The organism is Pseudomonas sp. Pmew2 (genome assembly GCF_058129885.1).
The window spans coordinates 287627-516845 of the sequence record NZ_CM176702.1 but is presented as its reverse complement, the minus strand read 5'-3'; the positions used below and the strand labels follow the sequence as shown (position 1 = coordinate 516845).

Genomic DNA, 229219 nt, shown 5'->3' with positions numbered 1-229219 from the left:
AAGCACAGCACCCTCAGCCTTGAGTACTTCGGCTTCGAAGTTAGCGTCGGTGACGTGTTTGATCTTTTCGTTGCTCATGGAAGTCTCCGAGGTCATAGGCGAAAAACGACGCTCATCATAGCGGGCCACAAGTCCTTCAGGAAGCGAAGGTTCATTGAGTCTGGCTATGGTGGTGCATGACTGGAGTTATGGCAGAGGCTCAGCTGGAAGGCGAAACGAACACAATGCCAGTACGAAGCGCTGCGCCACGGATGTGATCCTGCATGGCCTTTTGCGCGGGCCCCGACGCATGCCGGGCCAGCGCGCGAAGGATCTTGCGGTGCTCCTGCCAGGTTTCCATGACCCTTGCCGCACGTATGAACGGCATTTTCTGGCTCTCAAGGAAGATGTCGGCACCTGCGGTCACGATCCCCAGCATGGCCTGATTGCCACTGGCGACCAGAATATGCCGGTGAAACTCGAAGTCCAGCCGGGCTGCGGCCTCGAAGTCGCCGGCACGCAATTCCAGACGCATGGCCTCGACATTGTCTTCAAGCACGTCTCGTTCATCAGCGGTCAGGGTGACGGCTGCCAAGCCCGCGGCGAAGCCTTCCAGCGCGTAGCGCAGTTGAAACGTGTCGGCCGGAGAAACCTGTGCCTCGAAAGGCCAGGAAAAACCACTCGTGCGCTGTTCTGGTTCAGAAATGGACTGCACGAACACGCCTTTACCCGGCTGGACGCTGACCACTCCCAATGCGCTGAGCGATGACAAGGCCTCACGCAATGAAGCACGACTGACTCCCAGCAAAACCGCCAGATCGCGTTGCGACGGCAGGCTCTCGCCGGGCTTGTACCCTTGCTCGGCGATCAACTTGCGAATGGCCCGGAGGGCTGATTCGGGTACTGCGAGTGAAGTGTGCGGCATCACTGTTCAGGCCAGTCAGTCCAGTAAAAATCCCTTTTATCGCCATCCCGAAGATTCGGCAAGCGACGCCCAGTGCTGGGGCGGCAGCGCTTTTCAACGCGTCAAAGCAGGGCGAGCCACACCTTTACTGGTCAGACCAGTAAGACCATAAACACGCTGCAAAGCTTGAGTTATGGCACGTCATCGCCTGATGGCATGCGCTGTGCACTGGAGACGGACCAACATCCTACGTTTCGCCCGGAGATTTCTATGACCAAGCGTTACAGCGCCCTGCTTGCTGCACTGTTTGCCAGCCTGATGCTGAGCCAGACACCCGCCCACGCCAACGGCCTGGACGACGTTGTAGCGCGTGGCACCTTGAAGGTGGCCGTTCCGCAGGACTTCCCGCCATTCGGTTCGGTCGGTCCGGACATGAAGCCTCGCGGCCTGGACATCGACACCGCGCAACTGCTGGCCGACCAATTGAAGGTCAAGCTGGAACTGACGCCGGTCAACAGCACCAACCGCATCCCGTTCCTGACCACCGGCAAGGTTGATCTGGTGATCTCCAGCCTGGGCAAGAACCCGGATCGCGAGAAAGTCATCGATTTCTCCCGCGCGTACGCGCCGTTCTACCTGGCGGTATTCGGCCCACCTGATTCTCTGGTCAAGGACATCGCTGACCTGAAAGGCAAGACCATCAGTGTTACCCGTGGCGCGATCGAAGACATCGAGCTGTCGAAAGTTGCACCTGAAGGCGCAACCATCAAGCGCTTTGAAGATAACAACTCGACCATCGCCGCCTACCTGGCTGGCCAGACCGACCTGATCGCCAGCGGCAACGTGGTGATGGTCGCTATCAGCGAGCGCAACCCCAAGCGCATTCCAGCGCTGAAAGTGAAACTCAAGGATTCGCCTGTTTATGTCGGCGTAAACAAAGGCCAGCCGGAACTGCTGGGCAAGGTCGACGAGATCCTCAACGCCGCCAAGGCTGACGGCGCGCTGGAAAAAGCGTCGCAGAAATGGCTGAAGCAACCGCTGCCTGCCGATCTCTGATCACTGCTTTCCGGTAACAGGATTCACCAATGGCTTATCATTTCGACTTTACACCGGTCCTGCAGAACATTGATGTGCTGTTGCGCGGGGCTTTGTTCACGCTGGAACTGACGGCCATTGGCACCCTGCTGGGCGTCAGCCTCGGCATTGTCGGTGCCGTCGTGAGGGCCTGGAAGATCCAGCCCTTTGCGACGATCTTTGCGATCTATGTCGAGCTGATCCGCAACACACCGTTTCTGGTCCAGCTGTTCTTCATTTTCTTCGGTCTGCCATCGCTGGGCGTGCAGATCACGGAATGGCAGGCGGCGGTGCTGGCGATGGTCATCAACCTGGGCGCCTACTCGACGGAAATCGTGCGGGCAGGCATTCAGGCGATTCCCAAGGGACAGCTTGAAGCGTCGGCAGCGCTGGCGATGAATCGTTATGAAGCGTTTCGCTACGTGGTCCTGGTCCCGGCATTGAGCAAGGTCTGGCCGGCCTTGAGCAGCCAGATCATCATTGTGATGCTGGGCTCGGCGGTCTGCTCGCAGATTGCCACTGAAGAGTTGAGCTTCTTTGCCAACTTCATCCAGTCACGCAACTTCCGCTCGTTCGAAACCTACATTGTGACCACGCTGATCTACCTGGCCATGGCGCTGCTGATCCGGCAACTGCTGGCCTGGATCGGGCGTCGCTACATATCGAGGAACAGCTGATGGATTTCACCCTCTGGGACATCCTGCGCAATCTGCTGATCGGCCTGCAATGGACCGTTGCCCTGTCGCTGGTGGCCTTCATTGGCGGTGGCTTGATCGGCTTGCTGGTGATGGGCATGCGTACCTCGGAAAAAACCGGCCCGCGTGTGACCGCCAAGCTCTATATAGAATTGTTTCAAGGCACACCATTGCTGATGCAACTGTTTCTGGTGTTCTTCGGTGTTGCCCTGATGGGCATGAACATTTCGCCCTGGGCAGCGGCAGCGCTGGCCTTGACGCTGTTTACCAGCGCCTACCTCGCCGAGATCTGGCGCGGCTGCGTGGAGTCGATCTCCAAGGGCCAGTGGGAAGCGTCTGCCAGCCTGGCGATGACCCCATTCGAGCAGATGCGCTACGTGATATTGCCTCAGGCGCTGCGTATCGCAGTTGCGCCAACGGTCGGCTTTTCCGTGCAGGTGGTCAAAGGCACTGCGGTGACGTCGATCATCGGCTTCACCGAATTGACCAAGACCGGCAGTATGCTGGCCAACGCTACGTTCGAACCTTTCATGGTCTATGGCTTCGTTGCTCTGGGCTACTTCATCCTGTGCTACCCCTTGTCGCTGTGCGCGCGCCATCTGGAAAGGAGACTGCATGCCTCTGCTTAGAATTTCCGCCCTGCATAAATACTATGGCGATCATCACGTACTCAAAGGCATCGATCTGTCGGTCGAAGAGGGCCAGGTCGTGGCAATCATTGGTCGCAGCGGCTCGGGCAAAAGCACCCTGTTGCGCGCGCTCAACGGCCTGGAGTCGATCAACGATGGTGTGATCGAGGTCGATGGCGAATATCTGGACGCCGCACGCGCCGATCTGCGCACCCTGCGTCAGAAGGTCGGCATGGTGTTTCAGCAGTTCAACCTGTTCCCGCATCTGAGCGTGGGCGAGAACGTGATGCTCGCGCCGCAGGTCGTGCAGAAGGTGCCCAAGGCCGAAGCCGCGAAGTTGGCGAGAAAGATGCTGGAGCGCGTCGGGCTGGGCGAGAAGTTCGACGCCTTCCCGGATCGCCTGTCCGGTGGCCAGCAGCAACGCGTGGCGATTGCCCGCGCACTGGCGATGTCGCCCAAGGTGTTGCTGTGCGACGAAATCACCTCGGCGCTTGACCCGGAGCTGGTCAACGAAGTGCTCAGCGTGGTGCGCCAGCTGGCTGCCGACGGCATGACCCTGATCATGGTGACCCACGAAATGCGCTTCGCCCGCGAAGTTGGCGACAAACTGGTGTTCATGCACCAGGGCAAGGTGCATGAAGTGGGCGACCCGAAAGTACTCTTCGCCAACCCGAAAACCCCGGAACTGGCGAACTTCATCGGCACCGTAGAGCACGCGTGACAAGAGCGTCGCACGATAGGTGGGGTCATCGTTCCTCCAGTGCAGGAACGCAGTAGTGGAAGCCCCTGTGGGAGCGAACTTGTTCGCTAAAGGGCCGGTACATCCGCCGAAGATGCGTCGCCTGGCACACCGTCTTCGCGAACAAGTTCGCTCCCACGGCCTTCGGCCAGAAGCCTGTAAGCTCAATTGTCCGGACTGTGTATCACGCCGAGCACTCCAACGAGGGAACGCAAAGCATCGGCACGACAATGACATAACTATCACATTGATTAGCTAGCCATCCGCCACCTCACAAGAGTAATACCGGGTATTTCCGCTGCCTGGACAGCTTCGCGTTGGCGGCAGGCATGGATCGTGGCACGATGGTCCGGTTATCGAACTGGATTTCCTGACCATGCCGCACTCAACACCCAAGAATTTTTCACTGATCGCCGCCATCGACCTGGGCTCCAACAGCTTTCATATGGTTGTGGCAAAAGCCAATCAGGGCGAAATTCGCATTCTTGAGCGCCTGGGCGAGAAGGTGCAGTTGGCCGCTGGCATCGACGAAGAACGCCAGTTGACTGAAGAATCCATGCAGCGCGGTCTCGACTGCCTGAAACGTTTTGCCCAGCTGATCAATGGCCTGCCGCCCGGTGCCGTACGCATCGTGGGGACCAACGCGCTGCGCGAAGCCCGCAACCGCAACGACTTCATTCATCGCGCCGAAGAGATTCTCGGCCATCCGGTGGAAGTGATCTCCGGCCGCGAAGAAGCGCGCCTCATTTATCTGGGCGTTTCGCACACGCTGGCCGACACCCCCGGCAAGCGACTGGTCGCCGACATCGGCGGCGGCAGTACCGAATTCATCATCGGCCAGCGCTTTGAGCCGCTGCTGCGTGAAAGCCTGCAGATGGGCTGCGTGAGTTTTACTCAGCGCTACTTCCGCGACGGCAAGGTGACACCCGCGCGTTACGCACAGGCCTACACCGCTGCCCGCCTGGAAATCATGAGCATCGAACATGCGCTGCATCGCCTGAAGTGGGATGAAGCGATTGGTTCGTCAGGCACCATTCGCGCTATCGGCCTGGCGCTCAAGGCCAACGGTTACGGCGCTGGCGAGGTTAATGCCGAAGGGCTGGCCTGGCTCAAGCGCAAGCTGTTCAAGCTGGGTGACGCCGAAAAGATCGACTTCGACGGCATCAAGCCCGACCGCCGCGCGATTTTCCCCGCAGGCCTGGCGATTCTGGAAGCGATCTTCGATGCGCTTGAGCTCAAGCGCATGGATCACTGCGAAGGTGCCCTGCGTGAAGGCGTGCTGTACGACCTGATGGGCCGCCACCATCACGAAGACGTGCGTGAGCGCACGCTCAGCTCGCTGATGGAGCGCTACCATGTTGATCTGGAACAGGCCGCACGCGTCGAAGCCAAGGCGCTGCATGCGCTGGAGCAGGTTGCCGAAAGCTGGGAATTGCAACACGAGAGCTACGCCGAACTGCTGAGCTGGGCCGCCAAGGTGCATGAGATTGGCCTGGACATTGCTCACTATCACTACCACAAGCACGGCGCGTACCTGATCGAGCACTCTGACCTTGCCGGTTTCTCCCGCGAAGACCAGCAAATGCTCGCTCTGCTGGTGCGCGGTCATCGCCGTAATATTCCCAAGGACAAGTTCGCCGATTTCGGCGCAGAAGGCATCAAGCTGATTCGCCTGTGCGTGTTGTTGCGCTTTGCGATTCTGTTTCACCACATTCGTGGCACCCAGGAGATGCCGCGTGTGATCTTGCGTGCCGACGGCCCGAATCTGGACGCCGAGTTCCCCACAGGCTGGCTGGAAAACAACCAGCTGACTCAGGCCGACTTCGCGCTGGAAGCGGAGTGGCTGACCCGAGTCGGCATCGTCTTCAGCGTACGCTGAGAACCGGGTTGCTCAGGCGCTCCAGCAGGGTCGCCTGGGCGCTTCGGGCGTTCTGATTGCCGGTCGGCGTGCTGCGCACGTAACGCCCGTCTGGCTGCAACAGCCAGCTGTGGGTGTTGTCGGTCAGGTAGCTTTCCAGCTCCTTCTTCACACGCAGAATCAACTTCTTGCCTTCCACCGGGAAGCAGGTCTCGACACGCTTGTCGAGGTTGCGCTCCATCCAGTCGGCACTCGACAGGAACATTTGCTCGTCGCCGCCGTTAAGGAAGTAGAACACCCGCGTGTGCTCCAGGAATCGGCCGATGATCGAGCGCACATGGATGTTGTGCGAAACCCCGGCGATGCCCGGACGCAAACAGCACATGCCGCGCACCACCAGATCGATGCGCACACCGGACTGGCTGGCCTTGTACAACGCCCGGATGATCTTCGGATCGGTCAGCGAGTTGAACTTGGCGATGATGTGCGCAGGCTTGCCGTCGAGCGCAAATTGCGTCTCGCGGGCGATCATGTCGAGCATGCCTTTCTTGAGCGTGAACGGCGCATGCAGCAGTTTCTTCATGCGCAGCGTTTTGCCCATGCCGATCAGCTGACTGAACAGTTTGCCGACGTCTTCGCACAATGCGTCGTCAGAGGTCAGCAGGCTGTAATCGGTGTAAAGACGCGCATTACCGGCGTGATAGTTACCGGTACCGAGGTGTGCATAACGTACGATCTCGCCGGCTTCGCGACGCAGGATCAGCATCATCTTGGCGTGGGTCTTGAAGCCGACCACACCGTAGATCACCACCGCACCGGCAGCCTGAAGACGGCTGGCCAGTTGCAGGTTGGACTCTTCGTCAAAACGGGCGCGCAGTTCGATCACCGCGGTGACCTCTTTGCCGTTACGCGCCGCATCAACCAGCGCATCGACGATTTCCGAGTTCGCTCCGCTGCGGTACAGCGTCTGGCGCACAGCCAGAACGTGTGGATCCTTTGCCGCCTGACGCAGCAGGTCGACAACCGGCGTGAACGACTCGAAAGGATGCAGCAGCAGAATGTCCTGCTTGCTGATCACGCTGAAAATATTTTCGCTGTTCTGCAGCAGTTTGGGGATCGCTGGCGTGAACGGCGGGTATTGCAATTCAGGGTGGCTGTCCAGGCCAGTAATGCTGAACAGGCGCGTCAGGTTGACCGGCCCGTTGACCTGATACAGCTCGGACTCGTTCAGGTTGAACTGCTTGAGCAGGTAGTCCGACAAATGTTTGGGGCAGGTATCCGCCACTTCCAGACGTACCGCATCGCCGTAGCGACGCGAGAACAGCTCACCGCGCAGGGCACGTGCCAGGTCTTCCACGTCTTCCGAGTCCAGCGCCAGATCGGCGTTTCGGGTCAGACGGAACTGGTAGCAGCCCTTGACCTTCATGCCCTGAAACAGGTCGTCGGCGTGAGCGTGGATCATAGACGACAGGAACACGAAGTTGTCGCCTGGGCCACAAACCTCTTCCGGCACCTTGATGACACGCGGCAGCAAACGCGGTGCCGGGATGATCGCAAGACCCGAGTCGCGACCGAAGGCGTCGATACCTTCAAGCTCGACAATGAAGTTCAGGCTCTTGTTGACCAGCAACGGGAACGGGTGCGTCGGGTCCAGACCGATCGGGGTGATGATAGGCGCGATCTCGTCACGGAAGTAGCGACGTACCCAGGCCTTGAGCTTGGCCGTCCAGTGACGGCGACGAATGAAGCGGACCTGATGCTTTTCCAGCTCCGGGAGCAGAATGTCGTTGAGGATCGCGTACTGGCGATCAACATGACCATGCACCAGCTCGCTGATTCTGGCCAACGCCTGATGCGGCTGCAAACCGTCGGCACCGGCCTGTTCACGGGCAAAGGTGATCTGTTTCTTCAGACCTGCGACACGAATCTCGAAGAACTCATCGAGGTTGCTGGAGAAGATCAGCAGGAACTTCAGCCGCTCCAGCAACGGGTAGGACTCATCGAGCGCCTGTTCCAGTACCCGGATGTTGAACTGCAATTGCGACAGTTCACGGTGGATATACAGGCTGCTGTCGTCCAGGTTCGGAGCGACGATAGCGGGCACCGCAGCGGCAGGCGCCTCAATGGCCGGGATTACTTCGATGTCAGGTTCAACCGCGGGCGTCGCCTGCGGCACATCGACTTCAACAGCGGCTTCGATGAGTGCTTCGGTATTCATGAATGATCCTGTGAGGCTATTGCCCCTTCAACAGTTGAGCGGCGCGAACAGCGAAGTAGGTAAGGATGCCGTCGGCACCGGCGCGTTTGAAGGCTGTGAGGGACTCGAGAATAACCCCTTCACTCAGCCAACCATTCTGGATTGCTGCCATGTGCATCGCGTATTCACCACTGACCTGATAGACAAAGGTCGGCACTTTGAACTCATCCTTGACCCTGTGCAGGATGTCCAGATAAGGCATACCTGGCTTGACCATCACCATGTCGGCACCTTCAGCCAGGTCAGCTGCGACTTCGTGCAGTGCCTCGTTGCTGTTGGCCGGGTCCATCTGATAGGACGCCTTGTTGGCCTTGCCCAGATTCAGCGAAGAACCCACCGCATCACGGAACGGGCCGTAATAGGCACTGGCGTATTTGGCCGAGTAGGCCATGATCCGCACGTTGACGTGCCCGGCCAGTTCCAGCGACTCACGGATGGCCTGGATGCGACCGTCCATCATGTCCGACGGCGCGATCACCTGAGCACCCGCATCGGCGTGCGACAAGGCCTGCTTCACCAGTGCGTCGACAGTGATGTCGTTCTGCACATAGCCCTCTTCGTCGAGGATGCCGTCCTGACCATGGGTGGTAAACGGGTCCAGCGCCACATCAGTGATGACGCCCAACTCCGGGAAACGGTCACGCAACGCGCGGGTGGCGCGTTGCGCAATGCCATCCGGGTTCCAGGCTTCAGCGCCGTCCAGAGATTTTTTCTCGGCCGGCGTTACCGGGAACAAGGCCAGCGCTGGAATGCCCAGTGCGACCCAGTGCTCGGCTTCCTCAAGCAACAGATCGACACTGAGACGCTCGACGCCAGACATCGAGGCGATGGATTCACGACGGTTTTCACCATCGAGGACAAATACGGGGAGAATCAGATCGTCAACGGTGACAACGTTTTCACGCACCAGCCTACGGGAAAAGTCGTCGCGGCGATTACGGCGCAGACGAGTGAGAGGAAACAGGCGGTTTGCGGGGGTAAAGCTCACGGCGAGACTCCTGAGCCCGCTTACGCGGGCAAGCGCGACAGTTATAAGCCGCCATTATGACCAATGTGTGACAGTCATGGTTCGACCTGCGACTGCACGTCGCGGTCATGGCCCTTATGAGGATCCGACCATTGTGGTTGTAAGAATCTTTAACGTCGAGACACATATCGACACTTTCATCATTGTCTTGGGCGCGTTAGGCTGCGCGTTCATTTCGCCAGCATCCAGACAATGCTCCAGAATTTCTTGAACGAATTCGGCTACTTTGCCCTGTTCCTCGGCACCTTTTTTGAAGGCGAGACCATTCTGGTTCTCGCCGGCTTTCTGGCGTTTCGCGGATACATGGACCTCAATATCGTCATCCTCGTTGCCTTCTGCGGCAGTTATGCGGGTGACCAGTTGTGGTATTTCATGGGGCGCAAACACGGCCGCAAGCTCCTGGCGCGCAAGCCCCGCTGGCAACTCATGGGCGACAAGGCCCTGCGGCTGGTGCGCAAGCACCCGGACATATGGGTACTGAGCTTCCGCTTCGTGTATGGCCTGCGAACGGTCATGCCGGTGGCCATCGGCCTGTCAGGCTACCCACCGGGGCGTTACCTGCTGCTCAACGGTATCGGTGCGGCTGTCTGGGCGGCAGCGCTGGGTTCGGCGGCCTACCATTTCGGCGCGGTTCTCGAGGGCTTGCTGGGCAACGTCAAGAAATACGAACTCTGGGTGCTCGGTGCGCTGATACTGCTCGGCCTTGGTCTGTGGCTGCGCCGACGCATCAAGAACGCGCGCATTGCCCGTGAAGAGCGTGAAGAAAAGAGCCGGTTCTGTGCATCGGCAGCGGCGTCCGATCTGGATACACCTGTCACCGTGCCCGTCGACCTGACGAAAAAATCAGACGAGTAATTTCTCCGTTTCCTTCCCCGAGTGCAGGCTGACAGGCCTCACTCGGCGGCAGCGCGCAGCCGCTACCTGACATCGCAAGCCCCGCCCTTCCCCACGCATTTTTGCGTAGCCTGTAAAGCGTGAACTGAACACTCGGCCTGTAAAGCGATCAATTAATGGACGAATTAAAAGAAGCCTTAGATTGCTCAAGTACAAGGAGCCGAATCGATGCAGAAAAAAGTGGCTGTAATCCTGTCCGGCTGCGGCGTCTATGACGGTGCCGAAATCCATGAAAGCGTCCTCACCCTGCTTCGTCTGGATCAACGTGGTGCGCAGGTCCAGTGCTTTGCGCCGAACATCGCCCAGCATCACGTCATCAATCACCTGACTGGCGAGGAAATGCCCGAGTCGCGCAATGTGTTGATCGAGTCTGCGCGCATTGCACGAGGTGAGGTGAAGGACATCCGCGAAGCAAATGCAGAAGACTTTGATGCCCTGATCATCCCGGGCGGTTTCGGCTCGGCGAAGAACCTTTCCGACCTTGCCCTGCAAGGCCCTGCCTGCCAGGTGGAAGCCGGGCTGCTGGAACTCGCAGAGGCGTTCGCAGAAGCAGGCAAACCGGTCGGGCTGATCTGCATCACCCCGGCACTTGCATCGAAGATCTACGGTCCCGGCGTTACCTGCACCATCGGCAACGACCCTGATACCGCTGCGGCCATTACCAAAATGGGCGGCAGCCACGCGCCATGCGCTGTCGATGACATCGTCGAAGACGAAGCACGAAAACTGGTCTGCACGCCCGCCTACATGGTTGCCAAAAGCATCAGTGAGGCTGCATCGGGCATCAACAAGCTGGTTGACCGCGTGCTGGAGCTGACGCACGAGGGCGATGCCTGACCTGTCGCGGGACGAACCCAATGCACCGCCCGTCAGACGAGCGGTGTTTTACAAGCCAGCCATAGTGATCCATCACGGCCTTATGCTTTACTGTATGCATAAACAGTATTTGAGTAAAGCCAGATGTCCAGCCCCTATCCGGTTCGTGGCCGCGGTACTGCCAGCAATCCGCATAACCGCTTTGCCCCCAGTCAGTCCGTGGCCGAGGACGACGGCTGGTATCAGGAAGTGCCACTGACCCAAGGCACTCAGGTCACCAGCGAAACCGCCAAAAGCATCATTACCCGCAACAGCTCGCCGGATATCCCCTTTGATCGCTCGATCAACCCTTACCGGGGCTGCGAGCACGGCTGCATTTATTGTTTCGCCAGGCCCAGCCATGCCTACTGGGACATGTCGCCGGGCCTTGATTTCGAAACAAAGCTTATCGCCAAGACCAACGCGGCAGCACTGTTGGAGCAACAGCTCTCCAAGCCAGGCTACCGCTGCGCGCCCATCACGCTGGGGGCCAATACCGACCCGTATCAGCCTATCGAACGTGAATACCGCATCACTCGCGCCACGCTTGAGGTGTTGCTGCGCTATCGGCACCCGGTCAGCATCATTACCAAGGGCTCACTGATCCTCCGCGACCTGGACTTGCTCGCAGAGATGGCCAGACTTCGGCTGGTGTCGGTATTCATCAGCCTGACTACACTGGATGACGAGCTTAAATGCATCCTCGAACCCAGAGCAGCAGCGCCCAAGGCTCGCTTGCGGGCCATTCGGGTGTTGCGTCAGGCGGGCGTACCCGTCGGGGTGCTATGCGCGCCCATGATCCCGATGATTAATGACAGCGAACTGGAGGCGCTGCTGAGCGAGGCGAAAGCTGCAGGCGCGCTAAGCGCAAGTTACGTGATGCTGCGCCTGCCGCTGGAGGTCGCGCCGCTGTTCGACGAATGGCTGAAGACGCACTACCCGCAACGCGCCGAACATGTGATGAGCCTGATTCGTCAAAGCCGCGGCGGAGCGCTTTACGACAGTCAGTTTGGCTCAAGGATGCGCGGTGAAGGACCGTTTGCCGATCTACTGGCTCAACGCTATGCCCTGGCAATCAAACGGCTTGGATTGAACAAACGTGGCGGTTTCGCACTCGATTGCGATGCGTTTTGTCCGCCAGGAGGACAAATGTCACTGCTGTGACGAACTTGGTACTATCGTGCAAACCCGCGTCCCAGAGCCATCGCATTCAGTTTCGCTTAAGCTTGGGCGATTAGTCTGTAACTCGGAGTGTCACCAGCGATAGCGCTCAAGGGATTTGTTCGTGATGCCATTTACAGGGATCACATCCGGCTCTGGTCAAACAGGCATGAAGAATCCATATCAATCCGTCAGAGAGGATGAAGACATGACAGACATCGGTAAACAGCATTCGGCTACGTCGCCAAGCACATCAAGCCATTCGGACAGCGCCGACGTAGCGTTGAAACATATTGTCGATGGCTTTGTACATTTTCGTAACGAGGTCTTCCCCCAGCAGGAAGAACTGTTCAAGAAGCTGGCGACCGCCCAGTCGCCACGGGCCATGTTCATCACCTGCGCCGACTCGCGCATCGTGCCTGAACTGATTACGCAAAGCTCGCCAGGCGACCTGTTCGTCACGCGTAACGTCGGCAACGTCGTCCCGCCGTATGGCCAGATGAACGGCGGCGTGTCCACCGCTCTGGAATACGCAGTGGTTGCACTGGGCGTGCAGCACATCATCGTTTGCGGACACTCTGACTGCGGCGCCATGCGTGCAGTGCTCAACCCTGACAGCCTGGACAAGATGCCTACGGTAAAAGCCTGGTTGCGGCATGCCGAGGTCGCCCGCACAGTGGTCGAGCAGAACTGCAGTTGCAGCGGCGAGCTGGAAACCATGCAGGTCCTGACTCAGGAAAACGTGATTTCCCAGTTGCAACACCTGCGTACCCACCCTTCGGTCGCAGCGAAAATGGCCAGCGGCCAATTGTTCATTCATGGCTGGGTCTACAGCATCGAAACCAGCGAAATCCTGGCTTATGACGCCGAGCTCGATCGTTTCATACCGCTCGACGGTTCGGGACCGACGCCGATGGCTTCACCGAAAGCACGCTTTTCAGCCGACTGATCACCAGTCCGACTGACGGCAAGCCCTTCTTTATCAGCTGATGGCGGCTGCGCAGGATGCGCGTCGCCCGTCTTGCCTCGTCTGAAGAATCCCGGAGAAGCGTCATGGGTATTACAGCATTGAAAACCGCTTTACCACGGGAGCTGCTCGCTTCCGTGGTCGTGTTCCTGGTCGCACTGCCGCTGTGCATGGGGATCGCCATTGCATCCGGCATGCCTCCGGCCAAAGGTCTGATCACCGGCATCGTGGGCGGGCTGATAGTCGGCTGGATAGCCGGTTCGCCGTTGCAGGTCAGCGGTCCCGCAGCCGGTCTGGCAGTACTGGTTTTTGAAGTGGTACGCGAGCACGGCATGGCCATGCTGGGCCCTATTCTGGTGCTCGCCGGGTTGCTTCAGCTGCTGGCAGGTCGATTCAAGCTTGGCTGCTGGTTCCGGGTCACGGCACCTGCGGTGGTCTATGGCATGCTCGCCGGTATCGGCGTGTTGATCGTACTGTCACAGGCACACGTGATGTTCGACAGCGGTCCCAAACCTTCCGGGCTGGACAATCTGATCGCCTTCCCTTCCACACTGATCCAGGCCTTCGGACCAGGCACCGGCATGCAGGCCGGTATGCTCGGTCTGAGCACCATGCTGATCATGTGGGGCTGGGAAAAACTTCGTCCGCAGTCTTTGCGCTTCGTACCCGGCGCGCTGCTGGGCGTGGGTATCGCAACCGGCATCAGCCTGTTCATGGCCTTGCAGGTCAAGCGTGTCGAAGTACCGGACAACCTGGCCGATGCCATTGACTGGCTGCGTCCGGCGGACCTGATGAACCTGGCCGATCCAGCCATTCTGGTTGCCGCTATCGTCGTAGCATTCATTGCCAGTGCCGAAACCCTGCTTTCCGCCTCGGCGGTTGACCGCATGCACAGTGGACAGCGCTCGGACTTCGACAAGGAACTCAGCGCGCAAGGCGTGGGCAATATGCTCTGCGGAGTGCTCGGTGCATTGCCGATGACCGGCGTTATCGTGCGCAGCTCGGCTAATGTCCAGGCCGGTGCCACCACGCGCTTCTCGACGATCTTCCACGGTCTGTGGCTGCTGGCGTTCGTGTTGCTGCTGTCGAGCGTACTGCAGAGCATTCCGGTCGCGAGTCTGGCTGGTGTGCTGGTCTACACCGGCCTGAAGCTGGTCGATCTGAAGGCATTTCGTGGTCTGGGCCGCTATGGCCGGATGCCGATGTTCACGTATGTGGCGACTGCCGTGGCGATCATCTTCACCGACCTGCTGACCGGTGTACTGGTCGGTTTCGGTCTGACCCTTGTGAAGCTGGCGTTCAAGGCTTCGCGCCTGAAGATCAACGTGGTCGAACTGGCGGGCGAGAAGGAATTCGAGCTGCGTCTGGTCGGTGCCGCGACGTTCCTCAAGGTGCCTGCGCTGACTCAGGCTCTGGGCACTATCCCGCAGGGCAGTACCGTGCATGTGCCGCTGGGCAATCTGTCCTACATAGACCACTCGTGCCTGGAACTGCTGGAAGAGTGGGGACGTTCCAATGCCGCTCATGGCACCCGACTGCTCATTGAGCCGCATGGGTTGAAGCGTCGTCTTGAAGGGCGGATCTACACAACAACGGGTATAGGCTCGGGCGCCGCCTGATAGTCAAAGCGTTGGGGCTGAAGCCTGGAATGACGATAGGAGCCGGATGGGTCTTCGCGTAGCAGCGGAGCGATATCCGGCTCCTTCCATTGCGGGCGAAGACATTGATTCGGGCCTCTGAATCAGATGACGGAGCGTTCCAGCTCCAGGCCGATACCCAATTGTCGTGACAGGCTTGGCCAGCGCTTCCACGCTGCCCCTGTATCAGGACTGGTCAGTTTTTCGCGGTAGGCCTCGACAGAGTCCAGCGCGAAACTTTCATCATCAAGCAGCTTGTCGACGGCATGGTGAACCGCCTCGTCCAGCTGGTTGGCAAATTGCTCGCCGATCAACTGGTGGGCAATCACGCTGGCAACCGTGGTATTTGACGGTATCAGCGGCTGACCAAAATGCTTGATGTACAGATCGTTCACCTCCTCGACCAGTCTGTGTGCCAGATAGGCCTCGTCCAACAGGCTTTCCAGCCCTTCATGTCCGTCCATGATGGAAGGGGGTGCTGCGAAAAAATGCTCCGCGATTTTCAGTACCGGTTTAATCTGCCCTTCGATACCGGCTTCTACGGCGACCTCGTGAGCAGCGTCCAGCAGGTCGGGGACCAAGTCGATGTAAGCAGTGACGAAACGCGTCAACACGTCCTTCGCGTCGACATCCGGGAGGTGAATGGCGGGATGAAGATGTGGGAGCTTTTGTTCCAACTGTTGCAGCAAGTGGCCGGTCTCGGCTTCATGTTGATGGGCTAGTTGTATCTGCTCGCGCAATGCGGCGGTGTTCATGGCAGTGGGGACTCCTGAGGGCGTTAAACCCCGTGGTTCGGTTATGGAGAGTCATACGTTAGCTCGGTTAACTAAATGCCTAAGACATTTTTGCTATAACCGAAACCCATTTATATGCATTGGCTATATCAAAGCGTTTTTTGCTCAGTTTCTGACCATTTGCCTACATTGGCGCATAAATACGGCACCTTGCGCTGATGTAAGCAGGCTACTCTGAAGCCGCCCGCAGCCCTTTCGACACGCTGTCTGACATAAAAAGTGAGCCCGGCATGACTCAGCCTCTTTTATCCAAGCGGCTTGCTCTGCGTTTAATCTGTTTGCTGGTGATCATGTTCATCTGCGGATTTGCATTGCCGTCGCTCTATGCTTTGCTGACCGGGCATGACAGAAACCGCGACCAGGACGCTTCGCGGCAGATCGAGGTGCAGTTCACCGCTACCAACTCTGCCGGGATGGTCTGGGCGTTCTACCCGCGCGCCAGCCAGATGCAAATCAACCCTGGTGCGGTCAACGAGATGATTTTCGTGGCGCAGAACCCTACTGACAAACCGATGAAAGCCCAGGCTGTACCGGGCATTTCGCCGGGGAAGGCGGCAGAGTGGTTTCACAAGACCGAATGTTTCTGCTTCACCCAACAGACCTTACAGCCGGGTGAGCGTATCGAGATGCCCGTGCGCTTCATCGTTGATCGCGACCTGCCCGCAGAGGTGAAACGCCTGACGCTGGCCTATACGCTGTTCGATGTCACTGCGCCCTAGGCGCTCGAAGCCATATAGGCCATCATCCCTGGCCGCATGCCGATCACTACCCGCGTTGATGCCATGACCCGTATCCAGAAAACCGTTTTTATCGCTGCCGCCATTGTTGCCCTCGTTCTGGGCCTGATCCTCAGCCAGTTGCTGCCGGGCAGCGGGTCTGAGGGTCAGGCGGCACTTAACGATGCAGGTATTGTGCTGCTACCGAAAAGTCGCCAGTTGCCAGCCTTGAGCATGTCGGACCAGAACGGCGCAGCGGTGGCCCTTGATGACTTGAAAGGCAAATGGACGCTGATGTTCTTCGGCTACACCTTCTGCCCGGACATCTGCCCCACTACCCTGGCGCAGATAAAGCAGATCAGGACCGAGCTGCCTGAAAAGGTGGTCGAGCGCATGCGTGTGGTGCTGGTCAGCGTCGACCCTGAACGCGACACGCCGCAGCAGCTTAAGCAATACCTGGGCTACTTCGACCCGCAGTACATCGGCCTGACGGCGCCTGTCGCTGATATCCAGACACTGGCCAATGCCGTGAGCATTCCGTTCATTCCCGCAGACACCAGCAAAGCGAACTACTTCGTCGATCACAGCGGTAATCTGGCTTTGATCGGCCCGGATGGTACGCAGCGAGGCTTTATCCGCGCACCGCTGAACAATCAGAAGCTGGTGAAGCAATTGCCGAGGCTGCTGGAAAGGGATTAGGGCCTGTGAGATTCCTGCGGGAGTAACCGGGGCGGCGATCCGCATTGCTCACGACGACTTGGTCCAAACGCTCTATTTTCTGAAGGCTTTACCGGCCTCTTCGCGAGCAAGCTCGCTCCCACGACGCGCCTGTATAACTATGAGCACAGAGCGTGGGAGCGATAAGGTGTTCCCGACGCTCTGCGTCACAAGGGACGCAGAGCACTGGCGCGAGAACCGCAAGGTACAATCGGATCAGAACGCCGGAACCACAGCGCCTTTGTATTTCTCGGCCAGGAAGGTTTTCACTTCAGGACTCTGCAGGGCCGCTACCAGCTTTTTCATCGCGTCTGAATCCTTGTTGTCCGGGCGGGCAACCAGAATGTTCGCGTAGGGCGAATCGGCACCTTCGATGATCAGTGCGTCCTTGGTCGGCTCAAGCTTGGCGCTCAAGGCATAATTGGTATTGATCAGCGCCAGATCGACCTGAGTCAGTACGCGCGGCAACGTAGCTGCTTCCAGCTCACGGAACTTGAGGTCTTTCGGGTTATTCACGACATCCGAAGGCTTGGACAGGATATTGGTCGGATCCTTCAAGGTAATCAGACCTGCCTTGGCCAGCAGCAGCAAGGCACGGCCTTCATTGGTGGCGTCGTTTGGCAGGGCAACGTTGGCACCATTGGGCAGTTCTTCCAGCTTCTTGAACTTGTCCGAGTACGCACCGAACGGCTCTACGTGAACCTTGGCCACTGCGACCAGATCTGTGCCCTTGCCCTTGTTGAACTCATCCAGATACGGCTGGTGCTGGAAGAAGTTCGCGTCCATACGGTTCTGCGACACCTGTACGTTCGGCTGGATGTAGTCGTTGAACACCTTGATGTTCAAGTCCACGCCCTCTTTGGCCAGCGTCGGTTTGACGAACTCGAGAATCTCGGCGTGCGGCACGGCAGAGGCCGCGACGGTCAGGGTTTCGTTGGCCTGCGCGGACAAGGCAGTAACAGCGGCGAATATGGCCAATAGTTTTTTCATGCAACAACTCCTTTGGGCCCGCACAGGCGGGCCGATACCAACGGTTCGATCAACGATGTGTGAAATGCGCGACCAGTCTGTCGCCGATGGTTTGCAGAATCTGCACCAGCACCAGCAACAATACGACCGTCACGAACATCACATCGTTCTGGAAGCGTTGATAACCATATCGGATGGCCAGATCGCCCAGCCCGCCAGCACCCACGGCACCGGCCATGGCGGTGAACGACACCAGCGCAATGGCGGTAACAGTGATTGCAGCCAGAATGCCGGGGCGCGCTTCAGGCAGCAGCGCCTTGACGATGATCTGCCGAGTCGTCGCGCCCATGGCCTGCGTGGCTTCGATGATGCCGCGATCCACTTCGCGCAATGCTGTCTCTACCAGACGCGCAAAGAACGGCGTGGCGCCAGCGATCAGCGGCGGCAACGTGCCGAGAATGCCCAGTGACGTGCCGGTAATGATTTCGGTGAGCGGCATCATCACGATCAGCAGGATGATGAACGGCAACGCACGCAGCATGTTCACAATCAACCCGACCGTGGCGTACAGCTGCTTGTGTTCCAGCAACTGCCGCGGCGAAGTGAGGAACATCAGCACACCCAGCGGCAGGCCAAGCAGGATGGTGAAGCCCAGCGAAACACCGAGCATGATCAACGTGTCGCCGGTGGCGCCCCAGATCTCGTACCAGTCGACATTGGAAAACAGGTTCAGAAAAGCGTCCATCAGCGCAGCACCTCCATATGAACGTCGGCGGCGGTGAAGCGCGCAAAAGCAGCGTCCATATCGCCGCCGGTGATGGCCAGCGTCAACTGCCCATAAGGGGTGTCCTTGATGCGGTCGATGCGTCCGGCAAGGATGCTGTAGTCGACGCCGGTTTCGCGGGCCACGGTGCCCAGCAGAGGCGCATACGTCGCATCGCCCTGAAAGGTCAGGCGCACGATACGGCCTTGAACATGAGCGAAATCGTCACGCTGTTCATTTTCATCGATCTGGTCATCTTCCTGCACAAAACGCTTGGTCGTCGGGTGCTGCGGATGCAGAAACACATCGGCGACCTTGCCTTGCTCGACAATCACGCCAGCGTCCATGACCGCCACCTGGTCACAGACGCGACGAATCACGTCCATTTCATGGGTGATGAGCACGATGGTCAGCTTCAGTTCGCGATTGATCTCGGCCAACAATTGCAAAACCGACGCAGTGGTCTGCGGGTCCAGCGCGCTGGTGGCTTCATCGCACAGCAGGATTTTCGGCTTGGTGGCCAGGGCGCGGGCGATGCCGACGCGCTGCTTCTGGCCGCCGGACAATTGCGCCGGGTATTTTTTCGCATGATCGGACAATCCAACCCGCTCCAGCAGCTCAGCCACGCGCTGGTCGATCTGCTTGCGGGGCATATCGCCGGCCAGCGTCAGCGGCATCGCAACATTATCGGCCACGGTTTTGGAGGCCAGCAGATTGAAGTGCTGGAAGATCATCCCGACTTGTTGGCGGAAGCGGCGCAAGCCGTTGGCATCAAGCGCCGTGACGTCTTCACCATCAACCACGATCTGTCCACCGCTCGGGGTCTCCAGACGGTTGATCAGGCGCAGCAGGGTACTTTTGCCAGCGCCGGAATGGCCGATGATGCCGAACACCTGGCCGCCGTCGACGCGCAGGCTGGTAGGGTGCAGGGCCGGTATTTCCTTGCCTGCCACCCGATAGGTTTTGTGGACGTTATGAAACTCGATCACGGAGCGAACCTTGTGGGGCGCGTTAAAAAATCAGCGCAGTGGCAGGACGCCACCTGCTTCGTTACCTCGGCCGGATAAAGCCGGGCGCGCATTTTAGCCTGTCCGGCCCGCTGTGCTTAGCATTTATTTGCAGGCTGCCCTGCGCAACGGGCATAACGCGACCGTTGGTAAAGATGTGCGACAAATAAAGGGAACGGCTGTTTTAGGCCTCGGTCACTTCTTGGATACCGTGATTTCCCGCTTACGCCAGGGAAGTCGTATTCAGCGAACCCAACTCAACGATTGGGGCGAGATAAGGAGTCTCTGATGGCTAGCAAGAACGCACCACCTGTAACCGCAACGCCCAAGAGCGAATTGGCAGGTACCGACACCCTGGACCGTGGCAATACCAACGAGAAGCTGGAAAGCCTTGAGCAGTTCCGCTCGGACGCGACCCAGCAGGCCCTGCGCACCAATCACGGTGTCAAGATTTCCGATAACCAGAACACTCTGAAAGTCGGCAGCCGTGGCCCGTCGCTGCTTGAAGACTTCATCATGCGTGAAAAAATCACGCACTTTGACCATGAGCGCATTCCGGAGCGTATCGTTCACGCCCGCGGCACCGCGGCACATGGTTATTTCCAGACCTATGAAGACCATGGCGCGCTGAGTAAAGCGGGCTTCCTGCGTGATCCTGGCAAGAAGACCCCGGTGTTCGTGCGCTTCTCTACCGTTCAGGGCCCGCGCGGCTCGGGCGATACCGTGCGCGACGTGCGTGGCTTTGCGGTCAAGCTCTACACCGAAGAAGGCAACTTCGATCTGGTCGGCAACAACATGCCGATCTTTTTCATTCAGGACGCCATCAAGTTTCCTGACTTCGTGCACGCGGTAAAACCAGAGCCGCATAACGAAATCCCGACCGGGGGCTCGGCTCACGACACCTTCTGGGACTTCGTTTCGCTGGTGCCGGAATCTGCACACATGGTGCTGTGGACCATGTCCGACCGTGCCATTCCGAAAAGCCTGCGCACCATGCAGGGCTTTGGTATCCACACCTTCCGCTTTATCAACACCGAAGGTAAGTCCAGCTTCGTGAAGTTTCACTGGAAGCCCAAGTTCGGCGTGTGCTCGCTGGTCTGGGACGAAGCGCAGAAGCTCGCTGGCAAGGACACCGATTTCCACCGCCGCGACCTGTGGGAATCCATCGAGATGGGCGACTACCCGGAATGGGAACTGGGCGTGCAGATCGTTGCCGAGGAAGACGAGCACAAGTTCGACTTCGACCTGCTCGATCCGACCAAGATCATTCCCGAAGAACTGGTACCGGTCACTCCGCTGGGCAAGATGGTCTTGAACCGTAACCCGGACAACTATTTCGCCGAGACCGAGCAGGTTGCCTTCTGCCCGGGCCACATCGTGCCAGGTATCGACTTCTCCAATGACCCGCTGCTGCAAGGTCGCCTGTTCTCCTACACCGACACGCAGATCAGCCGTCTGGGTGGGCCGAACTTCCATGAAATCCCGATCAACCGTCCGATTGCGCCGAACCACAACGGTCAGCGTGACGCACAGCACCGCACAACTATCGACAAGGGCCGCGCTTCCTACGAGCCGAACTCGATCGATGGCGGCTGGCCGAAAGAAACCCCTGCCGGCCCTGTAGATGGCGGCTTCGAGACCTACCCTGAGCGCGTTGAAGCGCACAAGGTTCGTGAGCGCAGCGAATCGTTTGGCGACCACTTCTCGCAGGCTACATTGTTCTTCCAGAGCATGAGCCATCACGAGAAAGAGCACATCATCGCGGCCTACAGCTTCGAGTTGGGCAAGGTCGAGCGCGAGTACATTCGTGCCCGTCAGGTCAACGAGATTCTGGCCAATATCGACCTGGAACTGGCCAGCCGCGTAGCCGCCAATCTGGGCTTGCCAGCACCGACTGCCGGGACCGTGCCAGTGCGTCAGACTTCGGTAAAAGAGTCGCCGGCGCTGAGCCAGGTCAACCTGCTTTCTGGCGATATCGTTTCACGCAAGGTTGCCATTCTTGTGGCAGACGGCGTGGACGGCAAAGCGGTCGAAGCCATGAAAGCTGCACTGACTGCCGAAGGCGCACACGCCAAGGTATTGGGCCCGACCTCCGCACCGGTCAAGACCGCTGACGGCCAGAGCCTGCCAGTGGACGCATCGGCTGAAGGCCTGCCTTCGGTAGCGTTCGACGCAGTCTTCGTGCCGGGTGGCAAGGCTTCGATCGAAGCGCTGAAAGGCGACGGCGTGGCACTGCACTTCATCCTGGAAGCCTACAAGCACCTCAAGGCCATCTCCTTTGCCGGGGAGGCCAAAGAGCTGTTGAGCCTGCTACGCCTGGAAGAAGATGCGGGCCTGCTGGAGGTATCCGATAGCAAATCGTTCAAAGCGTTCTTCAACGCGATTGCTCAGCACCGTGTATGGGATCGTGAAGTGAAAGCCAAGGCTGTTCCGGCTTGATCTGACGTGCTAGATCGCTCCCACGCTCCGGCGTGGGAGCGCCTTTCTGAACCTTCTCGCCCCTCACGCTCCGCGTGGGAATGCAGTTCTGGACGCTCTGCGTCCGCTTTGAAGAATCGACTCAGGACTTCGCTGGCGTCAGAATGATCTGCGCTTTTTCATTGCGCTCGATCTGGCGACGCAATTGCAGCTCGAAATCCGGATTGGCCTTGACCACCCGTTTGGTCAGCAACGTGGCCAGCCACGGATAGTCTTCGGTGCGCGGCACTACCATCAGCACTTCACAGTTGAACGCTACGGTATCCGCTGCGATATCGTCCAGTTGACGACGCAATGCACGCATATCGCCGATCTTGAGTTCAATTTTCGTGCTTTCTGCCGACGGATCGATGAGCTTGGCAACCCTTCTGGCTTCGGCCGCCTTCAAATCAGCTTCGGCTTTCTCCAGCTCGGCCTTGCGCGCATGAGCGATAGCGCCGTTGACGCCACTGGTCAGTGCCGGTGCCTTGGGCATCAGCGCGCGCGCACGAGTGAGTGCGTTGGCCGCCGCATTCATATCACCCTTCTGCAGGCTGATCTGGCTGCGACTCAGATAGGCTTCGGCCAGACGACGCTGAAAAGGCTCGAGGCGAATATCGGCAGGATTGGCGGCCTGCAACGCGGCCAGTTGATCCTCGGCCGTCGCCAGCTCATTGCTGACGATGTTCTGCTCAAGCTGAGCGAACGCGTCAGGCTGAACGTCGGAGGCAGGCGTCTCGGCAGTGGGCGCACTCTGGCAGGCACCCAGCAGGATGGAAAATGCGACAAGCAGCAGATAGCGTGGGGCGAACGGCTTCATTCCTGCGATTCTCTAGTTTGCGCAAAAAACGAGCAAGTCTACACCGCTCGCCTGGGTAGAACAAAGCTGAGCAAAAACAACGCTGCAGCGGATACCACTATAGACGGTCCTGCCGGGGTGTCCTTGAACCATGACAATGATAGCCCGACACACACCGCTATCACGCCTAACAGGCTTGCACCCAGCGCCATCTGCTCCGGCGAGCGGGCGTGACGCTGCGCCGCAGCGGCGGGAATGATCAGCAGCGACGTGATCAGCAGAACGCCGACGATCTTCATCGCCACAGCGATCACCACGGCGATCAGCAGCATCAGCACCATGCGCAATGCCGCGACGGGCAGACCTTCGACCCGCGCCAGCTCTTCATGCACGGTGATTGCCAGCAGCGGGCGCCACAGCGCAACAATCAATACCAGCACCAGCGCGCTGCCGCCCAGGATCCAGGTCAGATCAGCCGGGCTGATGGCAAGCAGGTCACCAAACAGATAAGCCATCAGGTCGATACGCACTTCATGCATGAAGCTGAGCACCACCAGGCCGAGCGACAGCGTGCTCGGCGCGAGGATCCCCAGCAGTGTGTCCGAGGCCAGCGGCTGGCGCTGTTGCAGCGTGACCAGCAGCACCGCCAGCAGCAGGCAGCCGACCGTCACTGCAATGGTCGGGCTGATATCCAGCAGGAAGCCAAGCGCCACACCGAGCAATGCTGCGTGGGAAAGCGTATCGCCGAAGTACGCCATGCGCCGCCAGACCACGAACGACCCCAGCGGGCCAGCAACCACGGCCAGCGCAACGCCTGCGAGCAAGGCATACAGTAAAAAATCAGCCATGCTTGCAGTGGTCTCCGTGAACATGAGTGTGGGTAGGTGAGGAAGTCGCCGGGGCATCATTCACCACAGCGCCATGCAGATCGTGGGCGTGGTCGTGATGGTGGTGATAGATCGCCAGGCTTTGCGCATTTTTGCCGAACAGCTCGACAAACGCCGGATCATGGCTGACCTGCTCGGGATGCCCGGAGCAGCAAACATGGCGGTTCAGACAGACCACCTGATCGGTCGTGCTCATGACCAGATGCAAATCATGAGACACCATCAGCACGCCGCACTGGTGGCGGTCGCGCAACCGGGTAATAAGGCCGTACAGCTCGGCCTGACCTGCCACGTCGACACCCTGCACCGGCTCATCGAGCACCAGCAATTCAGGCTTGCGCAACAAGGCTCGGGCCAGCAGAACGCGCTGCATCTCGCCACCGGAAATACCTTGAATCGGGCTATCGATGACCTTCTCGGCCCCGACTTCTTCCAGGGCCGACTCTGCAGCCATGCGGTCCACACCGGGCACCAGACGCAAAAAGCGCAGCACCGACAGCGGCAGCGTCTGATCCACATGCAGTTTTTGCGGCATGTAACCGACACGCAGCTTCGGCTTGCGCCAGACGGTTCCGGAGTCGGGCTTGAGCAGCCCCAGCACTGCACGCACCAGCGTGGTCTTGCCAGCGCCGTTAGGGCCGATCAGCGTAACGACTTCGCCGGGCTTGACGCTCAACTGGATGTTGTCCAGAACGCTTTGCCCGGACAGCGTTACAGCGACCTGCTCCAGACGTATCAATGCATCCGTCATCAAGCCGCCTTGCAGCCGGCGCATACACCCACGATCTCGACCGTCTGGCCTTCGACCGCGAAGCCAACGCCTGCAGCGGCATCGATGACGGCATTGCTGATGGCTGGGTGCTGCAGCTCGATCGCCGCGTGACACAGGCGGCAAATCAGAAACTGCCCCTGATGCGCATGAGTGGGGTGATTGCAGCCGGTGAACGCGTTGAGTGAGGCGATGCGGTGCACCAGACCGTTTTCCAGCAGGAAATCCAGTGCACGATAAACGGTTGGCGGCGCAGCGCGGCGACCGTCTTCATCACTCAGCACTGCAAGGATGTCGTAGGCACCCAGCGGCTTGTGGCTTTGCCAGACCAGTTCCAGCACGCGACGGCGCAAGGTGGTCAGGCGCAGCCCCTGTTTGGCGCACAGGGCGTCCGCTTCGGCGAGTGCCGAATGCACGCAGTGAGAGTGGTCATGGGGGCGACTGGCCAGGGGAGTATTGGGCATGAGCAGCGACGATATTGGCTAGAGACGTTATTATGTTACCTGTTCCTGGCTTATATGAGTGATTCGAGTGCGCCGTCTTTTAAATCTTGTTGCTGTTTTGTGGGTCAGTCTGCTGGTCATTTCCCCTGTTCAGGCCGAGGTCCGGGTGCTGACCAGTATCAAGCCATTGCAGCTGATTGCAGCGGCTGTGCAGGATGGCGTTGGTACACCGCAAGTGCTGTTGCCACCGGGTGCCTCACCTCATAATTACGCGCTGCGCCCATCCGACGTACGGCGCGTGCAGGAAGTAGAGTTGCTCTACTGGATCGGCCCGGACATGGAAGCTTTCCTGCCGCGCGTCCTTCAGGGCCGCAAACTGCCTGCAGTTGCCGTACAGACGCTGCCGGGCATGCACTTGCGTCACTTTGGCCAGGACAATGCCTCGCATGATGACCACGAACATGATCACGACAACGATTCAGACGAACATGATCATGATCACCGGCCCGGCAGCCTGGATTCACACCTGTGGCTGTCGACCGTCAATGCTCGGGTGATTGCCGCGAAAATGGCCACAGACCTGAGCGCCGCCGACCCTGCCAATGCAGCTCGTTATGCGAGTAACGCTGCCGCATTCAGCAAACGCCTTGACGCGCTGGATGCTCGTATCAAGGGTCGGGTCAGTGCAGTGGCAGGCAAGCCTTACTTCGTCTTCCACGAGGCGTTCGATTATTTCGAAGAGGCTTACGGGCTCAAACACGCCGGGGTATTCGCCATCGCCGCCGAGATCCAGCCCGGCGCCCAGCACGTCGCCGCCATGCGCGAACGCCTGAAAGCTGCCGGCAAGACCTGCGTATTCAGTGAACCACCACTGCGCCCGCGTCTGGCTGAAACCTTGAGCGCAGGCCTGCCGGTCAAGCTGGCGGAGCTGGATGGACTGGGCGGCTACACCCCGGCCACCGCTCAGGGTTACGAGCAAGTCCTGCAAAAGCTGGCGGATGATTTGGCAGGTTGCCTGAGCAGTCTCTGACTGCCACCGCCCACATAGCAGCACTGCTGTGTGACGCAGAGCGTCACGCACTGCATTCCCACGCTGGAGCGTGAGGAACGATAGTCGTCAGGGATAACACTATCGTGCCCATGCTCCGCGTGGGCATGCCGGTCTGGACGCTTCGCGTCCTCTTGCGACGCGGAGCGTCACGCACTGCATTCCCACGCGGAGCATGGGAACGAGAGTCAACCGTCCGACTGGTTCAGACGCGCGGAGACAGGCCTGGTCTCAGAGCGCAAACGGCAACGCAATGTGCGCTTCCTGGCGCTCGGCCAGGCGGCGCTCGAACTCCGCAGGGTCATGAATCAGCACGTCCTGACCGGCGAAGGTTTCGGCGGCGATCAAACGTGACAGCCAGAAACGCACGCAGGCGATGCGCAACATAGTCGTCCAGAGCTTCGACTCCGCCGCAGTGAATGGTCGCAAACCTGCATAAGCCCCCAGCAGCGCACGAGCACGGACGGCATCGAGCTGGCCGTTTTCACGCGAGCACCAGTCATTGAGGGCAATCGCCAGGTCGTAGAGCATCGGCCCGGAACAGGCGTTATAGAAGTCGATCAGCCCGGTCAGGTGCGTGCCTTCAAACAACACGTTGTCACGAAACAGGTCCGCGTGCAGGTTGGCGCGCGGCAACGCCATGATCTGTGGCTTGAAGTCTTCGATCTCTTGAAGGCTCTTTTCCAGCAAGGCTCGCTGGGTTTCGCCCAGATGCGACAGAAAATTGCGCCCCTCACTCAGCATCCAGTCCAGACCTCGATCGGTCTTGCGCTCCAGCACCTGCTCACGGGTCGCCAGATGCAGGTTGGCCAATAGCTCGCCAATCTGCACGCAGTGCTGGGTATTGGGCTCGCTGATGTGCTTGCCTGGCAAACGTGGCTGCAGAAGCGCCGGTTTGTCCGCCAATTGCCGCAGGGCCTCACCGTCGGTGGTGCGCAATGCGTACGGCACCGGCAAATCGGCATCGTGCAGCACGTCGAGCAGCTCGATGAAGAATGGCATCTCCTGCACCGGGCCGCGTTCGACCAGCGTCAGAACGAATTCGCCCTGCTCCAGACTGATGAAGTAGTTGGTGTTTTCGCTACCGGCGGCAATGCCCTGATAGTCAAGCAAACGGCCGAGCCCATAAGGGGCGAGAAATGCTTCCAGCTCGGGCCGGGCCAACGGGGTAAAAACGGACATGTCAGAACTGCCAGCAATTAAAGTGAATGTAGGTGGCTACCATTCGAATATTTTCCACTCCGGGATCAGCATGTCCGGTTGGTCCGAACGGATAAAATTGGGACTTGTACCATCGGATCGCACCAGAAAATAGGGCTTGCCGTGTTTGGGGGTAATCTTCACAGCATACAGAAAGCCGTTCTGGCGGTATTCCTGAATGGTTTTGTCCCCGTCGGTGCGGATAGTAACGTCCGGTGCAGCCGAAGGTGGGTCCCCTGCTGAAACTGCGAGCAAAGGACAAAATGCCAACAGGCCGGTCAATATCAGTCGATTTACCTTGCACATGATAACCTTGTCCCTTTGTCGTCAATGGTCCGCGCATTCTAGCGCCGGCCCCGCCGAAAAGGTTGATTCTGCTCATGACCCAAGCGCCGCTCGTCCTGATAGACGGTTCCTCTTACCTCTATCGCGCCTTCCACGCACTGCCACCACTGACCACGTCCAAAGGATTGCCGACGGGCGCCGTCAAAGGCGTGCTCAACATGCTCAAAAGCCTGCGTCGCCAGTACCCGGACAGCCCGTTTGCGGTGGTCTTCGATGCCAAGGGCGGGACTTTCCGCGACGCGCTGTATACCGATTACAAAGCCAATCGGCCCAGCATGCCGGATGACCTGCGCGTGCAGGTCGATCTGCTGCATGCTTGCGTCAAGGGCATGGGCTATCCGCTGCTATGCGTGGAAGGCGTTGAAGCAGACGACGTGATCGGCACCCTGGCGCGCAGCAGCGCAGCGGCGGACCGTCCGGTGATCATCTCCACAGGTGACAAGGACATGGCGCAACTGGTCGACGGACACATCACCCTGGTCAACACCATGACCGGCAGCGTGCTGGACGTGGCTGGCGTGAAAGAGAAGTTCGGCGTCGGTCCGGAGCACATCATCGACTACCTCGCACTGATGGGCGACAAGGTCGACAACATACCTGGCGTCCCCGGCGTCGGCGAAAAGACTGCCGTCGGCTTGCTGGTTGGCGTGGGCGGCGGAATCAAGGAGCTTTACGAACGCCTCGAAACGGTCGCGACCCTGCCTATTCGTGGGGCCAAGACCCTGGCGGCCAAGCTTGAAGAGCATCGTGCGATGGCCTTCCTGTCCTATGAACTGGCAACTATCAAGATCGACGTGCCACTGGACATCGAACTGGACCAGCTGCATTGCGGCGAGCCGGACCGCGACAAATTGATGGAGCTGTACGCCGAGCTGGAATTCAAAAGCTGGATCGAAGACCTGCAACGTGATGCCAAACGCGCCGGGCAGGAACTGGCCGTCGAAGAGCCAACCGTCGAGGCAAAAGAAGCCGCCTATGAAGTCATTCTCGAGCAGAGCCAGTTCGACGCGTGGCTGAAGAAACTCAACGCCGCGCCGCTGTTCGCCTTCGTGACCCAGAGCAACGGCACCGACGCCCAGCGCGCGCAACTGGTAGGTTTGTCTTTTGCCATTCAAACCCATGAAGCCGCCTACATTCCGCTGACCCACTCCTACATGGGGGTGCCGCAGCAACTGGACCGCGACACAGTACTCAAGGCGCTCAAGCCGCTGCTTGAAGACCCGGATAAAACCAAGGTCGGTCAACACGCCAAGTTCGCTATCAACCTGCTTGCCAACTGCGCGCTCGACGGCGATCAGACCCAAGGCATCGACCTGCAGGGCGTCAGGTTCGACACCATTCTGGAGTCCTACGTTCTGGACTCCACCGCCACCCGCCACGACCGCGACAGCCTGGTGGCCAAGTACCTGACGCACACGCCGATCAACTTCCAGGAGATCGCCGGCAAAGGTGCCAAGCAGCTGACCTTCGACCAGATCGCCATCGAGCAGGCTGGTAATTATGCTGCCGAAGAAGCCGACCTGACCCTGCGCCTGCATGAAGTATTCGAAGCGCGTCTGGCCGCAATTCCAACCTTGCAGCCGGTCTTGAACGACATCGAGATGCCGCTGGTGCCCGTCCTTGCAGGCATCGAACGCCAGGGCGCACTGGTCGATGCCAACCTGCTGGGCATCCAGAGCGTCGAACTGGGCGACAAGATGACCGCGCTGGAGCGCGAAGCCTTTGCCATTGCCGGTGAAGAGTTCAACCTGGGCTCGCCCAAGCAGCTCGGCGTGATTCTCTACGAAAAGCTCGGTATGCCGATCCTCAGCAAGACCGCCACCGGCCAGGCATCGACTGCCGAGGCCGTGCTGGCCGAACTCGCCGAGCAGGACTTCCCGCTGCCCAAGGTACTGATGCAATACCGCTCGATGAGCAAGCTCAAGAGCACTTACACCGACCGCCTGCCGGAGCAGATCAACCCGCGCACCGGACGCATTCACACCTCCTATCACCAGGCAGTGGCGGTGACCGGGCGCTTGTCATCCAGCGATCCGAACCTGCAGAACATCCCGATCCGTACTGCTGAAGGCCGACGCATCCGTCAGGCGTTCGTGGCCCCCAAGGGCTACAAGCTGCTGGCGGCAGACTATTCGCAGATCGAACTGCGCATCATGGCGCATCTGGCACAGGACGAAGGCTTGCTGCATGCCTTCCGCAACGACCTGGACGTTCACCGCGCGACGGCAGCGGAAGTCTTCGGCGTCGAGCTGGAAAACGTCACCACGGACATGCGCCGCAGCGCCAAAGCGATCAACTTCGGCCTGATCTACGGCATGAGCGCGTTTGGCCTGGCCAAACAGATTGGCGTGGACCGCAAGCAGTCACAGGCTTATGTCGACCGTTACTTCGCCCGCTACCCCGGCGTGCTGGATTACATGGAGCGCACACGTGCTCAGGCCGCCGAGCAGGGTTTTGTCGAGACCATTTTCGGCCGTCGCCTGTACTTGCCGGACATCAACGCCAAGAACCAGTCCCTGCGCAAAGGTGCCGAACGCATGGCGATCAACGCGCCGATGCAAGGCACTGCGGCGGACATCATCAAGAAAGCCATGGTGGCCGTGAATGGCTGGCTGGAAGAATCCGGTCTGGATGCGCGGATCATTCTGCAGGTGCATGACGAACTGGTGCTGGAGGTGCGCGAAGACCTGGTCGATCAGATCAGTGAACAGATCCGCCCACACATGAGTGGCGCAGCAGAATTGGCAGTGCCGCTGCTGGTGGAAGTCGGGGTCGGCAACAACTGGGACGAGGCGCACTGACTCTGAAAGGGCGAACCTGTCAGCAGGTTCGTCAAAAATTGTAGGAAATGTGAACTTTTCTTCATTGCTGGAACTTAACCGTTTGGACAGGAGTCAGAGGTCTCGATTGGTTGAAAAATCGATCGTGCTCCTAGTTGTGTTAAGTGTTGGCAGTTATCCAGATCCCACCCTAAGGTCTGGACCTTAAGCCCCGGAACTTCCCCCTCCCCATGCGAAGTCCGGGGTCTTTTTTGCCTGCGATTTACTCCGCAGGTGCCTTGTCTTCCAGTTCCATCCAGTCGGCCAGCACGGTGTAAGCCTCTTCCAGCCCCATGCGCTTGGGAGCCGAGAACAACTGGATGCTCACTGCATCGCCCCAGCCTTTGCGAATTTCGGCCTGAACCTTGAGCAGCGTGTTCTTCGCAGCGCCATAGGTCAGCTTGTCGGCCTTGGTCAGCAGAATGTGCATCGGCATGTTGCTGGCGATGGCCCAGTCCAGCATCAACAGGTCGAAGTCGGTCATTGGATGACGGATATCCATCATCAGGATCAGACCCTTCAGGCTTTCGCGGCTGCCCAGATAGGCTTCCAGGTGGCGCTGCCAGTGCAGTTTGAGCGGGATAGGCACTTTGGCGTAGCCGTAGCCCGGCAAGTCGACCAGACGTCGATTTTCATCCAGCCCGAAGAAGTTCAGCAGTTGAGTGCGCCCCGGCGTCTTGGAGGTGCGCGCCAGGCTGGCATGGGTCAGCGTGTTCAGCGCGCTCGATTTGCCTGCATTGGAACGACCGGCAAAAGCGACTTCAAACCCTTCGTCGTCGGGGCATTGGTCGACCTTGGCGGCGCTGAGCATGAACGTGGCCTGTTGGCACAGACCGAGGATGGGGTTTTTGAGTTGCATGTGATTTCCGGTGAAGGCCCTGCCTGCAAAGCGAGCGGCAAGAGGTGTCGGTTTCGTTTGGATGCGTAGGCATATAATGACACACCTGCCCCCCGGCCCACACTGGCACTGTATCGGGCCGCTCTGGCTGGCGGCTGGAACATTCAGACATGACCTGCTTCACTCCTTATGCAAAAAGGCCGTCCGTGGTCGCCCATTTTTACAACCTCAGCGTTACACTAACGAACTCAGGCTTTCGCGTTCGGTCGAAACCACCGTCGCTTGAAGGCGATTCAATCTGCTCAGGAGTAAAGCATGCGTAATCTGATCATCAGCGCCGCTCTGGTTGCCGCCAGTCTGTTCGGTATGTCCGCCCAGGCTGCCACGCCCATCGAGGCGGGCAAGCAATACGTCGAGCTGGCGAGCGCTGTGCCTGTTGCCGAGCCAGGCAAGATCGAAGTCGTCGAGCTGTTCTGGTATGGCTGCCCGCACTGCTACGCGTTCGAGCCAACGATCAATCCGTGGATTGAAAAACTGCCGTCCGACGTCAAGTTCGTACGCATCCCTGCCATGTTCGGCGGCCCGTGGGATGCACACGGCCAGCTGTTCATCACCCTCGACACCATGGGCGTCGAGCACAAGGTTCACGCGGCCGTATTCGAAGCCATCCAGAAAGGCGGCAAGCGTCTGACCGACAAGAATGACATGGCTGACTTCGTCGCCACACAGGGCGTGAACAAGGAAGACTTCCTGAAAACGTTCGACTCTTTCGCAGTCAAGGGCAAGATCGCCCAGTACAAGGAACTGGCCAAGAAGTATGAGGTGACTGGCGTTCCGACCATGATCGTCAATGGCAAGTACCGCTTTGACCTGGGTTCTGCCGGAGGTCCGGAAAAGACTCTGGAAGTTGCCGATCAATTGATTGCCAAAGAGCGAGCGGCTGCTACAGCCGCCAAGTAAGCGCCCGCCATGCGCCGCTGGGGCAAGGGCAGCACCCGTATCGTTGGCCTGCATGATCCGCAGGTCAACGAACATCATCTGACGCAAAACGGCCTGCCGGAAGACGGCAGGCTGCGTTTGCTCAGTTTCAATATCCAGGTGGGTATCAGTACCCAACGCTACCACCACTACCTGACGCGCAGCTGGCAGCATCTGCTGCCACATGGCGGCAGGGCAGGCAACCTGCAGAAAATCGGCGATCTGATCAACGATTTCGATCTGGTGGCGTTGCAGGAAGTCGATGGCGGCAGCATGCGATCCGGCTTCGTCAATCAGGTCGAGCACCTTGCTCAACTGGGTGGCTTTCCGTACTGGTATCAACAGCTCAATCGCAATCTCGGTCGCCTCGCCCAGCACAGCAATGGTGTGCTGAGTCGCTTGCGCCCGACCAAGATCGAGGATCATCCGCTGCCGGGTCCGGCCGGGCGCGGGGCAATTCTTGTCCGCTTCGGCGAAGGCGAAGATGCGCTGGTGGTGGTCATGATGCACCTGGCTCTGGGCACTCGTACCAGAACCCGGCAACTGGCTTACATTCGCGACCTGATCGGCGGTTATCGCCATCAGGTTCTGATGGGCGACATGAATACCCACGCCAATGACCTGCTGGAGCACTCGCCGCTACGCGATCTGGGCCTTTTGGCACCGCAAATCGAAGCGACCTTTCCAAGCTGGCGACCACAACGCTGCCTTGACCACATTCTGCTCAGCCCGACCCTCACGCTTGAACGCGTACAGGTACTGGCGCAGCCCATTTCCGACCACCTGCCGGTTGCTGTCGAGATTCGCCTGCCAGACTCACTGCGTGGGGACTCACTGCCTGTGCCCTCCGGTGGAAGCCTTGCATGAGCGACGACGCGGAGCGTTGGAAAGAGAAGTACCTCAAGGGAATCGAGCAACAGGATAAGCTCGAAAAGCGCTGGGATGCGCGGCTCGACTTGCTGCGCCGCGGTCTGGTGCGCAGCAGCCTGGCAGCAGAAGGCTCTGACCGCGCCGTCGATGAATGCATGAAGGAAATGCGCGAAATTGTCCGCAAGGACGATATGGACGCCGGTCTGGCAGCCTTGATTCCGCGCCTCGAAAAAGCCGTACTGGACTCCGAGCATCGCCGTGAAGTACGGGTCGGGCAAATTGGCTCGGCACTGACCGCACTGGTTGCACAACTGCAAGCGCTACCGTTGCCACGAGAGGTACGCAAGCCACTCAAGCGCTTTGCCAAGGACCTTGAAGAACGTGCATCGCAGGCGCGCGAGCTGCCTTTGCTGCTCAGCGAGTTGAGTGGTTTGCAGGGCCAGGCCCTGACCCTGCTCGAAAAGCACGAAGAGGGCCCACGCCAAGGGCTTCTGCAGCGTTTGTTCGGTTCACGGGACGAACATGGCAATGAGCGCCCTCCCGAGGCTGCCCACCCCGAAAACGCCCCTTCTGCTCAGGAAACGCATGAGACGCACGTGCAACCTGAGGCCGCGAACGCTCAAGCGCCGATAGACGTTGCCGCAGCGGAAGTAGAAGCTGCCATTGCCCCCGACATCGTCAACCAGAAGACAAAGGACGCACACACACTGCCGCCAAAGGTTTCAGAAGCCGAAACCGCTATCGTTACGGCACCTGAAACACCTGTGCCATCGCCAGCCGCAGCAGCCCTTGCTCCAGCCCTGGCCGAAACAGTCACCGAACCTGCGGTTGTCCCTGTCGAGCCTATCGATTTCACTGACCTGCTGGGCCCCGTTCCGTCAGTGCCCTACCAGCAAAGGCCTGTGCCAATAATCCAGGCACTGGAACAGCCGCAAGAGGATGCCGAATCAGAAACCGAAATGGTAGAAGGCGAAGAGGGTTATTCGCTGCCCTCCTCGCCAGAACCCAGCTACAGCTCGGTGGCGGCACACATTGAGGAAACCCTGCTGGGCCTGCTCGATGACCTGACCTTGTCGGAGCACTTCCGCCCGCAGGTCGAGGACATGCAGTTACGCTTGAAACATGGGCTCAACTGGTACGAACTGCTACCGATCCTCGACGATCTGGCAGTTCTGATGCTGGCAATCAACAACGGCGGCCAACAGGAATTCAGCACCTACCTCAAACAACTCAATGAGCGGCTCGAATCGTTTCAGAGCCATTTGCAGGCTGCCAGTGAAGATCATGCCGAGGATCAGTCCACAGCCCGCGACCTGAACGAGCAGTTGCGCGAACAGGTAGGCGGCCTGCAAATCAGCGTTCAGGACGCTTCCGACCTGACCAGTCTCAAGCAGGTGCTCGACAACCGCTTTGAAGGCTTGCTCAGCACCATGGACCACTACCAGCTCAAGCGTGACGCACGCGAGCGGGAAGTTGCCTCGCGGCTGCAAGGCCTTTCGGCCCGCGTTGCAAGCATGGAGCAGGAAGCGCTGGGTTTCAGGACTCACCTGGAAGAACAGCGCCAAAAGGCCTTGATCGACCCGCTCACCGGCCTGCCCAATCGCGCAGCCTGGGGCGAGCGCCTCGAACAGGAGATGAGCAAGTGGCAACACGAGAAAAACAGCCTGCTGGTGTGCATTCTGGACCTGGACCACTTCAAGCGAATCAATGACGGATATGGCCACCTGGCAGGCGATAAAGTGCTGAAGATCGTCGCCAACGTTTTCAGGAAACGCCTGCGCAGCGACGATTTCCTCGCCCGGTTTGGCGGTGAGGAATTTGTCATGCTGTTGCCTGCTACACCTCCCGGCACCGGTCTGACACTGCTCGACGAACTGCGCACGGCGGTGGAGTCATGTCCGTTTCACTTCAAGGGCGAACGCGTGACGATTACAGTGTCCATTGGAGTGACGGCTTTTCGAACGGCTGAACGCAGTGACACTGCGATCAAGCGCGCCGATCAGGCGCTGTACAAGGCCAAGGAAAATGGCCGAAACAGGGTCGAACAAGGCTGACTGAAACATTTTGACCTGAACGAGCACGTCAATGCCGAAGCTATTTGCACGCATGTTGTTATGATATTGCATTTCCCGCTGACGCTGCCGATCCCATGAAACTGTATTTCTCTGCCTTTCTGCTGCTCATCCTCACTGCCTGCGCCAGCGGCCCCAGGCTGGACACCAGCCATCCATCGGTGAACTTCGATGGCCGGGTTCAGTACGTGGTCATGCATTACACCTCGATCTCGATGGAAAAATCCCTCCAGCTTCTGACCCATGGAGAGGTCAGCAGCCACTATCTGATTGGCGATGACAGCAAGGCCACTATCTACAAGCTGGTCGATGAAAGCGCCCGCGCCTGGCATGCTGGCGAAAGCGAATGGGAAGGCCGTACCTGGCTTAATTCCAGCTCGATCGGCATCGAGATCGTCAACCCCGGCTTCAAGGACACACCGGCAGGCCGGTTGTGGTACCCCTACACTGAAGCACAGATCCAGTCGATCACAGTACTGCTCAAAGACATTGTCAAACGCAACAAAATCGATCCAAAACACATCATCGGCCACAGCGACATAGCGCCGACGCGCAAACAGGACCCTGGCCCGCTGTTCCCCTGGAAGCGCCTTGCTGCCGAAGGGCTCGGCATCTGGCCTGACGAACGTCTCGTTGCCCAGCATCAGGCATTGCTGGCAACCAACCTGCCAAGTATTAGCTGGTTCCAGCAACAACTGGCACGTCTGGGTTACAGCACCCCGCAGACCGGAGAGCTCGACACCGCCACGCGTCAGGTGCTGGCGGCATTCCAGATGCACTACCGCCCCGCGCGCTTCGACGGCGAACCCGATGCACAGAGCGCAGCCATCCTGCAGGTGCTTAACCGCGTCAATTAATCAGGGCACAACCTGATATTTGATGCTCTTATGAAGGGCATACAGGCAGCGCCTTCAAGGCCGTGCCGTCAAAGCGGCAACGCCATATAGAACTGCGTGCCCTGCCCGGGCCTTGAATAGACCCCCATGCGCCCGCCGTGCAGCTGAACGATCTCCTTGCACAGCGCCAGCCCGAGTCCGGCACCGCCTTTTTTGCGACCGACCTGCACGAAGGGTTCGAAGATTCGTCCCTGCTGCCCGTAGGCAATGCCCTCACCGTTGTCTTCAACGCTGATGATTGCCCGCTCGCCATGACGCCTGGCCTGCAGGCGAATCAGACCGTTCTGTGGCGTGTGCCGCAGCGCATTGTCCAGCAGGTTGTCCAGCACCCGCTCCAGCTGGGACTGATCGGCATGCAGGCGCGGCATGGGTTCCTGCATATCCAGCATCAGTACGATGTCCTGCTCAAGGGCCTTGTCCTCGAATCGCGCTCTGGCTTCTTCGAGCAAGGTTTCGATGGAGCACGGTGCCAGTTTGAGTTTCTGCAGACCGTTCTGGTAACGCGAGAAATTCAGCAGGTCATTGATGAGCTGCATAAGGCGCTGCATTTCTTCGGTGACCGTATTGAGCAGATCGGCCTCACGGGTTTCGGGGGCGAAATGCAGGCGCTCCTGGAGAAGACCGAATGCCATGTGCATACCCGTGACAGGCGTACGCAGCTCATGCGACGCGCGCAGGACGAACTCACTGCGCACCCTCTCGAAAGCACGCTGTTCGGTGACGTCATGCAGCACCATCACCGCGCCGAGGATATGGCCTTTGGTATGACTGACCGGCGTCATGCTGTAGGTCAGCAGGCGCGATTCACCGTCGATTTCGATGGCCAGGTCTTCCGGAGCACGCTCCAGCGTCCCGCCACGCAGTACCAGATGCAATTGCTCATCCAGCTCAGGTCGGCCCAACGCATCTCCAAGGCTCTGCCCGAGGCGACTCTCGTCCCAGCCGAGCTGACGCTGAGCCACAGGGTTCAAGTGCTCCAGATGCCCTTGGCGGTCAATCATCAGCAGACCATCGTCGATACTGTCGAGAACCGCTTGCAGACGCTGCTGGCCAGCCAGTAATTCATCAATATTGGTCGCCTGATGCTGACGCAGGGCTTCGGCCATGATGCCGAATCGCCGGGTCAACAGATTCATCTCGGCGGCCGACGAAATGGGCAGCGTGACTTCGTAGTCCCCTTCTCCGATGCGATCGGCAGCCTTGGCCAGCGCCTCGATCGGCGCACCGAAACGCCGGGCGATACCGTGCGCAGTCACAAAGCCGATACATAGCACCGCCAGCCCGACCAGCCCCAGCAAGCCCGCGATCCATAGTGCACGATCACGGGAGTTGATTTCGGCGCTGCTGATGTTCTCCAACGCCTTGCGATGTACAGCCAGCAAGCCGTTACGCAGGTTGTCGAAGCTGTCACTCAGCTGCGGTACGCCGCGTATGCCTCGCACATCGTTACCGTATTGCTTCCAGGTATCGATGAATTGCCGGTAATCGCCCTTGGTCTTTTCGAAACCATTGCGTACGTTTTGCTGGGTATCCTGTACCGAGCCCTCCTCCAGCAGCTCTTCAAACTGACTCTGGATTCTTTCCAGCTCAGCCTGATCGCGGTTGGCACCCGTCATCAACACCAGTTGATCACCCAGGTTCTGGCGCAGCTTCAAACCCAGATCCAGAATGGCAAAGTTATGCTGGATCAGTGATTCCTGAGTCCGGGCCATTTGCATGACGCTGACGAGCCCCAGCAGCAGTCCGAGCAAAGCAACGGTGATCAGTGCCGAGATACTCAGAAAGAGGCGGGTGCGCAGTTTCATGGCCAGCTTCATTTGAGGCCTTTCACAGGTTGTACTGTTTACGTTTGCGGTAAAGCGTCGACGCATCGATACCCAGCGTCTTGGCGGCCTGGTCAAGTGTTTCGCTGGTCGCCAGCACGGCTCCGATGTGTGCTTTCTCAAGCTCGTCCAGGCTCAAGGCGGCGCCGACACGCGGCGCATTGTTCGTCGGCTGCTCGGCCATACCCAAGTGGCTGATCTCCACACGCTCCTGCGGACAAATGATGCTGGCACGCTCGATGACGTTGCGCAGTTCACGAATGTTGCCAGGCCAGCGGTAGTTGAGCAGCGCTGCACGGGCCTCTTCACTGAACCCTCGAGCCGGGCGAGCGTACTCCTTGACGAAGCGCGCCAAAAACCGGTCCGCCAGGGTCAGGATGTCTTCGCTGCGCTCACGCAGGGCTGGCAGATGCAGAGTGATCACGTTCAGGCGGTACAGCAAATCCTCACGGAAGCGCCCGCTGCGCACCATGTCTTCCAGATTCAGGTTGGTGGCGGCCAGGATACGTACATCGGCACGTCGGGTAACCGGGTCACCCACACGCTCGTATTCCTTGTCCTGAATGAAGCGCAGCAGCTTGGGTTGCAGCGTCAGCGGGAAATCGCCGATCTCGTCGAGGAACAGTGTGCCGCCGTCCGCCTGATTCACACGGCCCAGAGTGCTCTCACTCGCACCCGTGAAGGCCCCGCGACTGTGGCCGAACAGTTCGCTTTCCATCAGTTCTGCGGTGAGCGATGGACAGTTGATCGTGACGCAGGACTTCTTTGCCCGCTTGCTCCAGCCGTGAATCGCCCGTGCCAGCTCGCCCTTACCGGTCCCCGATTCACCCAGAATCAGGATGTTGGCATCGGTCACGGCAACCTGGCGGGCAGTTTCCAGAATGGCCATCATCGAAGGACTGTGGGAATCCAGTCCGTCTTTGGGCTTGCGAACCTCGCCTTCCAGTGCCTCAAGGCGAGCAGACAGTTGGCGCACTTCAAGCTGTTTGGCGGTAGCAAGACGCAGCTGATCGGGGCTGCACGGCTTTACCAGATAGTCGGCTGCGCCCGCCTGAATGGCATCAACAGCCGTATCGACCGCAGAGTGTGCAGTCACGATGACCACACGCATCCACGGTGCCTGAATACGCATCTGCGCCAGTACATCCAGGCCGTTATCTTCACCCAGACGCAAATCGAGAAAGCACAGGTCGAAAACCTGGCGCTGCATGAGCGTGTCAGCCTGGGCTGCGCTGTTGGCAGTGGCGACACTGTAGCCTTCGTCTTCCAGACAGTACCGGAAAGTGCGGAGGATGGCGGACTCATCGTCCACAAGCAGAATACGGCCCTGATTCTCAGTGGCTGCTTCCATTTTTCCTACGCTCCTTAATGAATTGTCTCAGTTAGTCTCGGAATCATCGGGCAAGTTGCATGGTCAATTCTGATTGATTCTTCGGCATGCATGGTAGCTTTCTGAACGCCCAATGGCGAACAGCCTGATTAATCCGCGTTTATGTCGTTAAAGCCGTCCACTCGGAGACGAAATCCCATCTCAAAAGGAACGCTCATATGTTTTCACTGAAAAAGATCGCTCTGATCACCGCCGCCGCTGCGCTGCTTGGCAGCGGCCCGGTACTCGCCCAACCTGATTTGCCCACCCAACTCGCCGAGGCGCATCAGGAAGGTTCGATCTGGACAGCTTTCGCGCTGAACAAACATCTGAGCCCGTTCAAGATCGATGTAAACGTCGACCAGGGCACTGCGACTCTGAAGGGCAAGGTTGAAAACGAGGTTGATCGTGAGCTGGCCGAACGCATTGCGCTGGATACCAAAGGAATCGAAAAGGTCGACAACCAGCTGGAGGTAGACCCTGCCGTTGCCAGCGAGCCTGGTACGCGAACCAACATGGCCCAGCGCTTCGAAGATGCCACGCTGGTCGCGACGGTGAAATCCAAATTGCTGTGGAGCAGCGTGACTGAAGCGCTGACCATCGATGTTGATAGCAAAAATGGCGTGGTCACCCTCAAAGGTCGCGCGCAAAGCCCCGAGGCCAAAGAGCTGGCGGGCAGCCTGGCAAGCAATACTGACGGGGTGATCAGCGTCAACAACCTGATCAGCCTGAGCGCAGCCGACTCGATCGCTGCCAAGACCCAGCCCCAGACATTGACCCCGACCGAGGAAATGAGCGACGCCTGGATCACCAGCAAGGTGAAGGCGAGCCTGATTTACAGCCGGACGCTGGACGGACTCAACATCAAAGTGGATACCAAAGCCGGTGTGGTGAGCCTGAACGGCGTGGTTGCCAACTTTGCAGAGAAGGAACTGGCTGTGGAAATCGCGCGCAACATTCGTGGCGTCAAGGGAGTGAATGGCGACGCTCTGAAGGTCATGGCGCGTAGCGCAGGCTGATCGCCCAGGCGCACAACGCTGAACGCTTCGTGCAGAACGCACGATTACAAAGGTGTAATCGTGCAGCTTGCTGGTAGGACGCCTCTGCAAAACTCCGCAGGCCATTGATTTTAAAGGATTTAAATTACACCAACAAACTGGCATGCAGTCTGCAATAACCCATTCAACAAGGTCGATATACAACGACCCATCAGATTGAATGCCCACTCAGGCCAGGGGAGTTTGCAGATGAACAGCCAGCGTATTGCACAATTGCGTATCTCTCCCCTGCACATTCAGCAAGGTCTTTTTCTACTCCTTGCACTGCTTGTCACTCTGATCGCCATTCAGCAGTTCCAGCGTTGGAATCAAGCCAACGAAGCAACTCAAGCCAGACAGCAATTCATCCAGACCAGCAGCATTTCTTACCGCGGCGTAAGCGCCCCAGCGGTCAAGGATGCGTCCTCGAGCCTTCGCCCTGTCGATGGCCTGGTGTCTGTAGATGAAGTCGCACCGCAGCAAAAATGGGTTTTCTGACCCGACCTGAAAAATCGCAGCATTCACATTAAAACGGCACCAAAAAGGAGTATCACCATGTTGAGTTGGGCAATCACGTTTCTGATCATCGCCATTGTCGCTGCAGTACTGGGCTTCGGTGGTATCGCGGGCACGGCTACCGGTATCGCCAAGATCCTGTTCGTCGTCTTCCTGGTGATGTTCGTTGTGTCGTTCTTCTTCGGTCGTCGCGGTCGAGGCTGATAATGCACACGTCATTTCGCACAATGGCCGCCGCCCTGTTGATGGGCGGCAGCGCCATGGTCATGGCAGCCAATGATGGACAGTCTCGGGTCAACGAGCTTTTAAGCTCCGCTCCCGAGTACCGCACAACCTGGGCGAAGGTCGTCAAGAAGGAAGAGCGGTTGCCGGATTGGGTGATTAACCTGTCCGGAGCTTCCGAGCAGCAGATGACAGCGGCCACCGAAGACGGTGACAAGTATCTTGTCGGGCCGCTTTGCGAAACTGCCGATACGTGCAAAAGCAAACGCCTGATCGTGGCTTTCAGCCTCGACAAGGAAGATGCTTACGCCATGTTGGTTGAAGTACCTGCGGGCTTGCCTGCGGATAAATCACCAACTCGTCACGCGACTTACCGCTACCTGGGTAAGCCTGACGAGGGCATGCAAAAGCTCTTGAATGAAGAGCTGCGCAAAGACCCGAACTGGTATTGATTCAGAAGAAGGTATCGGCTTCAGAAGCCGATACCTCTCTTGTTTGTGCGGCCTGAGGAAGGTGCGCGCATGACCAAGGGGCCGGGATGCGTTGATCGAATGGATCGGCGTGACCTAGGGGTACAGGGAGTACCTCCGCCAAGGGCCGGGTCAGGCAAGCTGCCGTGCAAGTCCTCAAGAATGCGTCGACCTGTCGAACATCCTCCATGACCCGCACGGCGCTTTATGACCTTTACGATTCTTTCTAGATAGCGTCCCTCGGCAGCATCAGCCCTAAAGGCAAGCGCACTCGCGCCTCCAGGCCACCCCCCGAACGATTCCTCAACTCGACGTTGCCGCCGTGCATGGCAGCGATGCGCTTGACGATAGCCAGCCCCAGGCCGGTCCCCTTGCCACTGCGTGCGCGATCACCGCGAATGAACGGGTTGAAGATGGTATCAAGCTCGGATGGATCGATACCTGCGCCTCTGTCCAGTACGCTCAACACTACGTACGGCGCATTTCTGTCACCGGATACATAAGCGGCTACTTCGATACCGTTACCGGCATGATGCCTGGCGTTGCCGATAAGGTTGGTCAGTAGACGCTTCATCGATACGCGCCTTAGCGGGAAGGGCGGGATCGGTTCCAGACACAGACGGATGCTGTCTTCATCGTTATTGAAGGGTGCAACCACGTCGCGCACCAGATGCCCCAGATCGACTTCTTCAATCTCTTCGTCACGCCCATCGCGAATGAACGCCAGGAACTGGTCAAGAATGGCATCCATGTCCTCGATATCCCGCACCATGCCTTCGGAGAACTCATTGTCGTTCATCAGTTCCAGAGACAGGCGCAGACGCGTCAGTGGTGTACGCAAGTCATGGGAAACGCCAGCCAGCATCAGTTCGCGCTCCTGCCCTGCCTGCTCGACGTCTTCGGCCATCTGATTGAAGGCCCGATAGACTTCGGTCATCTCACTGGGTGTGTCACTGACCGGCAAGCGTATGCTGCGCCCCTGCCCCAACTGTCGAGCCGCAAAGACCAGACGCTTGAGCGGCTGATTCAATTGACGCACAAAAATCCACGCCGACGCTGTGGAGAGCAACCCGATGGCCAGGAACCAGCCCAGCACACTCCAGATTTTCTGGCCGCGTAACGGGTGCGGATAAAGCGGTACTTTCAGCCAGCCATCCCCAAGGCTCGGCGCCCTGACCCAGAGCGCGGGCGGTGCGTGCACACGCAGACGCACTTCCGTGTCGGCACCCAGCTCGGCCTGCATCTGCCGCTGGTAGATCTCACTGTATGGCCAGTGCTGCTCACCTTCCGGCACGCCACCGCCCACGACCCGAATCAGACCGGCCGCCTCGGCAATCGCCTCACGATCGTTTTCATCGGCAGCCCAATACGCGCGCAGCGTCAGCGCAACGCCGTGGCTGTACTGCCTGTCGACCAGCACGTCTTCGTTCATCAGCAGATAAACCAGCGTCAGGGCCTTGGAAAACAGCACGACGATGAGCACCAGCCAGAGCGTGCGAGAGAAAAAGCTTTGCGGAAACCAGAGCGGAGTCTTCATAACTGCAGCCATACACTTTGCAAGGCGAGCGAGGCTCGCAGGTTTGCCGAACGCGGGCCGGACCCGATGGACGAACGCAAAAAACCAGTACGCCGATAACCTTGAAAGAGATTATCGACGTAACTGGCGGGAATGACGGACTTCTGTGCTGACAACCGGCTTATCAGCGATTACCGGCACCATCCGGAACGAATACATAGCCTACGCCCCAGACGGTCTGGATATAGCGGGGCTTGGAAGGATCCGGCTCGATCAGGCGACGCAGACGGGAGATCTGTACGTCGATGGATCGCTCCAGCGCATCCCACTCCCGGCCGCGGGCCAGGTTCATCAGCTTGTCACGGGTCAGCGGCTCGCGAGCGTGCATGACCAGAGCCTTGAGTACCGCGAATTCACCCGTGGTCAGCATGTGCACCACGTCACCACGCTTGAGTTCGCGGGTTGCCAGGGACAGCTCGTAGTCGCCGAAACTGACCGACTCGTCTTCACTGCCGGGCGCGCCGGGTACAGGCGCAGCCTGACGACGCAGAACAGCCTTGACCCGCGCCATCAACTCGTCCGGGTTGAACGGCTTGGCCAGGTAATCGTCAGCACCCAGTTCGAGCCCCTTGATGCGGCTCAGCTCATCGCCCTTGGCGGTCAGCATGATGATCGGCACCTGATTGTTCGCGGCTCGCAGACGACGGCAGGCTGAAAGGCCGTCTTCTCCGGGCAGCATCAAGTCCAGCACCACAAGGTTGAACACCTCGCGGGCCAATAGTCGGTCCATTTGCTCCACGTTTGCCACGGCCCGGGCCCGGTAGCCCTTGCTGGTGAAAAAACGCTCCAGGAGACTGCTCAGCCCCGGATCGTCATCGACAATAAGGATTTTTTCGCCTTCAGCATTTTGTGCGGTGCTGCTCATCGGATGCTCCTCTGATCTCGGGGCGCATTATGGCGTAGCTGCGGTGATGCGCACCTTGTGCATTGTTAGCAGATTTTACTGAAGGCGGCACTTGTGCAGGCTTTTTCGCCGAAAAAAGACCACATTTGTCGGCCGATCCCCTAATCCGCCTTCGCCGGGTATAATGCGCCGCCCTCAAAGTCAGGCAACGCTGGCCTTGTGGCGGTTCGCCAGCGCTGAAAATAAATGCTGGCGGACGATATTCAGGCAAGGCAATTCGTACATAGCCCAGTTTTTTGCTCACAACTCCAGGTGGTTTTATGGACAGCATCAACAGCCGCATCGCCGAAGAACTCGGCGTACGCCCACAACAGGTCGCAGCGGCCGTAGCGCTACTGGATGAAGGCTCGACCGTGCCCTTCATTTCCCGCTACCGCAAGGAAGTGACCGGCAGTCTTGATGACACGCAATTGCGCCATCTGGAAGAACGCCTGCGCTATCTGCGTGAGCTGGATGACCGGCGTGTCAGCATTCTTGCCAGCATTGAAGAGCAAGGCAAGCTGACCCCGGAGCTGGCTCGCGACATCAAGCTGGCCGACACCAAGACCCGCCTTGAAGATTTGTACCTGCCTTATAAGCAGAAACGTCGCACCAAGGGCCAGATCGCCCTTGAAGCCGGCCTGGGCGAGCTGGCCGACGGCCTGTTCAACGACCCGAGCCTGACCCCGGACGCCGAAGCAGCCCGTTTTGTCGACGCCGAGAAAGGCGTGGCCGATGTCAAGGCTGCGCTGGAAGGCGCCAAGTACATCCTGATGGAGCGCTTCGCCGAAGACGCATCGTTGCTCGACAAGCTGCGCAGCTTCCTCAAACAGGAAGCAGTAATCAGCGCACGCGTGGTGCCGGGCAAGGAAGAGGAAGGTGCCAAGTTCCGCGATTACTTCGAACATGACGAGCCGCTCAAGAGCATGCCTTCGCACCGTGCTCTGGCGATTTTCCGCGGCCGCAACGAAGGTTTTCTCAGCTCCGCACTGAAAGTCGGTGAAGAACTGCCGGGTGCCATGCACCCTTGCGAACTGATGATCGGTGAACGCTTCGGCATCCAGAACCAGAACCGCCCTGCAGACAAATGGCTGGCAGAGGTGGTGCGCTGGACCTGGAAGGTCAAGTTGTACAGCCACCTGGAAACCGACCTGCTGGGCGAGCTGCGCGACGGCGCGGAGACCGAAGCCATCAACGTTTTCGCCCATAACCTGCACGACCTGCTGCTCGCCGCCCCGGCTGGCCAGCGCGCCACACTGGGTCTGGACCCGGGCCTGCGCACCGGCTGCAAGGTCGCTGTGGTGGACGCAACCGGCAAGCTGCTCGACTACGCGACCGTTTACCCGCATGTGCCGAAGAACCAGTGGGATCAGACCATTGCCGTGCTGGCTGCCCTGTGCGCCAAGCACTCGGTCGATCTGATCGCTATCGGCAACGGCACCGCCAGCCGCGAAACCGACAAGCTCGCCGCTGACCTGATCAAAAAATACCCAGGTCTGAAAATGACCAAGGTCATGGTTTCCGAAGCAGGCGCATCGGTTTATTCCGCGTCGGAACTGGCCGCCAAGGAATTCCCGGACCTCGACGTATCGATCCGTGGCGCGGTCTCCATCGCCCGTCGCTTGCAGGACCCGCTCGCCGAGCTGGTAAAAATCGATCCGAAGTCCATCGGTGTCGGTCAGTATCAGCATGACGTCTCGCAGCTCAAACTGGCGCGCGGCCTGGACGCGGTGGTTGAAGACTGCGTGAACGCTGTTGGCGTGGACGTGAACACCGCTTCGGTGGCGTTGCTGGCGCGGATTTCCGGCCTTAACACCACACTGGCGCAGAACATCGTTGCGCATCGCGATGAAAACGGCGCGTTCAAGACGCGTGCAGCGCTGAAGAAAGTCAGCCGTCTGGGCGAAAAGACCTTTGAACAGGCCGCAGGCTTCCTGCGCGTGATGACCGGTGACAACCCCTTGGACTCTTCTGCCGTTCACCCGGAAGCCTATCCACTGGTGCAGCGTATTGCGGCAGAAACCGACCGCGATATTCGCTCGTTGATTGGCGATGCGAGCTTTCTCAAACGCCTGGACCCGAAGAAATTCACCGACGAGACCTTTGGTCTGCCGACCGTGACCGACATTCTGCAGGAACTCGAAAAACCGGGTCGCGACCCGCGTCCGGAGTTCAAGACGGCAGAGTTTCAGGACGGTGTCGAAGAACTCAAGGACCTGCAACCGGGCATGATTCTCGAAGGCGTGGTCACCAACGTCACCAATTTCGGTGCGTTCGTCGATATCGGCGTGCATCAGGACGGTCTGGTACACATCTCGGCATTGTCCGAGAAGTTCATCAAGGACCCGCGTGAGGCGGTCAAGGCCGGTGATGTGGTGAAAGTGAAGGTCATGGAAGTCGACATTCCGCGCAAACGCGTCGGCCTGTCGATGCGCATGAGCGACACGCCCGGCGAGAAGGTCGACGGTGCACGCGGTGCACGCCCAGGCTCCTCGCCTCGCCAGCAGAACAGCGCTCCACGCAAGGAAACCACGGCACCCGCGCCCATCAACAACGCAATGGCTTCGCTGTTTGCCAATGCCAAGCAGTTGAAGAAGCGCTGATGGATATTCCTGAAGATCTGACCCAAAGTGCCTACTTCAAGATGCTCGGCTGCGAACTGCGGCGTCTGGACGAGGGCGTGGCGGAGGTTGCGTTGCCGCTGGAGGCGCATCTGCGCAATCGCGGCAACGTGATGCACGGCGGGGCAATCTTCAGTCTGGTCGATATCGCCATGGGGCTGGCCTGCTCCAGCTCCCACGGTTTCGACCAGCGCAGTGTCACCATCGAGTGCAAGATCAACTACGTGCGTGGCGTCTCCGAGGGAGAAGTCCTGTGCATCGCCAAGGTGCTGCACGCGGGTCGCCGCACGCTGGTGGTCGAGGCTGAAGTCGTTCAGGGCGACAAACTCGTCGCCAAAGCCCAGGGCACATTCGCACTCATCTAGACTGCGATAAAGGCTGATGAAAGCAATCACTGTGAACAGAACCTAGCCGTATCGACATCATTTAGGTTAATTTCGGCACCATTAGCGTGGTGCCGAGTCCATTTGGGTGGTACGACATAGAGCAGTGATTGTGAACAGGCGCTACAGACCAACCAGGCGACTACGCCAGTTCCTTTCTTCACCCTTGTAGACCGTCAAGTCCACCCCCATATCGGGGCGACCGATGCGTGAAGGATTACACCTTGAGCGAACTTTTAAACCGTCGTCTTGCATTGCTCGGCGAGCGCAACAACCTCTCTCTGCTGGAGCAGTGCCTGCACGGTATCGAGCGCGAGTGCCTGCGCGTTACCGCAACCGCAGAACTGGCACAGACGCCTCACCCGCAAGCTCTGGGTGCTGCACTGACCAACGGTCAGGTCACGACCGACTATTCCGAATCGCTGCTGGAGTTCATCACGCCTGCGCTGAAGAACCCGGCCGAGACCATCGATAGCCTGGACAAGATCCATCGCTTCGCCTACAGCAAGCTGGGCGACGAGTTGCTCTGGAGCCCGTCGATGCCATGCCCGCTGCCCGATGAAGAGCACATACCGATTGCCTATTACGGCACGTCGAACATCGGCAAGCTCAAATACGTGTACCGCAAAGGCCTGGCGCTGCGCTATGGCAAGACCATGCAGTGCATCGCTGGCATTCATTACAATTTCTCGTTGCCGGAGGACGCCTGGGCGCTGCTCAAGCAGACCGAAGACTTCGCTGGCGACGCGCGCGACTACCAATCGCATTCCTACATCGCGCTGATCCGCAACTTCCGCCGCTACAGCTGGCTGCTGATGTACCTGTTCGGTGCTTCACCAGCGCTGGATGCGGGCTTCCTGCGCGGCCGCAAACATCAGTTGGAACAACATTTCGACGCCGACACACTGTATCTGCCGTACGCCACCAGCCTGCGTATGAGCGATCTGGGCTATCAAAGCGACGCCCAGGCCGACCTGACCCCTTGCTATAACGACTTGGTCAGCTACACCGACAGCCTGCGCAAGGCCGTGGCCACGCCTTATAAGCCTTACGTCGATGTCGGCACTCATGACCAGAACGGCGAGTGGGTTCAGTTGAACACCAACGTGTTGCAGATCGAGAACGAGTACTACTCCAACATTCGCCCCAAGCGTGTGACCTATAGCGGCGAGCGCCCTATTCAGGCGCTTGTGGCCCGTGGTGTGCAGTACGTTGAAGTGCGCTGCCTGGACATCAACCCGTTCCTGCCTACCGGTATCAGCCTGGAGCAATCACGCTTCATCGATGCGTTCGTGCTGTACTGCGCGCTTGAGGAAAGCCAGCAACTGGCAAGCCATGAGTGTTCCAATGCAAGCTCGAACTTCCTGGCAGTGGTCAAGGAAGGTCGCCGTCCGGGCCTGAGCCTGCAGCGCAACAACAGCCCTGTTGATCTCAAGACCTGGGCAACCGAGCTGCTGGAAAAAATCACACCGATTGCCCGACTGCTGGATCAGGCCCAGGGCATCGATGAGCATATCAAGTCGATTGCCGTGCAACAGGCAAAGATCGACGATACCGCGCTCACACCGTCTGCTCAGGTGCTGGCCAGCATGGAAGCGCATAACGAGGGCTTTACCGCGTTCTCCCTGCGCCAGAGTCAGGTCCACGCCGAATACTTCCGCACTCACCCGCTGAGCGCTCAGGAACAGGCAGACTTCGAAGCCCAGGCCAAAACCTCGATCGAAGAACAGGCCGAGCTGGAAGCGACCGAGGAAGTGGTGGATTTCGACACATTCGTGGGGTCTTATCAGGCGAGCATTCTGTCGATCAGCAATTGATACGCGCAATTACTGTGGGAGTGAGCAAGCTCACTCCCACAAAATACTTATCGTGCGACGCTCCGCGTCGCATGCCGTTCTGGATGCTCTACGTCCACCCTCAGGCTTAAATCGCCTTTTCGAAGATCTTCGAATTACGCTGGTAGTTGTACAGCGACGCGCGGGCGCTTGGCAGGCGGTCGACGCTGCTGGGCTCGAAGCCACGCTCACGGAACCAGTGCGCGGTACGGGTGGTAAGGACGAACAGGGTCTTGATACCCAGCGCTCTGGCGCGGTTTTCAATGCGCTCCAGCAACTCGTCCCCGCGCCCACCGTGGCGATATTCCGGATTGACGGCCAGACATGCCAATTCGCCTGACTCCGAGTCCGCAATCGGGTACAGCGCCGCGCAGGCAATGATCAGCCCTTCCCGCTCGACCACGCTGAACTGTGTGATCTCGCGCTCCAGCACTTCGCGGGAACGACGTACCAGAATGCCCTGCTCTTCCAGCGGCGTGATCAGGTCCATCAAGCCGCCGACATCCTCAATGGCCGCTTCGCGCACCAGCTCGAACTGCTCCTGCGCAACCAGCGTACCGCCACCGTCGCGGGTGAACAGCTCGGTCAGCAGTGCGCCATTCTCGGCATAGCTGACGATATGGCTTCGCGCCACACCACCGCGGCAGGCCTCGGCCGCTGCATCGAGCAATTCAGCCTGATAGTTGGCACCCAGACGCTGCAAGTGCGCAGGTACCTGTTGCGGACGCAGCTCGCGCACCAGTCGGCCCTGCTCGTCCAGCAACCCGGTTTCGGCACCGAACAGCAGCAGTTTGTCGGCAGCCAGATCAATGGCCGCACGCGTGGCAACGTCTTCACAGGCCAAATTGAAAATCTCGCCGGTCGGTGAATAACCCAGCGGCGACAGCAGCACGATATGACGCTCATCCAGCAGGCGATTGATGCCCTTGCGGTCAACCCGACGCACTTCGCCGGTGTGCTGATAATCGACACCTTCCAGCACGCCGATAGGCCGTGCAGTCACCACATTGCCACTGGTCACCCGCAGCCGCGAGCCCTGCATCGGTGAAGCAGCCATGTCCATCGACAGGCGCGCCTCGATCGAGATGCGCAGCTGACCCACAGCATCGATCACGCACTCCAGCGTCTCGGTATCGGTGATGCGCATGTCGCGATGGTAACGCGGCGTAATGCCGCGCTGGGCCAGGCGGCTTTCGATCTGTGGACGCGAGCCGTGCACCAGCACCAGACGCACGCCCAGGCTGTGCAGCAGCACCAGGTCATGGACGATATTGCCGAAGTTAGGGTGCGCAACGCCGTCGCCGGGCAGCATGACGACGAAGGTGCAATCACGGTGAGCATTGATGTACGGAGACGCGTGGCGAAGCCAGTTGACGTATTCGGGCATGACAACAAGAGCCTGTAGAGAAAATGGACGAAGAGAAAAAGCACGCACAACGGTGTGGTGGTTATCGTCGGAACAGGCTTGGCAACACGCGCAATCTCCTTTTATTCAACGTTGATAGTACCGGGCTCACTGGGGAGTCAGGCAGTAATGTTCGATCAATTGACGTAACAGACGCACTGTAGGGTCCAGACGTGACATTTCGAGGTATTCCCCCGGCTGATGCGCACAGGCGATATCGCCCGGGCCGAGCACCAGCGTTTCACAGCCAAGGCGCTGAAGATAAGGCGCTTCGGTGCCGAATGCTACTGCTGCAGCCGTATGACCGGTCAGTCGTTCAGCAACGCGCACAAGTTCAACGTCAGCAGCCTGTTCGAAGGGCGCACACTCGGGGAACAGCGGAGCATAGTCGATCTTTACCTGGTGCAGCTCGGCCAGCGGCTCAAGCTTGTGGCGAATGGCTGCCCGCAGCACCTCAGGGTCCATGCCCGGCAATGGGCGCAGGTCAAATTCCAGCGAGCACTGGCCACAAATCCGGTTCGGGTTATCGCCACCATGAATGCAGCCCAGGTTCAGGGTCGGTTGCGGCACAGTGAACTGCGGGTTGCGGTATTGCGCTTGCCATTGCGTACGCAGGCCTTTGAGTTCGCTGATCGCGTCGTGCATGGCCTCCAGCGCGCTGTGGCCAAGGCTGGGGTCTGAAGAATGGCCGCTGCGCCCAAGGATGTGGATGCGTTCCATCATTACGCCTTTGTGCAGGCGAATCGGCTTGAGCCCGGTCGGCTCTCCGATAACTGCTGCGCGGCCCAGCGGACGTCCGGCCTCTGCCAGTGCGCGAGCCCCGGCCATCGAGCTTTCTTCATCGCAGGTGGCGAGGATCAGCAGCGGCTGTTTGAACGGTTGATCAATAAGCCCACGCACCGCCTCGATGATCAGCGCAAAGAAGCCCTTCATGTCGCAGCTGCCCAGCCCGACCCAGCGGCCATCGACTTCGGTGAGCTTCAACGGGTCGGTTTTCCACAGCGCCTCGTCGAAAGGTACGGTGTCGCTGTGGCCCGCCAGCACCAGGCCGCCCGGACCTGTGCCATAAGTTGCCAACAGATTGAACTTGCCGGGGGAAACCTGCTGGATGTCGCAGGCAAAACCCAGATCCCCGAGCCATCCGGCGAGCAGATCGATGACAGGCCGGTTGGTCTGGTCCAGAGAAGGCTGCGTGCAGCTCACCGATGGCGCAGCGATCAAGGCGGCGAACTGGTCTTTCATGGACGGCAACGGCATGGGCGCTTCCTGTAATCAAGACGAAACACGGCCCATCATAGGGCCATAGCAACCCAGGAATAAACCGTTTCGGGCCATGTCCTGTACACTGACGGCCTTAGCAGCCGTTCAGTCATGGGCTGCGCTCCCGTTTATCAGTATCAGCGTTTGGATTCCCCCGGCCATGCAAAAAGAAACAGAAATCAAACTCCGCGTCAGCCGCGAGACCCTCGCTGCACTGCGCGAACACCCGTTGCTCAAGAAGCGCAACAAGAGTGGCTGGGAGCGCCTTGAACTGTCGAACCAGTATTTCGATACCCCAGAGGGCGAGCTGGCACAGGCCAAAGTCGCCCTGCGCATCCGTCGCGATGGCGATCAGATCATCCAGACCATGAAGACGCGCGGGCAAAGTGTTGCCGGCCTGTCCGAGCGCAATGAATACAACTGGGACCTGAGCAAAGCCAAGCTCGACCTGAAAAAGCTCGAAGGCGATTGCTGGCCCGAGCAACTGGCCGGGCTGGACAAGAAAACCATCAAGCCGTTGTTCACCACCGATTTCATCCGTGAAAAGGCCGAAATTGCCTGGGGTCGTGGCAAGGCCAAAGTGGTGATCGAAGCCGCGCTGGACCTGGGCCAGGTGGTTGCAGGCAAGCAAAAGGAAGAAATCTGCGAGCTGGAGCTTGAACTGCGCGAAGGCGAACCTGCCGCGCTGCTGGAACTGGCCGCCGAGCTGGCTGCAACGCTGCCGTTGATGCCGTGCGATATCAGCAAGGCAGAGCGCGGTTATCGTCTGCTTGATGCCGGCAGCTACTCGCTGAGCCTGCCAGCACCCGCACTGAATGCAGAAACTCCGCTCGACGAAGCCTACTCCGCGCTGGCCTGGCACCTGCTGGGCAGCAGCCAGCGTCTGGCCGAGCAATACCGTTTCAACGGCCACTGGCGTCTGCTGCAGGACTGGGTCGAGATGCTCGCCGAGTTGCGTGCCCTGACCAGCAGCCTTGGCCAGGCCGCCCCACGGGCCTCGACCGCGCAACTGCGTACCTCGCTGGACGCCTTGCTGGAAGACTGGCGCCCGCTGGTTCAGGCCGGGCAGGAAGATGCCGATGTACGCGGTGCCGCCCACGAGCAGTTTCTGGAAGAGTTGCAGGACACCCGCTGGGGCGAGTTCTCGCTGAACACTTCGCGTTGGTTGCTGGCGCGCAGCTGGACCACAGAGCGCAATACCCGTGGCAATCGTCAGGGCGCTGCGCTGTTGAGCAGCTGGCTGCCACGCCTGCTGGGTGAAGAAGCGACGTCGCTGCAACTGAGCCGCTATCAGCAGCAGCCAGAAGACCTGGCCGAACAACTACCGCGCATCGAGCGCATTCAGGCCTGGCTGCACTGGGCACGCGGCGCGCTTGAGCTGCCGGAGCTGGACCGCCTGTACGGCGAACTACGCAAGCTGGAAGAACTGGCCAATATGGACATCAGCGATGAAGTCCTTGATGCACGCGTGCAACAGGCAATCACCGTATTCCAGAGCCGCGCGTGGAAAACCCTGTTGCGTTTGTAACGGCTGGATTTCGTGGCGTTGATTATCGTCCCCACGCTCCGCGTCCGATCTTGAACATGTGGTGCGGCGCAAATTTGTGACGCAGAGCGTCACGAACTGCATGCCAACGCGGAGCATTGGCACGATAGTCATCTTGATGCGTAGGTTAACTATCGTTCCCACGCTCTGGTATGACCCCCGAAGGTTGGACGCAACCTTTGGAGGCGTCATGGGTAAATATACAGTGCAGGCAAAACTCGCAGCCGTGAAAGAATATTGTGCCGGCAAGGCAGGGTTGAGGGATGTTGCGCATCGCCACGATGTGGACTTTTCCTGTCTTCGTCAGTGGGTCGCGGCTTATCAGATCCACGGCCCAGCGGCTCTTAAAGAGAAAAAGCGGCAGCGTTACAGTGACGAGTTCAAGCTAGCTGTTTTGAAGCGCATGCATGATGAGCGATTATCACTGCGCCAGACAGCGGCCTTGTTCGATATCCGTCAGTTCGGCATCATCAATCTATGGCAGCGCCTTTTTGACGAAGGTGCGCTTAACGCCTCCTCAAAGCCCCCTGAGAAAGCTGGACGCCCAAGAAAGATGACGACGACCCTTCCCCCTGTGAATTCCGCTCCAGTCGACGATGAATCGCGTTCGCGTGACGAGTTGCTTGCCGAGGTGAAGCAACTGCGGATGGAGGTCGATTATCTAAAAAAGCTCGATGCCTTGGTTCAGAAGAAGCAACGAATAGCGCAGCAGAAAAAGCGCAAATCGTAATAGAACTGAGGCCTTTGCATTCTCTGGACGGCCTGCTGAAGTTTGCCGGTCTGGCACGCAGCACTTTTTACTATCAACAAAAGGTACTGCTGGCAGACGACAAATACGCAGGGCTGAAGGACCTGATTCAGGCAACGTTCTACGAGCATAAGGGCCGGTATGGCTATCGTCGCATCACGGCAGTCTTGCGCAGGGCGGGCCATCTTGTGAACCACAAGACGGTGCAGAAACTAATGGGGCAGCTAGGCCTGAAGAGCCTGATACGCGTGAAGAAATACCGTTTCTACAAAGGCGAAACAGGTAAGGCCGCGCCTAACCTGCTAAAGCGTGATTTCAAAGCGCAATACCTTAACCAGAAATGGGCCACCGACGTGACCGAATTCAAAGTAGGAGGCCAGAAACTCTATCTGTCGCCGATCATGGATTTGTACAACGGCGAAATCATTTCCTATGCGATTGCCAGGCGCCCGCTGTACTCCATGGTCGACGAAATGCTTGACGGAGCATTCACGCGGCTTGGACCGGATGAAAAGCCGATTTTGCATTCTGACCAGGGCTGGCAATATCGGATGCCTATTTACCAGCGACTGCTCCATGAGAATTCGATCACAGCCAGCATGTCGCGCAAGGGTAACTGCTATGACAACGCGGCTATAGAGAGCTTTTTTAGCACGCTGAAATCCGAATTTTTCTACCTGAACAAATTTAACGATCTGGATGAGCTTCAAGCGGGTATCGAAGAGTACATTGAGTATTACAATCACTCACGCATAAAACTGAAGCTTAACGGCCTGAGTCCTGTGGAATTCAGGATGCAGGCCGCCAAGGCAGCGTAAGTGGATAATTGTCCAACCTTCGGGGGGCATACCACTCCGCGTGGGGACGCCGTTCTGGACGCTCTGCGTCCGATCTTGAGCATGCGGGATGGTCAAAAGCGCACGTTCAGCCACCCTGGCGCAGCAGCGGCAGGCTGGTGGTGGATTTGATCTCGGACAGCGCCACTGTCGAGTTCACTTCCTGGATGCCGGGCACCAGCGACAGCTTTTCGAAGAAGAACCGCTCGTATGCCTCGATATCCGGCGTCACGATGCGCAGCAGAAAATCCACCGACCCCATCAGTACATAGCACTCCAACACCTCCGGGAAGCCACGAATCGAGTCGGTGAACTCGGTGAAGTTGGAGCGCCCGTGGGCGTTGAGTTTTACCTCGGCGAAAATCTGTGTGTTCAGGCCGATTTTCTTGCGATCCAGCAACGCAACCTGACGACGAATGACCCCTTCATCCTTGAGCCGCTGAATGCGCCGCCAACAAGGCGATTGCGAGAGGCCGACCTGCTCGGCAATCTGCGCGCTGGAGAGCGACGCGTCCTCTTGTAGCAGCGCCAGAATCTTGCGGTCGTAAACGTCCAGCTCGGTTTGCATAATTAATTTTCCGCATTGGCTTTTTACGCATTAACAAGTCCAATCAAGCCTAATCCAGACGATGATGGACCAGAAATTTCTTTTTTGGCATGTAAAGATTTTCCCACTGTTCTGGAGTATCCACATGCCTGACCTTGAAGCCGTTACCGCCCCCTTGCAGCGTCCCGACAACTGGTCATCCAGCAATGCGGCATGCTGTGCGCGCTACCAAATTGTTGCTGCAGCCGAGCCTGCATTGCTTTGTCAGGTGCTGAACCTGTTTGCAATGCAGTACCTGATTCCCGACCAGCTCAGTGTGGCGCGACAAGAGAAGACGCTGCTCATCGGCCTGCAAGTTGCCAGCCTGAGCTGGCACAGAGCGCAGGTGATCGGCGAAAAAATGCGTAACCTGATCGATGTATGCTCCGTGGAAGTCGAACAGATCGACGCGCAGAACAGCCCACAAACGCACGTGGCCCTGGCGACCGGCTGACTCAATTTAGCCGCTTCGGCAATTCCCGGTCGCATAGAACGAGTAACGCTGTCACGCTTGGCGTCTACTCTTGTTCATCGTCCAATGACGAAGTGCCTCAAGGAGCCCACATGGCAGCCCTGGCCCCCTCTTCACAGGATCGCTGGCTCGATCTGAATGATGTGTTGCGTGATCTGGTTGCCGAAGGCTATCTCGGCCAGGACGACGCGGAAACGGCACTCACCCAACGTCGCAGCGCGGTGAACATCCAGCTGCATCCCCTCGAGTTTCTCGCTTCGCTGCAGTTTGACGACCTCAAGCGGCCGGGCAAGAAGCTGGACGTGGAAACCCTGACCGCCTGGCTGGCCAAAACCTGTGGCCAGCCTTACATGCGTATCGATCCGCTGAAGATCAACGTCGCGGCGGTCACGCCACTGATGTCCTACGCCTTTGCCCAGCGCCACAAGATTCTGGCCGTGGCGGTTGACCGCGAGTCGGTGACCATCGCCAGCGCCCAACCCTACGTGCGCTCCTGGGAAGGCGATCTTACGCATGTGCTCAAGCTGCAGATCAAGCGTGTGGTCGCCAACCCTACAGACATTCAACGCATGGCGATGGAGTTTTTCAGGCTGGCCAAGTCGGTCAGCGGTGCCAGCGCCTCTGAGCAAAAAATGAGCAACATGGGCAATTTCGAACAGTTGCTCAAGCTAGGCGCCAGTGATCAGGAGCCGGACGCCAACGACGCGCACATCGTCAATATCGTCGACTGGCTGTTCCAGTACGCATTTCAGCAGCGCGCCAGCGATATTCATATCGAGCCGCGCCGCGAACAGGGCACCGTGCGGTTTCGCATCGACGGCGTGCTGCATAACGTTTACCAGTTTCCGGCGCAGGTGATCATGGCGATTGTCAGCCGCCTGAAAAGCCTTGGCCGGATGAACGTCGCCGAAAAACGCAAACCACAGGACGGGCGGGTCAAGACCACCACACCCGAGAATCGCGAAGTGGAGTTGCGCCTGTCGACCCTGCCGACCGCGTTCGGCGAAAAAATGGTCATGCGGATCTTCGACCCCGAGGTGTTGCTCAAGGACTTCGACCAACTGGGCTTCTCCAGTGACGACCTGCGGCGCTGGCAGGAAATGACCCGTCAGCCCAACGGCATCATTCTGGTCACCGGCCCGACCGGTTCGGGCAAGACCACCACGCTGTACACCACCCTCAAGAAACTGGCGACCTCCGAGGTCAACCTGTGCACCATCGAAGACCCCATCGAGATGGTCGAGCCGGCCTTCAACCAGATGCAGGTGCAGCACAACATCGAACTGAGCTTTGCCGTCGGCGTGCGCGCGCTGATGCGACAGGACCCGGATATCATCATGATCGGCGAGATTCGCGACCTGGAGACCGCTGAAATGGCCATTCAGGCGGCACTCACCGGGCATTTGGTGCTGTCGACGCTGCACACCAACGACGCACCCAGCGCCATCAGCCGTATGCTCGAGCTGGGTGTGCCGCATTACCTGCTCAAGGCGACCATCCTTGGCGTCATGGCCCAGCGTCTGGTGCGGACCCTGTGTCCGCACTGCAAGGCACCGATCAATCTGAACGAAACCGACTGGCAAACCCTGACCCGCCCATGGCAGGCCCCCGTACCGCCCGGCGCACATCAGGCGGTCGGTTGTGTGGAATGTCGCGATACCGGCTATCGGGGACGGGCCGGGGTTTACGAGATCATGGTCATGTCCGACAACATCAAGGCATTGATTTCTGCGGACCTGGACCTGACCGCCATGCGTCGCCAGGCCTTCAAGGAAGGGACGCGCAGTTTGCGTCTGTCCGGTGCCCAGAAAATCTCGGCAGGGCTGACTACACTTGAGGAAGTGCTGCGAGTGACACCGCAGAGCGAGCAACGCTGATCAGGGTTGAAAGCGTTGTTCCAGACGGCTGTGCATCGTGGTGAGCCAGCTAAAGTGAACTACGCGGTACACCTTGATTGAACTAGTTCGTAGCTTTGGCTATCCAACCCCTCAGAACCACCACAGCTGGAGTAATTCATCATGCGTCTCAAGTTCGCTGTCGCCACCGTAGCCTTGCTTTCCATCCCAATGGGTTCAGCGATGGCTGACACCTTCTGGCGTAATGTGCTGTCTTCCGGTGCAACCACCGGCTCGACTTACCTGACCTTCAAGGATCACAAGCTGATCGTTGCCGCCCAGGACGACGCAGGCAGCTTCGTCGCCAGCGACGGCGGCATCCGCGGTCCGTTCCTGGAAGCTGCCATCGAACAGGTACGCAAAGACAATCCAGGCCTGAAAGCCACAGATATGGAACTGGCCAACGCGATCCTGGATAAGAATCTGGTCGCTGAAAACCAGTAAGCCCTGCTGGCAAATACTGCGCATAAAAAATGCCGCTCGATGAGCGGCATTTTTTTGTCCGGCGATTGGTTATTCGCCGATCGCGCTTTTGTAACCTGCAGCATCCAGCAATTTGGCCAGATCGGCTTCAGCGGCAGTTGGCTTGAGCTTGAAGATCCAGGCGTCGTACGGATCACTGTTGAGCGACTCGGGCGAATCGCCCAGCGCTGCGTTGACTTCGATCACCTCGCCAGCAACCGGCGAGTAGATATCCGAAGCAGCCTTGACCGACTCCACAACACCAGCGGTGTCAGCGGCAGCAAACACTTTGCCGATTTCCGGCAGCTCGACGAAGACCACATCGCCCAGCGCTTCCTGTGCGTGGTCCGAGATGCCGACGGTCACGGTGCCATCTGCTTCAACACGTGCCCATTCATGACTTTCGGCGAAACGCAGCTCGGCGGGAATATTGCTCATTTAGTCATCCTCAACATCGGGTCAGCGGAAAACCCGCCATAGGTTAAATCAGGGCCTTGCCGTGGCGCACAAACGCTGGCTGCACCACCCTCACCGGATACCACTTGCCGCGGATTTCCACCTCGGCCCGGTCAGCGGTTGCCATCGGAACGCGCGCCAGAGCAATGGATTTGCTCAGCGTAGGAGAGAAACTACCACTGGTGATCTCTCCTTCGCCAATTTCTGCGACACGTACCACCTGATGCGCCCGTAAAACGCCGCGCTCTTCGAGCACCAATCCCACGAGTTTGAAGGCGGTTCCTTCAGCCCGTTCGCTCTCCAGCGCCTCGCGACCGATAAAATCACGGTCGGCAGGTTCCCAGGCAATGCTCCAGGCCATATTCGATGCCAGCGGCGAAACATGCTCGCCGATGTCCTGACCGTACAGGTTCATGCCTGCCTCCAGGCGCAACGTATCGCGAGCGCCCAGACCGATCGGGGAGATACCCGCGCCGACCAGTTCATTGAAAAAACGCTGGGCCTCTTCGGCAGGCAGCATGATTTCCAGGCCGTCTTCACCGGTATAACCGGTGCGCGCGATGAACCAGTCGCCATCATCAAGACCTTCAAACGGCTTGAGCTGGTGGATCAGTTCGGCGCGGGCGCTTGAAACCAGCTCGGCGATACGGGTTCTGGCCTTTGGCCCCTGAATCGCGAGCATCGCCATTTCGCTGCGCGCGATCAGTTGTACATCGAAGTCGCCCAGCTGCGACTGCATCCAGGCTAGATCCTTGACCCCGGTCGCGGCATTGACCACCAGCCGATAACCTTCGGGCGTGAGGTAGACGATCATGTCATCGATGACCCCGCCTCTTTCGTCCAGCATGGCGCTGTACAAGGCTCGACCCGGGGTCTTCAGTTTTTCCACATCGTTGGCCAGCAGGTAACGCAGCCAGGTTCTGGCTTGACGGCCAACCACATCGATCACGTTCATGTGTGAGACATCGAAGACCCCACAGTCGCGACGCACCTGATGGTGTTCCTCGACCTGCGATCCGTAATGCAACGGCATGTCCCAGCCACCAAAATCGACCATTTTCGCGCCAAGGGCGAGGTGCAGGTCGAACAGGGGGGTACGCTGTCCCATGGGTTTCTCCTTCCGGGCGTGGCGAAGGTGCGGGCAGAAAAGATCGGCAAGCCCCCAATAAACCGGAGTTTGCAGCACTTACAGCTGGCCGAATTTTCTGACAGACCGCACCAATTGCGGCGCATTGTAGCGGCAAGGTGAAGGGCCCGCACCTAGCCAATCTGACGGGCAGAGCGACGAATCAACCCGATGACGGGTAATAATCCTACAAGCACCAGCGACAAAGCTGGCAATGCCGCTCGTGCCCACTCACCCTCGCTGGTCATTTCAAACACGCGTACCGCCAGCGTATCCCAGCCAAACGGGCGCATCAGCAGGGTCGCAGGCATCTCTTTGAGTACATCGACGAACACCAGCAACCCAGCACTCAAGGCTCCCGGAACCAAAAGCGGCAGATACACGTTGAGAAACAACTTTGGTCCGCTGACCCCCAGACTGCGTGCGGCTTCAGGCAATGAGGGACGGATACGCGACAGGCTGTGCTCCAGCGGGCCGAAGGCGACCGCGATGAAACGTACAAGGTAAGCCAGCAGCAGCGCCGAAAGGCTGCCCAGCAACAACGGCTTGCCTGCACCGCCCAGCCAGCCGGAAAGCGGAACGACCAGCTCACGGTCCAGATAACTGAACGCCAGCATGATTGAAACGGCCAGTACCGAACCCGGCAGCGCGTAACCCAGGTTGGCGAGGCTGACGCCAGAGCGGATCGCAGGTGTGGGTGCCATGCGCCGCGCGAAGGCCAGAATCAGCGCCACGCTGACAGTGATCAACGCCGCCATACCGCCCAGATAGAGCGTGTGCAAAATCAGGCCGGTATAGCGCTCGTCGAGGTCGAATCGGCCGCGCTGCCAGACCCAGACAATCAATTGCAGCACCGGCACGACGAAGGCACAGAGAAAAACCAGCCCGCACCATAAACTGGCTCCCCAGGCCTTGATACCGCTAAGCGGATAAAGCGCAGCGCCACGCGGCCGTTCATTGGTCGGTCGGCTTGCACCGCGGGCACGACGTTCGCCATACAGCAGCACCAGGACTGCCAACAGCAGCAGGCTGGCCAGTTGCGCGGCGCTGGACAGGCTGAAGAAGCCGTACCAGGTCTTGTAGATGGCGGTGGTGAACGTGTCGAAATTGAACACTGATACCGCACCGAAATCGGCCAGGGTCTCCATCAGCGCCAAAGCTACGCCCGCACCGATGGCTGGACGCGCCATTGGCAGCGCCACACGCCAGAACGCCTGCAAGGGCGTGTTGCCCAACACTCGTGCAGCTTCCATCAGCCCCTTGCCCTGCGCCAGAAACGCCGTGCGCGCCAACAGGTAGACATAGGGATAGAAGACCAGCACCAGCACGATGATCACCCCACCGGTGGAGCGCACCCGAGGCAGGCGCAGGCCGGAGCCGAACCATTCACGCATCAGGGTTTGCACCGGGCCGGAAAAATCCAGCAGCCCGACAAATACAAACGCCAGTACGTAGGCAGGGATTGCGAACGGCAGCATCAACGCCCAGTCCAGCCAGCGCCGCCCGGGAAACTCACACAGGCTGGTCAGCCACGCCAGACTCACCCCCAGCAGCGTTACACCCACACCGACACCCAGCACCAGAATCAACGTGTTACCCAGCAGACGGGACATCTGGGTTTCCAGCAGGTGTGACCATATCTGTTGGTCAATGGTCTCCCACGACAGCAGCAGCACGCTCAGCGGCAATAACACCAGCGCAGCGATGGCGAAGACCAGTGGGTACCAGCGGCGTTGGACAGGATGGGCCACGGAGGTTCTCGAAATGAGGGGGTTCAAGAGGGTAAGCAGAGCGTGCGCACAGGTCTGCTTCTGATTCTGGCTGAAAGCCGTAGGAGCGGACTTGTCCGCGAAGCCGTCAGTTCAGATAGTGCATTTTCTGAGAATGTACCGGCCCTTTCGCGGACAAGTCCGCTCCTACGCCCTGCGGGCAGAAGCCTGAAAGCCACGCTTTTCGGGCTATTCAAGATTTGTGTAATTAGCGCGAAGCGTATCAACGAGAGCCAGGCACTGGGTATTAAATCAATTCCAGCCCGCGCGATCCATCATGCGGATCGCTTCTGCCTGACGCTTGCCTGCCACTTCGACCGGAATGGTGTCGGCCTTGAACCGGCCCCAGCTCGCCACTTCTTCTGACGGCGCCACGTTCGGGTTGGCCGGGAACTCCTGATTGACGCTTGAGAAGATCTTCTGTGCATCGGGACCGGTCATCCACTCGACCAGCGCCTTGGCAGCCTCAGGGTGCGGTGCGTACTTGGTCAGGCCGATACCCGACAGGTTTACGTGTACACCCCGGTCCGCCTGATTCGGCCAGAACAGCTTCACCGCCAGGTCAGGTTTTTCCTTGTGCAGGCGACCGTAATAGTAGGAATTGACGATGCCCACGTCGCACTGCCCGGCGTTGATCGCCTCAAGCACTGCGATGTCGTCGGAAAAAACATCGGTGGACAGGTTGTTCACCCAGCCCTTGAGGATTTTCTCGGACGCTTCGGCGCCATGGGTTTCGATCAATGTAGCGGTCAGCGACTGGTTGTAGACCTTCTTCGCGGTGCGCAGGCACAGGCGCCCTTCCCAGTTCTTGTCGGCCAGCGCTTCATACGTGGTCAGCTCGACAGGTTTCACCCGGTCAGTGGAGTAGGCGATGGTTCGTGCGCGAAGGCTCAGGCCGGTCCAGCCGTGAGTGGATGAGCGGTATTGCGGCGGAATGTTGGCTTCTATCACCGGTGAGGTGAATGGCTGCAGAATGCCCATCTGTTCGGCTTGCCAGAGGTTACCGGCATCGACCGTCAGCAACAGGTCGGCAGTGGCATTCTCGCCCTCGGCCTTGATGCGCTGCATCAATGGCGCTTCCTTGTCGGTGATGAACTTTATCTTCACCCCGGTCTTGGCCGTATATGCATCGAACACCGGCTTGATCAACTCGTCGATCCGGGACGAATAGACCACCACTTCATCAGCAGCCTGAGCGGTACTGCCCAGTAAAGTCAGTGTCAGAGCAGCCAGAAGACGCTTGCTTGCCTGCATCGGGGGTATCTCGCGTTCGCAAATGAGGCGAAATGGTAGTGAATCCCATTTGCTATCTCAATCGAAGAGGCAGTGGAGCCGTTACCGGATGTTTCTGGCTGACAGCCTGATCAACAAACGGTCCTGGCTTTGGAAAAGTTCGCAACCCTGCGCAGCTTGTCCACATCGAACACTTCCAGCTGCCCTTCTCCCAGGCGCACGATCTTGCGTTCATGCAGATCCTGAAGCACTTCCAGCAAGGCCGGCGGGGATAGCGCGAGGCACTCCACGGCCTGAATGTCCTCCAGCACAATCAGGCGGCGTGCATGGCTCAACGGACCATAACCCTCACTGAGCATCAACAGACGCCATGCGACCCTCGCTCTGGGAGGCAGTCGGCGCATTTTCTCGGGGTTCTGCAGCGGCAAACCGATTTTCTGGCTGAGTAACGCGGCAAACCAGCGCCAATATTCCGGGTGCCTGTCGAGCAACTCGAGCAGAAATTGCTGAGGGACATGCAGAAAGATACTTTGCTCCAGTGAGCAGACCTCGAAACGGCGCGGCAACCCGTCGAACAGCGAGACTTCGCCAAACCACATAGGCGCACGCATCGGCTCCACACCCGAAAGCCGCTGCTCATGGGCAGCGCCGATACGCACACAGCCCTCCAGCAACACATAAAGACCGCAAGGCAGATCGCCTTTCTCGAACAGCGTCCTGCCAGGCGTCCTGCGCTGCTGGCGAGCAGCGTCCAGCAGGCTATCCTGCAAACCGGCAGGTAAATGAGAAAACCAGTAATCGGATAGCAGTCGTGACCGCCACGACACTCCATTTGTCATTTTTGCTCCCTTTTATTTCAGGCATGCGTGTTGTACAACAACCCTGGCTCAAACCGATCATCGTCTCAGGCAGGAATAATAATGAAAACCCTTGTCGATCATCTCAGCCAATACGCTGCGTATCACCGTGATTCACGCAATATCGTGACGCACTTCGTGGGCATTCCATTGATTGTACTGGCCGTGGCGGTACTTCTGTCGCGTCCGGGCTGGACTGTAAGCGGCGTGTGGGTTTCGCCTGCGGCCCTGCTAGCCCTGGGTTCGACGATTTTCTATCTGCGCCTGGACCGTCCGCTGGGCGTGGTCATGGCAGTGCTGCTGGCACTGTGCATCTGGGCCGGGGCCAACCTTGCGCAACAGAAGACCATGGTTTGGCTGAGCGCGGGCGTCGGGCTCTTTGTGATCGGCTGGATCATCCAGTTCATCGGCCATTACTACGAAGGGCGCAAACCGGCGTTTATCGATGACGTGACTGGCCTGATCATCGGCCCGCTGTTCGTGATTGCGGAGCTGGCGTTCCTGATGGGCTTGCGCAAACCGCTGCAATACGCCATCGAAGAACGCTCCGGCCCAGTGGGGCGCAATACCCGTAAGGCTGCGATGTAGCGACTGTTAACGATCAGTCTCCGTGCTCTGGCCCGTCAGTCCGCTGGTCCCGCTGGTGTGGTGCAGCCCGGCCAGCAGCAGTCGCTGATACAACTCTTCGCGCAAGCCCTGAGGCTGGTCGAGTTGCATTCGTTGCAAGTGCTCCGGGAAGGCTTCGGGGTCGGGAGCGTCCAGAGTGGCCTTGCCCAACTCGAGGATTTCGGTGAGTTTGAGCTTGCTCTTCAGCCAGTTCAACGCACGCATCAGGTCGCGCTCTTCACCTGTAAAATCGCATCCCAGCGGGTATTCAGTAAACAGCGACGGATAGCGCGATGCCGTGTCCTTGAGGCGTTTCGGGGTGTTTTCTGTGAAGCGTGGATCAAGGCGGAATTCCTTGGGCAGCTTTCCGGCCTTTTGCGCCTGCTCGATCAAGCCGGGCTGAAAGCGCGAGTCAGTGATGTTGAGGATGCGCTCGATCACCGTGGCGTCGGTCTGACCGCGCAGATCGGCAATGCCGTATTCGGTCACGACAATATCGCGCAGGTGCCGGGGGATCGTGGTGTGGCCGTACTGCCAGACGATATTGGAGCTGACCTCGCCACCTGACTCACGCCAGCTGCGCAGCATCAGGATCGAACGAGCGCCCTCCAGGGCATGAGCCTGCGCCACAAAGTTGTATTGGCCACCCACACCGCTGAGCACTCGGCCATCTTCCAATTGATCGGCCACGGCTGCGCCCATCAGGGTGACGGTGAACGCACTGTTGATGAAGCGCGCATCGCGGCGTTGCAGGCGTTTGAGTTCTTCCTGACCGTAAAGCTCGTTGATATAGCTGATGGCAGTCATGTTGAACTGCGCCAGTCGCTCGGCGGGCAGCTCGCGCAATCGCTCATAGAAACTGCGCGGGCCGAGGAAAAAACCACCGTGCACCACCACGCCATCAGGATGGGCGTCTTCATCCAGCGTGCCCAGGTTGGCCAGCCGTTGCAGCTCTACGTTGGCGTACACCTTGCGTCGCACGATGCCGGCATCGGCCAGTACCAGCAGGCCGTTAACGAACATTTCGCTGCAACCGTAAAGGCCGCTGGCGAACGGCTGAACGCCGCCTTCGCGGTCGATCAGGGTCTGCCAGTTACTCATGTTCAACTCGGCCAGCAGACTGCGCCAGGTTTCATTGTCGGCTTGCCTGGCCAGCAGTGCGCCGGTCAGCGCATCGCCCATCGAGCCGATGCCGATCTGTAGCGTGCCGCCGTCGCGCACCAGTGTACTGGCATGCAGACCAATCAAATGGTCTTGATAACCCACCGGCATGTTCGGGGTGGAAAACAGCGTACTGCGCTCATCTTCGTTGATCAGCAGGTCAAACGCATCGACATCCAGCTCCGAGTCGCCCGGCATGTAAGGCAGGTCGGCGTGGACCTGACCCAGCATGAGGATGGTTTCTCCGGCAGCGCGGCGTTTGGCGATCATGGGCAGCAGGTCGAGGGTCACATCAGGGTTGCAACTCAGGCTCAGCTTGCCCGGGTACTGATCGTCACGGGACACCAGTTGCGCGACCAGATTCAGGCCGTTGGCATTGATATCGCGGGCGGCATGACTGTAATTGCTGCTGACGTAGTCTTGCTGGGCTGACTCGCTGTTCAGCAGGCTGCCCGGCTGCATGAAGAATTGCTGCACGCGAATGTTGTGTGGAAGTTTGTCGCGACGCAGCGCGGCTAGAAACTCCAGTTCCGGATAGTCACCGAAGACCCGCTCCAGAAACGGTTCCAGAAACCGCGCCTGCAAACCCTCTCCCGGCGTTGGCCGCCCGAGTGTCAGCGCGGTGTAGATCGTCAGCCGTCGCTCGGGCAACTGGCTGATGCGCTGGTACAGCGCATTGACGAACCGATTGGGCTTACCCAGCCCGAGCGGCATGCCGAGGTGAATATGCTCGGGCAATTGCGCCAGAACGTGATCGACAGCGTGCTCGATGGAACAGGAATACGGCATCCCAGCTCTCCTGAATTGTTATTGGTGCAGCTTGGACCGGTGGCAATCTGAAATTGCTGCATGCTCGCTGCGCAACTATCGTTCCCACGCTCCAGCGTGAGAACGGAGTGCACGTCACTTCAACCCGGACATGCTCTGGATAGCGCTCTTCAGTTCGTCGTCAGTGCAATCGCCGCAGGTGCCTTTCGGCGGCATGATGCCAATGCCTTTGATGGTGCTGGCCAGCAGGCCGTCAAGGCCGCCTTTTTGTCTGGCCCGTTCTTCCCAGGCGGCCGTGTCACCGGTTTTCGGCGCGTTGAGCAGGCCGACGCTGTGACACGCGACGCAATGGGCGGCGATGATGTCGTCAGGGGCTCGGGCGGTATCGGCGGCTTGCACATTGAACGCCCATAACGTCAGAACGCCTGCGGTGCTCAGAATCTTCCGGGTCAGCTTCACGCGTCACTCACTGAAAGGGGCGGGTCAGAAATTGGCTGGCGTTGCCGCACTGATCAATCGTGCCGGTACGTCGAACGGGTTGCGGAAGCGATGCGGCCGGGTGCTTTCAAAATAATAGCTGTCCCCGGCTTCCAGTACGTAGGTGTCGAGACCCACCACCAGCTCCAGTCGCCCCTCGACGAGGATTCCGGTTTCTTCACCGTCGTGGACGAGCATTTCTTCACCGGTATCGGCACCCGGCGGGTAGGTTTCGGTAAGAAAGGCGATGGCACGGCCCTGGTGCGACTTGCCGACCAGCTTCATGGTCACGGCACCGTCCGAGATATCAATCAACTCGCTGGCCTTGTACACCACCTGCGCTGCGTTTTCCGGAACGGTTTCTTCCGAGAAAAACTCGACCATGGACATGGGAATGCCGCCGAGCACTTTGCGCAGCGAGCTGATCGAAGGGCTTACGCTGTTTTTTTCGATCATGGAGATGGTGCTGTTGGTCACGCCTGCGCGCTTGGCGAGTTCACGCTGGGACAGGCCCTTGAGCTTGCGGATCGATTGCAGTCGTTCACCCACGTCCAATGCGATATTCCCCCAGGTTTTGTCAGGTCTAGTCGAGATGAACGCCATCATGGCAACAGCGTTCAATATTTACAACACTTCGACAGACACCAGACATACAGCGGCCTGACGGACAGGAGCTCGATCAGTCTTGGGAATAGATACGCGGAACGCGACGCAGATTGCAGAAGATTTCGTAGGGAATCGTTTCTGCCCGTGTGGCCACTTCACTGGCGAGCACGTGCTTGCCCCATAACTCGACCCGGCTGCCAAGCCCGGCCTGCGGAACGCCGGTCAAGTCTACGCAAAGCATGTCCATGGACACTCGCCCGAGCAGCCGGGAGGGCTGACCGTCGATCTGCACAGGCGTGCCGGTCGGCGCATGACGCGGGTAGCCGTCGGCGTACCCCATCGCCACCACGCCAATACGTAATGGCCGATCACAGACAAACGTCGCGCCATAGCCCACGGCTTCACCGGCAGGCAGCTCACGCACACTGATGATCTTCGATTCAAGGGTCATGACCGGTTGCAGGCGGTCAGCCAGCGGGTGCGCCTGACCAAACGGCGTGGCACCGTAGAGCATGATGCCGGGGCGCGACCAGTCGCTTGGAATATGCGGCCAGCCCAGAACGGCCGGGGAGTTTTTCAGGCTGGTTTCTGCAACCAGGCCTTTGCGAAAGCTCTCGAATACAGCGAACTGTTCATCACTGCATCCACTGTTCAGTTCATCGGCGCGGGCGAAGTGGCTCATCAGGACGATTCTGGCCACTTTGCCGGTTACCAGCAGGCGTTGATAGGCGGCCTGATATTCATGCGGGTACAGGCCGACGCGGTGCATGCCCGTGTCAATCTTGAGCCAGACCGTTAAAGGTTTGGCAAGCTGCGCCTGTTCGATGGCCTCCAGCTGCCAGGTCGAATGCACGACCGTCCAGAAGTCGTGCTCGACAATCAGCGCCAGTTCATCGGCTTCGAAAAAACCTTCAAGCAGCAGAACAGGTGCGTGGATGCCTGCCGCGCGTAGCTCGAGCGCTTCTTCGATGCAGGCCACTGCGAAACCGTCGGCCTGGGCTTCCAGTGCCTGGGCAACACGTACCGCACCGTGACCATAGGCATCGGCCTTGATCACCGCGAGCGCTTTGCCGCCGCTGTTTTCACGAGCCAGTTGGTAGTTGTGACGCAGTGCCTGAAGATCAATTAAGGCGCGGGCTGGACGCATGATGACGTTTCTTGCCTGAAGGGTGAAAAGGGTCAGAAAAACCCCGACGCAGAGATGCGTCGGGCACAACAGTATAAAGACAGCAGACTCAAGGCAGCGCGGCGACAACCGACAGTTCGACGAGGATTTCCGGCTCGCACAACTTGGCCTCGACGGTTGCACGCGCAGGCGCGACACCCTTGGGCAGCCATTTGTCCCAGACGCTGTTCATGCCGGCAAAATGAGCATCGATGTCTTTCAGATAGATCGTGACCGACAGAATGCGAGTCTTGTCAGTACCGGCCAGGTCGAGCAGGCGCTCGATACTGTTCAGAACCTCGCGGGTCTGTTGCTCGACACCTGCAGTCATGTCATCGCCGACCTGGCCCGACAGATAGACGGTGCCGTTGTGGACAACGACCTGACTCATGCGCTCATTGGTGAGCTGGCGCTGGATTGACATGCTGTGCATTCTCCTGAGTGTTGCCGTAACGAGAGATATCGAGGCCTTCGGCACTGATACAGGGTGTCTTGCGGGCAATGAGGTCTGCCAGCAAGCGACCGGAACCACACGCCATCGTCCAGCCCAATGTGCCATGGCCGGTATTGAGGAACAGGTTACGGAACGGTGTTGCACCCACAATCGGTGTGCCATCGGGAGTGGTCGGACGCAACCCGGTCCAGAAACTGGCCTGGCTCAGGTCGCCACCCTGAGGATAGAGGTCACCGACGATCATCTCCAGTGTTTCGCGTCGACGAGGGTTGAGCGACAGGTCGAAACCGGCGATTTCCGCCATGCCGCCGACCCGGATGCGGTTGTCGAAGCGGGTGATGGCGACCTTGTAGGTTTCATCGAGAATGGTCGAGGTCGGAGCCATGGCCGGGTCAGTGATCGGCACCGTCAGCGAATAGCCCTTCAGCGGGTAAACCGGAGCCTTGATACCCAGCGGTTTGAGCAGTTGCGGAGAATAGCTGCCCAGCGCCAGCACGTAGCGGTCGGCTGTTTCCAGCTTACCGTCGATCCACACACCATTGATGCGGTCGCCAGCGTGGTCGAGGCGCTCGATGTTCTGTCCGTAGCGGAACTCGACACCCAGCTCTACGGCCATTTCTGCAAGGCGCGTGGTGAACAACTGGCAATCGCCGGTCTGGTCATTGGGCAAACGCAGCGCACCGCTGAGAATGCCGGTCACACCGGCTAGCGCGGGCTCGACACGGGCGATGCCGTCGCGATCGAGCAGCTCGTACGGAACACCGGACTGCTCAAGCACGGCAATATCCTTGGCGGCGTTGTCCAGTTGCGCCTGAGTGCGGAACAGCTGAGTAGTACCCAGGCTGCGCCCTTCGTAGGCAATACCTGTTTCCAGGCGCAGTTCATCCAGGCAATCACGGCTGTATTCGGACAGGCGCACCATGCGCTCTTTATTCACGACATAGCGGCTGGCGGTGCAGTTGCGCAGCATTTGCGCCATCCACAGGTATTGATCTATATCTGCCGTGGCCTTGATCGCCAATGGCGCGTGGCGCTGCAGCAACCACTTGATCGCCTTCAGCGGAACACCCGGCGCGGCCCATGGCGAGGCATAGCCTGGCGAGACCTGGCCGGCATTGGCAAAGCTGGTCTCCATGGCGGCGGCTGGCTGGCGGTCTGCCACGGTCACCTGAAAACCGGCACGCGCCAGATAATAAGCACTGGTTGTACCGATGACACCACTTCCAAGGACCAGAACGCGCATGTAGATGACCTCATCGCGGATATCCGCTGACGTTTTGAAGTTTTAAGCAAGAATGTGCGCAGTATATTGAGCAATGGGCAGTGCTTCTCACTGTATAAACATCTATATTTGGCGTTTATTCCCGGCGATAAACGCTTTGGTAGAGGGGAAATAACCCATGCGCACTCAACACCAGTCAAATCGTGAACTGGACAAGATCGACCGCAATATCCTGCGCATCCTCCAGGCAGATGGGCGTATCTCGTTTACCGAACTGGGCGAGCGCGTCGGCCTCTCGACCACTCCGTGTACCGAGCGGGTTCGCAGGCTGGAACGCGAGGGCATCATCATGGGCTACAACGCCCGCCTGAATCCGCAAAGCCTGAAGGCCAGCCTGCTGGTGTTTGTGGAAATCAGTCTGGACTACAAGTCTGGCGACACCTTCGAGGAGTTCCGCCGTGCCGTGTTGAAGCTTCCGCATGTGCTGGAGTGCCACTTGGTATCAGGCGACTTTGACTATCTGGTCAAGGCGCGCATTTCCGAGATGGCGTCCTACCGCAAACTGCTGGGCGATATCCTGCTCAAGCTGCCGCACGTGCGTGAGTCCAAGAGCTATATCGTGATGGAAGAAGTGAAAGAGAGCCTGAACCTGCCGATTGCCGACTGATTGCGCTAGGGTCTGTTCCCGTTTCGACGTAACCCATTGATCTCTATGAGAACAGGCCCGTATTGTTGGAGTTCTCACACAACACCAATACGAGCCTGCAATGCCCCGATTAATGCTCAGTGATGAGCACTGGCCGAAGCTTCGAGAAATTTTGCTGCACGAATCGATCTACAACAAGCGAGATTTGCGCACCACGGTTGAAGGCATGCTGTACCGCATGCGTGTGGGTTGCCCTTGGCGAGACCTGCCGAAAGCGTTTGGAAACTGGAGCAAGGTCTACAAGCGGTTCAATGCCTGGTCTGCTTCAGGCAAGTGGGTCAAGGTGCTTGAGGTGCTGATGACCGATCCTGACATGGAGTGGGTTTTCATTGATGGCAGTTATGTAAAGGCTCATCAGCACAGTGCAGGTGCTGCCAGCACGCAGGACCAGGCCATCGGAAAAAGCCGAGCCGGTAACACCAGCAAGATTCACCTGGCTGTAGACGCTTGTGGGCTGCCCATTGCATTTGACGTGACCGGAGGCCAGACCAATGATTGTTCGCAGGCGGCCTCGTTGATTGCCAAGATGCCCAATGCAGAAGTGATCATTGCGGACAAGGGCTACGACACTGAAGCGATACGCGCTCAGGTCGAGCAGCAAGGCAGCAAAGTGGTGATTCCACGAAAGCGCAATTCTCTGAAAGGGAACGCAGATCTGGACAAAGGGTTATATCGCAATCGACATCTCGTAGAAAACGCCTTTGCCCGGTTGAAGCATTTCCGGGCGGCGGCTTCTCGGTTCGACAAACTCAAGAGAAACTATGAAAGCGTCATAGCAATGGCCTGCGCTTTTCTGTGGCTGCCAATGTGAAACGGGAACAGACCCTAGACCAGCACTTGTCGGGTGGAAGCCATATATTCGTGTATCTGCTTCTCTACCCGCGGGTGAATCAGTTCGACCGGGCGACGGCCATTCGGGCATGGCAGGCTTTCGGTGGTGCCAAACAGACGGCAGATCAACGGGCGTTCGTCATACACGGTGCAGCCCTGTGGGCCAAGGTGCACGCAATTGAGCTCATCGAGCGCGGCGTCCTGTTCGGCGGCAGTCTTGCGCGGCAGGCGCGACATTTCTTCGGGCGACGTGGTAACCGGGCCGCAGCAGTCGTGGCAGCCAGGCACACACTCGAACGAGGGAATCTGGCGGCGCAGATCACTTATTTTCTGACGGTTGCAGCTCATTGAATCAACCATTCCTACACAATGCGCTGATTTTGCCCCAGTTGGCAGGCTCATGACAGCGGCTTATCCTCCCCACACGCAAACCGCCACCGACAGGACCCGCTCATGAACGCCCGCGTTCAGCACCCGACTCTTCACGACGACCAGCATGTTGCCTCCTACTACGCCGCCAGCAGCCATCCGCAACCGGATCACCCTGCGCTGCAAGGCGAGGTGAAGGTTGATGTGTGCGTGGTGGGCGGCGGATTTTCCGGCCTCAACACTGCCATCGAGCTGGCCGAGCGCGGGCTGAGTGTCGCGTTGCTTGAGGCACGCAGGATTGGCTGGGGTGCCAGCGGACGCAATGGCGGCCAGCTGATTCGCGGGGTCGGCCACGGTGTCGAGCAGTTCGCCAATGTCATCGGCAGCGAGGGTGTGCGGCAGCTGAAGCTGCTGGGCATCGAGGCGGTCGATATCGTGCGTCAGCGCATCGAGCGGCACGCTATCGATTGCGACCTGAAATGGGGTTATTGCGACCTGGCCAACAAGCCGCGCGACCTGCACAGCCTTGCCGAAGATGCCGATGAACTGCGCAGCCTGGGTTACCGTCATGAGCTTAAGTTGCTGCAAGCCGATCAGATGCGCAGTGTCGTAGGCTCCGACCGTTACGTCGGCGGTTTGATCGACATGGGTTCCGGACATCTGCACCCGTTGAATCTGGCTTTGGGAGAAGCTGCCGTAGCGCAGTCATTGGGCGTTCGGTTGTTCGAACATTCTGCAGTGACGAGAATCGACTACGGCCCGCAGGTCAAAGTGCATACGGCTCAGGGGGCGGTGCTGGCGAAAACTCTGGTGCTGGGCTGCAATGCCTACCTCAACGATCTGAATCCGGAAATAAGCGGCAAGGTATTGCCCGCGGGCAGTTACATCATCGCGACCGAACCCTTGAGCGAGGCTCAGGCCCGGGAAGTGTTGCCGCAGGACATGGCGGTCTGTGATCAGCGCGTGACTGTAGATTACTACCGGCTGTCAGCGGATCGGCGTTTGCTGTTCGGGGGCGCCTGTCACTATTCGGGCCGCGACCCACGGGACATCGCCGCTTACATGCGGCCGAAGATGCTCGATGTGTTTGCGCAACTGGCTTCAGTGAAGATCGATTACCAGTGGGGTGGGATGATCGGCATAGGTGCCAATCGCCTGCCGCAAATTGGCCAGCTCAAGCAGCACCCCAACGTTTTTTATGCGCAGGCTTATTCGGGGCATGGTCTGAACGCGACACACCTTGCAGGTCGCTTGCTAGCCGAAGCCATCGCCGGGCAACACAGCGATGGCTTCGAGCTATTCGCCAAAGTGCCACACATGACCTTTCCGGGCGGTAAACACTTGCGCTCGCCGTTACTGGCATTGGGCATGCTCTGGCACCGACTCAAAGAGCTGCGCTGAACGGCTCAGGACCTCCAGAACGGTTTCATCGCTTCGACCCGCGCCTGCTGGAAATCCAGCCCGATGTCGCGCAGCTGATCGTCCGTCAGCTCCAGCAAAGTGCGGCGAGAGGTCCAGCGGTGACGATACAGCGCCCAACGACCCATGCCGGCCAATAGATCGGCCTTGTTTGAGCGGACCGTTCTGACCGCAGTTGGCCGATAGTCATTCAATTCCTGGCTGTGAAGCGCAAGGCGTACATCGCTGAACCCGTTCATTTCCGTTTCCCTCATCCTGGGTGGGTGTGGGTCTATGATGAAACGAACGGCCAAACCATTACAGATTCAAAAACAGGTTATATTTTCCATACAGATGAGACGAAAACAGCACTGAATGCTATATTTTTGACCAATCTGTATTGCTATACCACGCTCACCAGCCTGAGAGTACGTCATGACGCTTTACGTCAACCTCGCCGAACTGCTCGGCTCGCGGATCGAAAACGGCTCGCCCCGGCGACCGCCTGCCATCGGTGCGTGCGTTAAGTGTCGAACATGGCGTCAGCCTGAGCACCGTGCAGCAAGCGTATAGGGTGCTGGAGGACAACGGCCTGGCAGCGCCGAAACCCAAATCCGGCTATTTCGTATCGGTCAGTCGAGCGGCACCTGCACTGCCTGCTGTCGGGCGACCCGTCCAGCGGCCTGTGGATATCTCTCAATGGGATCAGGTGCTGGACCTGATTCGGGTGGCACCTCTCGAAGCGGTCACGCAACTGGGACGCGGCATGCCCGATGTCACCAGCCCTACCCTGAAACCGTTGATGCGTGCGTTGAGTCAGTTGAGTCGCCACCAAGACATGCCGGGGCTGTATTACGACAACATCTACGGCGTTCGCAGGCTGCGTGAGCAAATCGCCCGACTGATGCTCGACTCGGGCTGCAACCTGACCGCCAATGACCTGATCGTCACCAATGGCTGCCATGAAGCGCTGTCAGCGAGTGTCCGGGCCATTTGCTCGCCGGGTGACATCGTTGCGGTGGACTCGCCCAGTTTCTTCGGCGCCATGCAGACGCTCAAGGGTGTGGGCATGAAGGCCCTCGAAATTCCCACCGACCCATTGACCGGCATTAGCCTCGAGGCGCTGGAACTGGCCCTTGAGCAATGGCCGATCAAGGTCATTCAGCTGACGCCCAATTGCAACAACCCGCTGGGTTACGTCATGCCCGAAGCCCGCAAACGTGCGTTGCTGACGCTGGCGCAACGTTTCGATGTGGCGATCATCGAGGACGATGTGTATGGCGATCTTGCTTACAACTACCCTCGCCCGCGCACCATCAAATCCTTCGATGAAGACGGTCGTGTCCTGCTGTGCAGCTCGTTTTCCAAGACCCTGGCACCCGGCCTGCGAATTGGCTGGGTAGCGCCGGGGCGGTATCTGGAGCAGGTGCTGCACATGAAATACATCGGCACTGGCTCGACTGCACCGCAGCCACAGTTGGCCATCGCCGACTTCATCGAAGGCGGCCATTACGAGCCGCATGTGCGGCGCATGAGAACCCAATACCAGCGCAGTCGCGACCAGATGATCGACTGGGTGATGCGCTACTTTCCCGAAGGCACCCGCGCCAGCCGCCCGCAAGGCGGTTTCATGCTGTGGGTGGAACTGGCCGAAGGCTTCGACACGTTGCGTCTGAACCGCGCCCTGCTGAGCAAGGGTGTACAGATCGCGGTGGGCAGTATTTTTTCCGCCTCGGGCAAGTACCGTAACTGCATGCGCATGAACTTCGCGTCTAAACCGAGCCGCGAAATCGAGAACGCTGTGCGTACCGTGGGCGAGACAATTGCACTACTGAATGCGCAAACTGACTGACACAGGCAAATCTTTCCCGGTTTTTCGGGTCATAACGCCAAGTCGAGCCATGTACAGACGCGGAAGATCAATTTGAATAACTCATGGGCCTTGCCCTTTTGCCTGCTGGTTGCACTGTGCGTCAGCGGTTGCGCACATCAGCAACTTGCCAGCGAGCCGAGCCAGGCCATGCCGCCATCAAGTTCTGCTTTCGGCCGCTCTATTCAAGCCATGGCGATGCCCCACGACGGGCGTTCCGGCTTTCGCCTGCTGCCCGACAGCAGCGATGCATTCAAGGCGCGCGCCGAACTGATCCGTAACGCCAAAAGCAGCCTCGACCTGCAGTATTACATCGTCCATGACGGCCTGAGCACGCGCGCTCTGATCGACGAACTGCTCAAAGCGGCAGACCGTGGCGTGCGGGTGCGCATCCTGCTGGACGACACCACCAGCGACGGGCTGGATCAGGCCATCGCCACCCTCGCCGCGCACCCGAACATTCAGATTCGCCTGTTCAACCCGCAAAATCTGGGGCGCGAGACCGGCATCACGCGCAGCCTGGGGCGTTTGATGAACCTGTCGCGTCAGCACCGGCGCATGCACAACAAACTGTGGCTGGCCGACAGCAGTGTGGCCATCGTTGGCGGGCGCAATCTGGGCGATGAATACTTCGACGCCGAGCCGAACCTGAACTTCACCGATATCGACATGCTAAGCGTGGGACCGGTCGCCGAACAGCTCGGCCAGAGCTTCGATCAATACTGGAACAGCACGCTCAGCAAGCCCATCGATGCGTTCATGTACTTCCTGCCCGACGGTGAGGATCTGGCCCAGGCGCGGCAGCGACTGGACGATTCACTGGAGCAGGCGCATCAGCAACACAAGGCTCTGTATGAGCGATTGATGGCCTACAAGACTCAGCCATGCATGAAGACCTGGCTCAACGAGCTGGTCTGGGCGCACAACCAGGCATTGTGGGACGCGCCGACCAAGGTACTGGCGCAGGGAGATCCGGATCCGCACCTGCTACTGACTACGCAACTGGCCCCCGAGCTGCTGAACACTCGCAAGGAACTGATGCTGATTTCGGCGTACTTTGTACCGGGTCAGGAAGGTTTGCTGTACCTGACCGGCCGTGCCGATGCCGGTGTCAACGTCAGCCTGTTGACCAATTCACTGGAAGCCACCGACGTGCCTGCCGTGCATGGCGGCTACGCGCCTTACCGCAAGGCGCTGCTGGAGCATGGCGTGAAGCTGTTCGAACTGCGCCGCCAGCCTGGCGATACCGAAACCATGCGCGGCAGCGGTCCGCACTTGTTCAAGAAAAGCAGCTCGTTGGTCAGTTCGGAATCAAGCCTGCACAGCAAGGCGATGATCTTCGATCGGCAGAAAGTCTTTGTCGGCTCATTCAATTTCGACCCGCGTTCTGTGCTGTGGAACACCGAAGTCGGCGTGCTGGTCGACAGTCCGCAACTGGCCGAAGAGCTGCGCGAGCTGACGCTGCAAGGCATGGCTCCGTCGCTCACTTACCAGGCGAAGCTGGAGGATGGCAAAGTGGTGTGGGTGAGCGAAGACAATGGCCAGATCCACACGCTGCACACCGAACCCGGTGACTGGTGGCGACGTTTCAACGCATGGATGAGCCGTGCCATTGGCCTAGAAAGAATGCTTTAGGCGGGCGCAGCCTGGGCAACCCCGAACGCTCCACGTCGCCTGATCAGAATCAGCAGGCCAAAGGCACCTGCCGCCATCAGCAGCGGCAAGGCCTCACCGCTGACCCACTGACTTCCCGCGCCCGCTATCAGGGGCCCGATCAGACACCCGATGCCCCACAGTTGAGCGACATGCGCATTGGCGCGGACCAGTGAATCATCTCGGTAACGCTCGCCGATCAGGATCAGCGACAGGGTAAACAACCCCCCAGCACTGGCGCCGAACACTGTCCAGAGCGGCCAGATCAGAACGGTATCGATCAGTAACGGCACCAGCAGACTGGACGCCAGCAACAAAACGGCGCATCCGGTAAACATTGCGCGGCGCGAGATGCGATCAGCGAGCATGCCGATCGGCAGCTGCAGTAACGCGTCACCTATCACCACCACACTGACCATGATCAGGGCGATTTCCGGGGTGAACCCGTGGCGTATGCAGTAGAGCGGCAGCAGCGTGAGGATCAAGGCTTCGAATGCAGCGAACAGCGCCACCGCCCAGGCGATAGCGGGCATGCCGCGACAGAAGCCCGCCAGATCAGTGAAGGTCACGTTGCAGGATTCGGTCGATGGCGCCCCCGTGCGACCCAGCAGCAGGAATGGGGAGCCAACCAGTAGCAGCACACCAATCCAGAAGCCGTAGTCGGCCTGAGTGCCGATAACGCCCAGTAACAGCGGGCCAGCCAGTTGGCTCAAGGCGTAAGTGCTGCCATACAGCGCTACCAGCCGTCCGCGCAGACGCTCGATCACCAGTTGGTTGATCCAGCTTTCACCCAGCACGAAGACGATGGTCAGAATCACCCCGAGCGCCAGACGCAAGACCAGCCAGACTCCGTAATACGGCAGCAGCGCCAGTGCGCCGACCGAAACGGCGCCGCCCCACAGGCACAGGCGCATCAGCTTGGCGGTACCGAAGCGCGCGGCGAGACGACTGGCCAGCGCCGCACCCACCAGCACACCCACCGCAGGCATCGCCGCCATGATGCCAATGGCAAACGAGCCGTAGCCCCAGCCTGCCAGACGCAATGAAACCAGCGGCATGCTGACGCCCATTGCCAGCCCGACGCCCAACACGGACGCCAGCACGGCAAAATAAGTACCCCAACGCATTATCAAGCTCCTGCTGCCCTAACGGCGCAATCAAGACCGGACGCAGAGCGTCCAGAACGGCATGCGACGCGGAGCGTCGCACGATAGTTGAGGTTATCGCTCCTCACGCTCCAGCGTGGGAATGCCGTGCGTGACGCTCCGCGTCACAAATCTGCGCCGCGCCGCTAACGCAAGCCAGGACGCGGAGCGTCGCACGATAGTTAAGGTTATCGTTCCTCACGCTCCAGCGTGGGAATGCCGTGCGTGACGCTCTGCGTCACGAATCTGCGCCGCGCCGCTAACGCAAGCCAGGACGCGGAGCGTCGCACGATAGTTAAGGTTATCGTTCCTCACGCTCCAGCGTGGGAATGCCTTGCGTGACGCTCCGCGTCACAAATCTGCGCCGCGCCGCAGACGCAAGACCGGACGCGGAGCGTCCAGAACGGCGTACCGACGCTGGAGCGTCGGCACGATAGGTGTCGCGCTCCTGACTTACAGCTTGATCCAGGTGGATTTCAGCTCGGTGTATTTGTCGAAGGCATGCAGCGATTTATCACGACCGTTGCCTGACTGCTTGAAGCCACCGAACGGGGCAGTCATATCGCCGCCGTCGTACTGATTGACCCATACGCTGCCCGCGCGCAGTGCCTTGGCGGTCAGGTGTGCTCTGGAGATATTGGCGGTCCACACGGCAGCAGCCAGGCCATAAGGCGTGTCGTTGGCTATCTGTATCGCTTCTTCGTCGCTGTCGAACGTCAGCACTGAAAGTACCGGGCCGAAGATCTCCTCTTGGGCGATCTTCATGGCGTTGTTCACGCCGTCGAAAATGGTCGGTTCGACGTAAGTGCCGCCGGTTTCCTGCAGAATGCGCTTACCGCCCGCAACCAGTCTGGCACCCTCGGTGTGACCGGCTTCGATGTAAGACAGCACTGTGTTCATCTGCTGGGTGTCGACCAGCGCGCCCACATTGGTCGCAGGGTCCAGCGGATTGCCGGGCTTCCAGGTGGCCAATGCCTCAAGCACCATCGGCAGGAAGCGTTCCTTGATAGAGCGCTCGACCAGCAGCCGAGAACCGGCAGTGCAGACTTCGCCCTGATTGAAAGCAATTGCGCTGGCAGCTGCGTCGGCGGCGGCCTGCAAATCCGGCGCGTCGGCAAAGACGATATTCGGGCTTTTGCCACCGGCTTCCAGCCAGACGCGTTTCATGTTCGACTCGCCTGCGTAAATCATCAGTTGTCTGGCGATTTTGCTCGAACCGGTAAACACCACGGTATCCACGTCCATATGCAGCGCCAGCGCCTTGCCGACGGTATGACCGTAACCCGGCAATACGTTGAGCACGCCCGCAGGAATGCCTGCCTCGATGGCCAACTGCGCAATACGAATGGCGGTCAGCGGAGACTTCTCCGACGGCTTCAGGATCACGGAATTGCCGGTGGACAGTGCAGGACCAAGCTTCCAGCAAGCCATCATCAACGGGAAGTTCCACGGCACGATGGCGGCGACGACACCGACCGGCTCGCGAGTCACCAGGCCCAATTGGTCATGAGGCGTTGCGGCGACCTCGTCATACAGCTTGTCGATGGCCTCACCGCTCCAGCTCAGGGCTCTGGCAGCACCAGGAATGTCGACGCCGAACGAGTCGCCAATCGGCTTGCCCATGTCCAGGGTTTCAAGCAAAGCCAGCTCTTCGGCATTTTGCTTGAGCAGCCCGGCGAAACGGATCATGGTTTCCTTGCGTTTGGCCGGAGCCAGTCGCGACCAGGCACCTGAGTTGAAGGCGCTGCGCGCACTGTCGACAGCGCGTTGCGCGTCAGCGGTGTCGCAACTGGCGACCTTGGCAAGCATCCGGCCATCGACCGGGCTGATGCAATCAAACGTCTCGCCGGAGGAGGCTGCGGTGTATTCACCTTGAATGAAGGCACGGCCTTCGATCTTCAAATGCTGGGCGCGTTGCTCCCAGTCAGCACGAGTCAGGGTGGTCATTTGCATGTCCTCCTCTTGTTGAATGTGGGTGTGTCATGGTTGATTAAAGACACAATCTGAAATTTTTCAGGAAGGCCGTTACCCTAAACCAGCGGCCCGACAAAACCAATATATTTGACATAAATAGCCGCCAAGGCGCTTTTTTGTTGATTTTATTAAACAGCTCCGCGCGCGCGGGGCACTAACGCACAGCACGCACGTCAAACCCTCAACGCATTCAGGACAAGGGGCCCATCATGAGCATCGAAAGCATCGTCGACTTCAGTGAAGCCAGCACCGCCGCCGAGCACTATCGCCCTGCACCGGAAAAGGTCTTTAAGGGCGATCCGGCACAAACCCTCTACAACCACTACAACAGCCCCTGCGGACAGATGAGCGCGGGGGTCTGGAATGGCGAGCCCGGGCAGTGGCAGGTGAGTTACTCGGAGCATGAGTATTGCGAGATTGTGCAGGGTGTTTCAGTCCTGCGCGACGAGCAGGGCAACGCGAAAACCCTGCGCGCAGGCGACCGTTTCGTGATTCCGGCCGGCTTCAAGGGCACTTGGGAGGTGCTGGAAACATGCCGCAAGATTTATGTGGTGTTTGAAGCCGCTGCGGATAAATAAGTACTGCCCTTGCAGCTATGCCAGGAGCGCAGACACAAAAAAACCCGCCGAGGCGGGTTTTTTTGTAGCCGACAGAATCAATTACTTGATTTTGCCTTCTTTGTAGATCACGTGCTTGCGTACAACCGGATCGAATTTTTTGATTTCGATTTTATCCGGGGTAGTACGTTTGTTCTTGTCGGTGGTGTAGAAATGGCCTGTACCAGCGCTCGACACCAAACGGATCAATTCACGCATGATTCTCTCCCTTAAATTTTGCCGTCGCGACGCAGTTCAGCGAGCACAACTTCAATGCCACGCTTGTCGATGATACGCATGCCTTTAGCAGATACGCGCAGACGAACAAAACGCTTCTCGCCTTCAACCCAGAAGCGGTGATGCTGCAGGTTTGGCAGGAAACGACGACGGGTTTTGTTGTTTGCGTGGGAAATGTTATTCCCAGTCACCGGACCCTTACCGGTAACTTGACATACTCTCGACATGCCTCAGCCCTCTAAAACCACATGCCCAACCCGGCATGGGTTGGCCGCTTAATCTCTCAGTCATTTGGCGCCAGGCGCCGCGTTTCTTTAAGGGTCTTACCGGCTACACCTACAGTGAAGGAACCGGGCCCCTAGAAAAGAGCGCTGCTTTATACCAGAAACCCTTGGACGCAACAACAGGCAAAGCACTTTGACCCGAATGAATCCGCTCTGCGCGGCGGTATGCTCAAGCAATGCGGGGGCACAGGCAAATCGACCGCTCGTCGCACCGTAACGATTGTTCTACGCCAGTACATGGTCTAGGGTTAGTCCCTCACCAGACTGCGCCGGCAGATGGGGCCCTTTCTGAACAGGAAATAACGCCATGCGCCTAGCTGCACTCCCTTTTTTGCTTGTTCCGTTGCTGCTTCCGATTGCCGCCCAGGCATCGAACCTTGTGGTCTGCACCGAAGCCAGTCCCGAAGGCTTCGACGTTGTGCAGTACAACTCCCTGACCACCACCAACGCATCGGCCGACGTGCTGATGAACCGTCTGGTGGACTTCGATGCCCAGAGCGGCAAGCTGGTGCCGAGTCTGGCAGAAAGCTGGACCGTGTCCAAAGACGGCCTGACTTACGACTTCAAGCTGCGCGCCGGAGTGAAATTCCACACCACTGACTATTTCAAGCCGACTCGCGAGCTAAATGCGGATGACGTGCTGTTCAGCTTCCAGCGCATGCTCGACCCGCAGAACCCGTGGCACAAGATCGCCCAGAGCGGTTTTCCGCATGCGCAATCCATGCAGTTGCCCGCGCTGATCAAGAGTATCGAAGCGCCCAATGCACACACCGTGCGCTTTACGCTCAACCATGCGGACTCGACCTTCCTGGCCACGCTGAGCATGGGTTTCGCCTCGATCTATTCAGCCGAATATACCGCGCAGCTGTTGAAGGCGGGCACGCCGGAAAAACTCAACAGCCAGCCGATCGGCACCGGGCCGTTCGTGTTCAAGCGCTTCCAGAAAGACGCCGCGGTGCGCTATGAGGCGTTCGACGATTACTTCGCCGGCAAGTCTGATATCGACACGCTGGTGTATGCCATCACGCCGGACGCCAATGTGCGCCTGCAGAAAATCCGTCAGGACGAATGCCAGATAGCGCTCTCGCCCAAGCCTCTGGATATTCAGGCAGCCAGCAAGGACGACTCGCTCAAGGTCGAGAAGACTGAAGCGTTCATGACCGCGTTTGTCGCGATCAACAGCCAGCACCCGCCGTTCGACAAGCCGGAAGTTCGCCAGGCCATCAACCTGGCGTTCGACAAGGACAATTACCTGAAAGCCGTGTTCGAAGGCACCGCTGAAAAAGCCAATGGCCCTTATCCGCCCAACACCTGGAGCTACGCCAAAGACCTGCCCGGCTATCAGCACGATGTCGCCAAGGCCAAGACTTTACTGGCCAAAGCCGGTCTGAAGGATGGTTTCAAGACCACTATCTGGACCCGGCCTTCCGGCAGCCTGCTTAACCCCAACCCAAGCCTGGGCGCTCAATTGTTGCAGGCTGACTTGAAGCAGGTCGGCATTGATGCCGAGATCAAGATCATTGAGTGGGGCGAACTGATTCGCCGCGCCAAGGCTGGCGAGCATGACCTGCTGTTCATGGGCTGGGCGGGCGACAATGGCGACCCGGATAACTTCCTGACCCCGCAGTTCTCGTGTGCAGCCGTGCAGTCGGGCACCAATTTCGCCCGTTATTGCGACAAGACGCTGGACAAGCTCATCACCGATGGTAAGTCCGTCAGCGATCAGGGCGAACGCAGCAAGCTGTACCATCAGGCGCAGCAGCAGGTCCAACAGCAGGCACTGTGGATACCCCTCGCCCACCCGACCGCAGCAGCCTTGGTACGCAAGGACGTCACGGGTTATCAGGTCAGCCCGTTTGGCAGGCAGGATTTCTACAAGGTGCAGGTCAAGTAAGTCGTCAGACCTAGGCCTGTCTGCGTAACTGGCGTGCCAATGCCCTGCATTGGCACGCCCCACCTCAAGACCGGACGCAGAGCGTCCAGAACGGCATTACCACGCAGAGCGCGGGAACGATAAGCCGAATCCCGCCCTATCGCTCCGCGTGAGCGCTACATCAACCCGCGCTCAACCATCGACAGTGGCTCGCCGTCGCCCACGATCACGTGGTCCAGCACATGAACATCCACCAGCATCAGTGCTTCCTTGAGGCGCTTGGTCAGGTCAATGTCGGAACGGCTGGGCGTGGTGATGCCGGAAGGATGGTTGTGGCAGAGGATCAGGCTGGCGGCGTTGTGAGCCATCGCTCGTTTCACCACCTGGCGCGGATGCACATAGGAGGCGTTGATCGTCCCGCGAAACAGTATCTCGAAGGTCATGACCCGGTGCTTGTTGTCCAGAAACAGGCAGGCGAAAACTTCATGCTGTTCATGTCTGAGCTGAGCCTTCAGGTAGTTGCGCACCTGAGTGGGGTTTTCCAGCGCTGAGTCACGGCGCAAGGACTCGGCCATGTGCCGGCGCGCCATCTCCATGACAGCCTGCAACTGAGCAAATTTGGCAGGCCCCAGCCCGAGTTGGGAGGTAAACGTGGACAGGTCAGCATCCAGTAATGATCTGAGCCCGTCGAATTGATTCAGAAGATGACGGGCAAGGTCTACGGCGCTTTTTCCGGCCACCCCGGTGCGTAAAAAGATAGCCAGCAACTCGGCGTCGGAAAGGCTCCCCGCCCCCAACTCCAACAAGCGTTCCCGCGGGCGTTCGGCCGCGGGCCAACTGCGAATACTCATAGCACCTCCATGTGATTGGGCACCGCTGTTGCGGTGCAGTCGCTGTGCTATCTTAGCCCATCTTTTTTGCGCGACGGCCTGGCCTGGGGAGGCGTCATGGACGTCGCGTATTCACTCGACCAAAAAGGCAGGTCTATGCAGCGGCTGTATCGAAAACGCATCGTTCTTGGCGTCGGCGGCGGCATCGCGGCCTACAAGAGCGCCGAGCTGGTCCGCCACCTGCGCGATCAGGGCGCAGAAGTGCGTGTCGTCATGACCAAAGGCGGAGCAGAGTTCATTACGCCGCTGACCATGCAGGCCCTGTCCGGGCACCCTGTGCACCTGGACCTTCTCGACCCGGCCGCAGAGGCCGCGATGGGCCATATCGAACTGGCCAAATGGGCCGACCTGATCCTGATCGCTCCGGCCACCGCCGACCTGATCGCGCGCCTGGCGCAAGGCATCGCCAACGACTTGCTGACCACCATCGTGCTGGCAACCGATGCCACCGTCGCCATCGCACCGGCGATGAATCAGGCAATGTGGCGTGACGCCTCAGTGCAAGCCAATACCAGGCAGCTTGAAGAGCGTGACTTTCGTGTGTTTGGGCCAGCGTCCGGCAGTCAGGCCTGCGGCGATGTCGGCTTCGGTCGCATGCTGGAGGCCGACGATCTGGCCCAGTGCGCAGCGGACTGTTTCCAGCGCCTGAGCCTGACCGGCAAGCATGTGCTGATCACCGCTGGCCCGACCCAGGAAAACATCGATCCGGTGCGCTACATCACCAACCACAGCTCCGGAAAAATGGGCTTTGCCCTGGCCGAAGCGGCTGTGGAAGCCGGTGCGCGCGTCACGCTGATCACCGGGCCAGTCAATCTGCCGACGCCGGATCGCGTCTCGCGCATCGATGTGGTCAGTGCCCGCGACATGCTGGCGGCGTGCGAGGCTGCCATCCCCTGTGACCTGTTCATCGCCTCGGCAGCGGTGGCTGACTACCGTCCGGAAGTTGTCGCCCCGCACAAATTGAAGAAAGATCCTTCAAACGGTGACGGCTTGCTGCTGCAGATGGTCCGCAATCCGGATATTCTGGCGACCATCGCAACCCGCCCGGATCGCCCTTTCAGCGTCGGTTTCGCCGCCGAGACCGAACACCTGCTCGACTACGCTGCCCGCAAGCTCAAGGACAAGAACCTCGACCTGATTGTCGCCAACGATGTCGCCAACCCGAGCATCGGCTTCAACAGCGAGGAAAACGCCTGCAGCGTGATTGACCGAGGGTTGCACGCAACACTTTTCGCCCAGACCAGCAAGGCCAAGATCGCTCGCCAGCTGGTCACTTTTATCGCCGACCGCATGAATCAGGTTTAACTACGAATGCACGCTCTACAAGCCAAGATCCTCGACACTCGCATTGGCAACGAATTTCCACTCCCGGCCTACGCCACTGTTGGCTCGGCAGGCCTGGACCTGCGTGCCATGCTCAAGGAGGATACCGTCCTCGAGCCCGGCCAGACCCTGCTGATCCCTACCGGCCTGTCGATTTACATCGGCGATCCGGGCCTGGCCGCGTTGATCCTGCCGCGCTCCGGCCTGGGTCACAAACATGGCATCGTGCTGGGTAACCTGGTGGGTCTGATCGACTCCGATTATCAGGGAGAATTGATGGTGTCGTGCTGGAACCGTGGCCAGACTGCATTCAACATCGCGGTGGGCGAGCGTATTGCGCAACTGGTGTTGGTGCCTGTGGTGCAGGCGCATTTCGAGCTGGTTGAAGCGTTCGACGAAAGTCAGCGTGGCGCTGGCGGCTTCGGTCATTCCGGCAGTCATTGATCGCCATTCGGCACATAATCCGGGTTCGGGACAAGACTCAGGGAGAGGTCGGTGAAAGGTAGTCAGCACAGCGCTTCACAGCACGCCATACACGCCGATAACTCGCCTCCGGCTGCGAGCCTCAAAGGACTCGCGCCTGGCCTGGTGCCTGCCGCCATCGGCCTGCTGATTGCTGCGGCACTGGTCTGGACAGCTCTGGCCACCGGTCCGCAGCAACAGGACCAGCTTGTTCAGGCCTGGGGCGGCAGTCAGGCAGCAGCGGTGGGTCTGGCGCTGCATCAGATCAACGCGGACACCCAGTCGGCGGCCTCCGGCGCAGCACTTGTGCAGACGCTTCAGAGCAATGACGCCGCTGCCCTGCTGGCCGCTCAGGAGCGATTTACCCGTTGGGACGGCCTTGCAGGCGCTCGGCTGTACTCCAAGGGGCTGGCCGATGTGGACACGCAAGGCGCACTGCCCGTCAGTTTCGCCACCCTGGACATGCTAAACAAGGCCGCACAAGGTGAGACGGTCGCCCCGGAAGCGCGCAAGGTCGGCGAGCGCTGGTTGATCTACAGCGCAGCACCGGTGCGTGCCACTGCCACTCAGCCGGTGATGGGTACGCTGCTGCTGGCCTTTGACCTGCAGCGCTTGCTCAATGCCTTGCCGACGCTGCCTGCCGATGCCGGGCAAGTGGTGCTCAGCCAGCAATTCGGCAGCGGGCCCGCTCAGGTTTTCCTGCAGCGCGGTCAGGCCGTTGACGGCAAAGCACAGGCCTTCGATACCGGTTATACAGGCTGGAAACTCGAGTTCACGCCCGGTCCCGGGCTGAAAACCTCTCCATCCGTGATGCTTCTGCTGCTGGCATTGATTATCGCTGCAGCGGGCGTGCTGCTTGGCTTGCACCGTAATGAACGGGCCCTGCAGAAGCGTATTTGCGCCGACGCACGGCAACTGGATCAGTTGCTCCAAGAACTCTCACGCGGAAAAGCCGTCAAACCCTTCGGTTTGAGCCTCCCGGCCCTTAGTGGTCTGGCTCAGGCCCTTGCTCGTGTCTCGCTTCGTAGTCAGCCTCAGGCAGTGCCTGTCCTGGCGGCGGGCGAGCAGCGCGATGCAGATATTGCCAAAGGCAGTGCTTCGTCCACCGTGGCTGCATCACGCACCGACTGGACCGATCCGCTGTTTCAAGATACCGATATCCTTGATATCGACCTTCTCGACGAAAACCAGGACTTCCTGAGATCGGAGCATAACCTCGCTATGAACAGCCCAGCATCCGTGGCACCCAACCTTCCCGAGACTATTTTCCGTGCCTACGACATTCGTGGCGTGGTCGGGGACACCCTCAACGCTGAAACGGCTTACTGGATCGGCCGCGCCATTGGCTCTGAAAGCCTGGCGCAGAACGAACCCAACGTCAGCGTTGGCCGCGACGGTCGCCTTTCAGGCCCTGAACTGGTAGAGCAACTGATTCAAGGTCTGCACGACAGCGGCTGCCACGTCAGCGATGTGGGCCTGGTGCCAACGCCTGCGCTGTATTACGCAGCCAACGTGCTGGCCGGCAAGACCGGCGTCATGCTGACCGGCAGCCACAACCCCAAGGACTACAACGGCTTCAAGATCGTCATCGCCGGCGACACCCTCGCCAACGAGCAGATCCAGGCGCTGCACGAGCGTATCAAGACCAACAACCTGACTTCGCAGAAAGGCAGCATCACCAAAGTCGACATCCTCGATCGCTACTTCAAGCAGATCAAGGACGACATCGTCATGGCGCGCAAGCTGAAGGTCGTGGTCGACTGCGGCAACGGCGCGGCAGGCGTGATCGCGCCGCAGCTGATCGAAGCGCTGGGTTGTGAAGTGATCTCGCTGTTCGCGGAAGTGGACGGCAACTTCCCCAATCACCACCCGGACCCGGGCAAGCTGGAAAACCTGCAGGATCTAATCGCCAAGGTCAAGGAAACCGGTGCCGATCTGGGCCTGGCATTCGACGGTGACGGCGACCGTGTCGGTGTCGTGACCAACAAGGGTAATGTGGTTTACCCGGATCGCCTGTTGATGCTGTTCGCGCTGGACGTGCTCAAGCGCAACCCGGGTGCCGACATCATTTTCGACGTCAAATGCACACGTCGCCTGACTCCGCTGATCAGCGAACATGGCGGTCGTCCGGTGATGTGGAAAACCGGCCACTCGCTGATCAAGAAAGAAATGAAAAAGAGTGGCGCGCTGCTCGCAGGTGAAATGAGTGGCCACATCTTCTTCAAGGAACGCTGGTTCGGTTTCGACGACGGTATCTACAGCGCGGCACGTCTGCTGGAGATCCTCAGCCAGGAGTCGGCCAATGCCGAAGACCTGTTCGAAACCTTCCCGAACGATATTTCGACGCCTGAAATCAACATCAAGGTGACGGATGTCACCAAGTTCAGCATCATCAAGGCCCTTGAAACCGACGCGCAGTGGGGCGACGCCAAACTGACCACCATCGACGGTGTCCGCGTGGACTATCCGAAGGGTTGGGGTCTGGTTCGTGCGTCCAATACCACGCCGGTACTGGTGCTGCGTTTCGAGGCCGAAACCGAGGCTGAGTTGCAGCGCATCAAGGACGTGTTCCACGCTGAGCTGAAAAAAGTTGCACCGGATCTCGACCTGCCATTTTGATTGTTTTTCCTTTTGACTGGAGCCCTGAATGACCCTCGAACGTGATGCCGCCTCTAATGTAGCCAAGGTCCTTTCCGAAGCGCTGCCTTACATTCGCCGCTTTGTCGGCAAGACGCTGGTTATCAAGTACGGCGGCAACGCCATGGAGAGCGAAGAGCTGAAAACCGGCTTTGCGCGCGACATCGTGTTGATGAAGGCGGTGGGCATCAACCCGGTGGTGGTTCACGGCGGCGGGCCGCAGATCGGTGATCTGCTCAAGCGCCTGTCCATCGAGAGCCACTTCATCGATGGCATGCGTGTGACCGATGCGCAGACTATGGATGTGGTGGAGATGGTGCTGGGTGGCCAGGTCAACAAGGACATAGTCAACCTGATCAACCGGCATGGCGGCAGCGCGATCGGCCTGACCGGCAAGGACGCTGAGCTGATTCGTGCGAAGAAACTCACCGTCACGCGCCAGACGCCGGAAATGACCAAGCCCGAAATCATCGACATCGGTCAGGTCGGTGAAGTGGTCGGGGTCAACACCGGGCTGCTCAACATGCTGGTCAAAGGGGATTTCATTCCGGTCATCGCGCCTATCGGCGTGGGCCCGGACGGCGAGTCGTACAACATCAACGCCGACCTGGTCGCAGGCAAGGTTGCCGAGGCCCTCAAGGCCGAGAAGCTGATTCTGCTGACCAACATCGCCGGCCTGATGAACAAGCAGGGCGAAGTCCTGACTGGGCTGACCACCGAACAGGTCGACGGCCTGATCGCCGACGGCACGATCTACGGCGGCATGCTGCCGAAGATCCGTTGCGCGTTGGAAGCGGTTCAGGGTGGGGTCAATAGCTCGCACATCATCGATGGACGAGTGCCCAATGCGGTCCTGCTGGAAATCTTCACCGACAGCGGTGTAGGTACTCAGATCACCAACCGCAAGCGGCACTGATTCAGGCGTAACACCCAAAGGCCCCGTGAGCTGACGCTGACGGGGCCTTTTTGTTGGTTGATGATGATCGCTGATTATCGTTCCCACGCTCCAGCGTGGTAACGCCGCTCTGGACGCTCTGCGTCCTGTCCTGAATGTGTGGCGCGGCGCAGATTTGTGACGCAGAGCGTCACGACAGGCATTCCCACGCTGGAGCGTGAGGAACGATAGGTGTCTGGCTTCGACCCCTTTCGCGAACAAGTTCGCTCCTACGGCCTTCGGCCAGAATCAAAAACAGGCGTGGGCATGCGCTTCTGGACGCTCTGCGTCCTGTCATTGAGTCAGCCGCTGTACGCGCAGGCGATCTTCGGCGAAATCTGCTTCAGCCTTTACCCGTGCGGCCTGATACCCGGCGATATCGGTTTGCAGCTTCTGCTGCTGATCGCGCAAGTCATTCAACTGATCGACCAGCCCCTGCTGAACAGGACGCCCCGCACGCTCCAGGTTGGCTGCCTGGCCTTGCAGATTGCGCTGCTGAGCCGCCAGCCCCTGAATGTTGCCCTGAGCAACGCCAATCAGCGCATCCAGCTCGGCCAGTTTGCGGGCCTTGACGCGGTCCACCTCATCGACACTGCTGTAAAGGCTTAACAGCTGTGCATCCGCAGCGGCCTGGCGCTTGTCTGCTTCGGACTGACGAATCTGCTCGGCAGTCGGCGCAGGCGGTACGACCTGAACCACCCGACCACGACTGTTGAGCACTTCATAGCCTTTGGCAACGTAGTCGGGCGGCACGCCTTGCGTGTCGATCACCGTCACCCCGCGGCTGTCGACGTAGCGATAAAGCCGTGGCTCAGGTGCGTCGGCCGCTTGGGCGAGCATGGGCGCAAGCATGACCACAGCCAGCAAGGCCCGAAAACCGCTCAGCGCGCCTGAAACCGATCGCCAAGACCTGCCGCCGACTGCCATAGGCACGTCCTCAGATTCCGAATTGCGCGCGATAGGCTTCGACAGCAGGCAGATGCTGCTTGAGTTGCGGATCGTCGGCCAGGAACTCGAGCACCTGATTCAGCGACACGATACTCACCACCGGAATCCCGAAGTCACGCTCGACTTCCTGAATCGCCGACAGTTCGCCATTGCCACGCTCCTGACGATTGAGCGCGATCAGCACGCCCGCAGCTGTCGCGTCCTGGTCCTTGATGATCTGCATGACCTCACGGATCGCAGTGCCCGCAGTGATCACGTCGTCGATGATCAGCACGTTACCGGTCAGCGGGGACCCCACCAGACTGCCGCCTTCGCCGTGCGCCTTGGCTTCCTTGCGGTTGAAACACCACGGCAGATCACGGTCATGATGCTCGGCCAGCGCCACAGCAGTGGCCGATGCGAGCGGAATGCCCTTGTAGGCCGGACCGAAAAGAACGTCGAAGGCAATACCGCTTTCAACCACGGCTGCCGCGTAGAAACGCCCCAGCTGTGCCAGTGCGGAACCGGTGTTGAACAGCCCCGCATTGAAGAAGTACGGACTGGTGCGCCCGGACTTGAGAGTGAACTCACCGAAGCGCAGAACACCGCGATCGATGGCAAAACGAATAAAATCGCGTTGATACGCTTGCATGAAAAAAGCTCCGAATACCACGGATTTAGCTAATTAGGTAGAGCTCGGGTATCATACACGCACGTGATTTTTGGGGCCATTTATGCGGATCATCAGTGTGAACGTAAATGGCATTCAGGCTGCGGTCGAGCGTGGTTTGCTCAGCTGGCTGCAAGCTCAGAATGCCGACGTCATCTGCTTACAGGACACCCGCGCCTCCACCTTTGAACTGGATGATCCAGCCTTTCAGCTGGACGGTTACTTCCTCTATGCCTGCGAAGCCGAGGTTCCCGCTCAGGGTGGTGTGGCGCTGTATTCGCGGTTGCAGCCGAAGGCGGTAATCAGCGGCCTCGGCTTCGAGACAGCCGACCGCTACGGGCGCTACCTGCAAGCAGATTTCGACAAGGTCAGTATCGCTACCCTGCTCTTTCCGTCAGGGATGAATGGCGATGAAGACCTGAATCAGAAATTCAAGCTCATGGACGATTTCGGCAAGTACATGGACAAGCAACGCCGCAAGCGTCGCGAATACATCTATTGCGGATCGCTCTATGTCGCGCAGCAGAAGCTCGACATCAAAAACTGGCGTGACAGCCAGCAGTCTCCTGGCTTCCTGGCGCCTGAACGCGCCTGGATGGACGAGATTGTCGGCACCATGGGCTATGTCGATGCCCTGCGTGAAGTCAGCCGCGAAGGTGATCAGTACAGCTGGTGGCCGGATAACGAACAGGCCGAGATGCTGAATCTGGGCTGGCGCTTCGATTATCAGATACTGACCCCAGGCCTGCGCCGCTTCGTGCGCAGCGCCCGTCTGCCACGCCAGCCGCGCTTCTCGCAACACGCGCCGCTGATCGTGGATTACGACTGGACCCTGACTATCTGATAGCCAGGCGAACAGCGCACACGAAAAAGCCGACTTCAAGTCGGCTTTTTGCGTTGCTCGCGCTATGCATTATTTCAACAGGCGCCAGGTGAAGGGGTAACGATATTCCAGTCCGCTGTTTGCCTTCACCCCGGCGATAACCGTAAGTATGAAAGCACCGAGGCACACCAGCATGAACAGTGCGATGCCGATTACCACGAACATCAGCATTATGCATATCAGGCCTGCAATCGCGGCAGTGATCTGAAAGTTCAGCGCTTCTTTGCCCTGCGAATCAATGAACGGGTCTGTCTCCCTCTTCATTTGCCAGAGAATCAATGGCGCAAGGAGATTGCCGAAGGGGAAGACCAGTCCAATGAGAGCGGATAAATGACAGAACATCGCCCACTGACGGGCTTCCCGGCTGGGTTTGTACAAGGGCTGCGGACTGTCATTCATCATCAAACGCTCCTTATTTATCAATCGGCCAGTGCGGCACGCTGCAGTTCAAACAACTCGGTAATGCCCTTCTGTGCCAGCGCCAGCATCGCGTTCAGCTCTTCAGGCTGGAATGGCGCGCCTTCGGCAGTGCCCTGTACTTCAATGAAGCCGCCTGCACTGGTCATGACCACGTTCAGGTCGGTTTCCGCAGCGGAATCTTCCAGGTAATCGAGGTCAAGCACCGGCTCGCCCTGATACATGCCGACCGAAACGGCTGCGATCATCTGCTTGAGCGGGTCACCGCCCTTCAGGCCGCCACGCTTCTTGATCACTTTCAAGGCGTCTGCCAGAGCAACCATTGCGCCGGTGATGGACGCGGTGCGAGTGCCACCGTCCGCTTGAATGACATCGCAATCGACGTACAGGGTCACGTCGCCCAGCTTGGACATGTCCAGCGCAGCGCGCAGCGAACGACCGATCAGGCGCTGGATTTCGAGTGTACGACCACCCTGCTTGCCGCGACTGGCTTCACGCTGGTTACGCTCGCCGGTAGCGCGCGGCAGCATGCCGTACTCGGCAGTCAGCCAACCCTGGCCCTGTCCCTTGAGGAAGCGTGGTACGCCGTTTTCGACGCTGACGGTGCAAATCACCTTGGTATCACCAAACTCGACCAGTACAGAACCCTCGGCGTGTTTGGTGTAGTTGCGGGTGATGCGGATCGAGCGGAGCTGATCGGCGGCGCGACCACTTGGACGTTTCATCTGGGATACCTGTACTGAGACGGAAAACTGCTGGGCATTATAGAGGCCACAGCTGCTGCTGGGCATCTCTAAAAGCCGCCAATGCCGATTTGCTACGAACAGAAGGCTCTGGATCAATACTTTCGACGCTCTGGCGTGATCGCAAGGAATGCCTTGTGTCACTTGTAACGCTGCCGGATTGGGAGCCTGCGCCGCACTGCGCTACAATCCTGCGCCTCTGCAGCCAGTCGGCTTTCACGACACCCATGAGCGCCGATCCTGTGCACCCATGGGTTGAATCACGCTCCTGAATCGATAAGAGGTACTTCCCATGGTGCACAGCATGACTGCCTTTGCCCGCGTAGAGCGAGCCGGTGCCCAAGGCACACTGAGCTGGGAACTGCGCTCGGTCAATCACCGCTATCTGGAGCCGCACCTGCGCCTGCCGGAGTCGTTCCGTGATCTGGAAGGTGCGATTCGCGAAGCGCTACGTCAGGGGCTTTCGCGTGGCAAGGTCGAATGCACATTGCGTTTTGTCGAGGAAACCGCTGGCAAACCGCTGCAAGTGGATCTTGAGCGTGCAGGCCAGTTGATCGCCGCAGCCGAATCGGTTGCCGGCCTGATCAAACAGCCTGCCGCGCTGAACCCCCTTGAAGTTCTGGCATGGCCCGGCGTACTGGTGGCTGATGCCAGCGATCCGCAGGTGTTGAACACCGAAGCACTGAAGCTGTTCAATGATGCGCTGACTGAATTGAAGAGCGGGCGCGGGCGCGAAGGTGCAGACCTGGCCAGATTGCTTGATGACCGACTCTCTTCCATCGTCGAGGAGGTTGCTACCCTGCGCACCCTGGTGCCGCAGATGCTGGCAACTCAGCGCCAGAAAGTACTGGATCGCTTTGCCGACATGAAAGCCGAACTGGATCCGCAGCGTCTGGAGCAGGAAATGGTTCTGTTGGCACAGAAAAGCGATGTTGCCGAAGAACTGGACCGCCTCAGCACACACGTCACCGAGGTCCGTCGCGTGCTCAAGGCTGGCGGTCAGGCAGGCCGGCGCCTTGATTTCCTGATGCAAGAGCTTAACCGCGAAGCGAATACACTGGGCTCCAAGGCCTTTGACCCACGCAGCACGCAGGCTGCCGTCAACCTTAAAGTGTTGATCGAGCAGATGCGCGAGCAAGTGCAGAATATTGAGTAAGGCTGAACCTGACATGACCCATATCACTGGCACCCTGTATATCATTTCCGCCCCGTCCGGCGCGGGCAAGACCAGCCTGGTCAAGGCCCTGATGGACGCCCAGCAAGAGCCTCAGCACGGCGCGCAGGCGAAGATCCGCGTCTCGGTCTCGCACACCACCCGGGCCATGCGCCCCGGCGAAGTGAACGGCGTGAACTACAACTTCGTCGATCGTGCCGAGTTCGTGCGCATGATCGAGCACGGCGACTTTCTTGAGCAGGCCGAAGTCTTCGGCAATCTGTACGGCACCTCGCAGAGCCACCTGCAGCAGACCCTTGACGAAGGCCACGACCTGATTCTGGAAATCGACTGGCAGGGTGCCCGGCAGGTTCGCGCGCAAATGCCGCAGGCCCGGTCGATCTTCATTCTGCCGCCTACCCAGCAGGCATTGCGTCAGCGCCTGACCAATCGCGGCCAGGACAGTGACGAGATCATTGAAGCGCGGATGCGTGAAGCGGTCAGCGAAATGAGCCACTACAACGAGTATGAATACGTTGTGGTCAATGACGATTTTGCCGGTGCGCTGGAAGACCTCAAGGCGATATTCCGCGCCAATCGCCTGACCCAGCAGCATCAGCAAGAGCAATACAGCGAGCTTTTTCAGGAATTGCTGGCTTGATCGAGTCGTTTCCAGACATCAGGCAACAGGTTAAAAGCATGCCGTTGGTGGCTTGCCGCTTGATGCCTGGTGCTGTCCGCTTGTAAACTATCGAGTCCGCTCGCCCATCCGGGCATCGCGCATCCGCATTTGCTACGAGGAATACCCATGGCCCGCGTAACCGTTGAAGACTGCCTAGAACACGTGGATAACCGCTTTGAGCTGGTCATGCTCTCTACCAAGCGTGCCCGTCAACTGGCAACCGGCGGCAAAGAACCAAAGCTGGCCTGGGAAAACGACAAGCCTACCGTTATGGCACTGCGTGAAATCGCGGCTGGCCTGATGGATTACGCTGTAATCGCAGAAGCCGAAATCGTTGAAGATGAACCATTGTTCGCAGCGTTCGAGGACGAGTCCAACGAGGCCGTCTAAGCCTATGCCAGGTCGACGTAGTACGGCGCAGGGTAAAAGCCATTGGCAAGGGGTAGCGCCTTGCCGAGCATAGACGCCCTCGCCGAAAGACTGTCGGCCTACCTCGGCAAGGACCAGGTCAACCTGGTTCGCCGAGCGTATTACTATGCCGAACAAGCCCACGATGGCCAGCGCCGTCGCAGTGGTGAAGCCTACGTTACGCACCCTCTTGCGGTAGCGAACATTCTTGCCGACATGCACATGGACCATCAGAGCCTGATGGCTGCGATGCTGCATGACGTCATCGAAGACACCGGCATTGCCAAGGAAGCGCTCAGCGCCCAATTTGGCGAAACCGTCGCCGAACTGGTCGACGGGGTCAGCAAACTGACCCAGATGAATTTCGAGACCAAGGCCGAAGCCCAGGCAGAAAACTTCCAGAAAATGGCCATGGCCATGGCGCGCGACATTCGCGTGATCCTGGTCAAGCTCGCCGATCGCCTGCACAACATGCGCACGCTGGAAGTGCTGTCGGGCGAAAAGCGTCGGCGCATCGCCAAGGAAACCCTCGAAATCTATGCACCCATCGCCAATCGACTGGGTATGCACAGTGTGCGCATCGAATTCGAGGACCTGGGTTTCAAGGCGATGTACCCGATGCGCTCCTCGCGCATCAACCAGGCGGTCAAGCGCGCCAGGGGCAATCGCAAGGAACTGGTCAACAAGATCGAAGAGTCCCTCAGTCATTGCCTGGCCGTTGACGGCATCGAAGGCGACGTGAGCGGGCGGCAAAAGCATCTTTATGGCATCTACAAGAAGATGCGCGGCAAGCGTCGCGCCTTCAACGAGATCATGGATGTCTACGCATTCCGCATCATCGTCGACAAGGTCGATACCTGTTATCGCGTACTGGGCGCTGTACATAATTTGTACAAGCCGCTGCCCGGCCGCTTCAAGGACTACATCGCGATCCCCAAGGCCAACGGCTACCAGTCCCTGCATACGACCTTGTTCGGTATGCATGGCGTACCGATCGAAATCCAGATTCGCACCCGCGAAATGGAAGAGATGGCCAACAACGGCATCGCTGCACACTGGCTGTACAAATCCAGCGACGACGAGCAGCCAAAAGGCACTCATGCCCGTGCCCGGCAGTGGGTCAAGGGTGTGCTGGAAATGCAGCAGCGTGCGGGCAACTCTCTGGAGTTCATTGAAAGCGTCAAGATCGACCTGTTCCCGGACGAGGTTTACGTTTTCACGCCCAAAGGCCGGATCATGGAGCTGCCCAAAGGCTCCACGGCGGTGGATTTCGCCTATGCGGTACACACCGACGTCGGCAACAGCTGCATTGCTTGCCGGATCAACCGCCGGCTGGCGCCGCTGTCCGAACCGCTGCAAAGCGGCTCGACCGTCGAGATTGTCAGTGCGCCCGGCGCACGTCCGAACCCGGCATGGCTGAACTTCGTCGTGACCGGCAAGGCGCGTACGCATATTCGCCACGCGCTCAAGCTGCAACGCCGCTCCGAGTCGATCAACCTCGGCGAGCGCCTGCTGAACAAGGTGCTCAACGGCTTCGAATGCAGTCTCGACAAGATCACTCAGGAACGCATTCAGCTGGTGCTCAACGAGTACCGGGTCGAAGTGCTGGAAGACCTGCTCGAAGACATCGGGCTGGGCAATCGCATGGCCTATGTCGTCGCTCGCCGCCTGCTGGGCGAGGGCGAGCAGTTGCCAAGCCCTGAAGGTCCGCTGGCGATTCGTGGCACCGAAGGCCTGGTGCTCAGCTACGCCAAGTGCTGCACACCGATCCCGGGCGACCCGATTGTCGGCCACCTGTCTGCAGGCAAGGGCATGGTTGTGCACCTGGACAACTGCCGCAACATCAGCGAAATCCGTCACAACCCGGAAAAATGCATTCAGTTGTCCTGGGCCAAGGATGTCACCGGCGAATTCAACGTCGAATTGCGTGTCGAACTCGAGCATCAGCGCGGCCTGATCGCTCTGCTGGCCAGCAGCGTCAACGCGGCCGACGGCAATATCGAAAAAATCAGTATGGACGAACGCGATGGTCGCATCAGCGTGGTCCAACTGGTGGTCAGCGTGCACGACCGTGTGCATCTGGCTCGTGTAATCAAGAAACTGCGCGCCCTGACCGGTGTCACACGCATCACCCGGATGCGCGCGTAGGCCATCCATCATCAGGAGTTCTCATGACCAAGACTGTCATCACCAGCGATAAAGCCCCTGCGGCCATCGGCCCTTACTCACAGGCCATCAAAGCTGGCAATACCGTCTACATGTCTGGACAGATCCCGCTGGACCCGAACAGCATGGAACTGGTTGAAGGCATCGAAGCCCAGATCACTCAGGTTTTCGAAAACCTCAAGTCGGTTGCCGAAGCGGCGGGCGGATCGTTCAAGGACATCGTCAAATTAAACATCTTTCTGACCGACCTGGGCCACTTCGCCAAGGTCAACGAGCTCATGAGCACCTATTTCACTCAGCCTTATCCGGCCCGTGCGGCCATCGGCGTTGCGGCATTGCCGCGTGGCGCCCAGGTTGAAATGGACGCGATTCTCGTCATCGAATAATCCCCCGACGGAGCGTGCCTTGCGCTCCGTTCTCCCTGAAGGAAGGAATCCGTTATGCGCTCCGCGCTCGCCATCTCGCTGCTCGCCGTCATTCTGGGCGGCTGCGCCAGCCACGCCGACCGCAATCCGGACGGCACCTGGATCAACCAGACCGCCATCGACGCCGCCGTCAAACAAGGCAACCTGCGTCAGGCACTGCTCGCCAACGGCCCCAATCTGGAGTGGAAAATAAACTCCAAAGCCAATCAGGCCATTTACTCCAACGGTTTCGAGCTGGGTGAAGGCAAGATCGTCAGCGCTGCTGAAGGCAAGCTGCACATCGACTTCTACGGCAACTTCTTCGAAGACCTGAGCGTAAAGGGTGATGAACTGGTTCAAGCGGCCAGCGAGTCAGGCCCTGAACAGCACTTCCAGAAGCCGGAAAACCCGGCTCCGGAAGGCGCTCAGCCTGGCACAAGCTTCGAGAAAGCCTTGTATAGCGCCTACATGGGCGGCAAATGGACTGTAGTGGAAGGCGATGGCCAAGGCAGCACCGTGCAATTCATGCCTGACGGCAGTGTGCAGGGGCTTCCCGAAAACGATCGCTACGCACTATGCCTGGCGGGCGATTGCGCAGCCATGAGCGGCGAATACGACAGCATGTGGCTGGAGAAATCCGAAAAAGGCAACCCGTGGATCTTTGCTCGCAAAGGCAAGCAACTGGAGATATTCCAGGCTATGAACAATGCCGGTGCTGACCAGATGCCCGAGCTGCGTCCAGGCCCACGTCGCTGGTTGCTCGAACAGCAATAAGCGACTCACGCTTCAGGAGCGCCCTTCAAGGCGCTCCTGACGGCGACTTGTTTACCCCAGCAATGCCGCATAGCCAGCCCGATAATCCGGGTACACCGGCACCCATCCCAGTGCGCGCGCCCTGGCATTGCTGCAACGCTTGCTGCCCACGCGCTGCACGCTGACCTCTTCCGACCATTCGGTCACCCCCAGATACTCACGTATCCACGCCACCACATCGGCAAGCGCAGCCGGATCGTCGTCAACGCCTAGATAGCAATTCTCCAGTGCCACACCTCGTTGATCCGCCTGAAGCAGATGCTCCAGCAAACTGGCGGCATCGTCCGCATGAATGCGATTGGCGTAGACCGGAGGATCAATTCTGACACTGTGCCCCTGACGCACGCGGTTCGACAGATCACTGCGTCCGGGCCCGTAGATACCGGTCAGCCTCACCGCCGTGGCTGGCAGTCCGCTGTTCAGCGCTAGCTGCTCGGCTTCCAGCATCACAGTGCCGGTGTAGTTGGCCGGTTCGGTGACGGAGTCTTCATCAACCCACTCCCCGTTCTGCTGACCGTAGACACCGCTGCTTGAGACGAAGATCAACCGCTTTGGACGCTGCCCGGTCTGCTCAAGCCAGCTCAATACATTGCGCAGCCCCTCGACATAAGCCATCCGGTAACCCGCTTCGTCACGCTGCGAAGGCGTTGCGCAATACACCACATAGTCCAGTGCCGCAGTGGGCCACAGGGCAGGCTTGCAGGTATCGAACAAATCGCCCGCCACACCGTGAACACCGGCAGGCAGCTCGGAAACAGTACGCCGCAGCCCATGCACGGTCCAGCCGTGAGGCAGCAGGCGGGTCGCAAGTCGCGAACCAATGTCACCGCAGCCGGCGATTAGAAGCGAAGGGGCAGTCATTCGGTATCTCCATAACAGGTGGTGTCAGCGCCGTACAAAATGATCATCGGCAGGCGAAAATTCGGGCGAATATGTAAAAAAGATACTGTATTACTTTTGTTAACAAGAACGATTTGCAATAATGGCAGCCCATTTGTTCCCTGTGAGCGTCGAGAGCACTGAACGACGCACTGGAACCATCCCCTATTTTTCTCTCAGGTCCGGCCAGCATGACACGCATTCAATCAATCGCTTCGCCTACCGGGATGCCTCGCCTGCCTCGTGCATGGCGCGGTGTCGCAGCCCTCGTCTTGAGCCTGATGTTCGTACCCATGGCCCTTGCAGATCAATCGGCACCGACTGCGGCCCCTGCAACCTCTGCCGCACCGGCGGCGACAGCTCCTGTCGCGCCTGATGCAGCCCCCCCCGTGCAGGCTCTGGAGCCTGCAGCCGAAGACAACAGCCTGGGCATGGCACATGACCTGTCGCCATGGGGCATGTACCAGAACGCCGACGTCGTGGTCAAAGCGGTCATGATCGGTCTGGCCATCGCATCGATCATTACGTGGACCATCTGGATCTCCAAGGGTTTCGAACTGCTGGGTGCCAAGCGCCGGTTGCGTGGTGAAATCGTCAACCTGAAAAAAGCCCGCTCCCTGAACGAAGCGAGCTCGACCGCCAGCAAGGAAGGCACCCTCGCCCACCTGCTGGTGCATGACGCTCTTGAAGAGATGCGCCTGTCGGCCAACAGCCGTGAGCGCGAAGGGATCAAGGAGCGTGTCAGCTTCCGCCTCGAGCGCCTGGTCGCAGCCTGCGGCCGCAACATGAGCATGGGCACCGGCGTACTGGCGACCATCGGCTCTACCGCACCGTTCGTGGGTTTGTTCGGTACGGTATGGGGCATCATGAACAGCTTCATCGGCATCGCCAAGACCCAGACCACCAACCTCGCTGTCGTGGCACCGGGTATCGCCGAGGCCCTGCTGGCCACGGCACTGGGTCTGGTTGCCGCAATTCCTGCGGTAGTGATCTACAACGTGTTCGCCCGCTCCATCGCCGGTTACAAGGCTCAGGTTTCTGATGCTTCGGCCCAGGTTCTGCTGCTGGTCAGCCGCGACCTGGATCATCTGCCAGAACCGACCGAGCGCAATCAACAACAACCGCACATGGTCAAGGTGGGCTAACACGTGGGCCTGCATCTTAACGAAGGCGGCGATGATCTCGCCGAGAACCATGAAATCAACGTGACGCCGTTCATCGACGTCATGCTGGTGTTGCTGATCATCTTCATGGTGGCTGCACCGTTGGCGACCGTGGACATCAAGGTCGACCTGCCGGCATCCACTGCCACGCCACAGCCCAGGCCCGAGAAGCCGATCTTCCTCAGCGTCAAGACCGACAAGAGCCTGTATCTGGGTGAAGAGAAGGTTGCCCGCGAGCAGATCGGTCAGGTGCTGGACGCCCGGACCAAGGGCAAGAAGGACACCACGATCTTCTTCCAGGCCGACAAGGGCGTGGATTACGGCGATCTGATGGAAGTCATGAACACGCTTAGGGGTGCGGGTTACCTCAAGGTTGGTCTGGTGGGTCTTGAGACGGCTGGTAAGAAATGATCAGTACGCGCCAAAAACTGACGCGCTATAGCGGTAGTCTGTTGTTGGTGCTGGCCGTGCACGCTATCGCGATCATCATCGCCGTTCGCTGGCCCGCCTCTCAGGCGATCGAGCTACCGCCAGCGGCCATGATGGTCGAGCTTGCGCCTCTGCCTGAGCCCGCACCGCCGCCACCACCAAAAGTCGTTCAGCCACCTCTGCCGCCAGCCCCTGAAGAACCAGAGCCTATGCCGGAAGTCGCGCAAGCGCCGAAGCCGGAAATCGTGGTGACCAAAAAGGTTGAAAAGCCCAAGCCAAAACCGCAGCCGCCAAAGCCGCAGAAGAAGCCTGAGCCGCCTCAGGAAAAACCTGCTGACGAAAAACCGGTCGACACGCCGCCTACGACTGCCAAACCGGAAAAAGCAGCTGCTCCGAAGCCCGCTCCTGCGCCTGCGCCTGCGCCGCCCAGCAATGCGCTGCCAAGCTGGCAGGGTGACCTGTTAAGTCATCTGGGCAAGTACAAGAAGTATCCCGAGGATGCGCGTCGTCGTGGCATGCAGGGTGTTGCACGCCTGCGCTTCGTTGTCGATGCTGACGGCAACGTGCTGTCTTACTCGATTGCCAACAGTTCAGGCAGCCCGGCGCTGGATCGAGCGACCATGGAAATGATCCGTCGCGCTCAGCCGCTGCCCAAACCGCCCAAGGAAATCCTCAACAACGGCACCATTGAAATCCTCGCACCGTTCGTTTATTCACTGGATAAACGCTGAATTGTACTTTTGTTACTTGTGAGTGCTTCTGATAACGTGCGTCTATCGATCGCACCCGCTATGCTGGGGTCGCAACTTCATGGACGCACGTTATGACTCTTACAGAATTACGCTACATCGTCACGCTTGCCCAGGAGCAGCACTTTGGCCATGCGGCTGAGCGCTGCCACGTCAGCCAGCCAACGCTGTCGGTGGGCGTCAAGAAACTAGAAGACGAACTCGGTGTGCTCATTTTCGAGCGCAGCAAGAGCGCCGTGCGCCTGACACCGGTCGGTGAAGGCATCGTTGCGCAAGCGCAGAAAGTGCTGGAGCAGGCTCAAGGTATTCGTGAGCTGGCCCAGGCAGGCAAGAATCAGCTGACCGCGCCGCTGAAAGTCGGCGCTATTTATACCGTCGGCCCTTACCTGTTCCCTCACCTGATTCCACAACTGCACCGGGTTGCGCCGCAGATGCCGTTGTACATCGAAGAAAACTTTACGCATGTGCTGCGCGACAAGCTGCGCAACGGTGAGCTGGATGCCGTCATCATTGCCTTGCCGTTCAACGAAGCCGACGTGCTGACCCTACCACTTTACGACGAGCCGTTCTCCGTCCTGATGCCGGCCGATCACCCATGGACTCAGAAAGAGACCATCGACGCCTCGGCACTCAACGACAAGAGTCTGTTACTGCTGGGCGAAGGTCACTGCTTCCGTGATCAGGTTCTGGAAGCCTGCCCTACCCTGGGCAAAGGCAATGAAGGCGCCAAGCACACGACAGTAGAATCCAGCTCGCTGGAAACCATTCGGCACATGGTCGCTTCCGGGCTGGGTATTTCGATCCTGCCGCTTTCGGCCGTTGACAGCCACCACTACGCGCCTGGCGTGATCGAAGTCCGCCCGCTGACGCCGCCTGTGCCTTTCCGCACAGTCGCCATCGCCTGGCGCGCAAGCTTCCCGAGACCCAAAGCCATCGAAATTCTCGCTGACTCTGCTCGCCTGTGCTCGGTGGCACGTCCGAAAACAGTCGCAAGTTAGGCAGAAAAGAAATGAGCGAGCTTTCCAGGGTCTCGGTCACGGCGCTCAAGGGCGTCGGTGAAGCGATGGCAGAAAAGCTGGCCAGGGTCGGGCTGGAAACCCTGCAGGACGTGCTGTTCCATCTGCCGTTGCGTTACCAGGACCGGACCCGCGTCGTACCGATTGGCGCATTGCGCCCTGGCCAGGATGCCGTGATCGAAGGCGTGGTCAGCGGCGCCGATGTGGTAATGGGCAAGCGCCGCAGCTTGCTGGTACGGCTTGGCGACGGCACAGGTGTCGTCAGCCTGCGCTTCTACCACTTCAGCAACGCGCAGAAAGAAAGCATGAAGCGTGGCACGCACCTGCGCTGCTTCGGCGAAGCGCGTCCCGGTGCTTCCGGCCTGGAAATCTATCACCCGGAATATCGGGCGATCACCGGTGATGAGCCCGCGCCCGTCGAACAGACCCTCACGCCGATCTATCCCACGACTGAAGGCCTTACCCAGCAGCGCCTGCGTCAGCTGTGTCAGCAAAGCCTGGCGATGCTCGGCCCCAAAAGCCTGCCGGACTGGCTGCCGGATGAGCTGGCCCGCGACTATCAGCTGGCCCCTCTGGATGATGCGATCCGCTATCTGCATCACCCGCCCGCCGATGCCGATGTGGAGGAGCTGGCCCTCGGGCATCACTGGGCGCAGCACCGGCTGGCTTTCGAAGAATTGCTTACCCACCAGCTTTCCCAGCAGCGCCTGCGCGAAAGTCTGCGCTCACAGCGCGCACCGGCGTTGCCTGTTGCGAAAAAACTGCCGAAACAATTTCTCGCCAACCTCGGCTTCGCGCCCACGGGTGCCCAGCAGCGGGTCGGCAAGGAAGTTGCCTACGACCTGAGCCAGCCTGAGCCGATGCTGCGGTTGATCCAGGGTGACGTTGGTTCGGGCAAGACCGTGGTCGCCGCTCTGGCTGCCTTGCAAGCGCTGGAAGCAGGTTATCAAGTGGCGCTGATGGCCCCCACCGAGATTCTCGCCGAGCAGCACTACATCAACTTCCAGCGCTGGTTAGAGCCGCTGGGCGTTGGCGTGGCCTGGCTGGCGGGCAAGCTCAAGGGCAAGGCGCGCGCGACGTCCCTGGAGCAGATCGCCAGTGGCACCCCTATGGTAGTGGGCACCCATGCGCTGTTTCAGGACGAAGTGCAGTTCAAGAACCTCGCGCTGGTGATCATCGACGAGCAGCACCGGTTCGGTGTTCAGCAACGTTTGGCGCTGCGTAAAAAGGGCGTCGGCGGCCTGATGTGTCCGCATCAATTGATCATGACCGCCACACCGATTCCACGCACGCTGGCGATGAGCGCCTACGCCGATCTGGACACGTCGATTCTGGACGAACTGCCGCCCGGAAGGACACCGGTCAATACCGTGCTGGTTGCCGACAGCCGCCGCCTGGAAGTCGTGGAGCGTGTGCGCGCAGCTTGCGCCGAAGGTCGCCAGGCCTATTGGGTGTGCACGCTGATCGTAGAATCCGAAGAGCTGACCTGCAAAGCGGCTGAAACCACCTACGAAGAACTGAGCAGTGCCCTGGGTGAGGTTCGCGTCGGGTTGATACACGGGCGCATGAAGCCCGCAGAAAAGGCCGCGATCATGGCCGAATTCAAGCAGGGTGCGCTGCAATTGCTGGTGGCAACTACAGTGATCGAAGTTGGGGTCGACGTGCCGAACTCCAGCCTGATGATCATCGAAAACCCCGAGCGCCTCGGTCTGGCTCAATTGCACCAGTTGCGCGGGCGCGTCGGTCGCGGCAGTGCGGTCAGCCATTGTGTGCTGCTCTACCACCCGCCGCTTTCACAGATCGGACGGCAGCGGCTGGGCATCATGCGCGAAACCAACGACGGCTTTGTCATCGCCGAAAAGGACCTTGAACTGCGTGGTCCCGGTGAAATGCTGGGAACCCGACAAACGGGCCTTCTGCAATTCAAGGTCGCCGACCTTATGCGTGACGCAGACCTGCTACCGGCCGTACGCGACGCGGCTCAGGCCATGTTGGAGCGCTGGCCCCAACATGTCAGCCCACTGCTCGACAGATGGCTGCGTCATGGCCAGCAGTATGGCCAGGTGTGATGCAGGCTACGCTTTGAACACCACGTGCGACCGAAAACGAATAACGTGGTTATACTTCAAAAAATGTAGGAATTTGGACATAGCTCATGACAGAAGTCGCCCACGTCAATGATCCGCAGCATGCGCCGTCGGTAATCCGGCAGTTGCTTGAAAAATTGGCTATCAGCTACAACGAAGTCATGGACAACAAAAGCTTGCCCCCGGCGCGCAAGGTTCAGGCTGTGCTGGTCGAGGACGCTGTCGGTGCGCTGCTTATCCTGTTCCCGCAGAGCCAGTTGCTCGACCTCAGCCGAATCACCGAGCTGACCGGGCGCCAGTTGACCGCTGTGCCGCATGATCGTTTGCAGCGCATGCTCACCAAGCACAACCTGCAAGTGCTGCCGGGGCTCCCGGCACTGACCAGCTCACCGTGCCTTTACGATGATCGCCTGCTGCAAGAGCCGACACTGCTGGTGGGCTCGGGCGAAAAGGGCCTGTTGCTGGAAATCAGCAGTGACGACTTCAAAGGCATGCTGAGCAAGGCCAGTGCCGCGCACTTCGGCCAGTCGGTCGCAGCCATCCGTCCGAACCTGGATCGTCCTGACGACGATCCGGCAGAAATCACCCAGGCCATGCATGTTTTCACGGCGCGTCGCATCCAGCAGCGTCTGGAAGCGACCCTGGAAATACCACCACTGGCCGGAACTGCACAGAAAATCATCAAGCTGCGGGTCGACCCCGATGCCACCATCGATGACATCACCGGCGTAGTCGAAACCGACCCTGCGCTGGCGGCACAGGTCGTGAGCTGGGCGGCATCGCCCTATTACGCGTCGACCGGCAAGATCCGCTCGGTAGAAGATGCAATCGTCCGCGTGCTGGGCTTTGATCTGGTGATCAACCTGGCACTGGGCCTCGCTCTGGGCAAAACCCTGAGTCTGCCCAAGGACCAGCCGCAACAGACCACGCCGTATTGGCAGCAATCCATCTATACAGCTGCCGTCATCGAAGGTCTGACCCGCGCCATTCCACGCGCCAGTCGCCCGGAAGCTGGCCTGAGCTACCTCGCCGGTTTGCTGCACAACTTCGGCTACCTGCTGCTGGCCCATGTGTTTCCGCCACACTTCACCCTGATTTGCCGCCAGCTGGAAGTTAACCCGCACCTGCACCACAGCTTTATTGAGCAGCATTTGCTGGGTATCAGCCGCGAGCAGATCGGGGCCTGGCTGATGCGCTATTGGGACATGCCGGATGAACTCGCCATCGCGCTGCGCTTCCAGCACGACCCCCACTACAAGGGCGAACATCACGTCTACGCCAACCTGGTTTATCTGGCCGTACGTCTGTTGCGGGTGAACGGCATCGGTGCCGGGCCAGAGCAGGAGATTCCTGACGAGTTGTTCGAACGCTTGGGCCTGTCCCGCGAAAAAGCCAACGAGTCAGTGAAAAAAGTGCTGGAGGCCGAGGTACTTCTGCGCGAACTGGCTTCGCAGTTCAGCAAGTAATGCGCTGATGTAATGTGCGAACAGTGCCTAAGGCTCTGGCTCAGGCACTATTTATCTCCTCAAACCTCAGAAAGGCTCGCCTTCTACCCCTGGTAGGTGCTCATCCAGGCGTAGCCAGGGAAGCCGGTTCTCTATCCAGATGTGTCGTGAGGGCGTTGCCAACTCCGGTTGGTCAAGTGTCGCAATGGTGACGTCGATCTCGTCCGGGCTGTTGCGCGTGAACAACGCCAAGTGAGCGCCGCACTTGCCGCAGAAATAGCGTACGCAGCTGGGTGAGGAGTCATACGCACAGGGGCTGCCTGTCAGCCACGTGAACGAAGCCAGCGGCACACTTGTCCAGGTTACAACCGTTGCACCCGAGGTGCGTCGACAGATGGAGCAATGACAGTGAGCGATGTCCCGCAACGGCGCATCGAACTGGTAACGCAGCCCGCCGCAATGGCAGCCACCCGAGTGTATCTCGCTCATCCATGCTTCTCCTTCATGCCCATAATCCGTGTGACAATAAAATTTCCACAATAGCTGATTGAAAGGTCGGTGAAAGCTTGGCCAATTAGCATCGCCTCACTTCCGGCAAAAAGACCGGCTAGCCAGGAACGGATTCCAACGTGTTTCAGGCCCAATTAACAACAATAATGGTGATTCCGATGCTTGCTGACTTCTCGTTCCACACCCTCCTTGCGCCTCCACTCCACGTACCGATCTGCTGAGCTGACTCGTTCATTTCACGTTCTGTAGCCGTATTACGTCTGGAGTATTCCCATGCTGACTTTCCTTGGCTTTGCCATGGTTATTGCGTTCATGTACCTGATCATGAGCAAGCGCCTGACTGCGCTGATCGCCCTGATTCTGGTTCCAATCATCTTCGCCCTGTTCGGTGGCTTCGCGGCCCAGATCGGCCCGATGATGCTGGCAGGTATCACCAAGCTGGCGCCGACCGGCGTGATGCTGATGTTCGCCATCCTTTATTTTGCGCTGATGATCGACTCCGGCCTGTTCGACCCGGCCGTGCGCAAGATCCTGAAAATGGTCAAGGGCGACCCGATGCGCATTTCGGTCGGCACCGCCGTGCTGGCGCTGGTGGTGTCCCTCGACGGTGACGGCGCGACCACCTACATGATCTGCGTCGCCGCCATGCTGCCGCTGTACAGCCGCGTCGGCATGAGCCCGCGCATCATGGCCGGCCTGATCATTCTGGCCGGTGGCGTGATGAACATGACCCCGTGGGGTGGCCCGACCGCTCGTGCGGCCAGTGCCCTGCATGTCGATGCATCCGACATTTTCGTACCGATGATCCCGGCAATGCTGGCTGGCGTGGTTGCGATCCTCGCAATTGCCTACTTCTACGGCAAACGCGAACGCGCTCGTCTGGGTGAACTGCACCTTAAGGGTGATGAAGTCGATCACAGCGAAATCAGCGTCTCGCAATTCCCGGATGCACGTCGTCCAAAGCTGATCTGGTTCAACGGCGCTCTGACCTTCGCACTGATGGTTGCCCTGATCATGGGCCTGCTGCCGCTGCCGGTACTGTTCATGATCGCGTTCAGTATCGCGATGATCATCAACTACCCGAACCTGCAGGACCAGAAGGACCGCGTATCAGCCCACGCCGGTAGCGTTCTGGCAGTGGTCGGCCTGATCTTCGCCGCAGGTATCTTCACCGGTATTCTGTCCGGCACCGGCATGGTCGACGCCATGTCGAAAAGCCTGCTGGCAGTGATCCCGGATGCGCTCGGCCCGTACCTCGCCGTCATCACCGCGCTGGTGAGCATGCCGTTCACTTTCTTCATGTCCAACGACGCGTTCTACTACGGCGTACTGCCAGTGCTGTCCGAAGCCGCTGCCCACTACGGCATAAGCCCGGTTGAAATGGCCCGCGCCTCGATCGTCGGTCAGCCGGTCCACTTGCTCAGCCCTCTGGTGCCATCGACCTACCTGCTGGTTGCCTTGGCCGGTATCGAGTTTGGCGACCATCAGCGCTTCACCCTGAAATGGGCGATTCTGGTGTGCCTGTGCATTCTGGTTGCCGCGCTGCTGATGGGGATCTTCCCGTTCTATAGCAGCATGTAAAACGCAGTACCTGTCACAAAGGCTCGCCGTTGACTTGATCGTTGACGGCGAGTTTTTGCGTTTGGGCGGTCAATTGGTTGAAGGCCGGTACTGCAACGCCTCGGCCAGATGGCTACGAGTGATCGCGTCCACCTGCTCCAGATCAGCCAGCGTTCGCGCCACTTTCAGCAGGCGATGCGCCGAACGTAATGAGAGAGTCAGGCGCTCGCAGGCCGTCTCCAGCCAGCGTTCATCGACGCTGGACAGCGCGCAGTGCTCGCGCAGCCCTGGTAGGTCGAGAAAGGCATTGGCACAGCCCTGACGACGTTGCTGCCGTTCTCTGGCCTGCGCAACCACCGCTGCCGCGCTTGCAGTGTTCTCACTGGTGGTCGGGTCGGGGTTGAGGGCTGTGGCTTCGCGGGCGACGGTCAGGTGCAGATCAATCCGGTCCAGCAGCGGGCCGGACAACTTGTTGCGATAACGCTGCACCTGCTCGGAGGAACAACGGCAGCGCCCGGTCGGCTCACCCAGATATCCACAGGGGCATGGGTTCATCGCTGCCACCAGTTGGAACCGCGCCGGAAAGCGCACGCGATCCCGCGCCCGGGAAATCACGATATGCCCGGACTCCAGCGGCTCACGCAAAACCTCCAGCACTCGGCGATCGAACTCCGGCAGCTCATCGAGAAACAGCACGCCGTGATGTGCCAACGTGATTTCGCCAGGTTGCGGACGACTGCCACCGCCCACCAATGCCGGCCCGGACGCCGAGTGATGCGGCTGTCGAAACGGCCGCTGCGGCCAACTGGTCAGCGGCACTTGGCTGGCAACCGACTGAATCGCCGCCACTTCAAGCGCTTCGTGCTCATCCAGCGGCGGCAACAAACCCGGCAGGCGGCTGGCGAGCAATGTCTTGCCGGTGCCGGGTGGCCCACTGAACAGCAGGTTGTGCGCACCCGCAGCGGCAATCACCAACGCACGCTTCGCGGCGGTCTGGCCCTGCACTTCGCTAAGGTCCGGATACGGCTTGGGCTGATGCAGCAGGCCGCTGGACTGATACGGCGCAATCACCGTGCGCCCGTTGAAATGCGCAACCAGCTCCAGCAAATGATTCACCGCAATCACCCGCAGCCCCGACGCCAGACAGGCTTCTTCGGCGTTCACCGCCGGAATGATCAGCGTCCGCTCCGCTGCACGTGCCGCCAGCGCAGCAGGCAGCACGCCCTGAATCGGCCGAATCGCTCCCGACAGCGCCAGCTCGCCCAGGCATTCAACATCCTGCAACGCAACCAGCGGCACCTGCCCGCTGGCGGCCAGCAAACCCAGCGCAATCGCCAGATCGAACCGACTTATCACCGGCTAGTTAGCAGGGTATGGACATTTAGCGAAACCACCGAAATTAGTGCTTTGTAGCGCTGTTTAACTATGTCCATGGCAACGAGATATTTTTTAAAAAATTAGGGCCTCAGCGTCCAGTCAGGTAGTGGCGATCATGCTTCGGGCCTATCCCGCCATCAGCTCAGTAAAAGCAGGTCTATGACATCTTGCGCTGATCAGCGTCTCATGAAACCGTCACTTGCCGAGTCAAGCGCCTACCCGCCTTCGTCCAAGCGCGTTGAGGCACCACATACATCGCACGTCACATCGATGACGCTCTCGAGTCCAATGACTTTCATCGCTTGTACCTGTAAGGACGCTTGCTGCGCTTGCCGAGAAACAACCAACTGGCGAATTGTAACGCACCTTGCCAGCGCGACTGATGGTCATGCCGTTCAGCATCACCCATTGAGCCTGGAGCTAAAAAGCACAGGGTATCCATTGATTGGCCATTCCCGCTGTAGGATTTCGCAATAACTGCGACGTTTCTGAAATTATTGCGACGAATTTATGAAGGTATCTGCTTTTTCTAGCCGGTGTATTCGAGTTCGGAGAAGGTCTTCTTCATTGCTGTAAACAGTAAATCATTCGTATGCGTCCGGCCAAGTCATCTATTCACCCCCGAAAAGTCAGGACATGGTGTGCACTTAAATTAGGTGGGCACCAGTTCTAGCTTTTTAAGCGGGTATTTCATGCAGCCAACACGCCGTTCGTATTCCAAATCCTTCAAAGCCCAGGTCATTCAAGAGTGTGTCCAGCCTGGCGCTTCAATCGCCAGCGTGGCCCTCAGCCACAGCCTCAACGCAAACCTCGTCCACAAATGGATTCGAGTCCAAGCGCAGAAAAGCATGACGATTCAACCCGCATTTATCCCGTTGCCTATAAAAACAACGGCGCCAGTACCCTCGTCAAATATCAGCGTTGAGATTCTGCATCCGCGCGGCACCGTCAAAGTGAACTGGCCGACTGATTGTGCTTCTGCCTGCGCTGCATTCCTCAAAGACCTGTTGCGATGATCCGCATTGATGCCATCTGGCTCGCTACCGAGCCCATGGATATGCGTGCTGGCACTGAAACGGCGCTGGCCAGGGTGGTGGCGGTGTTCGGTGCGGCGAAGCCGCACTGCGCTTATCTGTTTGCCAATCGCCGCGCGACTCGGATGAAAGTGCTGGTACATGATGGGATTGGTGTCTGGTTGGCGACACGTCGATTGAACCAGGGAAAATTCCACTGGGCAGGCGTTCGACAAGGCAGCGAAGTGCAGTTGGATACCGAGCAGCTTCAGGCCCTGGTACTCGGTCTGCCTTGGCAAAGTGTTGGCGCCGGCGCCGCAATTACGTTGCTTTGAAAACTGTAATTAATACCTTGGCTTGCTATAGAGGATGGCGTGCTTTGGTAAATGGAGAATTGCATTCCACTTGACCACCCGTTTGCATTACCACTGACCAGTCATTTGCATTCGACTTGACCAGTTGTTTGCATGGGATATGACCAGCCCACAGAGTGGGCCTTGACCGGCAGAAGTCGGCCAAAAGCGACCGTTTGTCCAAGGCCCGTTTTCTGAAAACTGCGACCCTTCACGCTAACGACATCAATGATGATTCTTCGGCAGCACTAATATTTTTACGCTTCACGGTCTTTTCGTAATTCAATCCAGAGCAACATCCCGGCACCTACCATGATGGCAACATCGGCAATATTGAAAACCCCAGTATGCATAGCCCCCAGGTTGAGCACCAAGTAGTCGACCACGTGCCCCTCACGAAAAACTCGGTCAACCAAGTTGGAGGCACCACCCAATGCGAGAAGGTAGACCGCTGCCGATCTCCGTGGAGAGCTTGTCCAGCGTGCCAGAGCCCACCAAGTGGCCCAGCACACCACAGCTGCCACGCCGACGATGAAAATCACTTGTTTTAAACCTGGCGCCAATCCAGCCCCCAAGCTAAGGAAAGCGCCTGGGTTCAGGCTCAACGCGATATCCAGCCACAGGAAACTACCTCCGAATCTGAAGCTCTCTGACTTCAACGCCCCTAACGCCTGTAGCTTGACCCACTGATCCAGAGCAATAAATCCAAGACCAATCAACAACGCAAAAAACCGACTTCTCATCATGAGTTCCATGATCAATCCTTTCATTCATTTATACCGTGTTGGCAGGCATGGCTGGCCATTGGCAGCGGCGGCACGATAGCGCGGCCTCAAAATTGAGTCCAGTTATTGTGAGGTAGACGCGGACGCACGATTACAGCCCGAAGCCGTTGGCATCTACGGTTCGATTTCTGCCGGTCAATACCCACCCCGTGGGCTGATCAGATCCCTTGCAAACAACTGGTCAAGTCGAATGCAAATGGCTGGTCAAGTCCATGCAATTACGCAGTAAAATCCACGCCATGACTTCCTCGTCCGATCTCGCTCAAATGACCCCCGACCAACTGCGTGCATTCGCGGCGCAATTGCTGAACCGCCCCGGGTTTCTCGGAGACTCCAACCTTTGAGAGGATGGAGCGATGAAAAAACTACCGAAGTATTCCCCAGAGGTCCGTGAGCGGGCCATCAGGATGGTTTTCGAACACCTTCCTGAGTACGAGTCGCAGTGGGCCACCATCAGTGCCATTGCCCCCAAGATCGGCTGCACGCCCGAGACATTACGGCTGTGGGTTCGCCAATCTGAGCGCAACAGCGGCCAGCGTGATGGGCTGAGCACAGTCGAACGTGAGCGAGTCAAGCTCTTGGAGCGTGAGAACCGTCAGTTGCGTCAAGCTAACGAGATCTTGCGTAAGGCCTCAGCCTATTTTGCCCAGGCGGAGCTCGACCGCCCATTCAAACGATGAAGACGTTTATTGATGAAAACCGCCAGTCTTACGGGGTCGAGCCGATTTGCAAGGTGTTGCCAATCGCCCCGTCGACGTACTACCGGTACGCTGCTCAGCAGGCTGACCCCAGCCAGCAGTCAGCGCGTGCGCAGCGTGACCAGGAACTGGGTGAGCACATCCAGCGAGTCTGGGATGAGCACTTCCAGGTATATGGCGTGCGCAAGGTCTGGCGACAATTGCTGCGTGACGGACTGCAAGTCGCCCGCTGTACGGTGCAACGTCTGATGGGAGAGCTGGGCCTGCAAGGCGTGGTACGCGGCAAGCCCGTCAAGACGACGGTCAGCGACCAAGCCAGGCCGTGCCCGCAGGATCATGTCAACCGTCAGTTTGTGGCTGAGTGCCCGAACGCCCTATGGGTATCGGACTTTACCTACGTCAGTACCTGGCAGGGTTTTGTTTACGTGGCCTTCATCATTGATGTCTTTGCCCGATTCATCGTCGGTTGGAAGGTGTCCAGTTCAGCGCGTACCGATTTTGTACTCGATGCACTGGAGCAAGCCCTTTACGCCCGTCGCCCAGTCAAGCAGGGTGGACTCATTCACCACAGTGACCGTGGCGTGCAGTACGTGTCCATTCGCTATACCGAGCGTCTTGTCGAAGCCGGTATTGAGCCATCGGTCGGGAGTGTCGGTGACTCTTACGACAATGCTTTGGCTGAGACCATCAATGGTCTTTACAAGGCTGAAGTGATTCATCGACGCTCTTGGCCCACACGGGGGGCGGTGGAGCTGGAAACCCTGAAATGGGTGGACTGGTTCAATCACCGCCGCCTGCTGGAGCCAATCGGTCATATTCCACCGGTCGAAGCAGAAGCAATCTATTATCAGCAACTCACCGAGTCTGCCCAGGTGGCATGACTCAAACAAAAGGGTCTCCGAGAAACCCGGGGCGGTTCATGCTGTCGCAAGTCGAGACCATGGGTCATACGGTTGAGACCATGAGCAAGACGGTCGAAACGATGGGCAGGAAGATCAACCGCGATCAAACACTGATCGAGAAGTTGACCCACGAGATCGCACAGCTCAAGCGTTTGAAGTTTGCCAAGCGCAGCGAGCAAATGAATCCCGAGCAGGCCAGCCTGTTGGATGACTTGATCGATACCGATATTGCAGCGATTGAGGCCGAGCTTCAGGCATTACAAATAACGCCCGTTGCGACCGAGAAAAAGCAAAAGCCCAAGCGTATGGCCTTGCCGCCAGAGTTTCCGCGCACGTTGATCCATCACGAACCGGACAACACCGACTGCCGATGTGGCTGCGCCCTCAAGCGCATCGGCGAAGATGTCAGCGAGAAGTTGGACTACATCCCGGGCGTGTTTACCGTCGAGCGCCATATTCGTGGCAAGTGGGTGTGCGATGACTGCGAAACGCTGATCCAGGCGCCAGTACCTGCGCACATTATCGACAAGGGCATCCCAACTGCCGGCTTGCTTGCCCACGTCATGATCGCGAAGTTTGCTGATCATCTCCCGCTTTACCGGCAGGAATCGATTTTCGGTCGGGCAGGCTTGGCGATTCCGCGTTCGACATTGGCACAATGGGTTGGCATGACAGGCGTGCAGTTGCAGCCCCTGGTCGATGCCCTGCGTGACGTGGTGATCGGGCAACAGGTCGTACACGCGGATGAGACGCCCGTGCAAATGCTCGCTCCGGGCTCGAAGAAAACGCACCGTTCTTATGTTTGGGCTTATGCCACCAGCCAGTTCTGCGAAACAGCCGCTGTCGTCTACGACTTCAGCCCCACGCGCCTGCCAACGCAGCGGGCGAGTGAGATCGATCAATTGCTACCGCATAACTGGTCGCTGCCTACACTGGGCCAAGTCATGAAATCGAAGGACATAGAATGCTAATCGTCTTCAGCGGCCTTCCAGGCACCGGAAAAACGACTATCGCCAAGGATCTCGCCGCTACGACAGGTGCCGTGTATCTACGGATCGATGCGATTGAGCAGGCGATTCGAAGCTCTGGTGCTCTCGCACAGGACGTGGGGCGCAGTGGCTACATAGTCGCTAATGAGCTTGCGCTGAGTAATCTCCGTATAGGCAGCACAGTCATCGTTGATTGCGTCAACCCCGTCAGAGAAAGCCGAATCAAGTGGAGCGATATCGCCTCAAGCTCTGGTGTTCAATTAGCCAATATCCAAGTGATTTGCTCCGATACAAATGAACACCGGCGCCGGGTAGAAACAAGGACGGTTGATATTCCCGGGCTGACGCCACCAACCTGGGAATCTGTGCTGGGCCATGAATATGAGTCGTGGGACGACGCTCCGTTTTGCATAGACACAGCCCTGATCTCTTCAGCGCAAGCGGTCGCGATGATTGTTAACCGATTTCTGCCCAGCGAATAGCGTCACCCACGATGGCAAGGTGTGTTGGCCGGACGCTTACAATCATTCGCCTTAAGGAAACTCTGAAGAAGACTTCCAAATTTGACAGGATGTCTGATCTCAACCGCCGAGACGCCTGATGACGCATTTCAGCGTTTTACCCCCAGGCAGAAATTTCTTGAGAAGCTCGGATCAAGGGACGAGCGAACGACGTACCGCCTCCGATCAGACGCGCTGCTGAAAGTCTAAAACGCTGGGAAGTAACTCAGACCCCGCTCTCTTTCCCTTTAAAAAATGCCCTCAACATGGAGCTTGTAATCTGAGGCCCGCACCAAAGCAGAAACGGCACGCAGGCTGCGTTTAGGTACCACCACAGTGGATCGATATTGGCGCAAACCCAATGAGGGGGGATGAGCGTCGAGTTTTGTGCTGCACAGGAAGGCGCCCCCATAACTTTAGATTCTGCGCCAGAATTTTTTTGCCCTGGAGCCTTTTGCAGGAGCTTAAGCTGGAAAGACAGCCGTGCGATGGCCTCGCCTGAAAACGTCTATGTTCCTTGTATTTGTTGCGATCGCTTGGCCGTCACGGTAGACAAGTTCACGCACCAGTTGCCCACACCTCTAGACTTACGTGCTACGTTTGATCACCATGCTCTACTACCTCAGGTCAGGTAGCCCTTTGGCCTCAGTCAGGCATCACTGAGACGCCTCTAAATTCATTCAAGATTTGCGAGTTCCTATGTCCAGACGTCAAGCTGCCGCACCATTACGTTACGAATTCGAAAAGAATGGCGCATTTGGCGTCTTCAAGACTAATGGTTCCGTTCCTATTGAATACTTCATGACGTCCTTTAAAGTCGACGAGCTGCCGTATCTCTCGTATGCAAAAGACATCAATACTGACCTGAATTTTGATTACTTGATCCAACGTGATATTGATGAAGACAGAGCGATCGCTGAGATAAGTCAATACCTCGCCGCTAAAGAAGATGCGGTGCAGAAAGATATTGTTTTTTTACCTCCTTTATTGGTCGCAGTAGTTTCTGTTGATCATGAAAACTGTCTCGATGACTACTACCCAGACTCTACGTTTTCCGAAGGTTCGGATTCCGTTGGCGAACTTTACGTCCGAGAATGGCCGGGTATCTTGAAGGTAACTAATTATGCAATGGATCAAGAGCAGCTGCGTACATTCAGTTGCGCGGATGGGGATCATGAGGTCTCCGTAACAGTAGACAGTGCTAAAATCCAAGTGAACTTGACCCGTGATAATGTCAAGGGGGCGCGATTAGTGGTGATCGACGGACAGCATCGCTTGTTTGCTCTTAACACGCTGATGACCCACGACCGCTCGCTCATTGAGGGGTTGACGTTGCCTATTTGCATAGTTTATCCGCCTAACTCAATTGCGCATAACTCAAGCAGCCAACCTAAAGTACCCGAGGTCTTACGTAATCTATTTGTTGATGTTAACTCAACTGTGGAACGTGTTAGCGGCCATTTCCTGACCCTTCTGTCGGACCAGACCCTCGGTTCAATTATTTGTCGCGAATTCTGTAAAGCGGTACTCGAGCAGAAGGGGAGCGAGGGCCTCGGGCTGATTGAATGGAATACCAAAAATCACAAGCAGTCGCTGGAAGTTTCGCGCGAGCACACCCTGACTAGTATCGGGGTTATCAATAACGCATTTGAAGAGATTTTCAAAACTAAAAGTGGCGTTAGACTGCTAGCCGCGATCTTGGGGATTGACAAGCGAGGTTCCGAGTTCGACTTTGGTACAGACGAGTACGATGAAGAGAAGAGCGCACCGGAGTATTTCCCTTGGCGTGACTTTCTCTCACGGCATCGCGAGCGTTTGGTGGGACTGGTTAACGAAACAATCACCCCTTCCCTTATTGAAATGTTCTTCAACACTACCTTCTTCTCGAAATACTGCCAGGAGTTTCACGACTTTTTCGTGACTACAGAGGATGAAATACGCCGCGAGCGACGTAGCGACCAGAATATTTTTTCAAATGTTAAAGACCACGTGCTGTTCAACGGAATGCTCATTAAGCCGGCACAGGCTATGCATGCCCATGTACGCGCGGACCTGGGGCAGTTGATTTCTGACGTTGTCCCCGATTTCTCGCGTAAGGCTATATTCCAGAAAGCTATGATTGAGGCTTGGTCTCTGCTTTGCTCGAAGTTTGTGGCTCACGAAATACCTGTGAACCGTGCTGCATACTACATAAGACAATTTGTTGAGCACTCGTTTGTGACCCGGGCAGGCCTGTTTGACGATAGACATCTGTATCTACAAGATACAATTTTTAGCGGCTCGCGCATTAAGGTGACCAAGTCGGCCAAGCGCCAAATTGTCCGCTTGCTACTGTCCAGTGGCGAGAAGGCTATCTGTGAGGACGCCAGGGAAAAAAGCGTAATATCGGCACTGGCCAAGGAAGAGGTCGGCAGCTTCATCAAACAGATGCGTGACGACAAACGAAAGGTTTTCGAAAAGTCCTACCGTACTAACTTTAGCTTAGCGGCAGTTGACAGGGAACGCCTAAACGCAGCTGAACTGGACAAGTCAAGAGAGATGAAAGATCTTGCTGGAGACTCATCTAAAACGACGTTTGATCGTCTGGTGGACGATCTCATTGCTGACAATCTCAAGGACTCATTTGAATGATCTAGCTCACACTTTAAAATTTAAAGACTTCCTTTACTCGAAGAGTGAAGAGTTTGATGAAGAGCTATAAAGACACCTACTTCGCAGTCGTTGAAGGTAACGAACTCACCGCCGGCCTCTGCGAAATGCTATGCGCGGCGGTCCTCGAATATCAGGAGTTCGTCATCGTCGGGGATTGTGAGCGCTTGCTGACCGACTTGTCACGGCATGTGTATTCGGTGATTGCAACTCGTCCGACATGCGTTCTGGCTTCCAGAAATGCTCTATTGCTGACAGTAGAGCATTTCCTCCACTACGCTTACCCGTATGAAGATGTTAATCGCCGGTTCTTTAGACTTTGCCTGAACACAGGAACAGTGACATTTGTACCACAAGTTCGCGATGCAGATTTCGTGGCAGAAATAAATCAGTGTGTCCACTATGAACCGGGCTCGCAAGGACTGCATCCGGTGGTGAAAAATGTGATAGAAACGGCTTGTGCACAACACAACGAGCTAACCCGTTTAGTGTGCCGACTGCTTATCGGCTATAGCTTTCTGCCCGATCAACAACTTAAAATCAAAAGTGCAGGAAGCGATCTCGACGCGTTGCAGCTGCACGAGCTAAGAGCATTTCTCGGCCACCTTTCAGGCCTGATGCCTAACTTCAGCCTGCTCCAAGAGGAGCTGACAGATCTTATCAATCATTGCACTACTCTTTTGGGAGTTTGTCCCCGTAGCGCTTCAGATTTAGCTAACACCCAAGCTACGGCCGCTCTGCAAAACGGATTCCCATGCATATACAAAGTCATGTCAGTACTGCACTACTTAGCTTATCAACTTGCCATGGAACATGGCCTGCTAAGTAAAGCTTTTATGCATATTTTCAGAGCGTATGAGTGCTACACATCGGGCGCTCTGTTTCTTAACAATGCAACAATACGCCTAGGTACGAAAGCCGGTATAAGCCTTGATTTATACATGATTAATGGTAAGCGCATTTCAGGCTTCACACAGGTATTTCAAGGTGTCGGAACTCACTTCAATTTAGGGCGAGATACGGACTACTTAACCTGTAAATTTTATATCGATCTCCGCAACAAGTTTCACTACACCCACGGAGATGTCAAACCAAGTGCCACTTTGATCAATGAATTCGCACGCGCAGTGACTAGACAAATACTTAAAATTGAGATATCTGCGAACCAACAAAATTTTCTCTGGCGCGACGTGTACATTCAAACGCGTAAGCACCTCAAGAAAAAACCACAGCGGGAAGTCCCGAGAGCTATTCGGCGCGCGCTACAAACTCATCAACTGACCTCCTTCATGGTGCCTTGACGTCCGTAATCGATGCCTTCGGTGAGTTAAGCTCAGCACGAAGCTGCGGTTGACCAATCTTACGCAGGGCGATTTGTCATGCTTGGATCTGCACACCCACCCTACGACGCCTGCCCCAAGTGATTGGGACTCACCGCCCGGCAGCCAGCCCCACGACATTCCCATTCTGCCTTGCGTGTATGTTAAAAATGTGCAAAATAACGTACTTACCGTAAAAAAACATGCGAACTGATGACGACTTATACTCACTCCTTTCCCTGCGTCAGAGGCATCCAAGCCGGTAGGCCTTGTTACATAGCGATGTGTCCGATGCGCCTTGTGCCGAAGATCTTCATTTTCAACGAGGACAATGTGCCCGCGGATTTGCGGGCGCAACGCACGTTGAACCTGGCTAGGGTTCCTGAGATTTCCGCATATTTGCTTGATAATCGCGACGACTACACCCTATCTGCAATTACCGCGTCCGTTGATGGAGTCGTCCAATTCAATCCTGCTTCCGACACAGGTCTAGAGCAAAGCGTCGGTACCCTGACCATTCCGATGGAGGCCCAGATACTAATCAATGACGGTCAGCATCGACGTGCAGCCATTGAGCAAGCAATTCGTGAAAATCCAGAGTTAGGCTATGACAATATTCCCGTGCTGTTTTTCATTGATGAAGGCCTGAATCGTAGTCAGCAAATGTTTGCCGATCTCAACAAGCACGCTGTGCGGCCGAGCAACTCCATCAGCACGCTTTACGATCATAGAGATCAAATTTCTGATCTAGCTAGGTATCTCGCCAAAAACGTAGAGGTTTTTTCCAGGATGACGGAGCTGGAGAAATCTAGCCTATCCCCTCGCAGCTCTAAGCTATTCACTCTCAGTGCCATAAAAAACGCCTCCCGCGTTTTAATGAAAAAAGGGAAAGGCGACTTCATTGCGCAGAATGAGCGGGAGCTCGCCAAAGCCTTCTGGGAAGAGGTTTCCATGCAAATGCCAGATTGGATCAGAGCAAAAAACAAAGAGCTGTCAACGTCCGAATTACGGGACAATTACATTCATGCCCACGGAGTGATGCTTCAAGCAATGGGGCTTGTCGGAGCGGAGCTGATTATTCGCAAGGACTCCGAGTGGAAGTCAACCCTCTGAACCGCCCCGGGTTTCTCGGAGACCCTTTTGTTTGAGTCATGCCACCTGGGCAGACTCGGTGAGTTGCTGATAATAGATTGCTTCTGCTTCGACCGGTGGAATATGACCGATTGGCTCCAGCAGGCGGCGGTGATTGAACCAGTCCACCCATTTCAGGGTTTCCAGCTCCACCGCCCCCCGTGTGGGCCAAGAGCGTCGATGAATCACTTCAGCCTTGTAAAGACCATTGATGGTCTCAGCCAAAGCATTGTCGTAAGAGTCACCGACACTCCCGACCGATGGCTCAATACCGGCTTCGACAAGACGCTCGGTATAGCGAATGGACACGTACTGCACGCCACGGTCACTGTGGTGAATGAGTCCACCCTGCTTGACTGGGCGACGGGCGTAAAGGGCTTGCTCCAGTGCATCGAGTACAAAATCGGTACGCGCTGAACTGGACACCTTCCAACCGACGATGAATCGGGCAAAGACATCAATGATGAAGGCCACGTAAACAAAACCCTGCCAGGTACTGACGTAGGTAAAGTCCGATACCCATAGGGCGTTCGGGCACTCAGCCACAAACTGACGGTTGACATGATCCTGCGGGCACGGCCTGGCTTGGTCGCTGACCGTCGTCTTGACGGGCTTGCCGCGTACCACGCCTTGCAGGCCCAGCTCTCCCATCAGACGTTGCACCGTACAGCGGGCGACTTGCAGTCCGTCACGCAGCAATTGTCGCCAGACCTTGCGCACGCCATATACCTGGAAGTGCTCATCCCAGACTCGCTGGATGTGCTCACCCAGTTCCTGGTCACGCTGCGCACGCGCTGACTGCTGGCTGGGGTCAGCCTGCTGAGCAGCGTACCGGTAGTACGTCGACGGGGCGATTGGCAACACCTTGCAAATCGGCTCGACCCCGTAAGACTGGCGGTTTTCATCAATAAACGTCTTCATCGTTTGAATGGGCGGTCGAGCTCCGCCTGGGCAAAATAGGCTGAGGCCTTACGCAAGATCTCGTTAGCTTGACGCAACTGACGGTTCTCACGCTCCAAGAGCTTGACTCGCTCACGTTCGACTGTGCTCAGCCCATCACGCTGGCCGCTGTTGCGCTCAGATTGGCGAACCCACAGCCGTAATGTCTCGGGCGTGCAGCCGATCTTGGGGGCAATGGCACTGATGGTGGCCCACTGCGACTCGTACTCAGGAAGGTGTTCGAAAACCATCCTGATGGCCCGCTCACGGACCTCTGGGGAATACTTCGGTAGTTTTTTCATCGCTCCATCCTCTCAAAGGTTGGAGTCTCCGAGAAACCCGGGGCGGTTCACTCAGCCAGCTCCGTCATGTCGACTGGTCAAGGGCCAACCCTGAGTGGGAAGGTCGCGCCATGGTTCACGGTCGGATCTCGAAAGCCACAACGAACGTGGCGCTCACAGCAAGTCTTATCAAGAAAAAACTTGGCGTGCCGCTATCCACGGCTGAACGAGAGTTAGAACACAGGTTTCCTCAAAAATGAGTAATGATCAATTTCTCTATCCATCCCATGATGACTTCGTCCAGGAAGCGATCATTTCTGGTAGGCCATTGGCGGATGCCGTTCGTGAGCTTCAAAGCATTTATAAGGCAGATAATCGCCCTTGGGTGGTGGGTTTCAGCGGCGGCAAGGACTCTACTGTCATCCTTTCGCTCACATACTATGCCTTGAAGATGTTGCCGCCAGAGGAGCGCCATAAGCACGTATATGTTGTTTCCTCCGACACTCGAGTAGAAACCCCAGTAGTCGTAGATATGATCCGCCAAGTACTTGATTCGGTAAATACTCAAGCAGCTGAAGATCAGATTCCGATGACAGCCCATTCCGTCACCCCTAAAGTTGGTGAAACGTTCTGGGCCAACCTCCTAGGTAAGGGCTACCCAGCGCCGACTAAGGCATTTCGCTGGTGCACAGAGCGGATGAAAATCGACCCGGTCAGCGAGTTTATAAAGGACAAGGTCGCCCGTTTCGGTGAGGTTGTGGTGGTACTCGGCTCGAGACGCGAAGAAAGCAACACGCGTGCGCAGGTGATCACACGTCACAAAATCGACGGATCGGCGTTGGGCCGACACACAACCCTGCCAAATGCCTATACCTACATGCCCATTGAGCTATGGCATGCTGACGACGTCTGGGAATTTCTAATGAGTGCCGAAAGGCCTTGGGGTGGCTCGAACCGAGTGCTCTTTGAGCTATACAAAGACTCAAACGCTGGAGAGTGCCCACTGGTCATTGATACCAATACACCATCATGCGGAAATTCTCGTTTCGGTTGCTGGACTTGCACTGTCGTGACACATGACAAGGCGATCGAAGGCCTAGTGAGCAGTGGTGAGGACTGGATGTTGCCGTTACTTCAGTTCCGCAATCAACTGCATGCCAGTTCGCTACCCGAAAATAAAACCGAATACCGTAACTACAAACGTCGTACCGGGAAAGTGACCTTCGCTAGAGGGGCTATCGACGACGATTCAAATGCGGCAACTAAGCACGTGCCTGGCCCGTATTGGATGAAATATCGCAAAGAGTGGTTGAAGCTGCTTTTGGAGATAGAGAAAGGCATTCGAGAGACCGACCGTGAAATTGAGCTCATCGGTCGCGATGAGCTGCAAGTGATCCGTCAGCAATGGCTAAAAGATCCGAATGAACCGGACTGGATTGATTCACTGCCCAAAATTTACGCTGAGGTTTATCCGGAGGACACAGTCGAGTGGATCAAGAACGACGCAGGCGCGTTCACTGAGCCCGATGCGGCAATCCTCAAGACATTAGAGCAGGAGCACGGAGTTCCAGCTGTCCTGATCATGAAGCTGATTGATACCGAGTTGTCTTTCTCAGGCCTTTCACGTCGGAAAGGAATTTTAGAAGAACTGGAAAAGATCTTGGAGCAGGATTGGGGAGGGCTTGATGAGGCGCTGGAACGTCGTGCCATACCAAAAACAGTTAACGAAACTTATAAAACCGCTTTCGAACTTTTGAAAGCCGACCTAGATGGCTTGCTGCAATGATTATAGATTCTCTTTCGTTACTTGATTTCCGGGTTTTTAGCGGAGCCCACGACTTTGATCTGGTTCCCAAGATCAAAAGAGGCAAGAGCGCGCCTATCGTGTTGTTCGGCGGTCTCAACGGGGGCGGTAAGACAACAATCCTAAGCGCACTTAAACTTGCCTTGTACGGTAAAGGAGTACTGGGCCCCGGCGCCACGGTCACAGACTATCACCAGTATCTACGCGATTGCATCCACAGAGCGCACAACAGTATCGCCAAACCTACCCGAGCAGCTGTCGAGCTCACCTTCCGCTACGCACAGTACGGAGTTATCTCAAGCTATCAACTAACCCGAGATTGGTTTGTTGATCATGGCGGGAAGGTAAAAGAAGGCCTGATCATTTCTAAAGACGGCCAGAATCTGACTGAGCTGTCATATGATCAGGCACAAGCGTTTCTAAATGAGCTAATCCCAATTGGCGTGTCCGAATTGTTTTTCTTCGACGGCGAAAAAATAGCAAGCCTTGCCGAAGAAACATCAGGAGACGCCCTCCGAGATTCTATCAACAAGCTTTTGGGTTTGGACCTCATAGAGAGGTTACATTCTGACTTGTCCGTGATCATCAGAGGTCGTTCAGTAAAAAAAGCATCCGAAGACCGTCAAAAAAGAATAAGCGAAGCTGAACGTACCTATGAAGATCTTAAGAAGCAACTAGCAGACACACGTGAAAAGCTTCTGATCTTGCGTGTAAATACCGTTGAGGCTAACAAAAACTTGGCCAATATTGAGGCGAGTATTAATGCGCGCGGTGGCGCCTGGAGCGCTACCAGACGGCAAGAAATAGATAACCTTGACTCGTTGATCAGCGAGAAGAAGGCTATAGAGCATACATTACAAGAGATTCTGAGTGGCCTAATGCCGTTTGCGATTACTCGAAATCTAAATGAAAAGCTCCTAGGGTCTGTTCCCGTTTCGACGTAACCCATTGATCTCTATGAGAACAGGCCCGTATTGTTGGAGTTCTCACACAACACCAATACGAGCCTGCAATGCCCCGATTAATGCTCAGTGATGAGCACTGGCCGAAGCTTCGAGAAATTTTGCTGCACGAATCGATCTACAACAAGCGAGATTTGCGCACCACGGTTGAAGGCATGCTGTACCGCATGCGTGTGGGTTGCCCTTGGCGAGACCTGCCGAAAGCGTTTGGAAACTGGAGCAAGGTCTACAAGCGGTTCAATGCCTGGTCTGCTTCAGGCAAGTGGGTCAAGGTGCTTGAGGTGCTGATGACCGATCCTGACATGGAGTGGGTTTTCATTGATGGCAGTTATGTAAAGGCTCATCAGCACAGTGCAGGTGCTGCCAGCACGCAGGACCAGGCCATCGGAAAAAGCCGAGCCGGTAACACCAGCAAGATTCACCTGGCTGTAGACGCTTGTGGGCTGCCCATTGCATTTGACGTGACCGGAGGCCAGACCAATGATTGTTCGCAGGCGGCCTCGTTGATTGCCAAGATGCCCAATGCAGAAGTGATCATTGCGGACAAGGGCTACGACACTGAAGCGATACGCGCTCAGGTCGAGCAGCAAGGCAGCAAAGTGGTGATTCCACGAAAGCGCAATTCTCTGAAAGGGAACGCAGATCTGGACAAAGGGTTATATCGCAATCGACATCTCGTAGAAAACGCCTTTGCCCGGTTGAAGCATTTCCGGGCGGCGGCTTCTCGGTTCGACAAACTCAAGAGAAACTATGAAAGCGTCATAGCAATGGCCTGCGCTTTTCTGTGGCTGCCAATGTGAAACGGGAACAGACCCTAGCGCAACTGGACTCTGAGCAGCGAGTAGAAAAAGCACAGATCCTTGCTGAATACCTAGACCGCCAGCAGAAGAATTTCCTGGCAGAACTCGAATCAACTCTCAAAATTAGTGAGAAGCAGCGTCCTGCTGTTCAAGATATTTTTCTCAGGACATTTGGTTCAGAGCTAGATCGGGGCGATAAAGTTCAATCGCCAGTGCATGAACTTTCGGACACCCAGCGTTCCAGTATCACATATCGCTTGGCGAACGATGTGAAGTCACTCGAGCAAAGAACTGCCGCTCTCGTTGCGACACTTCAAAACAAGGATACAGGTATAGAGTCTGCAAAAGAAAATATCGGAAGAGCCCCAGAAGAGGTAGTTCTAATGCCTCTATTTAACGAGCAAGGGCAGCTACAAGGGCGCTTGTCCGCGCTTGACGAGCAGAGGTCTGTGTTGGCTGACGAAGCTAGGGTGATTCTCAATCATTTATCGAACGCAGCACGACAATTAGACGACCTGTATACAGAAATTGCAGAGAGCCAGGAGGTAGAGCGACTGACCGGGCTTGCGCAAAACGCGAGAGATGTTCTAAAAGAATTTTCTACTCGCGCCAGGATAGAAAAGCTGAAAGAGCTTGAGTCGCAGTTTTATACCTCCTTTAATGGTCTCGCTCGTAAAGATGATCGGCATCTCAGCATCCAGATCAACCCAATTTCTTTCGAGGTTGCTCTTATAGACGAAGAAGGGGTAACGCTTCGTAAGGATGAATTGTCCGCAGGTGAAAAACAGATTTTCGCAATCTCTATTCTGGAGGCGTTGGCTCGCACGTCGGGTAGGAGTTTACCAGTAGTGATTGATACGCCCCTTGGGCGTCTGGACTCTATTCATCGTAAAAAGCTCGTCGAAAATTACTTCCCAAAAACCAGCCATCAAGTGATTATTCTCTCAACGGATACGGAAATTGATTATGCCTTTTATGAAGGCCTACAAGGGAGTATTTCACACTCTTATCACCTGGTATACAACCCAAAAACTCGGTCTACTCAAGCAGAGGAAGGCTATTTCTGGCGGTGGACACAACACACATGAACGTATTCCCGCACAAGTTTAAAATTTCAGCTTCATCTACTGCAAAGCTGAAATATCTAAAATCAAAAACTGGTCTAACACCTAATATTTTGAGCAGATTTGCGATCGCACTTGCGTTAGCTGATGAGAGTGGTCTTGGCAACGCGAGCGTATCGGACCTAGAAGGGCAAGAATTCAACGCACCCACTTTATTTGGTGAACATTTAGACATTTACGAAGCGCTTCTTAGGCAATTCACGTATGAAAATGGTTTAGATTGGGAGCCAGTTAGGCATGTCGCTTCTCTAATCGAGGTTGGCCTACATAAAATGGGGCATGTGCGCTCTTTAAAAGATATCGCACAGCTAATTAGGAAGTAACAAGCTCCTAAACTAGTAAAATGCGCTCGCCTATCATGACGGTGCGCACTCAGGCTATAGATGGTAATAAGGCAAGTTAAAGCTTGCCTTATTAACTCCTACAGACTCCACTCAAGCGAAGACGGCTTAGTCATTTTAATTTCATACACATGAAAGCGGCGCGAACATCAGCTACAGCCGGAACCAACGGTTTCTAATTAAATGCAAATACATGCCTAGCCATCTCTAATATTTTTCTTTCATACTCCAAAGATGCTTTAAGATTCCATTTGAGTTTTTTACCTACTTCCTGATTTAGAGCTATTGACGATGCCTTGAAGACACTTCTTTTTGCTGTAAAGTTTTGGTTGTCTGCCAATGAATTTATTTCCGGATCTAGAATAGTTAGATTGCAAATTGAGTTTTTTCTAGATTCCATCTCATCATCAACATCTGCTGCTTTTGCATTTTTCGGGTATATATGCTCTATGGACGTCTCACCAAAGTCCAGCAATCTATTCCTTCAAGACACTTTGGTGTTCCATTTGCGCCATTCTGATACCATGCAAAATATGAATCTAGCATAATCAAGAAGTGTTTTATATTTTTATTTCCTCCTGTTTTGCTCTGATAATGTAGTGATGTTAATCCGTTTATGAAGTTATTTAAAGGCGCACGGTCATCTAGCAGCTCCCTTAGCTTACACCTCAACGAGCCGACAGTATATTTGGCGCCTTCAGTGCGTATTGCTTCACACTCTGAATAATACAGGCTTTTTAAAGGTGTAACATGTTCGTTACAAATAGTCTTGTATCTAAAAAAAGCTCGCTCAAGCATCAAAATAATATCCCTGAACTTCACATGCCCCAACTCAGTTGCAGCAAGCAATAGAGGAATACTAAGTGTATGCCCTAGGTGGACGATCAAACTAGCTAACCGAGTTCTATCCCACGGAGTCACTGGCCTTTGATCGGCAAAGACCCACTCTCCCTTCATAAAAGCCCTACAGCGATCTACATCTGCACTAATGATTTTCAGCTGCTCAACTATATATTTAGCATTTTTCTGCTTTATCCCTCCTGGAGTTAGTCCGTTAAAAAAAACCTCCATGTACACATCAGCTAATGCACCAGATCTAGCCCTCTTATATGTGTCAACGCCAACTAAAAAGTGACCCCCTTCCGTGCTAAATCGCCAACTTAGTTTTGACCCCCCTCGGGTTCATATTTTCGAGCCGGTTCGGCCCGAGACGATTTGATTCCTGCTTTGCGCTTGTCCTTGAGTCGATAGCTTTCACCTGTCATCTGCACGATATGGGCATGATGTAACAGCCTGTCCAGCATGGCCGCTGTCAGTGTTTGATCATCCGCAAAGGTTCCGGCCCACTGGGTAAACGGCAAGTTACTCGTGAGGATCAGGCTGCCTTGCTCGTAGCGCTTGGCGACAACATTGAAGAACAGGTTGGCTTCATCACGACCAAACGGCAGGTAACCGATTTCATCGATGACCAACAACCCGGGGGCCATCACCACACGACTGAAGTATTCCTTGAGCCGTTCCTGGCGGTGCGCAGCGGTCAGTTGCAGCATCAAGTCAGCCGCAGTGACGAAGCGGGTTTTGATACCGGCCATCACTGCCCGGTAGGCCAGGGCGATGGCCAGGTGGCTCTTGCCTACACCACTAGGCCCCAGGAACACGATGTTCTCGGTACGCCCAACAAAACTCAATGCTGCCAGCTCCTGGAGCTGTGCCCGGGGGACGCCGGTGGCAAACGCGAAGTCGTATTGCTCCAGCGTTTTCACGGCGGGCAGCGCGGCAGTTTTCAGCAGGGCCTGTCGAGAGCGTTCACTTCGGGCATCGGTCTCGGCAGCCAGCAGCTTTTCGAGGAAGTCGGCAAAGCTGTCTTCGCCGCTTGCTGCTTGTTGGGCAAGGTGCGGCCAGTCCACCCCGACGCGCTCAAGCTTTAGCCCCTTGCATAGTTCTGTCAGGCGAGCATGTTGAAGGTTCATGCTCTCACCTCCAGCAGTTGCTCATAAACCGACAGCGGATGCTGCAAGCTCTCGTACGGCAGGACCCGCCCCAGGCGTAGGCCTTGGGCGGGTTGTGGGCGCAGGCTCTGTGTTGGCAGTGGTAATAGTACCTGCTGCTCTTCGGCCAGACGTACCGCTGGTTGAACACCCGTCGTGCCGTGAATCCGCTGATGAGCGACTTCGTCGAGCCATTGGCCGATATGTGCGTTGGCCGTCACCACATCCAGCGTCAGACCCGCACTCTTGAGCGTAGCGGCCAACGGGGTAATGAAACTGCCCTTCAGATACCCGTTGAAGCGCTCAACCTTGCCCTTGGTCTGGGCACGGTAAGGGCGGCAGACCTTGGGAATAAAACCAAACTCATCGGCCAGCGCAGCCAATCGGGGATGCCAACGGTGCAGGCCCTCCCCAAAAGCGTCTCGCTCGGTGATGATGGTTCCGGCGTTATCAAACAATGCCTGCTCGGGCACGCCGCCAAAGTAAGCGAACGCCTCCCGAAGCCCTGTCAGCCAGGCTTCGCTGTCCTCTCGCTCGGAGAAACGGACAAAGCTTGCTCGACTAAAACCAAGTGTCGCCACGAACGCCTTAAGCGGCTGACGGCCTCGTCGAATGGTGGTGAAGTCCACCTGCATCTGCTTGCCGGGCAGAGTTTCGAAACGTACCACCGGCTCTTCTGCCTTACGTTTGAAGGGGCGAATATAAGCCTTCAGACGACTGACGCCGCCGCTGTACCCCAATGCCGTGATCTCACGCAGCAGGACGGTCGCCGGAATCCAGTGCGGGCGCGCTGCCTCAATACGCTCATGCAGGTAGTCCTTGAAGGGGTCGATTTTGCACGGACGTGCGGGTCTCACCTTGTCACTGGGTAGCGACCGGGCCTTTCGCAGGTACTTGCGCACGGTGTTACGCGAAATACCCAGCTCACGGGCGATGAATTTGATGCCATGGCCCTGACGGGCCAATACTTTAATTTCCACAGACTGCTCCTGGGTCAACATATTGGCAGCTCAAAGCCGCCAGTTTTACCCAGGGGGTCAATTCTAGGTTGGCGTTAGGGGGTCATTTTTACAGTGGCGGTGACATATATGCGTAAGATTCATATATCCACTGCAAAAAATCATAAGTTCTATTGGGTTTGTCTGAAAGTATATCGTCCCAAATTTGCTCAGCGGTCGACTGCTCATTATCGTATCCCTCCAGAAGCTCTAGGGTCCTTACTCTGAGCAAATCTCCATCTGTAAGGGAAACCCCCCTGTCGTTAATAACTTGGAACAAACGATATGCGTCTGGCTTGTTCTCCGCGATCATGTGAAGTAGTGAGAAATCGATCAAAAGCACATCATGCATGTGCTCAAGATTATCTATTTGCTCTGCAAAGTTAGCAAATTGCTTTTGAACCTTTATTAAATAAGAAAAAATCTCAGATAGTGCAAAAGACAGCATTTCATGCGAATCAATTTCGCACTTTGGATCGTGCCCACCCAGCAGCCCTCGGAAATAACGCTCGTCCTTCTTGGACAAGGTTAGAACATTGGCACTTGTAACTACTCGATTAACTACCTGTTCATGAACAACAAATGATAAGTTGAGCTTTTTTACATAGTGCTCTACTCGCTTTATTAACTCCGCATCATGTAGATGGTCCAAGAGATCACTTAGCACATTCATTAGAGCATAGCCAAATAAAACAATCGTGGTTATTCGCTGCTGACCATCAACCAACTGATAATGAACAGCGTTTGCAACCCCGTCAACATCGGTCTTTATACTAAGAATTCCACCAAGAAAATGCTCTCGCTCCTTCCCGCTCACCCGCGAGCGATAGCATATGTCCACATCAGAGATAAAGTCTTGAATTGAATCAGAATCCCAAGCGTAACCTCTCTGATACTTAGGAACGGAAAAAACCGTCTTGTCCCCGAAGAGATCCCCTACAGCGGCGTGAACGGGATTAATATTCATCCTTGACTTCCTTTGATTTCATTTGAAATATTAGTGGTTGAATTTAAAAATAAATTACCGCGCAAGATTAGTACTTGCGGAGTTTTTGCAAAGGGCAGGGGCGCTATAAAACTTATCCACGCCTCCATTTTCCGCATCACGAACTACTCTACACCAAACTAGTCGCGCTGTAGGATCCGCGCTATTTATATACGTGAGAAGCATATACTTTTTTAAAAGCGCATGATTTCAACAATACCTCGCTGAAAACATGCTCAATGTTTGCCGATCGGCCGAATTGAAATAATTAAGCGGACCTCATCGAGACGCGCCTGACATACTTGTAGATAAGGCCTCGCACCATTTTTGTAGGCTTCACTAAATAACGCTGTATACTTTAGATAACGCTTAATGAAAATAGTAATCTCTTCGAGTAGATCCTTTATTATTCTCAAAGTGCGTGACGTATTCCATTCTACCTTCAACTCGTTCAATGTAATCAGGTACTTTCGTACAACACTTATTAGCTCTTCAATCTGGTGGAAGGCGGCCTCGACTGTAGATAATAATGCTATCGTTTGCTTATGATCATGGGCATAGTTTGCGCATTCATTGAGCGTCTTCATACTGCGAAGAGCCGGATAAAAGGGATTGCCCTGATTAAACATGAACTGACGGGTAGCCAGGCTAGGGCTGCTTTGAACTCCTTGGCTGCTCGTAATTACTGAGGACCCTATGCCGTCGCGTCTGCGGTCGCTGATCAGCTCTCTGCCTTCGCGCCTACGATCACTGATCAGCTCCTTCCCCTCAACCAAACTCGTCAAACACGCATTGTATTGGAACGTAAAACGTTCTTTGACTAGATGCTCTATCAGCTTCTCTTGCTTGAGAGATACTACCTGTGAAATTGCATAACCAGCAAAAACTAGCCCTGTGACTGCTTCCAAGCCCGCAAGCAAACGAGCGAAGCCCAAAGGCTGCAGATCGCCGTATCCAAGAGTAGTTATCGTAACTAGGCTAAAATAGCCTGCGTCCCAGAAGCCTGAGTATGGGATATCTTTAAAAATAGGCTTGCCTGAAATTGCCAAGCACCAATAGCACCCGGCGAAAAGCAGGGTCACACAAAAAAAACAGACGGTCAGTTTGGCAATCAGGTAGATATATTGTCGGTTTGTGGGGTACATTAACGGCGATCCTTGCTCAAATTCCATATGGGAGCGAGTTTTACCAGCATACGAACAGGTCTGCAAGACCTAGATCCGCATGGATTGAAAAAGCTCATAAAGCTAATGCATCTTTGTTAATCGCGTCTTACGTAAGGACACAATATGAGTGACATGGAGAAAGCCAACATTCTGCACCAGTTAAAAACCGCTTTCGATCTTCCCCCAGATATGCTCGAAACTCTTCTCCAGCAAATATCAAGCAAGTCTATCAAAGATAACTTTAAACGAATCACCACTGGCTTGACCATCGAGGACAATTACAAGCATATATATTCTTCTTTACCTTGGATAAAAAATATAAGCGGGCTTCATCAGGCTCAAGCTGAAAAATACAAAAAAGATTTTCAAATCCCTGACTATTTGCTTTTAGTCGAAGATTCCCAAAAAGGTAAATTCCCGTTGCTTATTGACGTCAAGTACGTGAAAGGTGATAAAACGCAGTGCAGCATTATCCCCAAACAAAAACATACCTTGCGCCAATATGCAGCTGCGCATCAGCAGCCTCTGCTTATAGCAATATACTGGGAACGCCTTGGCTATTGGACGCACAACTGCCTGTCAAACTTCGGAGGTAAGAAACATAACAAGATAGACTGGCAGACAGCGATCGGTAATGATCTCTCTCATTTACTTAGTGATTACACTTTCAATATAGACAAGCCTTTTTATAGGAGAACTATATTTCCTAAGCCAGCGGACCATTCGGACCGTACACGGCCACGACATTTAAAATATGGAAATGTCGATTCAGTTTTTCTTGGAAAAGATATTGCTCATCTATATAGCGAGGATGAAATATTTTACTCAATCGTCGTTGATGCTAACTTTAATTCAAAAATCGTTTCTGTTGACGATCACGAAGATCATGTATGTATGATCGAAGAGTTTTCTACCCAACCAAGCATGATCAAAATCAGTCAGTGGCTGATGAATGTTGCGCAACTAATGGAAATAGAGCCTTCATTAGCGGTCCATGAAATGCCTGCTTTGGAAATGGCTCGGATCGTCACAGTTGATTTGATGCACAAACTCGAATATTCACCAATTTACATTCTTCCGAATGAAAAGAATGCCTGTACAGATAGGCTTTTCGAATTGGCTTACAAGGATACGACAGTCATGTTCGAATACCTTCGAGGCGTGGTCTAGGGTCCGTGCGAATCAAGCCCCCAAACCTAGGTTTTGTACGAAAAGTATTGCCGTATACAGCGTAGGCTGCAGCCAGCGTGTTCGCGCTGATGCCGAATTGACCCTGTGGCCGATGCCACACTGACCCAATACTGATCGGCAACAATCCAGTCCCACTGACGATTTCGAGATAGGAGCTTGGGTCAGCGAAATTTCGGTAATTGGGTCAATCCTGGGCTGGCGATAACATACCCCACGCAGGTTCGGCAATCTCGCACGCGAGATAAACTGTTTTCAGTAAGTTTCTACATGATTTTTTCCGGAACGAAGAAATCACCGTGCCCGTACTGAAAATATCGGTCTTTCACGCGAGCGGTCTGAAAGCAGTGTCAGCAATCTGAAAACAGCACATCGCTGATTGTCGGATGATCTGCCGCCTCTGAAAAAACCATTGGTTCCATAGACTGCAGATCAGGTCAGGCAGACACGACACGAAAAATCGGGATCAGCATCAGGCTTGCGGATAACTAGAACATGCCCGATCGAACACTTGCAGAATCTGCAATTGCTGTTCGGCAGTGTGGGCCAGACTCAAAGCAACCGTACCCCGGAACAACACGCCACTGTCGTGGAAAGTTTTATAAAAATGCTCCCTGAGCCGGGTGTCCTGCTGGCGATCGGAAGTGTGCATATAAAAATACGCGGGCTGACCCTGTAGCCGAAACACGTCTTGCAACCCTGAGGCTTGCACACAGCCGCTCATGCTTCCCAAAAGTCGCTCTCCAGCCGCATTGATAGTTTGACAAACAGCATTGTCCTCATAGACCTGCAAAGTCTTTATTGCTGCACTCAGCCCTACTGTTTCGCCAGAATGAGTATTAGAAAACCCGTAAAGCTTTTCACTCTGCGAGGCATGTAACACCTCCTGCATCAAGTGCTCTGGTGCCACGGCTGCGGCGATGGCATAACCATTGGCCATCGCCTTGCCTAAAATAGTGAAATCTGCCCATACGCCTATTTGGGACTGGCACAGCGGGTAGTTGAAACGTAAGCCTGAAATGGTCTCGTCTAAAACAAGATAGACTTGATGCCTGTTACAAAGTTCGCGCAAGGTGCGATAAAACTCATCACTCAAACGGGACACCCGATAGGGCTCCATGATAAGGCATGCCAGTTGTGCCCCATGAGCATCAAAGAGGTGAACCAATGCTTCAACTGACGCAGTGGAAAACACGATGGTGTGCTCGCGAATCGTTTCTGGAATGCCTCCTGCCTGGTTCGTTCCTGCGAGATACCAGTCATTGTTTCCCAGATACGCTCCTATATTAGGGTAGGCTACAAGTGACTTGCCGCTTAGATAGCGACAGACTCGCACGAGTGAAGACAGTAACATGCTGCCTGACTTTGAATACTGGGCAAGTATCGGAAAAGGAAACAGCGCCGACAGATTTTCTGTCAGCTCTCGCTCTAGCCATGACGGTCGAGAAAAATTAACCCCCTGTCGTATGGCTTCAATTACGGCTTCATCTACGTCATCGTACGCATAGCCAAGTGTTACACTACCCAGGGCCATCCCACAGTCGAGATAGCATTTTCCGTTGTCGTCCCATACACGCGCGCCCTTCCCTGCCCGGATACTCAGTGGAGCATGCCCCATGTAGCTATTCAGAGACTTTGACACGGTGGAGTTGTGCCGTTCGTTGACTCCTTTCATTCTCTTCAACCTTAGAATATTTGAAATATCATTACCCCCCATCCTGTCTGGAGGTAATGAAAGACTTATCGATCTGCCTCAGTCTTGACGAAGCGGTCAACCGGTACCTTCCCGGCCTGATATCGAGGAGGCTCATTGAGAAACGCATAGGGGTCGTTGCGCAACAGTAAAAGCCCCAGATCAAAGACATCGCGCATCGTAGCGACCTGAATGCTGCCGTAGAATCCCTTTTCCTCGCGCCAACAGGTGTCTGAACCTCCTGCGGACTTCAAGCAGTTGAAATCCGAGACCTGTATCGAGTGATCCTGATAGGGAACGCTAAAGCAAAAATCGCCGTTCTCAGTGCCATTTTTACCATGCACTCTGCAAGAAAATACTTTGTTGTAAACGTAAGGCACCCCGCAGCACTGTTCAATATGGTGAATCAGGGAAAGCTGTTGAATATTCGGCAAACCAAAGAATACGACCTTAAAGCCAGCTTCCACCATTGCCGCCCAAGGCGAATTTAGTCCATAGGCGTAACGATGCCGATCCAAACCGTACTCGGAGAACTCAGCACATGGCGAGTTCATAACAATAGAACAAACAGGATGATTACTGCGCGTACTGTCGCAATGCTGGCGAAGGTATTCGGGAAATAGGCCGATGTCTTTCGAACAAGGAGTCACGTGCAACCAAAAATCTTGTTGTTGTGAAGAGGTTGCCCACGTAGCACTGCTTACAGCAATGATCCCGTCACCGAGGGTCTCCCTTAAAGCCCGTAGCACTGCTTCGCATAACAAGCGGGAATCAGTGATTTCGCTCTGAAATGCAGCCATTACAAGCGAGCTGTGCAGAAAAATATTGTCACCAGAAACTAATCCGCATCGGCCAAATATTTCTTTGCAGGAACGGACAATGTCGTTGACCTTGTCCTTCATCGTTTTTTCACCTCTGCCTCGACAATCGACGCGCGACCCGATAAGTGTAAGCCGCTGGCGAAAAAATCCCCTCTGTCAAGACTTATCAAAGTCGCTCGCTTGTGAGGAAAATCAAAATCGTAAACGCGCTCAAAACCAAGCCCATCACTGCAGCGAAGCAAACTCTGATTGTCTGCACGAGGCTCAGCGACCAAGCGCCGGGTTCGGCAGTCATCGAGGAACATGAAGTGAACCAGACTAGGGAACCATGCGCAGATTGATGACCGCCCCCGAAACGCCTCGTTGCCGATTAGCAAATGGAACCCACGGTCGAAGTCGGATGCATTGCAGTGGGGGGCGATACGGTCTTCCTTTGCCCAGTAGACCTCAAAGTAGGCAAATGGTATTTCATCGTAAAAAGCGATCACGGGAATGACTCGGGGATCCGCAAGACGCTCCGAAAGGAATCGACGGTGGTATTCAAGATCGCCCGACTCTTCCCAAAAGGCTGCGACGCGGGGGTTATTCATCCAACCATTGAACGTCAGGAGGTCGCGCTCGATGTCCGCTACACGTAGCTGGATTTCACGACCCATCCAAGGAATGTACCGGGCGTAGAGAAGCCCTTTCGCCAGCGGTGGGCGCATTGGAGTTCCCTGGTCTCCTGCAGACTGAAAATACAATGGATATCGGTCGGAAGGTATGGATTTGTTCCAGCGTCCTGGCAATTGCCAGAAGATCTCTGCCAGTACAACCAGCCCACAATCATTGGACAACGCCGCGCCCCGATGAAGCAATGCAGCAGTCAGCGATTCGGACACATTACTCAAATGCACTGAGGTGCTGTGGGGACATAACAGGAACGCCGCCTCGACCGCCGCTAACGTCACCTCGAATCCAGTGGCGGCATCGATTTGGGGACAGCACAATATGGGGTTTAATTCGAATTGTAGAAGCTCGAAACATAGCCTCAGACTTGAACCACTTCTGACCGTCAAAGTGCTATCTGTGAATTCGACTGATAGTTCGCCGTTGCGCAGCAGTACACTGCCTTGTTCGAAACGCTCTTGCATAAATTGCAGGCTCATGCAAATTCTCGAAGAAGCCCTGTCCGCCTGCGGAACATTTAACCGAACGTCAAGCGGCACAAGGCAAGGTTAAAATTAAGATTAGGCAGCTAGGTTACGTTGCAAGAGAACACACAATCTATTTGTGTAAGTGCGAGCCAGCGTCTCCCAGTCTTCGCCATTTCCGCAAACATTGATCCAAAGTTTTTGCATGAACATAGACCCTTCGCTCACTAATTCTGGAGTCTGGGAAGTAAACCGATTTACCTTACGCACTTCGCTCCAATAGTCGATCTGACTAAGCGCGCAATAATCCTGAATCCTGCGAGCGTAGTTTCCATAAATATCTTCAAGAACTTCCATGGCAATCATTACAGCCACTGAATGCCGAATCTCCAACGCATGGCTCAATCCATACGCTAGCGCGTGACAAGCTCCTACGGTGCCACCCAGCAAGCTGACACCGCCCATGTAAGAGCAGTAGGCATACGCTTCAGCCAAATCCCGTTTCTCGGGCGCGTAAGGCTGGGCGAAAATCTCCTCAAATTGCTGGATAACTGCTTTGGATGCTGCCCGGGAGTACGAGCTGCTGTGTTGGCCTTGAACCACTTCGACACAATGGATGAGGCAATCCATCAAGGTCGGTATGCCATCCATCGGGCTGACTGTCGCAAATAGGCTAGGGTCGGTGAAACAAAACGTAGGCATTGAAAAGTCGCTGTTGATCCCCAACTTTCGTTCAGGCCCTTTCAGTACGGCGGTCCGACTAACCTCCGCCCCAGTTCCAGGCAACGTGGGAACAACCATGCAAGGCAAGCCTCGTCGCTGGGGTATATCCCAGCCCTGCAGTAGTTCAGCCCGGCTACCGTTTTGCGAAGTGACCGCAACTGCTTTCGCAAGATCAATGATAGAGCCGCCACCAATTCCGATCACCGAAGTAAAGCCTTTACTTACTTCAGCACATAACTCGTTAACTGTTAACGTTGTCGGTTCACCATTGGGCGCAAAAACCACCCGCGCACCACTTCGATGCAGCGGAAGCAAAACATTTTCGCAGTCAGCGAAGGCAGCGTCGACCAACACCAGGCTGTTGGAGTACTCCGACTCCAATTGTGCCCGGATAACATGTGCATACCCCTGCCACTCAATAGCTATTTTAGTATTGATTTTCAAAAGACCTCCTGGATCAAGTGTGTCACGATCGGCTCGTTAATTATTTCGGGCGCAGTTCTACTTTCATTCCCGTAGCCAGCGAGAGCTTTTGCACATCTTCATGTGTATTGAGAGAAAAAACATTTCTTTCAGTAATCGAACAATACATGCGCCATCCATTCATCAGAAATCGAAATGACTCATTCTCCTCATTGCGCTCAAGGGCCACAGGACGCGACTGTAAAAAGGACGTCAAAGCGTTACGACTATAGAAATAGAGACCCAGTTGTTGCGCAACAGACGGTCCATAGTATTCCAAAGAAAAGGGCAAATTACGCGCAAAGAAAATTGCATCATGCTGCAGATCATGCAACACCTTTACATTCGCAGCATCGGAAAACGCCAACGGATCAGTAAACGGTTTAGCCAACGTGGCACATTCACATCGCCGCCGCAGACAATCGGCGAGAAACTCAACCATTACGCTCAGTGAGTCCAACCAAATATCGCAGGGGATAAGCAAATAGTTATCTGCAACAACGTCGCGACTCAGTTGTGCAACCCTTTCACTGCCGCTGCGCACCTCTTTTCCCGTGAGTATCGGTGTAATGCGCTCATGAGCAAAATGTTGTAGCACATACTCGGATTCACTGGTTATATAGAGGGGGAAATCATGGGCAAACGCATCGGCGACTTGCCCCATCAACCGCATCAAGAGATAAGAATCGTTCCCGTGCAGGAAAACTTTGCCCGGTATACGAGTAGAAGCCAACCGAGCAGTGATCACAATCGCAATATTATTCATATCGAGTTCCAGGAACATAAGCAGAAGGCTGTTCTTCACGGAACCTCGCCAACTGATGAGTAAGAAAAGCTGTCGCCTCCTTACTGGCCCTGAGGCCAATAAACACGAAGGGATTGTTGCAATGTTCCGCCAGGTTTGCTGGCCGGCGCTGCACAGGTTGTTGGGTCAAAAGTACCATCAGAAACTGAATTGCGATCGCCAGCCCAGCACCTTTGTGCCCTCCCATCGGCAGGATTGCCCCATCGCTGTTTGCTTGAACCGCATTATCTGCAAACTCCCCTTGCGCAACCAGCACCTTGCCCTCAAATGCTTGCGCTGTGGCGTAAGCGAGTGCTTGACGAACGCTGCACACGCCCAATGAGGTTTCAAAAGAAAGACTTACGCCATCATCACCAGGTAAAGCCAGTGCAAGCAAATTGTTACCCACCTGCCGCTCTGCAAGATCGCCAACCGACATGACCGGGTGTGTGGACTGAAAGCCAATCGCGATATGGCCTTTACGGGCAATTTCTCGCAGATGGAAGCCTATCGCACCAATATGTGCAGATTTGTCACATACGACGTAATCCAACTCCAGATCTGCCAGCGATGCGCACAAATGCTCTGCACAGCGCTTGGCGGAAAGAACCCCTACAAGGCAGGAGTTATTAAAATGCCGACCCGCAGGAGCAATTCCACCGGAGAAAAGTAATCCTTCGCGCATCTGATGCAGAATAATGTCCACGCCATGGGCGTCATCGGATCTGGAACGGGAATACTCAAGAAAGCGCTCGACGTATTCCCTGTGCTCGATGGGCAAGCGATCCAATAGCGCTTGTTCAGACAACGCCATTTCTCTGGAAGGCTTCATTTATATTCATGCCCTTCTCCATCTCGGCGATGGCAAGGCGTTCACGGACATGAATCTTGTAAGCAGTCTCGATTAATTCGTCTTTGATAGTCGAAGGTATCAAGATAATACCGTCGGCATCGGCCACAATGTAATCACCTGGCGAGCACTTTACTACTGTACCGCGCAGGCCCGGCATCTCGATATCCGTTTGCCAATGACCAATGCAATACTCGGATCCGGACTCGAATGGCGAGGCGAATTCGCAGAACACAGGGAAATCCATCTTCCTGACGGCAGTAACATCTCGGCAGCCACCGTTTACTATCACTCCGGCAGCGCCCTTGACCCTTGCCCCGGTCGACATAAGTTCGCCCCAGTTGCCGATCCCCTTGCCTCCACCCGTAGAGACAACAACAACTTGCCCTTGCTGGATCTGCTCGAAAAATTCCCGGGAATTGATCTTCTGCTCGTGCGTGACATTGGCGATTCCTTGCAGAGTAAATACTTCGCCGAAGACCACGGAACGCTTATCCAAAGGGCGAATCGCAAGATCTAAAACTTGGGGCACACATCCAAGCCGCTCCAAGCTATCGAAAACAACGCTAGAGCCAATCCAGCTGACAATTTCTTCCTTAACCATCAGTTATTCCTCAACAGGCTAAAATAATGTTCCATTTCTTTTTTTCTTGCTGCAATTGCTTTTGGATATCGGTCTACGACCTCATTCCTGGTGGCAGGGGCATCCAAGTAGAAGTACAGGCGTTCAAGCAAGCTGTCACCGATGTACCCTTGCCCCTCCATTCCGTACGTCTTCATGAAAATCGCTATATCAAGCTGCGCTTCTATATACGGGCCATGCAGACTCACCGCACCGCATTGGAGCGGCTCCAACAGATTGTGCCCTTTCAGTGACGGATCAAAACTGCCACAAACGACCCCCACCAATGACTGGTTATATGCCTTTAACAAAGTACCAAACTGGGCCAGCACCACTACGTCATCGGTGACAGCCATGGCTTCTTCGAATTCTTTCGTGAATAGTGGCTGCAAGCCTTGGGCTTTCAAGGCTTGTACTAACAGTTGTGCATCATCTGGATGGCGAGGAACGAAAAGAATTCTACAGGCAGGGCGCGAGCGACGAATCTCGGCTGCCAGCGTGGCCAGATAAGTAAACTCCACGTCATGACAGCTACCAAAACATAGCTGAAACCTGTCCGCGGCATGCGATTGAACAGTGTCGCTGGAAGTCAGCAACTTCAAGCTACCCGTAACGCTCATTTTTTCGGGCCTGACGCCAATGTTCGATAATTCGTTTAGCTCGTGCTTATGCTGTAAGTGAATTTCAGTAAACATGTTGAGCATGACAGCAGATAGGTAGGATGTTTTTTTATACGCGCTCATTGAGGACTTGGAAAAATGCCCATTTATCAGCAGAGCTGGAATTTTCAATATTCGCGCGCACAACAAAAGCCCTGGCCAAATATCATGCTCGATGACATAGATCTTACGAACCTTTAGCGCACGCAGCAAACCTAACATGAAGGGAAGCCAATCAAGAGGCATATATCTGACGTCTTTCGTATTGCCAAACATGCTCGCCAGATACTGGTATCCTGACAGGGTGGTTACAGTGATAAAAACGCGGTAGCGACTGCGGTCCAGTCGCTTCGCCAACTCCCACGCTACTTTGGCTTCACCCAAGGACACCGCGTGAATCAAAACCGCGCCCTGCTGATCAACACGACGGTTTTGCCATTTGAATAGCCCCTTCCCCAGCAGTCGTTGCTTCAGACGCTCACGCTCAGGCTCACACTCACCAGCCCGAGTCCTACGCGCTTGCCACAACAAGACAGGAAGTAAGACTGTCAAAACTAACTGATAGAACGCTATGCACAATCCAAAGCAGAGGCCTGGCGTGAACTTATTAATATTTCTCAAAGACATACATGAAATCCGCGGGCGTTCTAATTTCGATTTGACCCAATCGTGCAACATTCAACTCGAGCTCTGGCTGCCTGCGCGCGACAGCCAGCAACTCAACCAACACGACTGAATCGATAGCGCCCGATTTGAATAGGTCGGACGTCAGCATCACTTGATGATGTTCGCCACACACATCGAACAGCAAGGCTTTAAATTTTTCAAAGTCCATCATCTTATCCATATTACATTAGTTCAGCTGTGAAAGCATCCGCTTGCCATCGACTTTGCCGTGGATCGTCTTCGGTACGACCTTCACAACCTCCACTCGAGCCTCGGTCGGCTTGAAACTGGAGCCTTCTAGGATCTCTGCCAGCGATCGCTCCACCACATCAGCCTCTTCACGGGAAGATACGATGAAGACTGGTTGACCCTTCAAAAAACATACGGTGATCGCAACGACAGACAAGTAGCGATCCGCGATAAAATTCGCTCGACACTTAAATACATGAATCCAAATAGAAATTTCAAGCCCTAAAGAACTATCGACTCGGCCACAATAAAAATACTCTCCATCACGGAATTGAAAGATATCAAGATTATGATAAATAGAGGGGCACTCGAAGAAAGCACCTTCCTGGCTATATCCACTCATCAAAGTCTTGCTCTGCACCGCCAAATGAAAATAGTCATTACCCAGTGAGAAGCGCCCCAACTTCGTAACTACATCCCAACGTTCGCCTACAGAGATGAACATGTCACGATGTAGCTGCTCAGTAATATCGGCCGATAATACATTATGTAGCTCACAGGCTCCATAGACTGTGAAGAACCGGGCCTGCGGAAACAGCTTTGTTACACGATGGCGACCAAATAATGTTTCGCCGGTGAGCACGAACGTGCTGACACCTCTGAACCCCTCCCCGTCAGTGCTATATATCAACAAATCAAAGAATGAAGGAGTTAACTGCAGAAAATTAATGCGCTCTCTTTCGACCAGCGGCGCTAGGGATGCTCCGATCAACTTGCCGCGCAGCGGTGGCAAGCCGTAATTTGCCAGGCACATAGCGCTATTTTTCTGAAAACGGTCTGATGCAGTGTGAGTCGAGCGCGTTTTTCGCTCGGTTTTCCGTGTTAAGCGCGCAACTCACCCAAACCCATTAGTCGCTTTCGAGCCATCCACAGGTTCGACAGGGCGAACAGCGTGGTCAGTTGGGCCGTGTTTTTCATCAGCCCACGAAAGCGTACTTTCACGTAACCAAACTGGCGCTTGATGACCCGAAACGGATGCTCGACCTTGGCGCGTGTCTGCGCTTTGCAGTACTCGATCTTGCGCTTGGCTTTGTACAACAGGCTGCGTTTGTTCAGCTTGGAATACGTGCTGCGCCGCGCCGCGATTTGCCAGATCACGTTACGATTTTCGTGCTCTTCACGCTTCTCGACACCGGTGTAGCCAGCGTCCGCATAGACCGCGTTTTCTTCCCCGTGGAGCAGTTCGGCGACTTGAGTGACATCGGCCACATTGGCCGCAGTGCCATGGACGTGATGAACCAGTCCAGACTCAACGTCAGCGCCGATGTGGGCCTTCATACCGAAGAAATACTGGTTACCCTTCTTTGTCTGATGCATCTCGGGATCACGCTCGCCGTCTTTGTTCTTGGTCGAGCTTGGGGCATGAATAATGGTGGCATCGACGATGGTGCCCTGGCGCAGCGACAGGCCTTTTTCCTGCAAATAACCGTTGATGACCGCGAGGATTGCAGGAGCCAGTTGATGTTTCTCCAGCAGGTGCCGGAAGTTCATGATCGTGGTGTCTTCCGGTATCGGCGCACTCAACGTCAGGCGTGCAAACTGGCGCATGGGGGTGATTTCGTAGAGCGCTTCTTCCATGGCCGGATCACTCAGGGAGAACCAGTTCTGCAGCAGGTGAATGCGCAGCATGGTTTCCAGCGGATAAGGTTTTCTGCCACCGCCGGCCTTGGGGTAGAACGGTTCGATCAGGCCCAGCAGACCTGTCCAGGGGACGACCTGATCCATCTCGGCGAGGAAGCGTTCGCGGCGTGTCTGCTTGCGCTTGCTGGCATATTCGAAATCGGAAAAGCTCATCTGGCTCATGGGAGGCTCGGATCAGGTGGTCAGGCGATTTTCGCATAACCGGGACTTGTTCGGAGATTCCCTAAGGCACCCATGAAGTCGGTGTTCACGGCAAAACAGACTGGCGAGGCCGCGTTTGCCGCTTGCAGCCATTTGGGGCACAGCACACCCCAGTCATGCGAGAACAGGCCTGCAAGGACTGCAGTGACACACATGGCCGCTACAAAGCAGTAAATACCGTATCGCCCCACCTGCAAGTAAAGCATCTGGCCTTCATAGCGATGCAGCCTGCAGTAAACGGTGGGATCCTTCAGGCACACCAAAAAGCCGCTGACAAGTAGTGGCAGCAGAAGTAAAAAAGCCATTTATCAGGATTGGGCTTGAGGAGTGACCAGTTTTTTAGCCTTATCGCGTGAAGAGCGAACCAAGGCTTCGATTTCTTTGGCGTCCATGGACATGCGCCCCCCCCTTACCACAAGAGTGTCGATGCTCTTGATTGCCTGCATGAGTGCTGCGTCTTCAGCCTTCTTCGTATCACTACGATGTCCAATCCGATTGAAAAACATAGTCGATTCCATTGAACAAGGTCAGGGGTGTGCGCTGAAACTATAGCACAGCGCTAGATTCGTTCTCTTACGGGCTCAAACCGCCATCGGCGCCGTCATTGCCGGATGGTGCTGGTAGCCCTCCAGTGTGAAGTCGGAAGGCTCGATCAGCTCCAGCCACTCAGGCTGATACACACCGGTCTTGGCAAACTCGGGCACGCGGTCGGAGATCACCAGTTTCGGCATCGGGTACGGCTCGCGGGTCATCTGTTCGTTAAGCATGTCCAGGTGGTTTTCGTACACATGGGCGTCCCCTATGAAATAGGTAAACCAGCGCGGCGTGTAGCCAGTCAGGCGACCGATCAAGCTCAGCAGTGCAGCGCCTTCGGTCAGGTTGAACGGCGTGCCGAGGCCCAGGTCGTTGGAACGGATGTACAGCGTCAACGAGATTTCGCGGGTCTGCGGGTTCGGGTGCAGCTGGTACAGCAGGTGGCACGGCGGCAGGGCCATTTCATCGAGCTGTGCGCAGTTCCAGCCGTGGAACAGGATCCGGCGGCTGCCTGGGTCATTGATGATGGTGTCGACGCATTGGCGAATCTGGTCGATGGCCTTGTACAGCACTACGAACGACTGGCCGTCCTCTTCCGATTCGGCAATCTGGCGATAACCCTGACCAAGCGCCAGTTCGATGGCTGCGACATTGCCGGCATCGATACGCTTGTAGGCAGGCCACTTGCGCCACTGCACGCCATAGATTTCGCCCAAGTCATCCTCGCCCTTGCGGAACGGGTTGTTCAGCCACTGGGCGTTTTCGTTGGCGTTCTGGTCCCAGACCTTGCAGCCCAGCTCGCGGAATTCGGCAGCATTGTTCACGCCACGCAGGAAGCCGACCATCTCGCCGATGGCCGATTTGAAGGCCATGCGCCGCGTGGTGATCGCCGGAAAACCTTCCTGCAAGTCATAACGCAGCATCGCACCCGGAAAGCTGATGGTGTTCACGCCGGTACGGTTGGCTTGCAAGGTCCCGTGCTTGATCACATGTGCGACCAGTTCCAGATATTGCTTCATAAATCACCTGCCTTGTTGAACGCGCCGGGTGCTGACACCCGGCGTTTCGGTATTAAGCCGCTGCCTTGCTGGCAGCCGGGTCGCGCTTGTAGGCCAGCCAGATCAGGAACAGGCCGGCAATGACCATCGGCAGACTGAGGATCTGACCCATGGTCACCCATCCCCACGCCAGATAGCCCAACTGGGCGTCAGGGACGCGGACGAACTCGACCACAAAGCGGAAGATGCCGTAGAACAGCGCGAACATGCCGGAAACGGCCATGGTCGGGCGCGGCTTGCGAGCGTAAAGATTGAGGATGATGAACAGTGCAACGCCTTCCAATGCGAACTGATAGAGCTGCGAAGGATGACGCGCCAGTTGCGCAGGGTCGCTGAACGGCGGGAAAACCATCGCCCACGGCACGTCGGTCGGCTTGCCCCACAGCTCGGCATTGATGAAGTTACCGATACGCCCGGCCCCCAGGCCGATCGGCACCAGCGGGGCGACGAAGTCCATCAGCTGGAAGAAGCTCTTGCCGTTGCGTTTGCCAAACCACCAGGCCGCAATCATCACACCGACAAAGCCGCCATGGAACGCCATGCCGCCCTTCCAGACCTCGAATATCAGTAGAGGATTGGCGATGTAGGCAGACAGGTCGTAGAACAGCACATAGCCCAGCCGCCCGCCGACGATCACGCCCATGGCCAGCCAGAAAATCAGGTCGGAGAGTTTTTCCTTGGTCCAGGTCGGGTCGAATTTGTTGAGACGACGCGACGCGAGCAGCCAGGCGCCACCGATGCCGACCAGGTACATCAACCCGTACCAGTGAATTTGCAGCGGGCCGATAGCGACGGCTACCGGGTCAATCTGCGGGTAAGGCAGCATTGCGACTCCTCAATTGGAACGCCCTTGCGAGCGATTGAATCAGGCGCGCATGTTACCGGAGCCCGGCAGGATGCTCTAGCGGCGACCGATGGAAGCCGCCTGAACGAAGTGAAAAAAGATGCGCCTGATGTGTCTGGTGGTGACGAAGCGGGGGTTATCGCTCCCACGCTCCGCGTGGTAGCGCCTTTCTGGACGCTCTGCGTCCGATCTTGAGTCTGCGGTGCGGTGCAGATTTGTGACGCGGAGCGTCACGCAAGGCATTCCTACGCTGGAGCGTGAGGAACGATCACCTCACTATCGTGCGGCGCTCTGCGTCGCATGCAGTTCTGGACGCTCTGCGTCCGATCTTAACAGGCGGCGCGGCACAGATTTATGACGCGGAGCGTCACCCACGGCATTCCCACGCTGGAGCGTGAGGAACGATCACCTCACTATCGTGCGGCGCTCTGCGTCGCATGCAGTTCTGGACGCTCTGCGTCCGATCTTGAGCGGGCGGCGCGGCGCAGATTTGTGACGCGGAGCGTCACCCACGGCATTCCCACGCTGGAGCGTGAGGAACGATCACCTCACTATCGTGCGGCGCTCTGCGTCGCATGCAGTTCTGGACGCTCTGCGTCCGATCTTGAGCGGGCGGCGCGGCGCAGATTTGTGACGCGGAGCGTCACCCACGGCATTCCTACGCTGGAGCATGAGGAACGATAATCTCGACTATCGTGCGGCGCTCTGCGTCGCATGCAGTTCTGGACGCTCTGCGTCCGATCTTGAGCGGGCGGCGCGGCGCAGATTTGTGACGCGGAGCGTCACCCACGGCATTCCTACGCTGGAGCGTGAGGAACGATCACCTCACTATCGTGCGGCGCTCTGCGTCGCATGCAGTTCTGGACGCTCTGCGTCCGATCTTGAACAGGCGGAGCGGCACAGATTTGTGACGCGGAGCGTCACGCAAGGCATTCCTAAGCTGGAGCGTGAGGAACGATAGTTCTGTAACTATCGTGGCGCTTAGTGCCCTTTGACCGAGCTCGGGTTGATCATCCGCGACAGGCCGAGGTTTTTCAGCGCCAGTTGCAGGGAGCTGCTGATGACTTGCGGGTTGTCGTTGGTCATCAACTGCGCAAGCAGCTCCTTGGCTTTGCTGAGGTTGATCTGACGCAGCATCCACTTCACTTTCGGCAGGTTGGTGGCGTTCATCGACAAGCTGTCAAAACCCATCGCCATCAGCAGCACAGCCGCAGCCGGGTCGCCGGCCATCTCGCCGCAGATGCTGACCGGCTTGCCCTCGGCATGTGCATCACGCACCACGCTTTGCAGGGCCTGGAGCACGGCCGGGTGCAGGTAATCATAAAGATCGGCCACACGCGGGTTGTTGCGGTCGACCGCCAGCAGGTATTGGGTCAGGTCGTTGGAGCCTACCGAGAGGAAGTCGACCTGACGCGCCAGATCGCGGGTCTGGTAGACCGCCGCAGGCACTTCGATCATCACGCCCACAGGCGGCATCGGCACGTCGGTGCCTTCGTCGCGCACCTCACCCCACGCCCGGTGGATCAGGTGCAGCGCTTCTTCCACTTCGTGGGTGCTGGAGATCATCGGCAATAGAATGCGCAGGTTATTCAGGCCCTCGCTGGCCTTGAGCATGGCGCGGGTCTGGACTAGGAAGATTTCCGGGTGATCGAGAGTGACGCGAATACCGCGCCAGCCCAGAAACGGGTTGTCTTCCTTGATCGGGAAGTAGGACAGCGACTTGTCGCCGCCGATATCCAGGCTGCGCATGGTCACCGGCAGCGGATGGAAGGCGGCCAGTTGCTCACGATAAATCGCCAGCTGTTCCTTTTCACTCGGGAAACGCTGGTTGATCATGAATGGCACTTCGGTACGGTACAGCCCCACCCCTTCGGCACCGCGCTGCTGAGCGCGAGCGACATCAGCCAGCAGGCCGGTATTGACCCACAGCGGCATGCGATGGCCGTCAAGGGTCACACAGGGCAGTTCACGCAGGGCATCCAGGCCTTGGGAAAGCTGGCGCTCCTCCTCGACCACCTTGCCGAACTGCTTGCGCATGATTTCGCTGGGGTTGGTGAAGACTTCGCCGTGATAACCGTCGACCACCAGATCGATGCCGTCGACCTTGGAGTAAGGGAAGTCCACCAGCCCCATGACCGTGGGAATGCCCATGGCCCGCGCCAAAATCGCAACGTGGGAGTTGCCGGACCCCTGAACCGATACAAGACCCACCAGCTTGCCTTCCGGCACCTCGCCCAGCATGGCCGGGGTCAATTCTTCACTGACCAGAATCGTGTTGTCGGGGTAGACCAGCGCCTGCTGCCGCGCTTCCTGCAGGTAGGCCAGCAGGCGACGGCCCAGGTCCTTGACGTCCGAGGCTCGCTCCCGCAAGTAGGCATCGTCCATCAGTTCGAAACGTTTGACGTGCTCGCTGACCACCGAGCGCAAGGCACCCTGCGCCCACTGGCCGGTCTTGATGACATCGGTCACTTCGCTGCCCAGCGAGGCGTCATCGAGCATCATCAGGTAAACATCGAACAGCGCGCGCTCTTCGGGGCGCAGCTGGGTGGCGAGCTTGGCTGACAGGGTGCGCATGTCATTGCGCACGCCTTCCAGCGCGTTCTGGAACAACGCCAGCTCGGCGGCGATGTCAGTGACGGTCTTGTCCGGCACCACCTCCAGATCGGCAGGCGGCAGCATGACCACTGCCACACCTACAGCAGCGCCCGGCGAACCGGCCACACCGACGAACTTGGCTTCCTGAATGCCCTTGCCCTGGCGACCCAGACCGCGGATCGAGCCGGTGGCTTCGGCATGGGCAATAACGCCCGCCAGTTGCGCGCTCATGGTCACAAGGAAGGCTTCTTCGCCCTCGTCGAACTGACGACGCTCCTTTTGCTGGATCACCAACACCCCCACCACGCGACGGTGGTGGATGATCGGCGCGCCCAGGAACGAGGCGTAACGCTCTTCACCGGTCTCGGCAAAATAGCGATAACGAGGGTGATCTGCGGCGTTTTCGAGGTTCAGCGGTTCTTCACGCATGCCAACCAGACCGACAAGGCCTTCATTCGGCGCCATGCTGACTTTGCCGATGGAGCGCTTGTTGAGGCCTTCGGAGGCCATCAGCACAAAGCGGTTGACCTCGGCATCGAGCAGATAGACCGAGCAGACCTGGCTGCCCATGGCCTCCTTGACGCGTAACACAATAATGCCCAACGCCGCCTTGAGATCCTTGGCGGAGTTAACTTCCTGGACGATCTTGCGCAGCGTATTGAGCATGGCTCGGGGTCGAACTCCGTGTCAGTCGCGCGATAACAGGCGCGGGGCAAGCTCTTTGAGTGCGCGTCGATACACCTCGCGCTTGAATGTCACCACCTGGCCTAACGGGTACCAATAACTGACCCAGCGCCAGCCATCGAACTCCGGTTTACCGGTCAAATCCATCCGCACCCGCTGCTCGTTGGAGATCAGGCGCAGGAGAAACCATTTTTGCTTCTGGCCGATACACAGCGGCTGGCTGTGCGTACGGACCAGGCGTTGCGGCAGACGATAGCGCAACCAGCCCCGAGTGCAGGCAAGTATTTGCACATCATGTCGTTCCAGCCCGACTTCTTCATTCAATTCACGATAAAGCGCGTCTTCCGGCGTCTCCTGCGGGTTGATTCCACCCTGAGGAAACTGCCAGGCATCCTGGTTAATACGCCGAGCCCATAGGACCTGACCAGCATCGTTTGTCAGAATAATCCCGACATTAGGACGGAAACCATCGGGGTCGATCACGGCAACAACCTCGCAAACGCATGTCGCCGCATTGTTCCACAAAGGCGATCAAACCAGCAACGAGGCTTATCACCTTATGTGAAGACTTGTGAAAACCTCGTATTCTGGGACTCTTTTTTCAACTATTTCAGCGAGTAACCCTATGCGTCTGGCTTTATTCGACCTCGACAACACGCTTCTGGGCGGCGACAGCGACCATGCCTGGGGCGATTATCTGTGCCGACGCGGAATCCTCGATGCCGCAACCTACAAGACCCGCAACGATGAGTTCTATCAGGATTACCTGGCCGGTACGCTGAACATGACCGACTACCTGAATTTTACCCTGGAGATTCTGGGCAACACTGATATGGCGCAACTGGAGGAATGGCACCGCGACTTCATGCGCGACTGCATCGAGCCGATCATGCTGCCCAAGGCGCTGGAATTGATCGCCAAACACCGCGACGCAGGCGACAAGCTGGTGGTCATTACCGCTACCAATCGCTTTGTGACCGCACCGATTGTGGCGCGGCTGGGCATCAATACACTGCTGGCAACCGAATGCGAGATGGTTGATGGTCGTTACACAGGCCGTACTACGGGCGTTCCGTGCTTCCGTGAGGGCAAGGTGACACGCCTCAATCAGTGGCTTGAAGACAACGCGTTCAGCCTTGAGGACAGCTATTTCTACAGCGACTCGATGAACGACCTGCCGCTGCTGGAGCAAGTGGCCAACCCGGTTGCGGTCGATCCGGACGATAAATTGCGTGCCGAAGCCGAGCGACGCGGCTGGCCGGTTATCACCCTGCGTAACTGAACGTCGGCACTGCTCAGGCCGGTTTGAAGCCCATCAGACCGGCCATCGCCACAAAGCACACGACGCTGATCACCGTCAGCGCGAAGGTGAAGCCGCGCTTGCCACCTTTGGCACCAAGACGCAACCGGTTGAGCCTGGCCACCAGCCAGACCCAACTGCACAGCCCCAGGGTGTAAAGCACACTGCTGCCCAGCACCCAGGTCTGGCCCAGTGACAGGCCTTTCAAATGCACCAGCCACCAGCCACTGAACGGCAGCGTCGCCAGACACAAGGCCATCAACACCCAGAAAAACAGCAACGGCCGCTTGAGCAGACGATTCTGCACGGTCGTGTCGCCTTCAAGACGCACCTTGACCACCCCGCTGGCCAACACCAGCGCGCTGATCAGCAACAGCGCAATGGCGACGATGTGCAGGGTATTAAGGGTGGTGATGGGTTCCATGACGCGGTGTTCCTCTGGAATCGGGCTTGGGTGAGTTTAGCAGTGTGGACACAAGAGCCGTGCCTTAAGCGCTATCGCGCCCGTGCTCCACGTGGGCAAGCCGGTCTGGACGCTCCGCGTCCTCTTGCGACGCAGAGCGTCGTGAACTGCATTCCCACGCTGGAGCGTGAGGAACGAGGGGGATAACGTTACCGCTATCGTGCGACGCTCTGCGTCGCATGCCGTTCGGGACGCTCTGCGTCCTCTTGTGACGCGGAGCGTGAGGAACGGGAGTATCTAAGGCCTCAGCCCAAAAACAGCCTGTACGCCGGGTTCTCGCTCTCGTCCCAATACGGGTAACCAATCTCGTCCAGCGCTGCGCCCACCAGATGCCGCTCTTCCTCCGGCACCACCAGCCCGGCAACCACCCGGCCGTCAGCAGCGCCGTGGTTGCGGTAGTGGAACATGGAGATGGTCCAGCGGCCGCCCAGGCGGTTGAGGAAGTTGAACAGCGCGCCCGGTCGCTCCGGGAACTCGAAGCGCAGCACCACTTCATCATTGACCCGCTCGGCATGCCCGCCGACCATGTGGCGGATGTGCAGTTTGGCCAGTTCGTTGTCGGTCAGGTCCAGCACCGGGAAGCCCTGGCCGGTCAGGCTGGCGATCAGGGCGCTGCGTGGGTCGTTCTCGGGATGGGTCTGCACGCCGACGAAGATGTGCGCCTCGCGATCAGTGTGATAGCGGTAGTTGAATTCGGTGATCTGCCGCTTGCCGATGGCCTCGCAGAACGCCTTGAAGCTGCCCGGTTGTTCAGGAATCGTCACGGCAATGATCGCCTCGCGGCCTTCGCCCAGCTCTGCACGTTCGGCCACGTGACGCAAACGGTCGAAGTTGACGTTGGCTCCGGAGTCGATGGCCACCAGTGTCTGACCGCTGATGCCGCGCTGCTCGACATATTTCTTGATCCCGGCAACACCCAGCGCGCCCGCAGGCTCGGTGATCGAGCGGGTGTCGTCGTAGATGTCCTTGATCGCCGCGCAGATCTCGTCGGTGCTGACGGTGATCACTTCATCGACATAATGGCGGCACACTTCGAAGGTGTGATGGCCGACCTGCGCGACCGCCACGCCATCGGCAAACAGCCCGACCTGGCTCAGCACCACGCGCTCCCCGGCGGCCATCGCCGCTTGCAGGCAGTTGGAGTCGTCCGGCTCGACGCCGATCACCTTGATCTCCGGGCGCAGGTATTTCACATACGCTGCGATACCGGCGATCAGACCGCCGCCCCCGACCGGAACAAAGATCGCATCCAGCTGCCCCGGCTGCTGACGAAGAATCTCCATCGCCACGGTGCCTTGCCCGGCAATCGTATCGGGGTCGTCATACGGGTGGATGTAGACGAAACCCTGTTCGTCGACCAGTTTCAGCGAATAGGCCAGCGCCTCGGGGAAGGAGTCGCCGTGCAGCACCACCGTGGCGCCCCGTGAGCGCACGCCTTCGACCTTGATTTCCGGGGTGGTGCGCGGCATGACGATAGTCGCCAGAATGCCCAGTTCACGCCCTGCCAGTGCCAGACCTTGCGCGTGGTTACCCGCCGAGGCCGTGACCACGCCGCGTGCGGCCTCTTCTGCGGTCAATTGCGCCAGCTTGTTGTACGCGCCGCGAATCTTGAAGGAGAACACCGGCTGCAGGTCTTCTCGTTTTAGCAGCACCTGATTGCCCAGCCGCTCGGACAGCTGGCGAGCGCCGTGCAGCGGGGTTTCGACCGCCACGTCGTACACGCGGGAGGTGAGGATTTTCTTGACGTACTGTTCAAGCATCGGGGTGGCATCACTGACGAAGCGGGCAAGGTCGGGAAGTCTACTCTGCGCACCGAAAGACGACCATACGAATGACAGGGCTTTGCGGCGCAGTCGCCGCTATAATGCGGGCCTTTTTTACATACCCCCTCTTTTTACCTACATCAGGCACCGTGGAGCCCGCATGACCCAGGATCAACTCAAACAGGCAGTCGCCCAGGCAGCTGTCGACTTCATCCTTCCGAAGCTCGATGACAAAAGCATTGTGGGCGTCGGCACCGGCTCCACGGCCAATTGCTTTATTGATGCGCTGGCTAAACACAAGGCGGCATTCGATGGCGCAGTCGCCAGCTCGGAAGCTACCGCCGCGCGCCTCAAGGGCCATGGCATTCCGGTGTATGAGCTGAACACGGTCAGCGATCTGGAGTTCTATGTCGACGGAGCCGACGAAAGCGACGAGCACCTGAACCTGATCAAGGGCGGCGGCGCGGCACTGACTCGCGAGAAAATCGTAGCGGCCGTGGCCAAGACCTTCATCTGCATCGCCGACGGCAGCAAGCTGGTGCCGGTGCTGGGCGCGTTCCCGCTGCCGGTCGAAGTCATTCCGATGGCCCGCAGCCATGTTGCGCGACAACTGGTGAAACTGGGCGGCGACCCGGTTTATCGCGAAGGTGTTCTAACCGACAACGGCAATATCATCATTGATGTGCACAACATGAGCATCACCAATCCGGTGGAGCTGGAAGCACAGATCAACGCCATCGTCGGCGTGGTCACCAATGGCCTGTTCGCCGCCCGTCCGGCCGACCTGTTGCTGCTGGGCACCACCGAAGGCGTGAAAACCCTGACGCGCTGATAAAACCGGTCGTGCCCACGCAAGGTGGGCATGACCCTCACAGGCTCAAGGCTTGCGGAACACGTAAAACAGGTTCGGCTCGCTCACCAGATACAGCGTCCCTTCTGCGTCCATAGCCATCCCTTCAGCCTGCGGCACGTCCTTGCTCAGCCCCATCGCCCCTTTTGCCAGCGAGCCGCTGCCAATCGGATGACCGCTGGTGTCGAGTTCAAGAATGCGCTTCGACTCATCGGACAAGGCCAGCAAATGGCCGCTGGTTTCATCGAATTGCAGGCTGGAAAGGTCACGAACCGACAGTCGGCCATCGCGCTTGCTGTTGGAGATGACCTGCAGATTGCCGGGAGCCTCGGAGTTGGTTCTGGGAAAGCCGCGCACTTCGATGATCTGCACCGGATCACGCTCGCGGGCGACAAACAGGCGCTTGCCGACCGAATCATAGGCCAGCCCTTCATAGCCCTTGTTGCCACTGGCGGTGATGCCCAGCGTCAATTGTTCTGCCTGGGCGGCGTCCAGACTTTTGGTGTTGTCATCGACGTGAATCTGAATCAGCCGGAGCCGGCGCTCATCGCTGATCACATAAGTGCCCGGGCTGATGTATTCGACAGCCTCGGCATCACCGAGCCCGACCAGCGGAATGCGCCGCAGCACACGACCGTCCAGGCTCAGCTCGACCAGTTCGGGGGTCTGGTTGGTCACCGTAAACAGGCTCTTGCGGTCCGGGTCGTAGCTCAGGCCCGAGACATCATCCTGCAGCCCGTCGATCACCTGTGCTTCGGTGACGACGCGGTACTGATCCAGGCCAATGGACTGAAGCGAGTCGGACTGCCAGAACACCTGCCAGTCGAACAGGGCACTTTCAACATAGCGGTATCGCTGATTGGCGATCACGAACACAACGATCAGGGGTACAAGGGCCAGAAGCAGGACTAAAGAGCGAGTAGAGCGACGCATGAAGGGTGACTCGAACAGATTGAGCGGACGGGATTGATACCATGCCATCCTGAAAGCAAGCTTAATGGCATGGTGCTATATTTTTGCCGATTGTGTATCGGCGACCTGTGTAGTTGCCGTCCTGGCTCAGTGCTTGTGAAGCACCCGGTGAAACGAATAGAACAGGTTCGGTTCGCTGACCATGTACAGCGTACCGGCCTCATCAAGGGCCACGCCTTCTGCGCGCGGAATTGTGTCCTTCAAACCGTTCATGCCGCCCAGCAGGGTCATGAAGCTTACCTGCTCGCCTTGCTCGTCGACTTCCAGCAACAAGTGCGAATCGGCAGACAGCGCGAGCATGTGGCCGGTGCGCGGGTCGATGCTCAATGACGACAGATTGCGCATGTCCAGCGAGCGACTCGACAGCGGTTGCTTGTCGCCTTTCAGCACGTCACTGCCATCACTTTTCCAGGTGTACAGCGCGGGAGGTCGCTCCTCGCCCAGTATCAGCTGCTGACGCTGCGGGTCCCAGGCGATACCTTCGAAGCCCTTGTTCTGGTTGGCAGACTTGCCCAGTTCGTACTGGGGGAAATCCGCGATGTTCAGGGTGGTGGTGTCGGCGTTCACTTTAACGATGGTCAACTTGTGTTGGCGCTCATCAGTGATCGCAATCAGGCCATCGTTCATGACGGCAACACCTTCCGGATTGCTCCAGCCCACCAGCGGGATCTTGCGCATTACATCGCCCGTGAGCGTCAGCTCCACCAGAAACGCATTTTTGCCCATGACCGCAAACAGCGTTTTGGTCACCGGGTTATAGGACAGGTCCGACGCCTCGTCCTTTTCCATGCCCGGCAGCACCTTTGCGTCGATATCCACATGGTAGTCCGGCAGCCAGATACTGGCGTGACGACCTGCCTTGCTCTCGAACCGCTCCTGAAACCAGAGCAGCGCGCGATCATCCCAATGCATGATGAAGGCCAGCCCATAGCCCAGCAAGACAACCACTAACAACCACGAGTACCAGCGCATGTTGCGTAAGTAAGCGAAGCGTTTTTTGTTGCGAGGCGGCGTTGCGGCAGTACTGGCCATTCATGTGTTCCTGAGCAAATGAGACTTCATGACGACGTGGTGCCCTTGCAGGGACGGCCGGATTATCCAGAACAGGTGTGAAAAAAACGCAAAATCGGCTGAACTATCAGTCACTCCACAAACAAAAGCCACCCGGGAGTGATCCCGCGTGGCTTTGGGTGCAGCCTGAAGATGCTGTCGGGTTACCTGACGACGCTCTCGAACGGCGTCTGCCCGACCAGTTCCAGCGCGATCTGGTCGCCGGCTTCGAACGGCCCGACACCGGCAGGCGTGCCGGTCATGATCAGGTCACCGGCCTGCAGCGAGAAGTTGGCTGCCATGTGCTGGATCATCGGCACGATCGGGTTGAGCATCATGTTGCTGTTGCCGTCTTGAACCACCTTGCCATTGAGGGTCAGGCGGATACCGATGTCCTCCAGATCTGGGAAGGTCTCGGCGGGCACGAACGGCGGAATCACCGCAGCGCCGTCGAAACACTTGGCCAGCTCCCATGGAAGGCCTTTCTCACGCAGACGCGACTGCACGTCACGCAGGGTCAGGTCCAGGCCGGGCGCAAAGCCGCTGATCGCGTCCAGCACTTCTTCGCGCGAAGGGTTCTTGCTCAGGGGCTTGCCGATCAACACCACGATCTCTGCTTCGTAATGCACCGAGCCGCGGTCTGCCGGGATAGTGAAGCCACCCTCCAGCGCAACCACCGCGCTGCCGGGTTTCATGAACAGCAGTGGCTCGGTAGGCACCGCGTTGCCCAGTTCCTTGGCGTGTTCGGCGTAGTTACGCCCGATGCAGACCACTTTACCCAGCGGGAAGTGAATGTTGGTGCCATCGACATATTTGTGCTGGTAGCTCATGACGTCTCCTGAGGCTGTAAGAGGTAGCCTGCTTATTGTTGCGACGGATCAAAAGGTTGCGACGGATCAAACGGCGAAGATTTTGCCGGGATTCATGATCCCGTTGGGATCGAACACCGCTTTCAACGCCTTCATGTATTCGATTTCGATCGGCGAGCGACTGTACGTTAAATAGTCACGTTTGGTCATCCCGACACCATGCTCGGCCGAAATCGAGCCGTTGTACTTTTCGACAGTCTCGAATACCCACTTGTTGACCCGGGCACATTTGACGAAGAACTCGTTCTTGTCGAGGCCTTCGGGCTTGAGGATGTTCAGGTGCAGGTTGCCGTCGCCAATGTGGCCGTACCAGAGCACTTCGAAGTCTGGGTAGTGTTCGGCAACGATCGCGTCGATTTCAGCCAGAAACTCCGGCACTTTCGAGACAGTGACCGAGATATCGTTTTTGTACGGTGTGAAGTGCGAGATGGTTTCGGAGATGTACTCGCGTAGCTTCCACAGGTTGCGTAATTGCTGTTCGCTCTGGCTCATCACGCCGTCCAGCACCCAACCCTGCTCGACGCAGTGCTCGAAGGTCGCCAGGGCCTGATCGGCCAGGTCGTCGGTGGTCGCTTCGAACTCCAGCAACACATAGAACGGGCATGGCGTGTCGAAAGGCGACGGCACATCACCGCGCGCCATGACCCGGGCGAAGGATTTGTCCGAGAAGAATTCGAAGGCGGTCAGGTCGAGCTTGCCGTGAAAGGCATGCAGCACCGGCATGATCGAGTTGAAGTCCGAGGTGCCCAGCACCATCGCTGTGAGGTTCTTCGGCGCACGGTCCAGGCGCATGGTCGCTTCGACGACAAAGCCCAGCGTACCTTCGGCACCGATGAACAACTGGCGCAAATCGTAGCCGGTGGCGTTCTTGATCAGGTCCTTGTTCAGCTCCAGCAGGTCGCCCTTGCCGGTGACCACCTTGAGGCCCGCGACCCAATTGCGCGTCATGCCGTAGCGAATGACCTTGATACCGCCCGCATTGGTGCCGATATTGCCGCCGATCTGGCTGGAGCCCGAAGAAGCGAAGTCGACCGGATAATAAAGGCCGCTCTCTTCAGCCAGCGCCTGTAATTGCCGGGTGATCACGCCAGGCTGACAGACCGCCGTCCGGTCGGTGAGATTCAGATCCAGCACCTGATTCATGTAATCGAACGAGACGACCACTTCACCGTTGGCAGCCACCGCGGCCGCCGAAAGCCCGGTTCGTCCACCCGAAGGCACCAGCGCCACGAGCCGCTCATTGGCCCAGCGTACGATGGCCTGCACCTGTTCGGTGGTCTTGGGGAATACGATGGCCAGTGGCGCAGGAGTGAACTGCTTGGTCCAGTCCTTGCCGTAAGTTTCCAGAGAACCGGCATCGGTGAGTACCTTGCCGGGGTCAACCAGGGTCTGCAGCTCATCAATCAAAACGCGATCGGTCATTGAATCAACTCTCGAACGATTCATGGGCATCCTGAGAACGGTTCACGTTCGGGATGAGGTTTCGCGGGGCTCATATGCTAGCATACGCCCCCCGTGAGTCGTGCCCAGAGCCGAACCGGGCACCCCCTGCCAATTTTCTTCGGGACACAGGTTTACGCAGATGAGCAAGACTTCCCTCGACAAGAGCAAGATCAAGTTCCTTCTTCTCGAAGGCGTCCATCAGTCCGCTGTCGACGTCCTCAAGGCAGCCGGCTACACCAGCATCGAGTACCACACCAAGTCTCTGCCGGAAGCCGAACTGAAAGAAAAGATCGCCGACGCACACTTCATCGGTATCCGCTCCCGCACTCAGTTGACCGAAGAGCTGTTCGATTGCGCCAAGAAACTGGTTGCCGTCGGCTGCTTCTGCATCGGCACCAACCAGGTTGACCTCAATGCAGCGCGTGAGCGCGGTATTGCAGTGTTCAATGCGCCCTACTCCAACACCCGCTCGGTAGCAGAACTGGTGCTGGCCGAGGCGATCCTGCTGCTGCGCGGTATCCCTGAGAAGAACGCTTCCTGCCACCGTGGCGGCTGGATCAAAAGCGCGGCCAACTCTTTCGAAATCCGTGGCAAGAAGCTCGGCATCATTGGCTATGGCTCGATTGGTACGCAGTTGTCGGTGCTGGCCGAAGGCCTGGGCATGCAGGTGTACTTCTACGACACGCTGACCAAGCTGCCACTGGGCAACGCGACTCAGGTGTCCAGCCTGAACGAGCTGCTGGGCATGTCCGATATCGTTACCCTGCACGTGCCGGAAACCTCGGAAACCCAGTGGATGATCGGCGAAAAAGAAATTCGCGCGATGAAAAAGGGCAGCATCCTGATCAACGCGGCTCGCGGCACAGTCGTTGAACTGGACGCCCTGGCCGACGCGATCAAGGACAAGCACCTGATCGGCGCTGCAATCGACGTGTTCCCGGTCGAGCCACGCTCGAACGACGACATCTTCGAAAGCCCGCTGCGTGGCCTGGACAACGTGATCCTGACCCCGCACATCGGCGGTTCCACTGCCGAAGCACAGGCCAACATCGGTCTGGAAGTCGCAGAAAAGCTGGTCAAGTACAGCGACAACGGTACGTCGGTATCGTCGGTCAACTTCCCGGAAGTGGCCTTGCCTGCTCACCCCGGCAAGCATCGCCTGCTGCACATCCACGAGAACATCCCGGGCGTGCTCAGCGAGATCAACAAGGTCTTCGCCGAGAACGGCATCAACATCTCCGGTCAGTTCCTGCAGACCAACGAGAAAGTCGGTTACGTGGTCATCGACGTCGACGCCGAGTACTCCGACCTTGCCCAGGCCAAGCTGCAACAGATCAAAGGCACCATCCGCAGCCGCGTTTTGTTCTGACCCGAGCGCCGTGCCCACCCCGTGTGGGCACGATCAGTGTTCTTCCGGGCACCTATCGTTCCTCACGCTCCAGCGTGGGAATGCCGTCCGTGACGCTCTGCGTCATACAAGCACTGACAGCCCTACTTCACATTGATCGTGATCTTCTTCGACTCGACCGACGGGTTCAGCGGCATGTGGCCTTTGTCGCCCATCAGTAATTGCAATGTGTGCTGACCAGGCGGCAGGTTGATTTCGGTTTCGGTCTGGCCCTTGCCGAAGTGACGGATGTTGTCACTGACCGGCAGCGGCGCATCCATCGCTGGCTGGTCGTTCACATCGATCAGCAGGTGATGGTGACCGGTATCGGGAACATCCACACCCGCAGGTGCGACGCCCATGCCTTTGAGACCGAATTGCACCTTGAACGGTGAGGTCACGGTTTCACCGTCCTTGGGCGAGATGATGTACACCTCGGCGCCTTCAGGGGATGCAGTGCGTGGCATATCGGCGGCGCTGACCAGCATGGATGCGCTGAGCAACAGGCCCGCGACCATCGTTCCAGAAAATAAGGATTTCATGATTGCTCCGGTTGCAGTTGACGTAAGTCGACCCTCACACAACAAATCCGTCGGTTCAGGAGTGCTCAAGATAGACCGCAGCCGGGCTCAATGGCTCACTGCATTGATGAAACAGTTTTCATGAACAGGCAACAGGTCACTGAAACAGCTCGTTACCGCGGCGCCTGAACCAGCCCGTCAGTGACAGTCGATCACGGCTGGCAGGCATGACTTCATGGGGAATTTCACCGGACAGAAAAACCACCAGGCAACCGCCTGTAGGCTGGACGTCGTAAGCCACATCGTCCTTGAGGTACATGCGCAACTGGCCGCCATGCTCGGGCAGCCAGGCATTGTTGAGGTAAAGCACCGCCGACACCATGCGCTTGTCATCATCGCGAAAGCGATCCACATGCCTGAGGTAGCGGGCACCCGGTGGATACAGCGCAAAATGGCTTTCGTAGTCCTCCAGCCCCAGGAAAAGGCCGCGATTGAGCGCCTGACGCAGGCTTTCCATCAATTCCAGATAGCTGTCGCAACACTGCACCTGCCCCGCTTCAAGCCACTGAATGCGGTCACCACGAATGCCTTCGCGTATTTCCTGCGCTGCGCCCTTGCCAATAGCGGCAGGCTCGAGCTCGCCTTCGGCAGCACGTTTTCGGCACTCTTGCTCAAGTTCAAGAGTCAGAGCTTCGGGCAGGAAAATATTCTGCTGCGACCAGCCGTTGGCGGCCAGGTCGTCGACGATTCGCAACAGCAGTGGGTGGTCAGAGGGTATGCGCATGGCGTGCATAGTATCGATAAGCCATGAAATCCGACAGAGGCGTATACATGTGGTATCACACGCGTGAGATTTCACTCGCCGACGGCACTCATAACTCGACAAATCCACGCTAACACCCGGAGAATAGCGGCCTGCCGACAGGAGTCCCCAATGCGTCGTTTGTTTGTTTTGCTGTTGATGTTCTGCACCTCCCCTGCCTGGGCAGACAGCTACGATCAGTTGTACAAGGCCGCAGGCTGGCCGGAACAGCGCGCGCATTTCAACGATGCTCTCAAGGCTGCCCAACAGCGCTACAGCAACAACCTGCCGCCTGCGGTTTATCAAGCGCTGGTCAATAACAGCAATCAGCGTTTTTCCCCCCAGGCCATGGACCAGCGCGCGTCCAGGCGCCTGCGTGAAAGCCTCAAGGACCCTACACCGTCGCTGCAATTTTTTCAGTCGCCGCTGGGTCGCAAGATCGTCAACGCCGAACTGACCGCAACCCGCGCCGACCAACTGGCCAAGCACGCGCAAGGGCTGCCGCATATCGAAGCGGACGCCACGCGTCAGTTGCTGATTGGCCATCTGGCCCAGGCGCTGCCAGCCAGGCAGGCTGGTGCGGAAGTCAGCCTTGCCATCGCAGGCGTTGCCGCCGACAGCCTGAGCCAGATGATTCCCGGCCTGTTGGGCGGCGGTCAGGCGCAAGGCATGCTCGAAGGCCAGCGCGAAAGGCTGATGGCGCAGATCAGCGCCGACCTGAACAACACGCTGCTGTATGTGTACCGCGACCTGTCCGACCCTGAACTTGAAGAGTTCTCGACCTTCGCCGAGTCGCCGGAAGGCAAAGCCTATTATCAGGCAGCACTGGCTGCGATTCGCGCCGGTCTGGCCGTCGGGCAGAGTGCGTCGAGCCTGAACCCCTGATCGGTACCGACGGCTTAGCGCAAACGCCCTTCCAGAAAATCAAAGTACCTTGCCCGTAACTCCGGCGATTCATTGGCCAGATGATGCCGGGCGTGCCCCAGCATCAGGATCTGCGGCTGGCTGAACTTGCCTTTCAGAACCGTGAGGTTGTGAGACCAGTCGACCGTCAGGTCCGCCTCGCCCTGAATGATCAACGGGCTGCGCAGGCTCCGCGGCGCGCGCTCAATACGCACAATCCATTGCGACAACGCGCCGACCCAGGCAGTGGGCAGGCGACGCGGCTGCAAAGGGTCCGCCAGGAGAAAAGGCAGGAACGCAGGCGCATTGGAGTTTTCGGTGAAACGCCGGGCAATGCCGTTTACGAACGGCTTGAGCAGGTGATAACTCAACCGCGACCATCCCCAGGCCCTTGGCCTGACCAGCGGTGCCAGCAGGATTACCTCACCTTGCGCAGGCGTGTCGTGCCCCTGATGGAGCAGGTGATCGGTAACGATGGCACCGCCCATGCTTTGTCCGCACAGGTGCCAGGGATGTGGCAGCCCAAGGCCTTCGGCTTCAGACAGCAGACGTTGCAACACCAGTTGGTATTCGGCGAAGTCATTGATATAGGCGCGACTGCCGCTCGACAGACCATGCCCCGGCAGGTCGCAGGCGATCACGGCAAAGCCTTGCTCCAGAGCCCACTCGATCACATGCCGGTACAGGCCCATGTGGTCATAGAAGCCGTGAAACAGAAACAGCGTGGCGACCGGATTGTCAGGCAGCCAGACCTGCCCGACCACCTCATAGCCCGCCACATCGAGGCGCCCCAGCCAGCTGCGTATGACGTTTTCGCCACACAGTCCGGCAAGACCGTAGAAGCGCTGATAGGCCAGTCCCTCCATGGAAAGCGGATCAATAACGCTCAGCGGCAGCAGGCTGGCACGCAGGTTATCGGGGTCGAACGTGACGGACATGTGGTTTCCAGATTTCAACAAATGACTCGTAAAGTTGTGTAACGATATTCTTCTGTCTGCCCCGGCATGGCAAGCTAAGCGGCTGTAATCGCAGACATCTGTCATTGAACGTGCACATTGCTGTCTGCACACTGGGCGATGCTCGCGAGCTCACCTGCCCGAATTCGCCCTGAAGCCGTTTCGAACGGGCTCTTGTGTCGGGTTTCATCGAATCAACCGCGTCACAACGATAGTCTTAATTCCCGCCTACGCCATTTACAGAGAAACCGGATGAAACGCAGCCTCTTCATTCTAGCCATCATCTTCGCCCTGCTTGCGGGTGGCGCGGGCTGGTACGTAAATAGCAAACTGCCGGTACGTGACGGCGAGATCGCCATGAGCCGTCTTCAGGCCCCCGTCACCCTGCGCTACGACGAGCGTGGCGTGCCGCACATCCGCGCCGAGAGCGAAGCCGACCTTTACCGCGCGCTCGGCTATGCCCATGCTCAGGACCGGCTGTTCCAGATGGAAATGCTGCGGCGTCTGGCGCGTGGCGAACTGGCGGAGATACTCGGGCCGAACCTGGTCGAGACCGACAAACTGTTTCGCACACTGCGTATTCGCGAGCATGCCGACGCGTATGTTGCACGCCAGGACAAGAACACCCCGACCTGGAAAGCGCTGGAAGCCTACATCGACGGCGTCAATCAGTATCAGGACACCCACGCACGACCGATGGAGTTCGACGCGCTGGGTATTCCCAAGCGGCGCTTCACTACCGAAGACACCGTGAGCATCGGTGGCTATCTGGCGTACAGCTTTGCGGCAGCATTCAGAACCGAACCATTGCTGACGTATGTGCGCGATCAACTGGGCCCGCAGTATTTGAAAGTGTTTGATCTGGACTGGCATCCGGACGGCATGCTCGGTTCTAAACCGGCATTGGCCAGCGCCGACTGGAAAGGCCTGGCGCAGTTGGCCCAGCTGAGCCACAAAGCGCTGGAAGGCGCAGGTCTGCCGCAGTTCGAGGGCAGCAATGCCTGGGTGATTTCCGGCAGCCGTACGCAAAGCGGCAAACCGATACTGGCGGGCGACCCGCACATCCGTTTCTCGGTGCCTTCGGTATGGTACGAAGCACAGCTTTCTGCGCCGGGTTTTGAGCTGTACGGACACTTTCCGGGGCTCAATCCGTTCGCGTTTCTGGGCCACAACATGGATTTCGGCTGGAGCCTGACCATGTTCCAGAACGATGACGTGGACCTGATCGCCGAGAAGACCAATCCTGATAACCCCAATCAGGTCTGGTATCACGGGCAATGGGTGGACATGAAGCGTACCGAGCAGCAGATCACCGTCAAGGGCCAGGCCCCGGTCACACTGACGCTGCTCGAATCGCCGCACGGACCGATCGTCAACAATGTGATGGGCAAGAACGCCGGCCAGACGCCAATCGCGATGTGGTGGTCATTTCTGGTGTCCGCCAACCCGGTGCTGGATGGTTTCTACGAGGCCAACCGCGCCGACACGTTGGATAAAATGCGCAGCGCCGCCGAGAAGATTCAGTCGCCGGGCCTCAATATCGTCTGGGCCAACGCCAAAGGCGATATCGGCTGGTGGGCGGCGGCGCAACTGCCGATTCGTCCGCAAGGCGTCAACCCGAGCTTCATTCTGGACGGCAGCACGGCACAGGCCGATAAGCTCGGCTTTTACCCGTTCAGCGCCAACCCGCACGAAGAAAACCCGGCGCGTGGCTACATCGTGTCCGCCAACTTCCAGCCGCTGTCGCCGACCGGCATGCAGATTCCGGGTTACTACAACCCGGCCGAGCGCGGTCAGGAGCTGAACCGGCAACTGAGCGACTCCACCATCAAGTGGGACCTGGCCGCCAGCAAGGCGCTGCAACTGGGCACGCAGACCGATTACGCACCGAGCATTCTCAAACCGCTGATTCCGGTACTGCGCAGCGTTGTCAGCGACCCGGACGAAATCGCCCTCGTGGAGCGGCTGGCCAGCTGGAAAGGCGATTACCCCGTTGACTCGGTGGGTGCCACACTGTTCAACCAGTTCCTGTTCGACCTGACGGAAGAAACATTCCACGACGAACTGGGCGATACGATGTTCGAAACGCTGCTGTCGACCCGCGTACTGGACGCCGCCCTGCCGCGTCTGGCCGCCGATGCCGATTCGCCGTGGTGGAACAATCGCAATTCACCCCATGAAGAAAGCCGCGCCAATACCGTCAAGGTAGCCTGGCGAGCCAGCGTGTCGCACTTGCGGTCGCTGTATGGCACCAACCCGGATGAATGGGTGTGGGGCAAGGCACACACCCTTACTCAGGGTCACCCGATGGGGTCGCAAAAGCCGCTGGACATGATCTTCAACGTTGGCCCGTATGCAGCGCCGGGCACCCATGAAGTGCCGAACAACCTGTCATCCAGCATCCGCCCTGCCCCGTGGCCCGTCGGCTACGGCCCTTCGACCCGCCGCCTCATCGACTTCGCCGACCCGGCGCACAGCCTGGGGATAAATCCGGTGGGACAAAGCGGCGTGCCGTTCGACAAGCATTATTCGGATCAGGCCAAGGCGTTTGTGAGTGGCGAGTACGTGCCACAGCGCTTCAGCGAGAAAGACGTGGCAGAGCATACAGAAGGGGTTTTACGGTTAGTGCCGGGGGAATAGCCGAGCCCGGAAATGAGGCTTCTCGTGGGAGCGAGCTTGCTCGCGAACTGTCGGGAACCGACAGTGAAACCTTCACGCACGGTACATCAGGCACAACCGGGTTTGACTACCGTGCCAATGCTCCGCGTTGGCATGCCTTTCGTGACGCTCCGCGTCACAAGTCTGCGTAGCACCGCGCTATCAAGATCGGACGCAGAGCGTCCAGAGCTGCGCTCCCACGCTGGAGCGTGGGAGCGATAAACCGAGATAGCTAGTTGCTGCCGGTACCCGGCAGTTCGCGAGCAAGCTCGCTCCCACGCCCTCCGGGCACGATCAGGTCTTCACGCAGCCGGAGCACGCCTCGGATCAGGCTGCTTCCAGGCGTCTGCCGCGCTTTCCTCGATAGCCTGCTGGATCGCACGCTTGCGGTTGTTTTCGGCGCGGCGGGTGAAGAACCAGACCAGAAAGGTTGCCAGTGACACGGCCAGCAGGATCAGGCTCGCCACGGCGTTGATTTCAGGCTTCACGCCCAGACGCACGGCAGAGAACACTTCCATCGGCAAGGTCGTCGAGCCGGGCCCGGAGACGAAGCTGGCGAGCACCAGGTCGTCCAGCGACAGTGCAAACGACATCATGCCGCCGGCTGCCAGCGACGGCGCGATCATCGGGATGGTGATCAGCAAGAACACCTTCCACGGACGCGCGCCCAGATCCATCGCCGCTTCTTCAATCGACAGGTCCAGCTCACGCAGCCGCGCCGATACCACAACTGCCACGTAGGCCGCGCAGAACGTCGTGTGCGCGATCCAGATGGTCATGATGCCACGTTCCTGCGGCCAGCCGATCAATTGCGCCATGGCCACGAATAGCAGCAACAGCGACAGACCGGTGATCACTTCCGGCATGACCAGGGGAGCTGTAACCAGCCCGCCAAAGAACGTGCGGCCCTTGAAGCGGCTGATGCGGGTCAGCACAAACGCAGCCATCGTTCCCAGTGCCACCGCAGCAACGGCGGTGTAGCAGGCGATTTCCAGCGAGCGCATCACCGAGCCCATCAGCTGCGAGTTGTCCAGCAGGCCGACGTACCACTTCACCGACCAGCCGCCCCAGACCGTCACCAGTTGCGAGGCGTTGAACGAGTAGATGACCAGAATCACCATCGGCGTATAGATAAACAGCAAACCCAGAACCAGCATCAGGTTCGAGAATCGAAAGCGGTTCATGCCTTGCCCTCCAGTTCTTTGGCCTGACTGCGGTTGAACAGGATGATAGGCACGATCAGCACCAGCAGCATGATGACTGCCAGCGCCGAAGCCACCGGCCAGTCACGGTTGCTGAAGAATTCCTGCCACAGCACGCGGCCGATCATCAGTGTTTCCGGGCCACCCAGCAGTTCGGGAATCACGAACTCGCCGACCACCGGGATGAATACCAGCATGCAGCCGGCGATCACACCGTTCTTGGACAGCGGTACGGTGATTTTCCAGAAACTGTTGAAGGTGCTCGAACCCAGGTCGGACGCGGCTTCCAGCAGGCTGGTGTCGTGCTTCACAAGGTTGGCGTACAGCGGCAGGATCATGAACGGCAGGTAGGAGTAGACCACGCCGATGTACACCGCCAGGTTGGTGTTGAGGATCTGCAACGGTGAGTCGATAAGGCCCAGCCACATCAGGAAGGCATTGAGCAGCCCGTTGTTGCTGAGAATGCCCATCCAGGCATAGACGCGGATCAGGATCGCGGTCCAGGTCGGCATCATGATCAGCAGCAACAGCACGGTTTGCAGGTCTTTACGGGCGCTGGCAATGGCATAAGCCATCGGATAGCCGATCAGCAGGCACAGCAACGTGCTGATGAAGGCCATTTTCAGCGAGCCCAGATAGGCCGAAACGTACAGGTCATCGCCACTGAGCAAGGTGTAGTTGGCGAAGTTGAGGACCATCTGCAGCTTTTCGTCGGCGTAGCTGAAGATCTCGGTGTATGGCGGGATCGCGACGTCGGCTTCGGCGAAGCTGATCTTGAGCACGATCAAAAACGGCAAGGCAAAGAACAGAAACAGCCAGAGGAACGGCACGCCGATGACCATCTGCCGCCCGTTGGGCTTTATGCGCTCGAACGCGCGCTTGATCTTGCGGATTTTCATGAGCGCAGTACCACGCCGCTGTCGTCTTCCCACCACACGTAGACTTCATCGCCCCAGGTAGGCCGTGCGCCCTGACGCTCGGCGTTGGCGACGAACGATTGCACCAGCTTGCCGCCCGGCAGCTCGACGTAGAACACCGAATGACCGCCCAGATAGGCGATGTCGTGGACCTTGCCGCGCGACCAGTTGTATTCGAAGCCTGGCTGCTCGGTAGTGATCAGCAGCTTCTCAGGGCGCAGGGCGTAGGTGATGTGCTTGTCTTCCACCGACGTACTGACGCCGTGGCCGACATAGATATTGCGCTCCAGCTCAGGACTGCGGATCAGCGCGTGTGCCTCCATGTCTTCGATCACGTCACCTTCGAACAGGTTGACGCTGCCGATGAATTCGCAGACCAGACGGCTGGTCGGGGTTTCGTAGATATCGATCGGGCTGCCGATCTGCGCGATCCAGCCCAAGTGCATGATTGCGATGCGCTCGGCCATGGTCATGGCCTCTTCCTGATCGTGAGTCACCATTACACAAGTCACGCCGACGCGCTCGATGATCTCTACCAGTTCCAGTTGCATCTGCGAACGCAGTTTCTTGTCCAGCGCGCCCATCGGCTCGTCGAGCAGCAACAGCTTGGGCTTTTTGGCCAGCGAACGGGCCAGGGCCACACGCTGACGCTGACCGCCGGACAGCTGATGCGGCTTGCGCTTGGCGTACTGGGTCATCTGCACCAGCTTGAGCATCTCCGCCACGCGGGCTTCGATTTCCGGCTTGGCCAGCTTGTCCTGCTTCAGGCCGAAGGCGATGTTGTCCGCCACGGTCATGTGCGGGAACAGCGCGTAGGACTGGAACATCATGTTGATCGGACGTTCATACGGCGGCATGTCGGTAATGTCGACACCATCTAGGTAGATGCGGCCCTCGGTCGGGCGCTCGAAACCGGCCAGCATGCGCAGCAGTGTGGACTTTCCGGAACCGGAGCCGCCAAGCAGGGCGAAGATCTCACCCTTGTTGATTTGCAGCGACACGTCGTCCACCGCAATCGTCTCGTCGAACTTCTTCGTGACCCGATCAATCTTGACCAGCACCTCTTTGGGTTGCTGACCGCCTTCGAGGGCTTTCTTGTAGGCGCCGGAGGCAACTGCCATGGGTGAAACTCCCAACAGGTAGGCAACCCGGCCAATACGGCCGGGTGCTGGATTTTTATTTGCCCGACTTGACCTTGGTCCAGCTGCGGGTCATCAGACGTTGCACATTGAGGGGCAACTCGCTGTTCACGAACAGGCGGTCCAGCACTTCCTGAGGCGGGTAAACCGCTGCATCGGTGCGGATTTTCTGGTCCATGAACTCGCCGGAGGCGGGATTGGGGTTGGCGTAGCCGACTTCATCGCTGACCTGGGCGATCACCTTGGGGTCAAGCATGTAATTGATGAAGGCGCTGGCGGCCTTGATGTTTTTCGAGTCTGCCGGAATGGCCAGCATATCGAACCACAGGTTGCCGCCCTCCTTCGGGATGCTGTAAGCGAGCTTCACGCCTTTGCCTGCCTCTTCTGCGCGCGCCTTGGCCTGGAACACATCGCCCGAAAAACCGGCTGCAACACAGATGTCGCCATTGGCCAGATCAGTGATGTATTTGGAGGAGTGGAAATAGGTTACGTAGGGACGAATCGCCATGAGTTTGGCTTCGGCCTTCTTGTAGTCCGCTTCCTTGGTGCTGTTGGGGTCCAGCCCCATGTAGTTGAGCACCGCTGGCAACATTTCATCGGCGGAATCAAGAAACGCTACGCCACAGCTGGACAGCTTCTTGATGTTCTCAGGCTCGAACAGCACCGCCCAGGAGTCGATCTTGTCGACACCCAGCACTGCCTTGACCTTTTCGACGTTGTAACCGATGCCGTTGGTACCCCACAGGTATGGCACTGCGTACTGGTTACCCGGATCGTTCTTCTCCAGGCGCTTGAGCAGCGCCGGGTCGAGGTTCTTGTAATTGGGCAGCAGCGACTTGTCGAGTTTCTGGAACGCGCCAGCCTTGATCTGCTTACCGAGGAAGTGATTGGACGGCACCACCACGTCATAGCCGGTGCGTCCGGCCAACAGCTTGGCCTCAAGGGTTTCGTTGGAGTCGAACACGTCGTACATCGGCTTGATGCCAGTCGCGGCTTCGAAGTCCGCCCGTGTGGTCTTGCCGATGTAATCGGACCAGTTATAAATATGCACGGTGGATTCAGCCTGAGCACTGATCGACAGTGTCAGCCCGGCAGCCGCCAGCAAGGCTTTGGAAAAAATAGAAATAGACAAAGAATGAGTCCTTTTAACAGAGGGGCCTGAGCGCCGGAGGGCGTCCGGAAAACAAAACCGGCGCGCAACTTACCGTCTATGCGTCCAACCAGCAAAGGTTTAGGCAATATTCCTGTCTGTTGGAGGCTGCGCAGCCAAGGCTACGCAGCATCCACAGGTTTGATGACAGGCTTATTTACCTGACTTTATCTTGGTCCAGCTGCGGGTCATGATCCGCTGCGTGGCAACAGGCAAGTCCGCGATTGCATACAGCTTGGCCTGTACGTCGGCAGGCGGATAAACGCCAGGGTCACTGGTGATTTCCTTGTCGACCAGTGCCGTCGCTGCCGCGTTACCATTCGGGAAGCGCACTGCGTTGGTGATTTCAGCCATGATTTCGGGCTTCATCAGGAAGGTCATGAACTTGTAGGCACCTTCAACGTTTTCGGCATTCTTGGGAATGGCGACCATGTCGTAGAAGCTGCCGGCACCTTCTTTGGGAATGTTGTAAGCAACTTTTACCTTGCCACCGGCTTCGGCAGCGCGGGATTTGGCCTGGTAGATATCACCCGAATAGCCGACTGCGACGCAGATGTTGCCATTGGCCAGGTCCGAGATGTACTTGGACGAGTGGAAATAGCCAATCGATGGACGAATCTTCATGAACAGCGCTTCAGCTTCGGCGAGCTGCTTCTTGTCCTGAGAATCGGTCGGGTAGCCCAGGTAATGCAAGGCTATCGGCAGCATTTCGGTCGGCGAATCGAGGAAGCTGATGCCGCACGACTTCAGCTTGGCTGCGTTCTCCGGCTTGAACAGCAGGTCCCAGGAATTGACCGGCGCATCGGCGCCCAGCGCAGCCTTGACCTTGTCCGGGTTGATGCCGATACCGATCGAACCCCACATGTACGGGAATGCGTGCTTGTTGTCCGGGTCGCTGACCGACACGGCCTTGAGCAGCGATTCGTTGAGGTTCTTCCAGTTCGGCAGCTTGGACTTGTCCAGCTCCTGATAAACGCCGGCCTTGATTTGCTTGGCCAGGAAGTTGTTGGACGGCACGACGATGTCATAGCCGGATTTGCCAGCAAGCAATTTGGCTTCAAGCGTCTCGTTGCTGTCGAAAACGTCGTAGACCACCTTGATGCCCGATTCTTTCTCGAATTTGGCAACGGTGTCCGGCGCGATGTAATCGGACCAGTTATAGACGTGCAGCACTTTGTCATCGGCCTGCGCAGCAGTGGCCACAACGCCCATCAGGGACAGCGCGAGAAGGGTCTTGCCAAATTTTTTCATGCGTAGCTCCAATGTATTTTTATCACTGACCGTCAGTTAGCGGCGTGTAGCCATTAGTCTGGCAACTTCCTGGGCAGGCTTTCAAGCCGAAGCCCCTCAAACAATGCACATTGCGCTTGAATCGACGCTTTTTTTGCGTTTTCAGCCCTGCAACACCGCCAGCGTCAGATCCAGGCATTTGCGAGCCTTTTCCACCAGTTCGTCGATTTCCGCAAAACTGATCACCAGTGGCGGCGCAATGATCATCGTGTCGCCCACGGCCCGCATGATCAGGCCATTATCGAAGCAGAAGGTTCGACAGATCATCCCGGCGCCCTTGTCGGTGTAGCGCTCGCGAGTGACCTTGTCCTTCACCAGTTCGATGGCCCCCAGCAGCCCGACGCCACGGACCTCGCCCACCAGCGGATGATCGCTCAACTCACGCAAACGCTTTTGCAAATACGGTGCCGTTTCCGACTTGACTCGTTCGACGATCTTTTCTTCGCGCAGGATACGTATGTTCTCCAGCGCAACGGCTGCCGCCACCGGATGCCCGGAGTAGGTAAAGCCATGATTGAAATCACCGCCCTCGTTGAGCACCGCAACGATTTCATCGCGCACGATCAGGCCGCCCATCGGTACATAACCGGAGGTCAGGCCTTTGGCGATGGTCATCATGTCCGGCTTGAGGCCGTAGAAATCGCTACCGAACCACTCACTGGTACGCCCGAAACCACAAATCACCTCATCGGCGGCGAACAGGATGTCGTAGCGGGAAAGGATTTCCTTGATCTTCGGCCAGTAGGAATCGGGCGGGACGATCACACCGCCAGCGCCCTGGATCGGCTCGGCAATGAACGCACCGACGTTCTCGACGCCCAGTTCGAGAATTTTCTTTTCCAGTTGCTCGGCAGCCCAGATACCGAACTCGTCCTGCGTCATGTCGCCGCCTTCGCCGAACCAGTATGGCTGCGGAATGTGCACCACCCCCGGAATCGGCAAGTCGCCCTGCTCGTGCATGTACGTCATGCCTCCCAGGCTGGCACCGGCGACGGTGGAGCCGTGGTAGCCATTGACGCGGCTGATGATGGTTTTCTTGTTCGGCTGGCCTTTGAGAGCCCAGTAATGACGAACCATGCGTAGCATCGTGTCATTGCCTTCAGAGCCAGAACCGGTGAAGAACACATGGTTCATGCCCTGCGGTGCAATCTCGGAAATGGCCTTGGCCAACTCCAGCACGGGCGGGTGGGCGGTCTGGAAAAACAGGTTGTAGTACGGCAGCTCGCGCATTTGTTTGCTGGCTGCGTCGGCCAGTTCTTCGCGGCCATAACCGATGGCCACACACCACAGGCCGGACATGCCATCGAGGATCTTGTGGCCCTCGCTGTCCCACAGATAAACGCCTTCGGCACGGGTGATGATGCGCGGGCCTTTCTCTTTCAATTGTTTGTAGTCGCTGAACGGTGCCAGGTGATGCTCGCTGCTCAGGGCCTGCCATTCGAGGGTTTGCGGGTTATTGGCACTCATGCAGCACTTCCTTTGATCAGGTCAGTTAGCAGAGCGCCGCGCATCAATCGCAGCGGCGCTCTGCGTGATCAGACGGCGAAAAGCAGGAATTCCCGCTCCCACGAGCTGATCACGCGCTTGAAGTTTTCATGCTCGGCGCGCTTGACCGCGACGTAACCGATGATGAATTTCTTGCCCAGGTATTTTTCGATGGTCTTGCTGTTTTCCATGCGCTCCAGCGCGTCTTCGATGGTCAACGGCAGACGCAGATTACGCCGCTCGTAACCCCGCCCGACCACCGGTGCGCTCGGGTTGATGCCTTCGACCATGCCGATGAAGCCGCACAGCAGACTGGCGGCGATGGCCAGATAGGGGTTGGCATCGGCACCTGGCAGACGGTTTTCCACGCGACGGTTCTGCGGCACAGCGTCCGGCACGCGCAGGCCGACGGTACGGTTCTCTTCGCCCCACTCGACGTTCACCGGTGCCGAGGTGTCGGGCAGAAAGCGGCGGAACGAGTTGACGTTGGGGGCGAACAGCGGCAATAGCTCGGGGATGAACTTCTGCAGACCACCAACGTGGTTCAGAAACAGCTCGCTCATGGTCCCGTCTTCGTTGGAGAAGATATTCTTGCCGGTCTCGATGTCGATGATGCTCTGGTGCAAGTGCATGGCACTGCCTGGCTCGCCGGTCATCGGCTTGGCCATGAAGGTCGCCGCGACGTCGTGCTTGAGGGCGGCTTCGCGCATGGTGCGCTTGAACACCAGAATCTGGTCGGCCAGCGACAGGGCATCACCGTGACGGAAGTTGATTTCCATCTGCGCCGTGCCGTCTTCGTGGATCAGCGTGTCCAGATCCAGGTTCTGCAGTTCGCACCAGTCATAGACGTCTTCGAACAGCGGATCGAATTCGTTGGCCGCTTCGATCGAGAACGACTGACGGCCGGTTTCCGGTCGCCCGGAGCGCCCGATCGGTGGCTGTAGCGGATAGTCCGGGTCGTCGCTACGCTTGGTCAGGTAGAACTCCATCTCCGGCGCCACGATTGGCTGCCAGCCCTGATCGGCGTAAAGCTTGAGGACCTTCTTCAACACGTTGCGCGGCGACAGCTCGATGGGGTTGCCCTGCTTGTCGTAGGTGTCGTGAATCACCTGCGCAGTGGGCTCGACTGCCCAGGGCACCAGATACACCGCGTTCTGGTCGGGACGGCAGATCATGTCGATGTCTGCCGGGTCCAGCAGCTCGTAGTAAATATCGTCTTCTACGTAGTCGCCAGTCACCGTCTGCAACAGCACGCTTTCAGGCAGACGCATGCCTTTTTCAGCGATGAACTTGTTGGTCGGCGAGATCTTGCCGCGGGTGATGCCGGTAAGGTCGGACATCATGCATTCGACTTCGGTAATCTTGTGTTCTTTCAACCAATCGGTGAGCTGGTCGAGGTTGGTACTCATAAATACCTCAGGGTTTTATTGTCCTGATCGTGATCAGGCGTTCCAGACGCATAGGCGTCATGTTGTACAACTCGTTTCGGCAGACGCCGATTAGGGGTAAGGTGACAGCTGCGGGGCCGGATTTCCAGACGGCCGCGGTCACACTGACGAAGCCGTTATAGTGGTAATGTCCAGCATTGAGAGTAGAGCAGACTGGCTTCGATAGCCGTTCAGGGGTGTCGCAAAGTGTGGCAACCCACCACGAGCACCGATATCACAGGCATGATGAGCGCTGTACGGACTTGATAGTCGCGTGTCGACCAGGGAAAGGTGAAGCATAGGACCCCCGCTATTGTTGCTCTACTGGGTTGCGATCGAGCTTAGCCTCGTTCATTTTTTATACAACAACCCGTTAAAAATAGAAGACAGGCCGCTTTAGCTCGTATTTAACAACGGTCAGAAACGGAATAAAACGCCCTAAATAGCGGCAAAAAAGGCCATATGGCGCAGTTTTAGGGCAAAAAAGGCTCTATTGACTTCATCATGGCTTTCGGATTGACTGAGATCCGCAATCATTGATGATTGATATTTTTAACAACAAAGGTGTTGCATCATGTCGGTACCCCCGCGTGCCGTTCAGCTTAACGAAGCGAACGCGTTCCTTAAGGAACATCCTGAGGTTCTGTACGTTGACCTTCTGATTGCAGATATGAATGGTGTGGTGCGTGGCAAACGCATCGAACGCACCAGCCTCCATAAGGTTTATGAGAAAGGCATCAACCTGCCGGCCTCTTTATTTGCTCTGGATATCAATGGCTCCACGGTGGAAAGCACCGGCCTGGGCCTGGATATCGGTGATGCTGACCGAATCTGTTATCCCATCCCTGACACCCTGTGCAACGAACCATGGCAAAAGCGCCCTACCGCGCAGTTGCTGATGACCATGCACGAACTCGAAGGCGACCCGTTTTTCGCCGACCCGCGTGAAGTATTGCGCCAGGTCGTCGCCAAGTTCGACGAAATGGGCCTGACCATCTGCGCCGCATTCGAGCTGGAGTTCTACTTGATCGATCAGGAGAACGTGAACGGTCGCCCGCAACCGCCCCGCTCGCCGATCTCCGGCAAACGCCCGCATTCGACACAGGTCTACCTGATCGATGACCTCGACGAGTACGTCGACTGCCTTCAGGACATCCTTGAAGGTGCGAAGGAGCAAGGCATTCCTGCCGACGCAATCGTCAAGGAAAGCGCCCCGGCACAGTTCGAAGTCAACCTGCACCACGTTGCCGATGCCATCAAGGCGTGCGATTACGCCGTGCTGCTCAAACGCCTGATCAAGAACATCGCCTACGATCACGAGATGGACACGACCTTCATGGCCAAGCCCTATCCGGGTCAGGCGGGTAATGGTCTGCACGTCCACATCTCGATTCTGGATCGCGATGGCAAGAATATCTTCACCAGCGAGGATCCCGAGCAGAACGCCGCATTGCGTCACGCTATCGGCGGTGTGCTCGAGACCCTGCCGGCACAGATGGCGTTCCTGTGCCCGAACGTCAACTCGTACCGTCGGTTCGGTGCTCAGTTCTACGTGCCCAACTCGCCGACCTGGGGTCTGGACAACCGTACGGTCGCCGTTCGCGTACCGACCGGCACCGCCGACGCGGTACGTATCGAACACCGCGTTGCCGGTGCCGATGCCAACCCGTATCTGGTGATGGCTTCGGTCCTGGCGGGCGTGCACCACGGCCTGGTCAATAAGGTCGAACCTGGCGCGCCGGTAGAAGGCAACTCCTACGAGCAGCATGAACAAAGCCTGCCGAACAACCTGCGCGACGCACTGCGCGAGCTGGACGACAACACGGTCATGGCCAAGTACATCGACCCGAAATACATCGACATTTTTGTCGCCTGTAAAGAGAGCGAGCTGGAAGAGTTCGAACACTCCATCTCCGACCTCGAGTACAACTGGTACCTGCACACAGTCTGATTGAGGCTGAGCAACATAAACGCCGCAAAGCCTTGAGCTTTGCGGCGTTTTTGTTTGCGCCCGGAGCACCTCTCGCGCCGCATAATCAGGAGAGGACGCGGAGCGTCCAGAACTGCGCTACCACGCGGAGCGTGGGAGCGATAATCGTTTGGCGACGACAGAGATTCATCCAGTCAGAATCCCTTACAATGCCGTCAGCCCAACCACGAGCCACGCCCATGACACGCGCCGCCACGCCCCGCAAACCTCAAGCACGCAGCCAGGCCAGGATCGATTCGATTCTCGACGCCGCGCGCACGCTGCTCGCCGAGCAAGGGGTGGCCAGCCTGTCGATCTACAGCGTGGCTGAACGCGCAGGTATTCCGCCCTCATCGGTGTATCACTTCTTCGCCAGCGTTCCGGCGCTGCTTGAAGCGCTGACCGCCGATATTCACGCGGCTTTCCGCGCCTCACTGCAAGCGCCTATCGATCACGACCAGCTCACCACTTGGCGCGACCTGTCGCGTATCGTCGAACTGCGCATGCTGGCCATCTACAACGCCGACGCCGCCGCCCGCCAATTGATCCTTGCCCAGCACGGCCTGACCGAAATCAACCAGGCAGACCGCCAGCACGACATAGAGCTGGGGCATTTGATGCTTGGGGTCTTTGACCGCCACTTCCAGCTGCCTGCGCTGCCGGATGACGTGGACGTATTTGCGCTGGCGATGGAACTGGGGGATCGGGTGTATGCGCGATCAGTGCAATTGCATGACGAGATCACACCGCGCATGGCTGAGGAAGGGATGCGGGTGTTTGATGCTTATTTGGGGTTGTATTTGCCGGTATTTTTGGGGAAGCGAGTTATTTAAAGCTCACTATTCACGGATATTCTTCACCGTTCCAGGATAAGGCGTAAAACGTTCGCTATATTCTTTAGCTCGTTTGCTCGCCCAGGCGCTCAGAGCGTTGTACTTCTCAATTTTAAAAGCACTGGCTCCTTTAAACGACCCATCGTTGCGAGCGCTTTCGCTGAAACTGCTAACTCTATTATCAACTCGGGCCTAATCGGAAGATGCCCCGAAGGATCCCGAACCCGACCGGATCTCCACCAACCTATGCATACGCATTCAGCCTACTCTCACCAACCGGGCTCAAACTGCCTTCCTCGCAAAACTGCCAGGTAAAAAAGTAAAAACCCCGGAGGGTCAGAACCGTCCGGGGTGTTTTTTACCCACTGTTTACAGCTTGGCGATGGAAACTTCTGTCGACTTCACGAAGGCAATTACTTCGCTGCCGACGACCAGTTCCAGCTCTTTTACCGAGCGGGTGGTGATGACCGAGGTCACAACGCCGGAAGCGGTCTGTACGTCGATTTCCGACAGTACGTCGCCGTGGACGATTTCCTTGATGGTGCCTTTGAACTGGTTGCGAACGTTGATGGCTTTGATAGTCATGGCATGTCTTCCTTTGGGGATCAGGGTTAATTTGCCCAGCGCAATTGCGTGGGCAGTGGCGAAAACGGTTCCGGGTCAGGTGGCGAGCCGGGGATGGCCAATACTCGGTTGAGCACTTCGGCTTCCAGCGCAGCAAGGCGGTGCGAGCCGCGAGCACGTGGCCGTGGCAGGTCGACTAGAAGGTCGAGGCCGATCTGGCCTTCTTCGATCAGGATCACGCGGTCGGCGATGGCGACTGCCTCGCTGACATCGTGAGTAACCAGCAGTACCGTGAAGCCGTATTGGCCCCACAGTTTTTCAATCAGTTGCTGCATTTCGATGCGGGTCAAAGCGTCCAGCGCGCCCAACGGCTCGTCGAGTAACAGCAGGCGCGGCTTGTGAATCAGCGCACGCGCCAGAGCAACACGCTGCTTCTGGCCACCGGACAATGCCGCTGGCCACTCGTTGGCGCGTTCGGCAAGGCCGACGGCTTCGAGCGCTTCGAGTGCTTGCGCACGCCAGTCGCCGCTCAGGCCAAGGCCGACGTTGTCGATGATCTTCTTCCAGGGCAGCAACCGCGCCTCCTGGAACATCAAACGCGTATCTTCGCGAGCGTCGTCCAGTGGTGCAGAACCTGCAAGCAATTGACCCTCGGTTGGCTTGTCGAGACCGGCAAGCAGGCGCAGCAAGGTACTTTTACCGCAGCCACTACGGCCGACGATGGCGACGAACTGACCGGCCGGAATATGCAGGTCGATGTCCTTGAGCACTTCGCGAGTGCCGAACGCTTTTTTCAGGTTACGTACTGCCAGCGGAATACCGCGCAGCAAATGTGGAGGCTGCTGTTTCAGACTGGTCATGCGGCACCGCCTTTGCTCACTTGATAGGCCGGGTGCCAGCGCAGGCACACACGTTCAAGGCCTCGCGCCGCCAGATCGGCCAGTTTGCCGAGGACGGCGTACAACACAATGGCCTGTACCACGATGTCGGTTTGCAGGAATTCCCGTGCATTCATCGCCAGATAACCGATGCCGGAGCTGGCAGAAATGGTTTCTGCCACAATCAGCGTCAGCCACATGAAGCCCAGCGCAAAGCGCACACCGACCAGAATCGAAGGCATGGCACCTGGCAGGATCACATGCCGGAACAGGCTGAAACCTGACAGGCCATAGCTGCGGGACATTTCTACCAGCGCCGGATCGATGTTGCGGATGCCGTGGTAGGTGTTCAGATAAATCGGGAACAGGGTGCCCAGCGCGACAAGAAATATCTTCGCTGTCTCATCAATGCCGAACCACAGAATGACCAGCGGAATCAGCGCCAGGTGCGGCACATTACGGATCATCTGCACTGAGCTGTCCAGCAGGCGCTCGCCCCATTTGCTCAGGCCGGTGATAAAGCCCAGAGCCAGACCGATGCCGCCGCCAATGGCGAATCCGATCCCGGCGCGCCAGCCGCTGATCGCCAGATGCGTCCAGATTTCGCCACTCGCAACCAGATTGATACCCGCCTCAATGACTGCGCTGGGTGCAGGAAGAATGCGTGTGGATAGCCATCCGGCGCTGACCGACAGCTGCCAGACGGCCAACAACAGGACTGGAAGTGCCCAGGGCGCCAGTCGGTGAATGATGCGTTGCGAAGCACTGAGGCTCATGGAGTTGTCTCCTCGAAGGGCCTGACGATCACTGTGCTTGAGCAACAGCAGCAGGGGGTGTCCAGACCACATCAGCAATGCTGAGCGGCTTCGGAATCAGTTTGAGCTGGTAGAAGGTGTCAGCAATTTTCTGCTGCGCCGCTACAACCGGCGGAGTAATGAACAGCGCACCGTAGCCCTGGCGTTTTACCGAGGTCAGGGTGATGTCGGCGGGCAGCCCCAGCAACGGCGCAACCTGTTTGGTCACTTCGTCAGGGTGAGCCTTGGACCATTCGCCCACTGCACGAACTTCTTCGATCAAGGCTTGAATCACCTTCGGATTCTTTTGCGCGTAAGGCTTGGTCGCCAGATAGAACTGGTGGTTGTCGACGATGCCGGTGCCGTCTTTCAAGGTCCGCGCCTGCAATTGCTTTTCAGCTGCGGCCTGGTAAGGGTCCCAGATGACCCAGGCATCCACGCTGCCGCGCTCGAAAGCGGCACGCGCATCGGCCGGAGGCAGGAAGACGGTCTGGATATCGGTGTATTTCAGGCCGGCATCTTCCAGTGCCTTGACCAGCAGATAATGGACGTTCGAGCCTTTATTGAGGACGACTTTCTTGCCCTTCAGGTCTTTGACCGAGGTGATCGGGGAGTCTTTGGGTACCAGGATGGCTTCACTGGTCGGCGCTGGCGGCTCGTAAGCCACGTACAGCAGATCCGCGCCTGCTGCCTGAGCGAAAACAGGCGGCGTTTCACCGGTCACGCCGAAATCAATCGAGCCCACGTTCAGACCTTCAAGCAACTGCGGACCGCCCGGAAATTCGGTCCACTGAACCTTTACGCCCTGCTCGGCCAGGCGCTTCTCCAGCGAACCCTTGGCCTTGAGCAGCACCAGCGTGCCGTATTTCTGATAACCGATGCGCAGATCTTCCGCCTGGGCCTGGGTGACCGCGCCAAGCGCGACCGCAGCAGCAAACAGAGCGACAAGGCCTCGACGCAAAATGACAGTGCGCATATGCGCTCCTTTAGCGGTTGTTGGGTAGTGCCTGCTCAGTCAGTCACAGACGAACAAGGCGGGAATAGGGACGACATTAACAGCACTTTTTTATATCTATAAATCTTATTTATTCATTTAGTTATTCCATAAATGAATATAAAGGGCAGTACTATTTTTCAACTATCGTGCGGCGTACTACGGCGGCATGCCGTTCTGGACCCTCTGCGTCCGATCTTGAGTATGCGGCGTGGCGCATATCCATGACGCGGAGCGTCACGACAGGCATTCCCACGCTGGAGCGTGAGGAACGATGATCTCAACTATCGTGCGACGCTCTGCGTCCGATCTTGAACAGGCGGCGGGGCGAAGATCGGTGACGCGGAGCGTTAGTCGCGGCATTCGTACGCTGGAGCGTGAGGAACGATGATCTCGACTATCGTGCGACGCTCTGCGTCCGATCTTGAACAGGCGGCGGGGCGAAGATCGGTGACGCGGAGCGTTACTCGCGGCATTCGTACGCTGGAGCGTGAGGAACGATGATCTCGACTATCGTGCGACGCTCCGCGTCGCATGCCGTTCTGGACGCTCTGCGTCCGCGCTTGATCGAGCAACGCAGTCGGCGGCTATGAGGGAGGAATAAAAAAGGGCCGATGAATCGGCCCGAATAACCCCACGCTTGGTAGATCGAAAATTAGCGGTTTGGCTGAGGTGTCAGGCGCAGATAAGGCGTGACGGCCTTGTAGCCCTTGGGAAAGCGTTCTTTGATCTCGGCTTCGTCCTTGATCGACGGCACAATCACTACATCATCGCCGTCCACCCAGTTGGCGGGCGTGGCAACCTTGTAGTTGTCGGTCAATTGCAGAGAGTCGATAACGCGCAGAACCTCGTGGAAATTACGCCCGGTGCTCGCCGGATAAGTAATCTTCAGGCGCACTTTCTTGTTCGGGTCGATCACGAACAGCGAACGCACAGTCAGTGTGTCGCTGGCATTGGGATGAATAAGGTCATACAGATCGGAGACCTTGCGGTCGGCATCGGCCAGAATCGGGAAGTTAACCTGGGTGTTTTGCGTAGTGTTGATATCGTCGATCCACTTGATGTGCGAGTCAACCGGGTCTACCGACAGCGCAATGGCTTTTACACCGCGCTTGGCAAACTCGTCTTTCAATTTGGCGGTGAAGCCCAACTCTGTGGTGCAGACAGGCGTGAAGTCTGCCGGATGAGAAAACAACACCCCCCAGCTGTTGCCGAGCCATTCATGGAAACGGATACGACCTTCGCTGGATTCCTGCTCGAAGTCAGGGGCGATGTCGCCAAGTCGCAGTGTCATGGTGTTGCTCCTTGTCTGTATCGGGTAGGCCTTGGTATGACGTTACTGTGCGCCCTGCTGAGAAAAGTTAAAAAGAATAAATAATGTGATTGATAGACCTGCCAGGAATATCAAAAAACAGGCAAAAGAAACCCCGCACCAGGCGGGGTTTCCTTGAACCTCAATACACTTACATGAAGTTTTCTACTTACTTGAGAGTCAATCTATAAGATGCAAGCAACTGATTTATATAGATAAAACCAAAAAATTTATATATTCTGTAAAGTTTTTAGTAAAGCTTTAATGCTTTTTGCACACAATTCTTGACATTGGTGATTGGCCAGCATGAGTTGAAAACCTCGCTTGACTTCTATCACGTCATGCAAAGCTCTTCACCTGCCGCAGCTGGCGCTAAACCTATTTTTGAGGACTTTTGATCTCTGCAGAGTACAGCAAATAAGAATCGTATTTGTCGCTTGGGAACTTAGCCGTTACGTACTCAGCTCTCTCCGTAACATAGCGCTGGCCAGCTTCAGTACAGCCCTCGTCTTGTTGGCGCTGATTGAAAACTGACCCACCCTGCCGATTGAAAATTGACCCAGGACGGATTGCTGATTTTTGCCCCAGCAATTGTGGATAAGCTTAGCAGCAGTGTTCCGATTGAAGACGCATCAAGCCCCACCGCATGCAGCAGGGCATTTATGGTGCGGATCAAAATGGCTCATCGTCCTCGATATCATTTCCGTCCTTTCGCTTTCGTTCGCGTGTTTTGATCTTTGTCTGGGCAGCCAATGTGCTGTGTTGTAGGCGGTAGGACTCGTTGCCCGTTTCGACGATGTGGCAGTGGTGTGTCAGCCGATCCAGCAACGCGGTGGTCATCTTGGCGTCGCCAAACACACTCGACCATTCCGAGAAGCTCAGGTTGGTGGTGATGACCACGCTGGTGTGTTCGTACAGTTTGGACAGCAGGTGAAATAACAGGGCGCCACCGCTTTGGCTGAAGGGCAAATATCCGAGTTCATCCAGTATCACCAGGTCTGTGCGCAGCAGTGCCTGGGCGATTCGCCCTGCCTTGCCATCGTACTTCTCACGCTCCAGCAGATTCACCAGATCCACCGTGGAAAAGAAGCGCACGCGTTTGTTGTAGGCCGTGATTCCGGATACAGCCAAGGCACTGGCCAGGTGTGTTTTCCCGGTGCCAGGGCCGCCGATGAACACGACATTCTGCGCGGTTTCAGTGAACGCCAAGCTGGATAGATCGCTGACCAGCCGGGCATCAGCGCTGGAAGCGCTGAAGTCAAAGCCAGCTAAGTCACGGTGCATGGGGAGTTTTGCCATGTTCATCTGATGATTCACCGAGCGCACCGCGCGATCCGCATGTTCCTGCTGAAGCAGATGTTCCAGCAGCCATTTCGATGAAGCCGTCGACGCTGTTCCTTGAGAGACCAGTTCTTCCCAAGCACTGGCCATGCCGTGCAGGCGCAGTTCTTTGAGTTCAGTCATTAGGTCACGCATTGCGATTCTCCTCATCGGTCGTACGGAGCCGGTCGTAGCGTGCTGTATTGGCAACCGGCGCCACTTTGAGTTGCAGGCTGGTTTCTACACAGGGAGGTGGTGCGGTGGAGGTCAGGCGGGCAACGACATTGAGGATGTGATCGGCGCTCAGACTTCCCGATTCAAGTACCAGCTCCACCGCCACCAGCACTGGTTCGAGACCGGCGATGGGCACAGCAGCCAGTGCCTGCATCATGATTCGATCACCGTTGGTGTGACGCCTCAGTCCGCGTTTAAGAAGCTGTAACGGTTTTAGCAGATCAGCAAATGGAGCGCCATTGCGCAGTGCACCAGGCTTGCGTTCGATGAGTGGGATGTAGTGCTGCCAGTCAAAACCGATCTGATCTCGATCAAAGAGGCGCTCGTGACTGGCGATCACCGTTTCGTCGGCAATGACCACGATTCGCGAAGGGTACAAACGGCTGCTGACCCATTGACCCACACGCTCGCAAGGCACCGAATAACGATTGCGCGCCACGCTGATCAGGCAGGTGCTAGAGACACGGACGGTGCGTTCCACGTAGCCATCAAAGGCCGTCGGCATTGGCATCATTTCAGCCTGCTCCAGCTCCAGGACTTCTGCCACCGTCAAACCGTTGTACTGCGGATGTACAAGTTCAGCCCAGAGCGTACGACAGCGTTGGCCGAGCCAGACGTTCAGCTCCTCGAAGGTATGGAACATGCAATTTTGAGCATCGAGCCAGATTCGCCTCCGGCTGTCTTGCACGTTCTTTTCGACGATGCCTTTCTCCCAGCCAGAGGCCACGTTGCAGAAGTCCGGATCGAACAGATAGTGCGCGCACATCACGGAAAACCGGGCATTGACCGTGCGGCCTTTGCCTTTGTTAACCTTGTCGACAGCCGTTTTCATGTTGTCGTAGATGCCGCGACGTGGCACGCCACCCAACGCTCCAAACGAACGTGTATGGGCATCAAACAGCATCTCGTGGCCTTGACTGGGGTACGCAACCAACCAGAACGCGCGACTTGCGCACAGCTTCATATGGGAGACCTGGATACGTCGAAACAGGCCACCGATCAGCAGGCCTTCTTCGCTCCAGTCAAACTGAAAGGCCTCACCGAGGGCAAAAGTCAGCGGTACAAAAGCGCGTACAGACTTGCCTTGCTCGCACCGCCAAGAGCGGACAAACGCCGTGAGCTGGCTGTAACCGCCGTCATAACCCTCGGCCTTGATCTGCTCAAAAAGTGCCTTGGCGCTCCTACGGTTGTGTTTTGGCCGGAACGAATCAGCCTTGAGCGCCTGCTCTAAGGTCTCGTGAAAAGGGTTGAGCTTATTGAAGGATGCGCACCGTTGGTACGCTGGTTGATTGGCTTCGGGCGCTCTGACCCATTTTCGGATGGTGTTTCTCGACAGCCCGGTACGCTTGGCTATCTGATGCAGCGAGAGCTTGTCGCGGAAGTACATCCGCCGGATTTTTCCCAACATTTCCATGCTGATCACCCTGTGTTCTCCTGCTCAAAAAGTGAGCAGAAGCAGTTGAGCACCTGGGTCAGTTTTCAGTCGGCAGAACAGCCTCTACTGGGTCAGTTTTCGGTCAGCGGCAACACATGGCCGACTTTTTCAACAGAATCGACCCATTGCAGCCCTTCAGCATGGGCTAAAATCGGCCAGAAGCAGGCAGTTGCAAGAGCAGCCACGTTCTCACACTCTCCTGCGAGACGATGGGAGGCCACTAATCATTCAGGAAGACCATGGATATTCGACTGACGAAAACAGAAGACTGGATGCTTTTGAAGCAAGTTCGACTCGCTGCCCTTTTGGACACGCCAACGGCGTTTGGTGTGAGTTACCAGACCGCCGTAAAATACACTGATCAACAGTGGAAAGATCGAGCATCCTCAGCGGGGACGGCATTTTGGCTGGCCTTCGACAGCGACAAACCTATCGGGATGATCGGTGCAGGAGTGAGCGGTGCGAATCGCTATAACTTGATAGGAATGTGGATCGAGGCCTCTGCACGAGGCTCCGGAGTGGCAGCTCAGCTCGTTGACGCTGTCAAGGCTCGCGCGTTGGCCCAGGGCTTTGATGGCGTTTTTCTCGACGTATCTCCGGAAAACGCGAGGGCTGCCTACTTCTATCTAAAGCAGGGTTTTGCTTTTCTGGATGAGTGGGAACCACTTGAAAGTCATCCGCATATCAAAGTTCAGACAATGCATTGGCCTGGAAACTGATTTACCAGCTTTACTACTCGCAGGAATCTCAGCGAACTAGGGATGCTCCGATCAACTTGCCGCGCAGCGGTGGCAAGCCGTAATTTGCCAGGCACATAGCGCTATTTTTCTGAAAACGGTCTGATGCAGTGTGAGTCGAGCGCGTTTTTCGCTCGGTTTTCCGTGTTAAGCGCGCAACTCACCCAAACCCATTAGTCGCTTTCGAGCCATCCACAGGTTCGACAGGGCGAACAGCGTGGTCAGTTGGGCCGTGTTTTTCATCAGCCCACGAAAGCGTACTTTCACGTAACCAAACTGGCGCTTGATGACCCGAAACGGATGCTCGACCTTGGCGCGTGTCTGCGCTTTGCAGTACTCGATCTTGCGCTTGGCTTTGTACAACAGGCTGCGTTTGTTCAGCTTGGAATACGTGCTGCGCCGCGCCGCGATTTGCCAGATCACGTTACGATTTTCGTGCTCTTCACGCTTCTCGACACCGGTGTAGCCAGCGTCCGCATAGACCGCGTTTTCTTCCCCGTGGAGCAGTTCGGCGACTTGAGTGACATCGGCCACATTGGCCGCAGTGCCATGGACGTGATGAACCAGTCCAGACTCAACGTCAGCGCCGATGTGGGCCTTCATACCGAAGAAATACTGGTTACCCTTCTTTGTCTGATGCATCTCGGGATCACGCTCGCCGTCTTTGTTCTTGGTCGAGCTTGGGGCATGAATAATGGTGGCATCGACGATGGTGCCCTGGCGTAGCGACAGGCCTTTTTCCTGCAAATAACCGTTGATGACCGCGAGGATTGCAGGAGCCAGTTGATGTTTCTCCAGCAGGTGCCGGAAGTTCATGATCGTGGTGTCTTCCGGTATCGGCGCACTCAACGTCAGGCGTGCAAACTGGCGCATGGGGGTGATTTCGTAGAGCGCTTCTTCCATGGCCGGATCACTCAGGGAGAACCAGTTCTGCAGCAGGTGAATGCGCAGCATGGTTTCCAGCGGATAAGGTTTTCTGCCACCGCCGGCCTTGGGGTAGAACGGTTCGATCAGGCCCAGCAGACCTGTCCAGGGGACGACCTGATCCATCTCGGCGAGGAAGCGTTCGCGGCGTGTCTGCTTGCGCTTGCTGGCATATTCGAAATCGGAAAAGCTCATCTGGCTCATGGGAGGCTCGGATCAGGTGGTCAGGCGATTTTCGCATAACCGGGACTTGTTCGGAGATTCCCTAGGTATCGAAGTATTGAGCAGCGGCCTGAAGCCTACTCTTAAGCTGAGGATTGTAAATTTGACCATTTAGCAGAATTGGTCGGGTAAGGTATAGGAATTCGCTTGGGTTTCTTTCGTCCAGCTTTTTTAGCAGGTTGAAAAAACCCATCCTCCGGCCTGATAGCATCCTCTAGCGGCACATTGGCTTGCGACTGATGCAAGAGCTTATGGCGTCACAGAGGCATGCTCACTTTAGCTTAAAGAGTATTGCACATGGCAACAAAAGAGACTCACGGCTCAATTTTCATTTCATACGCGTGGGGCAATGGTTTCAGTAACAAGGAATGGATCCGGCAGAGCATCCTGAGCAACCTCACATGGAAGTACGATGTTTTCTGGGATCGCGACAGCATCGCGATCGGTGAGTCGATAACTCGTAACATCAGCATTGCTCTCGAACCGCGGCCACTGATAGTCCTGTGTTTGTGCGATCAGGCCTACCTGGATGCAGCTCAGCGCAAGGGGTCAGGCTTGTATGATGAATTGAGCATGCTGTCCAAGATCGCTGATGAGCCTGGTGTGAGGATAGTTCCGTTGATTTTGGAGCCGGGGTGCTCGAAGCGTCTACCTGCACCGTTGACTGGACGTGTTTATTTGGATCTCCAACCTTTACATGAAAAAAATATTGATATCGGAGCAACCATTCTCGGGGTAGCTGAAGGACGGACCCAGTCGCAACTGCAAAGTGGGATAGACAGGCGCGTAGCAGTTTTCAACCTGCGCAATCGCGCTTTGGATTACCTGATGCAGCGTCCTCTTGAGCTTTGGGGTAATGGTAGAACGAATGAGGTGACCGTTCGGCCGGAGTATGGAGCTTCTTTTTTACTAAAACCACCGCAATGGATGTGGCAGAGCAGCTACTGGAACTACTTTCTTAAGGACGAGTTCCCTAATTTTTGCCCCGCCAAAGGACGATGGTATTGGGATTACACCGAAAGCTCGTCAGAAATGCGTCCGTTGGCCACCGCCACGGCAGCGATGTTTTTCCCTCAGCTAACCGGTAGGGATGAACAGGAGCTGCTAAACATGGTTGGCACACTCCTAGCGACGAAGTTTTTCAGGATGAACTATTCCCACGAGCCATTCGTTTTTAACGCGTCGGATCTGGTGAACGCGCTGATTCCCCATGCCGAAGGCTTCGGCATTTTAGAGCAGCTGTTGGATGCCGTAGAAGCTGTTGGCAAGGTCGCTACGCCCTGCTGTGAGTAGATGGACAAAAGGCAAGGTCTTTCATGGGGCTCTTTTCAATATAGCTATTGATACTCTTCCTGATCTTATAACTTCAGCCTCACCAGACCAGTAGCGATGGCCCAAAGCTCATTGAGTTTAGTCGCGTGGTTTTGGCTCGATTTAGTTCTTCCGCTGTGATTCTATTTACGTGCCCTGTGGCATGACTACGACAAGGAACAGAAAATGTATAAAAGAGAGGCATTCGCGCTGGGTGCGGTGGGGCTCATGATGCTGTTCGGATCTATCTCATGCGCGAGTTTCACAGTCACTTTGGTCTTGCACACTTGGAGTATGGCCGTTGATCTCGGCGTGAGAGAGGTGCTCAGCTACATAATAACCACTAGCATTGTGGGCATCCTGTCCCTACTAGCATTGCCGGTGCTTTTTTTGACCGCTGCTGCTATGGCTATGGGACCGTGGATGGAGGATCGGGGTGACTAGCAGTATGCTGGCAAGATGAAGAGCAGGACGAGCGATTTACTAGGCTCTGTACGAAAAGTCGGCGAGCGAAGGTCAGGCGAGCCTGTTTTTAACGAAGCATCACTGAGCGCAGCCACTTTTCGTACAGAGCCTAGAAACCGCATGAGTACTTAGAGGTCAGCGCCAAAATAGAAATTAATGGGAACTTTCTGAGATATGTGTGGTCTGTCTCACAATCGTCACATCTGATGTCACTTTGCCGCTATCTGGCATGGCGCTGAATGTCGTGTTGACTAACCCCGAACAGGCGTAGCTCTCGCCACTAGCGCTTCTAATGGAATATTTATGCTTGCCTCTAAAAGGACATGGCTGGGTTTTTGTGCGCTGCTCTTGGCCACGGGAGCGTTGACGCCTGTTCATGCTGCAACCCCCGGAGAACAGGATTTCATACGTGATCGCCAGGACCGCTTGCTCGAAGAGCAGCGCCGTCGCCTGGAAGAGCTAAAGGACCTGCCAGGCAAGCAGACCACGCCGACAACCCCCGCCACGCCCGCCGATACCCGCTGCTTCACTATCAATCGCATCGAACTCAAGGGGGCGGATTCCATATCACCCGCTGAGCGCGATGCACTGATCAAGCCGTTTCAGGGCAAATGCCTTGGCGTTGCTCAGCTCAATGAACTGCTGAAGGCCATCACCGACCATTACATCGACAAAGGTCTGGTGACCACTCGGGCCTATCTGCCGCAGCAGGATCTGTCCAAGGGTGACCTGCAGGTGCTGGTCATCGAGGGCAAGCTAGAGAATCTGCGCAGTGACGCTGCCAGCGGCCTCTCGAATCGCGAACTGGCCATGGCCTTTCCGGGTAAAGAGGGCCAGTTACTCAATCTGCGGGAAATCGAGCAGATGGTTGATCAGCTCAACCGCCTTCCGTCCAATCAGGCGCAAATGGAGCTGACGCCGGGCCAGGCTGTTGGCGGTAGCGATGTTGTGGTCAAAAATACCCCGCAGAAGCCTTGGCGTGCCAACCTATCGCGCAATAACGAAGGCCAGCGCAGTACTGGCGAGCAGCAGTGGAACGTGGGTCTGGACTGGGACAGCCCGCTGGGTCTTGCCGATCAGTTGAGTCTGCGCGGCGGTCATGATGCGGTCAGCGACCACCAGCAAGCCTCGCACAACGGCCTTCTGTCATACAGCCTGCCGTGGGGCTGGTGGACTTTCAGCTATCTGTATAGCGAAACCGAATATCGCTCGCAGGCCGAAGCCGATGGCTTTAAGTTCAACCAGGATGGCGACAGCCAGAACCATCAGTTTCGTGCCGAGCGCGTGATCCACCGCGATTCGGTCAGCAAGACCTCGCTTAACGCCGGTCTGGCGTACCTGCGCACCAACAACTACGTCGAGGACAGCAAGCTGGCCTTGAGCAGCAACCGCATCACCGAAGCACAATTCGGCATCAACCACGGCCGACGAGTCGGGTCTGCATTCGTCAACATTGACCTGGGTATGCAGCAGGGCATCGGCTTACTGGATGCTCAAGGCAATCACGATCCGGGGCCGGGTGAGGCCGATGCGCGCTATCGCAAGTACACCGGCACCATCAGCTACCTGCATCCGTTTCAGCTATGGGGCGAAAATCTGGCCTTCACCAGCCTGGCCACAGGGCAACGCAGCGAGGACGTGCTGTTCAGTCCACAACGTCTGAGCCTCGGCGGTTCGTCATCGGTGCGCGGTTACAAGGACGAGTTTCTGTCCGGCGACAGTGGCGGTTACTGGCGTAATGAAATACGTCTGACGCGTCCGGTAGCGCTGGACTGGCTGCGCCCGGTGTTCACTGAATACGGCGCCGCTGCTGGCTACGATCAGGGGGTTATCCGCAATGATCGTTATAACGGCCAAAACCATGGTCGGTTGTCCAGCAACTCATTGGAATTGTTTACCCGCGGCCAGCACGTCGCTGCGTCCGTCACCTTTGCCCATTCCCTGGAACGTCCCGACGTGATCGAGCGTGAAGCGCCGATCTACTTCCGCATGGACTTTTTCCTTTAATAAAGCTGCTCCGAGGTCGCCCACATGGACGCTCATCAACTGGCTCTGCTGGCACGTCAGCCCTCTGCTGCAGTAGCCGAGCGCACGCGATTTCTGGGCATTCCCAAGCGCCTGCTGGCGTTGCTGCTGGCCAACGTCATGTTCTGGCAACCGATCTGGGCGCAGGCCGACGGGATAGCAGTCAGCGGTACCACCAATACGTCCGTAGGCCAGGCAGGCAACGGTGTGCCGGTCATCAACATTGCCGCTCCCAACGCGGCAGGGCTGTCGCATAACCAGTACCAGCAGTACAACGTCGACAGCAAGGGTGTGATTCTCAACAACGCGACCAATGCCATACAAGCCACCCAACTGGGCGGCAATATTCTCGGCAATAGCCAGCTGGGCGGACGTGCCGCCAGCACCATCCTCAATGAAGTAACTGGCGCCAATGCCAGCCAGCTCAATGGCTACACCGAGGTGGCCGGGCAGGCAGCCCGCGTGATCATTGCCAACCCTTATGGCGTCACCTGCAGCGGCTGCGGCTTTATCAACACGCCTCGTGTCACCCTCAGCACTGGCAAGCCGGTACTCGATGCGAATGGCAAACTCGACCATTTTGCCGTGGACGGCGGCAGCGTCACGATCGATGGCAAAGGCCTGGATGCAAGCGCAGTCGACCAATTCGATTTGATCACCCGTTCTGCGAAGATCAACGCCGATATCTACGCAAAACAACTCAACATCGTCACCGGTGCCAACGACGTCAACGCCGACACGCTGGCGACCACACAGCGTGCTGCCAATGCCGCCGACAAGCCGCAACTGGCCATTGATTCCTCTGCGCTTGGCGGTATGTACGCCAACGCGATCAAGCTGGTCGGCACCGAACAGGGTGTCGGCGTAAAGACGGCAGGCAATATGGCTGCCAGTGGCGGCGATATTCAGATAGACGCCAACGGTCACCTGAACATGGCGCAGGCCTCGGCGCAGGGCGCTTTGAACATCAACGCGGCTAGCGTCGAGATGACCGGCAAGGCCTACGCGGCAAGCGCCAACGTGCGCACCCCGGGTGAACTCGTCAACCAGCAAAGCCTGGCGGCTCGTGGCCGTGTGGAGATCAACGCAGCCAAAGTCACAAACGCGGGCACGATCGCGTCAGGGATCGAAGCGGACAACAGCCGCAACGCGAGCGGTGACGTCACGATCAACGCGCCGGTGGTCGTCAACACAGGCAGCATAGAAGCCAGTCGCGCACTGACGATCAATGCGGCTCAGACCCTCAACAACCAGAGCGTGGTGCAAGGCGGCGCGGTCAACCTGACCAGCGGCCAGATCATTAATCAGGGATTGGCGGCACGTCTCGTCGGTGAACAGTCGCTGTTCATCTCGACCCCGGCCATCGTCAACCTGTCCGGCGTGATTCGTTTTGCTACCGGGCAGGCGGCCAGCCTGCAACTCGACAGCCTCGATAACCGCGAAGGCCTGATTCAGGCAACGGGCGGCAGCCTGGCGATCAGCGCGGGCGCACTGGACAACAGTGCCGGTCAGATCGACGCCGGTAGCCTTACGGTTGCGTCCACCACGCTCAACAACCGCTCCGGCTTGTTGTCAGCTCGTGCGGGCGATGCACGTGTGACGGCGCGCAACACGCTGGATAACACCGGCGGCACCGTTCAGGCGCAGAACCTGTTGAGCGTCACCGGTGGCAATGTTCTTAACCAGAGCGGCAGCCTGTTGGGGACGAGCATCAACGTGACTGCGCCGGGCGCGCAAATCGACAACCGTAGCGGCCTGATTCAGGCATCTGGCGGCAGCCTGACGATCAGTGCGGATGCACTGGATAACAGTGCGGGTCAGATCGATGGCAATAGCCTTACCGTTGCGTCCACTTCGCTCAATAACCGCTCCGGCCTGCTGTCGGCCCGTGCGGGCGATGCACGGGTTACGGCGACCGGCATACTGGATAACACCGGCGGCACAGTGCAGGCGCAAAACCTGCTGAGCATCACCGGTGGCAATGTCCTGAACCAGACTGGCCGCCTGCTGGCAGTCACCGGTAATCTCGACCTTAACGCGACAGGCTTGGATAACCGCAGTGGCAGCGTGCTGGGGGCCGGCGTCAACGTAAGCGCGCCCGGTGCGCAGATCGATAACCGTGGCGGCAAAATCGTCGGTGACCGCATCGACCTGAACGCCGCCGGTCTCGACAACCGCGAGCAAGGCCTGCTGGCAGCCGGCACGCAGGGCATGGCCCTGAGCTTTGCCCCGACGGCGAGCCAGGCTCAGTTGCTTAACAGCGGCGGCCAGATTCAGAGCGACGGCGGCCTGCTGCTCAGCGGCGCATGGCTGGACAACAGCGCCGGTACGTTGCTTGGCCAGAACGTGCTGATCGACGCACCACGGCTGATCAACGACAACAACGGCGCAGTGGTCAGCAATGGCGGCGACGTGACTCTGAAAGTCAGCAACCTGCTGAGCAACATGACCGGCATCATTGATGCGGGTAGCAGCCTGGTCACGATCAGCGGTTCGTCTGACCTCAACAATCAGGGCGGCAGCATTCGTGGCAAACAGCTGAGCCTGCAAGCAACCACCCTGCGCAACGGCCAGCAAGGCCAACTGGTCGCGGGCAGCGGCGGGCTGACCTACACCGGCGGCACGCTGGATAACAACGGCGGGACGCTGCTCACCAGTGGCGGCACCACGCGGCTGGCGCTGGGCAGCGGCACCGTCAGCAACGTCGGCGGTACGATTCAGGGCGACACGGTAAACATCACCGCCGCTTCGCTGGACACCAGCAGCGATGGCAGCAAGGCGGGCATGGTCTCCAGTCTGGTCGACAGCCTGACCTTGAACGTGGGCTCGGTGACCAGCAATGCGGGCAAACTCTTCGCCAAAACCTCGCTGGTATCGACTGGCACCACACTGTCGAACACCAATGGCGCCCAGCTCAGCGGCGACAGCGTCAACCTCACCGCCACCAACCTGATCAACCGTAGCGGCCTGATCGAATCCAATACCACGCTGAATCTGCAAGGCGGCTCGCTGGACAACACCTCGGGGCAACTGCGCGCCTTGGGTAACGTGGTCAATAACAATGCTGGCATCAACAACACAGGCACCGGCGCACTGCGCGCCCTGACCTCTGACACCAGCACTTTCGATTTCGCCGGCAGCATCACCAATCAGAGCGGCCGTATCGAAGTCGGCAACACCGACTTTGCCCTGAAGGCAAATGCTCTGGACAACCGCGCAGGCAGCATCGAGCACGCCAACACCGGGCTGCTGACACTGGACTTCAAGCGGGTCAGCGGGGCGGGCGGCAGCATTACCGCGCTGGGCAGTGGGGACTGGAATTTCGGCGCTGTCGATGGGCTGGGCAATGTGCAGCTCAACAACGCCTTGACCTACACCAGTGATTCGCTGGCATTGCTGGCCGGTGACCGGCTGGCCAGCGGCACCGGTCTGACCCTCAACCTGAACAGCCTCAACAACGGTGGCGAACTGCTCAGCGATGGCGACCTGACCCTCAACCTGAACGGCGATCTGACCAACAGCGGTCGTTTGTCTGCACAAAATCTGTTGACCATCAAAGCCAGCAACGTCAGCCAGAACGGCGGTCGTATCGGCGCGGGTAAAGACACGCGCCTTGACCTGGGCGGCACTCTCGACAATCTCGGCTACCTGACCGCTCGCCAGAACCTGCGCATCGACGCAGCGCAGATCGACAACCGCGGCACATTGGGCGCACAGGGCGCCGTTAACCTCAATGCCAGCAACGCCATCACCAACAGCGCCGACTCGCTACTGTTCAGCGGCGGCGCAATGGCCTTGCGCACCGGCACGTTTAGCAACCTGTACGGCGACGTGTACAGCGGTGGTGATTTGAGCGTGGCCAATCTTGACGGCAGCGCCGCACAACGCTTCAGCAATTTGTCCGGCACGGTGGAAAGCGAAGGCGCAATCAGCATCAATGCCACCGCCGTGGAAAACGCCAAGGCCGAGTTCGAGTTGGGGCAGAAGATCGTCAATGGCAGTCTTGACTGGCAGTGTGGTCAGCATTGTGACGGCCACGACTCGTTCAAGCGCGGCGCGATTACCATCCAGCAGACGCTGCTGGAAACCGCCACCAAGGATTCCCCGTCGGCCCGACTGGTCGCAGGCAAGGACCTGACCATTCAGGCGGGTAATGTCCAGAACCGTTACAGCCTGCTGGCCGCCAACGGCAACCTGAGCATCACTGCCAACGACTTGCTCAACCAGGGCGCCTCAGAGCGCACCGGGCAGAACAGCATCTCGATCGGTACACCAGGGCGGATCGACACCGGCTACTGGGACCAGATGGAGTTTGTCGACATCCCGGCCTTCAAAGCCGCTGTGGCTGCTGGCAACTTTGACTTGGCACGTTTTGAAGTGCTGAAGGCTCGTTCCTCCGACAGTCGCTTTGAAGAACAAAGCAATGTCACTGTGTGGACAGACAGCCCGCAGCCCAAATACGCCGCCACGCTTCAAGCGGGTGGTACGGTCAACCTGAACGTCGCCCGCACTGTGCAAAACGGCTCGCTGCGCGCCAACAATACCCCGGAAATACTCACCGGAAAGCTGGGGGAGGATCAGACAGGTATCAAGGTCGGTGGCATCGACATTACCATCAACAAACAGGCCACCGACGCGAGCACTGCGACCGTGGCGTCGGTCAAGCCCGTCCAGCGCGTCGCCGCCGATGGCAGCGTGCAGACCGTTTTCACTCCGGTGGACTACAGCGGCATTCCGTTCGCCTCCGTGGACCCGACCGCTGGCGCGACCTTCCAGCTGCCCAAAGGCGATTACGGACTGTTCATTCGCAACCCTGACCCGACCAGCAGCTACCTGATCGAAACCAACCCGAACCTGACCAACCTGTCGAAGTTCCTCGGGTCCGATTACATCCTGAGTCGCCTCAACATCAGCCCCGACAACAACTGGCGTCGTCTGGGTGACGGCCTGTACGAACAGCGCCTGATACGCGACGCAGTACTGGCACAAACAGGACAGCGCTTCCTCGCCGACGGCCTCACCAGCGATTACGACCAGTACCGCTATCTCATGGACAACGCGCTGGCCAGCAAAAGCGCCCTGAACCTCAGCCTCGGCGTCGCGCTGAACGCCGAACAGGTCAGCGCCCTGACCCACGACATCGTGTGGATGGAAAACCGTATCGTCGACGGCCAGAAAGTCCTTGTACCGGTGCTGTACCTGGCACAGGCAGACTCACGCAACCTGCGCGGGAACAGCCTCATCCAGGGCCGCGACCTGAACCTGATCTCGGGCGGCGACCTGATCAACGTCGGAACCCTGCGCGCCAGTAACAACCTCAACGTCAGCAGCGGTGGCAGCATTTATCAGGGTGGCCTGGTAGACGCGGGCAATAACCTGCAGATGATCGCGCAGGACAGCATTCGCAACGCGATGGCCGGCGAGATTCGTGGCGGGCAGGTCAGCCTCACAGCCGTCAAAGGCGACATCCTCAACGACCGCACCGCCATCCAGGTGCGTGACGGCGCGGGTATGCGCACCGTAACCGACGCGGGCAGCACCATCACCGCTCGTGAAAACCTCGCCCTCAACGCCGGTCGCGATATCACCAATTACGGGGGTATGAGTGCCAAGGGCGACCTGTCGCTCAAGGCCGGTAACGACATCAACCTGCTGGCCAAAACCGACAGCAGCGAAAAGCACGAACTGTTTGATGGCGGGCACAAGTCGGTCATCACCACGGATGTGAAGAATCTGAGTTCAACCGTGACGGCGGGCGGCGATCTTGGGATTGATGCGGGGCGGGATATTAATGTTCTGGCCAGTAAGGCCAAGGCGGGCAACGACTTGAGGCTGGCTGCAGGTCAGGACATTAACGTCAGTTCGGCGGGCGATGTTTACAACATCGCGACCAAAACCAAGGACGGCAAAAAACGTATCACTGAAGCCAACGACCGCACCACCCAGCTTGCCAGCGAACTGACCGCAGGCAACAACGTGAGCGTCCAGGCTGGCCGCAACACCACGCTTGTCGCCAGCAAGATCACCGCCGGCAACGAAGCGTACCTGTACAGCGGCAACACCCTCAGCCTGCTAGCCGCGCAGGACAGCACACACACCCTTTACGACATGAAGGCAAAGGGCAGCTTCGGGGCGAAAAAAGCCCAGCGCGATGAAGTCACCCAGACCACCAACGTCGGTACTGAAATCCGCACTGCTGGCAACCTCACACTGGCCAGCAACGGCGATCAGCTGTACCAGGTCGCCAAGCTGAAAAGCGGCCAGGACCTGACCCTGCAAAGCGGCGGGGCAGTGACCTTCGAAGGCGTGAAAGACCTGCACGACGAGAGCCATACCAAGAGCAAGAGCGACATGGCCTGGTTCTCGATGAAGGGCAAAGGCAACACCGATGAAACCCTGCGCCAGAGCGAACTGGTCGCCCAGGGCCAAACCGTGATCCAGGCCGTGAACGGGCTGAAGATCGACGTCAAACAGGTCAATCAACAAACCGTCAGCCAGACCATCGACACCATGGTCAAGGCCGACCCGCAACTGGCCTGGATCAAGGACGCCGAGAAGCGCGGGGATGTGGATTGGCGGCAGGTGAAAGAGCTTCACGACTCGTTCAAATACAGCCACTCGGGCATGGGCCAGGGAGCGATGCTGGCGGTGATCATCATCGTCACAGTTTTAACGGCAGGCGGGGCGAGTGCGCTGGCAGGAGGCGCAGCAGGTGCGACCGCAGGTTCGGGAAGCGCCATGGCGGCAGCAACCACCACTCAAGCTCTCGCAGCTGGCGCTTCTTATACAGCTGCCGGCTGGGGTAACGTAATGGCCACGGCAGCACTGACGTCCATGGCCAGCACCGGCGCGGTGAGCGTCATCAACAACAAGGGCAATCTGGGCACTGCTCTCAATGATACCTTTGGCAGCGACAGCCTGAAGAACGCCACCATTGGCGCATTGACTGCCGGTGCGTTGAACTATGCCGACAGCACCTGGTTTCAGGGTGCAAGCCCGGCCAACGGAAATGGGCGAAGGTCATCACAGGTGGGCCGGTACAAAATCCGGGCTACTCCAGCGAATGGCTCAGTTGGCAGAAAGCGCAGGATGCAGTCGTGCGCAGCGGCACGCATGCGGTTATCGAGAGCGGCATCTCCACGGCCATTAACGGCGGTAGCCTGAAAGACAATCTGGGCTCTGCGTTGGTGTCGCAAGGTTTTGACCTGGCAGCTGCCGTTGGCAACAAAAACCTAGGTGACTTTGCAGACTACATGGATCTGAGCCCCGGCTCGGCAGAGAAAATCTTTCTGCACGCCATGCTGGGCGGCGCACTGTCAGCCGCCCGTGGGGGAGACTTCAAAACCGGCGCAATTGCTGCCGGAGCGGCTGAGGGGCTGACGGGCGTCGCGACGGATAACCTCGGCAAGTACCTGGATACCCGTTTTGTGACGGACGATCAGTTCCGCGTCGCGACGGCCCAGATCGTCGGCATTGCGGCGGGCTCACTGGTGAACGGCGATCCGAATGATGCTGCGTGGGTGGCGGGGAATGTTGAGCGTTATAACGCTCAGTTGCATAAGCCTCAAACGACTGCACTGGAAAAACTGAGAACGCTCAATCCAGAGCTTTCAGATCGTCTGAATGATGCTGCGTGCGCATTGTCCCAGTGCGCGGCCTCTATTCCGGTCGATGATCCACGGTACGGTAACTTCAAAGAGCGTCAGGATCGCGGTGAAGGCTACAAAACCGAAATTGCAATGCTGCAGGCAACAGGAGAGTTTGGAGGTCGTAGCTGGACAGATCGCAGCGATGACTTCCTGAATGCCCACGGCAACGTTGTTCAAGCTGCGGATGCGAGCGTGGACACTGCCTCAGGCATTGTCGGTGGCGTAGGCAGTTATGCTGGCATGATGGCTACTTCGCCGGTCTGTGTAGGCGTCTTGACCTGTGCTCTACCGGCTGGGTTAGGTGTGTTGGGCACCCAGCAACTGGTGGGCGCGTGGGACTCCGCAAGTCAGATCAATGCGGGCTTCATATCCGACCAGCCTGGGCGAGTAGAGGCTGCTTTTAACCTTGACACGTTCCCTGGCGAGTCGAGCATAACCAAAGACCTGGCGGCCAGCGCCGGTCAGTCCGTGCTCGAAATGAGCGTGTTTGGATTGGCAGGAAAGTATTTCAACAGCCTTTCTGCTGCGGATACGGTGGTGTTTCCGCGAGGCGGTGAGAGTGTTAGGGGGGCAACTGGAGAAATAGTTGACGCTCTAGACCCTGTACAAGCAGCACGCCAACGTCAGGCTGCTATGCTTGAAGAAAATAAAGGTTTCAATATGAGCCCGATTGGTTGGGATAAATATCCGACCATTGGCCGTAATGGAACCTATATTACCGATGGAGAGGCAATCTCCAGTATTACCGGACCTCTAAATATCGGTGGGGAAACGGTGATCACTAGATTACAGGCAGCCCAGCTTGAACAGGCAATGGGGTTGGAGCAGGGTTCTATGGCTAGTGGATTCAAGGTGCGTCAAGTAGACGGAATTACTGAAATGTCCCCGAATAGTCCCCTTCAAGGAAACGAGTACTTTCAAGGTGCAGGTCAGCATCTTCCAGGCGGTGCGCCGGAGATGGTTATCGATTCAATTCCTACGATTGATTCTGCGAAAGTGAAAACCATTACGACGGTGATAGTGAAATGAGTGTTGATGCAAGAGCCTTTGTTTCGGAAGGAGCATTATCTGAAATAGTAGTAAAAGTCATAGATGATAGCGTGATTGAATTTCTTTTAGGTATAGGTTTTGTCGCTGCACCATGTAAGGAGCAAAAAAAACTATCATTGACGGCGCCCGATCAAGACTTTAAGGCAAAGATATTCTCAATATTGAGAGATGAGGGGGTTTGCTTTTCCGCTGGTCCAGATTGGTGTCCTGCTGAAGTATTTGAGTTTTTGAGGGATCAAAAAATACTGACCGGGAATTATCGAAAAATAATATGGCATGGGCCGGGAAAGTTGAAAATACTCGAAGATTGTTAGTTGCAAGACTTTTGAGTTTTATTAGTTGCTGCAAAAGCAACAGGCGAAGTCGTGTGCTTCCGCACCTGTTGTTATTTCTGGTACTGCTGGGCAGGTGTTGTTCGTACAAATGCCGAAGACTGGTGAGCACCGAGTGATAACTGGGATGACCTTGGTATGGCCAAATCTTAAGTGCTGAAAATCGGGCCACGATTGCTGAAGGAAAGACTCCGAAAGTTGCCGATGTTGCAGAATTGATCCAGCTGCCGAAATTTCGCTGACCCAAGCTTCTATTTCGCAAAGCGTTTGCAGGTCTGACTTCGGATTGAATAGTTATGGGGCAACACCAAGTCGGCAGCAAGGTCAATTCTGCTTCAGCGCTAACAGCTAACCCAAATCTAGGTGCTGGGAATTTTGATCAGATATTTGTTCCGAATTTTGAGAACATACTCGCCGCCCTGTACTACATTCGTTTTAAAAATAAGTGAGTGTACGGTATGGTAGATACTAAAAATGGTTATTTTTTAATTGATAATGAATTTATTCTTAAACCTCGGCTGACGAAGGTTGAGCTTGAAAAGGGATTGGGTGTTCATATCGAATCAAGCACGAATGGAGATTGGTCATCTTGCGTAAGCAGTCCACACATAGTTTTTGGACAAAGATCAAATATGCATTTTGACTTTTATCGTGATGCCTTGATTGGTTTTAAATTTACAGTTAGCAGCTCCGTAAATTCTGAGCTCGCTGCTCTTAGGGAGTTGCATGACAAAATACTCGAAGACTTGCTAGGGTCTGTTCCCGTTTCGACGTAACCCATTGATCTCTATGAGAACAGGCCCGTATTGTTGGAGTTCTCACACAACACCAATACGAGCCTGCAATGCCCCGATTAATGCTCAGTGATGAGCACTGGCCGAAGCTTCGAGAAATTTTGCTGCACGAATCGATCTACAACAAGCGAGATTTGCGCACCACGGTTGAAGGCATGCTGTACCGCATGCGTGTGGGTTGCCCTTGGCGAGACCTGCCGAAAGCGTTTGGAAACTGGAGCAAGGTCTACAAGCGGTTCAATGCCTGGTCTGCTTCAGGCAAGTGGGTCAAGGTGCTTGAGGTGCTGATGACCGATCCTGACATGGAGTGGGTTTTCATTGATGGCAGCTATGTAAAGGCTCATCAGCACAGTGCAGGTGCTGCCAGCACGCAGGACCAGGCCATCGGAAAAAGCCGAGCCGGTAACACCAGCAAGATTCACCTGGCTGTAGACGCTTGTGGGCTGCCCATTGCATTTGACGTGACCGGAGGCCAGACCAATGATTGTTCGCAGGCGGCCTCGTTGATTGCCAAGATGCCCAATGCAGAAGTGATCATTGCGGACAAGGGCTACGACACTGAAGCGATACGCGCTCAGGTCGAGCAGCAAGGCAGCAAAGTGGTGATTCCACGAAAGCGCAATTCTCTGAAAGGGAACGCAGATCTGGACAAAGGGTTATATCGCAATCGACATCTCGTAGAAAACGCCTTTGCCCGGTTGAAGCATTTCCGGGCGGCGGCTTCTCGGTTCGACAAACTCAAGAGAAACTATGAAAGCGTCATAGCAATGGCCTGCGCTTTTCTGTGGCTGCCAATGTGAAACGGGAACAGACCCTAGGCAAGGCTGATAAAAAAAACGAGAATATGATTTCTTATGAATTTTTTTGGGGCGTTGTAACTTCTTACCTGGATCCGAAAGGAGGCTCTTGTTGTGTTGGTGTGCGATGGAGTTGAGATTTTAAAGTCTTTTAGACAGTTTATTCGTGTTTTAAAAGAGCTGGAGTCCTGGAAGATTTTATTGAAGAGCTCGTGAGGGTTGATTCACAAGAAATGGTCGATTTCTTAGGCCGCCGTATCGAGGCGCAGCCAGATTCGCCTAAATGCGAGCATGATCCATAGTGATAAACTCAGCCTCGGTACGGTGCCTGTCAACGCCAACTAAAAAGTGACCCCCTTCCGTGCTAAATCGCCAACTTAGTTTTGACCCCCCTCGGGTTCATATTTTCGAGCCGGTTCGGCCCGAGAAGATTTGGTTCCTGCTTTGCGCTTGTCCTTGAGTCGATAGCTTTCACCTGTCATCTGCACGATATGGGCATGATGTAACAGCCTGTCCAGCATGGCCGCTGTCAGTGTTTGATCATCCGCAAAGGTTCCGGCCCACTGGGTAAACGGCAAGTTACTCGTGAGGATCAGGCTGCCTTGCTCGTAGCGCTTGGCGACAACATTGAAGAACAGGTTGGCTTCATCACGACCAAACGGCAGGTAGCCGATTTCATCGATGACCAACAACCCAGGGGCCATCACCACACGACTGAAGTATTCCTTGAGCCGTTCCTGGCGGTGCGCAGCGGTCAGTTGCAGCATCAAGTCAGCCGCCGTGACGAAGCGGGTTTTGATACCGGCCATCACTGCCCGGTAGGCCAGGGCGATAGCCAGGTGGCTCTTGCCTACACCACTAGGCCCCAGGAACACGATGTTCTCGGCACGTCCAACAAAACTCAGTGCTGCCAGCTCCTGGAGCTGTGCCCGGGGGACGCCGGTGGCAAACGCGAAGTCGTATTGCTCCAGCGTTTTCACAGCGGGCAGCGCGGCAGTTTTCAGCAGGGCCTGTCGAGAGCGTTCACTTCGGGCATCGGTCTCGGCAGCCAGCAGCTTTTCGAGGAAGTCGGCAAAGCTGTCTTCGCCGCTTGCTGCTTGTTGGGCCAGGTGCGGCCAGTCCACCCCGACGCGCTCAAGCTTTAGCCCCTTGCATAGTTCTGTCAGGCGAGCATGTTGAAGGTTCATGCTCTCACCTCCAGCAGTTGCTCATAAACCGACAGCGGATGCTGCAAGCTCTCGTACGGCAGGACCCGTCCCAGGCGTAGGCCTTGGGCGGGTTGTGGGCGCAGGCTCTGTGTTGGCAGTGGTAATAGTACCTGCTGCTCTTGGGCCAGACGTACCGCCGGTTGAACACCCGTCGTGCCGTGAATCCGCTGATGAGCGACTTCGTCGAGCCATTGGCCGATATGTGCGTTGGCCGTCACCACATCCAGCGTCAGACCCGCACTCTTGAGCGTAGCGGCCAACGGGGTAATGAAACTGCCCTTCAGATACCCGTTGAAGCGCTCAACCTTGCCCTTGGTCTGGGCACGGTAAGGGCGGCAGACCTTGGGAATAAAACCAAACTCATCGGCCAGCGCAGCCAATCGGGGATGCCAACGGTGCTGGCCCTCCCCAAAAGCATCTCGCTCGGTGATGATGGTTCCGGCGTTATCAAACAATGCCTGCTCGGGCACGCCGCCAAAGTAAGCGAACGCCTCCCGAAGCCCTGTCAGCCAGGCTTCGCTGTCCTCTCGCTCGGAGAAACGGACAAAGCTTGCTCGACTAAAACCAAGTGTCGCCACGAACGCCTTAAGCGGCTGACGGCCTCGTCGAATGGTGGTGAAGTCCACCTGTATCTGCTTGCCGGGCAGTGTCTCGAAACGTACCACCGGCTCTTCTGCCTTACGTTTGAAGGGGCGAATATAAGCCTTCAGACGACTGACGCCGCCGCTGTACCCCAATGCCGTGATCTCACGCAGCAGGACGGTCGCCGGAATCCAGTGTGGGCGCGCCGCCTCAATACGCTCGTGCAGGTAGTCCTTGAAGGGGTCGATTTTGCACGGACGTGCGGGTCTCACCTTGTCACTGGGTAGCGACCGGGCCTTTCGCAGGTACTTGCGCACGGTGTTACGCGAAATACCCAGCTCACGGGCGATGAATTTGATGCCATGGCCCTGACGGGCCAACACTTTAATTTCCACAGACTGCTCCTGGGTCAACATATTGGCAGCTCAAAGCCGCCAGTTTTACCCAGGGGGGTCAATTCTAGGTTGGCGTTAGGGGGTCATTTTTACAGTGGCGGTGACAGGTGCCCTCCTATGGAATAGATATGCCCTCCACAAATGAAAAGAAAATGCATATCCTGATCTTGGCTAACATTGCTAAAAGTTTGGCGCGAATAAGCGGACAACTTCAGTTCAAGATAGGCATTTACGCTTGGTCGACCAGTTTTTGCACCATTAACCAATAGTACTAGCATAATCGTCCTGTAAAGGGCTGCTGAGCCCTAAAGAGGACTGGTGATTATTTTGCACAGCGTCCGAAAGCTTTTAGGGTACTTCAGATAAGGCTCGCGCCCGAAATTATCTTTCATAGCAATCGGCTATTAGCAAGTTGCTCAAGCCGCTGGTATAGGTTTCGGCGTGCATCAGGATCGCCTAAGCCAAGTTGTGAATTGCAAGCGACAAGCCGATCCAATGCATCCTCCGCCCAACCTGCCGACTCGTCATCAAGTGAGATCCATTGACTAAGATGCGCCCGCGCAGCATATCTACTTATTTGGTCGTAACGCGTGCGCCCATCCCATACGGCTTCGTCTGCCCAGACCTTACCCATCGAGCTGTGCCAAGTTGCTCCTACGACTCGCTCCACCAAAAACGCGGGAAGGAACCCCAAAACACGATTGAAGCCTAGGTGACGCACCCAACTAGTGCTGAGTACTACTGACACGGATGGAAAATGCTCCAAAATTTCAACTAAATACGGTGCCCACATGAATAGCTCTCCATCAGCCCGGAGCATTGGACCTTGCCGGGAAAGATAGACTGCGTCCGGGTGGAGTACACCGTCGAAATCAAGAAAAAGAACGTAGTTTGCTTTTTTTCAATTTAACCTGCCGAAATCTAAGATTACCGTATTTTTTAGTCGACGGATGCTTCTCGAGAACCACACTCATGCAGAATCAGTTCGTTCCCGATCTATGGGGGGCAGAGGCATCAGAAGTTGATCCTCCTTTACACCATGCTTATAGGCGTTGTATTGGACAATGAGAAAATGCTCGAGCAACTGCCTGTTACGCTCCCTCTGTTCGGCAAGTTCAGACTCTAGCCGTCGAATGCGTTGGGCGGCGATTGCTAAGCTTGCAGGCTTGGCAAGTGAAGTGGCAGCCGTACGCTCATTAGTTTTACGGCTCTTGTATGCCGAAGCTATTGCTACATGTTTGCATAGAGACTGTCGGGTGGGCCTTTTTCCTATAACGAGCGTTACCCCGTCACAGATCGCATCCCAGGTCAAACCTGCTTGTTCCACACTATTTATATGCTCAACAATAGCCTTTACATCCTTGACGGTTAAATGCTTTGCCATTTTTATTCTACCTCCTTAGCTAAAGCTGTCCGACTGCTGACAGCTCGTTGAAGATGGCTATAGCTGTCACCAGCCAGGCGTATTAAAGAACCGTCTGGCAGGTCGTTGTTCGTTAAAAGTGAGATCAGCTGCTTTATTCTGGATATAGAGACTCTGTGATGTGCAACCCAACGATCAGCACCTATCGTTTCTTCGTCCGCCCCAGCCAACGCCAATGCAAGAACCGATTCCATACGCGTCAAACGTGCTTTCAGTCTTTCTAACTTTTCACTATCACCTTTGATGCACACCTGCTCCTCGCAATTATTGCAATCGCGATACTTAAGGCACGGCGCTATAATAAAATTATGAACACAAAAGCCCGCTTCAGTAACATGCATGGCCGGAGTAATGATACCCAAGAATTCGTCTTCCTTGACGGGCAGCATGGATCGCTGCACTAACTTCACACCTTCAGGCGCCTCACTTGCTTTAAATTTACTTTCGACTTTAGCTAATCTATCAGTATCAGTGACATGATCGTACGCTCTGTTTTGCAAAATATTAGCTCGACCAGACCACTTAGCTATGTGCTCTTGAGACAACCCCGCGCGGCTTGCCAAGGTATTTAAGAGATGTCGAATCTGGTGCGTGCTGACTTTCATTGATTGGCCGCTACTCCCTTTGTAATTATGACGATCAAAAATGCTTTGATGCCCTTTAACGTTAGGCCGCGGACTTAAATCAAACGTAAAAAAATTGACAGGGAGAATTTGCAGCTCTATTGGCATTGAAGCACGAGAACCATGAGCTTGGTTTCTTAATATACAAAATAACGCTTCGCTAAATTTAATCTTCTTGTCTTTGTCCAGCCATGGAAAGCTCGAGGGCAAGCGTTCAAGAGAATGCTGCCAGAGTGATGCCAACGAGTTTTTTCCATCACGGGAAGGCAACCCCCTGTAGTGCAAAGCCGTAGCAGCTTGTTGCCTATCTCTTGGATTCATCCCTAGGGTCTGTTCCCGTTTCACATTGGCAGCCACAGAAAAGCGCAGGCCATTGCTATGACGCTTTCATAGTTTCTCTTGAGTTTGTCGAACCGAGAAGCCGCCGCCCGGAAATGCTTCAACCGGGCAAAGGCGTTTTCTACGAGATGTCGATTGCGATATAACCCTTTGTCCAGATCTGCGTTCCCTTTCAGAGAATTGCGCTTTCGTGGAATCACCACTTTGCTGCCTTGCTGCTCGACCTGAGCGCGTATCGCTTCAGTGTCGTAGCCCTTGTCCGCAATGATCACTTCTGCATTGGGCATCTTGGCAATCAACGAGGCCGCCTGCGAACAATCATTGGTCTGGCCTCCGGTCACGTCAAATGCAATGGGCAGCCCACAAGCGTCTACAGCCAGGTGAATCTTGCTGGTGTTACCGGCTCGGCTTTTTCCGATGGCCTGGTCCTGCGTGCTGGCAGCACCTGCACTGTGCTGATGAGCCTTTACATAGCTGCCATCAATGAAAACCCACTCCATGTCAGGATCGGTCATCAGCACCTCAAGCACCTTGACCCACTTGCCTGAAGCAGACCAGGCATTGAACCGCTTGTAGACCTTGCTCCAGTTTCCAAACGCTTTCGGCAGGTCTCGCCAAGGGCAACCCACACGCATGCGGTACAGCATGCCTTCAACCGTGGTGCGCAAATCTCGCTTGTTGTAGATCGATTCGTGCAGCAAAATTTCTCGAAGCTTCGGCCAGTGCTCATCACTGAGCATTAATCGGGGCATTGCAGGCTCGTATTGGTGTTGTGTGAGAACTCCAACAATACGGGCCTGTTCTCATAGAGATCAATGGGTTACGTCGAAACGGGAACAGACCCTAGCGCAAGTGCCGCTTCGATCATGGTCAGCGGCTGGTCCTCAGGAACAGCAGGGCACTTGGGATGACGATAAAACCTGTTCGGAAAATCTTCGATCCATTTAGCAAGCTTACGTCCAGGCTCGGTTAACGCTCGAACTCGTTGAAAGGCAGTCTTTCCTATACCCGCCATCGTGGCAGGAATCCACTTAATGTCGCCCTCACCGCCTTTGGCGGAAAAAAACCTCCAGCCATACTGCACGACACCGTTCCTATCCTGCTCAGAATATTCAGCCCACACAGGCAACGCTAAAATTTCATTCCCTCTAGACGGTGCGCACATTGCCATCGCCATAAAGGAAGTGGTGAGTATGTCCCGAGGAAGCTCGGAGTTTCCGGCGAACACTTCTGCGATTGCGTCAAGAGCGGCATCATCTGGTAACTTGGATTGACGGTAGCGCTCTGCTTCACTACCAATCTTGGTACGTTTCACATCGGGCTTTCTAGTTGGATTTTTCCAGCCATGTATAGAAAAGGGCGTCAGCTGATTGTCAAACAAAAATTTTCCCAGCAACTCCAACTTACTCGATATCTGATAACAGGTCCCACCAACGACATAGTGTTGTCTCAAAAGCTGCACTGCCTCGTCCAACACTTGTACATTACATTGCCAGATTGCCCCCTCGCCTTTCAGCCGCATAAGTGCCGCTTCTATTGCACGTAGGCCAAGATAGCTATGGGCAACATTGAATCGGGGATCTCGAAATTTCTGGTGCCAAAGGTAAGCTTTAGCGAACTCTTTGAACTGCGGATCAAGATTATTTTCCGCAGCCGGCTTGCCGCGACCAACCCGAGGAGAGCCTAATTTAGTAAAGCCGACTTCAGGCCACCGTAGCGATGCCCACACCATCCCCGCGCGCCCACATTCCAACCGACATGTTGAGATAAAGTTTTCAACATTAATTCTAGCCGAGAATTCGTTATAAGAACTGCATGCGTATTCTTCCACTTATTAAAACCTCAGTTAAGAAGCTTGCGCCTTCATCTGTCTACATACTTCTATCACCTCTGCCACCGCAATAATAGTCCGATCTAGCGCAGCCGCAACGGCGTTATCTTGAGTACTGTGGAAAATAGCAGTGCGTTCTTGCACCAAATGCGTATAAAATTTTTCATGCGGACCGTTTAACCAAGCTTGAAAGTGAATGCATGTATAGCAAGGCATGGGGACATTTGCATCACATCTTCCCTCGTGTCCGCAAGTACCTGTACCCACGCCCGTGTGATCACGAATATCACTTCCTGGCACCTCGCATCTTTGTGCTTTTGATTTGCTTTCGACGATAGTACCTGAGAAAGCTGCAGCGTAGCGTGTAAGATGCTTACCAACTAATCTGTCAATATGCGCACCGTGTTCGGGCACATTACGCGTGTATACATGAGCATTGTCAGTATTGGAGTGATCCAACAGCTCTGCGATGATTATTACTCCGCACCCTTCCCTCGCTGCGCGGGTTCCAAGCGTATAGCGAAACCTACGAGGAAATACCTTAAGACACTTGCCGGTGCGCTCTGAGTAGACTTCACACTTATCCACAACCTCTTGAAGAATCTGCCCTGCCTGACGCCTAACCATATGTAACGTGTCGAGTTCCAAGAGAGTATTCAAATGCTCGATAGATTTGAGCTTGACTAGCTCCTGTTCATCGTAGAAAAGGGGAAGTTCGGAAACTATTTCCTCAGAAATAGTAGATCCGAGTTGCGCTTCGAACTGCGACACCACATGCTCATATTGCAGTTGCAGCACATCCCATATGATTTTTATAACTTCAACTTTTCGAAACTCGGCACGAAAACTCCCGCCCCGCTGTTTTATTCTGGGCACATTGACAAAGTATCTAAAAAATCCTTGCGCCACTGGAACGAGTAATAAATCCTTTAAACGGAGATTTAAAAGTTGCCAAGGTCTTCGGCCGCTAGCCTGAAGTAACATTACTAACGCCAATCCCGTTTTGGAGACGAGGCCTTGCTCGAATTTCATCGAAACCGTTTCCATGAAACCTTGAACCTCCACGTCGGAAAATGGACCTTCTTCAGGATGAAGTCTTTTGACAGCGTCACCTTTTATGGCCGCTTGAACTTTCCATCCCCGGAGCAGGTCATAAAGATCCCGCTCGACCCCAACGTTTTGCAACTCGTACCATTTACGAAGCAGAGCCCTGATGTAGCCAAGCGTAGTCGAATCAGAAAACCTGCGAAATTCAAGCAGTAAGCCACAGTCTAGCGGCCGTCCTGCAGCCATTTTTAGAAGTTTCCGAAAGGCATAGTCATAAAGTAGTACTGTCCTAGCTGCACATGTAACCGCAAATACGCTGAGCGTATTTACATAGGAATCGAAATTTTTCTCGTTTGACAGTGCTTTAACGGGCTTCAACAGCACTACCGTGTCCCTGTTAAGTCTCCATCTCGTATCCGTCTTGCAGAATTCGTAGCCGTCAGTTGAGGTTAACATCTCACACAAACCTACCGTACAGGACGGAAGCGAGCTCATAGATTTACTCCTCTCATGGCAATTTTCTGCAGTTTCAGGCCAGCCTCGAAAGCTACTTTCTCGACGAAGCGCTTGTTATAAAGCCTTGCGGTGCCAGACCCTTGCTTCCACCCCATCAAAACGGATCGTATAGCTTCTTGCTCAGACTCAGTCAAATCAAAGTGCTCAGAGTCCATCAGCTTGGAAAAACGGTAATTCCACGTGTGCCGAAGTCTATGCGCTGTTACATCTTTTAGCAAAGGTCGGTGTTGCTGAATAGTGTGCCACATTTTAGTATACGCAGTTACAGAAAAAGCTTTACCTTGTGTAGGACCATACTTATATGTAATGAACAGATAAGCACATTTTTTTGAGTTAGGCACACGATTTCGGTCAGTTATTAGATAGTTATGTATCTCTGAAATCATCCAATCGCTCACGATCAGTTGTCTATCTTGCGTCTTGACAAGAGGTTGTCTTACTCTAGTATCATCATATTGATCCGCTCTTCGTACAATTAATAACGTATTGTTAGAGAAATCAAAGTCTTCGATTCTAATATTCAGCAACTCCCCACCTCTAATTCCCAGCTCATACTCGAGCAAAACCATCAGGCGATTTCTGCGTCGAACACTCAAAGAAAAAGGATTGTTTAGAGAGTCTGGCTCTATTACGTCGAGCAGACAGGCAACCTGCTCGGCACTTAGCGCCCTATCAACCAAGCCGCTGTTTCGCGACTTTGGTATAGGCCTGCTATGGAGAAGCGCTGATACCATCTCTTTAATGTCGTCTTGCTCGCGCTGATGCATTGGAATCAACTGCATTGCGTACCATTTAAGAAAACTTGCTATTACTGTCAAACGCCGGTAAATGGTAGTTTTAGCAACACGGCGTTTTTCGCGATTCAATTGTTTGAGCGGATAAATCGGTATCTCTTCGTAACCTGCCCATTTACTAAAGTTGAAAGTACAGAAGTCTCGAAGACTATCTATCTCATGTCGAGAAAGGTAGATGCAACGAGCGAACCGGTCGGCTAAATCTATGTCTGACTCTACGCAAAACCGTAGTAGTACAACTAAGCATCCTGCATTGGCTGCAATTGAAGCATGAGATTGGCTTGTATTGCGAACACGGCACGTTAGAAACAGATTAGGTGAATAAAGCGGCAGTCCAGATCGCTTATCTACCACCAAGCTGTATCGTTCGCCATCAGACAGGACGACAGTACGGACACCGAATATAGGGGGCATAATATTTACAATATTCCTAGGTAAGGAATATTGTAGATTAGGTCATTTTTTGAAAAACGCCTTACCAATAAAAAAGGCCCTGAAATCAGGGCCTTAACGGTAAACTTTACACTTTACGCTTTGGTATAGCTCAGAAGTTGTAGGTGTAGTTGAAGATCAGACGGGTTTGATCGGTGTTGGTCGAGTTGTTCAGATCACCATCGGCACGGTAGGTACCGTGACGCAAGGTAGTGCCGAAGCCTTTCAACGGACCGCTCTGAATCACGTAGTCAACACGCATGTCAGTTTCCCACTCGGAGTAACTGTTATTGCGAGTGGCCGCAGTATTGCCGCGGATGTCGTCAGCATTCAGATAAGCGATTGCTGCTTTCAGGCCTGGAACGCCGACTTTGGCGAAGTCATACGAGTACTGACCGAACGTGGTGTTCTCACCCGCGCGGTTGAAGCCGTTGATCATCGAGTCAGTGAACAGGTAGAAGCTCGAACCGCCGTTGCCTTCAAGGCTCGAACGTGTGGTGCCGTCTTTAGTGACGCTACCCTGACCCAGGAAAACCATACCGCCGTTGTCGCCCACTTGTTGATGACCAACCATCAACGCATGGCCACCCAACGAGTAGGTGAACATGGCGGACCAGGTGGAGTTATCCACTTCGCCGGTGTTCTTGGCATAACCGTTGTTGTTGTTGAAACGGTAGCCGGTCGCCGCGTCGCTGTTTTTGCCGTCAGAGCTGCTGTTGAAATAACGCAGGTCAGTCTTGAAAGACTGGTTGTCGCTGATTGGGTAAACATGAACAAGACCCAGGAAGTGTTGCTTGTAGAAGTCTTCCAGGTTGGCGTAGTAGTACTGCAGGGTCAGGTCTTTGGTGACTTTCCAGTCAGCGCCAGCGAAACGGAAATGATCGCTGGTTTCGGAGGCACCTGCAACGGACAGGTCAGTCCAGTTACTTGAAGCACGGCCGATCGACTTGTTCAGCTGACCAGCAGTGAAAGTTACGGTGTCCAGATCCTTGGAGGTCAGGATGCCGCCTTGGAAAGCCTGAGGCAGAAGACGACCGTCGTTGCTGACCAGGATTGGCAGGTTAGGAGCCAGTGCATTACCGACTTTCAACTCGGTTTTCGAGAAGCGTACCTTGCCGTTGGCGCCCAGACGACTCCACTCGTTAACAGCAGAACCGTCGCTGTCGGTAGGCAGAACGCCGCCGTTCAAAGCGCCGGAGTGAGCGCCGCGACCGCCGTCAAGATGAACACCAACCAGGCCTTGCAGATCCAGACCGAAACCGACAGTGCCTTGAGTGAAGCCCGACAGGTAGTCGAATTTCAAGCCAGTGGCCGTCTCACGGCTGTTGTGGGTAGTGCCTTCGCGGTAATCGTTGTCAAAATACAGAGTACGAGAACTAACGGACGCTTTGCTGTCTTCAAGGAAACCAGCTGCACCGGCCTGCTGGGCCAATACACCGACTGTTACGGCCAAGGCCAGGGTGGACTTCTTCATTAACTACGCTCCTCGTGAATCTAATTTTTTATGTCTCCGGTGCCGGGCATTGCCCTGACCCAGAGATATTGCGAAAGGTGACAGTCCCGATCTGGAGATCAATGGATTCTGTACACCCCGACTTTTGACTAGACCGCGCATGTCGGTGGCCGTACGTTAGTGAAAATTCTTCATGCTCAAAAGAAACCGTTTTTCAGCTTCTAAGAACAATCAGGCATATGTCACAACTCGTGTCAGCCAGGACGTCACGGAGTGTATCGACCTAATCGGGTAATTCCCAAAATTTATTTCGGTACCGTTCGTCAGATCTTTTGGTTTTGTATCAGTGACCGGCCAAATCGCGACCAACCGGTCATAGTCCCCAACGGCAAAGCGCAATTTGCCTGCCAGTAAAAGCCTTGTAAAACGTGTACTTCAGAGAGATTAGTGATGAAATGTGACAATTGTCATCACCTTGACTGCCGACGCTCCACGGTCATGAAATATTTTCTAAAAACCGCTCCACACACCCTTTTTCAGCGTTTTTTACCGTCTGAAACATTCGCTCAACTGTAGTCCAGGTGAACAAAAAAGCAATTTTGGTGTCTGGCGCGTGACGTCCGAGCCGATTGGCAGATGCGTATCAGGTCCCTGATGTGCAGATGGGTTCTGCAGATGGCTCTAAAGACCCTTCATAAGCTAATTCCCAAAAGTTATTTATTTGCAGATTCTTAGATCACTTAGTCTCCTTATCCAGCCAGTCCTCGGCCCGTCCGATTCGGAGCTCCATCATGAAACTGCATTTTTCCCTGCGCTTGCTGACTGCGCTGTCGTTGACTGGCGCAGTTTCTGGTGACCGACGTTGTGGTGCTGGGGATTCTGGTGATCGCCGTGATCGCTTTTGCCATGGAGCTGGGCCTGCGCGCGCTGCAACGCAGGTTGGTGCCCTGGCATGGTCAGCAGCATTAATGCATCAGTATGGGTGTGTGCGTCGTTGCGGTGCGCAAATTGAGTGCATGCGCTGATACCGCATTGCGGGGCCTGGCGCGATACTCAGGACGACCAGATGCCGGCGCCGAGCATTCACATCGTCTGACTCATCAACCAGCCCAAGGTTTTTTATTATGAAAAATACTTAATAAATTCAGTATGTTGATGAGGTTAAAGAGCTTTGGACTCAAGAAATGCTTAACCGGATACGACTAAGTCAGCCTGCTCTTTCGGATTAATTCTGAAAACTGGCACGCACTCTGCAATAGGTATTACATCACCAGTTTTGGGGACCTTGGTACAGGCAGGCCGGGGATTCCCCTCTTTTATTCCTCCCGGAGACTGACCTCCAGTCTCCAGCGCCCGTCCACCTTCTCAGTGCGCCAATCGCCATGAAGTGGACGGGCTGCCAGGAGCGTCAGCACCAACCCCTTCTCACCCCGCTCCACCTTCCAGCGTGCAACCCTGTTGTCGAACCTCAGTTGGCCTGTCCACGGCTGTCCTGAAGCATCGACGTTAAGCACCACAGCGCCATCCACCGTCGCCCCTTGGTATTTCGGTTCTTCATTGAACCAGAGCGCCAGGCCGGCAGGCAGTTCCTCGATCTGCTCAAGTTCAACAGGGTCAGGTTGCTGCAGACGACCGATAATGGTGCCCACGGTAAAGCCGACAATCGCCATCGAACCCAGAACTCGCGGCCATAGCTTCGGTCTGGGGTCCTCTTCAGGGGTAGAATGCATCCCGTCCTTTCGTTCGGAGCCGTGCATGTTTCACGTCATCCTTTTTCAACCAGAAATTCCGCCGAATACCGGCAATGTCATCAGGCTATGCGCCAACAGCGGCTGCACCCTGCATTTGATCGAACCCTTGGGTTTCGAGCTGGACGACAAGCGCTTGCGCCGCGCCGGGCTCGACTATCACGAGTATGCCACGCTGCAGACGCATGCTGACCTGGCAAGCTGTCTGGAGAAGATCGGCAACCCTAGGTTGTTCGCCTTCACCACCAAAGGCTCTCGGCCTTTTCATGATGCGAGCTTTGAGCCAGGCGATGCCTTTCTGTTCGGCCCGGAGAGCCGCGGCCTGCCCGCCGACATCCTCGACTCGCTGAGCAGCGAGCACCGCCTGCGACTGCCCATGCGTGAGGGCTGCCGCAGCCTGAACCTGTCCAATACAGTGGCCGTGGCCGTCTATGAGGCATGGCGTCAGCACGGATTTGCTTAGGCCTAAGTGTGACATTTGCTTAATCAGACTGATGCTCCGCATCACACAGCGGTTCTGCGATTCAGTGAGATTCAGGCTCGACTCAGGTCACCTTTTCGCCCCTCGCCGAGTCCCTTCGCCCTGTCACTAACGTCGCAATTTACGTCGTCAGTGCCATCGCGATAAAAAGCATCCATGGCCCGGCCGCCGTTCTTGAACAGACACAAAAAAGCGCCCCGAAAGGCGCTTTTTGCTTTTAGCGGTAACGCTTATTGCACAGTCGGCGTTTCGCCAGCTTCCTGCATGCGTTGCAGCTCTTGGGCGTACAGGGCGTCGAAGTTCACCGGGGCCAGCATCAGCGCAGGGAACGAGCCGCGTACGACCAGGTTGTCGATGGCTTCGCGTGCATACGGGAACAGGATGTTCGGGCAGAACGCGCCCAGAGTGTGGCTCATCGCGCCGTCGTCCAGACCCTTGATCAGGAAGATACCGGCCTGTTGCACTTCAACGATGAAAGCAACTTCGTCGCCATTGTTGACGGTCACGGACAGGGTCAGCACGACTTCATAGAAATCGCCTTCCAGCTGCTTCTGACGGGTGTTGAGGTCCAGGCTGACGGTCGGTGTCCACTCCTGGCGGAAGATTGCCGGGCTTTTTGGCGCTTCGAACGACAGGTCGCGAACGTAGATACGCTGCAGGGAAAATTGTGGGCCGTTTTCTTCGTTGGCAACAGCGCCGTTGTTCGGTTGGTCGGTCATCTCGGATCCTTGTCAGATAGGGCTGAAAGTTTAAGGGGAATCAGGCCAGCAGCGCATCAAGCTTGCCGGCACGCTCCAGAGCAAACAGGTCATCGCAGCCGCCCACGTGGGTCGAGCCGATCCAGATCTGCGGTACGGAAGTGCGACCGGCCTTCTTGGTCATTTCGGCACGCAGTTGCGGCTTGCCGTCGACACGGATTTCCTCGAAGGCCACGCTCTTGCTCTGCAACAGCTGTTTGGCACGTATGCAATACGGGCAATAATCGCTGGAATAGACGATGACTTGAGCCATGTTCACTTCACCAGGGGAAGGTTGTCGCCGCGCCAGCTGGAAATACCGCCGGACAGCTTGGCCGCCTTGAAGCCGGATTTGAGCAACTCGCGGGCGGTGGTGCCAGCATGCTGCCCCATTGCATCGACTATGATCAACGTCTTGTCCTTGTATTTCTGCAGTTCAGCGGTACGCGTCAGCACCTTGTCCTGCGGGAAATTCAGGGATCCCACGATGTGGCCGGCAGTGAAATCCTTTTTCGAGCGCACGTCGATGACCACGCCCTGGTCGCTGTTGACCAGCGCGGTCAGCTCGCGAGTGCTCAGGCTGGCACCGCCCTTGCTCAGTTCGTAAGCGATCAGCAGTCCCAGCAGAATGACGAAGGCACCGGTGATCAAATAGTGGTTAGTGGCGAATTCAAGCAGGTGAGCAACCATCAGTAGGTTCCAGGGCGTTAAAATGTCGGCCAGTATACACAGCAGCCAAGGTGGGCCAAAGTCCGTACGGCAGTGACGCCGTTTGAACTTGTCCCTAAAATGCCGCTCCCTTGTACTTTGTTACTCTCTTTATTCAACCAGCATCGAGTGGGTTCTATGACTGCCACGCCAAAACCTCTGGTTCTTATCATCCTGGATGGCTTCGGACACAGCGAAAGCCATGAAGGCAATGCCATCCTGGCCGCGAAGATGCCGGTCATGGATCGTCTTTACGAAACCATGCCCAACGGCCTGATTTCAGGGTCGGGCATGGACGTCGGTCTGCCGGACGGTCAGATGGGCAACTCCGAAGTCGGACACATGAACCTGGGTGCCGGTCGCGTGGTGTATCAGGACTTCACTCGAGTGACCAAAGCGATTCGCGACGGCGAGTTCTTCGAGAACCCGACCATCTGTGCCGCTGTGGATAAAGCTGTCGGTGCGGGCAAGGCCGTGCACATCATGGGCCTGCTGTCCGATGGCGGCGTGCACAGCCACCAGGACCATCTGGTCGCCATGGCCGAACTGGCGGTCAAGCGCGGTGCAGAAAAAATCTATCTGCACGCCTTCCTTGACGGTCGCGACACGCCACCGCGCAGCGCGAAGAAATCCCTTGAGCTGATGGACGCAACCTTCGCTCGCCTGGGCAAGGGCCGCACCGCCACGATCATCGGCCGCTACTTCGCCATGGACCGTGACAACCGCTGGGACCGGGTCTCCACCGCCTACAACCTGATCGTCGACAGCACCGCCGAATTTCACGCAGACAGCGGTGTTGCCGGGCTTGAAGCTGCCTACGCGCGTGACGAGAACGACGAATTCGTCAAAGCAACACGCATCGGTGAACCCGCTCGTGTCGAGGACGGCGATGCTGTGGTGTTCATGAACTTCCGCGCCGACCGCGCCCGTGAGCTGACCCGTGTGTTCGTCGAAGACGATTTCAAGGATTTCGAGCGCGCCCGTCAGCCCAAGGTCAATTACGTGATGCTGACCCAATACGCGGCGAGTATCCCTGCGCCCTCGGCATTTGCGGCTGGCAGCCTGAAAAACGTGCTGGGTGAATACCTGGCAGACAACGGCAAGACTCAGCTGCGTATCGCCGAAACCGAAAAATACGCGCACGTCACGTTCTTCTTCTCTGGCGGTCGTGAAGAACCGTTTCCGGGCGAGGAGCGCATTCTGATTCCATCGCCGAAAGTCGCCACCTACGACCTGCAGCCGGAAATGAGCGCGCCGGAAGTGACCGACAAAATTGTCGATGCCATCGAACATCAGCGTTATGACGTGATTATCGTCAACTACGCCAACGGCGACATGGTCGGCCACAGCGGCATCATGGAAGCGGCAATCAAGGCCGTGGAATGCCTGGACGTCTGCGTCGGTCGCATTACCGCGGCATTGGAAAAAGTCGGCGGTGAAGCACTGATTACCGCTGACCACGGCAACGTCGAGCAGATGACCGATGACTCCACAGGCCAGGCGCATACCGCACATACCTCCGAGCCGGTGCCTTTCGTGTACGTCGGCAAACGCCCGCTGAAAGTCCGCGAAGGTGGTGTTCTGGCTGACGTGGCACCGACCATGCTGCATCTGTTGGGCATGGAGAAACCGCAAGAGATGACGGGCCATTCGATCCTTGTGGCGAAGTAAAACGCTGAAAACCGGCCTATAGCCATCAGGCAAAGCCGGTTTTTTATGTTTCAAGCCCTAAAGCAGTGGCTGCGGGGCGTTTTTTTTGCAGCGCATGGCGGGCATACTAAGCCTGACATTTTTTCTCACAATTCCTCGGTATCGCCCACCCACATGCTTCGCGCCTTGATTGCCCTTGCTCTGATCTGCCTGCTCAATCCGGCGTTTGCCGAAGACGAGCGTGTGCAAACCCAAAAACAGATAGATGCTGCGCGTCAGGATGTGACGGAGCTGCAAAAAGTCCTGGGCAAGCTTCAGGAAGAACGTGCAGGCGTCCAGAAGGACCTGCGCACCACCGAAACCGAAATGGGCAAGTTGGAAAAGCAGGTCGAGGTCCTGCAAAAGGAACTAAAAAAGACGGAAACCGAGCTGCAAAAGCTCGACAGTGAAAAAAAGAAACTGAACAGCGCTCGCGTTGAACAGCAACGCCTGATCGCTATCCAGGCCCGCGCCGCCTATCAGAGTGGCCGCCAGGAATACCTCAAGCTGTTGCTCAATCAGCAGCACCCCGAGAAGTTCGCCCGAACCCTCACGTATTACGATTACCTGAGCCAGGCGCGCCTGGAGCAGCTACGCAACTTCAATGAAACCCTGCGCCAGCTGGCCAATGTCGAAAAAGACATCGATCTGCAACAGGCACAGTTGCTGGTGCAGAAGAGCAACCTGGACAGCCAGAGCGAAGAACTGGCCAAGCTGAATCAGGAGCGTCAGCAGGCACTGGCCAAGCTGAATCAGGACTACAAGGCCCGCGATCAGAAACTGCAGGCCCGTCAGCAGGATCAGGCCGACCTGGCCAAGGTTCTCAAGACCATCGAAGAAACCCTGGCCCGGCAGGCACGTGAAGCTGAAGAGGCTCGCCAGAAGGCGCTGGTCGCCGCTCGCGAGGCCGAAGAGAAACGTCAGCGCGAAGCTGAGGCCGTCGCCCGTAACAACAGCACCAGCAGCAGTAAAAGCGCTGATGAACCCACACCGCGTCGCCCGGTCAAAGCCCCCGGCGCAGTCGTTTCCAGTGCCGGAGTTTCCTACGGCGGACCTTTTGCAGAGGCCCGGGGAAAACTTCCATGGCCTATTGATGGTCGACTGCTTGCGCGTTTCGGTGAAGCCCGCGGTGATGACGAGCGAACCAAATGGGACGGCGTCATGATCAGCGCCGCAGCCGGAAGCCAGGTACATGCAGTGCATGGCGGACGAGTGGTGTTCGCCGACTGGTTGCGTGGTGCCGGGCTTCTGGTCATTCTCGACCATGGCAACGGTTATCTCACCCTGTATGGGCATAACCAGAGCCTGCTCAAGTCGGCAGGTGACATTGTAAAAGCCGGTGAAGCGATTTCCACGGTCGGCAATAGTGGCGGTCAGGACACGGCAGCGTTGTACTTTGCTATTCGTCAGCAGGGTCGCCCCAGCGATCCAGCCCAATGGTGCCGCACTCAAGGATAAGCCGGCGTCAATATCTGTAGGAGTTCGTTAGACATGCTGCATTTGTCCCGCCTCACCTCGCTGGCCCTGGCAATTGCCATCGTTATTGGCGCGCCTTTGGCGCAAGCTGCCGAAAAGACCGCGCCAGCCACGCCTGCAGCAGTCTCGCCCGCCAAGCCCAATGCCAACGCCAAGCCGCCGCTGCCGCTTGACGAGCTGCGCACCTTTGCCGAGGTCATGGATCGGGTCAAGGCGGCCTATGTCGAGCCGGTGGACGACAAGACTCTGCTGGAAAACGCCATCAAGGGCATGCTCAGCAACCTTGATCCACACTCCGCCTACCTGGGTCCGGAAGATTTCCAGGAGCTGCAGGAAAGCACCAGCGGCGAGTTCGGTGGACTGGGCATCGAAGTGGGCGTCGAAGACGGTTTCGTCAAGGTGGTTTCACCCATCGACGACACACCTGCTTCCAAGGCTGGCATTGAGGCAGGCGACCTGATCGTGAAGATCAACGGTACGCCGACCCAGGGCCAGAACATGCAGGAAGCGGTCGACAAGATGCGCGGCAAGATCGGCGAGAAGATCACCCTGACACTGGTGCGCGATGGCGGTACGCCGTTTGATGTGACGCTGGCGCGGGCGACCATCCAGGTCAAGAGCGTCAAGGCGCAGATGCTGGAGAACGGCTACGGCTATATCCGCATCACTCAGTTCCAGGTCAAGACCGGGGACGAAGTCGGCAAGGCGCTGGCCAAATTCCGCAAGGACAACGGCAAGAAGATGAGCGGCCTGATTCTCGACCTGCGCAACAACCCCGGCGGCGTGCTGCAATCGGCGGTGCAGGTGGCGGATCACTTCCTCACCAAGGGCCTGATCGTCTACACCAAAGGCCGCATCGCCAACTCCGAATTGCGTTTCTCGGCAGACCCGGCAGACGCCAGCGAAGGCGTGCCGCTGGTGGTGCTGATCAACGGCGGCAGCGCCTCTGCGTCGGAAATCGTCGCCGGTGCCCTGCAAGACCAGAAACGCGGGATTCTGATGGGCACCGATACCTTCGGCAAAGGCTCGGTACAAACCGTTCTGCCGCTGAACAACGATCGCGCTCTGAAGATCACCACAGCGTTGTATTACACGCCGAACGGTCGCTCGATCCAGGCGCAGGGTATCAACCCGGACATCGTGGTACGTCGGGCCAAGGTCACCAGCGAAGCAGACGGCGAGAACTACAAGGAAGCCGACCTGATGGGTCACCTGGGCAACGGCAACGGCGGTGCCGACAAGCCAACCGTCAAGGGTGGCGCAGCAGCCAAGGCGCGTCCGCAGGATGATGACTTCCAGCTCAGCCAGGCGCTCAGCCTGCTGAAAGGGCTGAGTATCACTCGCGGCAATTGACGGATGCGCGCTCTCGCTCTGTTACTGCTGACACTCTCGATCACTGGTGCTGCCCATGCAGCGCCAGCCGAGAACACCGGCAAGCCGCCGAAGGCCTATCTCAGCCTGATCATCGACGACCTGGGTCAGAACCCGGCGCGGGACAGCCGTACGCTGGCGCTCCCCGGCCCGGTAACGCTGGCGATCATGCCTGACACTCCGCACGCCACCGAATTTGCCCGCGAGGCTCACCGCGCAGGTAAGACGGTCATGCTGCACATGCCGATGGACCCGGCGACCGGGCCTTACGCCTGGCATCCCGAACTACCCTTGCCTGAACTGGAAAGCCGACTCAATGCGGCGCTGCTGAAAGTGCCTTATGCAGCCGGCATCAATAACCACATGGGCAGCCGGATGACCGCCGAACCGGTCGCGATGACCTGGCTGATGGCCGAACTGCAACGACGGCATCTGTTTTTCGTGGACAGCCGCACCAGCGCAAAAACCGTGGCGGCAGCCGAGGCGCAGCGTATCGGCCTCGCCAGCGTCTCGCGCGACGTGTTTCTGGACGACGAGCGCACGGCTGAAGCCATCACCCGCCAATTGCAGACCGCCATCAAAATCGCCCGCAAGCATGGCTCGGCAGTGGTCATCGGTCACCCCTACCCTGTCACGCTGGACGTACTGGAACGCGAGTTGCCCAAACTCAAGGATCAGGGCGTCGAATGGATCGACCTGCGCAGCATGATCAGCGAACGCGGCAATCAGGCGAGTGCGGCGCATGGCAAGAATGGGGTGTATCGCTAATCGTACGCGTCGCTCTCAGCCAGAGCTCAAACTTGCCCTCTACTCTCACTATCAGCTCACCTGATTGCAGTTGATAGGGAAAAGGTTTCCCAAAAAAAGGGCACAAAAAAGCCGCTCTAGGAAGCGGCTTTTCTGATGGAAATGGCTTAGGAACCATTTCCGCAATCCCAAGGGATCATTCGCGTGTGAGGCGGATAGTACACACTTTGTGCGAATGGCACCATAAATTATGGCCTATTTAGGCCCTTGGAAGAGCCGGTTGAGGGCCTCAAATATACCGAAACGGGCCCCGAGAAACTGCTTCATGGAAAATTTCCCAGGGTCAGGCTATTTTTTTGCCAGTGGTAAAAAAGCGGTTACTAAAAGGCCCTCAAAAGACTGGTAAGATGCGAGCCGGCTCAACAGTCGGTGACGCCTGTTGCAGGACCTTTTGACGCGGGCCTAGGAACCCGTCTCGGCTTTATCGAAAGGCCCGAAGCTGGACCAGCCTCAAGGGATCATTCGCGTGAGACCGACTTGGAGTTTGGCTGGGAGGCGCCAAGAGAGGCAGTCCTTTCACGAGGACAACAGTATGCGGCCTATAAAACGCCTGCTGCGCCTAGCGATGAATATTTTCAGTGCCTACAGGACCTGGGAATGGATTTGCGACGCATTCGACAGCCTGTAAAGGCTGAAGGAAAAAAGCCTCGCTTCGGCGGGGCTTTTTTTGTCTGCAGGAAACCGCCAGAACCAAGATGTATCGCGATAAATGTTCATCAGGCAGACGACCTTGCCCCCCCTTTATCCATCAGCAATCAGTGCAAATCATGAATGACACCAGAATTTATGTGAGTTCAGCCTGACTACCGCTTACGGCAACAGAGGAATATGGGTTTTATAGCTGATCACTCACAGTCTGTGTCAGCACTTTCCCTATACGAAGTCCGATATATCTGCGCTCCATGTCCACCACCGCTTCAGCTTTGATAAACGTGTCAATTCTGACTTAAAGGAAGGTGTCTCCATGACGGAGGCCAAGATACTGCTATCAAGGAGGATGATGAAACCAACAACGATTACAGGTGCGTGCTGTATCGCCGCACTGCTGCCCTTTTCCATTCATGCGGCGGCAGACCTGGGCGAAGGACTACTTTCCCTTGCCCCGTCCAAAGTTCTGCTGAACGCCGACGGCTCACGCGACCACTGGAACGGCATCGGCCGTATCAACAGCAGGTCGGGCTCGAACTGTACGGCGACGCTGATCGATACTCGAAGCGCCGATAGCACGCCTGATGCGCCTGCCTATGCACTCACCAGCGGCCACTGCATCAGTCGGCAGAACGGTCTGATCATTACTGATGGAGAGATCGAAGGCAGCGTCCAGTTCAATTTTTCACTGACAGCGTGGCACGCAGCTATTCATTGAAACGCGTCAGCTGGAGCAGCATGCAGGGCGTGGATCTGGCGATTGTCGAATTGCAGCCAACGCTCGAAACGCTGATCGACGATGGCATCCAGCCGCTTGCGCTTGCCATAGAACTGCAGCTGGCGGGACCGACGCCCGAGCCACAGGTGGTTATTGGGAAAAACCGGTTGGGCGCATTATCGGTCAGTTGGTCGTACGAACATCGCCCGATCGACCATTACACGGTCAAGGTGGGCCCGCCAGACACTGCTGCCGTTGAAGATCTGCACTTACGCCCATGACATCAATGGGCAGCCTTCCAATGTACGCGAAGACACCCTTCCCGCAGCAGGTTGAGCGATTACTGATAGCGCGTCTTGACCGCGTCGACCCAACCCTCGGCACGCATCTGGTCGAGGGCTTTCTGCAGGCGAGCCACAACGTCGTCAGGCGTGCTCTTGTTGACTGCCAGGTAAAGTTCGGCGCTGTTGAAACGCAGCGCGGTCTTGAACCCCGTGACCCCTTCCAGTTTCGCCAGATAGCGGCCAACCGGATCGCCCACGGCCCACAGATCGATCTGACCATTGTCGAGCTTTTTCACGTTGTCCCGGTCACGCAGCATCAAAATCGGGTTAAGGCCCATCGCGTTCAGACGCTCGCCGATGGCGTCGCCTTTATAGGCACCAATCCTGTAGTTCTTTGCCTGCTCAAGCGACGTTAACGTGACGGGGCTGTCGCCGCGGGCGAGCATGATCCAGTCATAGGAGCCTACCGGACCCACCCATTTGAACAGTTTTTCCCGCTCAGGCAGGCGAGTGGTGGAGAACACACCATAACCGGGCTTGTCGAGGGCAAGCTTGTAAACCCGGTCCCACGGAAAACGCAGGGTCATGCTGTAACCAATGTTTGCGCGCTTGAACATCTCGCGCACCACTTCAGCGGCAATACCGTCGATGTTGTTTTCCTGCGCGAAATTCCTGCCATCGACCGCCATGTTGAACGGCGGGAAATTCTCGGTGAGCAACACCATGGAATAAGGCGTTGAGTCGCTGGCTCGCGCAGTTTCATTCAGCAACAAGCCGACACCGATCAGTGCGAGAAATAGACGTTTGAACATGTTCCAGCACTCGATCATGAACGACGCATGCAGAGTGCCGTGAACCCGGCGCACTGTCTAGCGCGCTGTCCGGCGATGTCGCTTACAGGTAATACTCGAATGCCACAGGGCTGAAACAGAGCGAGCGCCGGCTGTTTCAAACCCATGGTCTGAAACAAGCGACGCCCGCTTTGATGCGCAGTACTCAGCGCACCACAATCCCGCGACTGGCCATATAAGCCTTTGCTTCGGGAACGGTGTATTCGCCAAAGTGGAAAATACTCGCCGCCAGCACGGCACTGGCGTGGCCTTCGATGACGCCGGCGGCCAGATGCTCAAGGTTGCCGACACCACCGGAAGCAATCACCGGGATGCCCAGCGCATCACTGATGGCGCGAGTGACGCCCAGGTCAAAGCCGTTCTTCATGCCGTCCTGGTCCATGCTGGTCAGCAGGATCTCGCCAGCCCCCAGGTCTTCCATCTTTTTCGCCCAGAGCACCGCGTCCAGCCCGGTGGGTTTGCGTCCACCGTGGGTGAAGATTTCCCAGCGCGGGGTTTCACCCGGGCCGGAGACCTTCTTGGCATCAATAGCGACCACAATGCACTGCGACCCGAAACGAGCGGCGGCTTCACCGACAAACTCAGGGTTGAACACCGCTGCCGTGTTGATCGACACCTTGTCCGCGCCCGCATTGAGCAGGTTGCGGATGTCCTGCACGGTACGCACGCCGCCACCGACAGTCAGCGGAATGAACACCTGACTGGCCATGCGCTCGACGGTGTGCAGCGTGGTGTCACGGCCATCGACGCTGGCAGTGATGTCGAGAAAAGTGATTTCGTCTGCACCCTGCTCATCGTAACGACGAGCAATTTCCACCGGATCGCCTGCATCCCGGATGTTCTCGAACTTGACACCCTTGACCACTCGACCGTTGTCGACGTCCAGGCAAGGGATGATGCGTTTGGCTAGGGCCACAGGGTCAGTCTCCAGCTATTCAGCGTTGTTCGCGGTCGCAGAGCGCCTGGGCTTCGGCCACATCCAGCGTACCTTCGTAGATCGCACGACCGGTGATTGCGCCGATGATGCCCGGAGCCTTCGCATTCAACAGCGCCTGAATGTCGCCCAGGTTATGAATGCCACCCGAAGCAATCACCGGGATCCGCGTAGCCGCCGCCAGCGCCGCGGTGAACGGGATGTTGCAGCCCTGCATCATGCCGTCTTTGGCGATGTCGGTGTAGACAATGGCAGACACGCCATCGGCTTCAAAACGCTTGGCCAGATCAATGACCTGAACCGAGCTGACTTCAGCCCAGCCATCGGTGGCGACGAAACCGTCCTTGGCATCCAGACCGACGATCACCTTGCCGGGGAACGCACGGCAGGCTTCAGCCACGAACTCGGGCTCTTTGACGGCCTTGGTGCCGATGATGACGTAGCTCACGCCCGCCTTGACGTAGTGCTCGATGGTTTCCAGCGAACGGATGCCGCCACCGATCTGGATCGGCAGGTTCGGGTAGCGCCTGGCGATGGCCGTGACCACATCACCGTTGACCGGCTGTCCTTCGAACGCACCGTTCAGATCGACCAGATGCAGACGGCGGCAACCACCGTCGACCCACTTGGCGGCCATGGCCACCGGATCATCGGAGAACACTGTGGAATCTTCCATCCGGCCCTGACGCAGACGCACACAGGCACCGTCTTTGAGGTCGATAGCGGGGATAATCAGCATGCTTATTCCTTGGTCAAAAAGAGCGGCAAGCTGCAAGCGATTAGCTGCAAGTATGCGTACTCACTGATTCTTGCGGCTTGAAGCCTGAAGCTCAAAGCTGCTTCTATTCAATTCTTTTCGAGCGCCCAGAGATCGCTTTCGATGCTCTCGAACCGCTCCTTGAGCTGCTGCTGAACATCGAAAATAGCGCGATTGTAGTAATGCGGGGCAATCTCGCGGGTGAACAATTCCAGTACCTCAGCCACTTCAAACGTACCCAGCTCCAGCTCGAAGCGCTCTGCGAACAGGCGCTTGAGCTTGTCGATCGCCTGCTGCTCATGCTCGGGCGAAAGGGTCAGAATCGGCGGCTTGCTCTTGGTTTTGCTCATACGATTACCAGCGACCATCCCAGGCAGCGAAGTTCTGCAGCAATTGCAGGCCGTGGGTGTGGCTCTTTTCCGGGTGAAATTGCACGGCGAAGCGCGAACCGTCGGCCAGCGCGGCGGCAAAGTCGAGGCCGTAGTGACCGCGCCCGACCACCTGACGCTGGTTCGCGGCATCGATGTAGAAACTGTGCACGAAGTAGAAACGCGCCAGATCCGGAATGTCATGCCACAGCGGGTGATCCACCGCCTGAGCGACCTGATTCCAGCCCATGTGCGGCACTTTCAGGTGCTCGCCTTCTTCATACAGGTCCTTGCCGAAAAACTTCACCTGGCCAGGAAAAAGACCGATGCAGTCCACGCCGCCGCTCTCTTCACTTCTGTCGAGCAACGCCTGCATGCCGACGCAGATGCCGAGAAACGGACGGTCCTGGCTGACTTCCCTGACCAGCGAATCAAAGCCCAGACGGCGAATCTCGGCCATGCAGTCGCGAATCGCGCCCACACCCGGAAACACCACACGGTCGGCTTCGCGAATCACCTTGGCGTCACTGGTAATCAGCACACGGCCTGCGCCTACGTGCTCAAGCGCCTTGGCGACAGAGTGCAGGTTGCCCATACCGTAATCGATGACCGCAACCGTCTGCATCAGAGCACACCCTTGGTGGATGGCATTTGCCCGGCCATGCGCTCATCCAGCTCGACCGCCATGCGCAGCGCGCGACCGAAAGCCTTGAACACGGTCTCGATCTGGTGGTGAGTGTTGGTGCCACGCAGGTTGTCGATGTGCAGCGTCACGTTCGCGTGGTTGACGAAGCCCTGGAAGAACTCCTGAAACAGGTCCACATCAAAGCCACCCACCGTGGCACGGGTATACGGCACATGCATCTGCAGGCCCGGACGACCCGAAAAGTCGATGACCACGCGCGACAGCGCTTCGTCGAGCGGCACATAGGCGTGGCCGTAACGACGAATGCCTTTCTTGTCGCCGATGGCCTGGCTGAACGCCTGCCCCACGGTGATACCAACGTCTTCCACCGTGTGGTGATCGTCGATTGCCAGGTCACCCTTGCACTCGATGTCCAGGTCGATCAGCCCGTGCCGGGCGATCTGGTCGAGCATGTGCTCAAGAAAAGGCACACCGATATCGAATCGGGCCTTTCCGGTGCCATCCAGGTTGATCGAGGCTTTGATCTGGGTTTCCAGAGTATTACGCTCGACGTACGCCTTACGTTCGGCCATCACCAGCTCCGCAAAATCATTGGGCGAAAAAAGGCGAGCATTATAGGCCCAGATGCGCCCGCCATGAAGCAAACAGACGACCAGCAGGGCATTTAGTGGGTGAAGAGGCTCGCGATTGCGTTACATACCTTGTCGATATTGCCTTCATTCAGGCCCGCCATGCACACCCGGCCACTGCGCAGCATGTAAATGCCGTGAACGTCTTTCAGTTCATCGACCTGCTGTGGCGTCAGACCGGTATAGCTGAACATCCCGCTCTGCCTGAGGATAAAGCTGAAATCACGTCCGGAAACCTTCTGCGCCAGCACCTCGACCAGCCGCGTGCGCATGTCGATGATGCGCACGCGCATGGCCTCGACTTCGCTCAGCCACTGCTCGCGCAGGTGCGGCGTGTTGAGCACTTTTGAAACCAGAAAGGCGCCATGCGCAGGCGGGCTGGAGTAGTTGCGGCGCACGGTCGCCTTGAGCTGGCCGAACACGTTGGCAGAGGAGGCCGCGTCTTCACAAACCACCGACAGCCCGCCTACCCGCTCGCCGTACAGCGAGAAAATTTTCGAGAACGAGTTACTGACCAGCGTTGTAACACCTGCGTTGGCCATTGCGCGGATGGCATAGGCATCCTCATCAATGCCCTTGCCGAAGCCCTGATAGGCAATATCCAGAAACGCGATGAGCTGACGATCCTTGATCACTTCGATCAGGCGGTCCCATTGCGCAACTGTCAGATCGGCACCGGTCGGGTTATGGCAGCACGGGTGCAGCAAAAGGATGCTCTGCGCAGGCAGACCCTGCACCGTATCGAGCATGGCCTCGAACCTGACCCCGCCAGTCTGCGCGTCGAAATACGGGTAGCTGTTGACCTTGAAGCCTGCACCACCGAACAGCGCGTTGTGGTTTTCCCAGGTCGGATCGCTGACCCAGACCTGCGAGTCCGGGAAGGCATACTTGAGGAAGTCGGCACCTACTTTCAGCGCGCCGGAGCCGCCCACGGTCTGGATGGTCGCCACGCGTCCTGCCTGCACAAGCGGGTGATCCGCCCCGAACAACAGGGTCTGCACTGCCTGCCGATAAGCCGCCAGGCCTTCCATCGGCAGATAGACAGAAGCCTCCTGCTCGCCCTCGGCCAGTTGCTGTTGTGCCGTTGCTACGCATGCCAGCTGAGGGATACGGCCCTGCGCGTCGTAATACAAGCCGATGCTCAGATTGACCTTGTCCACACGGGAATCCTTGCCAAAGGTTTCCATCAGGGAAAGGATCGGATCACCAGCGTATGACTCCACGTGGGCTAGCATGCAAACAACTCCTACAGGCAATAAGAACAGGGGTTGCTAATGTAGCAGCGTCTGCGGGGGAACGGGCAGTGCATCAAACACATTGAGCCGCAGATAGTTGACGCAGAGCGTCACGAACGGCATTCCCACACTGGAGCGTGTGGAACGATAGCCTCAACTATAGTGGGACGCTCTGCGTCCGATTCAGAGTGCGTGGAACAAGAATTCTGCGCACAAAAAAAAGCGCCTGCACCTAAGTGCAAGCGCTTATCTGTTACCTACAGGCTTTTAGTGGAACAGCACTGCGGTTTTTTGCAGGGTAATCCAGACGCCCCACGCCAGCGGGATGCCTACGGCCAGCCAGGCGGCGATGACCAGCGGCTTACTGCCTGCGGATGCTTTCCACTCCAGCGAAGTCGTGGCATTGGCACCCTTGTCGTGACCGATGGCTTGTTCAGCCGCCAGCTCGGCGTCGGTCATGAAGTACTTGTCGGCAACCGGACGAATCAGCAGGTTGCAGATAAAGCCCAGCACCAGCAGACCCGAGAGGATGTACAAGGTGATGTCGTAGGCATCGGCACGTGCAACACCGTGGGCGAGTTGGTACTCACGCAGGTAGTTGACCAATACCGGACCGAGCACACCGGCCGCAGCCCAGGCAGTCAGCAGACGACCGTGGATCGCGCCGACCATCTGCGTACCGAACAGGTCAGCCAGATAAGCCGGAACCGTCGCGAAACCGCCACCGTACATCGACAGCACGATGCAGAACGCGGCCACGAACAGGGCGATGCTACCCATGTGGCTCAGGGTCGGAACCGACGCATAAAGCAGGAAGCCCAGTGCGAAGAATACGAAGTAGGTTGCCTTGCGACCGATGAAGTCCGAGCACGAAGCCCAGAAGAAACGACCGCCGATGTTGAACAGACTCAACAGACCCGTGAAGCCGGCTGCAATCGCAGCAATGGCTTTCAGTTGGTCGGCATTGAGCTGGCTGAAGGTCAGATCGACGCCCAGCAGTTTGCCGGCGAACACTTCCTGCAACAGCGGCGAAGCCATGCCCAGAATGCCGATACCGGCCGATACGTTCAGGCACAGCACCAGCCAGACCAGACGGAACTGCGGTGTCTTCCAGGCCACGCTGACGTGCACGTGACGGTTGGTGATCATCGAGTTCTTGGCCTTGGCAGCCGGAGCGGTCCAGCCTTCAGGTTTCCAGCCGGTTGGCGGAACGCGATAGCCCAGCGCGCCACCGATCATGAAGATGAAGTAGATCACCGCCATCACCACGAAGCTCTGCCAGACGCCAACGCTTTCAGCCGAGGCAAAGTGACCCATCAGCGCAGTGGCCAGCGGTGCACCCACCATCGCGCCGCCACCAAAGCCCATGATCGCCATACCGGTCGCCATGCCGCGCTTGTCCGGGAACCACTTGATCAGGGTCGAAACGGGGGAGATATAGCCCAGCCCCAGACCAATGCCGCCGATAACCCCCGAGCCCAGCCACATCAACCAGATCTGGTGCGTATAAATGCCCAGTGCGGAAATCAGCAAGCCACCGCACCAGCAGAGGGCCGAAACAACACCGGCCTTGCGTGGACCTGCGTGCTCCAGCCAGCCACCCCAGATGGCAGCCGAGCAACCCAGGAAAATGAAGAACAGGGTGTAGATCCAGCCCAGCATGGAGATCTGCCAGTCACAGGTCGACGCGAACATCTGCGCGAAGAACCCCATGTCCGGAGTACAGGCGACGGGTGCAGTAATACCCACGGCCTTGGACAACGGCAACCAGAACACCGAGAAGCCGTAAGCCATACCGATACAAAGATGGATGGCCAATGCTGCTGGTGGAACAAGCCAACGGTTGAAACCGGGCTTGGCGATAATGCGCTCTTTGGACAAGAACGCAGGCTGAACGGCGTCGCCGCCCAAGGCTGTGCTTGTGCTCATTATAATTACCCCAATGTGTGAAGCTCGCAGATGGTCCGCTGGTCCGCCACAGACTCCATGCCGAGCGGCCATGTCTGTTTTATCGGCAGGTTGTTCAGATACGTGACAAAAAGACGCACCTGAGCCAGCAAAAACGGAGACTATCACTGTCTGATGGCAAATAAGCATCTCGTTACATGCTTTTTATTATCTATTTTATCGGTTAATCCGCGCGCTCTATGACGCCATAGATGCAATCAATTAAATGATAAGGAAAAGCCTGTCAAAACCTTAGTTGAGGCAGAAAAGCTATGTAGCTGTAGGGTCGAGAGGAGCGTTGCTACCTCAAACCGGCGACCGGACAGCAATAAAGGCATCCGCAGCCCGGTACGCGCGTCAGAGCGGTATACTCACGGGCTATTTTTGAATATCGACACAAGGACTCGCCCATGAAAGCGTTCGGCAAAATCCTGGGGCTGTTTATTCTCGGGCTGTTGCTGATCATCGTGGCTCTCGGCTTCGCCCTGACCCACCTGTTTGATCCCAACGACTACAAAGACGAGATTCGCCAGCTGGCACGCGACAAGGCCAACGTCGAGCTGACGCTCAACGGTGATATCGGCTGGAGCCTGTTCCCCTGGCTCGGCCTGGAATTGCACGACGCCCATGTCGCCACCCTGACCGCCCCCG

General features: G+C 57.0%; 203 protein-coding genes, 8 pseudogenes and 2 other annotated features (2 of these 213 cut by a window edge). Of the genes and pseudogenes, 93 read left to right on the top strand and 118 right to left on the bottom strand.

Annotation, left to right across the window (positions count from 1 at the left end; translation table 11 throughout):
* Together trxA and AC4ANK_RS02400 are read right to left on the bottom strand one after the other, a co-directional pair.
* A protein-coding gene (trxA, locus tag AC4ANK_RS02405) for a thioredoxin TrxA (protein ID WP_004655183.1) crosses the window boundary here: on the bottom strand, positions 1-78 show its 5' portion. 252 nt of this gene lie to the left of the window's left edge; 78 of the gene's 330 nt are visible here — the first part of the coding sequence; the start codon lies at positions 76-78; its stop codon lies off the left edge, out of view.
* Positions 79-199: 121 nt separating this feature from the next.
* On the bottom strand, positions 200-904 hold the full coding sequence (locus AC4ANK_RS02400) for a FadR/GntR family transcriptional regulator (RefSeq protein ID WP_002551558.1): 705 nt from the start codon (positions 902-904) through the stop codon (positions 200-202).
* A 249-nt stretch (positions 905-1153) separates the two neighbouring features.
* Between AC4ANK_RS02400 and AC4ANK_RS02395 the strand changes: the two genes are divergently transcribed.
* The 5 genes from AC4ANK_RS02395 (at position 1154) to ppx (ending at position 5899) form a co-directional block, all read left to right on the top strand.
* Positions 1154-1939 carry a transporter substrate-binding domain-containing protein gene (locus tag AC4ANK_RS02395; protein ID WP_460384126.1) on the top strand — a complete coding sequence of 262 codons (786 nt, stop codon included), beginning with the start codon at positions 1154-1156 and terminating at the stop codon, positions 1937-1939.
* Positions 1940-1968: 29 nt separating this feature from the next.
* Positions 1969-2634 (top strand): amino acid ABC transporter permease, encoded by a 666-nt coding sequence (locus AC4ANK_RS02390; protein WP_002551556.1) that lies wholly within the window; start codon positions 1969-1971, stop codon positions 2632-2634.
* Positions 2631-3281 carry an amino acid ABC transporter permease gene (locus AC4ANK_RS02385; RefSeq protein WP_032074436.1) on the top strand — a complete coding sequence of 217 codons (651 nt, stop codon included), beginning with the start codon at positions 2631-2633 and terminating at the stop codon, positions 3279-3281. The genes AC4ANK_RS02390 and AC4ANK_RS02385 overlap by 4 nt, the downstream gene beginning before the upstream one ends.
* Positions 3268-4002 carry an amino acid ABC transporter ATP-binding protein gene (locus AC4ANK_RS02380; protein WP_002551554.1) on the top strand — a complete coding sequence of 245 codons (735 nt, stop codon included), beginning with the start codon at positions 3268-3270 and terminating at the stop codon, positions 4000-4002. Before AC4ANK_RS02385 ends, AC4ANK_RS02380 begins: the two co-directional genes overlap by 14 nt.
* Positions 4003-4396: 394 nt before the next feature.
* Positions 4397-5899 (top strand): exopolyphosphatase, encoded by a 1503-nt coding sequence (gene ppx / locus AC4ANK_RS02375; protein ID WP_002551553.1) that lies wholly within the window; start codon positions 4397-4399, stop codon positions 5897-5899.
* Here ppx and ppk1 read toward each other — a convergent pair.
* The gene (gene ppk1, locus AC4ANK_RS02370) at positions 5886-8096 is read right to left on the bottom strand and encodes a polyphosphate kinase 1 (RefSeq protein WP_002551552.1); all 2211 of its coding nucleotides are present in this window, start codon (positions 8094-8096) and stop codon (positions 5886-5888) included. The genes ppx and ppk1 overlap by 14 nt on opposite strands.
* Positions 8097-8112: 16 nt before the next feature.
* Positions 8113-9123, bottom strand: coding sequence for a porphobilinogen synthase (hemB, locus tag AC4ANK_RS02365; protein WP_002551551.1), 1011 nt, complete (start codon positions 9121-9123; stop codon positions 8113-8115).
* A gap of 231 nt (positions 9124-9354) precedes the next feature.
* On the opposite strand from hemB, the gene AC4ANK_RS02360 reads away from it, so the two are divergent.
* From AC4ANK_RS02360 to AC4ANK_RS02340, 5 genes are all read left to right on the top strand, one after another.
* Positions 9355-10017 (top strand): DedA family protein, encoded by a 663-nt coding sequence (locus AC4ANK_RS02360; RefSeq protein ID WP_002551550.1) that lies wholly within the window; start codon positions 9355-9357, stop codon positions 10015-10017.
* Between the two features lie 207 nt (positions 10018-10224).
* Complete coding sequence (elbB, locus tag AC4ANK_RS02355; protein ID WP_002551549.1) at positions 10225-10893, top strand: isoprenoid biosynthesis glyoxalase ElbB; 669 nt, start codon at positions 10225-10227, stop codon at positions 10891-10893.
* A gap of 123 nt (positions 10894-11016) precedes the next feature.
* Complete coding sequence (locus AC4ANK_RS02350) at positions 11017-12075, top strand: PA0069 family radical SAM protein (RefSeq protein WP_002551548.1); 1059 nt, start codon at positions 11017-11019, stop codon at positions 12073-12075.
* Positions 12076-12280: 205 nt separating this feature from the next.
* The gene (locus tag AC4ANK_RS02345; protein ID WP_002551547.1) at positions 12281-13021 is read left to right on the top strand and encodes a carbonic anhydrase; all 741 of its coding nucleotides are present in this window, start codon (positions 12281-12283) and stop codon (positions 13019-13021) included.
* A 104-nt stretch (positions 13022-13125) separates the two neighbouring features.
* A complete protein-coding gene (locus tag AC4ANK_RS02340; protein WP_002551546.1) occupies positions 13126-14658 on the top strand; it encodes a SulP family inorganic anion transporter in 1533 nt (510 codons plus the stop codon).
* A 122-nt stretch (positions 14659-14780) separates the two neighbouring features.
* Here AC4ANK_RS02340 and AC4ANK_RS02335 read toward each other — a convergent pair whose 3' ends face one another.
* Positions 14781-15431 (bottom strand): hypothetical protein, encoded by a 651-nt coding sequence (locus AC4ANK_RS02335; RefSeq protein WP_002551545.1) that lies wholly within the window; start codon positions 15429-15431, stop codon positions 14781-14783.
* Positions 15432-15700: 269 nt separating this feature from the next.
* On the opposite strand from AC4ANK_RS02335, the gene AC4ANK_RS02330 reads away from it, so the two are divergent.
* Both AC4ANK_RS02330 and AC4ANK_RS02325 read left to right on the top strand, forming a co-directional pair.
* Positions 15701-16189: a cytochrome c oxidase assembly protein gene (locus AC4ANK_RS02330; RefSeq protein ID WP_002551544.1), complete on the top strand. Its 489-nt coding sequence runs from the start codon at positions 15701-15703 to the stop codon at positions 16187-16189.
* 63 nt (positions 16190-16252) lie between these two features.
* On the top strand, positions 16253-16885 hold the full coding sequence (locus AC4ANK_RS02325) for an SCO family protein (RefSeq protein ID WP_002551543.1): 633 nt from the start codon (positions 16253-16255) through the stop codon (positions 16883-16885).
* A 234-nt stretch (positions 16886-17119) separates the two neighbouring features.
* Here AC4ANK_RS02325 and AC4ANK_RS02320 read toward each other — a convergent pair whose 3' ends face one another.
* Genes AC4ANK_RS02320 through AC4ANK_RS02310 form a run of 3 tightly spaced genes read right to left on the bottom strand, consistent with a single transcriptional unit; the run spans position 17120 to position 19624 of the window.
* A complete protein-coding gene (locus AC4ANK_RS02320) occupies positions 17120-17893 on the bottom strand; it encodes a MetQ/NlpA family ABC transporter substrate-binding protein (protein ID WP_002551542.1) in 774 nt (257 codons plus the stop codon).
* Between the two features lie 49 nt (positions 17894-17942).
* The gene (locus AC4ANK_RS02315) at positions 17943-18617 is read right to left on the bottom strand and encodes a methionine ABC transporter permease (protein ID WP_002551541.1); all 675 of its coding nucleotides are present in this window, start codon (positions 18615-18617) and stop codon (positions 17943-17945) included.
* Positions 18617-19624, bottom strand: a complete 1008-nt coding sequence (locus AC4ANK_RS02310) for a methionine ABC transporter ATP-binding protein (RefSeq protein WP_002551540.1) — start codon at positions 19622-19624, stop codon at positions 18617-18619. The genes AC4ANK_RS02315 and AC4ANK_RS02310 overlap by 1 nt, the downstream gene beginning before the upstream one ends.
* A gap of 306 nt (positions 19625-19930) precedes the next feature.
* On the opposite strand from AC4ANK_RS02310, the gene katE reads away from it, so the two are divergent.
* The gene (gene katE / locus AC4ANK_RS02305) at positions 19931-22081 is read left to right on the top strand and encodes a catalase HPII (protein WP_002551539.1); all 2151 of its coding nucleotides are present in this window, start codon (positions 19931-19933) and stop codon (positions 22079-22081) included.
* Positions 22082-22202: 121 nt separating this feature from the next.
* On the opposite strand, the gene AC4ANK_RS02300 is transcribed toward katE, so the two are convergent.
* From AC4ANK_RS02300 to AC4ANK_RS02285, 4 genes are read right to left on the bottom strand one after another with little or no spacing between them, the layout of a single operon-like run.
* Entirely contained in the window at positions 22203-22919 is a 717-nt protein-coding gene (locus AC4ANK_RS02300) for a PA5502 family lipoprotein (protein WP_002551448.1), read from the bottom strand.
* Positions 22920-22957: 38 nt separating this feature from the next.
* Entirely contained in the window at positions 22958-23746 is a 789-nt protein-coding gene (gene znuB, locus AC4ANK_RS02295) for a zinc ABC transporter permease subunit ZnuB (protein ID WP_002551449.1), read from the bottom strand.
* Positions 23739-24536 carry a zinc ABC transporter ATP-binding protein ZnuC gene (gene znuC / locus AC4ANK_RS02290; protein WP_460385117.1) on the bottom strand — a complete coding sequence of 266 codons (798 nt, stop codon included), beginning with the start codon at positions 24534-24536 and terminating at the stop codon, positions 23739-23741. The genes znuB and znuC overlap by 8 nt, the downstream gene beginning before the upstream one ends.
* Positions 24536-25018, bottom strand: a complete 483-nt coding sequence (locus tag AC4ANK_RS02285; RefSeq protein WP_002551451.1) for a Fur family transcriptional regulator — start codon at positions 25016-25018, stop codon at positions 24536-24538. The genes znuC and AC4ANK_RS02285 overlap by 1 nt, the downstream gene beginning before the upstream one ends.
* A 67-nt stretch (positions 25019-25085) precedes the next feature.
* Here AC4ANK_RS02285 and znuA point away from each other — a divergent pair, with 67 nt between their 5' ends.
* Positions 25086-26027, top strand: a complete 942-nt coding sequence (znuA, locus tag AC4ANK_RS02280) for a zinc ABC transporter substrate-binding protein ZnuA (protein WP_002551452.1) — start codon at positions 25086-25088, stop codon at positions 26025-26027.
* Positions 26028-26276: 249 nt separating this feature from the next.
* On the opposite strand, the gene AC4ANK_RS02275 is transcribed toward znuA, so the two are convergent.
* Together AC4ANK_RS02275 and AC4ANK_RS02270 are read right to left on the bottom strand one after the other, a co-directional pair.
* Complete coding sequence (locus tag AC4ANK_RS02275) at positions 26277-27227, bottom strand: homoserine kinase (RefSeq protein WP_002555690.1); 951 nt, start codon at positions 27225-27227, stop codon at positions 26277-26279.
* A gap of 36 nt (positions 27228-27263) precedes the next feature.
* On the bottom strand, positions 27264-27551 hold the full coding sequence (locus tag AC4ANK_RS02270; RefSeq protein ID WP_002555689.1) for a DUF2782 domain-containing protein: 288 nt from the start codon (positions 27549-27551) through the stop codon (positions 27264-27266).
* A gap of 74 nt (positions 27552-27625) precedes the next feature.
* Between AC4ANK_RS02270 and polA the strand changes: the two genes are divergently transcribed.
* On the top strand, positions 27626-30391 hold the full coding sequence (polA, locus tag AC4ANK_RS02265; RefSeq protein WP_460384117.1) for a DNA polymerase I: 2766 nt from the start codon (positions 27626-27628) through the stop codon (positions 30389-30391).
* A gap of 241 nt (positions 30392-30632) precedes the next feature.
* Here the strand turns inward: polA and yihA are convergent, their stop codons facing one another.
* Positions 30633-31268: a ribosome biogenesis GTP-binding protein YihA/YsxC gene (yihA, locus tag AC4ANK_RS02260; protein WP_044320891.1), complete on the bottom strand. Its 636-nt coding sequence runs from the start codon at positions 31266-31268 to the stop codon at positions 30633-30635.
* Between the two features lie 294 nt (positions 31269-31562).
* On the opposite strand from yihA, the gene AC4ANK_RS02255 reads away from it, so the two are divergent.
* The 4 genes from AC4ANK_RS02255 to AC4ANK_RS02240 all read left to right on the top strand — a co-directional run bounded on the left by AC4ANK_RS02255 (position 31563) and on the right by AC4ANK_RS02240 (position 36024).
* On the top strand, positions 31563-32207 hold the full coding sequence (locus AC4ANK_RS02255) for a thiol:disulfide interchange protein DsbA/DsbL (RefSeq protein WP_002555687.1): 645 nt from the start codon (positions 31563-31565) through the stop codon (positions 32205-32207).
* A gap of 9 nt (positions 32208-32216) precedes the next feature.
* Entirely contained in the window at positions 32217-33092 is an 876-nt protein-coding gene (locus AC4ANK_RS02250) for an endonuclease/exonuclease/phosphatase family protein (RefSeq protein WP_002555686.1), read from the top strand.
* On the top strand, positions 33089-35149 hold the full coding sequence (locus AC4ANK_RS02245) for a GGDEF domain-containing protein (RefSeq protein WP_002555685.1): 2061 nt from the start codon (positions 33089-33091) through the stop codon (positions 35147-35149). Before AC4ANK_RS02250 ends, AC4ANK_RS02245 begins: the two co-directional genes overlap by 4 nt.
* A 95-nt stretch (positions 35150-35244) precedes the next feature.
* Positions 35245-36024 carry an N-acetylmuramoyl-L-alanine amidase gene (locus tag AC4ANK_RS02240; RefSeq protein WP_002555684.1) on the top strand — a complete coding sequence of 260 codons (780 nt, stop codon included), beginning with the start codon at positions 35245-35247 and terminating at the stop codon, positions 36022-36024.
* Positions 36025-36092: 68 nt separating this feature from the next.
* Here AC4ANK_RS02240 and AC4ANK_RS02235 read toward each other — a convergent pair whose 3' ends face one another.
* Together AC4ANK_RS02235 and algB are read right to left on the bottom strand one after the other, a co-directional pair.
* Complete coding sequence (locus AC4ANK_RS02235; protein WP_002555683.1) at positions 36093-37880, bottom strand: KinB sensor domain-containing domain; 1788 nt, start codon at positions 37878-37880, stop codon at positions 36093-36095.
* Between the two features lie 10 nt (positions 37881-37890).
* Entirely contained in the window at positions 37891-39237 is a 1347-nt protein-coding gene (gene algB, locus AC4ANK_RS02230) for a sigma-54-dependent response regulator transcription factor AlgB (RefSeq protein WP_002555682.1), read from the bottom strand.
* 197 nt (positions 39238-39434) lie between these two features.
* On the opposite strand from algB, the gene AC4ANK_RS02225 reads away from it, so the two are divergent.
* From AC4ANK_RS02225 to AC4ANK_RS02210, 4 genes are all read left to right on the top strand, one after another.
* On the top strand, positions 39435-40274 hold the full coding sequence (locus AC4ANK_RS02225; protein WP_002555681.1) for a BON domain-containing protein: 840 nt from the start codon (positions 39435-39437) through the stop codon (positions 40272-40274).
* Positions 40275-40502: 228 nt separating this feature from the next.
* Positions 40503-40790 (top strand): hypothetical protein, encoded by a 288-nt coding sequence (locus AC4ANK_RS02220; RefSeq protein ID WP_002555680.1) that lies wholly within the window; start codon positions 40503-40505, stop codon positions 40788-40790.
* 57 nt (positions 40791-40847) lie between these two features.
* A complete protein-coding gene (locus tag AC4ANK_RS02215) occupies positions 40848-41012 on the top strand; it encodes a DUF1328 domain-containing protein (protein ID WP_002555679.1) in 165 nt (54 codons plus the stop codon).
* Positions 41013-41014: 2 nt separating this feature from the next.
* Entirely contained in the window at positions 41015-41482 is a 468-nt protein-coding gene (locus AC4ANK_RS02210; protein WP_002555678.1) for an inhibitor of vertebrate lysozyme family protein, read from the top strand.
* A gap of 244 nt (positions 41483-41726) precedes the next feature.
* Here the strand turns inward: AC4ANK_RS02210 and AC4ANK_RS02205 are convergent, their stop codons facing one another.
* The gene (locus AC4ANK_RS02205; RefSeq protein ID WP_031595541.1) at positions 41727-43037 is read right to left on the bottom strand and encodes an ATP-binding protein; all 1311 of its coding nucleotides are present in this window, start codon (positions 43035-43037) and stop codon (positions 41727-41729) included.
* A gap of 163 nt (positions 43038-43200) precedes the next feature.
* Complete coding sequence (gene ompR, locus AC4ANK_RS02200; RefSeq protein WP_002555676.1) at positions 43201-43941, bottom strand: osmolarity response regulator transcription factor OmpR; 741 nt, start codon at positions 43939-43941, stop codon at positions 43201-43203.
* A 299-nt stretch (positions 43942-44240) separates the two neighbouring features.
* On the opposite strand from ompR, the gene AC4ANK_RS02195 reads away from it, so the two are divergent.
* The 3 genes from AC4ANK_RS02195 (at position 44241) to gshA (ending at position 48780) form a co-directional block, all read left to right on the top strand.
* A complete protein-coding gene (locus tag AC4ANK_RS02195) occupies positions 44241-46562 on the top strand; it encodes a Tex family protein (protein ID WP_002555675.1) in 2322 nt (773 codons plus the stop codon).
* A complete protein-coding gene (locus AC4ANK_RS02190) occupies positions 46562-46945 on the top strand; it encodes a PaaI family thioesterase (RefSeq protein WP_002555674.1) in 384 nt (127 codons plus the stop codon). Before AC4ANK_RS02195 ends, AC4ANK_RS02190 begins: the two co-directional genes overlap by 1 nt.
* Positions 46946-47187: 242 nt before the next feature.
* Positions 47188-48780, top strand: a complete 1593-nt coding sequence (gene gshA, locus AC4ANK_RS02185; RefSeq protein WP_002555673.1) for a glutamate--cysteine ligase — start codon at positions 47188-47190, stop codon at positions 48778-48780.
* Positions 48781-48886: 106 nt separating this feature from the next.
* Here the strand turns inward: gshA and argA are convergent, their stop codons facing one another.
* Entirely contained in the window at positions 48887-50185 is a 1299-nt protein-coding gene (gene argA, locus AC4ANK_RS02180; RefSeq protein ID WP_002555672.1) for an amino-acid N-acetyltransferase, read from the bottom strand.
* A gap of 126 nt (positions 50186-50311) precedes the next feature.
* The gene (argE, locus tag AC4ANK_RS02175) at positions 50312-51460 is read right to left on the bottom strand and encodes an acetylornithine deacetylase (RefSeq protein ID WP_002555671.1); all 1149 of its coding nucleotides are present in this window, start codon (positions 51458-51460) and stop codon (positions 50312-50314) included.
* Positions 51461-51623: 163 nt separating this feature from the next.
* Between argE and AC4ANK_RS02170 the strand changes: the two genes are divergently transcribed.
* Together AC4ANK_RS02170 and AC4ANK_RS02165 are read left to right on the top strand one after the other, a co-directional pair.
* Positions 51624-52991, top strand: a complete 1368-nt coding sequence (locus tag AC4ANK_RS02170; protein ID WP_002555670.1) for a CYTH domain-containing protein — start codon at positions 51624-51626, stop codon at positions 52989-52991.
* A gap of 208 nt (positions 52992-53199) precedes the next feature.
* Positions 53200-54575, top strand: a protein-coding gene (locus tag AC4ANK_RS02165) for an IS3 family transposase (RefSeq protein WP_095178871.1) whose coding sequence is annotated in 2 segments (ribosomal slippage) — positions 53200-53671 and positions 53671-54575 — 1377 coding nt in all. Because the reading frame shifts where the segments join, the coding sequence is not laid out codon by codon here.
* Positions 54576-54681: 106 nt separating this feature from the next.
* Here AC4ANK_RS02165 and AC4ANK_RS02160 read toward each other — a convergent pair.
* The gene (locus AC4ANK_RS02160) at positions 54682-55161 is read right to left on the bottom strand and encodes an Lrp/AsnC family transcriptional regulator (RefSeq protein ID WP_002551538.1); all 480 of its coding nucleotides are present in this window, start codon (positions 55159-55161) and stop codon (positions 54682-54684) included.
* Positions 55162-55285: 124 nt separating this feature from the next.
* Between AC4ANK_RS02160 and AC4ANK_RS02155 the strand changes: the two genes are divergently transcribed.
* The 3 genes from AC4ANK_RS02155 to AC4ANK_RS02145 all read left to right on the top strand — a co-directional run bounded on the left by AC4ANK_RS02155 (position 55286) and on the right by AC4ANK_RS02145 (position 57990).
* Positions 55286-55633 (top strand): ACT-like domain-containing protein, encoded by a 348-nt coding sequence (locus tag AC4ANK_RS02155; RefSeq protein ID WP_002551537.1) that lies wholly within the window; start codon positions 55286-55288, stop codon positions 55631-55633.
* 110 nt (positions 55634-55743) lie between these two features.
* The gene (gene tfpB, locus AC4ANK_RS02150; RefSeq protein WP_460384108.1) at positions 55744-57528 is read left to right on the top strand and encodes a type IV pilus assembly ATPase TfpB; all 1785 of its coding nucleotides are present in this window, start codon (positions 55744-55746) and stop codon (positions 57526-57528) included.
* Between the two features lie 141 nt (positions 57529-57669).
* Positions 57670-57990, top strand: coding sequence for a DUF2388 domain-containing protein (locus tag AC4ANK_RS02145; protein WP_002551535.1), 321 nt, complete (start codon positions 57670-57672; stop codon positions 57988-57990).
* A gap of 69 nt (positions 57991-58059) precedes the next feature.
* On the opposite strand, the gene gcvH is transcribed toward AC4ANK_RS02145, so the two are convergent.
* The 5 genes from gcvH to AC4ANK_RS02120 form a co-directional block, all read right to left on the bottom strand.
* The gene (gene gcvH, locus AC4ANK_RS02140; RefSeq protein ID WP_002551534.1) at positions 58060-58446 is read right to left on the bottom strand and encodes a glycine cleavage system protein GcvH; all 387 of its coding nucleotides are present in this window, start codon (positions 58444-58446) and stop codon (positions 58060-58062) included.
* Positions 58447-58489: 43 nt separating this feature from the next.
* Positions 58490-59572 (bottom strand): glycine cleavage system aminomethyltransferase GcvT, encoded by a 1083-nt coding sequence (gcvT, locus tag AC4ANK_RS02135; protein WP_031595930.1) that lies wholly within the window; start codon positions 59570-59572, stop codon positions 58490-58492.
* A gap of 152 nt (positions 59573-59724) precedes the next feature.
* Complete coding sequence (locus tag AC4ANK_RS02130) at positions 59725-61341, bottom strand: ABC transporter permease (RefSeq protein ID WP_031595929.1); 1617 nt, start codon at positions 61339-61341, stop codon at positions 59725-59727.
* Positions 61342-61611: 270 nt separating this feature from the next.
* Positions 61612-62613, bottom strand: coding sequence for an extracellular solute-binding protein (locus tag AC4ANK_RS02125; protein ID WP_002551531.1), 1002 nt, complete (start codon positions 62611-62613; stop codon positions 61612-61614).
* 110 nt (positions 62614-62723) lie between these two features.
* On the bottom strand, positions 62724-63431 hold the full coding sequence (locus AC4ANK_RS02120) for a Crp/Fnr family transcriptional regulator (protein ID WP_002551530.1): 708 nt from the start codon (positions 63429-63431) through the stop codon (positions 62724-62726).
* An 81-nt stretch (positions 63432-63512) separates the two neighbouring features.
* Between AC4ANK_RS02120 and AC4ANK_RS02115 the strand changes: the two genes are divergently transcribed.
* Positions 63513-64037: an Mpo1 family 2-hydroxy fatty acid dioxygenase gene (locus AC4ANK_RS02115; protein WP_002551529.1), complete on the top strand. Its 525-nt coding sequence runs from the start codon at positions 63513-63515 to the stop codon at positions 64035-64037.
* 6 nt (positions 64038-64043) lie between these two features.
* On the opposite strand, the gene AC4ANK_RS02110 is transcribed toward AC4ANK_RS02115, so the two are convergent.
* From AC4ANK_RS02110 to dadA, 6 genes are all read right to left on the bottom strand, one after another.
* A complete protein-coding gene (locus AC4ANK_RS02110; RefSeq protein ID WP_002551528.1) occupies positions 64044-66005 on the bottom strand; it encodes an acetyl-CoA hydrolase/transferase C-terminal domain-containing protein in 1962 nt (653 codons plus the stop codon).
* 114 nt (positions 66006-66119) lie between these two features.
* The gene (locus AC4ANK_RS02105; protein WP_002551527.1) at positions 66120-66443 is read right to left on the bottom strand and encodes a c-type cytochrome; all 324 of its coding nucleotides are present in this window, start codon (positions 66441-66443) and stop codon (positions 66120-66122) included.
* Positions 66444-66467: 24 nt separating this feature from the next.
* Positions 66468-67016, bottom strand: a complete 549-nt coding sequence (locus AC4ANK_RS02100; RefSeq protein WP_004655316.1) for a cupin domain-containing protein — start codon at positions 67014-67016, stop codon at positions 66468-66470.
* A 124-nt stretch (positions 67017-67140) separates the two neighbouring features.
* A complete protein-coding gene (gene alr, locus AC4ANK_RS02095; RefSeq protein ID WP_002551526.1) occupies positions 67141-68214 on the bottom strand; it encodes an alanine racemase in 1074 nt (357 codons plus the stop codon).
* Positions 68215-68302: 88 nt separating this feature from the next.
* Positions 68303-68656, bottom strand: a complete 354-nt coding sequence (locus tag AC4ANK_RS02090) for a RidA family protein (RefSeq protein ID WP_002551525.1) — start codon at positions 68654-68656, stop codon at positions 68303-68305.
* On the bottom strand, positions 68628-69929 hold the full coding sequence (gene dadA, locus AC4ANK_RS02085) for a D-amino acid dehydrogenase (RefSeq protein ID WP_460384102.1): 1302 nt from the start codon (positions 69927-69929) through the stop codon (positions 68628-68630). Before dadA ends, AC4ANK_RS02090 begins: the two co-directional genes overlap by 29 nt.
* A 157-nt stretch (positions 69930-70086) precedes the next feature.
* Between dadA and AC4ANK_RS02080 the strand changes: the two genes are divergently transcribed.
* Positions 70087-70575 (top strand): Lrp/AsnC ligand binding domain-containing protein, encoded by a 489-nt coding sequence (locus AC4ANK_RS02080; protein WP_004655323.1) that lies wholly within the window; start codon positions 70087-70089, stop codon positions 70573-70575.
* A gap of 100 nt (positions 70576-70675) precedes the next feature.
* A complete protein-coding gene (locus tag AC4ANK_RS02075; protein ID WP_460382697.1) occupies positions 70676-71425 on the top strand; it encodes an IS5 family transposase in 750 nt (249 codons plus the stop codon).
* A gap of 14 nt (positions 71426-71439) precedes the next feature.
* Here AC4ANK_RS02075 and AC4ANK_RS02070 read toward each other — a convergent pair whose 3' ends face one another.
* A complete protein-coding gene (locus AC4ANK_RS02070) occupies positions 71440-71793 on the bottom strand; it encodes a YkgJ family cysteine cluster protein (RefSeq protein WP_002551522.1) in 354 nt (117 codons plus the stop codon).
* 105 nt (positions 71794-71898) lie between these two features.
* On the opposite strand from AC4ANK_RS02070, the gene AC4ANK_RS02065 reads away from it, so the two are divergent.
* On the top strand, positions 71899-73215 hold the full coding sequence (locus AC4ANK_RS02065) for an NAD(P)/FAD-dependent oxidoreductase (RefSeq protein WP_005744842.1): 1317 nt from the start codon (positions 71899-71901) through the stop codon (positions 73213-73215).
* 5 nt (positions 73216-73220) lie between these two features.
* Here the strand turns inward: AC4ANK_RS02065 and AC4ANK_RS02060 are convergent, their stop codons facing one another.
* Positions 73221-73472 (bottom strand): DUF1127 domain-containing protein, encoded by a 252-nt coding sequence (locus tag AC4ANK_RS02060; protein WP_002551521.1) that lies wholly within the window; start codon positions 73470-73472, stop codon positions 73221-73223.
* A gap of 175 nt (positions 73473-73647) precedes the next feature.
* Here AC4ANK_RS02060 and AC4ANK_RS02055 point away from each other — a divergent pair.
* Positions 73648-75064, top strand: a pseudogene (locus AC4ANK_RS02055) (aminotransferase-like domain-containing protein).
* 72 nt (positions 75065-75136) lie between these two features.
* A complete protein-coding gene (locus AC4ANK_RS02050; RefSeq protein ID WP_002551519.1) occupies positions 75137-76717 on the top strand; it encodes a phospholipase D family protein in 1581 nt (526 codons plus the stop codon).
* On the opposite strand, the gene AC4ANK_RS02045 is transcribed toward AC4ANK_RS02050, so the two are convergent.
* Together AC4ANK_RS02045 and AC4ANK_RS02040 are read right to left on the bottom strand one after the other, a co-directional pair.
* Positions 76714-77862 (bottom strand): MFS transporter, encoded by a 1149-nt coding sequence (locus tag AC4ANK_RS02045; RefSeq protein WP_002551518.1) that lies wholly within the window; start codon positions 77860-77862, stop codon positions 76714-76716. The two genes, AC4ANK_RS02050 and AC4ANK_RS02045, sit on opposite strands and share 4 nt — an antisense overlap.
* 471 nt (positions 77863-78333) lie before the next feature.
* A complete protein-coding gene (locus AC4ANK_RS02040) occupies positions 78334-79827 on the bottom strand; it encodes an aldehyde dehydrogenase (protein ID WP_002551517.1) in 1494 nt (497 codons plus the stop codon).
* A gap of 236 nt (positions 79828-80063) precedes the next feature.
* Here AC4ANK_RS02040 and AC4ANK_RS02035 point away from each other — a divergent pair, with 236 nt between their 5' ends.
* Positions 80064-80432, top strand: a complete 369-nt coding sequence (locus tag AC4ANK_RS02035; RefSeq protein WP_002551516.1) for a cupin domain-containing protein — start codon at positions 80064-80066, stop codon at positions 80430-80432.
* Positions 80433-80513: 81 nt separating this feature from the next.
* On the opposite strand, the gene rpmG is transcribed toward AC4ANK_RS02035, so the two are convergent.
* Together rpmG and rpmB are read right to left on the bottom strand one after the other, a co-directional pair.
* A complete protein-coding gene (gene rpmG / locus AC4ANK_RS02030) occupies positions 80514-80669 on the bottom strand; it encodes a 50S ribosomal protein L33 (protein WP_002551515.1) in 156 nt (51 codons plus the stop codon).
* A gap of 11 nt (positions 80670-80680) precedes the next feature.
* Positions 80681-80914 carry a 50S ribosomal protein L28 gene (gene rpmB / locus AC4ANK_RS02025; RefSeq protein WP_002551514.1) on the bottom strand — a complete coding sequence of 78 codons (234 nt, stop codon included), beginning with the start codon at positions 80912-80914 and terminating at the stop codon, positions 80681-80683.
* Between the two features lie 364 nt (positions 80915-81278).
* Here rpmB and AC4ANK_RS02020 point away from each other — a divergent pair, with 364 nt between their 5' ends.
* Positions 81279-82865 carry an ABC transporter substrate-binding protein gene (locus AC4ANK_RS02020; RefSeq protein WP_002551513.1) on the top strand — a complete coding sequence of 529 codons (1587 nt, stop codon included), beginning with the start codon at positions 81279-81281 and terminating at the stop codon, positions 82863-82865.
* 155 nt (positions 82866-83020) lie between these two features.
* Here AC4ANK_RS02020 and radC read toward each other — a convergent pair whose 3' ends face one another.
* Positions 83021-83695 carry a RadC family protein gene (radC, locus tag AC4ANK_RS02015; protein ID WP_002551512.1) on the bottom strand — a complete coding sequence of 225 codons (675 nt, stop codon included), beginning with the start codon at positions 83693-83695 and terminating at the stop codon, positions 83021-83023.
* 135 nt (positions 83696-83830) lie between these two features.
* On the opposite strand from radC, the gene coaBC reads away from it, so the two are divergent.
* Genes coaBC through argB form a run of 4 tightly spaced genes read left to right on the top strand, consistent with a single transcriptional unit; the run spans position 83831 to position 89072 of the window.
* Entirely contained in the window at positions 83831-85039 is a 1209-nt protein-coding gene (coaBC, locus tag AC4ANK_RS02010) for a bifunctional phosphopantothenoylcysteine decarboxylase/phosphopantothenate--cysteine ligase CoaBC (protein WP_460385115.1), read from the top strand.
* A 6-nt stretch (positions 85040-85045) separates the two neighbouring features.
* The gene (gene dut / locus AC4ANK_RS02005; RefSeq protein WP_002551510.1) at positions 85046-85501 is read left to right on the top strand and encodes a dUTP diphosphatase; all 456 of its coding nucleotides are present in this window, start codon (positions 85046-85048) and stop codon (positions 85499-85501) included.
* A gap of 51 nt (positions 85502-85552) precedes the next feature.
* Positions 85553-88138: a phosphomannomutase/phosphoglucomutase gene (locus AC4ANK_RS02000; RefSeq protein ID WP_002551509.1), complete on the top strand. Its 2586-nt coding sequence runs from the start codon at positions 85553-85555 to the stop codon at positions 88136-88138.
* Positions 88139-88166: 28 nt separating this feature from the next.
* A complete protein-coding gene (gene argB / locus AC4ANK_RS01995) occupies positions 88167-89072 on the top strand; it encodes an acetylglutamate kinase (protein ID WP_002551508.1) in 906 nt (301 codons plus the stop codon).
* Between the two features lie 312 nt (positions 89073-89384).
* Here argB and AC4ANK_RS01990 read toward each other — a convergent pair whose 3' ends face one another.
* Both AC4ANK_RS01990 and pyrE read right to left on the bottom strand, forming a co-directional pair.
* Complete coding sequence (locus AC4ANK_RS01990; RefSeq protein WP_044423868.1) at positions 89385-90017, bottom strand: hypothetical protein; 633 nt, start codon at positions 90015-90017, stop codon at positions 89385-89387.
* A 10-nt stretch (positions 90018-90027) separates the two neighbouring features.
* Entirely contained in the window at positions 90028-90669 is a 642-nt protein-coding gene (pyrE, locus tag AC4ANK_RS01985) for an orotate phosphoribosyltransferase (RefSeq protein ID WP_002551506.1), read from the bottom strand.
* An 82-nt stretch (positions 90670-90751) separates the two neighbouring features.
* On the opposite strand from pyrE, the gene crc reads away from it, so the two are divergent.
* Entirely contained in the window at positions 90752-91531 is a 780-nt protein-coding gene (gene crc / locus AC4ANK_RS01980) for a catabolite repression control protein Crc (RefSeq protein WP_002551505.1), read from the top strand.
* Between the two features lie 69 nt (positions 91532-91600).
* Here crc and AC4ANK_RS01975 read toward each other — a convergent pair whose 3' ends face one another.
* Together AC4ANK_RS01975 and rph are read right to left on the bottom strand one after the other, a co-directional pair.
* The gene (locus AC4ANK_RS01975; protein ID WP_031595921.1) at positions 91601-91969 is read right to left on the bottom strand and encodes a DUF4870 domain-containing protein; all 369 of its coding nucleotides are present in this window, start codon (positions 91967-91969) and stop codon (positions 91601-91603) included.
* A gap of 20 nt (positions 91970-91989) precedes the next feature.
* On the bottom strand, positions 91990-92712 hold the full coding sequence (gene rph / locus AC4ANK_RS01970; RefSeq protein WP_002551503.1) for a ribonuclease PH: 723 nt from the start codon (positions 92710-92712) through the stop codon (positions 91990-91992).
* A gap of 310 nt (positions 92713-93022) precedes the next feature.
* Between rph and AC4ANK_RS01965 the strand changes: the two genes are divergently transcribed.
* From AC4ANK_RS01965 to AC4ANK_RS01940, 6 genes are all read left to right on the top strand, one after another.
* Entirely contained in the window at positions 93023-93886 is an 864-nt protein-coding gene (locus tag AC4ANK_RS01965; RefSeq protein WP_002551502.1) for a YicC/YloC family endoribonuclease, read from the top strand.
* Between the two features lie 13 nt (positions 93887-93899).
* The gene (gene gmk, locus AC4ANK_RS01960) at positions 93900-94544 is read left to right on the top strand and encodes a guanylate kinase (protein WP_002551501.1); all 645 of its coding nucleotides are present in this window, start codon (positions 93900-93902) and stop codon (positions 94542-94544) included.
* A 147-nt stretch (positions 94545-94691) separates the two neighbouring features.
* Entirely contained in the window at positions 94692-94955 is a 264-nt protein-coding gene (gene rpoZ, locus AC4ANK_RS01955) for a DNA-directed RNA polymerase subunit omega (RefSeq protein ID WP_002551500.1), read from the top strand.
* A 60-nt stretch (positions 94956-95015) separates the two neighbouring features.
* Positions 95016-97121, top strand: coding sequence for a bifunctional GTP diphosphokinase/guanosine-3',5'-bis pyrophosphate 3'-pyrophosphohydrolase (spoT, locus tag AC4ANK_RS01950; RefSeq protein ID WP_002551499.1), 2106 nt, complete (start codon positions 95016-95018; stop codon positions 97119-97121).
* 23 nt (positions 97122-97144) lie between these two features.
* Positions 97145-97525 (top strand): RidA family protein, encoded by a 381-nt coding sequence (locus tag AC4ANK_RS01945; protein ID WP_031595916.1) that lies wholly within the window; start codon positions 97145-97147, stop codon positions 97523-97525.
* Between the two features lie 54 nt (positions 97526-97579).
* A complete protein-coding gene (locus AC4ANK_RS01940; protein WP_002551498.1) occupies positions 97580-98317 on the top strand; it encodes a hypothetical protein in 738 nt (245 codons plus the stop codon).
* 51 nt (positions 98318-98368) lie between these two features.
* Here AC4ANK_RS01940 and AC4ANK_RS01935 read toward each other — a convergent pair whose 3' ends face one another.
* Positions 98369-99217 (bottom strand): SDR family oxidoreductase, encoded by an 849-nt coding sequence (locus tag AC4ANK_RS01935; RefSeq protein ID WP_002551497.1) that lies wholly within the window; start codon positions 99215-99217, stop codon positions 98369-98371.
* A gap of 209 nt (positions 99218-99426) precedes the next feature.
* Here AC4ANK_RS01935 and exbB point away from each other — a divergent pair, with 209 nt between their 5' ends.
* The 6 genes from exbB (at position 99427) to AC4ANK_RS01905 (ending at position 106145) form a co-directional block, all read left to right on the top strand.
* Positions 99427-100380: a tonB-system energizer ExbB gene (gene exbB, locus AC4ANK_RS01930; RefSeq protein WP_002551496.1), complete on the top strand. Its 954-nt coding sequence runs from the start codon at positions 99427-99429 to the stop codon at positions 100378-100380.
* A gap of 3 nt (positions 100381-100383) precedes the next feature.
* Positions 100384-100809 (top strand): TonB system transport protein ExbD, encoded by a 426-nt coding sequence (gene exbD / locus AC4ANK_RS01925; RefSeq protein WP_002551495.1) that lies wholly within the window; start codon positions 100384-100386, stop codon positions 100807-100809.
* Positions 100806-101558, top strand: coding sequence for an energy transducer TonB (locus AC4ANK_RS01920; RefSeq protein ID WP_460384088.1), 753 nt, complete (start codon positions 100806-100808; stop codon positions 101556-101558). Before exbD ends, AC4ANK_RS01920 begins: the two co-directional genes overlap by 4 nt.
* Positions 101559-101650: 92 nt before the next feature.
* The gene (locus AC4ANK_RS01915; protein ID WP_002551493.1) at positions 101651-102574 is read left to right on the top strand and encodes a hydrogen peroxide-inducible genes activator; all 924 of its coding nucleotides are present in this window, start codon (positions 101651-101653) and stop codon (positions 102572-102574) included.
* Between the two features lie 11 nt (positions 102575-102585).
* The gene (recG, locus tag AC4ANK_RS01910) at positions 102586-104661 is read left to right on the top strand and encodes an ATP-dependent DNA helicase RecG (RefSeq protein WP_002551492.1); all 2076 of its coding nucleotides are present in this window, start codon (positions 102586-102588) and stop codon (positions 104659-104661) included.
* A gap of 86 nt (positions 104662-104747) precedes the next feature.
* Positions 104748-106145 carry an aminoacyl-tRNA deacylase and HDOD domain-containing protein gene (locus tag AC4ANK_RS01905; RefSeq protein WP_002551491.1) on the top strand — a complete coding sequence of 466 codons (1398 nt, stop codon included), beginning with the start codon at positions 104748-104750 and terminating at the stop codon, positions 106143-106145.
* Between the two features lie 66 nt (positions 106146-106211).
* On the opposite strand, the gene AC4ANK_RS01900 is transcribed toward AC4ANK_RS01905, so the two are convergent.
* The gene (locus AC4ANK_RS01900) at positions 106212-106613 is read right to left on the bottom strand and encodes a GFA family protein (RefSeq protein WP_002551490.1); all 402 of its coding nucleotides are present in this window, start codon (positions 106611-106613) and stop codon (positions 106212-106214) included.
* A 294-nt stretch (positions 106614-106907) separates the two neighbouring features.
* Between AC4ANK_RS01900 and AC4ANK_RS01895 the strand changes: the two genes are divergently transcribed.
* Positions 106908-108215 (top strand): CitMHS family transporter, encoded by a 1308-nt coding sequence (locus tag AC4ANK_RS01895; RefSeq protein ID WP_002551489.1) that lies wholly within the window; start codon positions 106908-106910, stop codon positions 108213-108215.
* A gap of 69 nt (positions 108216-108284) precedes the next feature.
* Here the strand turns inward: AC4ANK_RS01895 and AC4ANK_RS01890 are convergent.
* Positions 108285-109541, bottom strand: a pseudogene (locus AC4ANK_RS01890) (YifB family Mg chelatase-like AAA ATPase); the annotation flags it as partial.
* 722 nt (positions 109542-110263) lie between these two features.
* On the opposite strand from AC4ANK_RS01890, the gene tnpA reads away from it, so the two are divergent.
* Together tnpA and tnpB are read left to right on the top strand one after the other, a co-directional pair.
* Positions 110264-110587, top strand: coding sequence for an IS66-like element accessory protein TnpA (gene tnpA, locus AC4ANK_RS01885; protein WP_460384084.1), 324 nt, complete (start codon positions 110264-110266; stop codon positions 110585-110587).
* Positions 110584-110919: an IS66 family insertion sequence element accessory protein TnpB gene (tnpB, locus tag AC4ANK_RS01880; protein ID WP_460384082.1), complete on the top strand. Its 336-nt coding sequence runs from the start codon at positions 110584-110586 to the stop codon at positions 110917-110919. Before tnpA ends, tnpB begins: the two co-directional genes overlap by 4 nt.
* 275 nt (positions 110920-111194) lie before the next feature.
* Here tnpB and AC4ANK_RS01875 read toward each other — a convergent pair whose 3' ends face one another.
* Entirely contained in the window at positions 111195-111707 is a 513-nt protein-coding gene (locus AC4ANK_RS01875) for a signal peptidase II (protein ID WP_234778643.1), read from the bottom strand.
* A gap of 371 nt (positions 111708-112078) precedes the next feature.
* On the opposite strand from AC4ANK_RS01875, the gene AC4ANK_RS01870 reads away from it, so the two are divergent.
* From AC4ANK_RS01870 to dndB, 6 genes and pseudogenes are all read left to right on the top strand, one after another.
* A protein-coding gene (locus tag AC4ANK_RS01870; protein ID WP_095178853.1) for an IS3-like element IS51 family transposase occupies positions 112079-113301 on the top strand; the annotation gives its coding sequence in 2 pieces (ribosomal slippage) (positions 112079-112364 and positions 112364-113301; 1224 coding nt in all).
* Positions 112357-112473: a sequence feature (AL1L pseudoknot), on the top strand. (Overlaps the previous gene by 117 nt.)
* Positions 113302-113339: 38 nt before the next feature.
* Positions 113340-114191: pseudogene (gene tnpC / locus AC4ANK_RS01865) on the top strand (IS66 family transposase); the annotation flags it as partial.
* A gap of 95 nt (positions 114192-114286) precedes the next feature.
* Entirely contained in the window at positions 114287-114793 is a 507-nt protein-coding gene (locus AC4ANK_RS01860; protein WP_024668659.1) for a P-loop nucleotide/nucleoside kinase family protein, read from the top strand.
* Between the two features lie 717 nt (positions 114794-115510).
* Complete coding sequence (locus AC4ANK_RS01855; protein WP_460384079.1) at positions 115511-117442, top strand: ParB N-terminal domain-containing protein; 1932 nt, start codon at positions 115511-115513, stop codon at positions 117440-117442.
* Positions 117443-117486: 44 nt separating this feature from the next.
* The gene (locus AC4ANK_RS01850) at positions 117487-118761 is read left to right on the top strand and encodes a hypothetical protein (protein ID WP_489980876.1); all 1275 of its coding nucleotides are present in this window, start codon (positions 117487-117489) and stop codon (positions 118759-118761) included.
* A gap of 231 nt (positions 118762-118992) precedes the next feature.
* Complete coding sequence (gene dndB / locus AC4ANK_RS01845; protein WP_460384075.1) at positions 118993-119892, top strand: DNA sulfur modification protein DndB; 900 nt, start codon at positions 118993-118995, stop codon at positions 119890-119892.
* 36 nt (positions 119893-119928) lie between these two features.
* On the opposite strand, the gene AC4ANK_RS01840 is transcribed toward dndB, so the two are convergent.
* Positions 119929-121151, bottom strand: a protein-coding gene (locus tag AC4ANK_RS01840) for an IS3-like element IS51 family transposase (RefSeq protein WP_095178853.1) whose coding sequence is annotated in 2 segments (ribosomal slippage) — positions 119929-120866 and positions 120866-121151 — 1224 coding nt in all. Because the reading frame shifts where the segments join, the coding sequence is not laid out codon by codon here.
* Positions 120757-120873: a sequence feature (AL1L pseudoknot), on the bottom strand. Its footprint overlaps the gene before it by 117 nt.
* On the opposite strand from AC4ANK_RS01840, the gene AC4ANK_RS01835 reads away from it, so the two are divergent.
* From AC4ANK_RS01835 to AC4ANK_RS01810, 6 genes are all read left to right on the top strand, one after another.
* Positions 121124-121390: a DNA sulfur modification protein DndB gene (locus tag AC4ANK_RS01835; protein ID WP_460385113.1), complete on the top strand. Its 267-nt coding sequence runs from the start codon at positions 121124-121126 to the stop codon at positions 121388-121390. The genes AC4ANK_RS01840 and AC4ANK_RS01835 overlap by 28 nt on opposite strands.
* Positions 121387-122916, top strand: coding sequence for a DNA phosphorothioation system sulfurtransferase DndC (gene dndC / locus AC4ANK_RS01830; protein WP_460384073.1), 1530 nt, complete (start codon positions 121387-121389; stop codon positions 122914-122916). Before AC4ANK_RS01835 ends, dndC begins: the two co-directional genes overlap by 4 nt.
* Positions 122913-123878, top strand: coding sequence for an AAA family ATPase (locus tag AC4ANK_RS01825; RefSeq protein WP_460384071.1), 966 nt, complete (start codon positions 122913-122915; stop codon positions 123876-123878). The genes dndC and AC4ANK_RS01825 overlap by 4 nt, the downstream gene beginning before the upstream one ends.
* Before the next feature lie 68 nt (positions 123879-123946).
* Positions 123947-124696 (top strand): IS5 family transposase, encoded by a 750-nt coding sequence (locus AC4ANK_RS01820; protein ID WP_460382697.1) that lies wholly within the window; start codon positions 123947-123949, stop codon positions 124694-124696.
* Positions 124681-125784, top strand: coding sequence for a DNA sulfur modification protein DndD (gene dndD / locus AC4ANK_RS01815; RefSeq protein WP_460384069.1), 1104 nt, complete (start codon positions 124681-124683; stop codon positions 125782-125784). Before AC4ANK_RS01820 ends, dndD begins: the two co-directional genes overlap by 16 nt.
* Positions 125781-126143, top strand: coding sequence for a DndE family protein (locus AC4ANK_RS01810; protein ID WP_460384067.1), 363 nt, complete (start codon positions 125781-125783; stop codon positions 126141-126143). Before dndD ends, AC4ANK_RS01810 begins: the two co-directional genes overlap by 4 nt.
* Positions 126144-126336: 193 nt before the next feature.
* On the opposite strand, the gene AC4ANK_RS01805 is transcribed toward AC4ANK_RS01810, so the two are convergent.
* From AC4ANK_RS01805 to AC4ANK_RS01780, 6 genes are all read right to left on the bottom strand, one after another.
* Positions 126337-126636, bottom strand: a complete 300-nt coding sequence (locus AC4ANK_RS01805; protein ID WP_460384065.1) for an HNH endonuclease family protein — start codon at positions 126634-126636, stop codon at positions 126337-126339.
* Positions 126609-127232 (bottom strand): hypothetical protein, encoded by a 624-nt coding sequence (locus AC4ANK_RS01800; protein ID WP_460384063.1) that lies wholly within the window; start codon positions 127230-127232, stop codon positions 126609-126611. The genes AC4ANK_RS01805 and AC4ANK_RS01800 overlap by 28 nt, the downstream gene beginning before the upstream one ends.
* Before the next feature lie 89 nt (positions 127233-127321).
* Positions 127322-128131, bottom strand: coding sequence for an IS21-like element ISPsy4 family helper ATPase IstB (gene istB, locus AC4ANK_RS01795; protein WP_460383172.1), 810 nt, complete (start codon positions 128129-128131; stop codon positions 127322-127324).
* On the bottom strand, positions 128128-129150 hold the full coding sequence (gene istA / locus AC4ANK_RS01790) for an IS21-like element ISPsy4 family transposase (protein ID WP_460383174.1): 1023 nt from the start codon (positions 129148-129150) through the stop codon (positions 128128-128130). Before istA (AC4ANK_RS01790) ends, istB (AC4ANK_RS01795) begins: the two co-directional genes overlap by 4 nt.
* A gap of 67 nt (positions 129151-129217) precedes the next feature.
* Positions 129218-130114, bottom strand: a complete 897-nt coding sequence (locus tag AC4ANK_RS01785; protein WP_460384061.1) for a DUF262 domain-containing protein — start codon at positions 130112-130114, stop codon at positions 129218-129220.
* 254 nt (positions 130115-130368) lie between these two features.
* Positions 130369-131277 (bottom strand): potassium channel family protein, encoded by a 909-nt coding sequence (locus AC4ANK_RS01780; RefSeq protein WP_460384059.1) that lies wholly within the window; start codon positions 131275-131277, stop codon positions 130369-130371.
* A 144-nt stretch (positions 131278-131421) separates the two neighbouring features.
* On the opposite strand from AC4ANK_RS01780, the gene AC4ANK_RS01775 reads away from it, so the two are divergent.
* Entirely contained in the window at positions 131422-132468 is a 1047-nt protein-coding gene (locus tag AC4ANK_RS01775; protein WP_460384057.1) for a hypothetical protein, read from the top strand.
* A 490-nt stretch (positions 132469-132958) separates the two neighbouring features.
* Here the strand turns inward: AC4ANK_RS01775 and AC4ANK_RS01770 are convergent, their stop codons facing one another.
* The 17 genes and pseudogenes from AC4ANK_RS01770 to AC4ANK_RS01690 form a co-directional block, all read right to left on the bottom strand.
* Positions 132959-134161 carry an aminotransferase class III-fold pyridoxal phosphate-dependent enzyme gene (locus AC4ANK_RS01770; RefSeq protein ID WP_460384055.1) on the bottom strand — a complete coding sequence of 401 codons (1203 nt, stop codon included), beginning with the start codon at positions 134159-134161 and terminating at the stop codon, positions 132959-132961.
* Positions 134162-134226: 65 nt separating this feature from the next.
* Positions 134227-135081, bottom strand: a complete 855-nt coding sequence (locus AC4ANK_RS01765; protein WP_460384053.1) for an AAC(3) family N-acetyltransferase — start codon at positions 135079-135081, stop codon at positions 134227-134229.
* A complete protein-coding gene (locus tag AC4ANK_RS01760; RefSeq protein ID WP_460384051.1) occupies positions 135078-136148 on the bottom strand; it encodes a GNAT family N-acetyltransferase in 1071 nt (356 codons plus the stop codon). The genes AC4ANK_RS01765 and AC4ANK_RS01760 overlap by 4 nt, the downstream gene beginning before the upstream one ends.
* An 81-nt stretch (positions 136149-136229) precedes the next feature.
* A complete protein-coding gene (locus AC4ANK_RS01755) occupies positions 136230-137300 on the bottom strand; it encodes an iron-containing alcohol dehydrogenase (protein ID WP_460384049.1) in 1071 nt (356 codons plus the stop codon).
* Positions 137301-137340: 40 nt separating this feature from the next.
* On the bottom strand, positions 137341-138084 hold the full coding sequence (locus AC4ANK_RS01750) for a cytidylyltransferase domain-containing protein (RefSeq protein WP_460384047.1): 744 nt from the start codon (positions 138082-138084) through the stop codon (positions 137341-137343).
* Positions 138077-138934, bottom strand: coding sequence for an Ldh family oxidoreductase (locus AC4ANK_RS01745; protein ID WP_460384045.1), 858 nt, complete (start codon positions 138932-138934; stop codon positions 138077-138079). The genes AC4ANK_RS01750 and AC4ANK_RS01745 overlap by 8 nt, the downstream gene beginning before the upstream one ends.
* Positions 138903-139556: an RraA family protein gene (locus tag AC4ANK_RS01740; RefSeq protein WP_460384043.1), complete on the bottom strand. Its 654-nt coding sequence runs from the start codon at positions 139554-139556 to the stop codon at positions 138903-138905. Before AC4ANK_RS01740 ends, AC4ANK_RS01745 begins: the two co-directional genes overlap by 32 nt.
* Positions 139556-140860 (bottom strand): 3-deoxy-D-manno-octulosonic acid transferase, encoded by a 1305-nt coding sequence (locus AC4ANK_RS01735; RefSeq protein ID WP_460384041.1) that lies wholly within the window; start codon positions 140858-140860, stop codon positions 139556-139558. The genes AC4ANK_RS01740 and AC4ANK_RS01735 overlap by 1 nt, the downstream gene beginning before the upstream one ends.
* Positions 140841-141080, bottom strand: coding sequence for a hypothetical protein (locus tag AC4ANK_RS01730; protein WP_460384039.1), 240 nt, complete (start codon positions 141078-141080; stop codon positions 140841-140843). The genes AC4ANK_RS01735 and AC4ANK_RS01730 overlap by 20 nt, the downstream gene beginning before the upstream one ends.
* A 6-nt stretch (positions 141081-141086) precedes the next feature.
* Complete coding sequence (locus AC4ANK_RS01725; RefSeq protein ID WP_460414682.1) at positions 141087-141902, bottom strand: acyl-CoA synthetase family protein; 816 nt, start codon at positions 141900-141902, stop codon at positions 141087-141089.
* Positions 141903-141970: 68 nt separating this feature from the next.
* Positions 141971-142951 carry an IS5 family transposase gene (locus tag AC4ANK_RS01720; RefSeq protein ID WP_044424202.1) on the bottom strand — a complete coding sequence of 327 codons (981 nt, stop codon included), beginning with the start codon at positions 142949-142951 and terminating at the stop codon, positions 141971-141973.
* Between the two features lie 53 nt (positions 142952-143004).
* Positions 143005-143295: pseudogene (locus AC4ANK_RS01715) on the bottom strand (hypothetical protein); the annotation flags it as partial.
* Between the two features lie 3 nt (positions 143296-143298).
* Complete coding sequence (locus tag AC4ANK_RS01710) at positions 143299-143496, bottom strand: hypothetical protein (RefSeq protein ID WP_031597134.1); 198 nt, start codon at positions 143494-143496, stop codon at positions 143299-143301.
* A 75-nt stretch (positions 143497-143571) separates the two neighbouring features.
* The gene (locus AC4ANK_RS01705; RefSeq protein WP_002555742.1) at positions 143572-144543 is read right to left on the bottom strand and encodes a thymidylate synthase; all 972 of its coding nucleotides are present in this window, start codon (positions 144541-144543) and stop codon (positions 143572-143574) included.
* Between the two features lie 52 nt (positions 144544-144595).
* The gene (lgt, locus tag AC4ANK_RS01700) at positions 144596-145408 is read right to left on the bottom strand and encodes a prolipoprotein diacylglyceryl transferase (protein WP_002555743.1); all 813 of its coding nucleotides are present in this window, start codon (positions 145406-145408) and stop codon (positions 144596-144598) included.
* 999 nt (positions 145409-146407) lie between these two features.
* Complete coding sequence (gene ptsP, locus AC4ANK_RS01695; RefSeq protein WP_460384034.1) at positions 146408-148687, bottom strand: phosphoenolpyruvate--protein phosphotransferase; 2280 nt, start codon at positions 148685-148687, stop codon at positions 146408-146410.
* A 21-nt stretch (positions 148688-148708) separates the two neighbouring features.
* Positions 148709-149188 (bottom strand): RNA pyrophosphohydrolase, encoded by a 480-nt coding sequence (locus AC4ANK_RS01690; protein ID WP_002555745.1) that lies wholly within the window; start codon positions 149186-149188, stop codon positions 148709-148711.
* Positions 149189-149330: 142 nt separating this feature from the next.
* Between AC4ANK_RS01690 and AC4ANK_RS01685 the strand changes: the two genes are divergently transcribed.
* On the top strand, positions 149331-149987 hold the full coding sequence (locus AC4ANK_RS01685; RefSeq protein ID WP_002555746.1) for a histidinol-phosphatase: 657 nt from the start codon (positions 149331-149333) through the stop codon (positions 149985-149987).
* A gap of 13 nt (positions 149988-150000) precedes the next feature.
* Here AC4ANK_RS01685 and AC4ANK_RS01680 read toward each other — a convergent pair whose 3' ends face one another.
* Both AC4ANK_RS01680 and ilvA read right to left on the bottom strand, forming a co-directional pair.
* A complete protein-coding gene (locus tag AC4ANK_RS01680; protein ID WP_002555747.1) occupies positions 150001-150429 on the bottom strand; it encodes a DUF2269 family protein in 429 nt (142 codons plus the stop codon).
* Between the two features lie 284 nt (positions 150430-150713).
* Positions 150714-152228 carry a threonine ammonia-lyase, biosynthetic gene (gene ilvA, locus AC4ANK_RS01675; RefSeq protein ID WP_044423796.1) on the bottom strand — a complete coding sequence of 505 codons (1515 nt, stop codon included), beginning with the start codon at positions 152226-152228 and terminating at the stop codon, positions 150714-150716.
* A 163-nt stretch (positions 152229-152391) separates the two neighbouring features.
* Here ilvA and rpiA point away from each other — a divergent pair, with 163 nt between their 5' ends.
* Positions 152392-153063: a ribose-5-phosphate isomerase RpiA gene (gene rpiA / locus AC4ANK_RS01670; protein WP_002555749.1), complete on the top strand. Its 672-nt coding sequence runs from the start codon at positions 152392-152394 to the stop codon at positions 153061-153063.
* A gap of 45 nt (positions 153064-153108) precedes the next feature.
* On the opposite strand, the gene AC4ANK_RS01665 is transcribed toward rpiA, so the two are convergent.
* From AC4ANK_RS01665 to AC4ANK_RS01650, 4 genes are all read right to left on the bottom strand, one after another.
* Complete coding sequence (locus tag AC4ANK_RS01665; protein ID WP_460384030.1) at positions 153109-154014, bottom strand: SdiA-regulated domain-containing protein; 906 nt, start codon at positions 154012-154014, stop codon at positions 153109-153111.
* A gap of 126 nt (positions 154015-154140) precedes the next feature.
* A complete protein-coding gene (locus tag AC4ANK_RS01660; RefSeq protein WP_002555751.1) occupies positions 154141-155085 on the bottom strand; it encodes an SdiA-regulated domain-containing protein in 945 nt (314 codons plus the stop codon).
* 182 nt (positions 155086-155267) lie between these two features.
* The gene (locus tag AC4ANK_RS01655; protein WP_002555752.1) at positions 155268-155933 is read right to left on the bottom strand and encodes a fumarylacetoacetate hydrolase family protein; all 666 of its coding nucleotides are present in this window, start codon (positions 155931-155933) and stop codon (positions 155268-155270) included.
* Positions 155934-155999: 66 nt separating this feature from the next.
* Positions 156000-157394: an FAD-binding oxidoreductase gene (locus AC4ANK_RS01650; protein WP_002555753.1), complete on the bottom strand. Its 1395-nt coding sequence runs from the start codon at positions 157392-157394 to the stop codon at positions 156000-156002.
* Between the two features lie 160 nt (positions 157395-157554).
* Here AC4ANK_RS01650 and serA point away from each other — a divergent pair, with 160 nt between their 5' ends.
* Positions 157555-158784: a phosphoglycerate dehydrogenase gene (gene serA / locus AC4ANK_RS01645; protein WP_002555754.1), complete on the top strand. Its 1230-nt coding sequence runs from the start codon at positions 157555-157557 to the stop codon at positions 158782-158784.
* Positions 158785-158906: 122 nt separating this feature from the next.
* On the opposite strand, the gene AC4ANK_RS01640 is transcribed toward serA, so the two are convergent.
* Positions 158907-159344 (bottom strand): DUF4399 domain-containing protein, encoded by a 438-nt coding sequence (locus tag AC4ANK_RS01640; protein WP_002555755.1) that lies wholly within the window; start codon positions 159342-159344, stop codon positions 158907-158909.
* 136 nt (positions 159345-159480) lie between these two features.
* Complete coding sequence (locus tag AC4ANK_RS01635; RefSeq protein WP_002555756.1) at positions 159481-160116, bottom strand: 2OG-Fe(II) oxygenase; 636 nt, start codon at positions 160114-160116, stop codon at positions 159481-159483.
* 141 nt (positions 160117-160257) lie between these two features.
* Between AC4ANK_RS01635 and AC4ANK_RS01630 the strand changes: the two genes are divergently transcribed.
* Positions 160258-161010: a DUF2059 domain-containing protein gene (locus tag AC4ANK_RS01630; RefSeq protein WP_002555757.1), complete on the top strand. Its 753-nt coding sequence runs from the start codon at positions 160258-160260 to the stop codon at positions 161008-161010.
* A gap of 14 nt (positions 161011-161024) precedes the next feature.
* On the opposite strand, the gene bipL is transcribed toward AC4ANK_RS01630, so the two are convergent.
* Positions 161025-161966: a phospholipase BipL gene (gene bipL, locus AC4ANK_RS01625; protein WP_002555758.1), complete on the bottom strand. Its 942-nt coding sequence runs from the start codon at positions 161964-161966 to the stop codon at positions 161025-161027.
* Between the two features lie 270 nt (positions 161967-162236).
* Between bipL and AC4ANK_RS01620 the strand changes: the two genes are divergently transcribed.
* Complete coding sequence (locus AC4ANK_RS01620) at positions 162237-164624, top strand: penicillin acylase family protein (protein ID WP_005733634.1); 2388 nt, start codon at positions 162237-162239, stop codon at positions 164622-164624.
* 320 nt (positions 164625-164944) lie between these two features.
* Here the strand turns inward: AC4ANK_RS01620 and AC4ANK_RS01615 are convergent, their stop codons facing one another.
* From AC4ANK_RS01615 to AC4ANK_RS01585, 7 genes are all read right to left on the bottom strand, one after another.
* Positions 164945-165826: an ABC transporter permease subunit gene (locus AC4ANK_RS01615; protein ID WP_002555761.1), complete on the bottom strand. Its 882-nt coding sequence runs from the start codon at positions 165824-165826 to the stop codon at positions 164945-164947.
* Positions 165823-166743 (bottom strand): ABC transporter permease subunit, encoded by a 921-nt coding sequence (locus AC4ANK_RS01610; RefSeq protein ID WP_002555762.1) that lies wholly within the window; start codon positions 166741-166743, stop codon positions 165823-165825. The genes AC4ANK_RS01615 and AC4ANK_RS01610 overlap by 4 nt, the downstream gene beginning before the upstream one ends.
* Positions 166740-167882: a polyamine ABC transporter ATP-binding protein gene (gene potA, locus AC4ANK_RS01605; RefSeq protein WP_002555763.1), complete on the bottom strand. Its 1143-nt coding sequence runs from the start codon at positions 167880-167882 to the stop codon at positions 166740-166742. Before potA ends, AC4ANK_RS01610 begins: the two co-directional genes overlap by 4 nt.
* Before the next feature lie 55 nt (positions 167883-167937).
* Positions 167938-169032 (bottom strand): polyamine ABC transporter substrate-binding protein, encoded by a 1095-nt coding sequence (locus tag AC4ANK_RS01600; RefSeq protein ID WP_031595519.1) that lies wholly within the window; start codon positions 169030-169032, stop codon positions 167938-167940.
* 171 nt (positions 169033-169203) lie between these two features.
* Entirely contained in the window at positions 169204-170301 is a 1098-nt protein-coding gene (locus AC4ANK_RS01595) for a polyamine ABC transporter substrate-binding protein (RefSeq protein WP_002555765.1), read from the bottom strand.
* A 141-nt stretch (positions 170302-170442) separates the two neighbouring features.
* Positions 170443-171807, bottom strand: a complete 1365-nt coding sequence (locus AC4ANK_RS01590; RefSeq protein ID WP_002555766.1) for an aspartate aminotransferase family protein — start codon at positions 171805-171807, stop codon at positions 170443-170445.
* Between the two features lie 68 nt (positions 171808-171875).
* Positions 171876-173234, bottom strand: coding sequence for a glutamine synthetase family protein (locus AC4ANK_RS01585; protein WP_002555767.1), 1359 nt, complete (start codon positions 173232-173234; stop codon positions 171876-171878).
* Between the two features lie 592 nt (positions 173235-173826).
* On the opposite strand from AC4ANK_RS01585, the gene AC4ANK_RS01580 reads away from it, so the two are divergent.
* Positions 173827-175203, top strand: coding sequence for a glutamine synthetase family protein (locus AC4ANK_RS01580; RefSeq protein WP_002555768.1), 1377 nt, complete (start codon positions 173827-173829; stop codon positions 175201-175203).
* Positions 175204-175421: 218 nt separating this feature from the next.
* Positions 175422-176054 (top strand): TetR/AcrR family transcriptional regulator, encoded by a 633-nt coding sequence (locus AC4ANK_RS01575; protein WP_002555769.1) that lies wholly within the window; start codon positions 175422-175424, stop codon positions 176052-176054.
* A 369-nt stretch (positions 176055-176423) separates the two neighbouring features.
* Here the strand turns inward: AC4ANK_RS01575 and AC4ANK_RS01570 are convergent, their stop codons facing one another.
* The 7 genes from AC4ANK_RS01570 to istA (AC4ANK_RS01540) form a co-directional block, all read right to left on the bottom strand.
* A complete protein-coding gene (locus tag AC4ANK_RS01570; RefSeq protein WP_002555770.1) occupies positions 176424-176639 on the bottom strand; it encodes a TOBE domain-containing protein in 216 nt (71 codons plus the stop codon).
* Positions 176640-176665: 26 nt separating this feature from the next.
* Positions 176666-177478 carry an aliphatic sulfonates ABC transporter ATP-binding protein gene (gene ssuB, locus AC4ANK_RS01565; RefSeq protein ID WP_002555771.1) on the bottom strand — a complete coding sequence of 271 codons (813 nt, stop codon included), beginning with the start codon at positions 177476-177478 and terminating at the stop codon, positions 176666-176668.
* Entirely contained in the window at positions 177475-178272 is a 798-nt protein-coding gene (gene ssuC, locus AC4ANK_RS01560) for an aliphatic sulfonate ABC transporter permease SsuC (protein ID WP_002555772.1), read from the bottom strand. The genes ssuB and ssuC overlap by 4 nt, the downstream gene beginning before the upstream one ends.
* A 28-nt stretch (positions 178273-178300) precedes the next feature.
* Positions 178301-179266 (bottom strand): sulfonate ABC transporter substrate-binding protein, encoded by a 966-nt coding sequence (locus tag AC4ANK_RS01555; protein WP_002555773.1) that lies wholly within the window; start codon positions 179264-179266, stop codon positions 178301-178303.
* Positions 179267-179939: 673 nt separating this feature from the next.
* Positions 179940-180578 carry a peroxiredoxin gene (locus AC4ANK_RS01550; RefSeq protein WP_031595515.1) on the bottom strand — a complete coding sequence of 213 codons (639 nt, stop codon included), beginning with the start codon at positions 180576-180578 and terminating at the stop codon, positions 179940-179942.
* A gap of 690 nt (positions 180579-181268) precedes the next feature.
* A complete protein-coding gene (istB, locus tag AC4ANK_RS01545; RefSeq protein WP_031598096.1) occupies positions 181269-182072 on the bottom strand; it encodes an IS21-like element ISPsy20 family helper ATPase IstB in 804 nt (267 codons plus the stop codon).
* Positions 182065-183564: an IS21-like element ISPsy20 family transposase gene (istA, locus tag AC4ANK_RS01540; protein ID WP_460384020.1), complete on the bottom strand. Its 1500-nt coding sequence runs from the start codon at positions 183562-183564 to the stop codon at positions 182065-182067. Before istA (AC4ANK_RS01540) ends, istB (AC4ANK_RS01545) begins: the two co-directional genes overlap by 8 nt.
* A gap of 260 nt (positions 183565-183824) precedes the next feature.
* On the opposite strand from istA (AC4ANK_RS01540), the gene AC4ANK_RS01535 reads away from it, so the two are divergent.
* A complete protein-coding gene (locus AC4ANK_RS01535) occupies positions 183825-184304 on the top strand; it encodes a GNAT family N-acetyltransferase (RefSeq protein WP_002551479.1) in 480 nt (159 codons plus the stop codon).
* 165 nt (positions 184305-184469) lie between these two features.
* Here AC4ANK_RS01535 and AC4ANK_RS01530 read toward each other — a convergent pair whose 3' ends face one another.
* A complete protein-coding gene (locus tag AC4ANK_RS01530; protein WP_044424202.1) occupies positions 184470-185450 on the bottom strand; it encodes an IS5 family transposase in 981 nt (326 codons plus the stop codon).
* A 315-nt stretch (positions 185451-185765) separates the two neighbouring features.
* Between AC4ANK_RS01530 and AC4ANK_RS01525 the strand changes: the two genes are divergently transcribed.
* From AC4ANK_RS01525 to AC4ANK_RS01505, 5 genes and pseudogenes are all read left to right on the top strand, one after another.
* Positions 185766-186761 carry a TIR domain-containing protein gene (locus AC4ANK_RS01525; protein WP_082301384.1) on the top strand — a complete coding sequence of 332 codons (996 nt, stop codon included), beginning with the start codon at positions 185766-185768 and terminating at the stop codon, positions 186759-186761.
* Positions 186762-187547: 786 nt separating this feature from the next.
* On the top strand, positions 187548-189251 hold the full coding sequence (locus AC4ANK_RS01520; protein WP_002551477.1) for a ShlB/FhaC/HecB family hemolysin secretion/activation protein: 1704 nt from the start codon (positions 187548-187550) through the stop codon (positions 189249-189251).
* Positions 189252-189275: 24 nt separating this feature from the next.
* Positions 189276-197947: pseudogene (locus AC4ANK_RS01515) on the top strand (two-partner secretion domain-containing protein).
* A complete protein-coding gene (locus AC4ANK_RS01510) occupies positions 197944-198282 on the top strand; it encodes a hypothetical protein (RefSeq protein WP_460384017.1) in 339 nt (112 codons plus the stop codon). The pseudogene AC4ANK_RS01515 and the gene AC4ANK_RS01510 overlap by 4 nt, the downstream one beginning before the upstream one ends.
* Positions 198283-199144: 862 nt before the next feature.
* Positions 199145-199894 (top strand): IS5 family transposase, encoded by a 750-nt coding sequence (locus AC4ANK_RS01505; RefSeq protein ID WP_460382697.1) that lies wholly within the window; start codon positions 199145-199147, stop codon positions 199892-199894.
* Positions 199895-200268: 374 nt separating this feature from the next.
* On the opposite strand, the gene istB (AC4ANK_RS01500) is transcribed toward AC4ANK_RS01505, so the two are convergent.
* The 10 genes and pseudogenes from istB (AC4ANK_RS01500) to AC4ANK_RS01455 all read right to left on the bottom strand — a co-directional run bounded on the left by istB (AC4ANK_RS01500) (position 200269) and on the right by AC4ANK_RS01455 (position 210555).
* Positions 200269-201078, bottom strand: coding sequence for an IS21-like element ISPsy4 family helper ATPase IstB (gene istB, locus AC4ANK_RS01500; protein ID WP_005741073.1), 810 nt, complete (start codon positions 201076-201078; stop codon positions 200269-200271).
* Positions 201075-202097 (bottom strand): IS21-like element ISPsy4 family transposase, encoded by a 1023-nt coding sequence (istA, locus tag AC4ANK_RS01495; protein WP_002551322.1) that lies wholly within the window; start codon positions 202095-202097, stop codon positions 201075-201077. Before istA (AC4ANK_RS01495) ends, istB (AC4ANK_RS01500) begins: the two co-directional genes overlap by 4 nt.
* 367 nt (positions 202098-202464) lie before the next feature.
* A pseudogene (locus AC4ANK_RS01490) lies at positions 202465-202950 on the bottom strand (HAD domain-containing protein); the annotation flags it as partial.
* Positions 202951-203046: 96 nt separating this feature from the next.
* On the bottom strand, positions 203047-203460 hold the full coding sequence (locus AC4ANK_RS01485; protein WP_019741356.1) for a hypothetical protein: 414 nt from the start codon (positions 203458-203460) through the stop codon (positions 203047-203049).
* Positions 203461-203462: 2 nt separating this feature from the next.
* Positions 203463-204479, bottom strand: coding sequence for a hypothetical protein (locus tag AC4ANK_RS01480; RefSeq protein WP_460384013.1), 1017 nt, complete (start codon positions 204477-204479; stop codon positions 203463-203465).
* Positions 204464-205213: an IS5 family transposase gene (locus AC4ANK_RS01475; protein ID WP_460382697.1), complete on the bottom strand. Its 750-nt coding sequence runs from the start codon at positions 205211-205213 to the stop codon at positions 204464-204466. The genes AC4ANK_RS01480 and AC4ANK_RS01475 overlap by 16 nt, the downstream gene beginning before the upstream one ends.
* 68 nt (positions 205214-205281) lie before the next feature.
* Entirely contained in the window at positions 205282-206292 is a 1011-nt protein-coding gene (locus AC4ANK_RS01470) for a hypothetical protein (RefSeq protein ID WP_460384011.1), read from the bottom strand.
* A gap of 15 nt (positions 206293-206307) precedes the next feature.
* The gene (locus AC4ANK_RS01465) at positions 206308-207834 is read right to left on the bottom strand and encodes a site-specific integrase (RefSeq protein ID WP_002551473.1); all 1527 of its coding nucleotides are present in this window, start codon (positions 207832-207834) and stop codon (positions 206308-206310) included.
* A complete protein-coding gene (locus AC4ANK_RS01460; protein WP_157135839.1) occupies positions 207831-208721 on the bottom strand; it encodes a tyrosine-type recombinase/integrase in 891 nt (296 codons plus the stop codon). The genes AC4ANK_RS01465 and AC4ANK_RS01460 overlap by 4 nt, the downstream gene beginning before the upstream one ends.
* 472 nt (positions 208722-209193) lie before the next feature.
* On the bottom strand, positions 209194-210555 hold the full coding sequence (locus tag AC4ANK_RS01455) for an OprD family porin (protein WP_002551471.1): 1362 nt from the start codon (positions 210553-210555) through the stop codon (positions 209194-209196).
* 819 nt (positions 210556-211374) lie between these two features.
* Between AC4ANK_RS01455 and AC4ANK_RS01450 the strand changes: the two are divergent.
* Positions 211375-211503, top strand: a pseudogene (locus AC4ANK_RS01450) (taurine ABC transporter permease); the annotation flags it as partial.
* Positions 211504-211850: 347 nt separating this feature from the next.
* On the opposite strand, the gene AC4ANK_RS01445 reads toward AC4ANK_RS01450, so the two are convergent.
* On the bottom strand, positions 211851-212291 hold the full coding sequence (locus tag AC4ANK_RS01445; protein WP_031595513.1) for a hypothetical protein: 441 nt from the start codon (positions 212289-212291) through the stop codon (positions 211851-211853).
* On the opposite strand from AC4ANK_RS01445, the gene trmL reads away from it, so the two are divergent.
* Positions 212290-212745 carry a tRNA (uridine(34)/cytosine(34)/5-carboxymethylaminomethyluridine(34)-2'-O)-methyltransferase TrmL gene (trmL, locus tag AC4ANK_RS01440; RefSeq protein WP_002551469.1) on the top strand — a complete coding sequence of 152 codons (456 nt, stop codon included), beginning with the start codon at positions 212290-212292 and terminating at the stop codon, positions 212743-212745. The genes AC4ANK_RS01445 and trmL overlap by 2 nt on opposite strands.
* A gap of 248 nt (positions 212746-212993) precedes the next feature.
* Here trmL and secB read toward each other — a convergent pair whose 3' ends face one another.
* From secB to AC4ANK_RS01425, 3 genes are read right to left on the bottom strand one after another with little or no spacing between them, the layout of a single operon-like run.
* Complete coding sequence (gene secB / locus AC4ANK_RS01435; RefSeq protein WP_002551468.1) at positions 212994-213482, bottom strand: protein-export chaperone SecB; 489 nt, start codon at positions 213480-213482, stop codon at positions 212994-212996.
* A 40-nt stretch (positions 213483-213522) separates the two neighbouring features.
* Positions 213523-213774, bottom strand: coding sequence for a glutaredoxin 3 (gene grxC, locus AC4ANK_RS01430; protein ID WP_002551467.1), 252 nt, complete (start codon positions 213772-213774; stop codon positions 213523-213525).
* Between the two features lie 2 nt (positions 213775-213776).
* Entirely contained in the window at positions 213777-214190 is a 414-nt protein-coding gene (locus AC4ANK_RS01425) for a rhodanese-like domain-containing protein (RefSeq protein WP_002551466.1), read from the bottom strand.
* A 156-nt stretch (positions 214191-214346) separates the two neighbouring features.
* Between AC4ANK_RS01425 and gpmI the strand changes: the two genes are divergently transcribed.
* The 5 genes and pseudogenes from gpmI (at position 214347) to AC4ANK_RS01400 (ending at position 221253) form a co-directional block, all read left to right on the top strand.
* Positions 214347-215879, top strand: coding sequence for a 2,3-bisphosphoglycerate-independent phosphoglycerate mutase (gene gpmI / locus AC4ANK_RS01420; protein ID WP_002551465.1), 1533 nt, complete (start codon positions 214347-214349; stop codon positions 215877-215879).
* A gap of 153 nt (positions 215880-216032) precedes the next feature.
* Complete coding sequence (locus AC4ANK_RS01415) at positions 216033-217355, top strand: murein hydrolase activator EnvC family protein (protein WP_002551464.1); 1323 nt, start codon at positions 216033-216035, stop codon at positions 217353-217355.
* 33 nt (positions 217356-217388) lie between these two features.
* Positions 217389-218726 (top strand): S41 family peptidase, encoded by a 1338-nt coding sequence (locus AC4ANK_RS01410; protein ID WP_002551463.1) that lies wholly within the window; start codon positions 217389-217391, stop codon positions 218724-218726.
* 3 nt (positions 218727-218729) lie between these two features.
* Entirely contained in the window at positions 218730-219512 is a 783-nt protein-coding gene (locus tag AC4ANK_RS01405) for a divergent polysaccharide deacetylase family protein (protein ID WP_002551462.1), read from the top strand.
* A 1153-nt stretch (positions 219513-220665) separates the two neighbouring features.
* A pseudogene (locus AC4ANK_RS01400) lies at positions 220666-221253 on the top strand (trypsin-like serine peptidase).
* Positions 221254-221257: 4 nt separating this feature from the next.
* On the opposite strand, the gene AC4ANK_RS01395 reads toward AC4ANK_RS01400, so the two are convergent.
* The 8 genes from AC4ANK_RS01395 to AC4ANK_RS01360 all read right to left on the bottom strand — a co-directional run bounded on the left by AC4ANK_RS01395 (position 221258) and on the right by AC4ANK_RS01360 (position 228550).
* On the bottom strand, positions 221258-222013 hold the full coding sequence (locus AC4ANK_RS01395; RefSeq protein WP_002551459.1) for a substrate-binding periplasmic protein: 756 nt from the start codon (positions 222011-222013) through the stop codon (positions 221258-221260).
* A 184-nt stretch (positions 222014-222197) separates the two neighbouring features.
* Positions 222198-222968 carry an imidazole glycerol phosphate synthase subunit HisF gene (gene hisF / locus AC4ANK_RS01390; RefSeq protein WP_002551458.1) on the bottom strand — a complete coding sequence of 257 codons (771 nt, stop codon included), beginning with the start codon at positions 222966-222968 and terminating at the stop codon, positions 222198-222200.
* 19 nt (positions 222969-222987) lie between these two features.
* The gene (gene hisA / locus AC4ANK_RS01385) at positions 222988-223725 is read right to left on the bottom strand and encodes a 1-(5-phosphoribosyl)-5-[(5-phosphoribosylamino)methylideneamino]imidazole-4-carboxamide isomerase (protein ID WP_002551457.1); all 738 of its coding nucleotides are present in this window, start codon (positions 223723-223725) and stop codon (positions 222988-222990) included.
* Positions 223726-223832: 107 nt separating this feature from the next.
* Entirely contained in the window at positions 223833-224093 is a 261-nt protein-coding gene (locus AC4ANK_RS01380; RefSeq protein ID WP_002551456.1) for a DUF2164 domain-containing protein, read from the bottom strand.
* A gap of 4 nt (positions 224094-224097) precedes the next feature.
* Positions 224098-224736, bottom strand: a complete 639-nt coding sequence (hisH, locus tag AC4ANK_RS01375; RefSeq protein ID WP_002551455.1) for an imidazole glycerol phosphate synthase subunit HisH — start codon at positions 224734-224736, stop codon at positions 224098-224100.
* Positions 224736-225329, bottom strand: a complete 594-nt coding sequence (gene hisB / locus AC4ANK_RS01370; protein ID WP_002551454.1) for an imidazoleglycerol-phosphate dehydratase HisB — start codon at positions 225327-225329, stop codon at positions 224736-224738. The genes hisH and hisB overlap by 1 nt, the downstream gene beginning before the upstream one ends.
* A 92-nt stretch (positions 225330-225421) precedes the next feature.
* On the bottom strand, positions 225422-226621 hold the full coding sequence (locus AC4ANK_RS01365) for an amino acid aminotransferase (RefSeq protein WP_460384002.1): 1200 nt from the start codon (positions 226619-226621) through the stop codon (positions 225422-225424).
* Between the two features lie 267 nt (positions 226622-226888).
* Positions 226889-228550, bottom strand: a complete 1662-nt coding sequence (locus AC4ANK_RS01360) for an OFA family MFS transporter (protein ID WP_002555774.1) — start codon at positions 228548-228550, stop codon at positions 226889-226891.
* 428 nt (positions 228551-228978) lie between these two features.
* Here AC4ANK_RS01360 and AC4ANK_RS01355 point away from each other — a divergent pair, with 428 nt between their 5' ends.
* Positions 228979-229219 carry the beginning of an AsmA family protein gene (locus AC4ANK_RS01355; protein WP_460384000.1) on the top strand. Its footprint extends 1985 nt past the window's final position, so 241 of the gene's 2226 nt are visible here — the first part of the coding sequence; it begins with the start codon at positions 228979-228981; the stop codon falls past the right edge of the window.

What these genes read in the sequence shown, in the direction of transcription:
- AC4ANK_RS02400 (WP_002551558.1), bottom strand. Translation starts at nt 904, where the DNA reads ATGCCGCACACTTCACTCGCAGTACCCGAATCAGCCCTCCGGGCCATT.
- AC4ANK_RS02395 (WP_460384126.1), top strand. Translation starts at nt 1,154, where the DNA reads ATGACCAAGCGTTACAGCGCCCTGCTTGCTGCACTGTTTGCCAGCCTG.
- AC4ANK_RS02390 (WP_002551556.1), top strand. Translation starts at nt 1,969, where the DNA reads ATGGCTTATCATTTCGACTTTACACCGGTCCTGCAGAACATTGATGTG.
- AC4ANK_RS02380 (WP_002551554.1), top strand. Translation starts at nt 3,268, where the DNA reads ATGCCTCTGCTTAGAATTTCCGCCCTGCATAAATACTATGGCGATCAT.
- ppx (WP_002551553.1), top strand. Translation starts at nt 4,397, where the DNA reads ATGCCGCACTCAACACCCAAGAATTTTTCACTGATCGCCGCCATCGAC.
- ppk1 (WP_002551552.1), bottom strand. Translation starts at nt 8,096, where the DNA reads ATGAATACCGAAGCACTCATCGAAGCCGCTGTTGAAGTCGATGTGCCG.
- AC4ANK_RS02360 (WP_002551550.1), top strand. Translation starts at nt 9,355, where the DNA reads ATGCTCCAGAATTTCTTGAACGAATTCGGCTACTTTGCCCTGTTCCTC.
- elbB (WP_002551549.1), top strand. Translation starts at nt 10,225, where the DNA reads ATGCAGAAAAAAGTGGCTGTAATCCTGTCCGGCTGCGGCGTCTATGAC.
- AC4ANK_RS02350 (WP_002551548.1), top strand. Translation starts at nt 11,017, where the DNA reads ATGTCCAGCCCCTATCCGGTTCGTGGCCGCGGTACTGCCAGCAATCCG.
- AC4ANK_RS02345 (WP_002551547.1), top strand. Translation starts at nt 12,281, where the DNA reads ATGACAGACATCGGTAAACAGCATTCGGCTACGTCGCCAAGCACATCA.
- AC4ANK_RS02340 (WP_002551546.1), top strand. Translation starts at nt 13,126, where the DNA reads ATGGGTATTACAGCATTGAAAACCGCTTTACCACGGGAGCTGCTCGCT.
- AC4ANK_RS02335 (WP_002551545.1), bottom strand. Translation starts at nt 15,431, where the DNA reads ATGAACACCGCCGCATTGCGCGAGCAGATACAACTAGCCCATCAACAT.
- AC4ANK_RS02330 (WP_002551544.1), top strand. Translation starts at nt 15,701, where the DNA reads ATGACTCAGCCTCTTTTATCCAAGCGGCTTGCTCTGCGTTTAATCTGT.
- AC4ANK_RS02325 (WP_002551543.1), top strand. Translation starts at nt 16,253, where the DNA reads ATGACCCGTATCCAGAAAACCGTTTTTATCGCTGCCGCCATTGTTGCC.
- AC4ANK_RS02320 (WP_002551542.1), bottom strand. Translation starts at nt 17,893, where the DNA reads ATGAAAAAACTATTGGCCATATTCGCCGCTGTTACTGCCTTGTCCGCG.
- AC4ANK_RS02315 (WP_002551541.1), bottom strand. Translation starts at nt 18,617, where the DNA reads ATGGACGCTTTTCTGAACCTGTTTTCCAATGTCGACTGGTACGAGATC.
- katE (WP_002551539.1), top strand. Translation starts at nt 19,931, where the DNA reads ATGGCTAGCAAGAACGCACCACCTGTAACCGCAACGCCCAAGAGCGAA.
- AC4ANK_RS02300 (WP_002551448.1), bottom strand. Translation starts at nt 22,919, where the DNA reads ATGAAGCCGTTCGCCCCACGCTATCTGCTGCTTGTCGCATTTTCCATC.
- znuB (WP_002551449.1), bottom strand. Translation starts at nt 23,746, where the DNA reads ATGGCTGATTTTTTACTGTATGCCTTGCTCGCAGGCGTTGCGCTGGCC.
- znuC (WP_460385117.1), bottom strand. Translation starts at nt 24,536, where the DNA reads ATGACGGATGCATTGATACGTCTGGAGCAGGTCGCTGTAACGCTGTCC.
- AC4ANK_RS02285 (WP_002551451.1), bottom strand. Translation starts at nt 25,018, where the DNA reads ATGCCCAATACTCCCCTGGCCAGTCGCCCCCATGACCACTCTCACTGC.
- AC4ANK_RS02275 (WP_002555690.1), bottom strand. Translation starts at nt 27,227, where the DNA reads ATGTCCGTTTTTACCCCGTTGGCCCGGCCCGAGCTGGAAGCATTTCTC.
- AC4ANK_RS02270 (WP_002555689.1), bottom strand. Translation starts at nt 27,551, where the DNA reads ATGTGCAAGGTAAATCGACTGATATTGACCGGCCTGTTGGCATTTTGT.
- polA (WP_460384117.1), top strand. Translation starts at nt 27,626, where the DNA reads ATGACCCAAGCGCCGCTCGTCCTGATAGACGGTTCCTCTTACCTCTAT.
- yihA (WP_044320891.1), bottom strand. Translation starts at nt 31,268, where the DNA reads ATGCAACTCAAAAACCCCATCCTCGGTCTGTGCCAACAGGCCACGTTC.
- AC4ANK_RS02255 (WP_002555687.1), top strand. Translation starts at nt 31,563, where the DNA reads ATGCGTAATCTGATCATCAGCGCCGCTCTGGTTGCCGCCAGTCTGTTC.
- AC4ANK_RS02250 (WP_002555686.1), top strand. Translation starts at nt 32,217, where the DNA reads ATGCGCCGCTGGGGCAAGGGCAGCACCCGTATCGTTGGCCTGCATGAT.
- AC4ANK_RS02245 (WP_002555685.1), top strand. Translation starts at nt 33,089, where the DNA reads ATGAGCGACGACGCGGAGCGTTGGAAAGAGAAGTACCTCAAGGGAATC.
- AC4ANK_RS02240 (WP_002555684.1), top strand. Translation starts at nt 35,245, where the DNA reads ATGAAACTGTATTTCTCTGCCTTTCTGCTGCTCATCCTCACTGCCTGC.
- AC4ANK_RS02235 (WP_002555683.1), bottom strand. Translation starts at nt 37,880, where the DNA reads ATGAAGCTGGCCATGAAACTGCGCACCCGCCTCTTTCTGAGTATCTCG.
- algB (WP_002555682.1), bottom strand. Translation starts at nt 39,237, where the DNA reads ATGGAAGCAGCCACTGAGAATCAGGGCCGTATTCTGCTTGTGGACGAT.
- AC4ANK_RS02225 (WP_002555681.1), top strand. Translation starts at nt 39,435, where the DNA reads ATGTTTTCACTGAAAAAGATCGCTCTGATCACCGCCGCCGCTGCGCTG.
- AC4ANK_RS02220 (WP_002555680.1), top strand. Translation starts at nt 40,503, where the DNA reads ATGAACAGCCAGCGTATTGCACAATTGCGTATCTCTCCCCTGCACATT.
- AC4ANK_RS02215 (WP_002555679.1), top strand. Translation starts at nt 40,848, where the DNA reads ATGTTGAGTTGGGCAATCACGTTTCTGATCATCGCCATTGTCGCTGCA.
- AC4ANK_RS02210 (WP_002555678.1), top strand. Translation starts at nt 41,015, where the DNA reads ATGCACACGTCATTTCGCACAATGGCCGCCGCCCTGTTGATGGGCGGC.
- AC4ANK_RS02205 (WP_031595541.1), bottom strand. Translation starts at nt 43,037, where the DNA reads ATGAAGACTCCGCTCTGGTTTCCGCAAAGCTTTTTCTCTCGCACGCTC.
- ompR (WP_002555676.1), bottom strand. Translation starts at nt 43,941, where the DNA reads ATGAGCAGCACCGCACAAAATGCTGAAGGCGAAAAAATCCTTATTGTC.
- AC4ANK_RS02195 (WP_002555675.1), top strand. Translation starts at nt 44,241, where the DNA reads ATGGACAGCATCAACAGCCGCATCGCCGAAGAACTCGGCGTACGCCCA.
- AC4ANK_RS02190 (WP_002555674.1), top strand. Translation starts at nt 46,562, where the DNA reads ATGGATATTCCTGAAGATCTGACCCAAAGTGCCTACTTCAAGATGCTC.
- argA (WP_002555672.1), bottom strand. Translation starts at nt 50,185, where the DNA reads ATGCCCGAATACGTCAACTGGCTTCGCCACGCGTCTCCGTACATCAAT.
- argE (WP_002555671.1), bottom strand. Translation starts at nt 51,460, where the DNA reads ATGCCGTTGCCGTCCATGAAAGACCAGTTCGCCGCCTTGATCGCTGCG.
- AC4ANK_RS02170 (WP_002555670.1), top strand. Translation starts at nt 51,624, where the DNA reads ATGCAAAAAGAAACAGAAATCAAACTCCGCGTCAGCCGCGAGACCCTC.
- AC4ANK_RS02160 (WP_002551538.1), bottom strand. Translation starts at nt 55,161, where the DNA reads ATGCAAACCGAGCTGGACGTTTACGACCGCAAGATTCTGGCGCTGCTA.
- AC4ANK_RS02155 (WP_002551537.1), top strand. Translation starts at nt 55,286, where the DNA reads ATGCCTGACCTTGAAGCCGTTACCGCCCCCTTGCAGCGTCCCGACAAC.
- tfpB (WP_460384108.1), top strand. Translation starts at nt 55,744, where the DNA reads ATGGCAGCCCTGGCCCCCTCTTCACAGGATCGCTGGCTCGATCTGAAT.
- AC4ANK_RS02145 (WP_002551535.1), top strand. Translation starts at nt 57,670, where the DNA reads ATGCGTCTCAAGTTCGCTGTCGCCACCGTAGCCTTGCTTTCCATCCCA.
- gcvH (WP_002551534.1), bottom strand. Translation starts at nt 58,446, where the DNA reads ATGAGCAATATTCCCGCCGAGCTGCGTTTCGCCGAAAGTCATGAATGG.
- gcvT (WP_031595930.1), bottom strand. Translation starts at nt 59,572, where the DNA reads ATGGGACAGCGTACCCCCCTGTTCGACCTGCACCTCGCCCTTGGCGCG.
- AC4ANK_RS02125 (WP_002551531.1), bottom strand. Translation starts at nt 62,613, where the DNA reads ATGCAGGCAAGCAAGCGTCTTCTGGCTGCTCTGACACTGACTTTACTG.
- AC4ANK_RS02120 (WP_002551530.1), bottom strand. Translation starts at nt 63,431, where the DNA reads ATGACAAATGGAGTGTCGTGGCGGTCACGACTGCTATCCGATTACTGG.
- AC4ANK_RS02115 (WP_002551529.1), top strand. Translation starts at nt 63,513, where the DNA reads ATGAAAACCCTTGTCGATCATCTCAGCCAATACGCTGCGTATCACCGT.
- AC4ANK_RS02110 (WP_002551528.1), bottom strand. Translation starts at nt 66,005, where the DNA reads ATGCCGTATTCCTGTTCCATCGAGCACGCTGTCGATCACGTTCTGGCG.
- alr (WP_002551526.1), bottom strand. Translation starts at nt 68,214, where the DNA reads ATGCGTCCAGCCCGCGCCTTAATTGATCTTCAGGCACTGCGTCACAAC.
- AC4ANK_RS02090 (WP_002551525.1), bottom strand. Translation starts at nt 68,656, where the DNA reads ATGTCAATCCAGCGCCAGCTCACCAATGAGCGCATGAGTCAGGTCGTT.
- dadA (WP_460384102.1), bottom strand. Translation starts at nt 69,929, where the DNA reads ATGCGCGTTCTGGTCCTTGGAAGTGGTGTCATCGGTACAACCAGTGCT.
- AC4ANK_RS02080 (WP_004655323.1), top strand. Translation starts at nt 70,087, where the DNA reads ATGCGCACTCAACACCAGTCAAATCGTGAACTGGACAAGATCGACCGC.
- AC4ANK_RS02075 (WP_460382697.1), top strand. Translation starts at nt 70,676, where the DNA reads ATGCCCCGATTAATGCTCAGTGATGAGCACTGGCCGAAGCTTCGAGAA.
- AC4ANK_RS02070 (WP_002551522.1), bottom strand. Translation starts at nt 71,793, where the DNA reads ATGAGCTGCAACCGTCAGAAAATAAGTGATCTGCGCCGCCAGATTCCC.
- AC4ANK_RS02065 (WP_005744842.1), top strand. Translation starts at nt 71,899, where the DNA reads ATGAACGCCCGCGTTCAGCACCCGACTCTTCACGACGACCAGCATGTT.
- AC4ANK_RS02060 (WP_002551521.1), bottom strand. Translation starts at nt 73,472, where the DNA reads ATGAACGGGTTCAGCGATGTACGCCTTGCGCTTCACAGCCAGGAATTG.
- AC4ANK_RS02045 (WP_002551518.1), bottom strand. Translation starts at nt 77,862, where the DNA reads ATGCGTTGGGGTACTTATTTTGCCGTGCTGGCGTCCGTGTTGGGCGTC.
- AC4ANK_RS02040 (WP_002551517.1), bottom strand. Translation starts at nt 79,827, where the DNA reads ATGACCACCCTGACTCGTGCTGACTGGGAGCAACGCGCCCAGCATTTG.
- AC4ANK_RS02035 (WP_002551516.1), top strand. Translation starts at nt 80,064, where the DNA reads ATGAGCATCGAAAGCATCGTCGACTTCAGTGAAGCCAGCACCGCCGCC.
- rpmG (WP_002551515.1), bottom strand. Translation starts at nt 80,669, where the DNA reads ATGCGTGAATTGATCCGTTTGGTGTCGAGCGCTGGTACAGGCCATTTC.
- rpmB (WP_002551514.1), bottom strand. Translation starts at nt 80,914, where the DNA reads ATGTCGAGAGTATGTCAAGTTACCGGTAAGGGTCCGGTGACTGGGAAT.
- AC4ANK_RS02020 (WP_002551513.1), top strand. Translation starts at nt 81,279, where the DNA reads ATGCGCCTAGCTGCACTCCCTTTTTTGCTTGTTCCGTTGCTGCTTCCG.
- radC (WP_002551512.1), bottom strand. Translation starts at nt 83,695, where the DNA reads ATGAGTATTCGCAGTTGGCCCGCGGCCGAACGCCCGCGGGAACGCTTG.
- coaBC (WP_460385115.1), top strand. Translation starts at nt 83,831, where the DNA reads ATGCAGCGGCTGTATCGAAAACGCATCGTTCTTGGCGTCGGCGGCGGC.
- dut (WP_002551510.1), top strand. Translation starts at nt 85,046, where the DNA reads ATGCACGCTCTACAAGCCAAGATCCTCGACACTCGCATTGGCAACGAA.
- argB (WP_002551508.1), top strand. Translation starts at nt 88,167, where the DNA reads ATGACCCTCGAACGTGATGCCGCCTCTAATGTAGCCAAGGTCCTTTCC.
- AC4ANK_RS01990 (WP_044423868.1), bottom strand. Translation starts at nt 90,017, where the DNA reads ATGGCAGTCGGCGGCAGGTCTTGGCGATCGGTTTCAGGCGCGCTGAGC.
- pyrE (WP_002551506.1), bottom strand. Translation starts at nt 90,669, where the DNA reads ATGCAAGCGTATCAACGCGATTTTATTCGTTTTGCCATCGATCGCGGT.
- crc (WP_002551505.1), top strand. Translation starts at nt 90,752, where the DNA reads ATGCGGATCATCAGTGTGAACGTAAATGGCATTCAGGCTGCGGTCGAG.
- AC4ANK_RS01975 (WP_031595921.1), bottom strand. Translation starts at nt 91,969, where the DNA reads ATGAATGACAGTCCGCAGCCCTTGTACAAACCCAGCCGGGAAGCCCGT.
- rph (WP_002551503.1), bottom strand. Translation starts at nt 92,712, where the DNA reads ATGAAACGTCCAAGTGGTCGCGCCGCCGATCAGCTCCGCTCGATCCGC.
- AC4ANK_RS01965 (WP_002551502.1), top strand. Translation starts at nt 93,023, where the DNA reads ATGGTGCACAGCATGACTGCCTTTGCCCGCGTAGAGCGAGCCGGTGCC.
- gmk (WP_002551501.1), top strand. Translation starts at nt 93,900, where the DNA reads ATGACCCATATCACTGGCACCCTGTATATCATTTCCGCCCCGTCCGGC.
- rpoZ (WP_002551500.1), top strand. Translation starts at nt 94,692, where the DNA reads ATGGCCCGCGTAACCGTTGAAGACTGCCTAGAACACGTGGATAACCGC.
- AC4ANK_RS01945 (WP_031595916.1), top strand. Translation starts at nt 97,145, where the DNA reads ATGACCAAGACTGTCATCACCAGCGATAAAGCCCCTGCGGCCATCGGC.
- AC4ANK_RS01940 (WP_002551498.1), top strand. Translation starts at nt 97,580, where the DNA reads ATGCGCTCCGCGCTCGCCATCTCGCTGCTCGCCGTCATTCTGGGCGGC.
- AC4ANK_RS01935 (WP_002551497.1), bottom strand. Translation starts at nt 99,217, where the DNA reads ATGACTGCCCCTTCGCTTCTAATCGCCGGCTGCGGTGACATTGGTTCG.
- exbB (WP_002551496.1), top strand. Translation starts at nt 99,427, where the DNA reads ATGACACGCATTCAATCAATCGCTTCGCCTACCGGGATGCCTCGCCTG.
- AC4ANK_RS01920 (WP_460384088.1), top strand. Translation starts at nt 100,806, where the DNA reads ATGATCAGTACGCGCCAAAAACTGACGCGCTATAGCGGTAGTCTGTTG.
- AC4ANK_RS01915 (WP_002551493.1), top strand. Translation starts at nt 101,651, where the DNA reads ATGACTCTTACAGAATTACGCTACATCGTCACGCTTGCCCAGGAGCAG.
- recG (WP_002551492.1), top strand. Translation starts at nt 102,586, where the DNA reads ATGAGCGAGCTTTCCAGGGTCTCGGTCACGGCGCTCAAGGGCGTCGGT.
- AC4ANK_RS01905 (WP_002551491.1), top strand. Translation starts at nt 104,748, where the DNA reads ATGACAGAAGTCGCCCACGTCAATGATCCGCAGCATGCGCCGTCGGTA.
- AC4ANK_RS01900 (WP_002551490.1), bottom strand. Translation starts at nt 106,613, where the DNA reads ATGAGCGAGATACACTCGGGTGGCTGCCATTGCGGCGGGCTGCGTTAC.
- AC4ANK_RS01895 (WP_002551489.1), top strand. Translation starts at nt 106,908, where the DNA reads ATGCTGACTTTCCTTGGCTTTGCCATGGTTATTGCGTTCATGTACCTG.
- tnpA (WP_460384084.1), top strand. Translation starts at nt 110,264, where the DNA reads ATGCAGCCAACACGCCGTTCGTATTCCAAATCCTTCAAAGCCCAGGTC.
- tnpB (WP_460384082.1), top strand. Translation starts at nt 110,584, where the DNA reads ATGATCCGCATTGATGCCATCTGGCTCGCTACCGAGCCCATGGATATG.
- AC4ANK_RS01875 (WP_234778643.1), bottom strand. Translation starts at nt 111,707, where the DNA reads ATGAAAGGATTGATCATGGAACTCATGATGAGAAGTCGGTTTTTTGCG.
- AC4ANK_RS01860 (WP_024668659.1), top strand. Translation starts at nt 114,287, where the DNA reads ATGCTAATCGTCTTCAGCGGCCTTCCAGGCACCGGAAAAACGACTATC.
- AC4ANK_RS01855 (WP_460384079.1), top strand. Translation starts at nt 115,511, where the DNA reads ATGTCCAGACGTCAAGCTGCCGCACCATTACGTTACGAATTCGAAAAG.
- dndB (WP_460384075.1), top strand. Translation starts at nt 118,993, where the DNA reads ATGACGACTTATACTCACTCCTTTCCCTGCGTCAGAGGCATCCAAGCC.
- dndC (WP_460384073.1), top strand. Translation starts at nt 121,387, where the DNA reads ATGAGTAATGATCAATTTCTCTATCCATCCCATGATGACTTCGTCCAG.
- AC4ANK_RS01825 (WP_460384071.1), top strand. Translation starts at nt 122,913, where the DNA reads ATGATTATAGATTCTCTTTCGTTACTTGATTTCCGGGTTTTTAGCGGA.
- AC4ANK_RS01820 (WP_460382697.1), top strand. Translation starts at nt 123,947, where the DNA reads ATGCCCCGATTAATGCTCAGTGATGAGCACTGGCCGAAGCTTCGAGAA.
- AC4ANK_RS01810 (WP_460384067.1), top strand. Translation starts at nt 125,781, where the DNA reads ATGAACGTATTCCCGCACAAGTTTAAAATTTCAGCTTCATCTACTGCA.
- AC4ANK_RS01800 (WP_460384063.1), bottom strand. Translation starts at nt 127,232, where the DNA reads ATGGAGGTTTTTTTTAACGGACTAACTCCAGGAGGGATAAAGCAGAAA.
- istB (WP_460383172.1), bottom strand. Translation starts at nt 128,131, where the DNA reads ATGAACCTTCAACATGCTCGCCTGACAGAACTATGCAAGGGGCTAAAG.
- istA (WP_460383174.1), bottom strand. Translation starts at nt 129,150, where the DNA reads ATGTTGACCCAGGAGCAGTCTGTGGAAATTAAAGTATTGGCCCGTCAG.
- AC4ANK_RS01785 (WP_460384061.1), bottom strand. Translation starts at nt 130,114, where the DNA reads ATGAATATTAATCCCGTTCACGCCGCTGTAGGGGATCTCTTCGGGGAC.
- AC4ANK_RS01780 (WP_460384059.1), bottom strand. Translation starts at nt 131,277, where the DNA reads ATGTACCCCACAAACCGACAATATATCTACCTGATTGCCAAACTGACC.
- AC4ANK_RS01775 (WP_460384057.1), top strand. Translation starts at nt 131,422, where the DNA reads ATGAGTGACATGGAGAAAGCCAACATTCTGCACCAGTTAAAAACCGCT.
- AC4ANK_RS01770 (WP_460384055.1), bottom strand. Translation starts at nt 134,161, where the DNA reads ATGAAAGGAGTCAACGAACGGCACAACTCCACCGTGTCAAAGTCTCTG.
- AC4ANK_RS01765 (WP_460384053.1), bottom strand. Translation starts at nt 135,081, where the DNA reads ATGAAGGACAAGGTCAACGACATTGTCCGTTCCTGCAAAGAAATATTT.
- AC4ANK_RS01760 (WP_460384051.1), bottom strand. Translation starts at nt 136,148, where the DNA reads ATGAGCCTGCAATTTATGCAAGAGCGTTTCGAACAAGGCAGTGTACTG.
- AC4ANK_RS01750 (WP_460384047.1), bottom strand. Translation starts at nt 138,084, where the DNA reads ATGAATAATATTGCGATTGTGATCACTGCTCGGTTGGCTTCTACTCGT.
- AC4ANK_RS01745 (WP_460384045.1), bottom strand. Translation starts at nt 138,934, where the DNA reads ATGAAGCCTTCCAGAGAAATGGCGTTGTCTGAACAAGCGCTATTGGAT.
- AC4ANK_RS01740 (WP_460384043.1), bottom strand. Translation starts at nt 139,556, where the DNA reads ATGGTTAAGGAAGAAATTGTCAGCTGGATTGGCTCTAGCGTTGTTTTC.
- AC4ANK_RS01735 (WP_460384041.1), bottom strand. Translation starts at nt 140,860, where the DNA reads ATGTCTTTGAGAAATATTAATAAGTTCACGCCAGGCCTCTGCTTTGGA.
- AC4ANK_RS01730 (WP_460384039.1), bottom strand. Translation starts at nt 141,080, where the DNA reads ATGGATAAGATGATGGACTTTGAAAAATTTAAAGCCTTGCTGTTCGAT.
- AC4ANK_RS01725 (WP_460414682.1), bottom strand. Translation starts at nt 141,902, where the DNA reads ATGTGCCTGGCAAATTACGGCTTGCCACCGCTGCGCGGCAAGTTGATC.
- AC4ANK_RS01720 (WP_044424202.1), bottom strand. Translation starts at nt 142,951, where the DNA reads ATGAGCCAGATGAGCTTTTCCGATTTCGAATATGCCAGCAAGCGCAAG.
- AC4ANK_RS01710 (WP_031597134.1), bottom strand. Translation starts at nt 143,496, where the DNA reads ATGTTTTTCAATCGGATTGGACATCGTAGTGATACGAAGAAGGCTGAA.
- AC4ANK_RS01705 (WP_002555742.1), bottom strand. Translation starts at nt 144,543, where the DNA reads ATGAAGCAATATCTGGAACTGGTCGCACATGTGATCAAGCACGGGACC.
- lgt (WP_002555743.1), bottom strand. Translation starts at nt 145,408, where the DNA reads ATGCTGCCTTACCCGCAGATTGACCCGGTAGCCGTCGCTATCGGCCCG.
- ptsP (WP_460384034.1), bottom strand. Translation starts at nt 148,687, where the DNA reads ATGCTCAATACGCTGCGCAAGATCGTCCAGGAAGTTAACTCCGCCAAG.
- AC4ANK_RS01685 (WP_002555746.1), top strand. Translation starts at nt 149,331, where the DNA reads ATGCGTCTGGCTTTATTCGACCTCGACAACACGCTTCTGGGCGGCGAC.
- AC4ANK_RS01680 (WP_002555747.1), bottom strand. Translation starts at nt 150,429, where the DNA reads ATGGAACCCATCACCACCCTTAATACCCTGCACATCGTCGCCATTGCG.
- ilvA (WP_044423796.1), bottom strand. Translation starts at nt 152,228, where the DNA reads ATGCTTGAACAGTACGTCAAGAAAATCCTCACCTCCCGCGTGTACGAC.
- rpiA (WP_002555749.1), top strand. Translation starts at nt 152,392, where the DNA reads ATGACCCAGGATCAACTCAAACAGGCAGTCGCCCAGGCAGCTGTCGAC.
- AC4ANK_RS01665 (WP_460384030.1), bottom strand. Translation starts at nt 154,014, where the DNA reads ATGCGTCGCTCTACTCGCTCTTTAGTCCTGCTTCTGGCCCTTGTACCC.
- AC4ANK_RS01660 (WP_002555751.1), bottom strand. Translation starts at nt 155,085, where the DNA reads ATGGCCAGTACTGCCGCAACGCCGCCTCGCAACAAAAAACGCTTCGCT.
- AC4ANK_RS01655 (WP_002555752.1), bottom strand. Translation starts at nt 155,933, where the DNA reads ATGAGCTACCAGCACAAATATGTCGATGGCACCAACATTCACTTCCCG.
- AC4ANK_RS01650 (WP_002555753.1), bottom strand. Translation starts at nt 157,394, where the DNA reads ATGACCGATCGCGTTTTGATTGATGAGCTGCAGACCCTGGTTGACCCC.
- serA (WP_002555754.1), top strand. Translation starts at nt 157,555, where the DNA reads ATGAGCAAGACTTCCCTCGACAAGAGCAAGATCAAGTTCCTTCTTCTC.
- AC4ANK_RS01640 (WP_002555755.1), bottom strand. Translation starts at nt 159,344, where the DNA reads ATGAAATCCTTATTTTCTGGAACGATGGTCGCGGGCCTGTTGCTCAGC.
- AC4ANK_RS01635 (WP_002555756.1), bottom strand. Translation starts at nt 160,116, where the DNA reads ATGCACGCCATGCGCATACCCTCTGACCACCCACTGCTGTTGCGAATC.
- AC4ANK_RS01630 (WP_002555757.1), top strand. Translation starts at nt 160,258, where the DNA reads ATGCGTCGTTTGTTTGTTTTGCTGTTGATGTTCTGCACCTCCCCTGCC.
- bipL (WP_002555758.1), bottom strand. Translation starts at nt 161,966, where the DNA reads ATGTCCGTCACGTTCGACCCCGATAACCTGCGTGCCAGCCTGCTGCCG.
- AC4ANK_RS01620 (WP_005733634.1), top strand. Translation starts at nt 162,237, where the DNA reads ATGAAACGCAGCCTCTTCATTCTAGCCATCATCTTCGCCCTGCTTGCG.
- AC4ANK_RS01615 (WP_002555761.1), bottom strand. Translation starts at nt 165,826, where the DNA reads ATGAACCGCTTTCGATTCTCGAACCTGATGCTGGTTCTGGGTTTGCTG.
- AC4ANK_RS01610 (WP_002555762.1), bottom strand. Translation starts at nt 166,743, where the DNA reads ATGAAAATCCGCAAGATCAAGCGCGCGTTCGAGCGCATAAAGCCCAAC.
- potA (WP_002555763.1), bottom strand. Translation starts at nt 167,882, where the DNA reads ATGGCAGTTGCCTCCGGCGCCTACAAGAAAGCCCTCGAAGGCGGTCAG.
- AC4ANK_RS01595 (WP_002555765.1), bottom strand. Translation starts at nt 170,301, where the DNA reads ATGAAAAAATTTGGCAAGACCCTTCTCGCGCTGTCCCTGATGGGCGTT.
- AC4ANK_RS01590 (WP_002555766.1), bottom strand. Translation starts at nt 171,807, where the DNA reads ATGAGTGCCAATAACCCGCAAACCCTCGAATGGCAGGCCCTGAGCAGC.
- AC4ANK_RS01585 (WP_002555767.1), bottom strand. Translation starts at nt 173,234, where the DNA reads ATGAGTACCAACCTCGACCAGCTCACCGATTGGTTGAAAGAACACAAG.
- AC4ANK_RS01580 (WP_002555768.1), top strand. Translation starts at nt 173,827, where the DNA reads ATGTCGGTACCCCCGCGTGCCGTTCAGCTTAACGAAGCGAACGCGTTC.
- AC4ANK_RS01575 (WP_002555769.1), top strand. Translation starts at nt 175,422, where the DNA reads ATGACACGCGCCGCCACGCCCCGCAAACCTCAAGCACGCAGCCAGGCC.
- AC4ANK_RS01570 (WP_002555770.1), bottom strand. Translation starts at nt 176,639, where the DNA reads ATGACTATCAAAGCCATCAACGTTCGCAACCAGTTCAAAGGCACCATC.
- ssuB (WP_002555771.1), bottom strand. Translation starts at nt 177,478, where the DNA reads ATGACCAGTCTGAAACAGCAGCCTCCACATTTGCTGCGCGGTATTCCG.
- ssuC (WP_002555772.1), bottom strand. Translation starts at nt 178,272, where the DNA reads ATGAGCCTCAGTGCTTCGCAACGCATCATTCACCGACTGGCGCCCTGG.
- AC4ANK_RS01555 (WP_002555773.1), bottom strand. Translation starts at nt 179,266, where the DNA reads ATGCGCACTGTCATTTTGCGTCGAGGCCTTGTCGCTCTGTTTGCTGCT.
- AC4ANK_RS01550 (WP_031595515.1), bottom strand. Translation starts at nt 180,578, where the DNA reads ATGACACTGCGACTTGGCGACATCGCCCCTGACTTCGAGCAGGAATCC.
- istB (WP_031598096.1), bottom strand. Translation starts at nt 182,072, where the DNA reads ATGCGTGACCTAATGACTGAACTCAAAGAACTGCGCCTGCACGGCATG.
- istA (WP_460384020.1), bottom strand. Translation starts at nt 183,564, where the DNA reads ATGGAAATGTTGGGAAAAATCCGGCGGATGTACTTCCGCGACAAGCTC.
- AC4ANK_RS01535 (WP_002551479.1), top strand. Translation starts at nt 183,825, where the DNA reads ATGGATATTCGACTGACGAAAACAGAAGACTGGATGCTTTTGAAGCAA.
- AC4ANK_RS01530 (WP_044424202.1), bottom strand. Translation starts at nt 185,450, where the DNA reads ATGAGCCAGATGAGCTTTTCCGATTTCGAATATGCCAGCAAGCGCAAG.
- AC4ANK_RS01525 (WP_082301384.1), top strand. Translation starts at nt 185,766, where the DNA reads ATGGCAACAAAAGAGACTCACGGCTCAATTTTCATTTCATACGCGTGG.
- AC4ANK_RS01520 (WP_002551477.1), top strand. Translation starts at nt 187,548, where the DNA reads ATGCTTGCCTCTAAAAGGACATGGCTGGGTTTTTGTGCGCTGCTCTTG.
- AC4ANK_RS01510 (WP_460384017.1), top strand. Translation starts at nt 197,944, where the DNA reads ATGAGTGTTGATGCAAGAGCCTTTGTTTCGGAAGGAGCATTATCTGAA.
- AC4ANK_RS01505 (WP_460382697.1), top strand. Translation starts at nt 199,145, where the DNA reads ATGCCCCGATTAATGCTCAGTGATGAGCACTGGCCGAAGCTTCGAGAA.
- istB (WP_005741073.1), bottom strand. Translation starts at nt 201,078, where the DNA reads ATGAACCTTCAACATGCTCGCCTGACAGAACTATGCAAGGGGCTAAAG.
- istA (WP_002551322.1), bottom strand. Translation starts at nt 202,097, where the DNA reads ATGTTGACCCAGGAGCAGTCTGTGGAAATTAAAGTGTTGGCCCGTCAG.
- AC4ANK_RS01485 (WP_019741356.1), bottom strand. Translation starts at nt 203,460, where the DNA reads ATGGCAAAGCATTTAACCGTCAAGGATGTAAAGGCTATTGTTGAGCAT.
- AC4ANK_RS01475 (WP_460382697.1), bottom strand. Translation starts at nt 205,213, where the DNA reads ATGCCCCGATTAATGCTCAGTGATGAGCACTGGCCGAAGCTTCGAGAA.
- AC4ANK_RS01465 (WP_002551473.1), bottom strand. Translation starts at nt 207,834, where the DNA reads ATGAGCTCGCTTCCGTCCTGTACGGTAGGTTTGTGTGAGATGTTAACC.
- AC4ANK_RS01455 (WP_002551471.1), bottom strand. Translation starts at nt 210,555, where the DNA reads ATGAAGAAGTCCACCCTGGCCTTGGCCGTAACAGTCGGTGTATTGGCC.
- trmL (WP_002551469.1), top strand. Translation starts at nt 212,290, where the DNA reads ATGTTTCACGTCATCCTTTTTCAACCAGAAATTCCGCCGAATACCGGC.
- AC4ANK_RS01445 (WP_031595513.1), bottom strand. Translation starts at nt 212,291, where the DNA reads ATGCACGGCTCCGAACGAAAGGACGGGATGCATTCTACCCCTGAAGAG.
- secB (WP_002551468.1), bottom strand. Translation starts at nt 213,482, where the DNA reads ATGACCGACCAACCGAACAACGGCGCTGTTGCCAACGAAGAAAACGGC.
- grxC (WP_002551467.1), bottom strand. Translation starts at nt 213,774, where the DNA reads ATGGCTCAAGTCATCGTCTATTCCAGCGATTATTGCCCGTATTGCATA.
- AC4ANK_RS01425 (WP_002551466.1), bottom strand. Translation starts at nt 214,190, where the DNA reads ATGGTTGCTCACCTGCTTGAATTCGCCACTAACCACTATTTGATCACC.
- gpmI (WP_002551465.1), top strand. Translation starts at nt 214,347, where the DNA reads ATGACTGCCACGCCAAAACCTCTGGTTCTTATCATCCTGGATGGCTTC.
- AC4ANK_RS01415 (WP_002551464.1), top strand. Translation starts at nt 216,033, where the DNA reads ATGCTTCGCGCCTTGATTGCCCTTGCTCTGATCTGCCTGCTCAATCCG.
- AC4ANK_RS01410 (WP_002551463.1), top strand. Translation starts at nt 217,389, where the DNA reads ATGCTGCATTTGTCCCGCCTCACCTCGCTGGCCCTGGCAATTGCCATC.
- AC4ANK_RS01405 (WP_002551462.1), top strand. Translation starts at nt 218,730, where the DNA reads ATGCGCGCTCTCGCTCTGTTACTGCTGACACTCTCGATCACTGGTGCT.
- AC4ANK_RS01395 (WP_002551459.1), bottom strand. Translation starts at nt 222,013, where the DNA reads ATGTTCAAACGTCTATTTCTCGCACTGATCGGTGTCGGCTTGTTGCTG.
- hisA (WP_002551457.1), bottom strand. Translation starts at nt 223,725, where the DNA reads ATGCTGATTATCCCCGCTATCGACCTCAAAGACGGTGCCTGTGTGCGT.
- AC4ANK_RS01380 (WP_002551456.1), bottom strand. Translation starts at nt 224,093, where the DNA reads ATGAGCAAAACCAAGAGCAAGCCGCCGATTCTGACCCTTTCGCCCGAG.
- hisH (WP_002551455.1), bottom strand. Translation starts at nt 224,736, where the DNA reads ATGCAGACGGTTGCGGTCATCGATTACGGTATGGGCAACCTGCACTCT.
- hisB (WP_002551454.1), bottom strand. Translation starts at nt 225,329, where the DNA reads ATGGCCGAACGTAAGGCGTACGTCGAGCGTAATACTCTGGAAACCCAG.
- AC4ANK_RS01365 (WP_460384002.1), bottom strand. Translation starts at nt 226,621, where the DNA reads ATGCTAGCCCACGTGGAGTCATACGCTGGTGATCCGATCCTTTCCCTG.
- AC4ANK_RS01360 (WP_002555774.1), bottom strand. Translation starts at nt 228,550, where the DNA reads ATGAGCACAAGCACAGCCTTGGGCGGCGACGCCGTTCAGCCTGCGTTC.